Consider the following 230,686-nt stretch of genomic DNA (forward strand, 5'->3'; position numbering starts at 1 on the left):
GATCGAGCACCTCGACCTGCCCAGGCTGCCCGCCCTGGAGTACGCGGTGTTCGGCTCGGCCCGTCCGAGGACGGTCCTGGTGACCACCCCGAACGTCGAGTACAACGTGCGCTGGGAGTCCCTCCCGGCCGGCCATGTCCGGCACGGCGACCACCGCTTCGAGTGGACCCGCGCGGAGTTTCGCGCATGGGCCGAGGGGGTGGCCGAACGGCACGGCTACGGCGTCGCGTTCGAGCCTGTCGGCCCCGACGACCCCGAGGTGGGGCCGCCCACCCAGATGGCCGTATTCACCCTGACCACGCCGAAGGAGGCGAAGGCGGCATGACCGACGCACAGCAGGGGCGCGTGCTGCCCGTCACCGACCTGTCCCTGGTGGTGCTGGTCGGGGCCACCGGCTCTGGCAAGTCCACCTTCGCCCGCAGGCACTTCAAGCCCACCGAGGTCATCTCGTCCGACTTCTGCCGCGGCCTCGTCTCGGACGACGAGAACGACCAGGGCGCCACCAAGGACGCCTTCGACGTCCTGCACTACATCGCGGGCAAGCGCCTGGCCGCCGGCCGCCGCACGGTCGTGGACGCGACCAGCGTGCAGTCCGACGCCCGCCGTCAGCTGATCGACCTGGCCAAGCAGTACGACGTGCTGCCGATCGCGATCGTGCTCGACGTGCCCGAGGAGGTGTGCGCCGAGCGCAACGCGGCCCGCACCGACCGCGCCGACATGCCCCGCCGGGTCATCCAGCGCCACACCCGCGAACTGCGCCGCTCCCTGAGGCACCTGGAGCGCGAGGGTTTCCGCAAGGTGCACATCCTGCGCGGCGTCGAGGAGGTCGAGCACGCCACGGTCGTCACCGAGAAGCGCTTCAACGACCTGACCCACCTCACCGGCCCGTTCGACATCATCGGCGACATCCACGGCTGCGCCGCCGAACTGGAGGCCCTGCTCGGCAAGCTGGGCTACGTCGACGGGGTTCACCCGGAGGGCCGCACGGCCGTCTTCGTCGGCGACCTGGTCGACCGCGGCCCGGACAGCCCCGGCGTGCTGCGCCGTGTCATGGCGATGGCGAAGTCCGGCAACGCCCTGTGCGTGCCCGGCAACCACGAGAACAAGTACGGCCGGTACCTGCGCGGCCGCAAGGTCCAGCACACCCACGGCCTCGCCGAGACCATCGAGCAGATGGCGGGCGAGAGCGAGGAGTTCGTCGCCGAGGTACGGGAGTTCCTCGACGGCCTCGTCAGCCACTACGTCCTCGACGGCGGCCGGCTGGTCGTCTGCCACGCCGGTCTGCCCGAGAAGTACCACGGCCGCACCTCCGGCCGGGTCCGCAGCCACGCCCTGTACGGCGACACCACCGGGGAGACCGACGAGTTCGGCCTGCCCGTGCGCTACCCGTGGGCGGAGGACTACCGGGGCCGGGCCGCGGTCGTCTACGGTCACACGCCCGTACCGGAGGCGACCTGGCTCAACAACACCATCTGCCTGGACACCGGCGCGGTGTTCGGCGGCAAGCTCACCGCCCTGCGCTGGCCGGAGCGCGAACTGGCCGACGTCCCGGCGGAGCAGGTGTGGTACGAGCCGACGAAGCCGCTGCGCAGCGAGGCGCCGGGCGGGCAGGACGGCCGCCCGCTGGACCTGGCGGACGTGCGGGGCCGCAGGGTCGTCGAGACCCGGCACCAGGGCCGCGTCTCGATCCGCGAGGAGAACGCGGCGGCGGCCCTGGAGGTCATGAGCCGCTTCGCGGTGGACCCGCGGCTGCTGCCGTACCTCCCGCCGACCATGGCCCCGACGGCCACGAGCCGCGTCGAGGGCTACTTGGAGCACCCTGAGGAGGCCTTCGCCCAGTACAAGGACGACGGTGTCGCCCGGGTCGTGTGCGAGGAGAAGCACATGGGCTCGCGGGCGGTGGCCCTGGTGTGCCGCGACGCGCAGGCGGCCCGCAAGCGCTTCGGCGTGGACGGCCCCACGGGGTCCCTCTACACCCGCACCGGACGCCCCTTCCTCGACGACGACGCGCTCACCGAGGAGATCCTCGACCGGGTGCGCACGGCGGCCGGCGAGGCCGGCCTCTGGGACGATCTGGAGACGGACTGGCTGCTGCTGGACGCCGAGTTGATGCCCTGGTCGCTGAAGGCGTCCGGGCTGCTGAGGTCGCAGTACGCGGCCGTGGGCGCCGCGTCCGGCGCGGTGCTCCCGGAGGCTCTGAGCGCCCTCCAGGGCGCGGCGGCGCGCGGCGTGGACGTGGCGGGCCTGCTGACCCGCACCGGCGAACGCGCCACCGACGCGGCCGCGTTCACCGAGGCGTACCGCCGCTACTGCTGGACCACGGACGGCCTGGACGGCGTGCGCCTGGCACCGTTCCAGATCCTCGCGGTCCAGGGACGCAGCCTCGCCGGCCTCCCGCACGACGAGCAGCTCGCCCTGCTCGACCGGCTCGTCGAGCACGACGGCAGCGGCCTGCTCCAGACCACCCGGCGCCTCTACGTCGACACCGCCGACCCGGAGTCGGTGCGGGCCGGCGTCGACTGGTGGCTGGAGATGACCGGCCGCGGCGGCGAGGGCATGGTCGTCAAGCCCGTCGGCGCGGTCGTCCGCGACGGCCAGGGCCGCCTGGTGCAGCCCGGCATCAAGTGCCGCGGCCGCGAGTACCTCCGGATCATCTACGGCCCGGAGTACACCCGCCCGGAGAACCTCGCCCGCCTGCGCTCGCGATTCCTCAACCACAAGCGGTCCCTGGCGATCCGCGAGTACGCGCTGGGCCTGGAGGCCCTGGACCGGCTGGCCGAGGGCGAGCCGCTGTGGCGGGTGCACGAGGCGGTGTTCGGGGTGCTGGCGCTGGAGTCGGAGCCGGTGGACCCGAGGTTGTGAACCGGAGGGTGCACGATTCCGGCCAGGCTTGTCCCGCCTGGGACGCTCCTGGCCGGACGTCGCCCTTCCGGTCCCATTCGTCCCTGGTTAACCGCTGGTTGCCGTGCTAACTTCGCTGGTCGGTCAGGCAGGTGTACCGGCTCAGGGGGAAAGTCGGTGGAGACACACGCGGGGTTCGGCGAACCCGAGGGCGAGTCCGGGCGTGCGGACGGCTTACGGCTGCTGCTCGGGCTGACCAACGCCCTGTGCGGCCTCGGCTGCATGGAGGACGCCCAGGGGCGGCTGCACTTCGGTGTCGTCCTCGGTGACCTGCTGGGGCGGCGGATCGACCTGCGTGGCGTCAAGTTGCGCGAGGACGTGGTGCTGCTGGTGCGGGCCGCCCTGAACATGCCGGGTGGCGAACGCGTACTGGTCGAAGTGGTGCGGATCCTCGAGGGCGACCTGGCGGGCGACGAGCTCGACCAGCTGCTCGCGCAGTGGCTCGCACCGGCCCCGCCGCCCGCCCTGCAAGGCCCCCTCACCCGTGACGACGAGGCCTGCGCCCGCGCCCTCCTCGCCCAGGGCGACCTGCCCGCGGCCCGGTTGCGCGACGCCCTCGTCGAGGAGCTCAACGGACTCGACCTGCCCACCGGGCTCACCCCGGAGCAACTCCTCGCCCACGTCCTCGACTGGAACGTCCAGCCGGACGGGCTCCCCCCGGCCGTTCTCCTGGTCGACCACGCCGCCCGGCTCGTCGCCGCTCCCGCGCACCGCACCGCACTGGCCGGCTGGGCCTCGGACTGGGCCCGGCGCGCCGCTCTGACCGGGGCGCTGGAGGAACGCCGGCGGGTGCGCGGCACGGTGACGAGTGATCCGGACATCCCGCGCTGCCTGGTCATCGCTGTCGAACCGGCCCGGGACGGCACCGGTGAGATCATCGTCCGCCCCTGGCTCAACACCGTCCCCGGCCACTGGGACCCCCAGCCCGGCGAACCCGCCACGACCACCCTCGACGAGCTCGGCACCGCCGTCCAGCGCGCGTTACGGCAGGGCGCCCGCCTCTGGTCGGCGCCCCGCGACCCCGACGCGAGTGGACGCCGGCAGCCACCGCCGTACATCGAGTTCGTCCTCCCGTACGACCTCCTCAACCACGATGTGGCGGGTCTGACGTTCCGGATCGGCGACGGACAGCCGCTCCCGCTCAGCCTGAAGTACGGGGTGCATCTGCGGAGTCTGGAGCGGATGCGCACGGACGACGCCCTGGTGCGGGACCAGTGGCGGGAACGCTGGCGAACCCTGCGCGAGGACGGCGTCCTGGTGCACGGGTGGCGCGAACCGGACGGCGGCCGGCTCGGCGCGTGGCAGTCCGGCCTCGCCGGGGAACCACGTCATACGGCGGTGGTGCTCGACGCCCCGACCGACGTCCTGGCACTGGAGGCCCTCAAGGCCGCCATAGCGGAGGGGATAGGAATCGCCATCTGGGACCGCAGAGGTGTCTTCCGCGAAGAGCGCCGTGAGGTGGTGACCGCCCTGTTCGCCGCGGCACCCACCCCGGCGAGGATCCCGGTGGCCGTGCACCTGCTGCGCAGGAACGCCGAGAGCGAGGGCCGGGGGCCCGGAGAGCTCCTTGGTAGACATATCGGGTTTTTCTGGGACGATCCGACGCGTCCCGTCGACTTCCAGCCCACCGACCCAGGCGATCTCGCCAGCGAGGAGGCACCGGCATGAGCGCGCAGGAGCAGACGGCCCCGAACGGATGGCGGGTCTTCCACGGCACGGGCAGCGCCCCCGCCGAACCACCCGCCCTGCCCGCGCCGCCGCCCTGGCGCCGGTTCCGCGGCGGACCGCCCCTGCCCGTGCCGCCGGCCGACCCGCAGGCCGCGCTGCGCCGCATGGGCCCGGGCGACGTCACCCCGCAGCTGGGCGAGGAAGAGATCGACGTCGTCAACGCGGCCCTGCTGCTGCGCCGGCCTCTGCTGATCACCGGCCCGCCCGGCGTCGGCAAGTCCACCCTCGCGTACCTCGTCTCCCGCGAGCTGGGCCTCGGGCGGGTCCTGGAGTGGAACATCGTCAGCCGCACCACCCTGCGCGACGGCCTCTACGCCCATGACGCCATGGGCCGGGCCCAGGCCATCGCCGCCTGGCGGGCAGGGCTGCGGCACGCGGCGGCGTGGGAGCCGGACCCGGACGAGGGCGCCCCCACCGCGGACGTCAACACGGCGCTTCCTCAAAAACCTCGTCAACTTCCCCCGGTTCTCGGGGACTTCATCACGCTGGGTCCCCTGGGGACCGCGCTGCTGCCCTACGATCGTCCCCGGGTGCTTCTCGTCGACGAGCTCGACAAGAGCGACATCGACCTGCCGAACGACCTGTTGCACGTCCTGGAGAACGGAAGCTATGACGTCCCCGAGCTGGTGCGCGACGCCGCGGACACCGCGAGCGTCCACACCAGTGACCCCGGGGGCCGCGCCGAGGTGCGCGACGGGCGGATCGAGTGCCGGGAGTTCCCGGTCGTGGTGATCACCAGCAACGGGGAACGCGAATTTCCCGCCGCCTTCCGCCGGCGCTGTCTGCCGCTGGAGATGCGCACCCCCACCCGGGAGCAGCTCCTGGCCATGGTCGAAGGGCACCTCGGCACCCGCCCGCAGGGCACGGAAGACCTGGTCGACCTGTTCGTCCAGCGTGTCCAGTCCGGCGGCATCCACTCACTGGACCAGCTACTCAGTGCTGTCCATATGACTACCACGGGTGGTTTCCAGGCGGATGGTGACGGGCGTAAGCTCGTGGAAATGCTCCTGCGCGACCTCGCGAAGGGCCGCTGAATGAAGGGCTATCCCAGGGAGCACGCATCCGGGCTCGGCGACGGATTTCCCGTTTCGGGGTCGTCGCCCCCTTCGGCGTCCCCCGAGTCCGCCGACCAGGCGGCAGAGCACGGAGCGGCGGTCCCGGACACCCCGGAGGCGCCCGCCCCGCGCTGGCAGGACGTCGCCGACGCGGTCTGGCTCGCCGCGTACTGGAACCGTCACGGCGGCCCCGCCCCCTCCGGACCGGAGCACACACCGGACCGCGCGGCGACACTCCCGGCCCCGCCTCCCGTGCCTCCCCGGGAAGGGGAGGACCCGGACCGGCCGGACTCGCCCCCGACCGCCGAGGGCGACCTCGCCGACCCGATCCCCGACGCCGTACGTCCCCCGCGAGAGCCCGTCGCCCCCGCCACCCCGGCTCCCACGGGCGGCCCCGGCGGCCGTCGGCAGCTGTGGGCCGACGACTCGGCCCTGCCCGCGGAACCGGCCGTCGCGGCCCGCCTGTTACCCGACGCCCAAGGCCGCCTCACTCTGCGCCTCGGACAGCCGCTGCTGCCCGCCGACGACCGCCCCGAGCAGGCCGCGGGGCGCACCACCGCCCTGTTCGCCCGCGCCCTGCATCAGCTGGCCCGGCGCGTGCCCACCCGCGAGGCACTGGAACTCGACGAGGAGACCACCGCCGAGCAGGGGGTCGTCGACGGCATGTGGATGCCCTTCCTGAGGCCCGCCCGGAGGGCTGCCTTCGACCTGGTCGTGCTCGTCGACGACGCGCCGACCCTGCGCATCTGGGACGAGTCCACCGCCCGCCTCGCTCAGGCCGCCGAGCACAGCGGCGCCTTCCGGGCCGTCCGCACGGTCCGGGTGCACCTGCCGCGCACCGGGACCGCCACCCTGCGCTGGACCGCCGGCCGGGCCGCCGCCGACCCGGCCGAACTGCTCGACGGACGCGGCGACCGCGTCTTCCTCGTCGTCACCGACGGCCTCGCCCACGGCTGGGCCGCGCCCGCCGCCGACGACCTGCTCGGCCGGCTCGCCCACGCCGGCCCCACGGCCCTGGTGCACCTCCTGCCGCCGCATCTGCGGCACCGCACCTCGCTCTACCCCCACCCGGCCGTGCTGGAGGCGGGCGGATTCGGCGTCGCCAACGACGGACTCGAACACTGGGCGCCGCCCGGCGGGCCCGACCCCCTGCGGCCGCTGCCCGACGCGGGCGACGGCGCCGTGCCCGTGCCGGTGCTCTCGCTGAAGCCCGGCTCCCTGGCCGCCTGGGCCGATCTCGTCACCGGGGAGCGCGGCGTGCGCCGCGCGCTGCCGGTCGTGCTGGCCGGCACCCTCACCAAGGGGTCGCCCGCGCCCGGACTGCGTGCCCCGCGCTTCCCGGCCGCCGCCAAGGCCGCCGTGCGTCGCTTCTTCACCCTCGCCACCCCGGCCGCCCGTCGGCTGGCCACCCAACTCGCGGCCATTCCCTTCGAGTTCGACCTCGTGGAGCAGTTGCGGCGGCGCACCATGCCGGAGACCGGCCCGGACCACCTCGCCGAGATCCTGATGGGCGGGCTGATCGACTGGGACAGCGACGGCGGGGGACACCCCGAGTTCGCCGACGGCGTCCGTGAGGAACTGCTCGCCACCACCACCCGCAGCCAACTCGCGCACACGGTCAGCGTGGTGGGTGAGCTGCCCGCCGCGGGGGCCCGGGGCGTCGCACTGCGCGCCGCACTGCGCGACCCGATGGGCGCGACGCTGCCCGACGCGGCCGAGGGGGGCTGGGTGCGCAGCGAGCTGGCCGTGATGCGGGCGCTCTCGGGCCCGTACTCCGAGCGGGCCCGCCGGATCGAGCCCGGACCGGCCCGCGCCCGCGGCCCCGGTGCCACCGAACGAGTGAGTCCGGGAACGTCCGAGCCCGCACCCTCTGAGGTGAACCGCGAGGCTCATGGGGGATTGTCCGACGGATCGGGAAGTCTGCCACCGTCGAACGTCCCCAACGAACCTGGAGAACCTCCCGTGCCACCCCTGGTATCCGACGTCACCCCACAAGAACCCCCGGAGGCTGAGCCCCCCATGCCGAGCACCATGACGACGTCGTCAGCGCCCGCCCTCCTGGTGAACGTTCCCCTCCGGAACACCTCGTTCGTCGGCCGGCAGGCGCTGCTGAGTGCCGTGGAGGAGCAGCTGGGGGCGCAGGACACGGCAGCGGTGCTGCCCAACGCCCTGCACGGCCTCGGCGGCGTCGGCAAGTCACAGCTGGCACTGGAGTACGTCTACACCCACCAGCACGACTACCGGGTGATCTGCTGGATCCCCGCCGAACGCGAGAGCCTCATCCTCGCCGCGCTGGCCCAGCTGGCGGCCCAGCTGGGCGTCGCTCCCACCGGGCAGGACCTCGGCGCGCCCGCCGCCAACACCGCCGTGCCGGCCGTCCTGGAGGCCCTGCGCACCGGCGCGCCCTACGACAACTGGCTGCTGGTCTTCGACAACGCCGAAGACGTCGAGGCGGTGCGTCAGTTCTTCCCGACCAACGGCCCGGGCAAGGTCATCGTCACGTCCCGGAACCGTGCGTGGGAGAGGGTCGCCACGTCGTTGCCCGTCAACGTGTTCGAGCGCGAGGAATCGGTCGAACTCCTCCGGAAGCGGTCGCCCGACCTGTCCACCGAGGACGCAGGCCGGCTCGCGGAGGCCCTGGGCGACCTGCCGCTCGCGGTCGAGCAGGCGGGGGCGTGGCGCGCGGTCACGGGCATGCAGGTCGACGAGTACCTCGATCTGCTCGCGCAGCGCAGCCCCGAGATCCTCGAACTCGACCCGGCCCCCGACTACCCGGTCTCCGTCGCGGCCGCCTGGGACATCTCGCTGGAGCGGATCAAGGAGAACAACCCGGGCGCGCGGCAACTGCTCGACATCTGCGCCAGCATGGCGCCCGAGCCCATTCCCCGGGCGATGCTGCGCGGCAGCCGCGGCGTCAACGTCACGCCCGAGGTCGACCCCCTGCTGCGCGAGTCGATCAAACTGAACCGCGCCGTCCGCGACCTCAGCCAGTTCTCCCTGGTCAAGGTCGACCCACGGTCCGACACCCTCCAGATGCACCGCCTGCTCCAGACCGTGCTCCTGGCCAAACTGAGCGCCGAGGAACGGGAGCGGATGCGGGACGCCGCGCATCAGCTCCTCTCGGCCGCCAAGCCGGGCCCCTACGGCTCGTCGCTGGAATGGCGCGCCTACCAGGCGCTGTTGCCGCACGTGCTCACCTCCCAGGCCGTGAGCAGCACCGACACCTATGTGCGGGAGCTGGTCTTCGACACCGTGTGGTTCCTCTACTACTGGGGAGACCACGTCGGTGCCGCCGACTTCGCCCGCCAGGCCTGGAGCGCCTGGATCGCGGCGTCCGGCGAGGAGGACGTCAACGTCCTGCGGATGATGAAGAGCCTCGGATTCCTGCTGCGGCAGATCGGCCAGGTCCCCGAGTCCATCCCGCTCACCGAGAAGGCCCTGGAGATCTCCCGCAGGACCGAGGTCGACCCGGAGAACCTGATCGACTCGCTGTGCGAGATGGCGGACGCCCACGGCTATCAGGGCCGGTTCGACGAAGCCCGGGCCCTGACACAGGAGGCCACCGAGCTGGCCCGGTCCCTGTTCGGGCCGGACGACCCGATGACCCTGCGGGCCACCCACGCCTGGGGGGTTGCCCTGCGGCTGTGCGGCCGGTTCAAGGAGGCGCTGCCCCTGGACCAGGAGAACGCCCAGCAGCGTGAACTGCTGTTCGGCCCCGCCAGCTTCTTCACCCTCAACACCCTCAACGCGCTCTCCATCGACATGCGCGAGAGCGGGGACTACCCCGGCGCCCGCGACTTCCAGGAGGACGCGTACCGCAGGGCGCGCAGCGAACTCGGCGAGGAGCATCCGCTGACGCTGCGCGTCGCCAGAAACCTCGCCGTGTGCCGACGCCGGGACGGGGCGCACACGGAGGCGGCCAAACTCGCGGAGGAGACGCTGCGGCGTTTCATCGCCCGCTACGGTCCGGACCACTTCGACGCGATGTCGTCGGCCACCAACATGTCCGTCGACCAGCGGCTGTCCGGCGACCTCGACAGCTCGCGCCAGCTGGCGGAGGTGACGCTGCGGCGGTTCGAGCAGCGCCTCGGCGCCAACCACGCGTACACGTTGCTCACCAAGGCGAACCTGGCCGCCACGCTGCGCGCGCAGGGCGCCCTGGAGCAGGCTCAGGAGCTGGAGGACGACGCCGCGAGCCGACTGGCCGACCGGGTGGGCCCCCGGCACGTCACCACCCTCACGGTGGCCATCGGGCAGGCCAACACGGCTTACGCGCGCGTCGACTTCGAACGGGCGCACGAGATCGACCAGGCCAATCTCGAGCTGCTCACCGAGATCGCGGGCGAGGAGCACCCGCTGACGTTCTCCTGCATGGCGAACCTCGCTCTCGACCTGCGGGGTCTCGGGCGGGGCGCGGAGGCCGACGAGCTCCAGCGCAAGGCGACGGACGGATTCGCCCGCGTGGTGCGCGCCGACCACCCGTGGCTGGTCGCGGCCCGTCAGCGCCGCCGGATCGAGTGCGACATGGCGCCGATGCCGCTGTAGCGGGCCTTCCCGGCCGGGGTGGCACTCGGGCCACCCCGGACCGGTCAGCTCGCGTCCACCACCGGTGTGGTGGACGCGGGGTCGGCCGGGCGAGGGCCGTGCGCGGGGGCCGCTTCCCCGCGCCCCGGGGCGCGGGTCGGCTCGTGATCCGACAGCCGGCGGACCAGGTTCAGCAAGGGCTGGGTGAGCAGCGTCGTGGCCAGGGCCATGAAGACCAGCACCGTGTAGAGCGGCTTGCTCACCAGGCCGGCCTGGAAACCGGCGTTGAGCGCGATCAGTTCCGTCAGGCCGCGGGCGCTCAGCAGGACACCGACGGTGCGCGCGTCGTCGCGGTCCACCCCGCCCAGCCGGGCTGCCACCGTGCCGCTGCCGATCTTCGTGATCACCGCCAGTAGTGTCACCACCAGCAGCGTGAGCCACCCGGTGGTGTTCATGCTGTTCAGGGTGACGGACTGCCCCGAGAAGACGAAGAAGTACGGCACCAGCAGCGAGCCGACGACGTGCAGCGGCCGCAGCAGATCCGGGTCGAGCGTGCCGTCGTCCTCACGCGGGCAGACGATCCCGGCGAGCAGGGCACCGCAGATGGCGTGCAGCCCGAGGAACTGGGTCACGGACGCCGACGCGCAGGCGAAGCCGATGAGCAGCGCCAGCCGCAGCGACGGCTCCATCCGGGTGCGCCACAGCAGCCGGCGCAGCACCGGGCGGGCCGCCAGCAGCATCAGCACCACGAAGCCGGCCGCGATGAGCGCCCGCCCCTGCCAGCCCAGTAGGTGCTCACCGCTGTCGCTGTCCAGCATCGTCCCGGCCAGCACCGTCCACCCGATCACATCGAGCAGCCCGGCCGCGGACACCGCGAGGATTCCCGGCACGGTGTCGGCCAGGTCGTTCTCCCGCACGATGGCCGTCAGCACCGGCACGGCCGTTATCGACAGGGCGACCCCGGCGAACAGCACCATGCCGACCGTCAGCCCGGGCATGTCCAGCTGTCGCAACTGCTGCCGGAACAGCAGCGCACAGCCGCTGCCCACCGCCATCGGCACCACGAACGACGCCAGCGCCACCGTCACGACCGTGCGCGCCCGGTCGCCGAGGATCTTCAGATCCAGCTCGTACCCCACCGCGAACAGGAAGACCACCAGGGCGAACTGGGCGAGCCCGGTCAGCGCCGTGCCGATCTCCCGGGGGAACAGCACGGTGTAGGCGTCCGGCGCCGCACTGCCGAGCAGCGAGGGACCGAGGGCGATGCCCGCTGCCAGCTGACCCACGATGTACGGCTGCTTCAGCCGCTGGGCCAGCCAGCCGGCGCCGTGGCCGACCGCAAGGATCAGGGCCGAGGCGAACAGGAAATGCGTGACCACCGCTTCAGGGCTCACAACGTCCCCCCGTGTCCAGTTGTCATGGCCCGCAGCGCGGACGAGGACGGGGCCCCGCACCGATGCGCGACCCCAACCTCCTTATGATAGAGGTAACTTGATGAAGTATCGGCAGTCGTACACAGCACTGCACCGGTGTCACGGGGGGCACATTGGCGACGGTCGTCTTCATCCATGGAACAGGGGTGCGCGAACCGGGCTTCTCGAAGCTTGCGGGGCGCGTGGCAGCCGGACTGACCGCCCTGCGCCAGGGACTTCGCATCGTGCCGTACTACTGGGGCGACACGCACGGCGCCACGCTCGCGGCGGGCGGCGCCAGTCTCCCCGCCGCGCCGGGCGGCATGTCCCGGGGTCCGGCCGGAGCTGACGACGAGGAGGACGAGGCGGCCGTTTGGGCAGCCCTGTACTCCGACCCGTACGCGGAGCTCGCCCTCGCGGCAGCCGCAGCGCCGCAGGCCGTCGAGCTGGCCCCCGGATCCCTGCCGCCGGACCGGGCGATCCGCGCTCGGCTGGCGGCACTCGCGGCTCAAGGAGACGAGCCGGCACTGGAGCTGGGGCCCGGCCTCGCCCGCGCCGCCACCGACCTCGCCGCACACCCGCTGCTCGGACCGGCCGCCGGCGCCGTGGCCCCCGAGGATCTCGCGGACCTCGTGGCCCGCAGCCTGACCGCCCGGGTCATCGCCGACGCCCTGGACTCCGACGCCCCGCTCGTACCGGTCGGCGACAGCCGTGACGCCGTCGCCGGGCGACTGGCCGTGGCACTCGGTGCAGCTCCCCGGGGCACGGAACGAGGAGTGCGCTCCCTGGTGCTGCGCCTGGCGGGCTCGGCGGCCTCCCGTGCCGTCGAACGCCGCCGGCGCGCCCTCACCGAGGCCGCTCATCCGGCGGCCGCCGACATCCTGCGCTACCTCAGCCGGGGCGAGGCGGTCCGCACCGACCTGAACGCGCTGGTCAAGGGCCTGGAACCGCCCGTCACGCTCGTCGGTCACAGCCTGGGCGGCATCATCGCCCTGGACACCCTGATCTCCACCCCGCTGCCCGAGGTCCGGCTCCTGGTGACAGCGGGCTCCCAGGGTCCCCTGCTCTACGAGTCCGGGTCCCTGCCCTCCCTCGAACACCCGTCGCCGCTCCCACCGCACATGCCCGACTGGCTCAACCTCTACGACCCGCGCGACCTGCTCTCCTACGTCGGCGCGGGCCTCTTCCCGGGGCGGGTCACGGACGTCCTGGTCGACAGCCGCCAGCCCTTCCCCGCCTCCCACAGCGCCTACTGGACCAATCCCGAGGTGTACCGGCACATCGTGGGACGGCTGCCGTGAACCCCTCCCGCGTGCACGCGCTGATCGTCGGCATCGAGCGCTACGACGCCGGCCATCGCTGGAACCTGCCCGGCCCGGCCCGCGACGCGGTCGCCTTCCACCGGCTGCTGCGGGAGTCCGGGGTGCCGGAGGAACAACTCCGGCTCCACCTCGACCCCTTGCCCTCCTACGACCCCGGGGTCGCTCATCGGCCCGCCGACCACGCGACCCTGCGCCGTGTCCTCGTACGGGAACTGCCCCAGGAGCAGGGTGACGTCCTGTGGGTCTGGTGGGGCGGGCACGGCGTGCTCGACCGGACCGGGCACCTGCGGTTGTTCTGCTCCGACGCCAGCACCGCCGACAAGCTGGGCATCGACCTGGACACCGCCCTCGACCGGTACGCCGGCGACGCCGTACCGGCCTTCGGGGAGCAGCTGTGGATCGTGGACGCCTGCGAGACCTTCGAAGAGGACCTCGCCTTCCGTGAGCAACTGCCGCCGGACGCCCTGCCGGTGGGGCGGCGCAACCACGCCCACCGGCAAACGCTGCTGCAGGCCGCCGGGCGCGGGCGGGCCGCCGCCAACGATCCCGACCGCGCGACGGGCCTGTTCTCCGAGATCCTGCTGGGGCTACTGGCCGACCGGGCCGCCGTCCTGCCCGCACCACCCGATCCGGAGGGACTGTTTCCGGCCGTACGAGCGCGTATCGCGGCCCTCAGGGAAGCGGGACGTACTCTGCAGTATCCGGAGATACGGCTGCGGAGCCCCGAGCGCACCGAGACCGTGGCGCCGACGGGGCGGGGCACCGGGGGCCGGCCGGCTTCGCCGCTGCAGCGCGCCGTGGACGCTCTCCTCGCCTATCCGATGATGAGGGATCCCACCGAACGGCAGGCGGTCGTCGCCTCGTTGGACCCCCGTGTCGCGGGAACACTGGCACGCCACAGCAGGGCACGCACCGATGTCGTCAGCATCCTCAACGGGATTGCCGGGCGCCGGCCGCAGGCGTTGTGGGAGCTGTTCGACGCGGTGGTCGCCCTGGACGACGCACCGGATCTGAAAGCCCAACTGGACACGGCGCTCGCCGAGTTCGCCGCTTCGGTGCGGCGCCCGGACGAGCGGAAATGATCGGGTGGCGTGATCGTACGGTTTTCGACCCGGGCAGGAATGGCCATGATGGAAATGAACAGGCACGGGGCATCGCGTGCCACCGTGCGAGAAGGGGGAGCATCTTGGACCAGCAGCCCGCTCTGTACCACGCCGAAGTCGCCGTCCGCGAGCCGGCCGCGGCTGCTGGTACCGCCGTCTGGGAGTCGGATCTCGCCGACCTGACGGAACTGCCCCTGACCGCGGTGGACGGTCTCGCCCCCCTCCACCCCTCCGCCCGCCTCCTCGGCGAGGTCCTGCGGGCCCGCGGCAGCATCAGAGGGGGCAGCGAGGGGAGCGCCCGGGCCGAATAGGTCCCCAGCCCCCGGCAGCCGGCCCGCACGTGGCCTCGACGCTGTGCCGGGGCCCACGCCCCACCCGCGACCGGAGGTCCCGCATGCCCAGCGAGCCGCGCCCCGCCCCGTTCCGCATGCCCGAGCGGATCCTGGCGGAACTGGCGGCGGGGGGCGGCTCCGCGGCGGCCGTCGCCTTCCTCGAACGGGCGGAGCGGGCGCGGCGGCTGCTGCTCCTGCGGACCCTGCTGGACCGACTCGGCACACTGAGCACGCCGTTGAGCCCCGCCGCCGAAGCCTGGGACGTCCTCAAAAGGGCCGCCGCCGCGGCGCCCGGCCCGGTCGACCGGCTGCTGCTCGCCCCGGCGACCGGCGCCTGGATCGCTCACCTGCTGCGCCGGCTGCACGGCACGGCGTCGGGCCCGCCGCTGTGGGCCGAGGCCGGGCATCTGGGCGCCCTGGCCGCCGCGGCGTCCCTGCGCGCCGGCACGCGGGCGGACCTCCGCGTCGCGCTCACCGACGGCGCGCTGCCGCTGCCGGGCCTGGGGATGGCCCGACTCCCCGGGGCGCAGGAGGGGCTGACGATCGGCAGGGCCCGTACGGGCCGGGGCGAGTTGACGCTGTCCGGCCCGGGCCGGGACGGCGCCACCGTGTCATCGACGGTCCGCCCGGCGACGCGGTCGCTGTCGGCACCGGCTGCGGACACCCCCGCCTGGCTGCCCCTGCGCACGCTCACCCACTCCACCCCCGACGGGCCGATCGCCATCCCGCTGGAAGACCTCGACCCGTACCGCGACCTGGACGATCCCCTCCCGCCCGCACGGCTGGACCTCGACGAAGCCGAGGCCTGGCAGCGGCTGTTCGACGAGGCCACCGCGCTGCTCGCCGCGCCGGGCGGCGACGGGCCCGGCCGGTTCGACCCCCGCGAGATCCGGGCAGTGGTGCCCTGGGGGCGTACCGGCACGCTGCCGCCCGCCCCGCCCACGGTGCTGGTGTCCGCCTCCAGCGGCGATTCCTTCGGGGCCATGGTGATCGCCCGCCCGTCGTCCGGCACGGCGCTCGCCGAGACGCTGGTGCACGAGTTCCAGCACAGCAAGCTGGCCGCCCTCCTGCACCTCTTCCCCCTGCTCGACGACGACCGGGAGGAGCGCTACTACGCCCCCTGGCGACCGGATCCGCGCCACCTCACCGGACTGTTGCACGGGGCCTACGCGTTCACCGGTGTCGCCGGATTCTGGCGGGACCGGCTGGCCGAGGCGCGGGACGCCCGTGCGGCCGGTACGGCCGGCTACCACTTCGCGCTGCGCCGCCTGCAGAGCCGGCTCGTGGTGCGCACACTGCTGCTGGAGGGCCGCCTCACCCCACAGGGCCGTGCCCTCGTGTCAGGACTCGCCCGCACCCTCGACGGCTGGCTGCGGGAGGACGTCCCGCCGGCCGCACTGACCCGTGCCCGCACCGCCGCCGCCCTGCACCGCACCGAGTGGCGGCTGCGCAACGTCGTGCCCGCTCCGGCCGCCGCCCCGTCGGGCCTCCGCTTCCGTCCCGACCGCACCTCCTGGCCGGACCTGCGCACCCACGCCTTCGCGACCCGCCCCGCCGCACCGCGCACCGCGGACGAGCACCTCGCCGCCGGGGACGCGACCGCCGCGCTCACGCGGTACGCCGAGGTCCTGGCCGACGCCCCGGCCGAGCCGCATGCCCTCGCGGGCTGGATCGTCGCCCGGACGATCCTCGAACCGGGCCGGGCCGCCCGCCGGATGCTGGCCCGGCCGGAGGAACTGCTGGAGCCCTCACCCCGGGTGTGAGCAGGCCCTGCCCCGCTTGTCGTCGGCGCGACGAGAACTGGCCGCCATGGAAACGGTCGAGGAGCGCGTCAACACACCCTCCGACGGTCAGGATGGAGGCATGGCATACCACGTCCACTCCGAGGCCGGGCGGCTGCGCCGCGTCATCCTGCACCGGCCCGATCTCGAGCTCAAAAGGCTCACCCCCAGCAACAAGACCTCGCTGCTCTTCGACGACGTGCTGTGGGTGCGCAGGGCCCGCGCCGAGCACGACGGGTTCGCCGACGTGCTGCGCGACCGCGGCGTCGAGGTCCACCTCTTCGGTGACCTGCTGGCCGAGACGCTCGAGGTCCCGGCGGCCAGATCTCTCGTCCTGGAGCGGGTCTTCGACGAGAAGGAGTACGGCCCGCTGGCCACCGACCCGCTCAGAGCCGCCTTCGAGAACATGCCCGCTCCGGAGCTGGCCGAGGTCCTGATTGGCGGTATGACGAAACGCGAGTTCCTCGACGTGCACCCGGAGCCGACCTCCGTGCGCTTCCACGTCATGGAACTGGACGACTTCCTGCTGGGTCCGCTGCCCAACCACCTCTTCACCCGCGACACCTCCGCCTGGATCTACGACGGCGTGTCCATCAACGCCATGCGATGGCCCGCCCGGCAGCGCGAGACCGTGCACTTCGAGGCGATCTACCGGCACCATCCGCTGTTCCGCGACGAGACGTTCCACGAGTGGTCGAAGGGGCAGAGCGACTACCCGTCCACCATCGAGGGCGGGGACGTGCTGGTCATCGGCAACGGGGCGGTGCTCATCGGCATGAGCGAGCGCACCACCCCGCAGGCCGTGGAGATGCTCGCGCACAAGCTGTTCGCCGCCGGGTCGGCCGAGACGATCGTGGCCCTGGACATGCCCAAGCGGCGTGCCTTCATGCACCTGGACACCGTGATGACGATGGTCGACGGCGACACCTTCACCCAGTACGCGGGCCTCGGCATGCTCCGCTCGTACACCATCGAGCCGGGCGTCGGCGAGAAGGAGCTGAAGGTCACCGACCATCCGCCGGAGCACATGCACCGCGCGATCGCCGCCGCCCTCGGCCTGAACCAGATCCGCGTCCTGACCGCCACCCAGGACGTGCACGCGGCCGAGCGCGAGCAGTGGGACGACGGCTGTAACGTCCTCGCCGTCGAACCCGGGGTGGTGGTCGCCTACGAACGGAACTCCACCACCAACACCCACCTGCGCAAACAGGGCATCGAGGTGATAGAGATCCCGGGCAGCGAACTGGGCCGGGGCAGGGGCGGCCCACGGTGCATGAGCTGCCCGGTCGAACGCGATCCCGTATAGGCATGCTGGAGCTCGTATAGTATTCCAGCATCCCCGTCCTCGTATCTCTGGAGTGCCCCCATGGCGACTGTCCCGACCGCCCTCGCCGGCCGCCATCTCCTCAAGGAGCTGGACTTCACCGCGGAGGAGTTCCGCGGTCTGGTCGAGCTGGCCGCCGACCTGAAGGCCGCCAAGAGGGGCGGGATCGAGCCCCGGTACCTCCAGGGCCGGAACATCGCGCTGATCTTCGAGAAGACCTCCACCCGCACCCGCTGCGCGTTCGAGGTCGCGGCCGTCAATCAGGGCGCCTCGACCACGTACCTCGACCCCTCCGGCTCCCAGATAGGGCACAAGGAGTCGGTCAAGGACACCGCGCGGGTGCTGGGCCGGATGTACGACGCGATCGAGTACCGGGGCGACAGCCAGCAGAAGGTGGAGGAGCTGGCGGCGCACGCCGGGGTGCCCGTCTACAACGGGCTCACCGACGACTGGCACCCCACCCAGATGCTCGCCGACGTGCTGACCATGACCGAGCACTGCGCCAAGCCGCTGACCGAGGTCGCCTTCGCCTACCTGGGGGACGCCCGCTTCAACATGGGCAACTCCTACCTGGTCACCGGCGCCCTGCTCGGCATGGACGTACGGATCGTCGCGCCGAAGGCGTACTGGCCCGCCGAGGAGATCGTCGAGCGGGCCCGCGCGCTCGCCGCGACCAGTGGCGCCCGCATCACGCTCACCGAGACCGTGGACGAGGGCGTCCGCGGCGCCGACTTCGTCGCCACGGACGTCTGGGTCTCGATGGGCGAGCCGAAGGAGGTCTGGGCCGAGCGCATCACCGCCCTCGCCCCCTACGCGGTGACCATGGACGTCCTGCGCGCCACGGGCAACCCGGACGTGAAGTTCCTGCACTGCCTGCCCGCCTTCCACGACCTCGGTACCAAGGTCGGCCAGGAGATCCACGCGGCCTACGGCCTGGACTACCTGGAGGTCTCCGACGAGGTCTTCGAGTCGGCCCACTCGGTCGTCTTCGACGAGGCGGAGAACCGGATGCACACCATCAAGGCGGTCATGGTGGCAACCCTCGCCTGAACAGGCCTTATGCTGACCGGCGGCCCGGAACCACCCCTCCTCCGCGGCCGCCGCGCGACGAACCCGTCGCACTCCCGCACCACCAGAACCGAGCACCACCCGCATGCCCGCTCCCCGTATCAAGCCCCCCGCCCTCCTCGTGGCGGAGTCGGGCGCCGACCGTGAGGGTCACGGTCTGAAGCGCACGATGGGTCTCTTCCAGCTGGTCTGCTTCGGCGTCGGCGCGATCGTCGGCACCGGCATCTTCGTCGGACTGTCCGACTCCGTCGCCCAGGCCGGCCCGGCCGTCGTCGTCTCCTTCCTCCTCGCCGCGATCACCTGCGTCTTCACCGCGTTCGCCTTCGCCGAGCTGGGCGGCGCGATCCCGGTCTCCGGCTCCTCGTACTCCTTCGCCTACGCCGGTCTCGGCGAGGGCACGGCCTTCCTCGTCGGCTGGTGCCTGCTGCTGGAGTACGGCGTGTCGGTGTCCGCGGTGGCGGTCGGCTGGAGCCAGTACGTCAACGAGCTCCTCGACAGCGTCGTCGGAGTGCACCTGCCCACGGCCCTGTCGGCCGGGCCGGGCGACGGCGGGGTCGTCAACCTCCCGGCCGTGATCGTCATCGCCATGGCCGCCGTCCTGCTGGTGCGGGGCGTGCGCGAGAGCGCCCGGGCCACGGCCGCGATGGCCGTGCTGAAGCTCGCCGTCCTGGTGGCCTTCGTCGCGATCGGCTTCACCGCGTTCGAGGACGGCAACCTCACCCCGTTCTCGCCGACGGGCCTCGCCGGCATCGGCGCGGGCACCACCGCCGCCTTCTTCTCGTACATCGGCTTCGACGCGATCACCACCGCCGGTGAAGAGGCCAAGAACCCGCGCCGCGACATCCCCGTCGCGATCCTCGTCTGCATCGGTCTGGTCACGCTGCTCTACTGCGCGGTCGCGCTCGCCGCGATCGGCGCCATCGGCGGCGACGCGGTCGGCGGCCGTCCGGCGGCCCTGTCCTACGTCGTCAACCAGGTCACCGGCTCCACCGTCGGCGGCGGTGTGATCGCCTTCGGCGCGGTCGTCGCCATCGCGTCGGTCGTGCTCGCCGTGATGTACGGCCAGACGCGGATCCTGATGTCCATGTCGCGCGACGGGCTGATCCCGCGCGTCTTCGAGAAGGTGTCGCCGAAGACCTCCACGCCGGTCGCCGGCACGCTGATCGTGGCGGGCGTCTTCGCGCTCCCCGCGGCCTTCGCCCCGCTGGACGCCGTGGTCAACCTGTGCACCATCGGCACGCTCGCCACCATGGCCGTCGTCAACATCGCGGTCATCGCCCTGCGCCGCCGCGAGCCCGACCTCGCCCGCACCTTCCGGGTGCCGCTCTACCCCGTCACGCCGCTGCTCGGCGTCGGTTTCTGCCTGTACCTGATGTACGAGACGGGCGCGACGACCTGGCTCCAGTTCGCGGGATTCCTGCTGGTCGGGATCGCCCTGTACCTGCTCTACGGGCGCCGGAACTCCCGGCTCGCCGCGGTCACGCCGACGAACGCCGCTGAGCGGGAACCACAGGCAGTCTGAACCAGACCGCCTTGCCGGACTCGGTCGGGCGGTGCCCGCAGGAGGAGCTCAGGGTGCGGATCAGCAGCAGCCCGCGCCCGTGCTCCTGCCAGGGGTCGGGCGGCCCGCCGGCCGGACGGGTGAGGTCGCCGGGCGGGGCCGGGTCGGTGTCGTGCACCTCGACCTGACATCCCGACGGCATCAGCTCCACGACAAGCTCTATCGGCGTCTCGCCCGTGGTGTGCTCCACGGCGTTCGCCACCAGCTCCGCCGTCAGCAGCTCCGCGGTGTCGCAGTCCGCCCCGTGCTTCAGCTCGGCCAGCGCCGTACGGACCAGGGCGCGGGCCACGGGCACCGCCGCTGCGGTGTGCGGCAGCGCGATGCGCCAGGAGGCGGGGGCTGAGGAGAGTTCGTACACGGCGGGTCCGTTCATGGAGCAGGACATCCTGCTTTCAACCTTGTGAATGGTACGGCGCCGCTCTTCCGAGGCGTCCGAGGGGCACCGTCGGAGGCGCCGTTGCCTCCTTGCCGGACGGCTTACCCAGGTGAACGCGCCGCCGCGCACAGCTGCTCCCGCCGTTACGCCGGTGTGGACGATCTGTGACGGATGTAACCGGCCCAGGTCACGCCGGGCATCCCATCGGAGTCCTACCCGGACGGCCTATCGCGCACTCATGACGACAGTCACGGATGAGTGATAGCTTCGGAGGGTAGAGCTCTGTGAGGCAGTGCCCGCCCGAGGAGGCCGCACGTCATGAGTCCCTTCACCGGCTCCGCCGCCCGCACCCCAGGCTGGGAGCATCTGCGCGTCGACATCGCCGACGGCGTCGCCACCGTCACCCTGGCCCGCCCCGAGAAGCTCAACGCGCTCACCTTCGGCGCCTACGCCGACCTGCGCGACCTGCTCGCGGAGCTGTCCCGGGAGCGGGCCGTACGGGCCATGGTGCTGGCCGGGGAGGGCCGCGGCTTCTGCTCCGGCGGCGACGTCGACGAGATCATCGGCGCCACCCTCGGCATGGACACCGCCCAGCTCCTGGACTTCAACCGGATGACCGGCCAGGTGGTCCGCGCGATCCGCGAGTGCCCGTTCCCCGTGATCGCGGCGCTGCACGGCGTGGCCGCGGGAGCGGGAGCGGTCCTCGCCCTGGCCGCGGACTTCCGCGTCGCCGACCCCACCGCGCGCTTCGCCTTCCTCTTCACCCGCGTCGGCCTCTCCGGCGGCGACATGGGCGCGGCCTACCTGCTGCCCCGGGTCGTCGGCCTGGGGCACGCGACCCGCCTGCTGATGCTGGGCGACCCGGTCCGGGCCCTGGAGGCGGAGCGCATCGGCCTGATCAGCGAACTGACGGAGGAAGGCGCCGCCGACGAGGCCGCACAACAGCTGGCCCGCCGCCTGGCGGAGGGCCCGGCTCTGGCATACGCCCAGACCAAGGCCCTGCTCACGTCCGAACTGGACATGCCCATGGCTGCCTCGATCGAACTCGACGCCTCGACCCAGGCCCTCCTGATGACAGGGGAGGACTACGCGGAGTTCCACGCGGCGTTCACGGAGAAGCGCCCCCCGAAATGGAGCGGACGGTGACCGCGGTGCCCCCAGGGGCGCGGGGCAGTGCTGAACACGCGGCTACCGCCGAGCGGGCGCGACAAGCCACAACGCAGGTGCGACAAGCCACAACGCACGCGCACCACGACGCGAACCACCCCCTGCGCGTGGCGATCATCGGCGGCGGCCCGGGAGGGCTCTACGCCGCCGCCCTCCTCAAACGCCTCGACCCGGAACGGCAGATCACCGTCTGGGAACGCGACGCCCCCGACGACACCTTCGGCTTCGGCGTGGTCCTCTCCGACGAAACCCTGGGCGGCATCGAACACGCCGACCCCAAGGTCTACGAGGCCCTCCAGCGGCACTTCACCCGCTGGGACGACATAGACATCGTCCACCGCACCCACCGCCACACCTCCTCAGGGCACGGATTCGCGGCCCTGGGCCGCAAGCGGCTGCTCGAGATCCTCCACACCCGCTGCCGCGAACTCGGCGTCGAGCTCCGCTTCCGCACCGAGGCGCCGCACGACCTTGCGCACACCCACGACCTGGTCGTCGCCGCGGACGGTATCCACAGCGCCACCCGCGAGACCCACGCGGACGTCTTCCGCCCCCGGGTGACCACCCACCGCTGCCGCTACATCTGGCTCGCCGCCGACTTCCCCTTCGACTCCTTCCGCTTCGAGATCGCCGAGACCGAACACGGCGTGATGCAGCTCCACGGCTACCCCTACGCCCTCGACGCCTCGACCGTGATCATCGAGATGCGCGAAGAGGTCTGGCACGCGGCCGGCTTCGACGAGCTCGGTGCAGCGGAGTCGATCGAGCGCTGCGGCAAGATCTTCGCGGAGGCGCTCCGCGGCCGCCCCCTGAAGTCGAACAACTCCGCGTGGACGACGTTCCGCACGGTCGTCAACGACCGCTGGTCGCACGGCAACATCGTGCTCCTCGGGGACGCCGCCCACACCGCCCACTTCTCCATCGGATCCGGCACCAAGCTCGCAGTCGAGGACGCGCTGGCCCTGGCCGCCTGTCTGGAGGAGCGCGACTCGCTGCCCGAGGCCCTGACCGCCTACGAGGAGGAGCGGCGCCCCGTCGTCGCCTCCACCCAGCGCGCGGCCCGGGCCAGCCTGGAGTGGTTCGAGAACATCGCCCTGTACCTGGACCAGCCGCCCCGCCAGTTCGCCTTCAACCTGCTCACCCGCAGCCGCCGCGTCACGCACGACAACCTGCGGCTGCGCGACGCCCGCTTCACGGAGACGGTCGAGCGCGAGTTCGGCTGCCCGCCCGGCACGCCCCCGATGTTCACGCCGTTCCGGCTGCGGGGCCTGACCCTGCGCAACCGGGTCGTCGTCTCGCCCATGGACATGTACTCGGCCGTCGACGGAGTCCCCGGCGACTTCCACCTCGTCCACCTGGGCGCGCGGGCGCTGGGCGGGGCCGGGCTGGTGATGACGGAGATGGTGTGCGTCAGCGAGGAGGGCCGCATCACGCCCGGTTGCGCCGGCCTCTACACCGGCCGGCAGGCCGAGGCGTGGAAGCGGATCACCAACTTCGTGCACGACCGGGCCCCCGGCACCGCGATCGGCGTGCAGCTCGGCCACAGCGGCCGCAAGGGCTCCACGCGGCTGATGTGGGAGGGCATGGACGAGCCGTTGGACGAGGGCAACTGGCCGCTCGTCGCCCCCTCGGCGCTGCCGTACAAGACGTTCAGCCAGACGCCGCGTGAGCTGTCTCGCGCTCAACTCACCGACATCCGGGAGCAGTTCACGGCGTCGGCGGTGCGCGCCGCCCGGGCCGGGTTCGACCTGCTCGAACTGCACTGCGCGCACGGCTACCTGCTGTCCGGGTTCCTCTCCCCGCTGACCAACCGGCGCACCGACGCCTACGGCGGCTCCCTGGAGGAGCGGCTGCGCTTCCCGCTGGAGGTCTTCGACGCCGTACGGAACGTGTGGCCGGGGGAGCGGCCCATGACCGTCCGCGTCTCCGCCACCGACTGGGCCGAGGGCGGCACGACCGCCGAGGACGCCGTCGAGATCGCGCGGGCCTTCGCCGCGCACGGCGCCGACGCGATCGACGTGTCGACGGGCCAGGTCGTGGCCGACGAGCGGCCGGAGTTCGGACGGTCGTACCAGACGCCGTTCGCGGACCGGATCCGCCACAGCACCGGCATCCCGGTGATCGCGGTCGGCGCGATCTCCAGCTGGGACGACGTGAACTCCCTGATCCTCGCGGGCCGCACCGACCTCTGCGCCCTGGCCCGCCCCCACCTCTACGACCCCCACTGGACCCTGCACGCGGCGGCCGAGCAGGGTTACACCGGCCCGGGTGCGCCCTGGCCGGCCCCGTACCGCGCGGGAAGCCGCCGCCCTCAGACGGGCCGTACGGACGCCCCGAAACCGCGACTGAGTCTGGGAGGCGGCGCCGCCGACGGCGGTTAGGATCCGTGGTATGGCCCTGACCCTGGACGACGTGGACCGGTTCGAAGCCTTCAGGCCGCGCCTGGAGGCGGTGGCCTATCGGATGCTCGGGTCGGCGAGCGAGGCCGAGGACGCCGTGCAGGAGACGTTCCTGCGCTGGCAGGGCGCCGACATCGAGCGCATCGAGGTCCCCGAGGCCTGGCTGACGAAGGTGCTCACCAACCTGTGCCTCAACCAGCTCACCTCGGCCCGCGCGCGGCGCGAGACCTACGTGGGGCAGTGGCTGCCCGAGCCGCTGCTCGCCGGGGACCGGATGCTCGGGCCCGCCGACACCGCCGAGCAGCGGGAATCGGTCTCGTACGCGGTGCTCGTCCTGCTGGAGCGCCTGTCCCCGAACGAACGGGCGGTGTACGTCCTGCGGGAGGCCTTCGACTATCCGCACCGGGAGATCGCCGAGATCCTCGACATCACCGAGGCCTCCAGCCAGCAGATCTTCCACCGCGCGAAGAAGCGCGTCGCGGACGGCAGGGCCCGCACCCGCAACGAGATCGACGAGACCGCCGCCCGGCGGATCATCGACGAGTTCCTCGCGGCCGCAGCCAGCGGCCGGACCGAGCCGCTCGTGCAGCTGCTCACCGGGGACGCCGTCGCGGTCGGCGACGGCGGTGGGAAGGTCCCGGCGCGCGCCAGGGCGTTCGAAGGCGCCCTCGCGGTCGCCACGTTCATGCGGGGCCTGTTCAAGCCCAGCGCGGCCAAGCGCGCCCTGGTCGGCGGCTCGCCCGACGTCTACGCCTGGACCGCCAACGGCGACCCCGCCCTCGTGGTGGTCCTCGACGGCCGGGTCATCGGCGTCATGTGCCTGGAGGTCGCCGCCGACGGCATCGTCGCGTTCCGCAACCAGGTCAACCCCGACAAGCTCGAACGCGCGACCCGGCTGTGGACCGACGGCGACCACGGAGACCCCCTGCTCACGGTCTTCTGACCCGACCGGTCGTGGTGTGACGCGCGTCACACCACGCTCCTGTCAGGAAACGGCGGGCCGCCCGGTTCAAGAGGCGAAACCCGCTGAAGACAGCCGTCATGACAGGAGCTACGCCATGCAGCACCGCATCGTCGTCCTCGGAGCCGGCTACACCGGAGCCACCGCCGCCGGGCGCCTCGCCAAGCGACTGCACCGCGAAGACGTCGCCATCACCCTCGTCAACGCCGAGCCCGACTTCGTCGAGCGCGTCCGGATGCACCAGCTCGCAACCGGCCAGGACCTCGCGCCCCGGCCCTTCGACGAGATGTTCCAGGGCACCGGCGTCGCGCTGAAGCAGGCGAAGGTCACCGCCCTCGACGCCGACCGCAGGACCGTCACCGTAGCCGCCCTCGACACGACCGGAGAGGCGAAGGGCGAGGAGCTGGAGTACGACACCCTCGTCTACGCCCTCGGCAGCGGCTGGAACGACCAGGGGGTGCCCGGCACCGCCGAGCACGCCCACGAGATCGCGAGCCGCCCCGGAGCGCTTCGGCTGCGCGAGCGCCTGGCCGGCCTGTCCGCCGGGGAATCCGTGGTCGTGGTCGGTGGCGGCCTCACCGGGGTGGAGGCGGCGACCGAGATCGCCGAAGCACGGCCGGACCTTGACGTCGCCCTGGCCGTCCGCGGCGGATTCGGCGACTGGCTCTCGCCCAAGGGCGGTGGGCACCTGCGCACGACCTTCGACCGGCTCGGCATCACCGTCCACGAGCACACCGCCGTCACCGCCGTCGACGCCGACCGCGTCACCACCGCCGACGGCACGACCCTCCCGGCGGCGGTCACCGTGTGGACCACGGGCTTCGCCGTCCACCCCATCGCACAGGCCACCACCCTGGAGGTCTCCGGCACCGGCCAGATTTTGGTCGACCAAACCATGCGCTCGGTGTCGCACCCGGACGTCTACGCCGTCGGCGACGCGGCCCTGGCGATGGGCCCCGGGGACAAGCCGCTGCGGATGTCGTGCGCCTCGGGCGTCCCCACCGCCTGGCAGGCCGCCGACGCCATCGCGGCCCGGCTGACCGGCCGGAAGATCCCGACCGTGCCGGTGCGCTACTTCAACCAGTGCATCTCCCTGGGCCGCAAGGACGGACTGATCCAGTACGTCACCGCCGACGACAGGGCGAAGTCCGCGGCCCTGACCGGCCGGCTCGCCGCGCTCTACAAGGAGATCATCTGCAAGGGCGCGGCCTGGGGCGTCGCCCACCCGCTGCTCACGCCGGCCCGGCGCCGCCGCGTCGTGCGGGAGGCCGTCGTCGTCCCGGAGGGCACGCCGGTCAGGACGGCGGCCTGACCCGTGGGGACGCCGATCGCCTCAGACCGGGTAGGCGTGGGTCTGTGCCGCCTTCACGGTGGCCCAGACCTCCGCCCCCGGGTGGAGATCGAGTTCGGCCGCCGCGACCGTGGTGAGGTCGGCGGCGAGGGGGAGTTCACCGGTGAGGTCGGCGCGGATCTGGTCGCCGTGGGTCTCCAGACCCGCCACCTCGCACCGCCACAGGTTGCGGGCGCTGGAGCCCGTGGGCCGCTCCCGGTGCAGGGTGACCGCACCGGGCGGGAACGCCACGAAGACCGGGCCGGACAGGACCTCCGTGGTGGTCAGGCGCGGGCCGTCGGCGAGCCGCACGGTGTGGCCGTCGGCCTCGCCCCGGTAGAGGTTCAGGCCGACCAGTTGCGCGATGTAGTCCGTACGGGGATGACGGGCGATGTCGCCCGGGGTGCCCTCCTGGACCACCCGGCCGTGTTCCACGACCACCAGCCGGTCGGCCAGCACCATGGCGTCGAGCGGATCGTGGGTGACGAGCACGGCGACCGCCTCGAAGTCGGCCAGATGGCGCCGGAGCTGGGCGCGTACATCCAGGCGGGTGCGGGCGTCCAGGGCAGCCAGCGGCTCGTCCAGGAGCAGCAGCCGGGGGCGGGTCGCCAGGGCACGGGCGAGGGCGACGCGCTGGGCCTGGCCGCCGGAGAGCCTGCGCGGCTTGGCGCCGGTGTGCGCGGCGAGGCCGAGGCGGTCGAGCCACTCGGCGGCCCGCGCCCGGGCCTCGGCCTTCGTGGCGCCCTGGCAGCGGGGGCCGAAGGCGACGTTGTCGAGGGCCGTGAGGTGGGGGAAGAGCAGGTAGTCCTGGAAGACGACACCGACGGGACGGGCCTCCGGCGGCGTACGGTCCAGCTCGGCGCCGTCCAGCCGCAGATGGCCGCCGGACAGCGGGGTCAGACCGGCGAGGCCCCGCAGCGCGGTGGTCTTGCCGGCGCCGTTCGGCCCGAGCAGGGCGACGACCTCGCCGGGCGAGACGGCCAGCGCCACGTCGAGACGGAAGCCGCCCCGGTCCACGACGAGATGGGCGTCGAGTCCGTCCATGGAGGTGCCGGCGGCGGAGTGGGTCTGGGTCATCCGGCGCTCATCCATCGGTCGCGCAACCCGGCGAGCACCGCGATCGACACCGCCAGCAGCACCAGGCTGAGGGCGATCGCGGCCTCCGGGTCGCTCTGCAGGGCCAGGTAGACGGCCAGGGGCATGGTCTGGGTGCGGCCGGGGAAGTTGCCGGCGAAGGTGATCGTCGCGCCGAACTCGCCGAGCGCCCGCGCCCAGGCGAGGACCGCGCCCGCCGCGATACCCGGCGCGATCATCGGCAGCGTCACCCGGCGGAACGCGGTGAACCGGGACGCGCCCAGGGTGGCGGCGGCCTCCTCGTAGCGCGGATCGGCGGCCCGCAGGGTGCCCTCGACGCTGATCACGAGGAAGGGCATCGCCACGAACGCCTCCGCGATCACGACCCCGGCGGTGGTGAAGGGCAGCGTGAGCCCGAACCACGAGTCGAGCCACCGCCCGACGATGCCGTTGCGGCCGAGCGCCATCAGCAGCGCCACACCGCCCACGACCGGGGGCAGGACGAGGGGCAGGGTGACGAGGGCGCGTACGAGGCCGCGGCTGGGGAAGTCGACGCGGGCCAGCAGCCAGGCCAGCGGCACGCCGACGACCAGGCTCACGCCGGTGGCGAGGGTCGCGCAGATCAGGGAGAGCTTGAGAGCCTGCCACACGTCCGGGCTGGTCAGCTGCGTGGGCAGGCTGTGCCACGGGGTCCGCACGAGCAGGGCGAGCAGCGGCACGGTCAGGAAGGCCAGGCCGATCAGCGCGGGGATCAGCAGGGGCAGCGGGACGCCCGTCCGGACGCGCCGGCGCCGCGGACCGCCCCGGAGGGTGTCGGCCGCGGGGCGAGGCTTGTCGGTCGAGAGCGTCACGGCTTGAGGAACCCGGCCCCGCTCAGGACCTTCTGGCCGTCGGCGGACCGCACCAGCGCGATGAACGCCTTGGCGGTCTCGGTGTTCCGCGCGTCCTTGAGCAGGGCGATCGGGTAGTCGTTGACGGCGTCGGCGGACTCGGGGAACTCCACGCCCGCCACCTTGTCACCCGCCGCGCGCACGTCCGTCTTGTAGACGACGGCGGCGTCGGCCTCCTTCAGCTCGACCTTGGTGAGCGCGGCCTTCACGTCCTGCTCGTAGGAGACGGGCGTGAGCTTCAGCTTGCTCGCGTCCAGGGCCTTCTGCGCGGCGGCGCCGCACGGCACCGCCTTGTCGCAGAGCACGACCTTCCGGCCCGCCTCGGTGAGGTCCTCGAGCGAGGCGATCTTCCCGGGGTTGCCGGGCAGGGTGGCGATCTCCAGCTCGTTGCGGACGAAGGTCGCGGGGGTGCCCGAGGTGTCCCCGGCGTCAGTGACGATCTTCATCGTCTTGGGGCTGGCCGAGGCGAAGACGTCCGCCGGGGCGCCGCCGGTGATGCTCGCGGCCAGCGAGTCGCTGCCGCCGAAGCTGAAGGTGACCTTCGTGCCGGGGTGCTCCTTCTCGAACTGCTCGCCCAGCGTCGTGAAGCTCTCCTTCAGCGAGGCCGCGGCGAACACGGTCACCTCGCCGGAGAGCCTGCCCGACCCGGAGGAATCCGGCTTCGCCGAGGAATCCGAGCCGGACGAGCAGGCGCTCAGGGCCAGCAGGGCCGCGGCTCCTCCCGCGGCCACCTGGAGCGGGCGGCGGGTCCGGCGCGCGGTACGGGTCATCACGGAGCTGCTCCCTCGGTTCGGTATGCCCCCGATGATAATGCCGCAGATGCGAGGGGATAGACCCCTGTGGATTCGCATGAGCATGGACAAGGATCCCTGAGGGTGGCATGTGCGTTCGTACGGCAGCGTCGGCCGGAGCCGGTCTACTCGGCGTGGTCTTGGGGCCCGTGATGCTCCAGCACCCAGCGGCCGACGAGCGCGCCGCCGTAGACGACGTAGCCCACGCCGATGAGCCAGGACTCCACGACGAGGACGACCCCCATCGCTCCGTAGCTGATGGCGTTGGTGACGATGAGCGGGGTGAAGACGAAGTAGGAGAACATGCGCAGGCCGACCAGGCCGGCCATGGTCGCCAGCGCCCCGGGGAGCAGAGCGCTCCAGCGGACCTGTCCGCCCAGCAGGAAACGCTGCCCCCACCAGAAGAACAGCACACCGGACGCCGAGCTCAGCGCGATCCGCTCCGGCCCCGAGACGATGCTGCGCGTCTGCACCTCCTGGTACAGGTACGCGGTCATGGCGATCATCCACACCGCCTGCCGCCAGACGCGGTGCCAGGGGCCCGAGGGCAGGCCCCAGATCCGCTCGTAGCCGTTCTGCACGCTCCCGCCGAACGCGACACCGAAGACCGCGAGGGCGACGCCGCCGAGCACGCTCGTGGTGCCGATGACCTTGAGCGGCGGGCTGATGATGTCCGTGAGCACCCGCGCGGACCGCCCGGACAGCCCCATGCCGTCGGCGAGCCACAGGGCGAATCCGCCCCGTCCCAGGGGGTCGGCGGCGGCGACCACGATGAGCAGCGGCGCCAGGGTGACCAGGGCGAGCGTGGCGAACCCCGTGGCCCGGTGCAGCAACTCCAGGTCGCGGCCCTGCCGGACGAGGGTGGGCGCACCGGCCCGGTGCCACCCGCCGTGCACCGAGCGCCCCCACCGCCTCATGGGAGCCGGTCCGCGCGGGCGCCTGTCGTCCTCGGTGGTGTGGTGACGGTCATCCCTCGGTCCGCCTCCCGGTACGCGCTCCGTCCAGTCGCGGACATCGTTGACCGTTCCACGGCGGAGCAAACGCCGCAAACCGGGCGGCGTCCGGGTGGCTCAGAGCCCCACGAACGCCGCCCCCGCGTCCCGCAGCCGCTCGTGCAGCCCCCGGAACACCGCCGAGGAGCGGACCCCCGGCCAGTCCGCGGGAAGCAGCTCGGCCGGCAGGCCCGGGTCGGTGTAGGGCAGGTGGCGCCAGGAGTCCAGGGCGAGGAGGTAGTCCCGGTAGGCCTCCTCCGGCGGGGTGTCCTCGCGCTTCTCCCAGTCGCGCAGCACCCGCGCGTGGCGGTCGAGGAACTCCTCGTGCTCCTTGGCGATGGCGGCCAGATCCCACCACCGGGCGACGGCCTCCGCGGTCGGGGCGAAGCCGAGGTGGTCACCGCGGAAGAAGTCGACGTACGCGTCGAGCCGCAGCCGCTGGAGCGTGTGCCGGGTCTCCTCGTACAGCCGCGCGGGCGCGATCCACACGCCAGGAGCGGCCGTGCCGAAACCGAGCCCGGCCAGCCGGGAGCGCAGCACGTGCCGCTTCTGCCGCTCCGACTCCGGCACGGAGAACACCGCGAGCACCCAGCCCTCGTCCTCGGGCGGAGCGGAGGCGTAGATGCGGCGGTCGCCGTCGTCGAGCAACTGACGGGCGTCCGGGGACAGTTCGTAACCGGCCGCGCCCTGTGCGGTGCGGGCCGGCACGAGCAGGCCGCGTCTCTTGAGTCGTGACACCGAGGAGCGTACGGACGGAGCGTCCACGCCGGCCGCGGCCAGCAGCCGGATCAGTTCGGCTACCGGCACGGGGCCCGGCATGAAGCGGCCGTACGCGCCGTAGAGCGTGACGATGAGAGACCGTGGTGCATGGTGGTCGGACACGTTGATCATCTTAGGTCGTACGGATCATTCCCGGTCGCCTTCCGGTACCCCCGGGGCGCGCAGTCGGAACCGCTGGAGCTTGCCGGTGGCCGTGCGGGGCAGCGCGTCCAGGAAGACGATCTCGCGCGGGCACTTGTACGGCGCCAGCTCGCTCTTCACGAAGGCGCGCAGCGCCTCGGCGTCCGGCCGCGCGCCCTCCCTGAGGACGGCGAAGGCCAGCACGACCTGTCCGCGGGCCTCGTCGGGCCGCCCCACGACCGCCGCCTCCCGCACGTCCGGGTGTCGCAGCAGCGCGTCCTCCACCTCGGGTCCGGCGATGTTGTACCCGGCCGAGATGATCATGTCGTCGGCGCGGGCGACGTAGCGGAAGTAGCCGTCGGGGTCGCGGACGTAGGTGTCGCCGGTGACGTTCCAGCCGCCGCGCACGTAGTCCCGCTGTCGCGGGTCGGCGAGGTACCGGCAGCCGACCGGCCCCCGCACGGCGAGCAGGCCCGGCTGCCCGTCGGGCACGGGCTCGCCGTCCGCGTCCTGCACGCGTGCCTGCCAGCCCGGCACCGGAACGCCCGTGGTTCCGGGCCGGATCCGGTCGTCCGCCGCGGAGATGAAGATGTGCAGCAGCTCGGTGGCGCCGATGCCGTTGATGACGCGCAGGCCCGTGCGCTCGTGCCAGGCCCGCCAGGTCGCCGCGGGCAGGTTCTCGCCGGCCGAGACGCAGCGGCGCAGGGAGGAGACGTCGTGGCCGTCGAGCTCGTCGAGCATCGCGCGGTACGCCGTCGGGGCGGTGAACAGCACGGAGACCCGGTGCCGGGCGATGGCGGGCAGCAACTGCCGGGGCCCGGCCTGTTCGAGCAGCAGCGCACGCGCCCCCGCCCGCAGCGGGAAGACCACCAGCCCGCCGAGACCGAAGGTGAAGCCCAGCGGGGGACTGCCGGTGAACACGTCGTCCGGGCCCGGCTTCAGGACGTGCCGGGAGAACGTGTCGGCGATCGCCAGCACGTCGCGGTGCAGGTGCATGCAGCCCTTAGGGCGGCCGGTGGTGCCGGAGGTGAAGGCGATCAGTGCCACGTCGTCGGCCGCCGTCGCGACCGCCTCGTACGGGGTCGTGGGCGCCGGGCGGTTGAGCAGGTCGTCCGGGGCGTCACCGCCGTAGGTCGCGATCCGCAGGCCGGGGATCTCGGCCTTGGCGAGGTCGTCGACGGCCCGGATGTCGCACAGGGCGTGCCGCACCCGCGCGATCTCGCACATTGTGCTCAGCTCGTGCGGGCGCTGCTGGGCGAGCACCGTGACCGCCACCGCCCCCGCCTTCAGCACCGCCAGCCAGCAGGCCGCGAGCCAGGGGGTGGTGGGGCCGCGCAGCAGCACCCGGTTGCCCGGGACGACACCGAGTTCGCCGGTGAGCAGATGGGCGACGCGGTCCACGCGGGCGCGCAGATCGCCGTACGTCCACGGCTCGTCGGTGGCGGTGAGGAAGGCCGGGCGGTCGTCGGACGGGCCGGTCAGCAGTTCGGCGGCGCAGTTGAGCCGTTCGGGGTAGTGCAGCTCCGGCAGATCGAAGCGGAGCTCGGGCCATTGGTCCGGGGGTGGCAGATGGTCCCGGGCGAAGGTGTCGACGTGGGCCGTGCGCCGTGCGGTCATACGGTTCGCCCCCTTGGCGTGGTGGGCTCGCACCTGGAGCGTATCGTGTTGGTGACGACAGTCAACGGTCCGCGATAGCCTCGGAGTGGCCCAGCCGGAACGCAGGGTGGCGGAGAAGGGACCGGCGATGACCGCATTCTCGCTCGAACCGGCACAACTCGCCTGGTGCGCGGAACTGCGCGCCCTGGCGGCGGAACGGCTCCACCCGCTGGCCGACAAGGGGGAACCGGGGCATGTGAACCGCGCCCTGGTCGCCGAGCTCGGCAGCCTCGGCCTGCTCGGCCGCTTGTTCACCTCGGGCGCGCTCGACCTGTGCCTGATGCGCGAGTCCCTGGCCTACGCCTGCACGGAAGCGGAGACGGCCCTGGCCCTCCAGGGCCTCGGCGCCCATCCGGTGCACGCCTACGGAACCGAGGCGCAACGCGCCCGCTGGCTCCCCAAGGTCACCGCCGGCACGGCGATCGCGGCCTTCGCGCTGAGCGAGCCCGGGGCGGGATCGGACGCGGCGGCGCTGGAGCTGCGGGCGGAGGCGGATGACGCGCGGGGTGGCCGGCCATCGGACGCGTCGCGGGGGGACACCCCGGCCCTCGCCGCCGCCCCCGACGGCCCCGCCCGCTGGCGGCTCACCGGGGAGAAGTGCTGGATCTCCAACGCCCCCGAGGCCGACTTCTACACCGTCTTCGCCCGCACCACCCCGGGTGCCGGGGCGCGGGGCGTCACCGCCTTCCTCGTGCCCGCCGACCGGCCGGGCCTGACCGGCCGCGGACTCGACATGCTCTCGCCGCACCCCATCGGCGCCCTCGACTTCGACGCCGTGCCGGTGACGGCCGACGACGTGCTCGGCGAGGCGGACCGCGGCTTCCGGGTCGCGATGGGCACGCTCAACCTGTTCCGGCCCAGCGTCGGCGCGTTCGCGGTCGGCATGGCGCAGGCGGCCCTCGACGCCACCCTCGCCCACACCGCCGGGCGCGACGCCTTCGGGGGCAAGCTGCGGGACCTGCAAGCCGTCTCGCACCAGGTCGCCGAGATGGCCCTGCGCACCGAGGCGGCCCGGCTGATGGTGCACGCGGCGGCGTCGGCGTACGACGCGGACGACCCGGACGTGCCCCGGCGCTCCGCCATGGCGAAACTGCTCGCCACCGAGACCGCGCAGTACGTCGTCGACGCGGCCGTCCAGCTGCACGGCGCCCGGGCGCTGCAACGCGGCCATCTGCTCGAACACCTCTACCGCGAGGTGCGCGCCCCGCGCATCTACGAGGGGGCCAGCGAGGTGCAGCGCGGCATCATCGCCAAGGAGTTGTACGCCCGTCAGGAGGCCCGGTGAGCACTGAGCGCGTCAACCCGTCCGAGCTGTCCCCGCCGGCCGGCTTCTCCCACGCCGTCGTGGCGTCCGGGTCACGGGTGGTGTTCCTCGCGGGGCAGACCGCCCTGGACGCCGACGGCAAGGTGGTCGGCAGCACCCTGCCCGAGCAGTTCGAGCGGGCCCTCACCAACCTGCTGACCGCCCTCGCGGCGGCCGGTGGCACGCCCTCCGACCTGGCCCGCGTCACCGTCTACGCCACGGATGTCGAGGCGTACCGTACGTGTGCGTCCGAACTGGGCCGCACCTGGCGCGAGTTGGCCGGTCGGGACTATCCGGCCATGGCCGTCGTCGAGGTCGTCCGGCTGTGGGACGCGGAGGCGATGGTGGAACTGGACGGCTTCGCGGTCCTGCCGTAGTGAGGCCGTCGCGCCGCCGTGAAGCGGCGCCCTCGGGTCAGGCCGCGACGGCCAGTCCCTCGGCGGTCACCCGGCGCGGCTGTACCACGCGTCCGTCCGGCAGCAGTTCGCCGGTGTCGTCGAAGACGACCGTCCCGTCGCACAGCAGGCTCCAGCCCTGCTCGGGGCGGGCCGCCACGACGTGCGCGGCGGGGGAGTCGGTCGCGGGGCACTGGGGCTGGTGGGCACACATGGCGCACCTCCACGTCGGCAGGGCCGCCCGAAGGGTTCGGACGACTCGTACAGACTGACCATCCTCCCGTGCCGAACTCATCGGAACGGCCCGGCGGGAAGCGTGACACGCCCAGGACATTCCCAGGACGGTTCCACGACGGCCGGAGCGGACTCGCCACCGAAGGGGTGAGGATCACGGGAGCCGGCCCGGGGGGCCGGTACGAGTGGAAGCCGCAATTCCACTCCTTTCGGGAGGTTTCCCCCATGCGTGTACGTCCCCTTCTCGGCGCGGCGGCCGGTGCCGCGCTGCTCCTGCTCACCGGCGCCGGCGCGGCGCCCGCCACCGCGTCCGCCCTCGCCCCGACCGGCTCCGTGACGGTCGACGCGGTCGGCCGGATCACCGCCGACGGCACCGTCACCCTGTCCGGCACCTACCGCTGCGCGAGCTCCAGCGGCCCGGTCTTCGTCAGCTCCTCCCTCAGTCAGGGCGTCTCGACGACCCGTCACGGCATCGGCGGCACCCGGGCCGTGTGCGACGGCGCCGAGCACCGCTGGGTGAACACCGGCCAGGTCACGCCCGGCGCGCTGGTGGCCGGGGCGGCTCACGTCGAGGCCACCCTGATGGAGCTGCGCACCTTCAGCGGCCTGCCGCTGCCCAGCTTCCACGCGGTCCAGGGGCAGGACGTCACCCTGACCCAGGCCTGAGCACCAGGCTGAGGGAAACGGCGGGCGACCCGGCTTCGGGCCGCCCGCCGATACGGCACTGGCGGCACCGCGCCCCACGCGCCCTGCGCACCGCCTTCGGGGTCGTCTTCCAGCAGGCGAGGCTCTCCGCGGACCCCCGGCTGCCACTCACCGACCTGATCGCCGAGCCCCTGCGGGCCACCGGCCGCGGCCGGGAAGCCGACGACCGGACAGCCGGGTTGGCCCCCGCCGTTCGGCCTCACCCCCGACCTGCTCACCAGGCGGCCGCACGAGGTCAGCGACGGCCGGCTGCAACGCGCCTGCCTCGCCCGGGCTCTGGGTGCTGCGCCCACGCCCGCTGGCGTGCGACGAGATGACCGCGCAGCTCGACGCCTCCACCGCGGCCGCCCTGGTCACGGCCGTCGAGGGCCACCGGGCCTCGACCGGCGCCGCCCTGCCGGCCGTCGGCCACGAACCGCACCCTGCTGGAGCGCTGGTGCGACCGCACCGTCCACGGGGACGTCCTGGCCTGAGCGCGCCGGACGGCGTCCGGCACGAGCTGTGTCAGTGGTCGTCCCAGTGACCCTCGTGAGCGGCGTGGCGGTGGCCGTCGTGCACGTAGTCCGTGTGGTCACCGTGCCGTACGGCCAGGTGGCCGCAGTCGTCGCCGTGCTCGTGGTCGTGGTTCCGGTGCACCGTGTGGCGGCCGTCCGCGCACTCGTCGGCGTGGCCGTCGTGCATCCGGTGGATGTGGCCGTCGTGGGCGTAGTCGGTGTGGTCGCCGTGGGTGAAGGCGAGGTGGCCGCAGTCGTCGCCGTGGGCGTGCGCGTGGTTCTCGTGGGTGGTGTGCTCGGCGGTGGTCATGGGTGCTCCTCGCGTGGGGGGTGCCGCTCGGGGCGCTTCCGCCGGGGACGGCCGTCGACACCACCATAAGGCGACATCTGCATGCATGGTCGGAATGTCCACCCCTGCCCGCCGTCCGGCGCGGGCCGCCCGGGTGACGCGCGGGACTTCGCGGACACGGACTGTCAGCGCACCGCCACGACCACGCAGCTGTCGCCGTACTGCCACACCGGTCCGGCCGTGTCGAAGCCCGCCTGCCGGAGCAGCTCCAGATGGGCGCAGAGGGGGAGTTCGGCGGGGCGGCCGGTGCCGAGGAGGGCCTCACGCCGTCGGCGCTCCGCGAGCAGGTCGGCCAGCTCCGGGTCCTCGCCCGCGGCGGCCCACCAGGAGTCCCAGTCCTCGTGGGCGAACGCGCGCTGCCGGTCGGCCCGGCACCGCCCGACGTGGGCCGCGATCCCGGCCGGGCCCGTCTCGCCCTGGGGGAGGTGGTCGCCGTTGACGAGGACGCCCCCGGGGCGCATCAGCGTGGCGAGCTGCCGGTAGGTGCCGAGCAGGGTGTCGCGGTCGAGGTAGTGCAGGGCCGTCGTGGAGACCGCAGCGTCCAGGGGCCGGTCCAGATCCAGCGCCCAGGTCCAGCCGGGCGCGCCGATCTCGGCGTCGACGTAGCGGGCCGCGTCCGGGTGGTGGGTGCGGCCCAGTTCCAGCAGGACGGGGTCCCGGTCCACGGCCACGATCTCGGCGTCCGGCAGCCGCCGGACCAGCCGGGCCGCGAGGGAGCCGGGCCCGCAGCCCAGGTCCACGACGAGGGGCGGGGACGCGCGCCCCGCCGTGACGTGCTCGACGACGTCGGCGATCACCGTGAACCGCTCCTCGCGGTCGACGGCGTACCGCTGTTGCTGGCGCTCCCAGCGCTCCACCCATCGCTCCGCCGTCGCCAGACTCAGCCCCATCCGGTCGCGCCACCTCGCCGTCTCGCACCTGACTCCTGCCAGGTCCGAGCCTACAGGTGGAAACGGTTCCCATTACGCCTAGCGCGCCCATCGCTCGGCACCTGGCGGGTGATGTCACTGGAGTGAGGCGAGAACGGACAGCAGCCGGTCGACCTCCTCACCCGTGTTGTACACATGCAGACTCACCCGCACCGAACCGGTCTTCTCGCCCGCGTCGCCCTGGCAGTGATGGTCGGAGCGAACCATGAAGCCGTGGCTGAACAGGATGAATCCCAGGTCGCCCGAGTCGATGGCACGGTGCCGCAGGGTCACGATGCCCTGCCGCCGCTGCACGTCGGAGTCGGCGGCCAGACTGAGCGGGCAGCCGAGGACCTCGTAGGCGTCCAGCCGGCGCAGCCCCTCGGTGAGCCGGGTCGCGAGGTCGGCCGTCCAGCGCTCGATCCGGCCGAGGCCGGCCGCGTCCAGCCAGTCCAGGGCCGCTTCGAGCGAGGCGATGCCCACGGTGTTCGGGGTGCCGCTCCAGCCGCCGGGCACGAAGACGGGACCGCGTGCCTGCCGCGCCCACACCGCCCCGGAGCCGGGCAGGGCCAGCGCCTTGTGCCCGGAGAACACGACGAAGTCCACATCCAACTCGGCCACGGACACCGGCAGATGACCCACGCTCTGCGCGGCGTCCAGGCAGATGACCGCGTCGGGGCCGACGGCCTGGCGGATGCGCCGCACGTTCATGTCGCCGCCGTACACGTGGTGCACATGGGTGGTGGCGACGAACCGCGTGCGCGGGCCCGCCCGTTCGGCCAGAGCCCGGTGATCGTAGTCCCCGGAGCCGCTCTGGTACGGCATCGGCACCACCCGGACGCGCACGCCCTCGCGCGCGAGCGACTCCCGGGCCTCCAGCCAGGGCACGATGTTGGCCTGGTGGTCGGCGTCCGGCACGACGATCTCGTCGCCGTCGCGCAGGAACCCCGGCAGCCAGTCGCGGGCGATGGTCCGCAGCCCCTCGGTGGTGCCGCTCGTGAAGTGGACGGCGGAGCGCTCCGGCCGGGAGTCCCCGAGGAACCGGGCGACGCGCTCGCGGGTGCGCTCCACCAGCTCCGTCGTCCGGTTGGCCCAGGTGTAGGTGCCGCGCGCGGCGTTGGCGTTGGACGTGGTCAGATACGTCCGCACCGTCTCCTGCACGGCCCGCGGCTTCTGCGCCGTGGCCGCGCTGTCCAGGTAGGCCAGCTCGGGGTGCCCGGTGATGATGGGGAACTCTTCGCGCAGCGCACGCTGCCACGGCCGCAGATCCTCACGGATGATCGGTGCGCTCATGCCGGTCAGTCCCGCACCAGGGGGGCGCCCGCGTCCCGCCAGGCGATGATGCCGCCGGCCAGGCTGCGCACGTCCGGGTGGCCCATCCGGGTCAGCAGCGCCGCGTACCGCGCGGACTGCTCACCGACCGGGCAGGCCAGCAGCACCGGTTGACGCCTGCTGAACGGCAGCCCGCCCCGTAGGAGTTCGGCGAACAGCTCGTCGACGATGTTGACCGACCCGTCGATGTGCAGCGCCGCGTACGCGAACGGGCTGCGCAGGTCGACCACGAGCGGCCGGTCGGAGTCGATCCAGCGCCGGGCGTCGGCCACGCCGATCGACGGCGCCGCGCCGACCTCGGCGTCCGACAGGTCGGCCGGCGAGTTCTTCCGGGGCGGCCGGCCCAGCAGGTCGGGGCGCCGCTCCCGGACGTAGCTCAGATAGCTCTCCACGCGGTCGCAGACGATGAACACCGCCGTCCGACGCTCGGTCGACTCCTCGTCCACGCAGCGCAGATGGCGGACCGCGCCGAAGTAGGCCGCCCCGCCGGTGGGGCCGCCGAGGATGCCGCAGCGGCGATTCAGGGTGAGCATGCCCTCGATCGCCTCGTCGGCGCTCACCGACTCCATCGAGTCGTACGTCTCCGGATCGAACAGGCCGACCTCCTGCACCTCGTCGATGGTGCGGATCCCCGGGATGAAGTCGGACTTGGCCCCGACCAGCCCGAGCACCCGCACGGACGGATCCTCCTCACGCAGGGCGCGGGCGACACCCGTGGAGGAACCGGCGGTGCCCACGCAGGCGACGAACCAGTCCGGGACCCGGCCGTCCAGGTCCTTGACGATCTCCGGCCCGGTGCCGGTGAGATGGGCCTCGGTGTTGCGGGGGTTGAAGTACTGGTCGGTGTGCAGATAGGCGCTGCCGGAGGCCGACAGCGTCCGGTGGAACAGGGTCAGCGGATCGTCCGTGGCGGTCGGGTCCAGGCACTCGCTCTGCCCCGGCAACTCCTCGATCTCCGCGCCGAGCAGCAGCAGGAGGTCCTTGATCTCCGGGACCCGCATCCGGTTGGTGACGCTCTTGAAGCCCAGGCCGTGCATGCCCGCGATGACCGCGAGGGCCTTGGCCGTGTTGCCGCTGGACAACTCCACCACCTGGCTGCCGTGCGCGACCGCCTCGTCCAGCAGGGGCCGCGCCATGCTCCAGGCGGCCCGGTCCTTGACCGAGCCGAACGGGTTGAGCATCTCCAGCTTGGCGTACAGGTCGATGTTCCGCAGGCCGTGCACGGCCGGGTCGATCCGCACCAGCGGGGTGTTGCCTATCGCCTCGGTGATGCTGTCGTACCTCACTGGACTCCCCCCGAGGGTGTGATCGGCCAGAACTGGTCGTCCAGACACCAGCGCCACGCGTCGCCGTCCCGCCAGGCGGCGACCTTGCGGGCGGCGGGCTGGTGCTGGGCTCGCGTGGCGTGGAAGTCCATGGCGTAGCCCGCGGTGTTGGCGAAGGCGAGCAGGTCACCGGGTTCCGGGCGGCGCGGCAGGAACACCGTGCGCCGGGTGATGAGGTCGGTCTCCAGGCAGAGGCTGCCGAAGAGGTGCACGGCGACGGGCCCCTCACCCGGCCCGGCTCCGCTTCTGGGGACGACGACCGGATCCATCAGCACTCCGTGGTCCTCCAGGGCGATGTCGTCCGCCTTCGCGGCCAGCCGTACGAGCAGTTCCCCGCCGGGTTCCGGGCCGCGGACCTCCAGGACCCGCGCCAGGGTGAGTCCGCACTGGTCGAGCAGGGCCCGGCCGGGCTCGGTGTGCAGGTCGTACAGATGCTCCAGCAGCAGCGCGGCCAGCGGGCGTCCGCCCAGCGAAGCGGCGGGCTGGGCCAGCAGCTCGTCCAGATACGCGGCGCCGGCGACGGAGCGGTGGGCGGGGTAGAGGCCCAGCGTGCCGCGCAGGGTGCCGGACTCGTCGCGCAGCCCATAGCCGTGCCCGCCCCACGCCAGGGGCGGACGCCGGCCGAGGACGGCCGCGGTGAGCCCGCTCGTGTACGCCTCCCACTGCTCCCGCTCGGCGAGGTAGCTGACGCCGAACCCGCCACCGACGTCCACGGCCCGGGGCCGCAGACCCCGGCTCCGGCACAACTCCAGGGCGGCCAGGCACCCTTCGAGGGCCGTCGCCTTCTCCGCGACACTCGTCGTGTCCAGATGGAAGGCCACCCCCGTCGGATCGATCGCGTCTCGGTGCCGCTCGACCGCCTCCAGCAGTGGCTCCAACTCCCTTACCGGCGTACCGAAACGGCTGCGCCGGCTCAGCACCTTCACGCCCGACGTCTCGAAGCCCGACAGCCGCAGCAGCACCCGCACCGGGGCGAGCCCGTGCCCCCGCACCAGGCCGGCGAGCCGGTCCAGCTCGGCGACGCCGTCGACGTTGACCGTGACACCCGTCCGCGCCGCCAGCCACAGGAACTCGGGGTTCTTCGGCCCGGTGGTCATGATCCGGTCGGCGCCGAAGCCGGCACCCAGCGCGTGCTGCAACTCGCCCAGCGACGCGACGTCCACGCCCGCGTCCGTCGCCGCGAGCCGCCGCAGCAGCGCACTGGAGCGGTTGGCCTTGTGGGCGTAGAAGACCTGCCCCGACAGGTGGTGCGCCCGGTACACCGACCGGAACCGCTCCACGTTCTCGGCGATCTGGTCCGGCACCACGACGTGCAGGGGTGAACCGAGCGCGTCGACGATCGAGTGCAGCGTGCCGTGCGCCGCCACGAGCGATCTCAGCCGTGCCTCCAGCCGCGGTTCGAGATACAAGGGCCGGCTGTCCATGCGCGCTCCCCCTCCTGAAGCCGCTGCGCCCGGCATCCGGGCAGGTCGGACACTCCCCGCGTTTCGCCGTATAGCCCCTATCCATTCTTCGGTCGCTTTACGCCCGTAAGGCCCGGACCTGTCCGGTCTTCTGTGCGAAGCGGATCACCGGCCCGGCCCGCGAACCCGGTTGCACGCCGGTGACAATCGGGACGGAGCCGTAGCGGGCGTACAGGGCAACGGTCGCGGGGGGTGGCGGGTCGTACGGGGGGCAAGGGCAAAGGCCTGCGCTTTCGACCGGGAAACCGATCGAGGAAGACCAATGGGGGAGACCATGCAGAACCGCACCCGAGCCATCCGTACCCGAGGCATCCGTACCACCGTGGCCGCGCTGGCGGTCGTCGCCGGTGTCGCCGCAGCAGCCGTCCCGGCCGCCGCCGCCACCGCACCGGCCTCCGACACGCCCCGGTTCCTGGAGCCGGCCGAGCTGCCGCCGCACCCGTCCTCGTCCTGGTACGCCGGAGCGGTCACGGCCGGCCAGCCCGACCCGCTGCCGATGTGCGTCGGCGACGCGCTGCCGTCCATCACCTCGCACCGGGAGTACTGGACGGAGTTCGACACCAACGCCCAGCAGCTCACGGTCGAGGGGCGCAGCGAGCAGTGGGCGAAGGACTTCGCGGCGCTGCTGCGCAAGGACCTGGCCGGCTGCGCGAAGAAGCTGATGCAGCAGGACCCCGACATCACCGCGACGCAGAAGTACTACGGGCGGCTCAACGTCGAGGAGGGCGCCGACGTCTACGGCATCCATACCGCCTCCGCCTGGGGTTCCTCCGACATCAATCTCTTCTCGGTCGGCCGCGACGGCGCGACCGTCACCATCGTCCGGTGGGGCCAGATGGGCACCTTCCAGCACGCCCAGGTGGCCGACTTCAAGGCCACGACCGTCACGGCGGTGAACAAGCTGTACTGACGGCTCAGCCCCGGGGCGGATCGGTCGGGGCGTCGTACACGAGGAGCCCGTCGTCGCGCAGACGGGCTCCCGGTGTCGGCCTGTGGGCGCTCAGACGGCCGTCGTGCATGAGGTGCAGGGCGGGCACACCGCGGGCGAGGACCGCGAAGTCGGCGATCAGCCGGCGGTGGCAGCGCCACCAGACCGCCTCGCTGCACATCACGGCGGTACGCGTGTGCGCCGCCTCCCGCAACGCCCGGTCCATGGCGGCGACGAACTCGGGGGAGCGGGTGTGGGCGGCGTAGCCGCGGAAGGAAGCGTTGCGCCAGACGACGTCCGGGCTGTCCTCGGGCAGGGGCCGGAAGCCGCCGAGGCGGGGTTCCCACCGGTAGGCGAGGCCGGCCTCCGGCATCCATGCGGCCATCCGCTCCCGCAGCAGGTCGGGGTCACGACGGCTGCCGGGAGCGGTCCGCACGTCCACGACGGCCGTGACTCCGGCCGCCCGCAACAGCTCGGTGATCCGCTCCCGTCCGGCGGTGCTGTGCCCGAAGGTCACCAGAGAGGCGTCCACGGTGTCGGACTATCCCTTTTCAGGGGGCGCACACCTCACGCCCCCGCTGGCTCAGATGTCCCGGAACGTCTCGATCTGCGCCCCCACCGAGTTCAGCCGCTCCGCCAGCTCCTCGTAACCCCGGTTGATGACGTACACGTTGCGCAGCACCGACGTGCCCTCGGCCGCCATCATCGCCAGCAGGACGACCACCGCGGGGCGCAGCGCCGGCGGGCACATCATCTCGGCGGCGCGCCAGCGGGTCGGGCCCTCGACCAGGACGCGGTGGGGGTCGAGGAGCTGGAGCCGGCCGCCGAGGCGGTTCAGGTCGGTCAGGTAGATGGCGCGGTTGTCGTAGACCCAGTCGTGGATGAGGGTCTTGCCCTGGGCGACCGCGGCGATGGCCGCGAAGAACGGGACGTTGTCGATGTTCAGGCCGGGGAACGGCATGGGGTGGATCTTGTCGATCGGCGCCTCCAGCTTGGAGGGCCGGACGGTGAGGTCCACCAGCCGGGTGCGGCCGTTGTCGGCGAAGTACTCGGGCGTGCGGTCGTGGTCGAGGCCCATCTCCTCCAGGACCGCCAGCTCGATCTCCAGGAACTCGATCGGCACCCGGCGCACCGTCAGCTCCGACTCGGTGACCACGGCCGCCGCGACCAGGCTCATCGCCTCGACCGGGTCCTCGGAGGGGGAGTAGTCCACGTCGACGTCGATGGTGGGCACGCCGTGCACGGTGAGGGTGGTGGTGCCGATGCCGTCGACCTTGACGCCGAGCGCCTCGAGGAAGAAGCAGAGGTCCTGGACCATGTAGTTGGACGAGGCGTTGCGGATGACGGTGATGCCGTCGTGCCGGGCGGCCGCGAGCAGCGCGTTCTCGGTCACCGTGTCGCCGCGCTCGGTCAGGACGATCGGGCGGTCGGGGCTCACCGCGCGGTCCACCCGGGCGTGGTACTGGCCCTCGGTGGCAGCGATGTCCAGGCCGAACCGGCGCAGCGCGATCATGTGCGGCTCGATGGTGCGCGTACCGAGGTCGCAGCCGCCGGCGTACGGCAGCTTGAACGCGTCCATGCGGTGCAGCAGCGGGCCGAGGAACATGATGATGGAGCGGGTGCGGCGGGCCGCGTCCGCGTCGATCGCCTCCAGGTCGAGCTCGGCCGACGGCACGATCTCCAGGTCGACACCGTCGTTGATCCACCGGGTGCGCACACCGATGGAGCCCAGCACCTCGAGGAGGCGGTACACCTCCTCGATGCGGGCGACGCGGCGCAGCACCGTGCGCCCCTCGTTGAGCAGTGAGGCGCACAGCAGTGCCACGCACGCGTTCTTGCTCGTCTTCACGTCGATGGCGCCGGACAGCCGGCGCCCGCCGACCACGCGCAGATGCATCGGACCGGCGTAGCCGAGGGACACGATCTCGCTGTCGAGGGCCTCCCCGATGCGAGCGATCATCTCAAGGCTGATGTTCTGGTTGCCGCGCTCGATCCGGTTGACCGCGCTCTGGCTGGTGCCGAGCGCCTCCGCCAGCTGCGACTGAGTCCAGCCCCGGTGCTGCCGGGCGTCACGGATGAGCTTGCCGATGCGTACGAGGTAGTCGTCTGCCATGGGACTGAGGTTATCTCAGATATGAGATGCCGCCCGGCCGGGGAGTCCGAACGGGTGACGGGACGTCAAGCCCGCCCGGCGGGCTCAGTGTCGACGCGCCTTCGTGGTGCGCCGCCATCCGAAAGGTCCGGGCAGATCCATCGATGTCGTACGACGTCCTGTGCTGCTGCGGGTGTGGCGCGGGCCGTTCTTTCCGCCGCCGGTGGTGATGGACCAGGAGCGCTTGTTGATGTTCAGGCGCACCCCCGGAAGGATCCGGAAACTCTTGCGGAACGTGAGCGGCATGCCCTGTCTCCCCTCCGTCTTGCGTGGATGTCGTACGTGGGTACCCGGTTCGGATACCCGGGAAAAGGGCGCGCATGACCGCTCGGCGGGCGCCGGGGCATGACCATCCGGCGCTCGTGTACTAGAGTTATCTCGACATCGAGATATCTGCCGAGAGAGCACCCCAGCCGCCACCCTGGTAAGGGTTACCTAACTTAGCCTTACCTTAGCGGATCGGCCAAGATGCCGTGGCGGCAGGATCGTGGTGGTACGCGCACATCAATGAAGGAGACTGTCGTGTCGGCGAACAGCTTCGACGCCCGCAGCACGCTGCAGGTGGGCGACGAGTCGTACGAGATCTTCCGGCTGGACAAGGTGGAGGGCTCGGCTCGCCTGCCCTACAGCCTCAAGGTCCTGCTGGAGAACCTGCTCCGCACGGAGGACGGCGCGAACATCACCGCCGACCACATCCGTGCCCTCGGTGGATGGGACTCGCAGGCCCAGCCCAGCCAGGAGATCCAGTTCACGCCGGCCCGCGTGATCATGCAGGACTTCACCGGCGTTCCCTGTGTCGTGGACCTCGCGACCATGCGTGAGGCCGTCAAGGAGCTGGGCGGCGACCCGGCGAAGATCAACCCGCTGGCGCCGGCCGAGCTGGTCATCGACCACTCCGTCATCGCCGACAAGTTCGGCACGAACGACGCCTTCAAGCAGAACGTCGACCTGGAGTACGGCCGCAACAAGGAGCGCTACCAGTTCCTGCGCTGGGGCCAGACCGCCTTCGACGAGTTCAAGGTCGTCCCGCCCGGCACCGGCATCGTCCACCAGGTGAACATCGAGCACCTGGCCCGTGTCGTGATGGTCCGCGAGGGCAAGGCCTACCCGGACACCCTGGTCGGCACCGACTCGCACACCACCATGGTCAACGGCCTCGGTGTGCTCGGCTGGGGCGTCGGCGGCATCGAGGCCGAGGCCGCCATGCTCGGCCAGCCGGTCTCCATGCTCATCCCGCGCGTCGTCGGCTTCAAGCTGACCGGTGAGCTCCAGGCCGGCACCACCGCCACCGACCTCGTCCTCACGATCACCGAGATGCTGCGCAAGCACGGCGTCGTCGGCAAGTTCGTCGAGTTCTACGGCGAGGGCGTCGCCGCCACCTCGCTGGCCAACCGCGCCACCATCGGCAACATGTCGCCGGAGTTCGGCTCCACTGCCGCGATCTTCCCGATCGACGACGAGACCATCAACTACATGCGGCTCACCGGCCGCAGCGAGCAGCAGCTCGCGCTGGTCGAGACGTACGCCAAGGAGCAGGGCCTCTGGCTCGACCCGAAGGCCGAGCCGGACTTCTCCGAGAAGCTGGAGCTCGACCTCTCCACGGTCGTCCCCTCCATCGCCGGCCCGAAGCGCCCGCAGGACCGCATCGTCCTCGCGAACGCCGCCGAGCAGTTCAAGACGGACGTCCGCAACTACGTCGACACCGTGGACGAGGCCGGCCAGGAGTCCTTCCCGGCCTCCGACGCCCCGGCCGTCGCCCCGAACGGCGCCCCGTCCAACCCGGTCACCGTGACGGCCCCCGACGGCACGTCGTACGAGATCGACCACGGTGCGGTCACGGTCGCGGCCATCACCTCCTGCACCAACACCTCCAACCCGTACGTCATGGTCGCCGCCGCGCTGGTGGCCAAGAAGGCGGTGGAGAAGGGCCTGACCCGCAAGCCGTGGGTCAAGACCACCCTCGCCCCGGGCTCCAAGGTCGTCACCGACTACTTCGAGAAGGCGGGCCTGACCCCGTACCTCGACAAGGTCGGCTTCAACCTCGTCGGCTACGGCTGCACCACCTGCATCGGCAACTCCGGCCCGCTGCCGGAGGAGGTCTCCAAGGCCGTCAACGACCACGACCTCGCGGTCACCTCGGTCCTCTCCGGCAACCGGAACTTCGAGGGCCGCATCAACCCCGACGTCAAGATGAACTACCTGGCGTCCCCGCCGCTGGTCGTGGCCTACGCCCTCGCCGGCTCCATGAAGGTCGACATCACCAAGGACGCCCTGGGCGCCGACCAGGACGGCAACCCGGTCTTCCTGAAGGACATCTGGCCCACCGAGGCCGAGGTCAACGAGGTCGTCGCCAACGCCATCGGCGAGGACATGTTCTCCAAGTCCTACAGCGACGTCTTCGCGGGCGACGCCCAGTGGCAGGCGCTGCCGATCCCGACCGGCAACACCTTCGAGTGGGACGCCGAGTCCACCTACGTGCGCAAGCCCCCGTACTTCGAGGGCATGACGATGGAGACCACCCCGGTCTCCGACATCTCCGGCGCCCGTGTGCTCGCCAAGCTCGGCGACTCGGTCACCACCGACCACATCTCCCCGGCCGGTGCCATCAAGGCCGACACCCCGGCCGGCAAGTACCTCACCGAGCACGGTGTGGAGCGTCGTGACTTCAACTCCTACGGCTCCCGCCGAGGCAACCACGAGGTCATGATCCGCGGTACGTTCGCCAACATCCGCCTGCGCAACCAGATCGCGCCGGGCACCGAGGGCGGCTACACCCGCGACTTCACCCAGGCGGACGCGCCGGTGTCGTTCATCTACGACGCCTCGCAGAACTACCAGGCCGCCGGCATCCCGCTGGTCGTCCTGGCCGGCAAGGAGTACGGCTCCGGCTCGTCCCGCGACTGGGCCGCCAAGGGCACCGCGCTCCTCGGCGTCAAGGCCGTCATCGCCGAGTCGTACGAGCGCATCCACCGCTCGAACCTCATCGGCATGGGCGTCCTGCCGCTGCAGTTCCCGGAGGGCCAGTCGGCCGCGTCCCTCGGCCTCACCGGTGAGGAGACCTTCGACTTCACCGGCGTCGAGGAGCTCAACAACGGCACCACCCCCCGCACGGTGAAGGTCACCACCGACACCGGCGTCGAGTTCGACGCGGTCGTCCGCATCGACACCCCCGGCGAGGCGGACTACTACCGCAACGGCGGCATCATGCAGTACGTGCTGCGCAGCCTGATCCGCAAGTAACCTGATCCGCAAGTAAGCGGACCGCGACGGCAGTTCGAGGGCCGCGTTCCCGGGTGACCGGGGGCGCGGCCCGCGCCGTTCACGCGGCCCGCCCCCTCTCGGCGGCGTGGGCGGGTCACCCGTCGCGATACTTCGCCGCCGCGGCCCGGGCCAGGTCCTGGGACTTGTCCAGGGCCGCGTCCACCGACTGCTGCCCGGCGATGGCCGCGGCGATCTGCTCGGAGACCGCCGTCCCCAGCACGGCGAACTCGGGGATGCCCAGGAAGCCGATGCCGTCGTAGGGGCGGGGGCCGACGCCCGGGTTCTTCGGGTCTGCGGAGTCCGTCGCCGCCCTGAACTCCTGCCGGTACCAGGCCCCGGCAGCCTGCTGGTACTCGGGCTTCTCGTAGAGCGACATGCGGTTCCCGGCGGGCGCCGAGGTCCAGCCCACCTCCTGGCCGACCAGCTCCTGGAACTCCTTGGAGGAGGCCCAGGAGATGAACTCCCAGGCGGCGTCCTTGTTCTCGGAGGCCTGCTGGACGCCCCAGGCCCAGGTCCACAGCCAGCCGGCCTTGGCGGTCCTGTCGTGCGGGGCGGGGACGTAGCCCACCTTGCCCTTGACCGAGGAGCTGTCGGCCTCGATCGACGAGGCCAGCGACGTGGCGTCGTACATCATGGCGCACTTGCCCTCGACGAAGCGGTCCAGGATCTCCAGCACGCCCATCCGCTCGGCGCCGGGCTGGCCGTGGGTGCGGAGCAGGTCGACGTAGAACCCGACGGCCTTCTTGAACTCCGGTGAGGTCAGACGGGCGTTCCAGTCCATGTCGTACCAGGCGCCGCCGAAGGTGTTGACGACCGTGTTGATCGGGGCGAGGTTCTGGCCCCAGCCGGGCAGGCCGCGCAGGCAGATGCCGCTCGCGCCCTCGGAGCCGTCGACCCGGGCCGCGAGGTCGGCGACCTGCTCCCAGGTCGGGTCCGGCGGCATGGTCAGCCCGTCTTTGCGGAAGAGGTCCTTGCGGTACATCAGGAAGGAACCCTCGCCGTAGAAGGGTTCGGCGTAGAGCTTGCCGTCCTCCCCGGTCAGCGAGGACACCAGGTTCGGGAAGACGTCGTCCTGGTCGAAGTCCGCGTCGGCCTTCACATAGGAGTCCAGCGGGGCGAGCCAGCCGTTGTCCGCGTAGATCGGCACCTCGTACGCGCTGACGCTCGCCACGTCGTAGGTGCCGGCCTGGGTGGCGAACTCGCGGTTCATCTTCTCCCGCGCCTCGTTCTCCGGCAGCAGCGTGTAGTCGACGGTGATGCCGGTCTCCGCCGTGAAGTGCTTCTTGGTGAGCCTCTCGAGGGTCTGGATCTGCGGCACGTCCGTCGCGAGCACACGGAGGCCGGTCCGCTCCTCGCCGCCGGGCAGATCGGCTTCACCGCACCCCGCGAGGACCAGACCGGCGGCGGCCGTGAGAGCCACGGCCGCCTGGGTGAGGCGGCTGCGTTTCATGACATCTCGGCCCGTACCCACCTTTGCCATGTGTTAGGCATTTCGTAAGAAGAGTATTAAATGAGTGAATTTCCGGCGTGCCTGCGCTCAGGGTCGGCCGCGTCCGCGGTCAAGGTCGGCCGCGTCTGGCCTGAGCGCGCCGCGACAGCGCGTCGGCCGCCACGGCGGCCAGCAGCACCCCACCGGTGATCATGAACTGCACGGCGTCCTGGACCCCCAGCAGGCCCATGCCCGAGGCGATCGACTGGATGACCACCACACCGAGCAGCACCGACCAGGGCGAGCCCCGCCCGCCGAACAGGCTCGTCCCGCCGATGACGGCCGCCGCGATCGCGTTGATCAGCAGCATCCCCGAACCGGCGGCCCGTGCCGTCGTGGGGCTCGCCGAGGTCAGCCCCGACGCCACGAACAGCCCGCCGAACGCGGCCAGCGTCCCCGACACCATGAACATCGCGACCCGCACCCGCTCCACCCCGATGCCGGCCCGCCGCGCCGCCTCGACCCCGCCGCCGAGCGCGTACACCCGCCGCCCGTAGCGGGTGCGGCGCAGCACGTAGTCCGAGACGACCAGGACCACCAGGAAGATCAGCAGCGCGAGCGGCAGTCCCTGGAACCGGTTGAGGGTGTGGGCCCCGGCGAAGGCGACCACCGCGAGGAGCCCGGTGCGCAACCAGATCTCACCCCCGGGCCGGTAGGGCATCCCGGTCGCCCGCTGGCGGCTCAGCCGGCGGCGGGCGGCCAGGAAGTACCCGCCCGTGCCGAGCGCCGCGACCGCGTACGCCGCCAGGTCGTTGCCGAAGTGCCGGCTGGTCAGTGAGGCGACCAGGCCCTCCTCGTCGATGTTGATCGTGCCGCTCGCCCCCAGCAGGTACAGCGTCAGACCGTTCCAGATCAGCAGCCCGGCCAGCGTCACCACGAACGCGGGCACGCCGAGCCAGGCGTGGAAGAACCCTTGGAAGGCGCCCACCGCCGTGCCCGCGGCCACCGCCACGATCACCGCCAGCCACTCCGGCACCCCTTGGTTCACGTTCAGCACGGCGAACGCCGCCCCCGCCAGGCCGCTGACCGAGCCGACCGACAGATCGATCTCCCGGATCAGCAGCACGAACACGATGCCGACGGCGACCAGCCCGGTCCCGACGATGTCCACGCTGAGGTTGGACAGGTTGCGCGGCGAGAGGAACTTGTCGTCCAGCCCCTGGAAGACGATCCAGATCACGATCAGACCGGCGATGACCAGCAGCGGCCCCCGCTCGCCGTCACGCACACCACCGCGGAGGTCCCGGACGTACTCCCGCACGCTGTCCTGCCAGCCGCGGGCGGCGCGTGGCTCGCGCCCGGTGGTGACCGGCCCGGCGCTGCCCGGCCCGGCCGGCCCGCCGGCCCCGTGCGGCCCGCCGCGGCTCACGGCCACGCCTCCTCGTCGCCCTTCGAACGGTGGGCCACGGCGTTGTCCGCCGCCCCGGTGACCGAGGAGATGATCTGCTCCTGGGTCACGGTGCTCACGTCGAACAGACCGTTGTTGCGGCCCAGCCGCAGCACGGCGACCCGGTCAGCGACGGCCTTGATGTCGCCCATGTTGTGACTGATGAGGATGATCGCCATCCCGCGGTCGCGCACCCCCTCGATCAGGTCGAGCAGATGGCTGGTCTGCTCCACGCCCAGCGCGGCGGTCGGCTCGTCGAGCAGCAGCACCTTGGGCGCGCCCATCAGCGAGCGGGAGATCGCCACGGCCTGCCGCTGCCCGGCCGACAGCGCGGCGACCGGCATCCGCACGTCGGGGATGCGGATCGACAGGGCGCGCATCAGATCGCGGGCCCGGCGCTCCATCTCGACCTCGTCGAGTACGCCCACCCGATCGATCTCGCGGCCGAGGAAGAGATTGCCGACGACGTCCAGGTTGTCGCACATGGCGAGGTCCTGGTAGACGGTCGCGATGCCCAGGGCGTGGGCGTCGTGCGGGCGCTTGACCTGCACCGGGCGCCCCTCCCACTCGATGATGCCCCGGTCGGCGGGACTGACCCCGGAGATCACCTTGACCAGCGTGGACTTGCCGGCTCCGTTGTCGCCCGCCAGGGCCACGACCTCACCGGCCCGGACCTGGAGGTCGACGTCCACGAGCGCCTGGACACCGCCGAAGCGCTTGGTGATGCCGCGCAACGCCAGTACGGGGGGATGGGCCACGGGAACCACCTCGCTCACCGGGTGAGCCCGGCCCGGTCGCAGGCCGGACGGAGCTTCGGAGTGCAGATCTGGTCGATCGTGTAGACGCCGTCCCGCACGAGCGTCCGGCCGATCGTCTCGCGCGTCACGGCGGTCGGGGTGAGCAGGATCGCCGGGACGTCCTCGGTCGTGGGGCTGTCCACCTTCGTCGTGACCAGGGCGTCGATGTCGTTGCCGCGCGCCAGGGCGACGGCCATCGCGGCGGCCGCCTCGGTCTCCAGCCGGAACGGCTTGTAGACGGTCATGTACTGCTCGCCGTTGACGACGCGCCGCACGGCGTCGAGGTCGGCGTCCTGCCCGGTGACCGGGGGCAGCGGCGAGACACCGGCGCTCTTGAGGGCCGAGACGACACCGGCCGCGATCGAGTCGTTGGCCGCGAGCACCCCGTCGATCCGGCTCGGGCCGAGGGCGCTGATCGCGGCGGACATGTGGTCGTGCGCGTTCTCCGTGCGCCACCCCAGGGTGCTGTACGACTTCAGGATCCGCACCTCGTCCTGGAGGACGGACCGGGCTCCGCCCTCGTACCAGGCGGCGTTGGGGCTGGAGGGGTCGCCGTTCATCATGACGACGCCGCCGCCGTCGGCCCGGGCACCCATGCCCTTCAGGAGCGCACGGCCCTGGAGCCTGCCGACCTGGGCGCCGTCGAAGCTGACGAAGCCCGAGATCGGCCCCTCGGCGAGCCGGTCGTAGGCGACCACCGGAATGCCCTCGCGCTGTGCCGCGCGGACCGACGAGCGCAGGGCCTTCGGGTCGACGACGTCCAGCACCAGGACCGAGACCCCCCGGGTGATCATGGAGTTCATCTGCTGCCGCTGGCTCGCCGCGTCGTTCTCGGCGTTGGCGTACACGACCGTGCAGACGTGGCACAGCTCCTTCACCCGCTTCTCGATCAGCGGCTTGTCGGACTTCTCCCAGCGGGGCACGGCACGGCTCGGCAGCAGCAGCCCGATGGTCAGCTCACCCTCGCTCTCCCCTCCGCTGTCGGTACACCCGGCGAGGGAGACGGCCAAGAGGACCGCCAGCAGCCCGGCGACGCCGCGCAGACCAAGGCCACGCATCAGGTGCCTCCCTCGTGGGTCCGGTCCCGGGGCGAGGACGGGGGAGGGTCCGCGACGTTGTTGCCGATGTGCTCCATGGCCCGGTCGAGCCCCACGGCCTGCTCGCCCCTGCGGCCCGCCTCCCGCTCGCGGCTGCGGCTCGGCGCTCGCTCGGGGTCGGGGTCGCGGTCCGTGGCGTGGTCGGGGTCGAGGTCCGCTGCTGAGCCGCCGTCGGGGTCGAGGTCCGCTGCCGAGCCGCCGTCGGGGTCCGTGGCGTGGTCGTCGTCCCGGTCCGTCGCGCGGTCGTCGTCACGGTGCCGGCCCTGCTCGCGGGCCCTGCGGCGGTCCCGGTTCCGGCCCAGCCCCCAGCTCCGGTCGCGGCCCAGGCCCCAGCCGCGGCCCGGCTTCCGCTCCTCCTCCGGCTCGGCCTCCGGTTCGTCGTCCGGCTCCTCGCCGTCCTCCGTCTCCCGCTCCGAGCGGGTGACGACGATCTCGCTCCACACCTGCTTGCCGCCGCCCACCGGCACCGACCCCCAGGCCGCCGACACGGCCTCGACCAGGAAGAGCCCGCGGCCGCCCGTCGACTCCCAGTCCACGACCACCGGCTTGGCCGGCGCCCGGGGCGAGGAGTCGTTCACGGTCACCCGCAGCCGGTCCGCCGCCAGGGTCAGCTCCACCCGGACCGCGCCCTGCGTGTGCACCAGCGCGTTGGTGACCAGCTCCGACACCACCAGCAGGACGGTGTCGGCCTCGGCCGCGATGCCCCACGAACGCAGCGTGCGCGCACTGAACCTGCGGGCGTGCATCACCGCGTCCGGCAGCCGCCACACCACCCAGCCCGCCCGCACCGGCCGCACCCGCATCCCGTCGTAGCGCAGCAGCAGGATCGCCACGTCGTCCTCACGGCGCCCGTCCTCGCCGAGCAGCGCGTCGGCCATCCGCCCGGGGTCGGCGGGGTCGGCCGCGGCGAGCGCCAGACGGACGAGCCGCATGCCCTCGTCCACCTGGAGGTCCGCCGACTCGACCAGGCCGTCCGTCACCAGCGCGAGCACCGAGCCCGGGGCGAGCGCCAGTGCCGTCAGCGGGAACTCCGCGTCCGCCAGGACACCCAGGGGGAGCCCGCCCTCGACGGCGATCTCCGCGGTGCTGCCGTCGGGATGCCGTACGAGCGGGGCCAGATGCCCGGCCCGCACGAACAGCGCGTTGCCCTCCTCCATGTCGAGCTCGACGTAGCAGCAGGTGGCGAACAGGTCCGTCTCCATGCCGACGAGCAGCCGGTTGGCGTGCGCGACGACCACGTCCGGCGGATGCCCCTCGACGGCGTACGCCCTGACCGCCGTACGCATCTGGCCCATGATCGTCGCGGCGCCGGCGCTGTGCCCCTGCACATCCCCGATGACCAGGGCCACCTTGCTCTCCGACAGTGCGATCACGTCGTACCAGTCGCCGCCCACCTGGAGCCCGCGCCGGGCCGGCAGATAGCGGGCCACCGCGGTGCCCCCGGGCAGCCGGGGGAGCCGGCGCGGCAGCAGGCTGCGCTGGAGCATCGTCGCGAGTTCCTGCTCGGCGTCGTAGGCATGCGCGCGCTTCAGGGCCTGCCCGACGAGCCCCGCGGTCGCGGTCAGCAGGGCCCGCTCCTCGGGGGCGAACTCGTGCGGGGTGTCCCAGCCGACCAGGCACACCCCCGCCACCCCGCTCTTGGCCGGCAGCGGCAGCACCGCGAGACCGCCGGGGCCGATCCCCGCGAGCCCGGGTTCCAGCACGGAACCCGCCGGCCACAGGCTCATCCGCCCGTCCCGCAGCGCCGCCTGGAGCGTGGGCAGAGCGGTGACCGGCGCGTCGGGCCACTCCGAGCGCCACTCGCGCCGCCACAGCTCCGGCCAGGCACCGGCACTCGGCGGATCGAGCACGGTGACCGCCAGCCGGTCCTCCAGCAGTTCGGCGAGCGCCACCCGGTCGGCACTCAGCGGCTCGCGCAGCGCGGCGACCACCACACGGCTGACGTCCCGCACGGTCGTGGCGTCGTCGAGCGCGGCCGTCAGCCACTGGATCCGGGCGACGTCGCTGGCGCTGCGGCGCAGCACCGGCGCCGCGCTCACCACGCCCAGCACCCGCTCAGGGGCGCCGTCGGGGCTCTTCAGCACGCGGCAGTTCAGCCGCAGCCAGCACAGTTCCCCGGTCGGCCGGCGGATCCGGAACTCCATTTCACGGCGGCCCGGGGTCTGAGCGGACGGCTCGATGACCGACATCAGCGCGGGGACGTCCTCCGGGACGCTGCAGGAGAGCAGGGTGTCGGTCTTGCCGTCGAAACCGCCCTCGGGGATGCCGACGAGTTCGAGGAGCGCCGGATCCGTCTCGACCAGCCCGGTGCCGGGCGACAGGGCGAAGGACCCGACCCCCATGGCGCGCAGGGCCGAATCCAGCAGCGGTGCGGGCGCCGACCGGTCGGCCTCGCCGCGCAGCCGCTCGGCGACGGCTTCGGCGTAGCGCTCCAGGAACTCCCGCTGCTCGGCGCCGAACCCTTCGCCGGCCTCTCCCACCACGACGAGACAGCCCAGCCACCCGCCCGCGGCCCCCAGCGGCAGCGCTCCCAGCGGGACGGCCGCGGTCGCTGCTTCCTCTCGCCCGGGTAGCACCACACCCGCGAGCCACACGGCCCGCCCGCGCAGAAACGCCTCGACGACGGCCGGACAACCGCCCTGCGACCCGGTCGGGCCCGACGGCACCGAGGTGGGAGCGCCGTGCGGAGCGGCAGGTGATTCCGCCCCGGGGGAGGCGCTCGGCCCGGCGCCCGGAGCTCCCGCGGAATCCGAGACCGCCACCCGCCCCGGCAACTGATACCGCTGCTCGGACTCGGCCCCGGCCGACTCCACCAGGCAGAGCTCCGCGCCGTCGTCACTGCGCACGTACACCGCCGCCAGTGTCACCCCGGCGAATGCCAGCAGCCGCGCTCGCGCGGCCGTCTCCGGAGCGGGACGAGGCGGATCGGTGCCCCCGTTCCCCGGCGCCCGAAGACCGGGGACCGCGGCCCGGGCATCGCCGTGATGGGGCATGTCCGCATCCACCTCCCGTCCATGCCGCAGCCACCGGCAGGTGGGAGTCCCCGGAACTCAGGCGACGACGACGCGGGCACGGGACCGGCGGCGCGGGGTCGCGCCTCCCATGGCGGATCCACGCCGCTCATGAGCGGCAGGGCACCCAACAACAGCTTCGCACACCTGGATAACAGCGACATATGGGGCGCTCTGGCCGGCTCGGCCGACGTCTCCGACGGGTTCCGCTCACGCAGCCCGGCAGCCGGGACGCCGCGCGGCCGAACTGACGCGGCACGGCACGGCCCACACGACCCGCACGGAGATCGAGATCACCAGGCGACCGTCACCGCCGGCCGACGAGACCGCGCAGCTCACCGACCTTCATCAGGCGGCAAAGGGCCAGGTATCCCGCCGCCAGCACGGCCGCCCCCGCGGCAAGACTCACCGCGGTGGGCCAGATGCCCGTACCCAGCGAGGCGGTGCAGGCCCGTGCGGTGCCCCAGGCCGGCCCCGCGGCGAGAGCGGCAGCACACAGCAGCTTCGTGTACGTGCGCCGAAGCTCCCCGTCGTCGAGGCGTCCGCCCAGCCTCCCGCGCAACCGCCGCGCCGTGACGGTCAACCCGGCCAGGTACGACAGGGCGTAGGCGCCGGCCATGCCGGTCACCGCCCAGCGCGCCGGCAGCAGCAGGTGGCAGACGGTGACCAGCGCGATGTTCACGGTGGCGATCCAGGTGGCCATGAAGAACGGGGTGCGGGTGTCCTCGAAGGCGTAGAAACCTCGCAGGAGGAGGTACTGCGCCGAGAACGGGATCAGCCCGAGCCCGAACACCTGGAGCATCTGCCCCAGCGGCCGGGAGGTGGCGGCGTCGGCCGCACCGTGGGCGAACAGCAGCGTCGCTATCCAGGGGCCCAGCGCCAGGAAGAGGAAGCCGGCCGGCACGATGAGGACACCGGAGGCGCGAAGCGCCCGTGAGAGATCGGCCCGCAGCTCGGGGACCCGGCCCTCGGCGGCGGCCCTGCTCATCCGCGGCAACAGCGCCGTCACCAGGGAGACGGTCACGATCGACTGCGGCAGCATCCAGATGGTCTGGGCGTACATGTAGGCCGTGTATCCGGCACCGGCATCCGGCAGGGCCTGGTCCGCGGCGTTGGCGAAGTTCGTCACCACGGTCAGCGCGACCTGGTTGACCAGGACGAACAGCAGTGTCCACTTCGCGGCATGGACGCTCTTGCCCAGGCCGGTGCCCCGCCAGTCGAAGCGCGGCCGGAACCGGAAGCCCGTGGCACGCACGAAAGGGATCAGCGCAAGGGCCTGCACCGCGATCCCGGCCGTCGTCCCCAGCCCCAGCAGCCGCACCTGTGTCGCGGTGATGTCCTCCACCCGGTCCGGGACCGTCATCAGCCCCAGATACGCGCCGAACATGCCGACCAGCACGACGTTGTTCAGTACCGGCGTCCACATCATCGCGCCGAACTTCTCCCGGGCGTTGAGCACTTGCCCCAAGATGCCGAACAGGCCGTAGAAGAAGATCTGCGGCAGCAGGAACCGGGCGAACACCACGGTCAGTTCGAACGCCTCGTGGCTGTCCGCGGTGTCGCGCATGTACAGGCCCACGATCTGCGGCGCGGCCCATACGGCCAGTGCCGTCCCCGCGGCCAGCACGCACAGCACGAGCGTCACCAGCCGTTGCTCGTAGGCCCGTCCACCGTCGGCCTCGGTGGCCCGCGCCCGGACCAGTTGCGGCACCAGCACGGCGTTGAGAGCGCCGCCGATCACCAAGGTGTACAGACTGGTCGGCACGGTGTTCGCCGTGTTGTACGTGCTCGCCAGCAGCCCTGTGCCCAGCGCCGCCCCCTGAAGCACCTGCCGGATCAGGCCCGACGCACGGGACACCACCGTGCCCAGTGCCATCAGCAGGGCGGAACGGGCCGGCCCGCCCTTCTCTGCCGTGCCGTCGCGCGCCGGCTGCCGCCCGCTGGTCTGCTCGCTCGTGGCCGCCGACTCGGCCGCGGCCTTCGCCCCCTCCGTCATGGCGGCCAACCTATGCGCTCAAGATCTGGAAGGGGTAAGTGGCCGGTGTTTGCCGGCCGATACGGCCGTACGGCACGACGGGCCCGGTGATCAACACCTTCGGGTCACCGGGCCCGCCCCGTACGACGGTTCAGCCCACCCGGCAGGGCGGGCTGCTCGTGCTTTCAGCCCCCGAACCGGAGACGACGTAGCCGAACGTCGCGCTCTTGCCCGGGGCCAGGGAGCCGTTCCAGTTGGCGTTGTGGACCATCACCGCCTGGCCGTTGTAGGTCGCGCTGCCGCTCCACAGGCTCTCGACCTTCTGGCCCGCCGGGAGTGTCCAGTCGACCATCCAGCCGAGCATCGGGACGGTGCCGGTGTTGGTGACGGTCACCTCGGACTGGTAGCCGCCGTTCCAGGTGCCGGTCGTCCTGCGGGTGGCCGTGCAGGTGCCGGGCACCGGCTCGGACGGGTTGCCGGGCTCCTTGATGCCGGTCACCTCGCCGTTGCCGCCGTCGAAGACGACGTCGGAGCAGGAGTAGAAGGTCTCCTGGCTGTCGGAGCGCTGCCAGACCATGTAGATGATGTGGCGGCCCGACTTGGCGGCCGGGAGCTTGCCGGTCCAGGAGTAGTTGGCCTCGACCGTCCCCGGGGAGCCGTTCAGCGGCGGGTGGTCGACCGAGAGGAAGGGCTGGGCCTCCATGTCGTTCCAGGTGAGCGTCTTGGTCGGGTCGAAGCCGTCCTTGGTGATGTAGACGTAGAACCAACCCGGGTGCGCCGCCCAGGCGTTGTACGAGAAGTCGACCGTCGCCCCCGAGGTGAGATGGGTCAGCGGCCAGTCCTTGCTGGGCGTGTTGAACCCGGTGAAGTTGGTGTTGCCTCCGCTGCACAGCTCGCCGTCCGGCACGAAGCCCCGGGTGCGGCCGGCGCCGTCCGAGCGGAGCACCGAGAACCAGTTGTAGAACGGTGTGGTGCCGCTGACCTGCTGCGCGCCGCGGCACGCGGGGTTGACCGGCTTGATCTCACCGGTGTCGGTCAGCCCGTCCTGCCAGCACAGGAACGTGCGGCTGCCGGGCTTCATGGGGGTGCCGTGCGCCTCCGCCTCACCACCGGCCGTCATGACCAGGCCGAGGGCCGGGAAGGTGACGAGGAGGGAGACCAGCACGAGGAAGAGGGCTCTGGCCCGGGTGGGGAGCGCTAATCGGGGCATCGTGGATCCTCCCGGCTCTCTTGTCAGGATCATGACAGCATCATCCGTTCGCGGGGGTGTCGGGCCTGCGGATGTGTGCGCCTGGATGCGCGGGATGGGAGCGACTCGAGGGCGGGTTCCGGTCCACCGTGATGGGAGCGCTCCCACCCCGCCTGTTGCGGAAGTTAGCGCCCGGCGGCGGAGATGTAAACGGCTCGGGCGAAAGGGTGGGGGGAGGTCTACGGACCGGAGGCCTCGACGTAGGCCTCGATGGAGTCGCGCAGCTCACGCTTGCGGAGCGGCCGGCGTGTCCCGAGCAGACACAGCGCCAGATTCATCAGCCGCTCGGCCGTCGAGGTTCTCGACGGTCTCGATGACCAGCCCGAGTTCGCGCAGGTCGTCCTTGTCGCGCTCGAACATGCGGTTGAAGGAATCATCGGAGCCGGTCGCGCCGTTGCCTCAGGACGTTTCCGGAGGGGGTCGCTCCGCAGGTCCGAGCTGTTCACATGACCCTCCACGGCGCCGACCGCTCCGACCACCTTCTATGCCAGAGACCTGCTGTCGACCGCAGGGGTGCTGCCACAACGAAACGAGAGTAGTAGTCAAGAGCTGTGGATAAGGATTTTGGCTCACTGGCAGCGGACGCCGCTGCATATGATCAGCTCGTGAACTCCGCCGCCACGCTGCATGCGGGCCCGACAGCGTCCGCTCCCGCTCTCGTTCTTCGGCCCTGGTGCGCGGAGGACGTTGATGCACTGGTCGAGGCGTTCCAGGACTCCGCTTTGCGCCACTGGATGAGCACGCCCCTGGAGAACAAGGCTGACGGGGCACGGTGGTTGCGGGCCCAGCGGCGTGGGTGGGCAGCAGGAGACCGGTTCGGCTTTGCCGTCCTTGAGGAACAACCCGATCTGGTTCGCGGACAGTTGGTGGGCAACGTGGTCCTCAAGAAAGTCGAGTCCGGCAAACCCTCTGCTGAGGTGGGATATTGGACAGCATCCCATGCGCGGGGGCGGAGTGTGGCCCCGCGCGCTCTTGAGGTTCTCACCGGCTGGGCCTTCGACACCTTCGGCGCGGACGGGCTGGAACGCCTCGAACTCCTCCACCAGGAAGACAATCCGGCATCGTGCCGCGTTGCGCAGAAGAGCGGCTACGAGTTCGACAGAGTCCTGCCCGCAGCGCCACCCGCCTTCCCTCTCGATGGCCATCTGCACATACGGCGAACGGATTCCTGAGATCCACTCGCTTTCTGCGGATAGGGCGAAGCTGTTCAGGCGGCCAGGGTCTCGGGGCGTTCGACTAGGTGGCCGCGTTCGAAACGGGCGCCGACGCGGACGAGAGCGACGAGGTGGGGTGCGTTCACGGCTCGCCAGCGTGCCTGGGTGGACTCGACGAGCTTGAAGACCATGGACAGGGCGGCGGCCGCACTGCCGGTGCCGCGGTGACCCGGTGTGGTGCCATCGGCGTTGACTACGCTGAGCATGGGCGTGCCTTCCCGACCCGCGCGGCTACGCGGGCCTTCTCGATACCAGTCGATCGATCACTCGGGAAGGTACGCCTTCCGCGCATCAACCCGAGCCCGATCCACAGGTAATGAGCATTGCTCACGAAACGAGGCGGTCGAGCGCCTGCCTCGCTGGGCAGACGCCTTTCTCCGAGAGGTACCCGCTCATCACCGCCAGATAGTGAGCCCCTTTGCCCACTGGCACCTGATCCACCGCCACCGGCGTACGGCACGTGGACATGCCGGCCAGACCGTCAGGGACACTCACCGGCGCTCGCAGATCAGACGCGCGCTGGAGCTGCTGACCTGGCTCGACGAACAAGGCATCGCGCTGCCGGACCTCAAGCAGACGCACCTCGAACAATGGCTGGTCAGCGGCCCTCGAACCGCAGGGGCGTCAGAGTTTTCGTCCTTTGGACCAACGAGCGCGGTCTCACCTCAAGCCTCGAAGTGCCGACCCGGTCCCCAGAAGACCCGGCAACCTTCATCGAGGACGACGACCGCGTCGAACAGCTCAGGCGCTGCGTGAACGACACCACGCTCCCCCTCGACGTCCGTGTTATCGGCAGCCTTGTCCTGCTCATGGGCCTTCAGGTCACACGCATTCTTGAACTGACCATCAGACGACGTCGTCGTTCAGGCCTCGGCTGTCCAACTGAAATTTGACGGAGGCTTGTGGTTGTTCGCTGGGTTGAACCCGGCCCGCCCCATCCAGTCGCAGTACATCTACCTGAAGCTCAGGCGCCGCGGGCTGGGCGGCCTTGCCCGCCGCAATACTGCCCGCCTTGCGCTGGCAGCCGACGTTCCTGCCTCAATCCTTGCCGCTCTCACCGGGACCAGCATCGACAACGCAATGGACTGGACGAAATTTGTCAAACGCGACTGGACCGACTACATCAGCAGTCGCCGAGGCGGCAGCTAAGAATTCGGTGTCTCTCGTTCGTGAGCACCGGCATCATGGTCGCCGGTAGGTTCATGCGCGAGAGGACGAGTGCGACGAGTGTCTGAAGACGGGCAGGCGGATCTGACGGAGCTGTGGCAGCAGTGTTGGCCCAGTTGCCCGCCGGTTGGGTACAAGCTCCGGGGCCCGTATCGGGATGTCTGGGTACGTTTTCACAGCCTGCCGGAATCGAAGCGGTACGCGGAGGACGAGAGCGAGTACGCCGTCGTCCTGGAGCGCTACAACACCGTCCTCGATGAGCTGTTCGCTGGTGCGGACGTGTATGTGATCACACCGCTCTGGACGGCCGAAGCGGAGGTTCCACCCTCGCAGGCCGTCACCGGGTATTGGCGGAGCCTGCTGGTGGTGGACGATCCTGACCCTGAGTTCCGCACGTACTGCCACCTCTTCGCCGCCCGCCGGCCCTGGAGGCGTGGTTGCATCGACGATCTGCTCCGAGACATCGCCGACGACAAGGTGGCGGGCGTCCTCATCACCGACACCCGGATGCAGCGCATCCACCACCCCTACGACGGTGGCGCTGACGTCTTCCTCGCCGCGTCCGAGGAACGGGACCGGGTGCGCGATCGGCACGCTGGCTGGCTTTCCCGTCACCCCTCGGGTCTCTGACCGGCTCGGATCTCCGCCCCGCTCAGAATCGTCTCCACTGCGTACACCGGGTTGAAAGGCTCCACGAGCTGTTTGGTGGCGACGGCCACGAGACGCGCGGGCGCACCACTGTCCAGCAATGCACTCACATATTCGATGGCCTCCGCAGGCGAGAACATCGGCAGGTTCTGGCGCAGTGTCCGTACAGCGTGCATGCGTCCGCGCGCGGCGGCGACTTCGTACAGCGCATCGTGTAGATCGTCTACTGCGGTGCGTACCGGCAGCCCTCGTATCCGGGCTCGATAGTCGGCCTCCCACTCCCCGGTTACCGCGGAGACGACGCCGACCCGGTGCAGTCCACCGTCGACACGGTCGACCAGGTAAGGCCCGTTACCGGCCAGCATGAACTCCGGGTTCCGGGTGCGCACGAACTCCTCGGAGGTCCAGGAGACGATCCACACCAGCTCGTGCTCCTCGACGTCGGCCACAGCCATCCGCATCGCGCCCACACCCGCAGCCCGCCACTGCTGATAGTCGCGCTCCAGCTGGTCCTCGACAGCCTGAACGGCGGCCTCTCGGTCGATCACGCTTGCAGCTTCCCGCACCGCCCCCTCTCTCGACCAGCGAATTTGCACGACCCAGGGGCACGTACGAGGCGTCTGACTGACGGACGTTCTCGGCCAGGAATACGACAGCAACGGAACCAGTGCTCTGCGCCAGTTCACTGGAGAGCGGCGCCCGAGTAAGAGGGGGCACCGCCGGTCGGTTACCCCGAACCTCTACCGGTGTCGCCCCGGCTCCTTCAACACCGTTCGCAGCCAATCCAGTTGCCGCCGCACCTGCACCGCCTCACCCCCCTCGTGCCCGTTGAACGGATACGCGTGGATCTCCTTTCGCGGGTCCGTGCCGGTCAGTTCGGCATAGCGGTTGAAGGCGGCGTACACCCCGCTCGGCGGGCACACCGTGTCGCGCAGCCCCACCCCGAAGTGCGCCGGGGCCTGCGCACGCCGGGCGAAGGAGACACCCTCGACGTAGGAGAGGGTGCGACAGGCCGCGTCCTCGGCGCCCCGGCGGACGGCGAGATAGGCGGCGATCTCGCCGTACGGGCCCGCGTCGGTGAGGTCCAGGGCGCGCCGGATGCCGCACAGGAGCGGGGCGGTGACCAGCACGGCCGTCAGATCCGGGACGAGCCCCGCGACCGCCAGGGCCAGCCCGCCGCCCTGGCTGTTGCCGACCGCCACGGTCCGCTGCGGATCGACGCCGGGCAGCGCCCGTACCGCCGCGACCGCGCGCACCGCGTCCGTGATCAGGCGCCGGTAGTGATAGTCCTCGGCGGCGAGCAGCCCTCGCACCGCCGGCCCGGGTCCGCCCGGCGCGGCGGCGTGCGGATCGGGTGTGTCTCCGCCGCACCCGTACTGGTCGCCCTGGCCGCGGTTGTCCATGAGCAGATGTGCGTACCCGGCGTTGACCCACGTCAGACGCTCGTGCGGAAGCCCGCGCCCGCGCCCGTACCCGGCGAACTCGACGACGGCGGGCAGTGTTTCGCCGGCTCCACCCACACCGGTGGGCAGCGCTTCACCGCCTCCACCCACACCGGCGGGCAGCGCTTCACCGCCTCCATCCACCCGCTCACCTCCCCCCACCCCCGCGGGCCGGCTGAACCACGCCCGTACCGGGTCGCCCCCGAACCCCCGGAACGTCACGTCCCAGGTCCGCGTGAGCCGCAGGCCCGTCTCCACCGGCCGCACCGACACCAGCGGGTCCCTCTCCCCGGCCGCCTTCAGGGTGTCCCGCCAGAACGTGTCGAAGTCGGAGGGCTCCTCGATGTCCGGGCGGTGGCGCTCCAGTTCCGGCAGCGGCAGGTCGAACGTGGGCACGGCGGCACCTCGCAGGAGTCGGTGAGCATCCAGAAACTTGCGGGGATGGGGAGGCGTGGCTCATGGGGCATACCCAGCTTCGACGGCGTTCCAACGCGCCCCAGGCGTCCCGTCCGAGTGCCGCAGTACCCATTGACAGCGCTTTCTGGTGCCCCTAGGTTGCCGCGCAGTTACCGGTAGAAGCTCGAAAGTTTCGGTTCCGCGTCCCACGCCCACGGGAGGCCCGAGCAATGAGCACGTCCACCACATCGGCCCCGCCGGGCACCCAGGACCAGCCCCCGGCCCGGGCCGCCCCACGGCGCGGCAAGCGGACGAACGCCCGGACCGGTTGGCGGCGGGCGCTGCGCCGCGACTGGCAGTTGTACTCGCTGGCGATCCTGCCGCTGCTGTTCTTCCTGGTCTTCCGCTACCTGCCGATGATCGGCAACATCATCGCCTTCCGGCGCTTCGAGCCCGGCGGTTCGCTCTTCGGCGAGGAATGGGTGGGGCTGCGCTATGTGCGGATGTTCCTCAGCGACCCCACCTTCTGGCAGGTGTTCCGCAACACCCTCTGGCTGGGCGGGCTCACCCTCGCCTTCTGCTTCCCGATCCCCATCGTGCTGGCGCTGCTGCTGAACGAGGTGCGCCGGCGTTCCCTGAAGCGGTTCGTGCAGTCGGTGTCGTACCTCCCGCACTTCCTGTCGATCGTGATCGTCGCGGGCATCACCCTGCAGATGCTGGCCGGCGACGGCCCCGTCAACCACGTCCTCGGCCTGCTCGGACACGACCCGGTCCGCTTCGTCCAGGAACCGGAGTGGTTCCGCACCCTCTACGTCGGCTCGGAGGTCTGGCAGACCGCCGGCTGGGGCACGATCCTCTACCTCGCCGCGCTCACCACGATCGACGAGGACCTGTACGAGGCCGCCCGCATCGACGGCGCCAACCGCTGGCAGCAGATCTGGCACGTCACCCTGCCCGGCATCCGCCCCACCATGATCACGCTGCTGATCCTCAACGTCGGCACGTTCATGGCGGTCGGCTTCGAGAAGGTGTTGCTGCTGTACAACCCGCTGACGTATCCGACCGCGGACGTGATCTCGACGTACGTCTACCGCTCCGGCGTCGAGTCCAACAGCTTCAGCTACGCCGCCGCCATCGGCCTGTTCGAGGCGATCATCGGCCTGGTCCTCATCACGTCCGCCAACCAGCTCTCACGCCGCACAGTGGGGACGAGCCTGTGGTGAAGCCGAGCCGCGCGTACCGGGTCTTCCAGGGCGTCAACGGCGTGGTCCTCACGCTCGTCGTGCTGGTCACCCTGTACCCCTTCGTCAACATCCTCGCGCGAAGCTTCAGCGGGGAGCGGCAGATCCGGGCCGGTGAGGTGACCCTGCTGCCCAAGGGGTTCAACCTCACCACGTACGAGATCGTGTTCCAGGACGCGATGTTCTGGCGGAACTACGGCAACACCGTGCTCTACACGGTCGTGGCGACGGCGGTCGCCATGGTCCTGACGACCTGTTACGCCTACGTCCTGTCGAAGAAGCACCTCAAGGGCCGTGGTCTGCTCATCGGCATCGCCGTGTTCACCATGTTCTTCACCGGCGGCCTGATCCCGAACTACATCCTGGTCACCAGCCTCGGCCTGAAGAACAGCGTGTGGGCGATCGCCCTGCCCAACGCGATCAGCGTCTTCAACCTGCTCGTGATGAAGGCCTTCTTCGAGAACCTGCCGACGGAGCTGGAGGAGGCCGCGCAGATCGACGGCCTGAGCACCTACGGCGTCCTGCTGAGGATCGTGCTGCCGCTGTCCAAGGCGGTCGTGGCGACGATGGTGCTGTTCTACTCGGTGTCCTTCTGGAACTCCTGGTTCAGCGCGTTCCTCTACATGGACCGGACCGAGCTGATGCCGGTCACGGTCTACCTCCGCAACCTCATCCAGGGTGCCACCGGCGGCGGCAACGCCGGTGCCGGAACCGAGCAGCTCAGCCAGGTCGGCGCGAACATCCAGTCGGTGACCATCGTCCTCACCGCCCTGCCGATCCTCTGCGTGTACCCGTTCGTCCAGCGCTATTTCGTCTCGGGCGTGATGCTCGGCGCGGTCAAGGGCTGACCGCCGCACCTGTCATCGACCGGCACCAGGAACAAGGGAGTTCCCGTGAAGAACGCAGGACAGCTGTCGCGGCGCCAGCTACTCGCCGCGGCCGGCTTCATCGGCCTCGCCACGGTCACCGGCTGCGGCGGCGGGGACGACGGCGGCGACGGCAAGGACCTGTCCAAGAAGCAGGACGGGGCCATGAAGAACTACCGGGCCGGCCAGCAGTTCAAGGCGTCCCGGCCGCTGTCCTTCTCGGTGCTGCACAACAACAACCCGGTGTATCCGACGAAGAACGGCTGGCTGTTCTGGAAGGAGGTCACCCAGCGCACCGGGATCACCCTCAAGCCCCTCGACGTCCCGCTGGCCGACTACGAGAAGAAGCGCAGCGTCCTCATCGGCTCGGGCGACGCCCCCTTCATCATCCCGAAGACGTACCACCCCGGCGAGGTCGCCTTCGTGTCCTCGGGGGCGATCCTGCCGGTCAGCGAATACGTCGACCTGATGCCCAACTTCCGCGACAAGGTGAGGAAGTGGCGGCTGGAGCCCGAGCTGGACTCCATCCGCCAGTCCGACGGCAAGTACTACCTGCTGCCGGGCCTGCACGAGAAGCCCAAGTCCGGCTACTCCATGGCCTTCCGCACGGACATCCTCGACAAGCACGGACTCACCCTGCCCACGACCTGGGACGAGGTGTACGACGTCCTCAAGGCGCTCAAGACGGAGTACCCGGACAAGTACCCGTGGACCGACCGCTGGAGCACCAACACCCCGTTCCCCTGTGGTGCGTTGTTCCAGTACCTCGGTCAGGCCTACGGGGTGAAGGCCGGCTGGGCGTACGACAACATCAGCTTCGACACCAGGGCGCAGAAGTTCGTCTTCACCGCCGCCCAGGACGACTACCGGGACATGGTCGAGTATCTGCGCGGACTGGTCTCCGAGAAGCTCCTCGACCCGGAGAGCTTCACCCAGCAGGACGACCAGGCCGTGCAGAAGCTCCTCGCGGAGAAGTCGTACGTGATCAGCGCCAACCCCCAGGAGCTGGTGCAGAACTACCGCTACAACCTGTCCAAGCAGGTCAAGGGCTCGAAGATCGAGATGGTCCCGGTGCCCCTCGGCCCGGCGGGGCCGGTCCTGCTGAGCGGGATCCGGCTGGAGAACGGCATCATGATCTCCAGCAAGGCCCTCAAGAGCGACACCTTCGTCGCGATGATGCAGTTCGTGGACTGGCTGTGGTACTCCGACGAGGGCCAGAAGTTCTGCAAGTGGGGCGTGGAGGGCGTCACTTACACCGAGTCCGGCGCCACGTACACGCTGGAGCCCGGAATCTCCCTCATGGGCTCCGACCCGGACGCCCCGAAGGACCTCCAGAAGGACTACGGCTTCTTCAACGGCGTGTTCACCTACGGCGGCAGCTGGGAGCTGGTGTCCTCCAACTTCAGCCCGGACGAGAAGAAGTTCCAGGACGTGATGTCCCAGCGCAAGGAACTCCCCGTCGACCCGGCGCACCCGCTCCAGTCCTTCGAGCAGGAGCAGGCGACCCTCTGGGACACCCCGCTCAAGGACACCGCCATCCAGAACACCCTCCGGTTCGTCCTCGGCAAGCGCCCGATGTCCGACTGGAACGCCCATGTCGCCGAGCTGAAGGCGAAGAACATGCAGCAGCTCGTCGACCTGCACAACAAGGCGTACGAGCGGTTCAGGAAGGAGAACGGATGATCCCGGGCGGCCGAACGGCGACCGTTCGGCCGGAAGGGCCCCACAGGAGTGCCGCGCGCACCTCCGGCTTCGGCACCGGCCCCCTCTCCCGCGCCTGCGCCCTCATCCACACCCTCCTGACCGTCGAAGCACTGCTCCTCCTCGCCGCATCCCCGGGCCTGGCCGGACTGCTCCTGCTCCGCCCCGACCCGGCGAACCTCCCCCTCGCGGCCCTCTGTCTGCTGCCCCTCGGACCGGCCCTGTCCGCCGCGCTCTACGCCCTCCACCACCGCAGCCGCGACCTCACCGAACTGCACCCGGCCCGCGCCTACCTGCGCGGCTGGCGGCTCAACGCCGGACCGGCACTGAAGCTGTGGACACCCCTGCTGGCCTGGCTGACGGTCATCGTCTTCACCCTCACGCACTTCTCCGCCACCGGCCTGCCCGGCTGGTGGGCACTGCTGCTCGGGGTGATCGGCGTGGTCTCCCTCCTCTGGGGCGCGCACGCCCTCGTCCTCACCAGCCTCTTCGTCTTCCGGGCCCGGGACACCGCCCGGCTCGCCGCCCACTTCCTGTTCGCGCACGGCCGCGCCTCCCTCGCCGCCGCCTCCCTGCTGGTCCTGACGGCCGCGTCGGCCGGCCTGCTGACCGAGGTCCTGCCCGCCCTGCTGGCCGCCCCACTGCTGCTGTCCCTGCTGCACGGCAGCCGGACCGTGATCGGCGAGACGCGGAAGGACTTCACCGCATGACGCGCAAGATCCGCTACGGCGGCGACTACAACCCCGAGCAGTGGCCGCGGGAGGTCTGGGACGAGGACCACCGGCTGTTCACCCGGGCCGGCATCGACACGCTCACCGTCGGCGTCTTCACCTGGTCCGTCACCCAACCGGCCGCGGACACATACGACTTCACGGTCCTGGACCGCGTCCTGGACCGGGCCGCCGCCGAGGGACGCCGGGTGTGCCTGGCCACCGGAACCGCCGCGCTCCCGCCCTGGCTCGCGACGAGACACCCCGAGGTCAACCGCACCGACTTCGAGGGCCGCCGCCACCGCTACGGCCAGCGCCACAACTTCTGCCCCAGCTCACCGGCGTACCGCGAGCACGCCACCGCGCTCGCCTCGCGCCTCGCCGAACGGTACGCCGGCCACCCGGCCCTGCTCGCCTGGCACGTCAACAACGAGTACGGCGGCGCCTGTTACTGCGACCTGTGCGCCGAGGCGTTCCGGGAGTGGCTGCGGGACCGGCACGGCACCCTCGACGCCCTCAATGACGCCTGGTGGACCACCTTCTGGTCCCACCGCTACACCGACTGGGACCAGATCGAGCCGCCGAACGCCCTCACCGAGCACTGGCGCGGCCCCGACCACACCGCTTTCCAAGGCATCACCCTCGACTACCTCCGCTTCACCACCGACGCCCTCCTCGGCTGCTTCCTGGCCGAGAAGGAGGTGATCCGCGTCCACGACCCGGACACGCCCGTCACCACCAACTTCATGGGCCTCTACCGCCCCCTGGATTACCACCGCTGGGCGCCCCACCTGGACTTCGCCTCCTGGGACAACTACCCGCCCCTCGACGCCCCGCCGACCCGGCCCGCCCTCGCCCACGACCTGATGCGCGGACTGAAGGACGGCGCTCCCTTCTGGCTGATGGAGCAGACCCCTTCGACGACGGCCTGCCGGGACGTCAATCCGCTCCGGCGGCCCGGCGAACTCCGCCTCGCCACCTTCCAGGCCATCGCCCACGGCGCCGACGCCGCCCTCTACTTCCAGATGCGCGCCTCCCGGGGCGCCTGCGAGAAGTACCACGGGGCCGTCATCGGCCACGCGGGCCGCGACGACACCCGCGTCTTCCGCGAGGTCGCCGAGCTGGGACGGGAGCTGGAGCTCCTGGGCGACCGCACGCTCGGCGCCCGCACCCCGGCCCGCACCGCCCTCCTCTTCGACTGGGACAGCTGGTGGGCCCTGGAGATCTCCGACGGCCCCTCCCGGCCGGTCAGGTACCCGGACGTGGTCCACGCCTACTACCGGGCCGCCCGCGAGGCCGGCGCCGACGTCGACGTCGTCCCGCAGACCGCCGACCTCACGCCCTACGACGTGGTCCTCGCGCCCGCCCTGCACCTGGTCAAGGGCGACCTCGCCACCCGACTGGAAGCCGTGGCCGCCCGCGGCGGCACGGTCCTGGCGACCTTCCTCTCCGGCCGCGTCGACGAGCACGACCGCGCCTTCCTGACCGACGTCCCCGGCCCACTCGGCCCCCTCATGGGCATCCGCGTCGACGAATGGGACGCCCGGCCGCCGGAGTTCGTCCAGCCCGTGCCCGAACTGGGCACCGAGGCCCGCCTCGTCTTCGAGATCGTGCTCCCGCGCGGCGCGGAACCGGTCGCCACCTATGGCACCGACTTCTACGCGGGCACCCCGGCCGTCACCCGCAACCGGTACGGCGACGGCGAGGGCTGGTACGTCGCCACCGCCCTCGACCAGCCGGGCGTCGACGAGGTCGTCCGCCGGATCCTGACCCGCCACGACCTGCTCGGCCCGTACGCGGACCACCCGGCGGTGGAGACGGCCACCCGGGTCGCCCCCGGCGGCACCCGCCTGCTCTTCCTCCTCAACCACTCCCCGGAACCGGCCCAGCTGACCGCCCACACCACCGCCACCGACCTGCTCACCGGCAAGCGGGTGGAGCAGGGCGAACCCCTGGTCCTCGACCCCTTCGGCGTGGCGATCCTTCAGTAGATGCGCCGACCCCGCCCGTCCGGCACCCCGGACTTGCGCAGGAAGTAGCTGTTGACCTGGTCGCGCCACTCGCGGGCACCGCGGAGCTGCTCCTCGTAGCGCTCGGCCACCCGGGCGTGGCGCGCCGGGTCCACCAGGCCGGCCAGCGACTCCCACACCGCCCGGGCCTCCTCCACCTCCTCGACACCCTCGAAGTGGGTGTCGTAAATGTGCTGGATCACGGTCTTCCCGCTCGTCAGCACATGTCCGTACGGCACATGGTGGAAGAACAGCAGCAGCTCGTCCGGGCACGTGTCGGGCGACTCGTACAGCTCGGCCCACGGCGTCCCGTACTGCCCGGCGTACCCCGTGCCGCTCGCCGCACTGCGGTCGACGCCGATGCCGTCCCGGTCGGCGAAGTGGTACGTCCCCCACGGGCTGTACTCGTAGCCGTCCACGCTCGGCCCGTAATGGTGCCCCGGCTGCACCATGAAGCCCACGCCCAGGGGAGCGGTGTACTTCTCGTACGTCCGCCACGAACCGTCGAGCAGGGCGTGCAGCCCACCGGCGAGTTCCTCCGGGGCGTCGGGGAAGCCGAGCCCGATCCACTCGTCGAGCACCGCACCCGGCTCGGCGTCCGGCTGCCAGGCCAGCCGCCCGAAGGTGTAGAGGTTGGCCTGCGCCAGCGGATGCCCCGTCCAGAACGGGTCGTCACCGACGTTCGACACAGCCACGAGTCCGCCGCGGGCGAGGCCGCCGACACCGGTGTCCGAGGGCCGGAACCGCAGCACCTCGCTCCACATCGGTCCCAGCCAGCACACATGCCGCTGCTGCCCGGTGTACTCCTGGGTGACCTGCAGCTCCACCGCGAGGCGGGTCCGCGGCATCGCCCCGAGCAGCGGCGACACCGGCTCCCGGACCTGGAAGTCCAGCGGCCCGTGCTTCACCTGGAGCACGGCGCCGGCCGCGAACTGCCCGTCCAGCGGCACGAAGTGGTCGTACGCGGCCCGGGCCCGGTCCGTCGTGCGGTCCCGCCAGTCCTGCCGGTGGTCGTAGACGAACGCCCGCCAGTGCACGGTACCGCCGAACGGTTCCAGCGCCGCCGCCAGCAGGTTCGCGCCCTCGGCGTGACTGCGGCCGTACGCGAACGGCCCCGGCTGCCCCTCCGAGTCGGCCTTCACCACGTATCCGCCGAAGTCGGGGATCGCCTCGTACACCCGCCGGGTCGCCTCCACCCACCACACACGCACGGACTCGTCCAGCGGATCGGCCGTGGGCAGTCCGCCGAGCGTGATCGGCGCGGCGAAGGAGACCGACAGGTGGGTGCGGATGCCGTAGGGGCGCAACGCCGCGGCGATCTCGGCGACTTCACCGATGCGGTCGGTCAGCAGACGCGCCTCGGTCGCGTGCACGTTGACGTTGTTCACGGAGATCGCGTTGATCCCGCACGCCGCGAGCAGCCTGCCGTACGCCCGCACACGGTCGAGTTCGCGCCGCGCCCTCCCGTCCTGCCAGAACAGCGAGCCGCCCGCGTACCCGCGCTCCACCTGGCCCATGACCGGGTGGACGGCCACGTTGTCCCAGTGGTCGAGCATGCGCAGGGCGAGCGCGGGGCGGTGGATCTCCCGCGCCCACGCGCCGGTGAAGGCCGCCTCCCCGCGCCGGACGACGTGGAACAGTCCGTAGAGCAGCCCGCGTCCACCGGAGGCGGTGACGGTCGTCGTGCCGTCCTCGCGCGCGAAGGAGAAGCCCTCGTCGCCGAGGTCGTCGCCGCCGAGGTCGAGGACCAGGTCGTAGGCGCCGTCCGGCACGGCGTCCCGTACGACCCGGCCCCCGAACCGCCGGCAGGCCTCGGCCACCTCCCCGTGCACCGTCTCCACCAGCGGATCCGATCCCCGGATCAGGGTCCGTCGGCCGCCGACCGGCCGGAAGGCGGCGGGCGGCAGCCAGGCCGGGTCGACACCCTCGGGCAGGACGGGCACGGGAAGCGGCATCGGACCCCCAACTCGGTTGCTCAGGAGAGCAGTTCGACCTCCGCCAGGGTTGCCTCGCCATCGAGGACCAGGCGGTACTTCTCGTACGTACCCGGCGACCTCACGGAGAACGCGCGGGTCTGCCGGTCCCAGGCGAAGGACTCCCCGGAGCGCCGGTCCAGCGTCCGCCAGGTGGTGCCGTCGGAGGAACCCTGGAGCGTCCATCCGGCCGGTGCCTTCGCCCGGTCCGCCGACGAGGTCAGCGTGTACTGGACCGCCTCGGCGCCCTTGTGGACCGGCAGGTCCACGGAGGTCACCGCGGCGTCGGTCGCCGACGTGTCGTCGAACAGGGCGCCGTCACCCTTCAGCACGTCCGCACGGGGCGTCGGCACCTCGTCGTCCCGGGTGATCGACACCGGCGCGGCGTGCTCGCCCGTGCCCCAAGACGACGGCCGTGAGCCCATGTCGAACTCCAGGACCCCGCCCTTGGCGATCAGCGAGTGCGGCAGCGAGGTCTTCGTCCAGGTCCGGCCGTTGACCTTCAGACCCTGTACGTAGACGTTCCCGGCGCTGTTCCGGGGCGCCTTCACCACCAGCTCGCGCCCGTTCTCCAGACGCACGGTCGCCTTGGTGAACAGGGGTGAGCCGATCGCGTACTCGCCGCTGCCCATCACCAGCGGATAGAAGCCGAGCGAGGAGAACAGGAACCAGGCCGACTGCTCGCCGTTGTCCTCGTCACCGTGGTAGCCCTGCCCGATCTCGCTGCCCGTGTACAGCCGGGACAGCACCTCGCGGACGTTCTTCTGCGCCTTCCAGGGCTGCCCGGCCGCGTCGTACATGTAGATCGCGTGGTGGGCGACCTGGTTGGAGTGCCCGTACATGCCCATCCGGACATCGCGGGCCTCGGTCATCTCGTGGATGACCCCGCCGTAGGAGCCGACGAACTCGGGGGAGGCCGTCTCCGGGGTGGAGAAGTAGTCGTCGAGCTTGTCCGCGAGACCCTTCCGCCCGCCGTACAGGTTCGCCAGACCCCGGCTGTCCTGCGGCGCGGTGAACGCATACCCGTAGCCGTTGGTCTCGGTGTAGTCGTGACCCCAGACGCGCGGGTCGTACTTCGACGACTCGACCCGCCAGTCGCCCTTCGCGTTCCGGCCCTGGAAGAACCCGGCCTTCGCGTCGAAGAGGTTCACGTAGTCCCGGGCGCGGTTCAGGAAGTACTCCGACTCCTCCTTGTAGCGCCGCTCGCCGGTCTCCTCGTAGAGCTTCCGGCCCATGCGGGAGATGCCGTAGTCGTTGAGGTACCCCTCCAGCGCCCAGGAGAGGCCCTCGTGGGTCTCGGTGCTGGTGTAACCGAGGAAGGGGGAGGTGGCCATGCCCTTGCGGCCTACACCCGAGTTCGGCGGCACGACCGTGGCGTTCTTCACCGCCGCCTCGTAGGCCGCCTTCGCGTCGAAGTCGACGCCCTTGACGTACGCGTCCGCGAACGCCACATCCGACGAGGTGCCCGTCATGAGGTCCGCGTAGCCGGGGGAGGACCAGCGAGAGGTCCAGCCGCCGTCCTTGTACTGCTGCACGAACCCGTCGACCAGCTCACCCGCCCGGGACGGAGTGAGGAAGGAGTACGCCGGCCACGTCGTCCGGTAGGTGTCCCAGAACCCGTTGTTCACGTACACCTCGCCGTCGACGATCTTCGCGCCGGTGTGCGTCGGGGTGTCCGGGTTCGGCATGGGGGAGAAGGGCGAGGCGTACTTGTGCTCGCCGTCGACCTTCTCGAAGCCGGAGTTCGGGTACAGGTACAGCCGGTACAGGCTGGAGTACAGCGTCGTCAGCTGGTCGGGGGTCGCGCCCTCGACCTCCACCTTGCCGAGCAGCCGGTCCCACTGCCGCTGGGCGCTCTTCTTCACCGCCTCGAACGACCGGCCCTCCGGGATCTCCTGGCGGAGGTTGTCCTTCGCCTGGTCGAGGCTGATCAGCGAGGTCGCCAGGCGCAGGGTGACGGTCCGGTCGTCGGCCTTGAAGCGCAGATGGCCCTTCACACCGGCCGACGAACCCTCACTCACGGGCTTGTCGAACTCGCCGTAGACGAACAGCCGGGTCGCCCCCGTCGACAGCCCGGACTTCACGTCCGAGTAGCCGGTGACGATGCCGTTCTCCGTGTCCAGGGTCAGCCCCGCCTGGTCGGTCACATTGTCGAACAGGACGCTCGCGTCGTCACCGGGGTAGGTGAAGCGCAGTGCCGCGGCATGGTCCGTCGGCGCCATCTCGGCCTTCAGCCCGTTCTCGAACCGCACCCCGTAGTAGTACGGCCGCGCGGTCTCGTTCTCGTGCCGGAAGGCCAGTTCCCGTTCCTCCCGGCCGAGTTCCGGAGTGCCGGAGGCGAGGGACGGCATCACCTGGAAGGTCTGCCGGTCGCCCATCCAGGGGCTCGGCTCGTGGCTCGCGCTGAACGCCTGGATCGTCGGCAGGTTGTCCGCGTTGTTCGCACGTGCGTAGTCGTACAGCCAGCTCAGCGAACCCGCGTTGGTCACCGGCGTCCAGAAGTTGAAGCCGTGCGGCACCGCCGTCGCCGGGAAGTTGTTGCCCCGGGAGAAGCCGCCGCTGGAGTTGGTGCCCCGGGTCGTCACCGCATAGTCCGACAGATGCGCCTTCGGCCGCTCGGGGGCGACGGACTCGATGCTCACATCGTCCAGCCAGCCCCGGAACTTCGTCGGTCCCTTGGGGGAGTCGTAGGCCACCAGGATCCGGTCCACGGTCTTCCCGGCCGCGACCGAGCCGATCCGCGAGGCCACGTTGTTCCACTGGTTGACGTAGAGGATCTTCGCCGCGCCCTGCCCCTGCGGGGTCAGCGGGAAGCCGTGCTGGTCGGTGGCGCGCAGGTCGCTCAGGTGGGTGCCGTCGCTGAAGGCGAGGTCGACGGCGACGTTCGTCGCGTCGTAGTCGAGGTCACCGTCCGCCATGGACGGGAAGATGCGGTAGGCCAGCCGCGTGTTGCGGCCGACGGCCACGTTCACGTCGAAGACCTTGTTGTACGAGTACGCCCGGCCCTCGGCGGTGTGCCGGCCGGCGTAACGCAGAGCACGCTTTCCGGTGAACCCGGCGCCCGCCTTGGCGGTGGGGGAGCCGCTGGGCCCCCGGTCGACGAGCGAGAGCATGTCCTGCGGGACGGGGCCGTCGGCGCCGCCCGTGGACAGCTGGAGGTCGGCGAGCTGGAGGATGTCGCCGCCGTTGTTCCCGGTGACGTCCAGCCGGAAGTGCCGGTACTCGCCGGGTTCGGCGAGGTCGTACGTCTTCGTCTGGAAACGCTCGGAGAAGGACTCGCCGGAGCGGGTGTCGAGCGTCTTCCACTCCTTCCCGTCGGCGGAGCCCTTCAGGGTCCAGTCCTTCGGGTCACGCTCATCATGATCATTGGCTGATGTCAGCGCATAGCGCGTCAACTTAACCGGATTGTCCAGATCGAACTCGGCCCACCCGGTGGATTCGAAGACAAGCCACTTGGTGCTCGGCTCGCCGTCGACGAGGTTCTCCTTCACCTCGCCGCCGCCCGTGTTCTCGGCGCCGGCCCGGACGTCGGTGACCTGGTCGGTCACATTGCCCGGTATGCCGCCGCTGTAGCCGCCGTCGACTCCCGAGGCCCGTTTGCCGCCGTCGGGGGTGGTGTCGACGGTGTTCAGCCAGTCCGGAACCGGGTCGTCCGCCTCAAACGAGGACGCGAACTCCCGGTCGGGGCTCTCGGGGGCTTCGGGCCGTGCGACCGCAACGCCCTGTGAACTCAGGGCCAATGCGAAGGCGGTCGCCGACACGACCGCCGAACCCCATCTGTGCCGAGCTTTCCGCTGCATCAACGGGTACCCTCCCTGCGCAGTGGACAACGTTGTCACCTTCGATGCGCAAGGACCAGTAGTTGCCCAAGTGGCCGGGGGTGTCAAGGGTGTTGCCTGTGGCATTCGGGCGTGGTGACCGGGATATTTCCGGCGGAGCACCCACAGGTCGCTCATACTTCCGCGAGGTCTCAACTCGGATAAGACCCACGGCCAACCCTGTGTTCGATGTTGATCCGCTGGCGGGAAGTGGACTATACCTGTCGCACGCTTCACCCGATCCGCACATCACCACCCGCACTTTCCTGCACGACCCAGCTTGACCCGATCGCGGTGCCGGGAAGGATCCGGTTCACCGCCTGAGTCCTGGAGAAGGCGAGGACTTGAGCATGGGATCCACTTCCGCCGAGAACCACGGCACCGAAGGTGTCGGCCGCCGTGATCTGATCAAAAGGTCTGCCGCGCTCGGGCTGATCTCCGTCCCCACGATGAGCTTCCTGTCCGCCTGCGCCAGCAGCGGCGGCGACGACAGTGGCGACAAGGCCAAGGCCGGCAAGAAGACCGCGAAGAACCCGCTCGCCGTCAACGACACGGCCGGCATGGAATTCGTCCTGTTCGACGGCGGCTTCGGCAAGGAGTACGCCGAGGACGCCGTGCAGATCTACGAGAAGAACTTCCCCAAGGTGAAGGTGAAGTTCTCCGCCACCCAGAAGATCCAGTCCACGCTCCAGCCCCGCTTCAACCAGGGCACCCCGCCGGACCTCATCGACAACTCCGGCGCCGAGCAGATGGACATGGGCGTCCTGGTCGGCAAGAACCAGCTCACCGACCTCACCCCGCTGCTCGACGCGCCCTCCTACGACGACCCGAACAAGAAGGTCCGCGACACGCTGCGCCCCGGCATCGTGGAGATGGGCCAGTTCGACGGCGAGAAGGTCTGGATCCTGTACTACGCCTACACGGTGTACGGCGTCTGGTACTCGCAGAAGGCCCTGGAGTCGCTCGACGAGCAGTACCCGGAGACCTGGGACCAGATGCTCGCGGTCTGCGCGAAGGCCAAGAAGAAGGGCATGGCGGGCTGGACGTACGCGGGCAAATACCCGTACTACATCCCCTTCGCGCTCTACCCGATGATCGGCAAGGTCGGCGGCCGCGAGGTCCTCGACGCGATCGACAACCTGGAGCCGAACGCCTGGAAGCACCCGGCCGTCAAGGCCTGCTTCGAGGCGTACTACGAGCTCTACAAGAAGGGCTACGTCCTCAAGGGCACCCCGGGCCTGGACCACATCCAGTCGCAGACCGCCTGGGCCGAGGGCAAGGCGCTGTTCATCCCGAACGGCTCCTGGGTGGAGAACGAGTCGGCCAACGTCATCCCGAAGGACTTCGACCTGGCCGTCTCCGCGCCCACCGGCCTCGACTCCTCCGACAAGATGCCCTTCGGCACCATCTGGGCCTCCGGCGGCGAGCCCTTCATCGTCCCGGCCAAGGCCAAGAACGCGGCCGGCGGCATGGAGCAGCTGCGCATCATGCTCAGTGAGGCGTCGTCCAAGAACTTCACCGGCAAGGTGAAATCGCTGACCGCGTACAACGGCGGCACCGACGGCATCTCCCTCACCCCCGGCCTCACATCCGGCGTCGCGGCGCTGGACAAGGCGGGCGAGAACGTGGTGAATCCCCGTCTGCAGGACTGGTATGTGCAGTTGCAGAAGGAGAAGATCGGTGTGTCCGGTCTGGGCGAGATGATGGCCGGCCGCCTCACCCCGGCCGAGGCCATCAAGAAGATCCAGGGCTTCGCCGACGAGGCGGCCAAGGACGACTCCATCAAGCACTACAAGCACCAGTAACAGCAACGGAAACCCAATTTCCGCAACGGCACCGGAGTGGCGATGCAGCACGGCAAGTACCGGTTCATCGTGGGCTTCCTAGCGCTGCCCCTGGGACTGTACGCGCTCTTCGTGGTCTGGCCGTTCATCCAGTCCATCTACTACTCGTTCACGGACTGGACCGGCCTGAGCCCCGAATTCAAGATGGTCGGTTTCGACAACTACAGCCGGATGCTCGACGACGACATCTTCTGGAAGTCGTTGCAGCACAGCCTGCTGTTCGCCCTCCTGCTGCCGGTGGTGACCATCGGCCTGGCGCTGTTCTTCGCCTTCATGATCAACGTAGGCGGCAGAAAACGGAGGAACGGGCCCGTCATCACCGGCGTCCGCGGCTCCGGTTTCTACAAAATCGTCTACTTCTTTCCGCAGGTCCTCTCGATCGCGATCGTCGCGCTGCTGTTCGCGTTCGCGTACAACCCGGACAGCGGCGCGATCAACTCGCTCCTGCGCGGCATCGGCCTGGAGAACGTCCAGCCCCTCTGGCTGGGCGACCCCGATCTGGCCCTCTGGGCGGTGATGGGGGTCCTCGTCTGGTCCACGGTCGGCTTCTTCGTGGTCCTCTTCTCCGCCGGCATGGCCTCCATCCCGGCGGAGATGTACGAGGCCGCGCTCCTGGACGGCGCGAACCGCGTCACCACGTTCTTCCGGGTCACCCTGCCCCTCCTCTGGGACACGGTGCAGTCCGGCTGGGTCTACATGGGCATCCTCGCCCTGGGCGCCGAGTCGTTCGCGGTCGTGCAGATCATGACGACCGGGCCGGGCGGTCCCGACTACTCGACCACCGTCATGGTCCTGTACGTGTACCAGAAGGCGTTCCGTGACGGGCAGGCCGCCTACGCCACCACCATCGGTGTCGCCCTGCTCGTCGTCACGCTGGCCTTCGCCGCCGTGGTGATGAGGCTGGGCCGTCGCGAGCGGCTGGAGTACTGACCGATGAAGACGACCGAAACCCCCGCGCCGCTGCCGGCCGAGTCCGGCGCACCGATCACCAAGACGGACGTCCCGCCGCCCGCACCCCCCAGGGAGAAGAAAGAGGGCACCGTCCTCAACGTCTTCTCCCACGGAGTCCTGGTCATCTGGGCGTTCATGGTGGTCCTGCCGCTGCTCTGGGCGGTCATGACGTCCTTCAAGGACGACCGCTCCATCTTCAGCTCCCCCTGGTCGCTCCCGGACTCCCTGCACTTCGACAACTGGTCGCGGGCGTGGACCCAGGCCAACATGAGCGACTACTTCCTCAACACGGTCCTCGTGGTCGGCGGTTCGCTCATCGGAACGCTGGTCCTGGGCTCCATGGCGGCCTACGTCCTGGCCCGTTTCGACTTCCCGGGCAACCGTTTCATCTACTTCCTGTTCATCGGCGGCATGAGCTTCCCGATCATGCTCGCCCTGGTCCCGCTGTTCTACGTCGTGAACAACATGGGCCTGCTGAACACCATCCACGGCCTGATCCTGGTCTACATCGCCTACTCGCTGCCGTTCACGGTGTTCTTCCTCACGGCGTTCTTCCGCACCCTGCCGACGTCGATCGCCGAAGCGGCCTTCGTGGACGGCGCGTCCCACAGCCGCACGTTCTTCCAGATCATGCTGCCCATGGCCAAGCCGGGCCTGATCAGCGTCGGCATCTTCAACTTCCTGGGCCAGTGGAACCAGTACATGCTCCCCACGGTCCTCAACACCGACCCCGACAAGCGGGTCCTCACCCAGGGCCTGGTCCAACTGGCCGTCAGCCAGGGCTACAAGGGCGACTGGTCAGGCCTCTTCGCGGGCCTCGTGATGGCGATGCTGCCGGTGCTGGCGGCGTACATCATCTTCCAGCGACAGGTGGTGCAGGGGCTGACGGCGGGTGCGCTGAAGTAGCACGCCGAGCTGCGGTACTGCCGATGCCCACGACTCGGCGTCGGTGCTGGGGGCGGCCCGCACCCGGCCGCCCCTTGCGGCACGCATGCCCGCAGCTGAGCGGCGCGCGCCCGCAGTCGGGGCGGGCCACGACGCTCCCGCACCCGCCGTCGTACGCAAGGGGCCGTGTCGGGGGGTGTCCGCCCGCAGCGGTTGGCGCGTCAACGAACAGTCAGTCGGCGTCCGACCCCATCGCGCCGTTCCGAGGACGGACACCCCCGGCGCGGCCCCGACCCACCACCACCGCGAAGGCGCAACGAGCGCGCACCCCCACCACCCGGCGTCACGCGAAGCCCTGCGCCCCCCCCGCGTAGCCGTCCGCGACGACACGCACACACCCCGGAATCAGTTCAACCTCTTGACGGGAGGCAACCCGAACGGCTCAGCTTAGAGTTCACTAGTTGGACATGGACGGGGCCTCATCGAAGCGGCCCCGCGCGCAGGAGGTCGTCGTGGAGACTCCGGGGTCGCAGTCATCGCTGCACCGAGCCAACCTGGAGCGGGTCGTACGAGCCGTGCGCCTGGCGGGCTCCCTCACCCAGGCCGAGATCGCCCGGACGACGGGTCTGTCCGCCGCGACGGTCTCCAACATCGTCCGGGAGTTGAAGGACGGCGGCACCGTCGAGGTCACACCGACCTCCGCCGGCGGCCGCCGCGCCCGCAGCGTGTCGCTGAGCGGCGACGCCGGCATCGTCATCGGCGTCGACTTCGGCCACACCCACCTCCGCGTCGCCATCGGCAACCTCGCCCACCAGGTCCTCGCCGAGGAGTCCGAGCCCCTGGACGTGGACGCCTCGTCCGCCCAGGGCTTCGACCGCGCGGAACAGCTGGTCACCCGCCTGATCGAAGCAACCGGCGTGGACCGCTCCAAGATCGCCGGCGTCGGCCTCGGCGTCCCCGGCCCCATCGACGTCGAGTCCGGCACCCTCGGCTCGACCGCCATCCTCCCCGGCTGGACCGGCACCAAGCCCGCCGAGGAGCTGCGCGGCCGCCTCGGCGTCCCCGTGCACGTGGACAACGACGCGAACCTCGGCGCCCTCGGCGAGATGGTCTGGGGCAGCGGCCGGGGCGTCCGCGACCTGGCCTACATCAAGGTCGCGAGCGGTGTCGGCGCCGGTCTGGTGATCGACGGCAAGATCTACCGGGGCCCCGGCGGCACCGCAGGAGAAATCGGACATATTACACTCGATGAATCCGGCCCGGTCTGCCGTTGCGGAAACCGCGGCTGCCTGGAGACCTTCGCGGCCGCGCGCTACGTGCTCCCGCTCCTCCAGTCCAGCCACGGCACCGATCTGACCATGGAGGGCGTCGTACGGCTCGCGCGGGACGGGGACCCGGGCTGCCGTCGGGTGATCGCCGACGTCGGCCGCCACATCGGCAGTGGAGTGGCCAACCTCTGCAATCTGCTGAACCCGAGCCGCGTGGTTCTCGGCGGTGATCTCGCCGAGGCCGGTGAGCTGGTCCTCGGGCCGATCCGGGAGTCTGTCGGCCGCTACGCCATCCCCAGCGCGGCACGCCAGCTGTCCGTTCTCCCCGGCGCCCTGGGCGGCCGTGCGGAGGTGCTCGGAGCGCTCGCTCTCGCCCTCAGCGAGATGGGTGATTCGACCCTTTTGGACGGGACTGCTCCCGGCGCACTCCAGGCAGTCGCCCCTGCCTTCACTTAGAGAACGGATGGCACCGTTGCCATCTCGTTAAGGATTTACTTCTTGACGTCGCACGTGTGGCCGAGTTGACTTCCAGCCACCTCGGCCGCAATGTCGCGGCCTCGTCAGGGAGGTTTCTGAAGTGAACACGCGTATGCGTCGCGCCGCTGTTGCTATTGCCGCCGGTGCGATGGCCGTTTCGCTTGCTGCCTGTGGCAGCGCCAAGGAGTCGGGCGACAACGCCGACTCCACCGGGTCCGCCAAGAAGGGCGACGACATCAAGGTCGGCCTGCTCCTTCCGGAGAACGCGACCGCCCGTTACGAGAAGTTCGACCGGCCGCTCATCGACAAGAAGGTCAAGGAACTCACGAACGGCAAGGGCGAGGTCGTCTACGCCAACGCCAACCAGGACGCCGCCAAGCAGAACCAGCAGGTCGACACCATGGTGTCGAACAAGGTCGACGTGCTGATCGTGGACGCCGTGGACTCCAAGGCCATCGCCGGCGCGGTGAAGAAGGCCAAGGACTCGAACATCCCCGTCGTCGCCTACGACCGCCTGGCCGAGGGCCCGATCGACGCCTACACCTCGTTCGACAACGTCACCGTCGGCAAGACCCAGGGCGAGGCCCTGCTGAAGGCCCTCGGCGGCAAGGCCAAGGACGGCCAGATCGTCATGATGAACGGGTCCTCCACCGACCCGAACGCCGCCGACTTCAAGAAGGGCGCGCACTCCGTGCTCGACGGCAAGGTGAAGGTCGGCCGCGAGTACGACACCAAGGAGTGGAAGCCGGAGAACGCCAACTCCAACATGGAGGGCGCCATCTCCGCCCTCGGCAAGGACAAGATCGTCGGCGTCTACTCCGCCAACGACGGCATGGCCGGCGGTATCATCACCGCCCTGAAGGCCGCCGGCATCGCCGACATCCCGGTCACCGGCCAGGACGCCGAGCTCGCGGGTGTGCAGCGCATCGTCACCGGTGAGCAGTACATGAGCGTCTACAAGCCCTACCCGCAGGAGGCGGACGTCGCGGCCGAGATGGCCGTCGCCCTCGCCCAGGGCAAGTCGCTCGACTCGATCGCCAAGGACAAGGTCGACAGCCCGACCACCAAGGCCGTCCCCTCCGTCCTCGTCCCGGTCGTCTCGCTGACGAAGGACAACATCAACGACACCGTCATCAAGGACGGCATCTACACCGTGAACGAGATCTGCGCGGGCAAGTACAAGGCCGCCTGCGACAAGATCGGGCTCAAGTAAGCAACCGCCAAGTCCCCTGCGGAGCACGGGAGTCCGAGAGGACTCCCGTGACTCCCGCGCGGGGGACCGGTTGCCCCGAGTTCCTCCGGCGCCCCCGCCACATCAGCCCCGCAAGCTATGCGGGGCGCCGGAGTGATCACCCCTCCCACCCTTCTGCACAACCTCCCGCCGGGTCAGGCGGCGAAGGAGATGGTTCACGTGTCCGCTACGCCCGTGCTGGCGTTGCGCGGGGTCTCCAAGCGGTTCGGTGCCGTTCAGGCGCTCACCGACGTAGAGCTTGAGGTCCACGCCGGTGAGGTGGTCGCCCTGGTCGGCGACAACGGAGCCGGAAAGTCCACGCTGGTCAAGACGATCGCCGGCGTGCACCCCATCGATGAGGGCGTCATCGAATGGGACGGCAGGTCCGTCCAGATCAACAAGCCGCACGACGCTCAGAACCTGGGCATCGCGACCGTCTACCAGGACCTCGCGCTCTGCGACAACATCGACGTCGTCGGCAACCTCTACCTGGGCCGGGAGATCCGCAAGCGCGGCATCCTGGACGAGGTGGAGATGGAGCGCCGCTCCCGCGAGCTGCTCGACACGCTGTCGATCCGCATCCCCAGCGTGCGCATCCCGATCGCCTCGCTCTCCGGCGGTCAGCGCCAGACCGTGGCCATCGCCCGTTCCATGCTCGGCGAGCCCAAGCTGGTCATCCTCGACGAGCCCACCGCCGCCCTCGGCGTCGAGCAGACCGCGCAGGTCCTCGACCTGGTCGAGCGGCTGCGCGAGCGCGGCCACGCCGTGATCCTCATCAGCCACAACATGGCCGATGTGAAGGCCGTCGCGGACAAGGTCGCCGTGCTGCGCCTCGGGCGCAACAACGGCATCTTCGAGGTCAAGTCGACCTCGCAGGAAGAGATCATCTCCGCCATCACCGGCGCCACCGACAATGCCGTGACCCGCCGTGCGGCGCGCACGAACGGGGAGGTTTCCAAGTGAGCATCGACAAGACCTCCGCGGCTCCGGACGACCACGTCGTGGAGAACCCCGAGGCGGCCAAGGCCGCCGTCACGGTCGTCGACCCCCGGCTGCTGGTGCGGGAGCAGGGCCTCAAGGGCTACGTCACCGAGTACAAGCGGAAGATGAAGTCCGGTGACCTGGGCTCCGTCCCGGTCGTCATCGGCCTGGCGATCATCTGGCTCATCTTCACGAGCCTGAACTCCAACTTCCTCACCGCGGGCAACCTGTCCGACATGTCCGTCGCCATGGTCGGCACCGGCATGATCGCCGTCGGCATCGTGTTCGTGCTGCTGCTCGGCGAGATCGACCTGTCGGTCGGCTCGGTGTCCGGTGTCGCGGGTGCGTCGTTCGCGGTGCTGAACGTCACCAACGGCATGAACGAGTGGCTCGCCTTCGTGCTGGCCATCCTCACCGGCACGGTCGCCGGTGTGCTGCACGGCTTCTTCTTCGCGAAGATCGGCGTCCCCGCCTTCGCCGTCACCCTGGCCGGTCTGCTGTTCTGGAACGGCCTCATGCTCCAGATCCTCGGCGACAACGGCACGATCAACCTCGACCCGGACGGAGTGGTGGCCCAGCTGACCAGCTACTACTTCTCCGACGTGGCCGCCGCGTACGCGCTGGCCGCGGTGGTGACCGCGGGGTTCTTCCTCAGCTCCTTCCTCGAGAACCGGCGCCGCGAGGCCGCGGGTGTGCCGTCGAGGCCGCTGAGCGAGACCATCGCGCGGACGGTGCTGCTGGCGATCCTGGCGTTCGCCGTCGCCATCGTCTTCAACCAGTACAAGGGCCTGCCGCTCGCCGTGGTGATCTTCATGGTGGTGCTGCTGGTCACGGACTTCGTGCTGCGCCGCACGGCCTACGGCCGCAAGGTGTTCGCGCTCGGCGGCAGCGTCGAGGCGTCCCGCCGTGCCGGTATCAACGTGGAGATGGTCCGGATCTCGGTGTTCGCGATCTCCGGCACCTTCGCCGCGGTGGGCGGCCTGTTCATCGCCTCCAAGATCGCCGCGGCCAACCAGGGCGCCGGTGGCGGTGACCTGCTGATGAACGCGATCGCCGCGGCGGTGATCGGCGGCACGTCGCTGTTCGGCGGCCGTGGACGCACCTGGAACGCCCTGCTCGGTGTGCTGGTGATCGTGTCCATCCAGTACGGCCTCGCCCTCGAGGGCATCGCCTCCCCGGTGCAGTACATGATCACCGGTGGTGTGCTGTTGGCCACGGTCGTCATCGACGCCGTCACCCGCAAGACGCAGAAGACGGCCGGGCGCGCGTAACGCCCGAGAGCCCGCCTGTGCCCGGTACCTCCCAGGTACCGGGCACAGCTGTGTCGTAGGTGTGGCACAAGATGGGTACAGCCGAACGCGTGACGTACGACGCGAGGCCACGGCGCCGCCCGCAAAGGCGGAACATTAGACTCGACAAGCCCGGCAACAGCTCTACTGCAAGGAGGCACGGGTGCCGCTGCTGACCCGTATCAGGGGACCGCGCGATCTGGACCGGCTCAACCTGGAGGAGCTGAACCAGCTGGCGGAGGAGATCCGGAGCTTCCTTGTCGAAGCGGTCTCCAAGACCGGCGGTCACCTCGGCCCCAACCTCGGCGTGGTGGAGCTCACCATCGCCCTGCACCGGGTCTTCGACTCGCCCCGGGACAAGGTGCTCTGGGACACCGGCCACCAGTCCTACGTCCACAAGCTGCTCACCGGCCGCCAGGACTTCTCGAAGCTGAAGATGAAGGGCGGCCTGTCCGGCTACCCCTCGCAGGCCGAGTCCGAGCACGACGTCATCGAGAACTCGCACGCCTCGACCGTCCTCGGCTGGGCCGACGGCATCGCCAAGGCCAACCAGATCCTCGAGCGCGACGACCACGTCGTGGCCGTGATCGGTGACGGCGCCCTGACCGGCGGCATGGCCTGGGAGGCGTTGAACAACATCGCCGACGCCAAGGACCGTCCGCTCGTCATCGTCGTCAACGACAACGAGCGCTCCTACGCGCCGACCATCGGCGGCCTCGCCAACCACCTCGCGACGCTGCGGACGACGGACGGCTACGAGCGCTTCCTCGCCCGCACCAAGGAGGTCCTGGAGCGCACCCCGGTCGTCGGACGGCCGCTCTACGACACCCTGCACGGCGCCAAGAAGGGCCTGAAGGACTTCATCGCCCCCCAGGGCATGTTCGAGGACCTCGGCCTGAAGTACGTCGGGCCGATCGACGGACACGACCTGGAGGCCCTGGAGTCCGCGCTCGCCAAGGCCAAGCGGTTCGGCGGCCCGGTCATCGTGCACTGCCTCACCGAGAAGGGCCGCGGCTACCAGCCCGCCCTCCAGGACGAGGCGGACCGCTTCCACGCCGTCGGCAAGATCCACCCCGACACGGGCCTGCCGATCGCCAGCTCCGGCGCCGACTGGACCTCCGTCTTCGGCGAGGAGATGGTCAAGCTCGGCGAGGAGCGCGAGGACATCGTGGCCATCACGGCCGCGATGCTCCAGCCCGTGGGCCTGGACAAGTTCGCCAAGCGCTTCCCCAAGCGGGTCTACGACGTCGGCATCGCCGAGCAGCACGGCGCCGTCTCCGCGGCCGGCCTGGCCACGGGCGGCGTGCACCCGGTGTTCGCCGTCTACGCCACCTTCCTCAACCGCGCCTTCGACCAGGTGCTGATGGACGTGGCCCTGCACAAGTGCGGCGTCACCTTCGTGCTCGACCGGGCCGGGGTCACCGGCACCGACGGCGCCTCCCACAACGGCATGTGGGACATGTCGATCCTCCAGGTCGTGCCCGGACTGCGGCTGGCCGCACCGCGTGACGCCGACCAGGTCCGCGCCCAGCTGCGCGAGGCCGTCGCCGTCGACGACGCACCGACCGTGGTCCGCTTCTCCAAGGGCGCCGTCGGCCCCGCCGTGCCCGCCGTGCGGCGCGTCGGCGGCATGGACGTCCTGCGCGAGCCGGGCACCGACCGGCCGGACGTCCTGCTGGTCTCCGTCGGAGCCCTCGCGCCGATGTGCCTGGAGATCGCCGGCCTGCTCGACAAGCAGGGCATCTCCACGACCGTCGTCGACCCGCGCTGGGTCAAGCCCGTCGACGAGGCCATGGCCCCGCTCGCCGAGCAGCACCGCGTGGTCGTCACCGTGGAGGACAACAGCCGGGTCGGTGGCGTCGGCTCGGCGATCGCGCAGGCGCTGCGTGACGCGGGTGTGGACGTGCCGCTGCGCGACTTCGGCATCCCGCCGCGCTTCCTCGACCACGCCTCGCGTGCCGAGGTCCTGGCCGAGATCGGGCTCACCGCGCCGGACATCGCCCGGCAGGTGACCGGGCTGGTCGCCAAGCTCGACGGGCGATACGAGCGGTCCGCCGCGGACGCCGTGGAGTCCGCGCGCGACTGACAAGGCGGACACGGCCGACAAGGCCGAACGGATCGGGATGGGCCGGTTACCCCACCGTGAGGGTGGTGTAACCGGCCCATCGGCGTGAATCCGTTCGTGCCGGGGCATACGGATGGTGCCACCTCTCGATCATGTCGAGGACGACAAGCGTGGGAGGTACCCCGTGAGCAGTACCCTCTTCCGGACGAAGAAGATCGAGCAGTCCATCCGCGACACCGAGGAGCCGGAGCACGCGCTCAAGAAGTCCTTGTCCGCGCTGGATCTGACCGTCTTCGGCGTCGGTGTGATCATCGGTACCGGCATCTTCGTTCTCACCGGCACAGTCGCCAAGGACAACGCCGGGCCCGCGACGGCTCTGGCGTTCGTGGCGGCCGGCGTCGCCTGTGCGCTGGCCGCGCTCTGTTACGCCGAGTTCGCCTCCACGGTTCCGGTCGCCGGGTCCGCCTACACGTTCTCGTACGCCTCGCTCGGGGAGCTTCCCGCCTGGATCATCGGCTGGGACCTGGTCCTGGAGTTCGCGCTGGGGACGGCGGTGGTGGCCGTCGGCTGGTCCGGCTACATCCAGTCGCTCCTGGAGAACGCGGGCTGGACGATGCCCGCGGCGCTGGGCAGCCGGGAGGGCGCGGACACCTTCGGCTTCGACATCCTCGCCGCCGCGCTGGTCCTCGTCCTCACGGTCATCCTCGTGATCGGCATGAAGCTGTCCGCGCGGATCACGTCGCTCGTCGTCGCCATCAAGGTGACGGTCGTCCTCGTCGTGATCGTCGCGGGCGCGTTCCTCATCAAGGGGCAGAACTACGACCCGTTCATCCCGAAGGAGAAGCCCGTCGAGGCCGGGGCCAGTCTCGACTCCCCGCTGATCCAGCTGATGTTCGGCTGGGCGCCCTCCAACTTCGGCGTGATGGGCATCTTCACCGCCGCCTCGGTCGTGTTCTTCGCCTTCATCGGTTTCGACGTCGTGGCCACGGCCGCGGAGGAGACCAAGAACCCGCAGCGCGACATGCCGCGCGGCATCCTCGGCTCCCTCGTGATCTGCACCACGCTCTACGTCCTCGTGTCGATCGTCGTCACCGGCATGCAGCACTACACCAAGCTGTCCGTCGACGCCCCGCTCGCGGACGCGTTCAAGGCGACCGGGCATCCGTGGTACGCGGGCTTCATCAGCTTCGGCGCCGCGGTCGGCCTGACGACGGTGTGCATGATCCTGCTGCTCGGACAGACCCGGGTGTTCTTCGCCATGAGCCGCGACGGGCTGCTGCCGCGGTTCTTCTCGCACGTCCACCCGCGGTTCAAGACGCCGCACCGGCCGACGATCCTGCTCGGCGTGCTCATCGCGATCCTCGCCGGGTTCACGCCGCTGACGGAGCTGGCCGCGCTGGTGAACATCGGCACGCTGTTCGCGTTCGTGGTCGTCGCCATCGGTGTGATCATCCTGCGCAAGAGCCGCCCCGACCTGCCCCGCTCCTTCCGCACGCCGTGGGTGCCGGTCATCCCGATCCTGTCGGTGTGCGCCTCCCTGTGGCTGATGATCAACCTGCCCGCCGAGACATGGGTCCGCTTCGCGATCTGGATGGTCGTCGGCTTCCTCGTCTACTTCCTGTACGGCCGGACTCACAGCCGTCTCGCACGCCGCGAGGAGGGCGAGGAGCAGCCGAGCGCCTAGGCTCCGCCGGGCTCTTGCTCGGGGGCGGGGGCGGGGGCGCCTTCTCGCCGGGTGGTGGGTCGGGGCCGCGCCGGGGGGTGTCCGTCCTCGGAACGGCGCGATGGGGTCGGACGCCGACTGACTGTTCGTTGACGCGCCAACCGCTGCGGGCGGACACCCCCCGACACGGCCCCTTCTCGCCGTACGCGGGTGCGGGCCGCCCCCGCTGCGGGTATGCGTGCCGCTAAGGGCGGCACGGGTGGGCGTGGGGCCCCTACTCGAGCGAAGCCGAGAGCTTGGGGGAGGCGCCCCGCTACGCCGGGCTGCGGACCCACCCGGCCCGACCGACAACCCCGGGCACCCTACGGACGAACAGATCGCGGTCCCGTCACGTCCGCCCCCAGCTCCGCGACCCGCCTCCGCAGCTCCCGGTCCGCTGTGATCACCAGGGCGGGACGGTCACCGGCGGAGGCCACCACCTCGACGATGTGGTCGTCTCCGCTGCCCTCGGCGGACGACACCCGTACCCCGGGCACGGACTCCACCCCGCGCGCCGCCCCCTCCACGACCAGGACGACCTTCACCGGGCCGGAGACGGCCGGAACTCCCTCCGACGCCAACCGGTCACGCAACCGCTCCGCCGCCCCCCGACGGTCCCGCCACCACCCGTCCGGCACCGAACCGACGACGTTCGCCGCGTCGACGACGACCAGGACAGGCGTGGTGGTGGCGTTCATGTGGCCAGGGTCGCACGGGAGATGGGCACGAGGCAGGGGTGGGCGGGCGCACCGGGCCCGGTCGGCCGCATAAAGTGAACACGTGAACGGCGACTGGCTCATCCGCGGCCGCGACGGCCGCCTCACTGTCTATCTGCCCTCCGGCGACGCCGTCCTGTGCCGTGCGGAACGCGGCCCCGCGGGTCCCTGGGAGGACGCTCCGCGCACCGTCGGCGGCAGCCAGAAGCTGCACCCGGGCGCGGCGGTCGGCCAGGGCGCCGACGGGTACGCGCACCTGGCCGCCTGGCGGCCCACCGTGGCGGGGGAGTCGGGGCTCGTGCACTCCACGCACTTCCGTCCCGGCCTCGCGGCCCTGGACTGGGTCCCGATCGGGCACCCGGACCAGAAAGGCGACCGGACGGGCACGCCGGCCGTCGCCGTCGACGGTGCGGGGCGCGGCTACGTCTTCGTCCGGAACAAGGGCGGCGGGGTGAGCCTGCGCAACCAGAAGGTCAAGGGCGGCTGGGGCGGCTGGCTGGACCTCGGAGGGCATGACGTCGAGGGGGAGCCGACCGCCGCGGCGGGGGAGTCCGGGCTCGTGGAGGCGTACGCCTGCGTGCCCGGCGGGATCCTGCGCTGGCGCCAGGAGGGGGACGGGAAGAAGCCGGTGCAAGCCGAAGGCGTCGACGCCCCCGCCCGTCCCGGGACCCTGCGCGCGCTGGCCACGTCCGCCGAGCACACCACCCTGTTTTTCACGAACCTGTCCGGAGACCTGTGCGCCTGGCGTCCAGGTGAGAAGCCGGTGACCCTGCTGGCGTCGGCCGGTCCGGGGCCGGTCTCGGCGGTGCGGTGTGTCATCGAGGGGCACGACTGCACCGTGCTCGCGCAGCGGTCGGCGAACGGCCGGGTCGCCTTCGCCGCGTATCCGACCGAGCAGGAGTCGGCCGGTGCCTGGTGGACCGAGTCCGGGCCCCAGCTGCCCGCCGACGCCATGGTGTCGCTGGCGCTCGACGAGCACGACGAGGTCGTCGCCGCCTCGCTCTCGCCGTCGACCAAGACCATGCTGCTCACCCGCCGCAAGGACGAGCCGGGGCTCGCGCTGGAGGCCTGGCGGGAGATCTGACCGCCTTCAAGAAGCGGAACTGATCCCTTCGTCTTGAGGCTCTTGACGCACCAGACACATGAGATGTGTCAAGGGTTGTACAGATGTGTGCGTGACATGGCGCACCTAGGGTGAACATGGTCAAAAAGTGAAGGTCTTGTTAACCTCCTCGGACTTGTTCGATTTTGCTCGGGGGGCCGGTTGCTACTGCGTCTGGCCGACGCCGTGGCAACGGGGTTGGGGATGAATTCGTGAGCAGATCCTCCACGGTGGATCTTGTCGTTGTCGGACTCGGTTACGTGGGGCTGCCGTTGGCCAGGTCCGCCGCCGCCGCGGGCCTGAAGGTGGTCGGTCTCGACCGCAGCCGACGGGTGGTCGAGGGACTGAACGCCGGCCGTTCACATGTCGACGACATCTCCGACGCCGAAGTGCGCGCCATGCGCGAGCAGGGCTTCGAGGCCGTCGACCGGGCCGAGGTGATCGCCGGCGCCGCCGCGGTCGTGGTGTGCGTTCCCACGCCGCTCACCGAGCACGGCGCCCCGGACCTCGGTGCGGTGCACGCCGCCGTGGACGACATCGCCGCCCACCTCACCGCCGGCACGCTCGTGGTCCTGGAGTCGACGACGTACCCGGGCACGACCGACGAGGTCGTCCGGCCGCGGCTGGAGGCCGGGGGCCTGCGCGTCGGCGTCGACTTCCACCTCGCCTTCTCGCCCGAGCGCATCGACCCGGGCAACCCCTCCTTCGGCCTGGAGAACACCCCCAAGGTCGTCGGCGGCATCACGGCCGACTGCACCAAGGCCGCCCGCGCCCTCTACGAGCGGTTCGTGAACCGGGTCGTCGAGGCCAAGGGCACCCGCGAGGCCGAGATGGCCAAGCTGCTGGAGAACACGTACCGGCACGTCAACATCGCGCTCGTCAACGAGATGTCGATGTTCTGCCGCGAGATCGGCGTCGACCTGTGGGACGCCATCCGGTGTGCTTCCACGAAGCCGTTCGGGTTCGCGCCGTTCCATCCCGGCCCGGGCGTCGGCGGACACTGTATTCCGATCGACCCCAACTACCTGTCGTACAAGGTGCGTTCGCTGGGCATCCCGTTCCGGTTCGTGGAGCTGGCGCAGGAGATCAACCAGCGCATGCCCGTGCACGTGGTGAACCGGGCCGCCGATCTGCTCAACGACCAGGGCAAGGCCGTGCGCGGCTCCCGGGTCCTGCTGCTCGGCGTGACCTACAAGCCGGACATCTCCGACCAGCGCGAGAGCCCGGCCCTGGCCGTCGCGGAGAACCTCCTCGCGCGCGGTGCCGAGCTCGTCTACTTCGACCCGCGGGTGAAGGACTGGCGCGTCGCTGGTGCGCCCGTCGAGCGGGCCGAGGACTATCTCGCCGCCGCCGAGGCCGCCGACCTGACGATCCTGCTCCAGCCGCACCGCGAGATAGACCTCGACGAGCTGGCCGACCGCGCCCGGGCGCTCTTCGACACCCGGGGCAAGTCCGCCGACCACCCGCGGGTGGTCAAGCTGTGACTGCCGACGATACGTACATACCGGGAGCCGTCGACTCCGGTGGCCGTCGGGCCCACCGCAAGCGGCGGCACCTGAAGGTCTCGTACTTCGTCTTCCTGGGCCTCGCCGCACTGATCGCCACCCGGCTCGACGCCGGTTCCCTGCACCTGTACTCCATGGGTGCCATGGGCCTGCTCGCCCTGAAGATGTTCGGTGCCCTCTTCTACCGTCCGGCCAAGGCCGGGCGGGAGGAGCTGGAGTACCTGGAGAACGCCTGGGTCACCGCGGTCATCCCGATCTACAACGAGGACCCGGTGATGTTCGAGCAGGGCATGCGCAGCCTCCTCGCGCAGAGCCGCCTGCCGAACGAGATCCACATCATCGACGACGCCAGCGCCAACGACTCCGGCATCAGGGCCGCGAAGAAGATGCGCCGGGAGTTCGAGGCCAAGGGCGTCAAGTACACCGTCAGCGTCCAGCCCGAGAACAAGGGCAAGCGCGAGGCGCTGGCGCTCGGCTTCGAGGCGGCGCCCTACTCCGACATCTTCCTGTGCGTCGACTCCGACACGGTGCTGTCCCGGGACACCGTGCGCGAGCTGCTGCTGCCGCTGGCCGACGAGAAGATCATGGCCTCCACCGGCATGGTGCTGGCGCTCAACCACGACAGCAACATCTTCACCCGCCTCCAGGACCTGCGCTACGGCAACTCGTTCCTGTTCGAGCGGGCCGCCTACTCGCGACTGAAGTCGGTGCTGTGCTGCTGCGGCGCGCTCTCCGCGTACCGCGGCACGCTGGTGCGCAAGTACCTGCCGGACTTCCTCAACCAGCAGTTCCTGGGCAAGCCGGCCGTCTTCGGTGACGACCGCCGCATGACCAACTACTGCCTGATGGAGGGCCAGGTCGTCTTCCAGGAGACCGCCGTCGGCTACACGGCGGTCCCCGAGAAGCTGCCGCACTTCCTGCGCCAGCAGGTGCGCTGGAACAAGTCCTTCTTCCGCGAGTCGCTCTGGGCGTTCCGGCACCAGAAGAAGTACCGGCCGGCCTTCTGGCTGACCTGCATGGAACTCGCCCTGTGGCTGGTCTTCGGCTCGGCGATGTTCTACTCGATGGTCATCCTGCCCATCATGAAGCCCGCTCAGTTCGTCAACCACATCGGTGACTACCTGGTCTTCATGGTGCTGATGGGCTATCTGCGCAATGTGCGCTACCTCGACTTCCCGCGGCGCGGGATGGGCTTCGTCAAGCGGTTCGGCATGTTCCTGCTCGCGCCGATCTACGGCGTGATCCAGCTGACGCTGCTGACCCCGCTGCGCTTCTACGCCCTGTTCACCCTCCACAAGGGCAGTTGGGGCACCCGCCAGGGCGGCGTCGAGGTGTCCGTGGCCGGGGACCACGAGAGCGATGTGACGGAGATCTTCGAGGAAGAGGACCCGTACTCCGACAAGAAGGTCACCGAGACGCTCCAGTTGATGCGTCTGGAAGGCGTGGCGCTGCACACCCGGCCCCGCCCGGCGGGCGGCATCCCCTCCCAGCCGCAGCCGATCCCCGGCTACGACGAGGAGCACCACGCGGGCGTCCCGCAGCAACGCGTGAGCTGGGGGTCGCCGGCCCCGGCCGGTCAGCAGCAGTGGCAGGGCGGACACCCCGGTCACCAGGACCCGTACCGGCAGCAGTACCCGGGCCAGGGCTACGGGCAGGGCGGATATCCGCCCCAGGACCCGTCCTGGCAGCAGGGACAGAGCCAGGGTTACGGGCAGGGCGGCTGGTAGAGCCGTAGGCGAACGAAGAGAGGGGCGGCCGGGGGCCGCCCCTCTCTTGTGCGTCCGGGCGGGACGCCCGGGCCTCAGGTGTAGGAGGCCATGGCCTCCTCGACCGTCAGCACCGGGATGTCCCGGTCGTCGATCGCCTTCATCAGCGTCTCCAGACCCGCCTTGCCGATCTCGGTGCTCGTCGCGGGGGCGCCGTCGACGACCTTGTGCAGACAGAGGATCAGCCAGTCGCCGCTGTTGACGCACCGGTCGAGCCGGCCGCCCGCGCCCGTCAGCTTCGACAGGGCCGTACCGCCGATCCCCGCGCCGTCGTTGATGCCCGTCAGCGCCTTGAGGCGGTACGGCATCGCCGGCGCGAACGACTCGATCGTCTCGGAGATGATCGACCGGGCCGTGGTGAAGTGCCGGCTCGCGATCTGGTCGACCGGGACCCCGTCGGAGGTCTTCTGGAACGCGCCGTGCGGATAGGCGAAGTGCTCGCTGGTGAAGCCGTTGGACACCAGCCACTCGCGCAGCTTGCGGAAGTCGTCGTCGGCCTGCTCGGCGGTGAGCTTGGGGTAGCTGGCCGTGTGGACGGCGTTCGCGTACGAGTGGCCCCCCATCTCCCAGCCGGAGAAGTCCTGCATCGACCGCATCTGGTCGAGTGTCAGGAAGCTGCCCGTACCGATGGCGTCGGCGATGTTGTAGACCGTGCCGGGGAAGCCGTAGCGGTCCATGACCGGCCGGGCCAGGTCGTGGATCGACTTGTGGGAGTCGTCGAAGGTGAGGGAGACGACGCCCTTGGGGAAGACCGAGACGGTGTCCGGTATCAGCTCGACGGCCTGCAGCCGATAGGTCACCGGACCGCCCGCGTCGTCGTACACGGCGAACGACATGTCGGTGAAGCCGGTCTTCGTGGACGGTTTGCCGTCGGCGCCGATGGAGTACGTGCCGGCCGCCGCGCCCACGTCCGCCCACTGGAGGTGGACGGTGACCCACTCCCCGGACTGGACGTAGTTCGCGGACGTCTTGGAGTGGACGTGGTGTGTCCAGGCGAAGTGGTTCGCGAGGGAACCGCTGCCCAGGTAGAAGACGAGCTTGGCCAGGTTCGTCACGTCGTCCACCCGGAAGACCAGCCGGATCATCTTGCCCGTCAGGCTCATCGCCGGCAGGCCCGTCTTGCGGATGTAGCTCTGCTTGCCTGTGCCGGCCGTGGTCACCCGGACCGACTGGGTGCCGCGCACGAAGACGGACGTGTCGTTCGCCTCGGCCGACACCGTGCCCACGCCCCCGGGCGTCCAGCCGTGGCCGGACTGGAACTGCTGGGACCACGTGGCCCGGCGGTACTTGGGGCGGCGGCCGGAAGGGGCGTAGAGCGGAGGCGTGGTGAGGCCTCCGATGCCTCCCGCGGCGGCCGGGGCGGCGGCGGGCTGCGCCACCACCTTGCCCAGCCACGCGCCGCCGCCGGCCATGGCGACGCCTCCCGTACCGCCCATCAGCAGCGCGGAGCGCCTGCTCACCACCGGCTTGTCCTCCATTGCCTCGGCAGCGTGCCTGTGGGCGCCGGACCGCCTTTTCCTCACCGGGACTCCCGAACCGTGTCGAAGTAGTTCATGCCCTCGTCGGTGAAGCCGTCGACAGCGGACTGCACCTGCTTCGCCGAGAGGGTGTCGCTCGCGTTGTAATAGAGCCAGTCCACCTTCATGTCCCAGGCGCGCTCGCCCTTGAACGGCAGGTCGATGAACCAGTGGTTGAAGTTCACGGACATGTCCGCGCGAGGGGCGTACTTTCCGCTGCTGAGAAAGACCTTCTTGCCGTCGAGCCAGTAGGCGACGACGCCGTCCTTCACCCGGATCAGCACGGTGTGCCAGGTGTCGAGGCTCTTGTTGGTGGTCTCGTAGACCCGGTCGTTCTTCTTGTGGTCGAACCAGGTCACGGTGTCGAGCTTGGGGCCGGGCCGGCCCCAGCCGCCGTTCGGCATGTACTCGTTGTCCAGCTCGCTGTACTTCGAGCCCGTGCCGCCGATGGTGTAGAAGGTCTGGTTGACGTGGTCGCCGGAGTCCCCGGTGGCCGGCTCGTCGCTGAAGTGGATCCGGGCCGCGTAGGTGCCGTCGCGGAACTTGCTCGCGGCCGTGCCGAGGCTCGCCTGCTTCGTGCCGGCCTTGGTGCCGTCCGTGCTCGCCCGCAGGTTGAGCACCTGGCCGTCGGCGTGGGAGCCCTCGGCGGTGGGGAAGCTGACGCCGCTCGCGGACCAGGTGTTCTCGACGCCCGGGCCGCCCTTGCTGGTGCGGACCAGCCAGCCGTGCTTGAACAGGGCCGGGTCCTTGGGGCCCTGGTAGGTGAAGTCGTCGAACAGCACTCCGGCCGGAGGGGCCGGGACGGGGGCGGGCGCCGAAGCCTTCGCCGTCGCCTTCTTGTCGTCGCTCGCCTTGGTGCCGTCCGGCTCCTCACCCCAGGCGAGGACGCCCCGCTTGTAGGCGGTGACCTTCTCCGCCTCCTTGTAGCTGGTCATCTCCGCGTCGAAGGAGCGGTCGTCGGACTGCTTCAGCTTCTTGTGGTCGGTGCGGAACAGCTGGAGGTCGATGCCCTTGCTGTTGGCGCCGGGCTTCAGGCTGCCCGCGGCGGCCGTGAACCGGACCTCCAGATAGTGGTCGGCGGTGTCGGTGGCCTTGTCCATGGCGACGATTCGCCCGGCCACGTTCGAGCAGCCGAAGACGACGTTGACACAGTTGAAGGCGTACGAGGAGGCGCCCGCCGCGCCGTCGGCCGTGAACCAGTACCGGAGCGTCACATCGCTCAACGGCACTGCCTTGTCCGTGTCGTTGAAGATTTCGAACGACGGCTTGGCCGCCGTGGCCGTCGCCGGGGTGTCGGTCCGGTAGCGGATCTTCAGCTCGGGCGGATCCGGGTTCGCCGCCTTCCACACGGGATACAGCGCCGTGCCGCCGGCGGCGACCACCGCCACGAGGAGCAGGAGCCTGATCTTGGGCCAAACCCGGCGTCGGGGTGTACGGCGACGAGGGGACGCCACGCAGGACTCCTTCGAGGACACCCGGCGGTCCCGTGTGGAGACCGTCAGAGTCGGTAAACAATGGTCGGATTGTGTGAGGATCCTATCTGTGGCGGCATGCGAAAAGGGGGGCGGGTGCACGGATTGTTACCGTACGCCCCACCCCCCTCAGGGGTTACGCGTTACGCCGGGACGCTCGCGACGCCCTGCGCCAGGAACCTCTTGCCGTTCACGCGCTCGGAGACACCCTCGCGGTCCAGGTACGGCGTGATGCCGCCCAGGTGGAAGGGCCAGCCGGCGCCCGTGATGAGGCACAGGTCGATGTCCTGCGCCTCGGCGACGACGCCCTCGTCGAGCATGATGCCGATTTCCTGCGCCACCGCGTCGAGCACGCGGTCGCGAACCTGCTCCTCCGTCAGGACCTTGTCACCCTGCTTCAGCAGCGCGGCGACCTCGGGGTCCAGCTCCGGCTTGCCGGAGTCGTAGACGTAGAAACCGCGCTTGCCCGCCTTGACGACGGCCGCGAGGTTCGGGGAGACCGTGAAGCGGTCCGGGAAGGCCCGGTTGAGGGTCTCCGAGACGTGCAGACCGATCGCGGGGCCGACCAGCTCCAGCAGGACCAGCGGCGACATCGGCAGACCGAGCGGCTCGACGCCCTTCTCGGCGACCTCGACGGGGGTGCCCTCGTCGATGATGTTCTGGATCTCGCCCATGAAGCGGGTCAGGATGCGGTTCACGACGAACGCCGGGGCGTCCTTGGTGAGGACCGCGGTCTTCTTCAGCTTCTTGGCGACGGCGAAGGCCGTGGCCAGGGAGGCGTCGTCGGTCTTCTCACCGCGGACGATCTCCAGGAGCGGGAGTACCGCCACCGGGTTGAAGAAGTGGAAGCCCACGACCCGCTCGGGGTTCTTGAGCTTCGACGCCATCTCGGAGACCGACAGCGAGGAGGTGTTCGTCGCGAAGATGGCGTGCGCCGGGGCGACCGCCTCGACCTCCGCGAACACCTGCTGCTTGACGCCGATCTCCTCGAAGACCGCCTCGATGACGAAGTCGGCGTCCGAGAAGCCCTCGGCCTTGTCCAGCACACCGGAGACCAGCGCCTTGAGGCGGTTGGCCTTGTCCTGGTTGATGCGGCCCTTGCCGAGCAGCTTGTCGATCTCGGCGTGGACGTAGCCCACACCCTTGTCGACGCGCTCCTGGTCGATGTCGGTCAGCACGACCGGCACCTCCAGGCGGCGCAGGAAGAGCAGCGCGAGCTGGCTGGCCATCAGACCGGCGCCGACGACACCGACCTTGGTGACCGGGCGGGCCAGGTTCTTGTCCGGGGCGCCGGCCGGGCGCTTGCCGCGCTTCTGCACCAGGTTGAAGGCGTAGATGCCGGAGCGCAGTTCGCCGCCCATGATGAGGTCGGCGAGGGCCTTGTCCTCGGCGTCGTAGCCCTGCTGGAGGTCGCCGTTCTTGGCGGCGGCGATGATCTCCAGGGCGCGGTAGGCGGCCGGGGCCGCGCCGTGCACCTTGGAGTCCGCGATGAAGCGGCCCTTGGCGACGGCCTGGTCCCAGCCCTCGCCGCGGTCGATCGCCGGGCGCTCGATCTGGATCTCGCCCTTGAGGACGGTCGCGGTCCAGATCAGCGACTGCTCCAGGAAGTCCGCGCCCTCGAAGATCGCGTCGGCGATCCCGAGCTCGTAGACCTGCTTGCCCTTGAGCTGCTTGTTCTGGTTGAGGCTGTTCTCGATGATCACCGAGACGGCCTTCTCGGGGCCGATCAGGTTCGGCAGCAGGGCGCAGCCGCCCCAGCCCGGGACCAGACCGAGGAAGACCTCGGGCAGCGAGAACGCCGGGAGGGCCGCGGAGACGGTCCGGTAGGTGCAGTGCAGACCGACCTCGACACCGCCGCCCATCGCGGCGCCGTTGTAGTACGCGAAGGTCGGTACGGCCAGCTTGGACAGCCGCTTGAAGACCTCGTGGCCGCCCTTGCCGATGGCGAGGGCGTGCTCGTACTCCTTGAGGATCTCCACGCCCTTGAGGTCGGCGCCGACCGCGAAGATGAACGGCTTGCCGGTGAGGCCGACGCCGACGATCTCGCCGTCCGCCGCCTCCTTCTCGACCTGGTCGATCGCGGCGTTCAGGTTCGCCAGCGAGGCCGGGCCGAAGGTGGTCGGCTTGGTGTGGTCGTGGCCGTTGTCCAGGGTGATCAGGGCGAAACGCCCGGCACCGAGGGGGAGGTCGAAGTGGCGTACGTGCGCACTCGTGACGACCTCGTCCGGGAACAGCTCGGAAGCCTGCTTGAGAAGCTCGGCGGTGGTGCTCACTTGTCCCCCTCGAAGTGCGGGTTCTCCCAGATGACCGTCGCGCCCATGCCGAAGCCGACGCACATGGTGGTCAGGCCGTAGCGGACGTGCGGCTGCTCCTCGAACTGGCGGGCCAGCTGCGTCATCAGGCGGACGCCCGAGGAGGCCAGCGGGTGGCCGAAGGCGATGGCGCCGCCGTACTGGTTGACGCGCTCGTCGTCGTCGGCGATGCCGTAGTGGTCCAGGAAGGCCAGGACCTGGACGGCGAAGGCCTCGTTGATCTCGAACAGGCCGATGTCGGAGATCGACAGACCCGCCTGGGCCAGCGCCTTCTCCGTCGCCGGGATCGGGCCGTAGCCCATGACCTCCGGCTCCACGCCCGCGAAGGAGTAGGAGACCAGGCGCATCTTCACGGGGAGGTCGTGCTCCCGCGCGAAGTCCTCGGAGGCGATGAGCGAGGCGGTGGCGCCGTCGTTCAGACCGGCCGCGTTACCGGCGGTGACCCGGCCGTGCACACGGAACGGGGTCTTCAGGCCGGAGAGGTTCTCCAGGGTCGTGCCCGGGCGCATCGGCTCGTCGGCGGTGACCAGGCCCCAGCCCGTCTCACCGGCCTCGGGGGAGGTGCGGCGTACCGAGACCGGCACCAGGTCGGCCTGGATCTTGCCGTTGGCGTACGCCTTGGCGGCCTTCTCCTGGGAGCGCACGGCGTACTCGTCGGCGCGCTGCTTGGTGATCTGCGGGTAGCGGTCGTGCAGGTTCTCCGCGGTCATGCCCATGAACAGGGCCGACTCGTCGACCAGCTTCTCCGAGACGAACCGCGGGTTCGGGTCGACGCCCTCGCCCATGGGGTGGCGGCCCATGTGCTCGACACCGCCCGCGATGGCGATGTCGTAGGCGCCGAAGGCGACGGAACCCGCGACCGAGGTGACGGCCGTCAGGGCGCCGGCGCACATGCGGTCGATGGAGTAGCCCGGCACGGACTGCGGGAGACCCGCGAGGATCCCGGCGGTGCGGCCGATGGTCAGGCCCTGGTCACCGATCTGCGTGGTCGCGGCGATGGCGACCTCGTCGATCTTCTTCGGGTCGAGTCCGGGGTTGCGGCGCAGCAGCTCCCGGATCGCCTTCACGACGAGGTCGTCGGCACGGGTCTCGTGGTAGATGCCCTTCGGGCCCGCCTTGCCGAACGGGGTGCGGACGCCGTCGACGAAGACGACGTCCCTGACGGTACGAGGCACGATGGCTCTCCTCCAGGGTCAGGATCTGCATTGCTGCTGCTGCGATGCGCTGAGCGCGCGCTCAGGCCCATGCTACTTATGAGTAACGTAGCTGCACAGTCCTGGCGGGGGGAGCGGTGAAGGTCACACCTTCGGAGGTGCCGTGGACCCCCGCGGCGTCAGCACGGGAGTGGGCACCGGATGCGATCCGGCCTCACCCCCCGTGATCACCGAGAACAACGTCCGGGCCACCTCCGCCCCGAACCCGTGCACGTCATGACTCATCGCCGACAGCGTCGGATGCGTCAGCCGGCACAGCTGCGAGTCGTCCCAGGCCAGCAGCGACACGTCCTCCGGCACTCGAAGGCCCATCTCCGCCGCCACCGACAACCCCGCCACCGCCATGATGTCGTTGTCGTACACGATCGCGGTCGGCCGGTCGGCCGGTGCCGCGGTCAGCAGCGACCGGGTCGCCCGCGCCCCCGCGTCCCCCGAGAAGTCCGTCGCCACCTGCCACGCCCCGGCCAGCGCCAGCGCCCCCGCCGCCTCGTCGAACGCCGCCGTCCGGATCGCCGTGTGCCCGAGGTCCGCCGCCCCGCCGACCCGGGCGATCCGCCGGTGCCCGAGCGCGGCCAGATACCGCACCGCCTCCCTCACGGCCGTGGCGTCGTCCGTCCACACCGAGGTGAGCCCCCCGGTCAGCGAGGGATGCCCGACGGCGACCACCGGCATCCCGAGCCGCTCCGTCATGGCGCCCCGCGGATCGTCCGCGCGGAAGTCGACGAGGATCGACCCGCCGATCTGCCGCCCCCGCCACCACGCCTCCTGGACGCCGACCTCCTCGTCCATGTTCCGTACGAGCCGCAGGAGCAGCGAGCTGGAATGTTCGGCCAGCACGCTCTCCACGCCGGAGACGAACTCCATGTACCAGGGCTCGAGGCCGAGGACCCGCGCCGGCCGGCACACGGCGAGACCGACCACGTCCACCCGCGATCCGGCCAGCGTCCGCGCCGTGAGGCTCGGTGACCAGCCCAGCTCCCGCGCCGCGAGGAAGATCCGGTCCCGGGTGGCCTCCGACAGCCCGGGCTTGTGGTTGAAGGCGAGGGACACGGCCCCCTTGGACACGCCGGCGCGCGCGGCGACGTCCTTGATGGTGACGCGAGGGGTCGGCGTTGCCGTCATCGGGTGGGCTCCACGCAGTACAGGGCCGAACGAGCGGTCTCCGCGTCCGGAGTCTTCCAGCCGCGCACCCCGATGGTCACCTCTTCGCCCGGCAGCAGTGTGACCAGCCCCCGGTCGGCCCGCGCCCCCGGCTCCAGCCGGTCGGCCTGGAGCAGCAGGTCCCGGACCAGGGTGCGGGCTCTCACCGTGATCCCGCCCGGAGCGAGCGCGACCTCGAACCGTGGGGCCGGATAGGGGACTTCGCGGTCGGGCACGGGGAAATACAGCGCCCGCAGCCCCTCCGCGTCAGCGCCGGCGTCCGCGTCCGCGACCAGGTACTCCTTCGGCCCGAGGGGCGTCAGCTCGCGCGGCACGTCCACCCGGGCCACGCTGCGTGCCCCGGCCGTCAGCGCCACCTCCGCCTGCCCCAGCACCTCGCCCTCGACGGACATCCGTCGCAGGGTCAGCGCCCCCGTCCAGTCCCCGGCCGCCTGGTTCACGGCGGCCAGCACCAGCCGGCCGTCCCGCTCCCGGAGCGTCAGCAGCCGGTCCGCGTACAGCCGCCGCAGCTCGTGGTACAGCGGCTTCTCCCGGCCGTCCCCGTCGATCGCCGCCCAGGAGGTCACCGGCCAGCAGTCGTTGAGCTGCCAGACGATCGTGCCCGCGCACACCGGCCAGTGGGAGCGCCAGTGCTCGATCCCGGCCGCGACCGCCCGCGCCTGGTTGAGCTGCGTCAGGTAGTGCCAGCGGTCGAAGTCCCCGTCCGGCACGGCGAAGTGCCGCTCGAGTCCCCGCTCCAGCTTGCCGTTGCCGTCGTCCGCCTTCTGGTGGTGCAGCATGCCGGGGGAGTCCGGCGCGAGCTCCTCCCCGGGCAGCGCCCGGCGCAGCGTGCTGTACGCGGGCGGTGCCTGCCAGCCGAACTCGGCGACGAAGCGCGGCACGCTCATCCGGTAGTCCGCGTAGTCCTGCCGGTTCCACACCTCCCAGGAGTGGTGGGTGCCGTGCGCCGGGTCGTTCGGGTGGTGGTCCCAGGAACCGGACCAAGGGCTGCCCGCGGTGTACGGCCGGGTCGGGTCCAACTCGGCCACCACACGAGGCAGTACGCCCAGGTAGTAGCCCTCGCCCCAGGAGTCCCCGGCCAGCCGCGGCTCCCACTCCCAGTCCCGGAAGCCCCACAGGTTCTCGTTGTTGCCGTTCCACAGCACGAGCGACGGGTGCGGCATCAGCCGTACGACGTTCTCCCGCGCCTCGGCCTCCACCTCGCCGCGCAGCGGCTGCTCCTCCGGGTAGGCCGCGCACGCGAACGGGAAGTCCTGCCAGACCAGCAGGCCGAGTGCGTCGCAGGCGTCGTAGAAGTCCTCGCTCTCGTAGATCCCGCCGCCCCAGATCCGGACGAGATCGACGCCCGCGCCGGCTGCCTGCTCCAGCCGCTCCCGGTAGCGCTCGCGGGTGATCCGGGACGGGAAGACGTCGTCGGGGATCCAGTTGACGCCCCGGGCGAAGAGCCGCTCGCCGTTGACGACGAGGGTGAAACCGGTGCCGTGCGCATCGGGCCGCCGATCCAGCTCCACCGTCCGGAAGCCGATCCGCCGCCGCCACACGTCCAGCGCGTCCTCGCCGTGCAGAAGCTTCAACTCGACGTCGTACAGCGGCTGTTCACCGTACCCACGCGGCCACCACAGCCGCGCGTCCGGCACCCGCAGCCGTACGGTTCCACCCGCCCCCTCGATCTCCGCCCGCGCCCGCACCCCCGCGACGGTCGCCTCCACGGCGAGCGGTGCCTCGACCCGGGTCCGCTCGACGTCGACGGCCAGCTCGACGACGCCCGTGCCGTCCTCGACGGTGACCAGCGGGCGCACCCGGGCGATCCGGGCCGTCGACCAGTGTTCCAGGCGCACCGGTCGCCAGATCCCGGCCGTCACCAGGGTCGGCCCCCAGTCCCAGCCGAAGGAGCAGGCCATCTTGCGCAGGTACTGGTAGGGCTCGGTGTAGGCGGCGGGCCGTTCGCCCACCCGGCCCCGCACCGCCTCGGCCTCCGCGTAGGCGGAGACGAACCGCACGGACAGCCGCCCGGACAGGCCCGTCACGTCGAACCGGTACGAGCGGTGCATGTTGCGCACCGTCCCCAGCAGCCGCCCGTCCAGGGAGATCTCGGCGACGGTGTCGAGCCCGTCGAAGACCAGGTCGGTCTGCTCCTGCCCCCACGAGCCGCCGATCTGCCGCTCGTACGTCCAGTCCCGGCGCCCCACCCACGCCACCTCCCTCTCGCCCAGGCCGAGGAACGGGTCCGGGATCACCCCGGCGGCCATCAGGTCGGTGTGCACGCACCCCGGCACGGTGGCCGGGAGCGTGTCCGAGTCGTGGCGCAGGATCCATCCGTCGCCGAGCGGTGTCGCCTCCAGCATGCGCACTCCCTTAACCGGTCCAGTGAAGAGTCGAGTGACGGTTTCGCATCGTTGGCGGGATTGGGACTTTACCGGTTGAGTGCGCGCTGCCAGAGTTCCGAACCAGCCATACCGCACGTGCTCGTCCGTCCCGAGTTCCCCTCCGCGAACGGAGCTGATGCACATGAACCGCCGTACCCTCCTCGCCCTGGCCGTGGGCGCAGCCCTGCTGGCGTCCGGCTGCACCGGCACCGGAGGCTCCTCGAAGGGCACCGACGCCGAGGCGCCCGACGATCCCTCCAAGGTCGACGGGACCATCACCGTCCTCACCCACCGGACCGACCTCGTGCAGGACGGGACGATGAAGAAGTACGCCGCCGAGTTCAACAAGACGTACCCGAAGGTGAAGGTCGAGTTCGACGGCATCACCGACTACGAGGGCGAAGTCAAGATCCGTATGAACACGGAGAACTACGGCGACGTCCTCATGATCCCCGCGGTGATCGAGAAGAAGGACTACCCGAAGTTCTTCGCCTCCCTGGGCAGCAAGGAGGAGCGGAGCGAGAAGTACCGCTTCACCGACTACACGGCCGTCGGCGGCAAGGTCTACGGCCAGAGCCCGCTCGGCGCTGTCCCGGGGTTCATCTACAACAAGAAGGTGTGGAGTCAGGCGGGGGTCACCGACTGGCCCACGACACCGGACGAGTTCCTCGCCGGCCTCAAGGCGGTCAAGTCGAAGACCGACGCGGTCCCCTACTACACCAACTTCAAGGACGGCTGGCCGCTCAGCCAGTGGACGGGGGTCAGGGGCTCGGTCAGCTGCGACGAGCAGGCCACCACCCGGTGGGCCGAGGGCAACCCCTGGGCCGAGGGCGGCGAACTGCGGGTGGCGGACGGTCTGCTGTACGACATCGTGCACGAGGGGCTCGTCGAGAAGGACCCGACGACCACCAACTGGGAGGCGTCCAAACCCCGGCTGGCCAAGGGCGAGATCGCCACCATGTGGCTCGGCTCCTGGGCGGTCATCCAGATGCAGGGCGCGGCGAAGCAGGCCGGCACCGACCCGGACGACATCGGGTTCATGCCCTTCCCCGCCCAGAAGGACGGCACGTTCTGCGCGGTGACGTCGCCCGACTACAACCAGGCCGTCAACATCCACTCCTCGCACAAGGGAGCCGCACGCGCCTGGATCGACTGGTTCACCGACAAGTCCGGCTACGCGCGGGACAACCTGGCGCTGTCCCCGCTCAAGGACGCCCCGCTGCCCGACATGCTGAAGCCGTACGAGGAGGCGGGCGTCAAGCTCCTCGACCTCGACGACAGCAAGGGCGCCGAGCTGAAGACCCTCGAGAACCAGTCCGAGGTTGGCATCAACAAGCCGGACTACCGCAAGGAACTCGTCGACATGGCCCGCGGCGCCAGGAAGGGCGACCCGGACGACTTCCTGGACGGCCTCGGCGAGAAGTGGACCGAGACCCAGAAGTCGCTGGGGTACTGATGACGGGCACGACCGAGACGGCGGCCGTCAAGGCAGCCACCGGCACGGCCTCCCCGGCCCCGGCACCCGCCCCGCGCCCGGCACGCCTGTGGCGCGGGGCCACCCCCTGGCTCTTCCTGCTCGCCCCGCTGGCCCTCCTGATCGTCTTCACCTACGCGCCGATCGCCAACATGGTCGCGTACAGCTTCACCGACTGGGACGGGGTGAGCCCCGAGCTGCGCTGGACGGGCACCGAGAACTACGCCGAACTCTTCACGCGCCCGGAGCTGTTCGAGGTCTTCTGGGTCAGCGGCTACTACCTGGCGGCGTCGGTGATCCAGATCGTGGCCGCGCTCTACTTCGCCACGATCCTCAGCTTCAACGTCCGCTTCCGGAACTTCTTCAAGGGCGTGCTGTTCTTCCCGTACCTGATCAACGGCGTGGCGATCGGGTTCGTCTTCCTCTACTTCTTCCAGGACGGCGGCACCCTCGACTCCGTGCTGAGCCTGCTCGGTGTGCAGACGGACCGCGCCTGGCTGGGCACCCCGACGTCGGCGAACACCTCCCTGGCCGCCGTCTCCGTCTGGCGCTACCTGGGCCTGAACTTCGTCCTCTTCCTCGGCGCGATCCAGTCGATCCCCGGGGAGCTGTACGAGGCGGCCGAACTGGACGGCGCGAACCGCTGGCACCAGTTCCGCCACATCATCGCGCCGGGCATCAAGCCGGTCCTGTCCCTCACCGTGATCCTGTCGATCTCGGGCTCCCTGTCGGTCTTCGAGATCCCGTACATCATGACCGGCGGCGCGACCGGCACCGAGACGTTCGTCATCCAGACCGTGAAGCTGGCGTTCCAGTTCAACAAGACGGGACTCGCCTCGGCGGCCGCGATCGTGCTGCTGCTGATCGTCCTGGCGGTGACCTGGGTGCAGCGCCGCCTCGCCCCCGACGACAAGGTGGACCTCGTATGACGCGCCGCGCGGTGACCCGCGTCCTCGTGTACCTGTCGCTGATCGCCGCGACCGCGGTGGTCCTGCTCCCGCTGGCCGCTGTGTTCCTGACCTCGCTCAAGACCGAGAAGGAGATGGCGGCAGGCAGCGGAGCGCTCGCGCTGCCCGGCGACCCGTTCAACTTCGACAACTACGTGACGGCGTTCCAGGACGGCCGGATGCTCTCGGCGTTCGCCAACACCGCGATCATCCTGGTCGTCGCCATCGGCGGCACGGTCCTCATCGGTTCGATGACGGCCTACGCCATCGACCGCTTCCGGTTCCGCTTCCGCACGTCAGTACTGGCCCTGTTCCTGGTCGCCGCGCTGGTCCCCGGCGTGACCACCCAGGTGGCCACCTTCCAGATCGTCAACAGCTTCGGCATGTTCGACAGCCTCTGGGCACCGATCGCCCTCTACATGGGCACGGACATCGTCTCGATCTACATTTTCCTGCAGTTCGTCCGCTCGATCCCGGTCTCCCTGGACGAGTCGGCCCGCATCGACGGCGCCAACGCCTTCACGGTCTACCGCAAGGTCATCTTCCCGCTGCTGAAACCGGCGATCGCGACGGTCGTGATCGTGAAGGGGATCACCGTCTACAACGACTTCTACATCCCCTTCCTCTACATGCCCTCCGAAGATCTTGGCGTGATCTCGACGTCGCTGTTCCGCTTCAAGGGACCGTTCGGCGCCCACTGGGAGACGATCTCGGCAGGGGCGATCCTGGTGATCGTCCCCACCCTGGCCGTCTTCCTGTTCCTCCAGCGGTTCATCTACAACGGTTTCACGCGAGGAGCCACGAAATAGACGCCCCTCTTCCAGGGGCGCGGGGCTGTATCGATGTGCGGCTCCGCCGCGTGGGCGCGAACCACCACGAGACACCCGCAGCCGCCGTACGACACGAAGCCCTACGGCGGCTATGCCTCCTTGACGGACAGCGCCTCCACGAGCACGGGTGTCACCTGCTCCACCTGCCACGACCGCGCCCCGTGACCGGCCAGCGCCGCCGCGACGGACTCCGCGTCCACCACCGCCGGCGGCTCCCAGCACACCCGCCGCACGGTGTCCGGCGTGATCAGATTCTCCTGCGGCATGCTCAGCCGCTCGGCCAGCGCCGACACCCCGGCCCGGGCCGCGGACAACCGCGCCGCGGCCACGGGGTCCTTGTCGGCCCAGGCGCGCGGCGGCGGGGGCCCGGTCACCGGCTGGCCGGGCTGCGGCAGCTGCGCCTCGCTCAGCCCCTTCGCCCGGTCCACCGCCGCCTGCCACTGCTCCAGCTGCCGCTTGCTCACACGGTGGCCGAAACCGTTCAGCGCGGCCAGCGCGTGCACAGTGGCCGGAAGCGCCAGCGCGGCCTCCACGATGGCCGCGTCCCCGAGCACCTTGCCCGGCGACACGTCCCGGCGCTGCGCGATCCGGTCCCGGGTCTGCCACAGCTCCCGTACGACGGCCAGCTGCCGCCGCCGGCGCACCTTGTGCATGCCGGACGTACGCCGCCACGGGTCCTTGCGGGGCTCGGGCGGCGGAGCGGAGGCGATCGCGTCGAACTCCTGGCGGGCCCAGTCCAGCTTGCCCTGCCGGTCCAGTTCCTTCTCCAGCGCGTCGCGCAGGTCGACGAGCAGCTCGACGTCCAGCGCCGCGTAGCGCAGCCAGGGCTCGGGCAGCGGCCGGGTCGACCAGTCGACGGCGGAGTGCCCCTTCTCCAGGACGAAGCCCAGCACGCTCTCGACCATCGCGCCGAGGCCGACCCGGGGGAACCCGGCGAGCCGCCCGGCCAGCTCCGTGTCGAACAGCCGCGTCGGCACCATGCCTATCTCGCGCAGGCAGGGCAGGTCCTGGGTGGCGGCGTGCAGCACCCACTCGACGCCGGACAGGGCGTCTCCGAGGGCGGACAGGTCGGGGCAGGCCACGGGGTCGATGAGGGCCGTTCCGGCGCCCTCGCGGCGCAGCTGCACGAGGTAGGCGCGCTGCCCGTAGCGGTAGCCGGACGCGCGCTCGGCGTCGACGGCCACGGGCCCGGACCCCGCCTCGAAGGCGGCGATCACCCGGGCCAGGGCGGTCTCGTCCGCGATGACGGGCGGAATGCCCTCACGCGGCTCCAGCAAAGGGATCGGCGCCTCCGTAGCAGAAGATCCGCCGTCGTCCGGAGGGCCGCCTCCGGTGGTGCGCAGTGAGCTGTCTGCTGCGGTGTCGTGGGCGTCGGTCACCTGTCAAGGGTATCCATGTATGGACAGCGCCCGCCGACGGAACGTTCCGTCGACGGGCGCCCGAGGGTCGCAAACCAGTCATGTCGGGGAAGCGGCGGGTTCACGAACCGTGAGTGATGTGAACGGGGTCGACGGCCGACCCCGTTCACGTGAATGAATGATCACGAAGGGTCACGGCGGATCGGGTCAGTGGATGATCCCGGTCCGCAGCGCCACCGCGACCATGCCGGCACGGTCGCCCGTGCCGAGCTTGCGGGCGATGCGGGCGAGGTGGCTCTTGACGGTCAGGGCGGACAGGCCCATCGAGACGCCGATCGCCTTGTTCGACTGGCCTTCCGCGACCAGCCGCAGCACCTCGACCTCGCGGCCGGACAGTTCGCGGTAGCCGCCCGGGTGGCTCGGGGAACCCGGGGGGCGGCGGTGCAGTCGCGCGGCGGCGGCGCCGATGGGGGCGGCGCCCGGCCGGGTGGGGAGTCCGACGTTGGTACGGGTGCCGGTGACGACGTAACCCTTCACTCCGCCGGCGAGTGCGTTGCGCACGGCGCCGATGTCGTCGGCGGCGGAGAGGGCGAGCCCGTTGGGCCAGCCCGCGGCGCGGGTCTCCGACAGCAGGGTGAGGCCGGAGCCGTCCGGCAGGTGGACGTCGGCGACACAGATGTCGCGGGGGTTGCCGATGCGGGGACGAGCCTCCGCGATGGACGAGGCCTCGATCACGTCGCGCACACCGAGCGCCCACAGATGGCGGGTGACGGTGGAGCGGACGCGCGGGTCGGCCACGACCACCATGGCGGTCGGCTTGTTCGGGCGGTAGGCGACCAGGCTTGCGGGCTGCTCGAGGAGAACGGACACCAGGCCTCCTGGGGTGCGGGCGGGGCCGGCTCGTGGGGGTGAAGCCGGGACGAACCGTGCTTTCAAGGTCACAGTCGTCTTCGGCACCGAACCCGTCCGCCTTTAGAGAATGATCACGATTCGGTGATAACAATCCGTGCAATTCGGACACGCGGTCGATCATTCGAAGGCCGGACGGTTTCGGTCTGCGTCGGTACGCGGTCGAAAGTGGCCGTATCGACAAAGTGATTCGGCCAAGAGGGGTACTCAGGTGTGATCGTCGACCGGACATGGTTGACCGCCCCGCACAAGGTCGATCAGTGCGGGGCGGTCGGGGGTCGATCAGAGGCCGTTCAGAGCCCGAACAGAGGGATCGGTCAGCGGGACTGCGGTCCTCGCCGCTGGGGGAGGGTCACGATGGACGCGTCCCCGGGGACGGCCGGGGGCAGCCCCGCGATCTGGGCCAGCAGATCGCACCAGGCCGCCAGATGCGCGGCCGCGTCCGGGGCTCCGCCCAGACCCTCGCGCGGCGTCCACGACGCACGGATCTCGATCTGCGAGGCGGCCGGGCGCGCGGACAGCCCGCCGAAGTAGTGGGAGCTCGCGCGTGTGACGGTGCCGCTCGGCTCCCCGTACGTCAGCCCGCGCGCCTGGAGCGCACCGGTCAGCCAGGACCAGCACACCTCCGGCAGCAGCGGGTCCGCCGCCATCTCCGGCTCCAGCTCCGCGCGCACCAGCGTCACCAGCCGGAAGGTGCCCCGCCAGGCGTCGTGCCCGGCCGGGTCGTGCAGCAGCACCAGCCGGCCGTCGGCCAGGTCCTGGTCGCCGTCGACGACCGCGGCCTCCAGCGCGTAGCTGTGAGGAGCGAGCCGCCGCGGCGGGGGCGTCGGCTCGACCTCGATCTGGGGCCGAAGCCGCGCCGCCTTGAGCGCGTCGACAGCGGCCCGGAAGGCCGGCGGGGCGGAGTCCGCCTCCCGCCGGTCGTTCCCGGTGTCCTTCGCTTCGTCCATTCCGCCAGCGCCGTCCGACAGTCGTCCCTGAGCCGCAGCCATGCGGGAAGGTTACGGGGACCGGGGCCCGGGTGCCGGGCTAGACACCCCGCACCTCTCCAGGGGCTGAATAGTGCCGTCCGGCGGCGTGCGAAACTTGGCCCGTGAGTGCCAACGACGCCCCCCGGGTCCAGCAGCCGTCCGCCCCGCACGACTCCGCCTTCCTCAAGGCCTGCCGGCGCGAGCCCGTGCCGCACACGCCGGTGTGGTTCATGCGGCAGGCCGGGCGCTCACTGCCGGAGTACCGCAAGGTGCGCGAGGGCATCCCGATGCTCGAGTCCTGCATGCGTCCGGAACTGGTCACCGAGATCACGCTCCAGCCGGTGCGCCGGCACGGCGTGGACGCGGCGATCTACTTCAGCGACATCGTCGTCCCGCTCAAGGCCATCGGCATCGACCTCGACATCAAGCCCGGCGTCGGCCCGGTCGTCGAGCGCCCGATCCGCACCCGCGAGGACCTCGCGCAGCTGCGCGACCTCACCCCCGAGGACGTCTCCTACGTCACCGAGGCCATCGGCCTGCTCACCCGCGAGCTCGGCGCCACGCCCCTCATCGGCTTCGCCGGGGCGCCCTTCACCCTCGCCAGCTACCTGGTCGAGGGCGGTCCGTCGCGCACGTACGAGAACGCCAAGGCCATGATGTACGGCGACCCCGAGCTGTGGGCCGACCTGCTCGACCGCCTCGCGGACATCACCGCCGCGTTCCTCAAGGTGCAGATCGAGGCGGGCGCCTCGGCGGTCCAGCTGTTCGACTCCTGGGCCGGTGCGCTGGCCCCCGTCGACTACCGGCGTTCGGTGCTGCCGGCGTCGGCGAAGGTCTTCGAGGCCGTAGCCGGGTACGGCGTGCCGCGCATCCACTTCGGTGTCGGCACCGGCGAGCTGCTGGGTCTCATGGGCGAGGCCGGCGCGGACGTCGTCGGCGTCGACTGGCGCGTCCCGATGGACGAGGCCGCCCGCCGCGTCGGCCCCGGCAAGGCGCTCCAGGGCAACCTCGACCCGACCGTGCTGTTCGCCTCGACGGAGGCCGTCGAGGCCAAGACCCTCGAGGTCCTGGACTCGGCGAAGGACCTTGAGGGCCACATCTTCAACCTCGGCCACGGCGTCATGCCGTCCACGGACCCGGACGCGCTGACGCGGCTCGTGGAGCACGTGCACACGCAGACCGCGCGCTGACGCGAGGCTCCGATCGGCCGGTTCGGTGAACGCGGCCGCACGGGCGTGCGTATGTGTCGGCAACCGCCCGCGGCGCGGGGAAGGCGGGTCGCGGGGCCGACGTGAGGAACAGGCGATGAACGACCGAGTTACTCCCGCGATGCACGCGCTGCCCGACGGTGAGGCGGAGCTGACGCTGGTGGTGCGGCTGCCCTGGGAGGACGTGGCCCGCCTGGGTCAGGAGGCGGGTCGGCTGGCCACGCAGCTGCGGCGGCCCGTGACGCTGGAGGAGGCGGTGAGCCACCGGTTGCGGTCGACCCGGGTGGCGTCGCACGCGAAGCCGGCGGGGGAGCAGCCGCCGGCGGTGACGGCTGCGCCGGCGTCGGTGTCGTCGTTGCCGTCGCGGCCGCCGGCGGAGCAGGCGCGGCAGGCGATCGATCGGATCACCGGTACGGCGGGGACGGCGTAGGCCGTTTCGCCGTAGGGGGGGCGGGTGCGGGTGCGGGTGCGTCGGCGGCTGCGGGTGCGGGGTGGCTTGCCGCGCCCACGCGGCGGAGCCGCACATTGATACGGTCCCGCGCCCCTGAGGGCACGAGACCGCCTCTCACATGGACCCGCGCACCTTCGCCGCCGCCTTGCGGGCCGCCACCAGGACCGGGTCCCAGACCGGGGAGAACGGTGGGGCGTAGCCGAGGTCCAGGGCCGTCATCTGTTCCACCGTCATACCTGCCGTGAGGGCGACCGCCGCGACGTCGACGCGTTTGCCCGCGCCCTCCCGGCCGACGATCTGGACGCCGAGGAGGCGGCCCGTGCGGTGCTCGGCGAGCATCTTGACCGTCATGGGGGAGGGGTTCGGGTAGTAGCCCGCACGGCTGGTCGACTCGATGGTGACCGCCTCGAAGCGCAGGCCCACCCGGTGGGCGTCCTTCTCCCGCAGGCCCGTGCGGGCGATCTCCAGGTCGCAGACTTTGCTGACCGCCGTGCCGACCACGCCGGGGAAGGTCGCGTAGCCGCCGCCGACGTTGGTGCCGATGACCTGGCCGTGCTTGTTGGCGTGGGTGCCGAGCGGGATGTGCCGCTCCTGGCCCGAGACCAGGTCGAGGACCTCGACGCAGTCGCCGCCGGCCCAGATGTCCTCGTGGCCGCGCACCCGCATCGAGCGGTCCGTGAGGAGACCGCCGTGCGGGCCGAGGGGGAGGCCGGCGGCCTTCGCGAGGGTCGTCTCGGGGCGGACGCCGATGCCGAGCACGACGACGTCCGCCGGGAACTCGCGGTCCTGCGTGACCACCGCCCGCACCTTTCCGTCCTCGCCGGTCAGGATCTTCGTGACCTCGGCGTCGTTCACCATGGTGACGCCCAGGCCCTCCATGGCGTCGTGCACCAGGCGGCCCATGTCGGGGTCGAGGGTCGACATGGGCTCGCTGCCCCGGTTGACGACCGTCACCTCGTAGCCGCGCTTGATCAGCGCCTCGGCCATCTCCACGCCGATGTAACCGGCCCCGACGACCACCGCGCGGCGGCCCCGTGTGCCCTCCAGCGTGTCGAGGAGTGCCTGCCCGTCGTCCAGCGTCTGCACGCCGTGCACCCCGGCCGCGTCGACCCCGGGCATGTCCGGCCGGATCGGCCGGGCGCCGGTCGCGATCACGAGTCGGTCGTACGACGTCCAAAACTCCTCGCCGGACTCCAGGTCACGCGCGCGTACCCGCTGCCCGTCGGGGTCGAGTTCCGTGACCTCGGTGCGCAGCCGCAGGTCGATGTCCCGGGCACGGTGCTCCTCGGGGGTGCGGGCGATGAGCCGGTCCCGTTCGCTGACGTCGCCGCCGACCCAGTAGGGGATGCCGCACGCCGAGTACGACGTGAAGTGGCCCCGTTCGAACGCCACGATCTCCAGCTCGTCGGGGCCCTTCAAGCGGCGGGCTTGAGACGCCGCGGACATGCCCGCGGCGTCGCCGCCGATGACGACCAGTCGCTCCCGTGCACGGCTCATGTTCATGCGAACACGCTACGGGAGCAGGGCATTTCAGTCCCGCTCGCCCGGAGCACGCGGCTGCGTGGCCTCCGGGGCGGGGCGGGCCGTCGGCAGCGGGCCCAGCGCGGTCGCCGAGGGCGCGGGAGCGGGGCGGCGCGGCAGGCGAGGGCGTACGACGCGCAGCCACAGCAGGACGATCAGTGCGGCCACCGCCGCGAACGGCAGGACCGCGCCGAAGGCGACGGCGAGCCAGCGCAGCATCGTCACGAAGGCGCTCCAGCCGCCCGCGAGCGCGTCCACGAAGCCCGGGTCGTCGTCCTCGGCCGCCTTCTTCACCGGGGTCTCGGACAGCGACAGGGTGATGGTGGCCAGGCTGGTCCGGTCCTTCAGGGACTTCTGCCGGGCGAGCAACGACTCCAGGTCGGCCTGGCGGGTGCTCAGCTCGCCCTCCAGGGTCACCACGTCGCTGAGCTTCGTGGCCCGGTCCATCAGCTCGCGGATCCGGGCCACGCTGGCGCGCTGCGTGGTGATGCGGCTTTCCACGTCCACGACCTGGTCGGTGACGTCCTCGGCCTTCGCGCTGCGGTCGAGGAGCTTGCCGGTGCCTTCCAGTCCGGTGAGGACCTCGTCGTACTTCTCGACGGGCACGCGCAGCACGACGCGGGTGCGCTCATGGCCCTCGGCGTCCCGGGTGGTGGTCTCGTCGCCGATGTAGCCGCCGGCGTTCTCGGTGCCGGTGCGGGCCTGCTCCAGGGCCTTCGGGACGTCCTTGACCCGCACGGTCAGGGAGGCCGTGCGGATGATGTGGCTCGCGGCGAGCTTCGGCGGCGCCGTGGCCTTGGCGCCGCTGCCGGTGCCGCCGGGGCCCTTGCCCGAGACGGCCTTGTCGTCCGCCCCGTGGTCGGCGGCGGAGCTGCTGCCGCCCGAGGCGTCGTCCCCGGCGCTGCACCCCGTGAGCGCGAGGGCGGCGGCCAGCAGGAGCGCGGCCAGGGCCGGGGCGGGGCGTCGTACGGATCGTCGTGTGCGCATGCGGGCATCCCCCGGGGGTCGATTCTGCTGACGCTTCTTCGACGCCCGGACGGCGCCGATCGTTTGGTCCGGGACGGTTCCGATGCGGTCACGGTCGGGACTCGTGGCGGACACCGGGGCGCGGCGGCGCTGTCGGTGGGGTCTGAGAGGCTGGGGGCATGCGCGAAGTTCAAGGGCAGGTCGTCGTCATCGGGGCGGGCATCGCGGGACTGGCCGCCGCACACCGGCTGCTGGAGCGCGGGGCGCGGGTGACCGTGCTGGAGGCGTCCGACCGGGTCGGCGGCAAGCTGCTGCCCGGCGAGGTCGCGGGTGCGCGGGTGGACCTCGGCGCCGAGTCGATGCTGGCCCGCCGCCCCGAGGCGGTGGCGCTGGCACGCGCGGTGGGCCTCGCCGACCGCCTGCGGCCCCCCGCGACCGCCACGGCCTCGCTCTGGACCCGCGGCGCCCTGCGCCCCTTCCCCAAGGGGCATGTGATGGGCGTGCCCGGCACCGCGTCCGCCCTGGCCGGTGTGCTGTCCGAGGAGGGCCTCGCCCGCATCGAGCGGGACGCGGAGCTGCCCCGCACCGAGGTCGGCGACGACGTGGCGGTGGGGGAGTACGTGGCGCGGCGCCTCGGCCGCGAGGTCGTCGACCGCCTGCTGGAGCCCATGCTGGGCGGGGTGTACGCGGGCGACGCGTACCGCATCTCCATGCGCTCGGCCGTCCCGCAGCTCTTCCAGGTGGCCCGGACCCACACCTCCCTGACGGAAGGGGTCCGCGAGCTCCAGGCCAAGGCGGCCGCCGCGCAGCAGAGCGGCCCGGTGTTCATGGGCATCCGGGGCGGCATCGGCACCCTGCCCCTCGCGGTGGCCGACTCGGTCCGGGCACGCGGGGGCGAGATCCTCACCCGGACGCCGGTGACGGAGCTGCGTCGCACGCCCGAGGGCGGCTGGCAGGTCGGCTCCGGCGAGCGCGCGTGGCGCGCGGACGCCGTGGTCGTCGCCGCGCCCGCCCCCGTCGCCGCCCGGCTGCTGCGCGCCGAGACCCCCGGGGCCGCCGCCGAGCTCGACGCCGTCGAGTACGCCTCCATGGCCCTGGTCACCCTCGCCTACCGCCGCGACGAGACGGCCCTGCCCGACGGCAGCGGCTTCCTCGTGCCACCGGTCGACGGGCGCACCATCAAGGCGTCCACGTTCGCCTCGCAGAAATGGGGCTGGATCGCCGACGAGAACCCGGACCTGGTCGTCCTGCGCACCTCCGTCGGACGGTACGGCGAGACGGAGATCCTCCAGCGCGACGACAGTGAGCTGGTCGAGGTCTCCCGGCACGACCTGAAGGCGGCGACCGGCCTGGACGCCACGCCCGTCGCCACCCGCGTCACCCGCTGGGACGGCGGCCTGCCCCAGTACCCCGTCGGCCATCACGCCCGCGTCGCCCGCGTCCGCGAGCACATCGCCCGGCTCCCCGGCCTCGCCGTCTGCGGCGCCCCGTACGACGGCGTCGGCATCCCGGCCTGCATCGCCAGTGCGTACGCGGCCGTGGACCAGGTCCACGGCGACACGGGCGGTGTGGAGGAGCTCACCGCCCACCCGGTGCAGAGCCTGCACGGCGGAGCGGGAGAATGAGAGGCATGAGTGACGACGCCTCCACCCCGGCCTCCAGCGCCGCGCCCGACCGCATCGCGAACAAGGGCAAGCTGGCCAAGGACCTCAACGAGGTCATCCGTTACACGCTCTGGTCCGTCTTCAAGCTGAAGGACGTCCTCCCCGAGGACCGCGCCGGGTACGCCGACGAGGTCCAGGAGCTGTTCGACCAGCTCGCCGCCAAGGACGTGACCATCCGCGGCACCTACGACGTCTCGGGCCTGCGCGCCGACGCCGACCTCATGATCTGGTGGCACGCGGAGACCAGCGACGCGCTGCAGGAGGCGTACAACCTCTTCCGCCGGACGAAGCTGGGCCGCGCCCTGGAGCCCGTCTGGTCGAACATGGCGCTGCACCGCCCCGCCGAGTTCAACCGCTCGCACATCCCGGCGTTCCTCGCCGACGAGACGCCCCGCAACTACGTGAGCGTCTATCCCTTCGTGCGGTCCTACGACTGGTACCTGCTGCCCGACGAGGACCGCCGCCGCATGCTCGCCGACCACGGCAAGATGGCCCGCGGCTACCCGGACGTGCGCGCCAACACCGTCGCCTCGTTCTCCCTCGGTGACTACGAGTGGATGCTCGCCTTCGAGGCCGACGAGCTGTACCGCATCGTCGACCTCATGCGTCACCTGCGCGCCTCGGAGGCCCGTATGCACGTCCGCGAGGAGGTGCCGTTCTACACGGGCCGCCGCAAGGACATCGCCGAGTTGGTCGCCTCTCTGGCCTGATCAGCGGATGCGTCGCCCGGCCCCGGACCGGTCCGGGGCCGTCGGCTTCGGCTCGGCGTGCGGGGCGCACCACGCGCTGCGTCCCGGCAGCCGGCCCTCCAGCAGATACGCCTCCAGGTGCCCGTTGACGCAGGCGTTCGGGCCGCCCGCCAGCCCGTGGGCGCCGGCGTCCCGCTCCGTCACCAGCACCGAGCCCGCCAGGCGGTCGTGGAGTTCGAGGGCGCCGTCGTACGGCGTTGCGGCGTCCCGCTCGGCGGCCAGGATGAGGGTCGGCGGCAGCTCGCCCGGCCCGGTGCCGACGTCGAGCGGTCGCTGCCGGGGGACCCGCCAGTAGGCGCACGGCAGGTTCGCCCACACGTTGTCCCAGGTCTCGAAGGGCGCCACCCGCGCGAGCCGGGTGTTGTCCCGGTCCCACACCTTGAAGTCCGTGGGCCAGGGGGCGTCGTTGCACTCGACGGCGACATAGACCGCGCGGGAGTTCTCCGCCTCGGCCGCCGCTTCCGGGTGCTGCTCCATCTGTTCGATCAGGGGCTTCGCATCACCCTTGAGGTACGCCGACAGCGCGTGCGCGCGGTGCGGCCACTGGTCGTCGTAGTAGCCGGCCTGCAGGAACGCTCCGTGCAACTGCCCCGGCCCGACCTTGCCGCCCGCCGGCTCGGCGGCCAGCCTCGCGCTCGCCCGCTCGTAACCGCGCAGCACCTCCCGCTCCGTCGCGCCCAGCCCGTACACGTCGTCGTGCCGGGCGATCCACTCCCGGACGTCCCGCCAGCGGTCCTCGAACGCCGCCGACTGGGCGAGGTTGTTGCGGTACCAGATCCGCCCGGGGCCGGGATGGACCACCGAGTCGAACACCATCCGCCGCACGTGCGCGGGGAACAGCGTCGCGTACAGGGCACCGAAGTAGGTGCCGTACGACGAGCCCATGAAGGTCAGCCGCTCCTCGCCGAGCGCGGCGCGCAGCACGTCGAGGTCGCGGGCGTTGTTCAGCGAGTGGTAGTGCCGCAGCGCGTCGCCGTTCCGCTCGGCGCAGCCTCGCGCGTACGCCTTCGCCTTCGCGATGCGCTGCCTCTTGTACGCCTCCGAGGGGTGGGCCGGCGCCTGCGAGGGCCCGGTGAAGAACTGCTTCGGGTCCTTGCACGACAGCGGTGCCGAACGGCCGACCCCGCGCGGGGCGTAGCCGACGAGGTCGTACGCGGCGGCGATCCGCTTCCACTCGGGGAGCAGGCCGATGAGCGGGAAGTACAGGCCGGTGGCACCGGGACCGCCCGGGTTGTGGACGAGGGCGCCTTGCCGGAGGACCGTGTGCTTGTCGTTCTGCGGGTCCTTCCGCGTGGCCCGGGCCCTGCTGACGGAGAGTTCGATCTGCCGGCCGTCCGGGCGGGCGTAGTCCAGCGGGACGCTCACCGTGCCGCACCGCATGCGGCCCGGCAGGTCCTGCGCGTCGGGGCAGGGGCCGAAGTCGACACCGGCCGCCTTCGCGCGCGCGGCGGCCACGGCGGTGCCGCGCAGCTCGGCCGCGCCCGTCCGGTCCTCGGCGTCCGGGGCCCCGGCGAGGGTGCTCAGCAGCAAGGACCCGGCGGCCGAGTAGAGGAGGGCGGCTCTCATCGCGTATCCCTTCGGTGCACGGTGGCGACGAAAGGGATGTTTCGTTCGGGCGGCGGGGAAGGCAAGCACCGTCGGCCGGTGTCGGGCCCCATGCCCCCGGGCGCCCCCGGGCGGTCAGTCGTGCGACTCGCGGTGCGTGAACGCGGCGCGCAGATCCGGTTCGCCGATCGCGCGCACGCCCCGCACGGCCACCGAGGTGAGGTACGTACGGTCGTCGGCGGCGCCGTCCGCGGTGTGGGTCAGCGCGCCGAGCAGCCGCTGGCCGGCCGGGGAGGCCCAGCGCGAGTAGGGGTGGATCTCGACCCGGGCGACGGCCAGGCAGCTCAGGGTCAGGGCGAGCGGCAGCGCGAACCACAGGGCGACCAGGTGCCTGGGCATGTCCGGCGGAAGCGGCGTCAGCAGCGCGGCCACGCCCAGCCCGAGGACGGCGACGGCCGCGACGCGCACCTGCCGGACGGCCGTGGCGACCGTCGTGCGGGCACTGTCCGGCACCGCGAGCCCCGCGCGCACCAGCCCCTCGGCGATCCCGCGCACCGGGTCCGCCGCGGCGGCCGTGGCCCGCACCGGTGCGATACGGCACTGCCCCTCGGGGCCGATGGCCCCTATCACCGACCGCTCCATCTCGTCCCGCCCGCGCGGGTCGACGACCGTCGCCCAGCCGGTGTGGGCCAGGAGCAGCCGGCGCTGGCGGGCCATGGCGACCAGGGTCACGTCGGCCACCCGTCGAGGGCCGCCGGAGAGGAACGCGGCCTCGTACAGCGTGAGTTCACGCCCCCGGCCGGTGTCCGCGTCCACGGCCGCCGCGCGCACGGCGGCCAGACACAGGCGGGTGCACGCCGTGCCGGCCACGGCCCAGGCCGCCAGCAGGAAAAGAACCCAGAGCATATGTTGTTTGTATGTGACACGGTCCCGAAAACACCATGCCTCGTTCACAATCCGGACGGAGTGTTGCCGGTATGTGACGTTCCGTTTCAGTCGGGTGGCGGGCTGTAGGCGGGCGGCGGGAGCGTGTAGTCCGGCGAGGGCGACGACGGCGGCGGCACGACCGTTCCCGGGCCGGCGGCCGGGGGAGCGCCGCCGCCGGCCAGATCGCGGGCCACGGCGTCGAAGTCGACGTAACCCGTGGCCTCCAGGACCTTGATGTGGTCGAGGACGGTCGTGTTGGCGTCGTCGGCGAGCTCGCGCACCAGGGAGTTGCGGGTGCTCGCGCGGACCTGGGCGACGACCGAGAACACCTTGCCGTGCGCCAGCCGCAGGATGGTGGCGAACTCGCGGTCGTAGTCCTCGCCCTGGGCCCCGTCGAGCCGGTCCAGCCACTGCCTCTGCTGCTCGCTGGGCTCGTCGGGCAGGGTGAGACCGAGCCGGGCGGCGACGTCGCGGACCCGCTCGTCCAGGAACCGGTGCCCCTCGACGAGGTGCCGGCCCGCCGTCCGGACGGCCGGCGTGGTCCCCTTCGACTGCGCCTGGCGCCCCGCCGGCAGCTCCCACAGCCCGGCCAGCCGGACCTTCGTGAGGAAGTCCTGGTCGAGCCCGGACAGTGGGCCGTAACTCGTCTGCAGGGTGTGGGCGCTCAGCACGTCCGGCGCGGCCTCCGGCTGGTCCGTGTACGACCAGAGCGGGAAGACCAGCGCAGCGAGCGTCGCCGCCAGGCACGTGACGATGAGCCCTGTGCCACTGAAGACGCCTCGGCCCTTTACGGGGGGTCGCGGTCGCATGGTGGTGCCTCCTGATACGGCACCGCACGCTAGTGCGCTCCGGGTGCCGGGTTGACATGTTACTTCCGGGTCTACGTCAACTGCCGTACAGGGAGGAATGGTTGGTTCGGGGGTGAGCAGGGACAAATGCGGGATACAAGATGAGAGACGTACTGGCGCAAAGAGGAAGAATTACTCCACCTCATGCCTCGCACGTCATCCGGGTGTTAGCCCCGGCACACTCGGGTGCGCCCGCCCGGGGCCGGGCGACTAGCCCACCCGGGTCCTCTGGGCCGCCCGGACGCCGTCGCGGCGGTGTGCCCCGTGGCCGCCGCCCGCCCGATGGGCCATGTTGCTGACCGTCGAGCCGATCGGGCTCCGGCCGGACGCGAAGGAGGCCCCGCGGTGGGTGAGCTGTACATCGACGGCGAGTGGACGCAGGCGGCGGCCGGTGGCCGGCGCGAGGTGGTCAACCCCTACGACGCCTCGGTCGTCACCACCGTCGACGAGGCCGACGCCGCCGACGTCGACCGCGCGGTGCGCGCGGCCCGGCGCGCCTTCGCCGAGGAGGACTGGGCGGGCGCCCCCTCCCGCCGCCGCGCCGACCTGCTGATGCGCGTGCACGACCTGCTGCTGCGCGACCGCGAGGACATCGCCCGCACCGAGACGCTCGACACCGGCAAGACGCTCACCGAGGCCCGCATCGACGTGGAGGACGTGGCGAACGCCTTCCGCTACTTCGCCGAACTCGCGGGCAAGGACGGCGGCCGGGTCGTCGACGTCGGCCCGGACGTCCTCAGCCGGGTCGTCTACCAGCCGATCGGCGTGTGCGCGCTCATCGCCCCGTGGAACTACCCGCTGCTCCAGGCCTCCTGGAAGGTCGCCCCGGCGCTGGCCGCCGGCAACACCTTCGTCCTCAAGCCCAGCGAGACCACCCCGCTCACCACCATCACCATGATCCGGCTCATCGAGGAGGCCGGCGCCCCGCCCGGCGTCGCCAACCTCGTGCTCGGCTCCGGGGCGACCGTGGGCGCGGCCCTGACCGGCCACCCCGACGTCGACCTGGTCTCCTTCACCGGCGGCCTGAACACCGGCCGGGCCATCATGGCCGCCGCCGCCGAGGGGCCGCGGAACATCGCCCTGGAACTGGGCGGCAAGAACCCCAACATCGTCTTCGCCGACGCCGACTTCGACGCCGCCGTCGACTACGCCCTCGACGCCGCCTTCCTGCACTCCGGTCAGGTCTGCTCGGCCGGTTCACGCCTGCTCGTCGAGGACTCCCTGCACGACCGGTTCGTCGAGGCCTACGCCGAGCGTGCCCGGGCGATCCGGCTCGGCAACGGCCTGGAGGAGGGCACCGAGAGCGGCCCGCTCAGCTCCGCCGAGCACCGCGAGAAGGTCGAGGGCTACATCGCCGTCGCCAAGGAGGAGGGCGCCCGGCTCGTCACCGGAGGCACCCGCCCCGACGACCCCGCCCTCGCCGACGGCTTCTTCCTGCTGCCGACGATCTTCGCCGACTGCGACCGGTCCATGCGCATCGTCCAGGAGGAGGTCTTCGGCCCGGTCGTCACCGTCGAACGCTTCCGCACCGAGGACGAGGCGGTGGAACTGGCCAACGACACCCGCTACGGCCTCGCCGGCGGCGTGTGGACCTCGGATGCGAGCCGTGCCCAGCGCGTCGCCCAGCGGCTGCGGCACGGCACCGTGTGGATCAACGACTTCCACCCCTACGTACCGCAGGCCGAGTGGGGCGGCTTCGGCCGCTCCGGCGTCGGACGCGAGCTCGGCCCCACGGGGCTGCGCGAGTACCAGGAGGCCAAGCACATCTACCAGAACCTCGCCCCCGCCCCCTCCGGCTGGTTCAAGGGCTGACCAGAGGCACCCCCACCGTCCGCCCGTGGCACGACGACCACCGAAGAAAGGCACCGCATGGCCACCACTCCCGCGCACGGCGCCGAGTCCGCCTACGACTACGTCATCGTCGGCGGCGGCACCGCCGGCTGTGTGCTCGCCGCCCGGCTCAGCGAGGACCCCGACTGCCGCGTCTGCGTCATCGAGGGCGGCCCCAGCGATGTCGGCGACGAGCGCATCCTGCGCCTGCGTAACTGGATCAACCTGCTCGGCTCGGAGTTCGACTACGGCTACACCACCGTCGAGCAGCCGCGCGGCAACTCGCACATCCTGCACTCCCGCGCCCGGGTGCTCGGCGGCTGCTCCTCGCACAACACCCTGATCAGCTTCCTGCCGCTGCCGCAGGACCTCGACGACTGGGTGAAGCACGGCTGCACCGGCTGGGACCCGGCGACGATCCTCCCCTACCGCGACCGGCTGCTCACGCAGATCGTGCCCGTGGCCGAGGCCGACCGCAATCCCATCGCCAAGGACTTCGTCACCGCCGCCTCCCGCGCCCTCGGCGTCCCCGTCGTCGACGACTTCAACGCCGAACCCTTCGCCGACGGCACCGGGTTCTTCTCGCTGGCCTACCAGCCGGAGGGCAACCTGCGCTCCTCCGCGTCCGTCGCCTACCTCCACCCGGTGCTCGACCGGCCCAACCTCACGCTCCGGCTGGAGACCTGGGCCCACCGGCTGCTCACCGACGAGTCCGGCCGGCTGACCCGCGTCGCCGTCCAGGGCGCCGACGGCCAACCGGCCACCGTGCGCGCGGAGCGCGAACTCCTGCTGTGCGCCGGCGCCATCGACACCCCCCGCCTGCTGATGCTCTCCGGCATCGGCCCGGCCGACGACCTGCGCGCCCTGGGCATCGACGTACGGGCCGACCTGCCCGGCGTCGGGGAGAACCTGCTGGACCACCCCGAGTCCGTGATCGTCTGGGAGACCGCCGGGCCGCTGCCGCCCAACTCCGCGATGGACTCCGACGCCGGCCTGTTCCTGCGCCGCGACAAGGGCCAGCCGCGCCCCGACCTGATGTTCCACTTCTACCAGGTGCCGTTCACCGTCAACACCGAACGCCTGGGCTACCCCGTACCGCAGCACGGGGTGTGCATGACGCCGAACGTGCCGCGGGCCCGCTCCACCGGCCGCATGTGGCTGCGCAGCGCCGACCCCGCCGAGCACCCGGCCCTGGACTTCCGGTACTTCACCGACCCCGAGGGCCACGACGAGCGCACCATCGTGGACGGCCTCAAGGTGGCCCGCGAGGTCGCCGCGACCGACCCGCTGCGCGACTGGCTCGTCCGCGAGGTCGCACCCGGCCCGGACGTCGTCTCCGACGCCGACCTGTCGGAGTACGGCCGCCGCGTGGCCCACACCGTCTACCACCCGGCCGGCACCTGCCGGATGGGCGCGGCGGACGACCCGGCGGCCGTCTGCGACCCCGAGCTGAGACTGCGCGGTTTCGAGGGCGTGCGGATCGTCGACGCGTCGGTGTTCCCGACGATGCCCACCATCAACCCGATGGTGACCGTGCTGCTCGCCGCCGAGCGGGCCGCCGACCTGATCACCGCGGATCGGAGGTCCCAGCAGTGACCGGTACGCAGCCCCCCGCGCCGGCGTCCGGCGTGCCCTCGGCGGAGCCGGGCTCCGAGTTCCGCAAGGACATGGGCCCGTGGGCCAACTTCGCCCTCGGCTTCACCTACCTCTCCCCGGTGGTGGGCACCTACACCCTCTTCGGCATCGCGATCGCCGACGGCGGACCGCCGATGATCTGGGCGTTCCTGGTCGCCGGCTGCGGCCAGTTCCTCGTCGCGCTGATCTTCGGCGAGATCGTCGCCCAGTACCCGATCGCGGGCGGTGTCTACCCCTGGGCCCGGCGGCTGTGGGGCAAACGCTGGGCGTGGATGACCGGCTGGGTGTACATGTGGGCGCTGCTGGTGACCATCACCTCCGTCGCCTACGGTGCCGGCCCCTACATCGCCATCCTCTTCGGCTTCCGAGCCACCGTGCACACCACCGTGCTGTGCACCGCCGTGCTCATCGTCGTCGCCATCCTCATCAACTACATGGGCACCAAAGCACTGTCGGCGGCGGCGCTCATCGGTTTCACCGGCGAGCTCATCGGCGCCCTCGTCGTCGGCGTCTACCTGCTGGTCACCCACCGGCACCACGGCCTCGGCGTCATCTTCGACACCTACGGGGTCGAGGGAGACGGCTCCTACCTGCCGGCGTTCCTGGCAGCCGGCATCATCGGCCTCTACCAGTACTACGGCTTCGAGGCGTGCGGCGACACCGCCGAGGAGGTCGCCCACCCGGGCCGGGTCATCCCCCGCGCGATGCGCCGCACCATCTACATCGGCGGCGCGGCGGCCACGTTCACCTGCATGTCGCTGCTGCTGTCGGTCACGGACTTCAACGCGATCATCTCGGGCGAGCAGGCCGACCCGGTGGTGGCCGTGCTGTACGACGCCATGGGCACGACCGGGGCGCGGCTGGTGATGGCCGTGGTGCTGATCTCCTTCCTGTCCTGCACGATCAGCCTCCAGGCCGCGGCCGGGCGGCTCATCTACTCCTACGCCCGGGACGAGATGATCGTCGGGTACCGGCTGCTGCGGCGGTTCGCCCACGCCCGCGCGGTGCCGAGCTGGGCGCTGTTCGTGTCCGCGGCGGTGCCGCTGATCATCGCCTTCGCCTCGCTGCTCTCCGAGGACGCCCTCACCAACATCGTCTCGTTCGCGATCCTCGGCATCTACGGCTCGTTCCAGATGGTGGTCCTGGCCGCGCTGCGCGCCCGGCTCAAGGGCTGGAAACCGGCGGGGGAGTTCACCCTGGGCCGCTGGGGCCTCACGGTGAACATCGCCGCGCTGGCCTACGGCATCCTCGCCATCATCAACATCTGCTGGGCCCGCAGCCCGGAGAAGTCCTGGTGGGAGAACTGGATCGTGCTGCTGTGCGGCGCCGTGGTGCTGGGTACGGGACTGATCTACATGTTCACGACGCACCACTACGGCCGGGGCGAGGCCATGGCGGGCGACGCGGTGCCGGAGAAGAAGGCTGCCGCCCCCGACGGGTCACGCCCGGGGCAGGAGTGAGACGAGGGTGAGAGGCGTCGTACCGACCGGTGCGTGAGAGTACGGCCAGGGCGCGTTCTCTCAACGCCTCAGCAGCGCCCTGCGCGTGGCACGGGCGAGCCGGTGGACGGGCCGCCGGGAGCGCGGCTTCGGGCCCGACCGCTCCAGCCACCACTCCCGCAGCTCCCGCCGCGCCCGCGTGTCCCCGGGGCGCCCGGTGGACAGCAGGTGCTCGGCGAAGGTGAGGGCGTCACGCCGGTAGCCGTCGGTCATCGGGTGGGTCTGGGCGTAGCCGAGGAACGCCGTGCGGTACTCCTCCCCGAGGATCACCGGCAGTTCGGGGGCGACCTTCGCCACGACGTCCGCCCGCTTGGCCGCGAGCGCCCGCGCCTGCACACCGACCCGCGCCCGGTCGAACCCCTCGGGCACGGGCGTCCCCGCGACCAGCGCCGACAGCAGCGCCGCCTGCGCCAGCCCGAGCCGCTGGCGGGCCTCGTCGGCACCCTCTTGAGGGGGCAGGCCGGAGGCGCCCCGTGTCGCCCCGGCCGCCCCGGTCTCCTCGCCCCGCCGTGGGGCTCCGGCCCCTGCCGGTGCCTCGCCGCGGGCACCCCGGGCGCCCTCCCGCCGCGTGGCCCGGACCCCGGCGAGCGGCTCACCGTCGCCGCCGCGGGTCCGCTCCTGCCGTCCGGCACCGGCCTCCCCGGACAGCTCGGCCCCGACGTCCTCGGGCTCCGTCCGCTGCGCGGCAGTCGCGCCGGCGGCCGAGCGGAGTTCCGTCTTCACGCGAGCGACGGCGCCGGCCTCCAGTGCCCGGCGGATCGCGCTCAGCTCGTTCTCCAGCTCCGCCGGTTCCGGGAAGTTCTCGTCCCGTTCGAGGAGGACACCCGGGGGCGAGACGTGGGAGGCGAGGTCCGTGAGGATGTCGAGGACCGGCCGGGGGACCGGGTGGGCGTGGCTGTCGTGCCAGATGCCGTCGCGTTCGACACCGCCCGCGACATGGACGTAGGCGATGGCCTCCAACGGGAGCTCCGCGAGGGCCTTGGACGGATCCTCGCCGCGGTTGACGTGGTTGGTGTGCAGGTTGGCGACGTCGATGAGGAGGCGGACGCCCGTGCGATCGGCGAGGTCGTAGAGGAACTGGCCCTCCGTCATCTCCTCGCCCGGCCAGCAGATCAGCGCGGCGATGTTCTCGACGGCCAGCGGCACCGGCAGCGCGTCCTGCGCGATCCGTACGTTCTCGCACAGGACGTCCAGGGCGTCCCGGGTCCGCGGGACGGGCAGCAGATGGCCCGCCTCCAGGTGCGGGGACGCCGTCAGCGACCCACCCGCCCGTACGAACGCGATGTGCTCGGTGACCAGCGGGGAGCCCAATGCCTGTGCGCGCTCGGCCAGTGCGGTCAGCCGTCCCGCGTCGGGCCGGTCCGCGCCCCCGAGGCCGAGCGAGACGCCGTGCGGCACCACGGTGACGCCGCGCTCGCGCAGCCGCCGCAGCGAGTCGGGCAGGTGCCCGGGGCAGACGTTCTCGGCCACCGCCTCGACCCAGTCGATCCCCGGCATCCGCTCCACGGCGTCCGCGATCTCCGGCCGCCACCCGATGCCCGTCCCCAGTCGCTCCATCGTCCCCTCCTCCACCCGACCCGTTCCTCGAACGTGAGGGGGGTATGGCCCAGCCGTCGGCCCCCGAACCGCGCCCCGCCCTCCTTCAGAGCAACATTTGAGGTTTGCGGGTCCGCTCCCCGTCCCCACCGACGGACGCACCGGGGTCGCGTCCTGCCCCGATGCGACGTAGACCGGACCCATGCCCGAAGGCAGCGAGCAGCCCCGCCACCGCGCGCGGAAGCGGGAACCGGAATCGGGGTCGGCCGGTGTGCGCCGGCTGCGGATCGGGGCCGCAGCCCTGCTCGTGGCGGCCGGCACGGCCTACTTCCTGCTGCCGCTGGAAGGGCTCGGCGCCGACCGGCCCTGGCTCGGCTGGCCGCTGTTCGTGATCTGCCTGGCGCTCGTCGCCGCGCTGCTGCTGCGCCATGTGCGCGACATCGTGCTGGAGAGACCGCAGGCCCGCTCGGGCATCATGATCTCGATGCTGATGTGTCTGGCGGTGCTGGTGTTCTCGTCCGGCTACTACGCACTCGCCCGGCAGCCGGGCCAGTTCACCGGCCTGGACACCCGGGTCGACGCGCTGTACTTCACCGTCGTCACGCTGGCGACCGTCGGCTACGGCGACATCACCCCGCGCGGACAGGAGGCCCGGCTGGTGACCGTCGCTCAGATCGTGTACACGTTCGTCTTCCTCACTGCGGCGGCCACCGCGCTGACCCGCCGGCTGCACAGCGTGGTCGCCGAGCGCGACCGGCGCCCGCCGCCGTCCTGACCGGCCGGGGGCGGTGCTACACCGGGCGTGAGGAGCGGTAGTTGAACACCGACCAGAGGACGAACAGGCCGGTCACGATCATGATGATCGACCAGAACGGCTGGTACGGCAGCCAGAGGAAGTTCGCGATCAACGCCAGGCCGACCACGATCGCGCTCGCGACCCGGGCCCAGTCGGCTCCGGTGAACAGGCCGAGCCCGGCCACCACCACGAGCACACCGACGATCACATGGATCCAGCCCCACGCGGTCAGGTCGAACGCGAAGGAGTACTGGCCGAAGCTCGTGTACACCTCGTCCCCGGCGATCGCCGCGATGCCCTGGAGCACCGCGAAGAGGCCGTAGACGACCATCAGGATGCCGCCGAGAGCGAGACCCCCGGCCGCCCACGGGTCGCCGGAACCGCCCGAACCGGAGCCGTCGGGCGTCCGGTCGCCGGGGGCCGGCGGGGCGGGGGGAGGGGGCGCGGCGCTGGTCATGGCTGCCTCCGGGGTCGGGTCGGCTGGTGACCCCACTGGAGCATTCGTCCGGGACCGGCGCGCCCGCGGCTACTGCGAACGGGTGGACGCCGCGCGGCCGGACCCGTGCGGCTCCCGGCGCAGCGCCGGGTGGTCCGCGACGACCGTGCACGATCCGGGCGCGATCTCCGTGAACCCGGCGTCGCGCACCAACGGAAGCCCGATGCCGGTCAGTTCGGGCCAGCGGGCCGCCTCGGCCGTCCGGACGGCGAGCGGGAAGCCCGCCTCGCGCCAGGCGGTCCGCTCCTCGTCCGACAGCTCCCACCAGGCCAGCTGTGCGGCGTGCCCGGTCTGGGCCATGGCCTTGCCGGCCGACATGCCGAGGTCGGGGTTCAGCCACAGCACGGGGGCGGCGGGGTCCGCGTCCACCGGGGGCTCCGGGTCGTCGAGGTCGGTGCCGGACACCTGGAGCCTGGCCAGGTCCTTGGGCCAGCCGTCCAGCGGGACGGGCGGGAAGACCCGCACCTCGGCCGACTTGCCGGTGACCGTGATGCCGGGCAGCGCCTCGGCACGCCGCCACTCGGCGCCCCGTGCCCGCCGCACCACCTTGCGGATCCTGGCGTCCTGCCAGTCCCGCATCGCCCCGGCCCACTCGCCCTCGCCGGCCGACCGCTCGTCGGTCAGGATCGTCAGCACGGCCCGAGCGGACGTCTCCAGCGCGTCCGTGCGCCCCGGCGGCTCCGCCTTCTCGATCCGCACGACCAGCGGCAGCACGAACTGCGGTGCCTCGTCGCGCGCCGAGGGTTCGGACCGGAAGGGACTGTCGCTCACGGGAGTCGGGTCTTCGCTCACGAAACCCAGTGTGCCAGCCGGGAGATCGTGCAGGATGGCCGCATGCGACCCGACCTGTGCCTGCGCGACGCGGGCCGCCGCTACGGACTGCGGGGTCCCTGGGTGCTGCGCGGTGTCGACCTGACGGTGGCTCCGGGACGGCTCGTCCGCATCGAGGGCGCCAACGGCAGCGGCAAGTCCACGCTGCTGCGGCTGCTCGCCGGCATCGACGCCCCCAGCGAGGGCCGCGTCACCGGCCGGCCGCGCACGGCGTACGTCCCCGAGCGGTTCCCGCCGGCCCTGCCCTTCACCGCCGCCGGCTACCTCACCCACCTCGGCACCGTGCACGGCCTGCCCCGGGCGACGGCCGGCCGGGCCGCCGGGGAATGGCTGGAGCGCCTCGGCGCCGCCGCGTACGCCGAGACGCCGATGGCCCGGCTGTCGAAGGGCAGCAGCCAGAAGGTCGCGGTCGCCCAGGCCCTGCTGGCGGAGCCCGAGCTGCTGGTGCTGGACGAGGCGTGGACCGGTCTGGACACCGCGGCCCGCGCCGAGCTGGAGCGCGCGGTCGCCGAACGCACGGCGGCCGGCGGCTCCGTGGTCTTCGTCGACCACGACCCGCGCCGCCTCGCGGGCCTGCCCGACGCGACGTACGCCGTGCGCGACGCGGGCGTCGTCCGGCAGGAGCCCTCGCGGGCTCCGGAGGCGTCCGGTCCGCACGTGCTCGTCGAGGTGCAGGGCCCGCCGGAGGGACGGCTGCCCGAGGACGTGCGCCGGACGGTCACCTCGGCGGAGGAGACCGGGCCGGGCCGCTACCGCCTCGGTGTCCCCGCCCCGCACTCCGACGTCCTGCTCCGCACCCTGCTGACGGCCCGCCCGCCCTGGCACGTGGTGAGCGTGACGCCGCGGACCACGACCCCGGGGCGGCAGGGATGACCACGCACAGGAGCCGCCGGTGACCGCCCTCATGCGCTACCACGCCGCCCTGCTGCTGAGGTCGCAGCGCTGGCTGCCCCCGTTTCTGCTCTACGCGGCCTTCCTCGCGATCAGCATCCAGGCCGGGCAGCCGGTGCTCGACTCCCTCGGGTACACGGCCGCCGCCCTGCTGCCCGTCGCCGCCTGGCTGGCGCGCATCTGCGTCACGGGCGAACCCGACGCCGCCCGCGGCTGTGTGGCCGCGGCCGCGGGGCCCGGGCGAGCTCACGTGGCGTGTCTGCTGGTCGCCCTGGCCGGTGCGGCGGCCCTCGGCACGCTCGCGATCCTGGTGGTGACGCTGCTCAGCGACCCGGTCGCCTCGGACCACAGCACCCGGGTGCCGCTCGCCGCCGCCTGCGGGGCCGGGCTGCTCGCCGCCCTGGCCTGCGCCTTGCTCGGCACGGCCGTCGGCGCTCTCACCAGCAGGCCCCTGCTGCGCTCCCCCGGCCGGGCCGTCCTCGCCCTGCTGCTCGCGGCGCTGTTGTCCCTGGTGGCCACCGGTTCACCCGCCCAGGCGGCCGTGCAGGGCCTGGTGACCGGCTCGCAGCGGGGCACCGTCCCGCTGCCGTTGCTGCCCCTGGCCGGAGCGGCCCTGGTCACGGCCGCGGCGCTGGCCCTGGCCGGTGCGCTGGCCTCCCGCAGATCACCCTGAACAGGCGGTGCGCTGCGCTTCCTGCCACTCGCAGACGGGGCAGAGCGTGATGCCCTTGTACGACTCGGGGTGCTCCGTCGACTCCCGGCACAGCACGCTCCCCCACTCTCGGCCGCGCTCGAGCGGGGGGACCCCCATCGCGTACGGCGGCCCGTCCGCCAGGGGCGGCCTGGTCGCGACGATCAGGCAGGCGTCGTCGCTCATACGTCGAGCGTGGGCCCGGGGCGAGCCGTCAGAGGTCCCGCTGTTCCAGGGGTTTGGTCGCCGGGCCCTGGATCACCTTGCCGTCGGTGTCGAAGCGGGAGCCGTGGCAGGGGCACTCCCAGGCGCGTTCGGCGGCGTTGAAATCGACCAGGCAGCCCAGGTGGGTGCAGCGGGCCGAGACGGCGTGGAGGCCGCCGTCCTCGTCCCGGTAGACCGCGACCCGGTGGCCGTCGGCCCGGACCACGGCGCCCTCGCCGGGCGGCAGGGACTCCACCGGCGGGGAGGGCCGCAGCCGGTCGCCCACGAAGTGCCCGGCGACCTTGGCCTGCGTCTTGAGCAACGCCGGCGCCTCACGTACCGCGGTCTTCAGCCGACGCGGGTCGTACAGCCCGCTCCACTCGCACTCCTCGCCCGTGATCTGCGCGGTCAGCAGCCGGCCGGCCATGATGCCGCCGGTCATGCCCCAGCCGCCGAAGCCGGTGGCCACGTACGCGTGCCGGGCGCCGGGGTGCAGCGGGCCGACCATCGGCACGGTGTCCGTGGGCTCGGTGTCCTGGGTGGCCCACCGGTGGGTGACCTCCAGGTCCGGGAAGTGGCCGGTGGCCCAGGCGGTGAGGCGCTCGAGACGGGCCCGCGGGTCGGAGGTGCCCGGCGTGAAGTGCTCACCGGTGACGATGAGCAGCCGTCGGTCGCCCCCGAGGGGTGCGGTGCGCACCGAGCGGGTGTCCTCCTCGGGCGTGATGAACATGCCGTCCGGGTCCTGGCCGGCGGGGAGGGTCCCGGCGACGACCAGTTCGCGGCGCGTGGACAGCCGGGCGAACAGCAGGGCCCGGTCGAAGATCGGGTAGTGCGTCGCGACGACGACGTCCCGGGCCCGGACGGTCGCCCCGGTCGCGGTCGACAGCCTGCACGGCTCGCCCTCGTCCAGGCCGAGGACGGTGGTGCCCTCGAAGATCCGCCCGCCGCGTTCGACCAGGTCGGCGGCGAGGGCCAGCAGGTACTTGCGCGGATGGAACTGGGCCTGCCCGGTGACCTCGACGGCGCCCGCCACCGGGAAGGGCAGCCCGGTCTCCGTCACGAACGAGGCGGGCAGTCCAGCCTCGGCCGCGGCCTCCGCCTCGGCGCGCAGTTGCGCCACCCGGCCCGGGTCGCGCGCGTAGGTGTAGGCGCTCCTCGTCTCCCACTCGCAGTCGACGCCGAGTTCCTCCGCGATCCGGGCCGCGTGCCCGATCGCCTCGGACTGGGATCGGGCGTAGAGCCGAGCGCCCTCGGGGCCGCGGGTGCGCCGCAGCTTGTCGTAGACGAGCGTGTGCAGCGCGGTGACCTTGGCGGTGGTGTGCCCGGTGACGCCGGCCGCGACCCGTCCGGCCTCCAGCACGGCCACGCTCCGCCCGGCCCGCGTCAGCTCCCACGCCGTGCTCAGGCCGGCGATCCCGGCGCCGATCACGGCCACGTCGACGTCCAGATCCCCGTCCAGTGCAGGGTGGTGGCCGTCCGGTGCGGTCTCGAGCCAGTACGAGCTGCTGACCTGCTGTTCTTCGCCCATGGGCGGCGAGTACCCCCGTGCGTGCGCTTCAGTGTCGGGCGGGTCGTTTTACAGCGGGAGCGGACAGCGTTGACGTACAACCCCCGGCGACCGTGGAGGTACGTGACCTCACCCCTGGCGGAGAGGTCACGTACCGCACCGGGGCGCCGGGTATCGCACCCGGCGCCCCGGTCCGGTCCGCAGCGCCGGCTACCGGCGCCAGGGGCCCGTCACCGCGAACGTGGTGCCGGGCGTGTAGCAGTTGACGTACATCGTGTCGCCGTCCGGAGAGAACGTCACCCCGGCGAACTCACCCCATTCGGGCTCCTGCTCGGTGCCGATGTTCTGCCGGTTGCGGGCCATCGCGTAGACCTCGCCGCGCCGGGTGACGCCGAAGACGTGCTGGGCGCCGTTGCCGTCCTCGCAGACCATGAGGCCGCCGCTGGGCGCCAGACAGATGTTGTCCGGCGACTCGCCCGGCAGCTGCACATCGGTGTCCGGGCCGAAGACGATCACCAGGGTGAGTCGGCGGCGCTCCGGGTCGTAGCGCCAGACCTGCCCGAAGTGGTCGGCGGCCGAACCGTCCGACCGGCGCGCGAAGGACGACACGAAGTACACCGAACGGCCGCCCCAGTAGCAGCCCTCCAGCTTCTGCGCGTGCGTGATGCCCTTGCGGCCGAAGTCCTGGAACCGGATCGGCGTCTGCGCGGCCTGCGGGTCAGGGACGTCGACCCACTCGATGTGGTCGAACTCGGCGCCGACGTCCTGGATGGACGACAGGTCCGGCACCCCGGGCACGCGCATGGCCTGGAGCCGCCCGCCCGCGCGCAGCGAACCCCTGCCGCCCAGCGGCCGGTCCGGCAGGAAGCGGTAGAAGAGCCCGAAGGGCTTCTCGAAGGCGTCCTCGGTCTCGTACACCACGCCCCGCCGTGGGTCGACGGCGATCGCCTCGTGCGCGAAGCGGCCCATGGCGGTCAGCGGCACGGCCCCGGTGCGGCGCGGGTCGGACGGGTCGACCTCGAAGATGAAGCCGTGGTCCTTGGTGTAGCCGTTGGTGCCGGCCTTGTCCTCGGTCTCCTCGCAGGTCAGCCAGGTGTCCCAGGGGGTGGGGCCGCCCGCGCAGTTCACGGCCGTGCCGGCGATCGCGACGCGCTCCGACTGCACCCCGTTGTGGGAGTCCAGCGTCAGCGCGGTACAGCCGCCCTTGCCCGCCGGGTCGTAGGTGAGGCCCTCGACGGTGGGGACCGGGACCCTGCCGTCGGCGCGGTTCTCGTGGTTGCGGACCAGGTGGACCCGGCCGCCTCTGCCCGGGAAGGCCGACATGCCGTCGTGGTTGGAGGGCACCTTGCCCTCGCCGGAACGGAGTTGGTCCCCTTCGCGGGAGAGGATCCGGTAGCCGAACCCTTTCGGCAGGTCGAGGACGCCCTTCGGGTCGGGGACGAGCGGGCCGTAGCCGGTGCGGCCCATGCCCTGTGCGGCGGCGGTACCGGTGAAGAGTTCGGACAGGGCGCCGGAGAACGCGATCCCGACGCCCAGGGCGCCCGTTCCGGCGAGCATCTGACGTCGTGTGGCGGAGCGACCGGATTCGGTCATGGGGAAACCTTCCTGCTGGCGGACAGGAACTGTGATCCCGCTGTGTCTATCACCTGGTGCGGGCAGCGGGAACCACGCGCGTAGCGCGGGTCACTGCTCCACCGCGCGCCGCAACTGCTCCATGGCCTCTCCGACCTGCTCAGTGAGGTCGACGGCGCGCTCCCCGATCTCCGCGTGCTCCGCGGTCCCCGCGTGTCCCGACGCCTCCCCGAGTCCCGGGGTCCCCGCGTGTCCCGACGCCTCCCCGAGTCCCGTGGTCTCCGCGTGTCCCGACGCCTCCCCGTCGCCCGGGGACTCCGCGCGTCCCGGGCTCTCCGAGGGAGCAGGCTGCGCGCCCCGCTCCAGGAACCGCAGGAGCTCCACCGGAATGGGCAGGACGAGGGTGGAGTTCTTCTCCGCCGCCACCGCCATGACGGTCTGCAGCAGCCGGAGCTGGAGCGCCGAGGGCGTGTCGGCCATCTGGCGGGCAGCCTGGGCCAGCTTCTTGGAGGCCTGGTACTCGGCGTCGGCGTTGATGAGCCGGGCCCGCCGCTCCCGGTCGGCCTCGGCCTGGCGGGCCATGGAGCGCTTCATGGTGTCCGGCAGGGAGACGTCCTTGATCTCCACGCGGTCGATGGTCACGCCCCACTCCACGGCGGGGCTGTCGATCATGAGCTCCAGGCCCTGGTTCAGCTTCTCGCGGTTGGACAGCAGATCGTCCAGCTCGCTCTTGCCGATGATCGAGCGCAGCGAGGTCTGCGCCATCTGCGAGACGGCGAAGCGGTAGTCCTCGACGTTGATGATCGCGGCCGCCGGGTCCACGACCTTGAAGTACACCACCGCGTCGACCCGCACGGTCACGTTGTCGCGGGTGATGCCCTCCTGGGCGGGCACGGGCATGGTCACGATCTGCATGTTGACCTTGCGGAGCCGCTCCACCCCCGGAACGATCAGATTGAAGCCGGGCCGCCGCACGTCCCCGTGCACACGCCCGAGCCGGAAGACGAGCCCCCGCTCGTACTGCTTGACGACCCGCGCCGCGGAGGCCAGATACACCAGCGCACCGGCCCCGACCGCGGCCACCGCGCCGACCACCTCTTCGACCATGCCGACCTCCCCGTTCAGAGGTCCGAATTCGTCTGCTTCTGTAACGATATGCCTGAACCGGGATGTGGGGCCATGCCCGGTGCCCGGGGTGGAACGGGGGGTGGACACGCGTGGTCCGGGGCGCGCCGGCTGCGCGCCCCGGACCCATGCCCGGGTGATCCGTTCGGACGGCTAGCCGGTGGTGACCTTCTCCGCCGGGGCCTCCTCGGGTTCCGTGACCTTCACCGGCTCCGTGCCCGTCGCGCTGTGGCGGGCGGCCCAGCTCTCCAGGGCCGTGCGGCAGGCGTGGTCGAGGTGGTGCAGGCCTGAGAGGTCCAGCTCGACCGGGCGGTCCTGCGGCAGGCTCTCCAGGCTGTCGAGGATCTTCGGCAGCCGCAGGAAGGTCGCGTTGCCGGACAGGTAGGCCTGGATCGGGCCGGCGCCCTTGTCGATGATCTCGAGCTTGATGTGCGAGGCCTCCCAGGCGGTCTTGACGACCGACAGGGCCAGACCGATGAGCACGCCCTCGAACATGTTCACCGCGACGATCGACACGGCGGTGACGACCAGGATGACCGCCTCGCCCCGGTGCTCCTTCCACAGCGGCACGATCTTGGCGAACGGGATCAGCTTCCAGCCCGCGTGGACCAGGATGCCGGCGAGGGCGGGCAGCGGGATCAGGGCCAGGGTGGACGGGAGCAGCGCGGCGAACAGCAGCAGCCACACACCGTGCATCACCCGGGACGCCTTGGTCTTGGCGCCCGCGCTGACGTTGGCGGAGCTGCGGACGATGACCGCGGTCATCGGCAGTGCGCCGAGCACACCGCAGATGGTGTTGCCCGCGCCCTGCGCCATGAGCTCCTTGTCGTACTGGGTGCGCGGGCCGTCGTGCAGCCGGTCCACCGCGGCGGCGGAGAACAGGCTCTCGGCGGAGGCGATCAGGGTGAAGGCGACGATCGTGCCGATGATGCCGACGCCCACGCTGCCGAAGGCGTCCAGGCCGGGCGGCTGGATGGAGTCCAGCAGGCCCTTCACCTCGACCGTGGCGACCGGCAGGTCGAAGACGGCGTTGGCCGCGATCGCCAGGACCACCGCGGCGAGCGCGCCGGGTACGGCCTGTGCCTTCTTCGGCAGCTTCTTCCACAGCACCATCACCGCGATGGTGGCCGCGCCGAGCGCGAGGGAGGTGAGCGCCGCCGTGCTGCCGGCCGCGTCGACGGCGGCACCGGGCAGGCCCAGGATCTTGTCGATGCCGGAGGCGGGTGCCTTCAGTCCGGCCGTCGCATACAGCTGGCCGGCTATGAGGACCAGACCGATTCCGGCCAGCATGCCCTCGACGACCGAGACGGATATCGCGCGGAACCAGCGGCCGAGCTTCAGCGCGCCCATGACGAGCTGGAGCAGACCGGCGGCCAGCACGATGACGCCGAGCGCGGGCAGCCCGTAGGTGTCGACGGCCTCGAAGACCAGCACGGTCAGGCCGGCGGCCGGCCCGGACACCTGCAGGCTGCTGCCCGGCAGGAATCCGGTGATGAGTCCGCCCACGATGCCGGTGACCAGGCCGAGTTCGGCCGGGACGCCGGAGGCGACGGCCACGCCCACGCACAGCGGGAGCGCGACCAGGAACACGACGAGCGAGGCGGTGAAGTCCTGCCTGAGGTAAGGGAACTTGGTCATGGTGCCCCTCACAGCTTCTCGAAGGAGTCGGTGTCCGCGCGGTGTTCGCGGACGATGCCGGTGTGCACTTCGTAGAACCAGGCGTGCAGGCCGAGCCGCCCTTCCGTCAGCCGGCGCTCGATGCAGGGGTACGACCGCAGGCGCAGGACCTGGGCGAGGGCGTGGTTCTGCACGGCCTCGGCGACGGTCGGGTCGGCGGGGTCCGAGCACGCGGGCTCGTCGGCGGCGCGGGCGAGCCAGTCGCGCACCGCCGGTACGGCGGCGAGGTCGTCGCCGCGTACCACGGCGCCCACGGCGCCGCAGTGCGAGTGGCCGCAGACCACGATCTCCTTGACGCCGAGGACCTCCACGGCGTACTCGATCGTGGCCGCCTCCGACGTGGGGTGCTCGAAGGAGTGCGGGGGAACGACGTTGCCCGCGGTGCGCAGCTCGAAGAGCTCGCCGGGACGGGCGCCCGTGATCAGGGCCGGGACGACCCTGGAGTCGGAGCAGGTGATGAACAGGACGTCGGGGGACTGGCCCTCGGCGAGGTGAGCGAACTCCTCAGGGCGCTGTCCGAAGCTGCGGGCGTTGTCGATGAGGGGTTGCATGAGTGTGGTGACTCCTCCTGGCGCGCAGTGGGGGCGCGTCGGACGGGCATGACAGGGGTGGGGGGAAATGCCGTACCGCTCAGCAGCGGAAGACCTGCAGGGCCGCCGGTGTGTGCGACGTCGAGGATCTCGACGCGTGGTGGTGCGCGGCGTCGGGTCTGACCGGTTCGGGCACCGCCGGCCGGAGGTCCCTGCGCAGGGGCCGCTCCGGCGCCGAGGGCGCGGAGTCGGCGGTGTGGGACCGGTCGCGGGTCCGCAGGGGACCGGTCGGGTCCCCGTGGTGTCCGGCGCGGCAGGTGGCCGTCTCGTCGCGCAGAGTCTTCCCGGAGGACTTGTGTCCGGGACGCGAGGACGTGCCCGAGGGTTTTGTCCCGAGCTGAGCCTTGGCCTCGACTTGACTGTGCGTATGCGCGGTTGCGAAGGACGCGGTCGGTGCGAAGAGCTGGAGGGCGAGCAGAGCGGCGGCGAGGACCGCGACCACGGTCAGTGCCGTGCTGCCTCGGTACATGCGCCCCCCTCTCGATGATTTCCTGCGTCTAGCGCGGACCAACACTTGGTCAACGACTGGTCAAGAAACACGTTAACCCTGCAAGTTCGTTTGCAGGGTTAACTTAACGTTTCAAGCTGAAGAGAGCCTGAAAACCGCAGGTGGGATGGCTTGAACAGCCCCTACCCATCGGGTGATCGGCGCGGTAATGGAGTTGTGGTTACCGGGGGTCCACGAGCTTGCCCGCGTCGCGGGCCAGCGCGGTGAGCCGGGAGATGGCCCGGAAGTACTTCTTTCGATAGCCGCCGTTCAGCATCTCGTCACTGAACAGCTGGTCGAAGGGCAGACCCGAGGCCAGCACGGGCACCTCGCGGTCGTAGAGCCGGTCCGCGAGGACGACGAGCCTGAGGGCCGTCGACTGGTCCGGCACCGGCCGCACACCCGTGAGGCAGACGGCCTTGATGCCGTCGGTCAGAGCGCCGTACCGGCTGGGGTGGACCCGGGCCAGATGCTCCAGGAGGGGCGAGAACGCGTCGAGGGAAGCGCCCCCGGTGGCGTACGCGGCGTCGGTGACCTGTTCGTCGGAGTACGGCGCCGGCGCCTCGGGCAGACCGCGGTGACGGTAGTCCTCGCCGTCGATGCGCAGGGCTTGGAAGTGGGCCGACAGGCCCTGGATCTCGCGCAGGAAGTCGGCCGCGGCGAACCGGCCCTCGCCGAGCTTGCCGGGCAGCGTGTTGGAGGTGGCGGCGAGCGCCACGCCCGCGTCGACCAGCTTGCCGAGCAGCGTGGAGACCAGCACGGTGTCGCCCGGGTCGTCGAGCTCGAACTCGTCGATGCACAGCAGGCGGTGGCCGGACAGGGTCCGGACGGTCTGCTGGAAGCCGAGGGCGCCGACCAGGTTGGTCAGCTCTACGAACGTGCCGAACGCCTTCAGCTCCGGCTCGGCCGGGGTCGCGTGCCACAGGGACGCCAGCAGGTGCGTCTTGCCGACGCCGTACCCGCCGTCGAGGTAGACGCCGCGCGGGCCCGCGGGGGCCTTCTTCGGCGCCTTGCCGAAGCCGAACAGCCGCCGCTTGCCGGATCCCGCGGCCCCACCCGAGCCGAGGCCCGCCGCGAAGCCCTCCAGGACCCGGACGGCCTCCGTCTGGCTGGGCTGGTTCGGGTCGGGGATGTACGTGCTGAAGCGGACCGAGTCGAACCGCGGCGGCGGCACCATCTCGGCGACCAGCCGGTCCGCGGGGACATGCGGCTCACGGGCGCACAGGGACAGCGGGGCCGGGTCGGTTATGGGGCCGGATCCGGAGGGGGCCAGGGGAGAAGACACGGTTCACCATGCTACGGCGCGTGGAACACTGCACGGCATGCGACGTCTGTTCCCTGTGACCGATGAAACAGCAGCTCCGGCGCCGGGTGGCGGGTCCGGTGAGGGCGCCGGGCGGGAGTGGAGCCCGGCGGAGCTGGCCGCCGCGTACGCCTATCCCGAGCCGGGGCCCGGCGGGCCGGTGCCGTGGCTGCGCGCCAACATGGTGTCCACGCTGGACGGGGCCGCCCAGCACGACGGCCGTTCGCAGCCCATCTCCAGCGCCACCGACATGCGGATCTTCGGCACGCTGCGGGCGCTCGCGGACGTCGTGGTCGTCGGCGCGGAGACGGTACGCAAGGAGGGGTACCGGCCGGCCCGCGCGCGGGAGGACTTCGCGGCGGCGCGGGAGGCGGCCGGGCAGCAGCCCGCGCCCGCGATCGCGGTCGTCACGGCCAGCCTCGACCTGGACTTCTCGCTCCCGCTGTTCACCTCGCCCCTGGTGCCCACCCTGGTCCTCACGGGCGCCGCGGCCGCCCCGGACCGCATCGCCACCGCCGAGAAGGCGGGCGCCAGGGTGGTGACCGCCGGGGACGGCATCGGCGTCGACCCCGCCCGTGCCGTCCGGGCCCTCGCCGACCTCGGCCACACCCGGCTCCTCACCGAGGGCGGCCCGCGCCTGCTCGGGCAGATGGTCGCGGCGGGGGTGCTCGACGAGCTGTGCCTGACGGTCTCCCCGATGCTCACGGCGGGCGAGGCCCAGCGCATCGCCGGCGGGCCGGCGGTCACGGTCCCGCACCGCTTCGGGCTGGTGTCGATGCTCGAGGAGGACGGCTTCCTGTTCACGCGGTACGGGCGGGTCCGGGAGGCGTACTGAAACGCCGGACCCGGGGTAGGAGGTTTCGGCGGTCGGGGAGTCCGGCCGGCCGGTTCGTCCGGATGCGGGGCTGAACCTCACCGTCAGTCCGTTCATCATCGGAATATGCCGTTCCGTTCGGTTTTCGGAGGGCACACTGGATCCGGCAGTACCCGTGCGAACACGGGGCAGGATGGTGTCCGCAGGCCCGGTGCGGCCCGCGGAGGAGTGGGGGCCACGGGCCCCCGTAGCAGAAGGGGCGCCTGGTGTTCACAAGCGTATTGATGATCGAGAAGGCGCTGACGTCGGCCGACGTGGAGTTCGTCACCACCTTGCACGGCGAGGAGCAGGTCTCCTTCCAGGTGCTGCTCCAGCCGCGCGGTGAGCAGGCGGACCGCCTGCTGCGGGCCATCGACGACGTGGCGCTCGGCGAGCTCGACGAGGCCGTGCGCGAGGGCGAGACCCCGGAGGGGGACGAGGCCATGAGCGTGGGGCAGCGGGCGCTGGAGGTGTCACTCGCCGCGTTGCGCACCTCGGGCAGTCCCGCCGAGGGACGGCTGATCGAGGACCATCCGCTGGACGCGCTGAAGTCCCTGGTGGCGGAAGCCGGAGCGGACGAGGTCATCGTGCTGACCGATCCCCACTACGTGGAGGAGTTCTTCCACCGTGACTGGGCGTCCCGGGCCCGGCACAAGGTGGGGGTGCCGGTGCTGAAGCTGTTCTCGCACAGCAAGGCGTAGCGGCGGGTCTGCGGGCCTGGCACGGCTCCCGCGGGCCTGGCACGGGTCTGCGGGCCTGGCACGGGCCCTGCGCGCTCCTGAAATAGGGTGGGGGCGCTCACTCTCGTCACCCGAACTTGGAGACACGCATGGCAGCCGGCCTTCCTCCCGCCATGGACCGACCGCACTTCATCGGGATCGGTGGGGCCGGCATGTCGGGGATCGCGAAGATCCTCGCGCAGCGCGGTGCCGTCGTGGCGGGCAGCGACGCCAAGGAGTCGGCCACGGCCGAGGCGCTGCGGGCGCTGGGGGCGACCGTGCACATCGGGCACGCCGCCGAGCACCTCGCCGACGACGCCAGCTGTGTGGTGGTGTCGTCGGCGATCCGGCAGGACAACCCCGAGCTGGCCCGCGCGGCCGAGCTCGGCATCCCCGTCGTGCACCGGTCCGACGCGCTCGCGGCCCTGATGGACGGGCTGCGGCCGATCGCCGTCGCCGGTACGCACGGCAAGACGACCACGACGTCGATGCTGGCCGTGTCGCTGAGCGAGCTGGACCTGAAGCCCTCGTACGCCATCGGCGGAGACCTGGACGCGCCCGGCTCCAACGCGCTGCACGGCGAGGGCGAGATCTTCGTCGCCGAGGCCGACGAATCGGACCGCAGCTTCCACAAGTACGCCCCCGAGGTCGCGATCGTCCTCAACGTCGAACTCGACCACCACGCCAACTACGCGTCGATGGACGAGATCTACGCGTCGTTCGAGACGTTCGTGGACCGGATCACCGACGGCGGCACGCTGGTGATCGCCGCCGACCACGAGGGCGCCCGGGAGCTGACCCGCCGCGTCCGGGCACGCGACGTGACCGTGGTGACGTACGGCGAGTCCGACGACGCCGACGTGCGCGTCCTGTCGGTCGTGCCGCAGGGCCTGAAGAGCGAGGTCACCGTGGTGCTGGAGGGGCAGGAGCTGACCTTCACGGTCTCCGTCCCCGGCCGGCACTACGCGCACAACGCGGTCGCCGCGCTGGCGGCGGGCGTGGCCCTCGGGGTCCCGGCGGCCGACCTGGCCGCGGCGATCGGCGCGTACACGGGCGTGAAGCGGCGGCTCCAGCTGAAGGGCGAGGCCGCGGGCGTCCAGGTCATCGACTCCTACGCGCACCACCCCACCGAGATGACCGCCGACCTGGAGGCCATGCGCGCGGCGGCCGGTGACGCCCGGATCCTGGTCGTCTTCCAGCCGCACCTCTTCTCGCGGACCCAGGAGCTCGGCAAGGAGATGGGGCAGTCCCTCGCCCTCGCGGACGCCTCCGTCGTGCTGGACATCTACCCGGCGCGCGAGGACCCGATCCCGGGCGTCACGAGCGAGCTGATCATCGAGGCGGCCCGGGCCGCGGGCGCCGACGTGACGCCGGTGCACGACAAGGCGGACGTCCCGTCGGTCGTCGCGGGAATGGCGAAGCCGGGTGATCTCGTTCTCACCATGGGAGCGGGCGACGTCACCGACCTCGGCCCGCACATCCTGGACCGTCTGTCGAACTGAGGGGCTGGAGGCTCATGCCGTACGACGTGGAGAAGCCGGACGAGCAGTGGCGCGCGGAACTGACCCCGGGCGAGTACGCGGTCCTGCGGCAGGCGGCCACCGAGCCCGCCTTCACCGGTGAGTACACCGACACCAAGACCCGGGGTGTCTACTCCTGCCGCGCCTGCGGCGCGGACCTGTTCACCTCGGACACGAAGTTCGAGTCCCACTGCGGCTGGCCGTCCTTCTTCGATCCCAAGGACACCGACGCGGTGGAGCTGATCGAGGACCGGTCGCACGGCATGGTGCGCGTCGAGGTGCGGTGCGCCCGGTGCGGCTCGCACCTCGGGCACGTCTTCGAGGGCGAGGGGTACCCGACGCCCACGGACCAGCGGTACTGCATCAACTCGATCGCGGTGCGGCTGACGCCCGACGCGAGCTGAGCGGGTCCGGGGTTCTTCCGGGCGGACGGCCCGGAGGAACCCCCTGATCTGCTCGTGGCGTCCCCGCAGCTGCCGGACAGCCCGGCCACCGCGTCGATCCTCATCCAGGACTTCCGCAGGAGAACTCCGGTGCCGTCAGGGTCATTGACGTCGCCCACCCGGATCCCCACACTGGCCTGACTACGTAGTCAAGCAAGCCCTTTCCCTCGGCGAGGGATGGGTGACCGCGTAGTCCACGCTGTCGGCCGCCACCCCCGGGGAGCCCTCATGTCGACGACCGGAGCCGCCGCTGGGCGACGCCGCCGAGGGCCCGGGATGACCGAGGTCGCCCGGGCCGCCGGGGTGTCGCAGAAGACCGTGTCGCGGGTCGTCAACGGCGAACCGCACGTCAGCCCCGAGGTGCGCGAGCGGGTACTGAGGGCCGTCCGCGACCTCGACTACCGCCCCAACACCGCGGCCCGCGCCCTGCTCCTGGGCCGCTACCGGCGCATCGGCGTGGTCTCGCTGGGCAGTTCGCTCTATGGCCCCTCGACCCTGCTCATCGCCCTGGAACGGGCCATGCAGCGGGCCGGCTACTCCGTGGCCCTCGCCAGCACCCTGGAGGGGCAGCGGGTCTCGGTCGCCGTGGACGCGCTGCTGGAGCAGGGCGTGGACGGGATCGTGCTGTCCGAGCCGATCGACGACGGCACCCCGCTGCGGCTCACCGCGGACGTGCCCGTGGTCAGCCTCGGGGAGGGCGTCGAACTCGCGCCCGGTGCCGGGGCCGTGGTCGGCGCCGACGGCGTCGCGGCCGCCCGGCTCGCCACCGAACACCTGCTGTCCCTCGGCCACCGCACCGTCTGGCACATACCCGGCCCGCAGGACTGGTGGGCCGCCCGCGACCGGCTGCGCGGCTGGCGCGAGGCACTCGGCGCCGCCGGGGCCCCCGAGCCGCCACTGCCGTCGCCGGGCGACTGGAGCCCGGACTCCGGATACGCCGCCGGCCGGCAGCTCGCCCCTCTCGCCGATGTCACGGCGGTGTTCGTCGCCAACGACGACATGGCCATCGGCGCCCTGCACGCGTTCGCCGACGCCGGCCGCGCCGTCCCCGATGACGTGAGCGTCGTCGGCTACGACGACATCCCCGCGGCCGCCCACCTCTTCCCGCCGCTGACCACCGTCCGGCAGAACTTCGCCGCCGTCGCCGACCGCGCCGTCGACGTACTGATCGCCCTGATCGAGGGCCGCCCCGCACCGGCCGGACCGGACGGCCGGGCGGTCGAGTTGACCGTACGGGCCTCGACCGGGCCGGTACGCGACCCGGACCCCGCGCACCCCCGCCCGTAGCCGCCCCACGTGAGGAGTCACGTGTCGTACCTCCCGGCAGCACCCGCCCCCGCGACCCGCCGCGCCCTGCTGCGCGGTGCCCTCGGCCTCGGCACGGCCACCGCCCTGACCGCCTGCGGCGGCGGCAGCATCACGCCCCGCACCTCCGGCGACGTCACCCTCGGCCTGTGGACCCACGACCCGGGCTACGAGACGTTCTTCGAGAAGGGCATCCCGGACGCCGACCGCACCGGCGACTTCCGCTACCACCTGAAGGTCACCCGCGCCGGCGCCCCCGACATCGTCACCAAGCTGCTCGCCCAGGCCGTCGCCGGACGCGGAACACCCGACCTCGTCGGCTTCGAGATCGGCAGCTTCCCCCGCATGCTGCGCGGCGACATCGCCGAGCGCCTGCTGCACGACTTCACCCCCGACATCGAGGCCGTGCCCGGGCTGAAGGAGGACCTGCTGCCGGCCCGCACCGCCCCCTTCAGCCGGGACGGCCGCGTCTACGCCTTCGACTCGGACACCCCGATGGTCGTGTACTTCCACCGCCGGGACCTCTTCGAGAAGTACGGCCTGCCCGGGTCGATGGCGACCTGGGAGGAGTTCGCCGAGGCCGGTGCGCGGGTGCACCGGGACCACGGGGCGTCGATGTGCGTCGTCTCCACGGTGGGCAGCGATCCGGGCCAGGTCGTGCAGTCCTTCCAGATGCTGCTCTACCAGCGCGGCGGCGCCTTCTTCGACGCCGACGGCTCGCTGGTCCTGGACTCACCGGAGGCCGAGGAGGTGCTGCGGTTCCTCTGCGAGGGGCTGCGCAGCGGCTTCGTCGTCGAGGTCTCCGACTACTACGGGGCCGGTATGCAGACCGCGCTGAAGGCCGGCCGGGTCATCGGACTGCCCATGGCCATCTGGTACAAGAACTACGGCCTGGTGACCAACGTGCCCGAGCAGAAGGGCAGGTGGCGGGTGCGGGCGCTGCCGCGGTTCACGGGCGGCGGCGGGGTGACCGCCGCGCTCGGCGGCACCGGGTTCGGCGTCGTCGAGGACAAGGCCAACACCCGGGCGGCGACGGAGTTCCTCTTCAGGACCTGGCTCACGCGCGAGGGACAGGTGCGGCGGTTCACCGAGACCGGCTATCTGCCCACGCGGCGGTCGGTGTACGAGGACGCGCGGCTGGGGGCGTACGAGGACGAGTTCTGCGGCGGGCAGCGGCTGTTCGGGCTGTACCGGTCGCTGCTTCCGGATGTTCCGCCGTTTCATCAGAGCCCCGACCAGTCGATTCTCTACGACGTGCTCGGGGGGAATCTGCTGCGGGCTTATCACGGGGATCTGTCGCCTCGGCAGGCGCTGAAGCAGACGGCTGCGGATTTTCATGACCAGGCCGGGCGGTGAGTCGTCTGCGGCGCCGTTGTGGCTTGTCGCGCAGTTCCCCGCGCCCCTTTGGGGCGCTGCCGAACTCGGCGGATCAGGAGTAACCCACCATGACCACCACCCTTGCCGGGGCGCCCGGAACCGCCCGTGGGCACAGCGACCCTGGCCGGGAGAGGCACCGGCCCCGCAGAAGCTGGGCGCCCTACCTCTTCATCTCGCCCTTCTATCTCCTCTACGCCCTGTTCATGCTGGTCCCCATCGGGGTCTCGGTGTGGCTGAGTCTCACCGAGTGGGTCGGGCTCGGGACGCCCCGCTGGGTGGGGCTGCGCAACTACCGGCTGCTCGCCACCGACATCAGCTTCCACCGGGCCCTCGGCAACACCGCCGTGTTCGTGCTGGTCGCCGTCTGTCTGGTCGTCCCGCTCGCCCTGCTCATCGCCCAGGCGCTCAACACCCGGGGGCTGCGCCTGCGCGACCTGTGGCGGACCGCCTACTTCGTGCCGATCGTGGTGTCGCCGATCCTCGTCGCGCTCGTCTTCGGGCTGGTCTTCGACCGGCAGTTCGGGCTCGCCAACGCGGTGCTGCGCGCGCTGTTCGGCTCCGGCGGGGTCGACTGGCTCGGCGATCCGGACCTGGCCAGGGTGAGCATCGCCCTGGTCATGCTGTGGCGCTGGACCGGCTACCTCACCGTCTTCTTCCTCGCCGGGCTCCAGAACGTGCCCCGGGAGCTGTACGAGGCCGCCGCACTCGACGGGGCGGGCAGGCTGCGCACCTTCACCACCGTCACCCTGCCGGCGCTGAAGCCGGTGACGGCGTTCGTCGTCGTCACCTCCTTCATCTGCGCGGCCCAGATCTTCGAGGAGCCGTATCTGCTCACCGGCGGCGGACCGGCCGAGTCCACCCTCTCGGTGACCATGTTCATCTACCGGGCCGCCTTCCAGCGCCAGCAGTTCGGCTACGCCGCGGCCGCCGCGGTCGTGCTGTTCGTCCTCGTCTTCGGCCTCAGCCGGCTCGTCAACCGTCTCCTCGGCATCGGGAGGGCCGCCTCATGACACGCGCCCGCCTGCCGCTCCACGCCTTCCTGCTCCTGCTGCTCGTGGGGTTCCTCGCCCCGCTGGTGTGGGCGCTGAGCGGCTCGTTCAAACCGCGCGGCGAGATCTTCGGCTACCCGCCGGAACTTCTCCCGGACCCCTTCACGCTGGACAACTACCGCACCCTGCTCACCGAACAGCCCTTCGGCCGCTGGTTCCTGATGAGCACGGTCGTCGCCGTCGTCGCGACGGTCGTGTCCGTCTTCGTGTGCGCGCTCGCCGGCTACGGCTTCGCCAAGTTCCGCTTCGCGGGGAAGCGGCTGCTGTTCAACGTCATGTTCAGCTCGCTGTCGATACCGTTCGCGGTGATCCTCGTGCCGCTGTTCGTGATCCTGGTGAAGACCGGGCTCGGCAGCCCCTGGTTCGCGCTGATCGTGCCGTGGGTGGCGCCCGCGTTCGGGATCTTCATGATGCAGCAGTACATCGTGCAGTCCATCCCGGACTCGGTGCTGGAGGCCGCCCGGATCGACGGGGCGAGCGAGTTCGGCATCTTCCGGACCATCGTGCTGCCGCTGCTGCGGCCCGCGCTGGGAGCGCTCGGCGTCTGGCAGTTCCTGCAGAGCTACAACAGCTTCCTGTGGCCGCTGGTGCTGGTCTCCGACAGCTCCCAGTACACCCTGCCGCTGGGCCTGCAGACCCTGTTCGTGTCGGAACAGCGGCAGTACGACCTCGTGCTCGCCGGAGCGGTCCTCGCCGTCCTGCCCGCCGTGGCCCTCTTCGTGCTGCTGCGCAAGCAGCTCCTCGAAGGGCTCTCCACGGGCGCGGTCAAGGGCTGACGTCCCATCAACTCCTTTGGAGGAGAGACATGTTCGAGCTGCCCCGGCGCGTGCTGTTCGGTGCCGCCTACTACCACGAGTACCAGCCGTACGACCGCCTCAAGGACGACCTCGACCTGATGGCCGAGGCCCGTTTCACCGTCATCCGGGTCGGGGAGTCCGTCTGGTCCACCTGGGAGCCCGAGAACGGGCGTTTCGACCTCGACTGGCTCCAGCCGGTCCTGGACGGCGCCCACGAGCGGGGCATCTCCGTGATCCTCGGGACGCCGACGTACGCGGTACCGCCCTGGCTGGCCCGGCAGTACCCGGAGATCGCGGGCGAGTCCCGCACGGGTGAGCGCATCGGCTGGGGCGCCCGGCAGGAGGTCGACTTCACGCACCCCGCGTTCCGCTTCCACGCCGAGCGGATCATCCGCAAGGTCGCCGAACGCTACGCGAGCCACCCCGCGGTCATCGGCTGGCAGGTCGACAACGAACCCGGCCTGCACCTCTTCCACAACCACGGCGTCTTCCAGCGCTTCACCGACGAACTGCGCGCACGATACGGCGACGTGGAGACCCTCAACCGCGAGTGGGGCCTGGTCTACTGGTCGCACCGGCTGTCCACCTGGTCCGACCTGTGGACCCCGGACGGCAACGCCCAGCCGCAGTACGACCTGGCCTGGCGGCGCTTCCAGGCTCGGCTGGTCACGGAGTTCATAGCCTGGCAGGCGGACATCGTGCGCGAGTACGCCCGCCCCGGCCAGTTCGTCACGACGTGCATCTCCTACGACCGCCAGGGCGTCGAGGACGACAGGCTCACCGACCGCCTCGACGTCACCGCGGGCAACCCGTACTACACGATGCAGGACGCCCTCGCGCTGCCGGACACCGGCGTCGGCGGACAGCACTGGACGACCAACGGCACCTGGGCGCTGTACCGCAGCGCCGACCGCATGTACTCCTCCCGCCAGGAGCCCTTCCTGGTCACCGAGACCGACGCGCAGGCCATCGGCGGGCCGTGGGACAACCGCCCCGCCTACGACGGCCAGTGGCGCCAGGCCGCCTGGGCGCTGATCTCCCGCGGCGCCTCGATGATCGAGTACTGGCACTGGCACACCCTGCACTTCGGCACCGAGACCTACTGGGGCGGGATCCTCCCGCACAACGGCCGACCCGGCCGTGTCTACCGCGAACTGGCAGCACTGGGCGGCGAGTTGGAGCAGGCGGGCGATCTGGTCTCGGCCCTCACCCCGGACGCCGACGTGGCCTTCCTCTACGACGGCCCCAGCAAGTGGGCGCTCCAGGGCCAGCCGCCGCTGGCCGACGCCGACGGAGGCCCGGACGGGAGGTCGTACGAGAGGATCTTCGACGCGTTCTACCAGGGGGCCTTCGACGCCGGGCTCCAGGCCCGCGTCCTGCACCCCGGGCAGCTCCCGGACGCCGAGCTGCCGCCCCTGCTGGTCGTCCCCGCCTACTACGCCGCCGACGACGTGGTCCTCGACCGGCTGCGCGCCCACGCCGAGGCCGGCGGCCATCTCGTCCTCGGACCCCGCACCGGCTACGGCGACACCGAGGCCCGGGCCCGCACCGACCTCCAGCCGGGCCGGCTGGCCGAGGCGGCCGGGGTGACGTACGACGAGTTCAGCAACCTGCGCGACCCGCTGCCCGTCGCCGGCACGGACCTGCTCCCCCTCCCGCCGGGCGCGCACGCACTGCACTGGGCGGACGGGCTGTCGACGCGGGGCGCCGAGACCCTGGCGGCGTACGAGCACCCGCACTTCGGCCGCTGGCCCGCCGCCACCACGCACCGCCACGGCGCGGGACGCATCACCTACGTGGGCACCGTGCCCGACCCCGCCTTCGCCCGGGCGCTGTTCGCCCGGTACGCCCCGGACGGCGCCTGGCGTCCCGCCCACCCGAGCGTCACGGCGACCTCGGCGACCGCCCGGGACGGGCGTCGCGTGCGTTTCCTGCACAACTGGTCGTGGGAGGAGGTCTCCGTACCGGTGCCGGCGGCCCTGCGGGACGCGCTGTCGGACGCCGTGTACGCCGACGCGGTGCCGCTCGGACCGTGGGACGTCAAGGTGCTGCGGGAGGAGTAGTCAGAGCAACCGTCCCTCCGGCCCGGGGAGTTCCGGCCGCCGGTTCGCCGGGCATCGCGTCAGGGGCGTGAGCCGCGCCGTCCCGGAGGGGGAGCGGGCGGGCCGGGCTCGGCCCCCGGCCCGCTGCCGGCCTACTCGCACGCGGTCACCGGAAGCCTGCCTTTCGTACCGCCGTCAGGCTTCCAGGGGAGGGTCTGCCGGACAGTTGACCGGCGCCACCGGATCACGCCGCCACGACCGGGCCCGCCACCCCCGGGAACCCCGCACTCCGCCGTACCCGCCTGCCCGCGTCCACCGCGAACACCTCGCAGTTCTCGCGGGCCGCCGCCCACGCCACGCCCTGCGCGCCGAGGGCGAACGCCGCCGTCGCGACCGTGTCCGCCTCCGTCAGGGTCGGGGCCACCACCGTCATGCTGAGGAGGCCGGTCGCGGGGCGGCCGGAGCGGCCGTCGAGGATGTGGTCGCCGCGTTCGTAGCGGGCGGAGGTCGCCACGGCCCGGTCCGTGACGTCCAGGACCGTGCAGAGCCGGTCGGCGTGCTCGGGATGGCGTACGCCCACGCGCCAGGGGCCGCCGGAGGCGATCACGTCGCCGCCGGCGTTGAGGCAGAAGCGCGTCGCACCGGCCGCCGACAGCAGGTCCGCTCCTTTCTGCACCGACCAGCCCTTCACCACCGCGCAGGGGTCGAGGCGGCGGCCCGGGAGGCGGACGTCGAAGGCGCCCCCGGTCGCGATCCGGTACTCCTCGCACAGGTCCAGGACCTCGCGGAGCGCCGGACTCGGCGCGCGCACCTCGCCCCGGTCCAGCCGGGACACCTCGCTGTCGGGGCGGAACGGGCTGAACCGCGCGTCGACCTCGCGCAGCCAGGCGAACAGGTCGTCCACCGGGGCCCCGGGGAAATCCTCGTCGTCGATCCGCACCGACACCGGGAACCCCATGACGTGCTCGACGCGGCGCATGCCCCTCAGCCCCTCGCGTCGATGGCGGCCTGGAGCGACTCCTTGTAGCCGTCGCTGGTGATGGTCGCGCCGGACACGGTGTCGACGTCGGCGCTCTGTGCCTGGAGGGTCTCCTCGATCAGCCGCGGCACCGCGGCCGTGGTCTGCGGATGGTCCGGCTGCCGCAGCATCCGCACCGAGGCGATCCGGTCGCCGTCGAAGGTGACCTCGACCTGCACCGGCCCCTTCTCGGTGTCGACGGTGGACCCCGAGACCACCGTGGAGGTGGTGCCGCCCGACGACGAGACCGAGGGCGTCGAGGCGGGCGCCGCGGCGGCCTGGGACGACCTGGTGTCGTGCGACGGGGCGTAGCGCCAGAGGGGGATCAGGCCCGCGACGCTCAGGACGAGGACGGGCAGTGCTCGTTTCACGACGGTCTCCTCGTCATCCGGCCAGGCTGAAGCGTTCGAAGTGGGTCTGCGGCCCCGGCACGCCCAGCTCGCGCAGGCTGCCGAGGACGGCGTTCATCATCGGCGGCGGGCCGCACAGGTAGACGTCCCGGTCGGCGATGTCCGGCACCAGCCGGGCCAGCTCCCGCGGCGCCAGCCGGTCGGGCACGGGCGGGCCGGTGACCAGGTGCAGTTCGGCGCCCCGGGCGAGCGCGAGGTCGCGCAGCTCGTCGTGGAGGACGGCTTCCCGGTCCGTGGACACCCGGTAGATCACGACCGCGTGGCCGTGCAGTTCCTCCAGCAGGGCCCGGATCGGCGTGACACCGACGCCACCGGCGATGAGCACGGCGTCGGGGCGGGTGCGGTGCAGGGTGGTGAAGGCGCCGTAGGGGCCCTCGGCGAACACGCGGGTGCCGACCTTCAGGTGCCGCAGGGCCGCGCTGCCGTCACCGGCCCGCTTGGCGGTCAGACGGAGGGTGCGGCCGTCGGGGGCGGCGGACAGGGAGAACGGGTTCGCCTGCCACCAGCGGTCCTTCGTCAGGAACCGCCACAGGAAGAACTGACCGGCCCGGGCGGGCAGCCGGTCCAGGTCGCGGCCCGTGATGTAGACCGACACGACGTCGTCGCTCTCGGGCACGACCGCCGTCACCCGGAGCCGGTGGCGGAGGTTGCGCCACAGCGGCAGCACCAGCCGGCCGGCGCACACCGAGGCCAGGGCCAGGCCCCACACGCCGTACCAGTAGGCGGTCGCCACCGGCGACGAGGCGAACGTCGTCCCCGCGGCGACCTGGTGCGTGAACGCCAGCACCACCGCCACGTAGGTGTACAGGTGGATGAAGTGCCAGGTCTCGTAGGCCAGCCGGCGCCGGGCGTAGCGGGCCGAGACCGCGCCGACCACGAGGATGATCGCCAGGGCGACGATCGCCCGCAGCACGCCCTCGACCGTCCCGGCGAGGTCCACCAGCTGGTTCACCGGGTCCAGCGACGAGGACCGGGCGTAGCCGAAGACGATGAACACGACGTGCGACAGCAGCAGCCACAGCACCGAGAAGCCGGTCCAGCGGTGGAAGGACGTCAGCCGGTCCATGCCGATCCGCCGGTCGAACCACGGCAGTCGCGCCACCAGCAGCAGCTGGAACGCCATGAGCAGCGCCGCGTACAGGCCGGTCAGCCGGCCCAGCACGATCAGCGCGTTCGAGGCGAAACCGGCCTGCGCGAAGAACACGGCCACCACGACGGCGTTCGCGAGCAACACCGCGTACAGGCCGGTGCGGCCCACCACTGAGGGGCGCACGCCCGGGCGGGCCGCCACGGGGGGTTGTCGGAGGGTCGTCACGGTCGGCAGCTCCTTGATCGGCTCCTGGGGTACCGAGCTTGGCGCGGGGGAGCTGTCGGGAAGCTGTCGCTCGACTTTCGAGTTTTTATCGATCCCGCGGCGAGGAGGCACGCGGCTATGGCGGCACGGGACCCGTGCAGCACTATGAACCCGTGGAAAAAGTACGACTTCTCGTCGTCGACGACGACCCGCCCATCGCCGATCTCGTCGCGACCGTCGCCCGCTACGAGGGCTGGGAGGCGGTCACGGCGTACACCGGGGAGGACGCGCTGAAGCGGGCCGCCGAGTTCCACCCGGACATCGTGGTGCTGGACCTGATGCTGCCCGGCGTGGACGGCTTCGGCGTCCTGGACCGGCTGCGCGCCTCCGGCACGATGGTGCCGGTGGTGTTCCTCACCGCGCGCGACGGCGTCGCCGACCGGGTCGCCGGCCTCACCCGGGGCGGCGACGACTACCTGGTCAAGCCGTTCGCCGTGGAGGAGCTGATGGCCCGGCTGCGGACCGTGCTGCGGCGCAGCGCCGGACCCGCCTTCCAGCGGTCCGTGCTCCGGGTCGGCGACCTCACGATGGACGAGGACACCCGGGAGGTGCGGCGCGGCGCGAGGCTGCTGTCGCTGACCCCGACCGAGTACGAGGTGCTGCGCTACCTCATGCGCAAGTCGCCCACGGTGCTCACCAAGGCGCAGATCCTCGACCACGTGTGGGAGTACGGCTTCGGCGGCCGCTCCAACGTCGTCGAGCTGGTCGTCAGCCGGCTGCGCCGCAAGCTCGACGAGACCGACGACGGCGGCGCGCCCCTGATCCACACCGTGCGCGGCTTCGGGTACGTGCTGCGGCAGGCCGCCGAGTGATCGCCCGGCTGCGCCGGGCCTACCGCCGCATGCGGCTCGGCACCCGGCTGGCCCTCGGCCTCGGCGCCCTGTCCCTGGTCGTGTTCGCCGTCGTCGGCACGGCCCTGACCACGTACATGCGGGACTACCTGTCGGCCCAGCTCGACACCCAGCTCGCCCAGGCCCAGATCGCCCAGTCCAAGAGCATCGCGGACTACGGCACCCTCTCGGGCAAGAAGTATTACAGCTGGTTCTACGCCGTGTACGACGTGTCGGACGGCAGGACCGAGCTGCGCAGGCCCGAGGATCCCGCCGATCTGCCGAAGGACGTCGACGACTTCACCTCCCTCGCCCGGGCCCAGAGCGCCGCGCACACCGAACTCCTGCGCACCGAGCACCTCAGGGGCGCGGGCTCCTACCGGCTGCGCGCCTGCCAGGTCGAGCCCGGCGTGGTGCTGGTCAGCGCCGCGCCCCTGGAGGACATCGAGGACACCGTCGGGCAGCTGATCACGATCCAGGTCGTCACCTTCGCCCTCGCGTTGCTCGCCCTGGTCGTCTTCGGCCGCCGGATGCTGCGCCGCGGCCTGAAGCCGCTCAGCGACATGGCGTCCACCGCGCACGGCATCGCCTCGCACGATCTGACCGAGTCGGCGGCCCGGCTGCCGCTGCGCGCCGACGGCCGGGACGGCGGGCCCGAGGTGGACGAACTGCGCACCGCGTTCAACACGATGCTGGAGCACATCGACGACTCCCTCGCCGTGCGCGCCGAGGCCGAGCAGCGGCTGCGCCGCTTCGTGGCCGACGCCTCGCACGAACTGCGCACCCCGCTGATGTCGGTGCGCGGTTACGCCGACCTCTTCCAGTACGCCGCCGCCAACGCCCCCGAGGAACGCGACCGGCACCTGGCCCGGCTGCGCGCCGAGGCCGCCCGCATGGGCATCCTCCTGGACGACCTGCTGCTGCTCGCCCGGCTGGACGCGGCTCAGGTGGAGGCGCCGCTGCGGTTGCAGGACGCCGACCTGGTGGAGCTGGTGGGCCAGGCCGCGGACGCCTTCCGCGCGGGCCGCCCGGACCATCCGCTGACGGTCCTCGCGGGTCCGGGGCCGGTGCCGCTGCCGATGGACCCGCTGCGCATCCGGCAGGTCGTCGACAACCTCCTGACCAACGCCGCGGTGCACACCCCGGCCGGCACGAAGGTGTCGGTGGAGGTGGCCGCCGTGCCCGGCGCCGCCGAGGTGCGGGTGGCCGACACCGGGCCGGGCATCCCGCCCGACGACCGGGACCGGGTCTTCGACCGCTTCTACCGCGTCGACAAGGCCCGCAGCCGCGACCGCGGCGGCAGCGGGCTCGGTCTGGCGGTCGCCCAGTCGCTGGTCCGCGCCCACGGCGGCCGCATCGAGCTGACCAGCACCCCGGGAGCGACGGTGTTCACCGTGCGCCTGCCCGTGTCTATCGAAGCCCGGGCGCGCAGCCGCTCGTAGGCGGTGAAAGGGAGGAGGGGCACAGAGCTCCCGGCGGGTGCCATGGGGGCTGTCTGCTCCTGCCCGGACGCCCGCCGGTGGCCGGGACCGTGGACACCCCATTCCCGGGTGGAGGTGGCGATCGCCGACTCGGCGGTGGCGGACCGGATCGAGCCCCGACGCCACCGGGACCTCGAGAACGACTTCCATGTACAGGTCAGGGCCCTGCGCGACCGACCCCGCACGCGGCCGTCGGCCGGGGGCGCAGGCGCTGGTGTGAGCACGCGGGCCCCGGGGCGTATCCGGAGACCGTCAGGCGGTGATCCTGCCGAAGAGGTCGTTGGCAGGGGCCTGGGGGTCGTTGCCGTAGAAGAACTCCGAGGCCGCCTGGTGGAGCTCGGCGCGGTCCAATTTTCCGGGATCCGACCCGTCAGCGGCCGGTCGGCCGCCGAAACGGACTCCCGCAGTCCGTGCGTACGATCTTCTGGCCGGATTGATGGATCAAGCGAAGACTCCGCTCGGCCGCCTGATCATCGCCTGAGGAGCCATTCAGGCGCTGCCTGGCGAAGACCTTCGCACGATTCAGACCACCGATCTCAACCTTGCCCGCGGCACTCTCAAAGTCCGCCGCGGGATGCTGCGGCACACCCTCTACCTGGAGGAATTCACCCACCGACGCAAGCCTCATCTGTTGGCGGAGCCTTGTCCTCAGCGTTCTCCGCTTACGCCTTGAGCCAAGTGGCCCAGGTCGGCATGGCCTCGCGCATCACGGCCATCGCGTTCACCGATTCCCTGAGTCTCTGAGCGAAGCCGGCCTGGTACTCCGGACTCCCGCCCCGGTGGCCGCATGCCATCCACAGCTGCCAAGTTGCCGCTCCCACGCGTCCGGCGAACATGCCGATGAACGCCGACTCATCGACTGCCCCGACTGCCCCTCCCGCAGCGACATACCCGGAGAGGCACGCTTCGACGGTACGGCGCTCGGGCACCCCCAGGCCGCGGTCGAAGCCTGCGAGATGGAAAGCGGTGAAGACCAGCTCCCACCAGGGGTCCTGCGCCCCGGCGGCATCGAAATCCAACAGGACTGGTCCACCGGAGCTGGTCAGAATGTTCTGGTGCCGGATGTCGCGATGCATGACCAACTTGGATCGCCACAGCTCCTGCTGATCTTCGATCATGGCCTCTGTCCGCTCCACCGACAGCTTGAAGATGCGGACATGCTCGGCGCTGAGGACTTCGAGGCGTTCGGCCTGAGCGAACCATTCCTCCCACTCTTCCTGGGAGTTCGACCGGTAGTCGCCATCAACGGCCGGGTCGGCTGGAATCGCGCACCGTGCGAGGTCAGCGACGAGCCCGCCGGCCCAGGCCGCCAACGGTTCCGACGTCGGCCCGGACGGATGCGAGCCCTCGACGAAGCGCACCGCGCGGGCGTAGAAACCGTCCCCGATCGGTCGCCACAGACCCGCTTCTCCCAGAGCCGTCGATTGCGGCTCGGGCATCGCGACACCGATCTCCCACGCGGCGGCTTCAAGCGCCCCTGCCTGGGCAGCCATGGGCAGCCAGAAGTCACCCCAGGGCTGGGCGATCTTTACCACCCATGAGCCGGAGTCGGTAACGGCCTTCCACACCGGGCTCTGCTCGTCATCCTTGAGCAGCTGCGGGACATCCAGTAACTGCCCCAACCCGAGCCACTCGGCCGCCTGCGCCAGGTTCATAGCCAGTCATTCAACCCACCCGCCACCCCAGCAGCAACCGGGTTAGTCGCCCCATGGTCCGTGGAAAAACGGCGGACCCGCGCGCACTTCACGCCCCAGTGTGCGGTCCACGCGCGGGTTCTGGCCCATCCGGCTCCAGGATGTCGCGAACCCGCGCGCTTCCCAGCTCACCTCCACGAAGGCGTCCACACCTCTGGCCGTGTCATCGGCGCGCGGCAAGCCATTCAGCCACTCCTTGCGCACCGCGGGACGCAGCACCCGCGCGCTGTCCTCGGCAGCCGTCACCATGCCGGGGCCGATGGGCGACGGCGTGGGGTCATCGCCCCGGGGCTCGATGCGCACCAGCCGACCGGAATCGACCACGGCGAGGAAACTGCCCCAGTGCGTCGCCACCGGCAGGCGTCGTTCCACCGGGCATCAACTCCATCCCTGAAGTCTCTGCGGCTCACGGACCACGGCCGCTCACACCACAGGGGTCCCGCGTCGGTCAATGGCCCGCAGGACAAAGGCTCCCCTTGCAGGATGCCGCCCAACCCTGACGGCGCCGGGGTCCTTCTCGATCCTCCACCTCGGGGCCAGGAGAGGACCAAGGCGGTAGCGGCGGCCCCGGCAGCTGCGCGGGGCGGGATGGCGTCGAGGACCTCGGCGAGGGCGACGAGCGTGGTGGCGTCGTCCAGGGGAACGCCCGCCCACCGCAAGGTCCGCGCCCGCGTGGAGCACACCTTCTCGTGGAAGAACCACATGATCCTCCGCGACTGCCGCCAACGCGGCAACGGCCTCCACCACGCCGTCCGGGCCGTCGCTAGCATGCACAACCTCGCCCCTCGCCGCATGAGCCGACGGACCAGCAGCCCGCTTCGGGCTGCGTCATCACGGCCTTCTGCGCCACGCTTTAGACTCGTCCGGAAACAGCCCGTACGACCATGGCCAACGCTTCCGCCAACCCGAAGGGCTCCGGCGCCTTGATACGGATCGAATCAGTCACCAAGCGCTATCCGGACGGCACGGTGGCTGTCGACCGGCTGTCCCTGGAGATACCCGACCGCTCGATCACCGTCCTCGTCGGACCCTCGGGCTGCGGCAAGACGACCACCCTGCGAATGATCAACAGGATGGTCGAACCGAGCGAGGGAACGATCCTCCTCGACGGCGAGGACATCCAGCGCCGCCCCGTCACCACCCTGCGCCGGTCCATGGGTTACGTCATCCAGAACGCCGGCCTCTTCCAGCACCGCACGATCCTCGACAACATCGCCACCGTGCCCCGCGTGCTCGGCTGGGGCAAGCAGAAGGCCCGGGGCCGGGCGGCCGAGCTGATGGAGCGCGTGGGCCTCGACGCCGCACTCGCCAAGCGCTACCCGTACCAGCTCTCCGGCGGCCAGCAGCAGCGCGTCGGCGTGGCCCGGGCACTCGCCGCCGACCCGCCCGTGCTGCTCATGGACGAGCCGTTCTCCGCGGTCGACCCGGTGGTGCGCAAGGGACTCCAGGACGAACTGCTGCGCATCCAGGACGAGTTGGGCAAGACCATTGTCTTCGTCACCCATGACATCGACGAGGCGATCAAACTCGGCACGATGGTCGCCGTGATGCGCGAGGGCGGTCACCTCGCCCAGTACGCGCCCCCGGCCGAGCTGCTGTCCAACCCCGCCGACGCCTTCGTCGAGGACTTCCTCGGAGCCGACCGGGGCATCCGGCGGCTGTCGTTCTTCCCCTCCGCCGAACTCCCGCTGACGACCGGCCCGGTGATCCCGGTGGACGCCACCGCCGAGCAGATCACCGCCGCGGGCGCCGCCTGGCTCCTGGTGACCGACGCCGGGGGACGGCCCCTCGGCTGGGCCGAGCCGGACGGCCTGACGGCGGGCGACATCGACCCCGGCCGGCTCCGGCCGCACGGCCGGCCCTTCGTCCCCGGCACCGACTCCCTGCGGGCCGCCCTCGACTGCGCCGTGCTCTCCCCGTCCGGCTGGGCCGTCGCCGTGGACGACACCGGCCGGGTGACCGGCGTGGTCGCGCAGCAGACCATCGGCGAGGCCATCCGCAGCGCCCACGCCGCCGGCCACGCCGACGAGGCCGAGGTCGCGTCGTGAACGGCTTCTTCGACATCCCGAGCGACCTCCAGCACAGCTACGCCGGCCTGATCGGACTGCATCTGCGCGAGGCCCTGCTGCCCGTCCTGGCCGGGCTGCTGCTCGCGCTGCCGCTCGCCCAGCTCTGTGTCCGCTTCCGCTGGCTGTACCCGCCGGTGCTCGGCGCGACCACCATCCTCTACGCCGTCCCGTCGCTGGCCTTCTTCGTCGTCCTCATCGACTACACCGGCCAGACCGAGCTCACCGTGATGATCCCGCTGGCCGTGTACAGCCTCGTGGTGCTCGTCCCGGCCATCGTCGACGGGGTGCGGTCCGTGCCGCAGGAGACCCTGGCCGCGGCCACCGCCATGGGGTTCGGACCCGTACGCCGTTACGCGCGGGTGCAGTTGCCGATCGCCGTGCCCGCCATCATCGCCGGGCTCCGGGTCGCCACCGTCTCCAGCATCTCCCTGGTCAGCGTCGGCACGCTCATCGGCAACCAGGGCGCCCTCGGCAACCTGCTCGCCGACGCGCAGAAGTACGACCGCCCCGAGCTGGCCGTGAACTCCGTGATCACGACGGCCGTCCTGGCCATCCTGTGCGACGCCCTGCTGGTGCTGCTCCGCGTCGTGCTGACCCCGTGGATGCCCAACGGCACCCGCAGGCGCCCGAAGCCGAGCACGCGGCAGCAGCTGCCCGCCCCCCAGGACGTGACCCGGTGAACGTACTGAACTTCGTCAACGCCTTCTTCAGCGACAGCGCCCACTGGCACGGCTACGACGGCATTCCGCAACGCCTGCTCGAACACGTCCAGTACTCGGCCCTGGCCCTGGTCCTGGCCGCCGCGATCGGCCTGCCCGTCGGCCTGCTGACCGGACACACCGGCAAGGGCGGCAACGCCCTCGCGTTCATCGCCACCGCCGCCCGCGCGCTGCCCAGTTTCGGCCTGCTGGTGCTGATCGTCATCATGATGGGCTTCGGCCTGCTGCCCGTGATGATCCCCCTCGTCATCCTCGCCGTGCCGCCGATCCTGGTCACGACCTACGAAGCGGTCCGCACCGTCGACCCCTCCCCGGTGGACGCCGCACGCGGCATGGGCATGCACGAGTCGCGGATCCTCTTCCAGGTCGAACTGCCGGTCGCTCTGCCGCTGATCCTGAGCGGTCTGCGCTCGGCCGCCATCCAGATCGTCTCGACGGCCACCATCGCCGCGTACGTCAGCCTGGGCGGCCTCGGCCGGTACATCGTCGACGGGCTCTACCAGCGCGACTACGAGAAGGTGGTCGGCGGCGCCACCCTGGTGGCCGTCCTGGCGCTCGTCACACTGGCGCTGTTCTGGGCGGCGGGCCGGGTGGCCGTGTCGCCGGGGGTGCGCAGACGCTGAGACCCGCCCCGGGTCTGTGACAAACCGTGACCAGCACGCTCTTGACTGATCACAAAGCGGCTGGATTGGATCGTTGAATGACTTCTACCGCGAAGAGCAGCAGGTCCAGGACGAGGCACACCAGCGCGGCGGCCCTCGCGCTCACCGCCGCTGCGGCGCTGCTCGCGGGCTGTTCGTCCGGCGACTCCTCCGACAACCCCCTGGCGGGCGAGAAGGCGAAGGCCGGCACCGTCGTCGTCGGCTCCAACAACTTCGCCGAGAGCACCCTGCTCGCCGACATCTACGGCGAGGCACTCAAGGCCAAGGGCCTCAAGGTCTCGTACAAGCACAACATAGGCAGCCGTGAGACGACGTACGGGCTGATGAAGAACGGCTCCGTCACCGTGCTGCCGGAGTACAACGGCTCGCTGCTGGCCTACCTGGACCCCACGGCCGAGCAGAAGTCCGCCGAGGCGGTGAACGCGGCCGTCAAGACCAAGCTGGACAAGAAGCTGACCCTGCTCCAGTCGTCGCCGGCCGAGAACAAGGACTCGGTCAGCGTCAACGCCGAGACGGCGAAGAAGTACAAGCTCACCCCCTCCTCCACCCTCGCGGACCTCAAGGAGGCCGCCCCGGGCCTGCTGATCGGCGGTTCCCCCGAGTTCCAGACCCGGCAGCAGGGCCTCAAGGGCCTGAAGTCCGTGTACGGCCTGGAGTTCAAGTCCTTCAAGGCGCTCGACGCGGGCGGCCCGCTGACCCAGGCGGCGCTGACCAGGAACACCGTCCAGGCCGCGGACATCTTCACCACGGACCCGACCATCGTGAAGGAGAAGTTCGTCGTCCTGAAGGACCCGGAGAACCTCTTCGGGTTCGCCAACGTGACCCCGCTGGTCAACAAGAACGGCCTCCCGCAGAAGGGCGTCGACGCACTCGACGCGGTCTCCGCCAAGCTGGACACCAAGACGCTCCTGGAACTCGACGCACGGGTGCAGCTGGAGAAGAAGGACCCGCTGGACGTGGCGACGGCGTGGCTGAAGTCGGCGGGCCTGAACTGACGGGCCGCTGACCACCGGACCCGGGCGGCGGGAACCGCCCGGGCCGGTACATCCGGCGGCCGGCTGCTACGCCTGCACCGCCGACGCGATCAGCTGGTCGATCAGGGCGATCAGCACGTCCCGGCACGACTCCCGGTCCCGGGCGTCGCACAGCAGCACCCGCACGTGCTCCGGCACCGCGAGCGCCTCCTTGATGTCCTCCGGCGGGTACGGGTGTTCGCCGTGGAAGCCGTTGACCCCGACGACGAACGGGATGCCCCGGCGCTCGAAGAAGTCGATCGCCGCGAAGCTGGACTCGGGCCGGCGGACGTCGATCAGGACCACCGCGCCGAGCGCGCCGAGCGCCAGGTCGTTCCACATGAACCAGAACCGCTGCTGCCCCGGCGTGCCGAACAGGTAGAGCACCAGTTCCCGGCTGATGGTGATCCGGCCGAAGTCCAGGGCCACGGTGGTGGCCCGCTTCTCCTCGATGCCCTCGAGGTCGTCGACGCCCAGACCGGCCATGGTCAGGGGTTCCTCGGTGCGCAACGGGACGATCTCGCTGACCGACCCGACCAGGGTGGTCTTGCCGACGCCGAAGCCGCCGGCGATGAGGATCTTGACCGTGTCGGGTGCCGAAGACGCGTCAGTGGCAAGCTCAGAGCCGGCCAAGGCCGTCCCTCACTTTCTGCAGCAGGTCCAGGTCCGGAGTGGTACGGGAGACGAGGCGCGGCGGGCGGACGGTGATGCGGCCCGCCTCCAGCAGGTCGCACAGCAGGATGACGACCACACTCACCGGCAGGTCGAGCCGGGCGGCCAGCTCCGCCACGGCGACCGGCTCCGCGCACAGCCGGAGGATCCGGGAGTGCTCGGGCTGGCACCGGGCCGCCGTGACGGGCGGTGGATCGACCGCCGTGACCGTCGAGATGAGCGTGAAATCGGCGCGGCTGGGCCGGGTCCGGCCGCCCGTCAGAGCGAACGGCCTGACCAGCCGCCCCGCCGAATCACCTACGCCCACCTCACACGCCTGGATCGACGACGGGGCCGGCCATGCCCCGCGGAGCCGCGCTCAGGTGCTCGCCGATCTTCTTGACCAGCATGTTCATCTGGTACGCCACCACCCCGACGTCCGCGCCCGGCCCGGTCAGCACGACCAGATGCGCGCCGGGACCGGCGGAGGTCAGGATCAGATAGCTGTTGGCCATCTCGATGAGCGCCTGGCGCACCGGACCGCCCCGGAAGTCCATGCTGACGCCCTTGCTGAGGCTCATCAGCCCGGACGCGGTCGCCGCGAGCCGCTCGGCGTCGTCGCGCAGGAAGCCGGTGGACTTGCTGACCACCAGGCCGTCCTCGGAGAGCACCACGGCCTGGTTCACGTCGGCGACGCGCTCCACGAGGCCGGTCAGCAACTGGTCGAGCTGGGTGTGCGTGGCGGGGATGGGGCGTGTCATGGGGGTGTCCTTCGTCAGCGGTCGGCGGGCGGAGTCGAGGGGACGGGGCCGTAGGCCTGCCGGGGTACGGCGGCCACCTCCTCGTCGTGGGGCGGCTCGGCGTCGTCGTCACGGGCCCGGAGCGTGCCGCGCTGGAAGCCGGCCAGGGAGGACGCGGCGGCTTCCGCGGTGAAGTCGTCGAGGGAGCCGTCGTCCTCGGCGGGCGCGGTCTCCTCGCGCAACTCCTCCACCAGGCTGGTCTGCGGCACCCTGCGGGGGAGTGGAGCGAGACCGTCCCGGCGGGGGACGGCCTCGCGCGGGGCGGACGGAGCGGACGGGGCGGCGGAGGCGGTGCGGGCCGTGACGAGGGGCCGGGGCTCGCGGGCGGACCCGGCGGCGCGTTCGGTTCCCCCTTCGGTCTCCCCTTCGGTCTCTTCTTCGGTCTCCCCTCCGGTCGTCCCCCGTGCGTCGGCGCGCTGCGGCGACCCGCTCGGCTCGGCGTCCCGCGCACCCCGTCCGTCCACCGCCACCAGCCCGCCCTCCGGGGTGTCGCCGTCCTTCGCCCCGCCGTCCCCGCTCTCCCGCACCACGATCTCGTGCGGGATCAGCACGATCGCCGTGGTCCCGCCGTACGGCGACGAGCGCAGGGTGACGGTGATGCCGTGCCGGTGGGCCAGCCGGCCGATCACGAACATGCCGAGGCGCAGGTCGTCGGCGAGCGCCACCACGTCGAACTGCGGGGGCACCGCCAGCTGGTCGTTGAAGGACGTGTAGTCCTCCTCCGACATGCCGAGGCCGCGGTCCTCGACCTCGACGGCCAGGCCCTTGGCCACCATCCCGGCCCGTACCGTGACCGGGCTCGGGGCGGGGGAGTACGCGGTCGCGTTGTCGATGAGCTCGGCCAGCAGGTGGATGACGTCGGCGACCGCGGGCGGCGCGACGCACACCTCCTCCTCGGTGAGCACCTCCACCCGCTGGTACTCGGCGACCTCCCCGACCGCGCTGCGCAGGATGTCCATGAGGGCGACCGGCTCGGACCAGCTGCGGCCGGGCCGTTCGCCGCTGACGATGACGAGGTTCTCCTCGTAGCGGCGCAACTGGCTGGCCGTGGAGTCCAGTTCGTACAGGCCCTTGAGGATGTCGGGGTCGGTGTGCTCGCGTTCCAGCGTGTCGAGCTTGCTCAGCTGGAGGTTGACCAGGTTCTGGCTCTGCCGGGCTATGCCCAGGATGATCTTCTGGAAGCCGCGCCGGGTGTCGGCGAGTTCGACCGCGGTGTGCACGGCCGTGCGCTGGGCGGTGTTGAACGCCCGGGCCACCTGGCCGAGTTCGTCATGGCCGTAGTCCAGCTCGGGCGTCGCCGACTCCGGGTCGACCGTCTCACCCCGGTCCAGCCGTGCCACCACGTCGGGCAGCCGCTCCTGCGCGAGGCTGACGGCGGCCCGGCGCAGGCCGCGCAACCGCCGGGACAGCGAGCGGGTGATACGCCACGACATGCCCACGCACACCAGCAGCGCCAGCAGCCCGCCGGTGCTCAGCAGCGCCGCCTTGAGCAGCAGCGCGTCGGCGTCGTCGGCACTGCGCTCCAGCAGCCCCGCCGTCTGCCGCTCGATGAGGCCCGTGTACTGCTGGGACAGCGTGTCCATGGCGGCGGACCACTGCTTCTGCGCGTCCGGCAGGGCGATCCGGTCGGCGGAGGCGCTCGTGTTGCGCGAGGCCAGCACCTGGTCCTCGACGGACTGCAGCGTCTGCCACTCGGGGCTCGCCAGGATCCGCTCGGTCTGCGCCTTGGCGTCGCCCGTCAGCTGCGGCACGACCTGGTCCTGGACCAGCCAGCGCCGGGTGTTCACCAGCTCCGTGAACTGCGTCCACGCCTTGTCGTCCAGGTGCCCGGTCGGCCAGGCCAGCGTCAGCTGCGCGTCCTCCCGGGAGACCAGCTCCGCCGCGTGCTCGAGGCCGACCAGCGGGCCGGCCTGCGAGGTGAGGTCGCCGTCGTCGACCTGGGACAGCTCCTGGAAGGCGTGGATCTGGTCGTCGATGATCGACGAGTACTGGTCCAGCGCCTGCTGCGGGGTGATGTCGGTCGGGTGGTCCACCTGGTCCCGGTAGTACTCCAGGCTGCCCACCGAGCCCAGCACCGAGTACAGCCGGTCGGATATGCGGGAGGGCGCCTTCTCGATCGCGTCCGCCTGCCCGACCAGCTTGGCGACCGCCTTGTCGGTCTCCGCGCGCTGCGTGTCGAGGGCGGCCCGCGAGCCCTTCGGAGTGGCCAGCCAGGCGGCCGACAGGCTGCGCTCCCGCTGCAGCGCCAGCGTCGCGTCGGTGCCCATCGCACCGGTCGACCGGCTGAGATCCGTCTGGTCGCGCAGCCTGAGGCCCTCCGAGAACATCTGGATCGTCGTCACGCCCCACATCGCGGCGAGGGTGACGCTGGGCACGAGGGCCAGGAGCACCAGGGAGAGGCGTATGGAACCGAGACGGCGCCGGGTACCTGTCCGTCGAGACATCGTCGTCCTAGGGCGATCAGCGGGGGGTGAGGAGCGGGGAGGCGGAGCGGTCGGGGGGTGTGGGGGACGGGCGCGGGGGTGGTGCCGTCCCCGGCACGGCACATGGGATGGGCAGGATGTTATCCGTACAAGTGGGTGCGCGGACCGGGCCTGACCGAATCTTTGGCGACACCGTCACAGGAAGTGTCCGGTCACCGGGTTCCGGCGGCCGCGAACCGCGCCACGGCGGACACGTTCGACCTCGTCACGAAGGCGGGTCCGGTGAGCACCGGGGCCGTTCCGCCGCCGCTGACGTTGCCGTTGGTCCGGTACAGCCACAGGGCGTCCACCGCGAGGTAGCCCTGCAGATACGGCTGCTGGTCCACGGCGAACTGCACGTCACCGTCCCTGACCGCCTCGACCACGTCCTTGTTCAGGTCGAAGGTGGCGACCTTCGCCCGGCTGCCGGACCGCCGCACGGCCTCGACCGCGCTGAGCGCGAACTGCGCGCCGTTGGTGACGACCTCGTCGATGCTCGAGTCCTGCCGCAGCCGGGAGGCGATCGTGGCGGTCACCGCGTCCGGGTCGGTGCCGTCCACGTACAGGTTGTCGGTGTCGCCGCGGAAGGTCTTGCGCACCCCCGCGCAGCGGGCCTCCAGCGCGACGTTGCCCCGCTCGTGCACCACGCACAGGGCATGCTCGGCCTCGATGCCGTCCAGCTTGTCGCCGACGGCCCGGCCCGCGACGGACTCGTCCTGGCCGAAGTACTCCAGGAGCCCGGTCGGACGCCAGTCGGCGATGCCGGAATTGAGCCCGACGACGGGAATGCCGGCCGCCCTGGCCCGGGCGACCGGACCGCGCATCGCCGCCGGCTTGGCCAGGGTCACCGCGATGCCGTCGGCCTTGGCGCGGACCGCGTCCCGCACCAGATCGGCCTGCGCGGCCGGGTCGGCGTCACCGACGTACGTCAGGTCGACGCCGTCCTTGGCGGCAGCCGCCTCGGCGCCCCTGCGCACCAGGTCCCAGAAGGCGTCGCCCTTGCCGCCGTGCGTCACCAGGGTGACCTTCATCCCGCCGCCGGACCCGCCCGCCGCGTCGTCGGCGGCCCCGAGCACGGAGCAGCCGGACACCAGCAGGCACAGGGCAAAGGCCAGCGCCGCGACACGGGTGCGTCTCACGGAGGTGTGCGGCGGGGGAGGAGCGTTCATGAGGGGCGGACCTCGCTGTGCGGCCGAGCAAGAGCAGGGTGAGAGTGCAGGCGGGACCGCAGGGTGCACCGAACGCATGACTCTCGCTGGTCCGGAGCCAACCGTGTGTGACCACTGGTCGTCAAGTGAGCAGCCACATGCCGTGAGTTGGCGCTGCCGCATCGTGATGATCTGTCCGGCCGGTCGAACGACGGGTGGCCGCGGATGCTCTCACCTCGGCTTTCCATACCGTCCGTGCGGTTCGGCCGCCCCGTGCGGACCTGCCTGACGGCGGAAGGAATCGCTCCCTGTCGAGCCCTCCGCGCCCGCCTGGGCTGGGGCGGCGCGCAGGCCGAGGCGGGCGACGGAAGGGGCGGTGGCGGCGAGGCCAAGGCTCCGAAGGAGGAGGGCGCCGGGGGGCCGGACTCCCGGCACACGGCCCCCGCCGCGCCGCCGGTCAGCCCGTCAGAACCGGCAGCGACCGATGGCCATGGGAGATGAAGGAGTCCACCGGCGGCAGCTCTTCCCCCGGCACGGCGAGAGTCAGGCCGGGGAACCGCGCGAAGAGCGCGGGCAGGGCCACCCGCGCCTCCAGCCGGCCGAGCGGGGCGCCCAGACAGTGGTGGACCCCGTAGCCGAAGGCCAGATGATCCTTCGAAGCCCGGGTGACGTCGAAGGCGGCGGCGTCCGGGCCGTGCTGTTCCGGGTCGCGTCCGGCGGCGGCGTACGCGGCGAGGATCGCCTCTCCCTTGCGGATCACCGTGCCGTCCGGCCCGCCCAGTTCACCGAGGGGCAGGTCCTCGACCGCGTACCGCAGCGGCAGGCTGGCCACCGGCGCCTCGGCCCGCAGCGTCTCCTCGACGACGTCGTCCCAGGAGGCCTGCCCATCGAGGACGAGCGCGAGCTGGGCGGGGTGGCCGAGCAGCGCGTGGACGGCGTTGTCGAGCAGGTTGACCGTCGTCTCGTGACCGGCGCTGATGACCAGCATCAGCGTGTCGAGCAGCTCCTGCTCGCTGAGCCGTGTGCCGTCGCCCTCCTCGCGGGCCGAGATCAGCGCGGAGGTCAGGTCGTCACCGGGCGCCGCCCGTTTCGCGGCGACCAGTTCGCCGAGGACGGCGTAGAACCGGGCGTAGATGTCGGCGACCTCGGCCGGGTCGGCCGAGGTGTGGAAGACGCCGTCCACCACGGCCCGCAGCTCGGCGCCCAACTCCTCCGGCAGCCCGAGCAGTTCGCCGATGACCTGGATGGGCAGCGGATAGCAGAACTCCTCCCGCAGATCGACCGCGTGGCCGTCGGCCCCCGCCTTGGCGACACGGTCGAGGAGCGCCGCGGTGATCTCCTCGATCCGAGGGCGCAGCGCGGCGGTGCGGCGGGCGGTGAATGCCGTGGAGACGAGGGTGCGCAGGCGTTTGTGCTCGGTGCCGTACGCCGTGAACATGTTCCGCACCGCGACCCAGGTGTACAGCGGCCAGTCCGGTGAGACCTCGCCGTCGATCCAGCGCTGCCAGTGCCGGCGTGGGTCCTTCGACACCCGCGGGTCGGTGAGCAGCCGCTTCAGAAGCGGTGCGCTGCTGACCGCCCAGGCCGGGACACCGTGGGGGAGCTCGACGGGCGTGACGGGGCCGCGCTCACGGATCCCTGCGGCCTCGCCGTGGATGTCGCGGCCGGTCGGGTCGATCACGATCGGGCGGCTGAACTCCATCGGACTCTCCCTGGGCTGACGGCTGTTCTCCGAGTGCGCGTACGCCCGGCGGGGCGGGCGCGCGACACGTCCAGCCAAGTGGCCGCGGCCGGGCCGCGCCAGGGGGTCGAGGGGTACTGGCCTGATTCAGGCGGTCCGGCCGGCCTCCCGCCCCAGCGGCTGCGCCACGGCCTTCGCCGCCCGGGCCTCCTTGCGGCGCCGCCTGCGGCTGACGCGGGGTTCCTGGTCCGGGAGCCAGCCGAAGGCGAGGCAGCTGCCGACCACGCCCAGAAGCAGACCGATGAAGAAGCCGCCCAGGTTGGAGGTCAGCCAGGTGCCCAGGGAGACCAGCACCCCGATGACGGAGTAGAACAGGCGCTGGGCGGGGTTGAAGAGGATCAGCACGCCGCACAGCAGCATCACGACCGGCAGCAGATAGCCGGCCAGACCCTGCATGCCGACGTGAAGGATGACGTCCAGCGACGCCTTCAGCGTGAGCAGGACCTCCGCCCCGCCGAGGGTGAGCAGCAGCCCGCCCCAGAACGGACGGCCGGCCCGCCACTGTCGGAAGGCGGGCCGGACTCCCTCGCGCGGACCGCGCGACATCAGCAACCCGATCCGCTGAAGCCCAGCTTCAGACCCGGCAGCTTGAACACGCCGGCGGTCGTGGCGTAGTTGGTCTGCCGAAGGTTGGCGATGCGCACGGTGTCGGACTGCTGGCTGAACACGCCCTTCGGTCCGCGGCCGTTCGGCCCGGCCTTGTCGAGCGTGCTGGCGTCGTTGCCGATCTCGATGTTGTTGAACGCGGCGTCGCCGGTCAGCTCGGTCGAGTCGGTCGTCAGGTCGCTGGCGCTGACCTTCTGCGACCCCTCACCCGCCCTGATGACCAGGTTCGTGCCGCCCAGGTCCACGCTCTGGCACAGCTTGGAGAGCGTGGCGTTCTTGATCACGGACGTGACCACCAGCACCTGACCGCCGGTGTCACCCGCGTTGGGGCTGCCTTCGGCCATCTCGTCCAGGCCGCCGAACTGCGCGAAGCCGGTGCCGTTCAGCTCGGTCGCGGTGACCGTGAACGGCATGCCGGAGATGGCGAACTGCACGCCCAGCGCCCCTTGGGCGGTGAGGACCGCGAGGCCCGCGGCGGCCAGGGTGGCCGGTACCGCCATCACCGCGGCCCGGCGCGCCCGGACCCGCCCGCGTCGCGCGGGAGCGGCACCGGCGTCCGGGGCGGCAGCGCCGTCCGGTCTTTCGGGGGTGTGCTCGGAGGAGGTCATGTCTGCTCCAGGTGCATGTCGGTGCGGCTCGGACTTCGGTGGCACGTTGCCCTGGCGCGGACATCGACCGCGTGCGTACGTCTCCCGCAACTCCCGGCGGTTGCAAGGGCTTTCTCGTTACGCCGCAGTAGCCATCGGTGAAGTTACCGGCGGTTACATGAAGGGTCAAGGGAAGTGTGAACAAAGAGTGTTCATTGTGCGTCGCCGGTGAGCCGCCACCCTCCCGAAAAGCTCAGCTCGCACACAACTCCCCTGTTAAGCCTTGACGTTGACGCAGGCGCAGGTCTACAACTCTCCTCGTCCCACCGGATCCGTGGCGCCGGATCCGCCACGCGGCACGTCCACGTGTCCCGGACCCGCCCGTCCCGGTACGGGCATCTCCTCGCCCGGTGCGTCCGCACGGGCTTTCCACGCCCGAGCTCCCCCCGCCACGGCATGGCCGCCTTCCCCGGAGCCGTGCCACCAGCCACCCCCCGCCCGGCCCGGCCGGAGGCCCCTTCCCGTGTGAGCCTCCGGCCGGTACCGGCCTGCCGTTGCCGGCCCGTCACGTACGGAGAAGGCGTGACGAGCCGGCAACGGCGGACGCCCGGCGTACCCCCACCCCCTCACCCCCCGCTATGGAAAGAGGTACACCCGCATGCGTACGCGCACCCTCCTCACCCTCACCGCCGCCGTCGCCGCCCTGGGCCTCGCCGCCCCCGCCTCCGCGGCCGACACCCCCGTCCTGACCACCACCGACGGCGCGGCCGTCGCGGTCGGCGACGTCCTCGACGCGTCCCTGGCGAGTGGCACCGCCGCCACCTTCTACTCCAGCGCGACCGGCACCAGCGGCATCTCCTGCACCAAGTCGGCGTTCTCCGCCACCGTCACCGACAACCCGGCCGCCCCCGGCACCGCCACCGAGACCCTGACCAAGCACAGCTTCGACACCAGCGGCTGTAGCACCAACGTCGTCGGGGTGCTCGGCGTCAGCGGCATCACCGTCGACAACCTGCCCTACACCACCAGCGTGTCCTCCGACGGCACCGTCTCCGTGACCCCGGCCGCGGGCTCCACCGTCCAGTCCACGGTCAAGCTGCGCACCCTGCTCGGCACCATCAACTGCGTCTACCAGGCCCCCGGCCTGAGCGGCGCGGCGAGCAACGCCGACAACAGCATCTCCTTCACCAACCAGCAGTTCACCAAGGTGTCCGGCTCGTCGCTCTGCTTCGCCAACGCCTTCTTCACCGCCAAGTACGCCCCGGTGGCCAAGGGCGGCGTCGCCGTCAACGTCAACTAGCGCACAATGCGCGGTAGTTCAGCGTCGCCGTAGCCGTACGGCCAGGGCGGCGCCGCCGGTGAGCAACAGCACCGCCGCGGCGCCGCCCGCCAGCACGGGCGCGGACGGGCCGGAGGCCGGACCGGACGTACTGGCCAGTGGCGTCTCGTCGCCACCCCGAGGCCGCGGGCCGGGGGAGTCGTGCACGGCAGCGCGCGCCGTCGGCTCCTCCTTCTCCGGCTCGTCCTTCCGCTCGGGCTCCTTCCGCTCGGGCTCCTCCTCCTTCTTCCGCTCGGGCTCCGCCTCCTTGGGCTGCTCCTTCTTCGCCTCCGGGAACACCACGTCCGAGCACGAGTAATAGGTGTCCGGCGTGCTGCTGTTCTGCCAGACCGTGTACAGCACATGCCGCCCGCTCCGGTCGGACGGCAGCGTGACCCGGATCCGGTACGCGCCGCCCGTCAGGGCCGGGTCCGTCACCGTGGCGAACGGCTTCTCGGGCAGGTCGGACCAGTTCAACGGCCCCGCCGGGTCGTAACCGGGCTTCGTCAGATACATCCGGAACGTGCCGGTGTGCGGGATCGTCGAGACGTACCGCATCGTCAGCGTCGCGCCGGGCGTCATCCGGGTCGACGGCCAGTCGGCGCGGGCGAGATCGAGGCCCCGATAGGCGGGCAGACCCCCGCTGCACAGCTTCCCGTCCGGGACGACCTCCCGGTCCCGGCCGTCGACGTTCGCCACCCGCAGGTTGTCCCACGCCGTGAAGGGCGCGCCGTTCGCGGCGACGGCCGCACGGCATGCCGGCGTGCCCGCGCGCTCACCACCCTCCGGGGAACAGGCCACCACCCGGCTCACCGGGTCCGTCGGGGCCCCGTGCGCCCGCGCCGGCCCCGCCGCCCACAGCGGCAGCAGCACGGGTGTCACGAGGGCGGCCGCGAGTGCGGCGCGGTGTGCGGTCGTACGAGGCATCCGGCTGCTCTCCTCGGCCCGGGGCGGCACGTTCGGTAGTGCAGTACGGGAAATCGGCCCGACGCGTTCATCACGCCACGACCTGCTCGAAACGAGGCCATTGAGCGCTCAACTGCCCGCCATAGAGGGTGGCGTTCCCGCCGGATCGAGGGTTTCCCCCGTATCCCGCTGACCCTCCCTTTGCCTATCGTTCGACCACTGCTGACCCACAGGTAACCCCGAACGGGTCCGCTTCCGCCCCACGCCTGGCCGGCCATCGCGTCGCTCTTCGCTTTTCGAACCACCCCCTGCGCTTCGACGACGAAGCGAGTCCACCGCCGCTCCGTCCAGCCCGGACCGGCCACGAAAGGCAACGACCGTGCGTACCTCCCCAGAGCTCAGACGGAAGCTGATATCCGTCGCCGCAGTCTCCGCCGCCCTGCTGACCGCGGTCCCCGCCTCGGTCGCCGTCGCACAGGAGGCCGCCCCCCGCCCGGCCGCCGTGCCGGCCGCGCAGACCGAAGCCGCCCCCGGCATCCAGGCCGAGCGCCTCATCGTCGGCTACAAGTCCGGCGCCACCGAGGCCACGTCCAACAAGGCGGCGGCCGCCGACGCCGAGTCCAAGGCCGAGAAGGCCGGCGAGGACGTCGACTTCCAGCGCCGCCTCGGCACCGGCGCCGCGCTCGTCGAGCTGGGCACCAACCCCACCCGTGCCTCGGTCGCCGACGTCGTGGCCCAGTACAAGGCCGACCCGCAGGTCGCCTACGTCGTCCCGGACCGCCTGAACAAGCCGACGGCCGTCACCCCGAACGACACCGAGTACAGCAAGCAGTGGGACCTGTTCGAGTCGACCGCGGGCATGAACGTCCCCGGCGCCTGGGACACCACCACCGGCAGCGGTGTGACCGTCGCCGTCATCGACACCGGCTACGTCACCCACTCCGACCTGGCCGCGAACATCGTCGGCGGCTACGACTTCATCTCCGACACCGCCGTCTCCGTCGACGGCAACGGCCGTGACAGCAACCCGGCCGACCCGGGCGACTGGTACAACGACAACGAGTGCGGCCAGGGCATCGCCGCCTCCGGCTCCTCCTGGCACGGCACGCACGTGGCCGGCACCATCGCCGCCGCCACCAACAACGGCAAGGGTGTCGCCGGTATCGCCCACGGCGCGAAGATCTCCCCGGTCCGCGTCCTCGGCAAGTGCGGCGGCTACGACTCGGACATCATCGACGCCATCACCTGGGCGTCCGGCGGCACCGTCTCCGGCGTGCCCGCCAACACCAACGTCGCCAAGGTCATCAACATGAGCCTCGGCGGGGGCGGCGCCTGCTCCACCGCGACGCAGAGCGCCATCACCGGCGCCGTGAACCGCGGCACCACGGTCGTCGTCGCGGCCGGCAACGAGAACCAGAACGTCTCGAACGCCTCCCCGGCGAACTGCAACAACGTCATCGCGGTCGCCGCGACCAACCGCGCCGGCAGCCGGGCCTCGTACTCCAACTACGGCTCGCTCGTCGACATCGCCGCCCCCGGCGGTGAGACCCGCACCTCCGCGGCCAACGGCATCCTCTCCACGCTGAACTCCGGCACGAAGACGCCGTCGAGCGAGAACTACGCCTACTACCAGGGCACCAGCATGGCCACCCCGCACGTCGCGGGCCTCGTCGCGCTGGTGAAGTCGGCCAACTCCGCCCTCACCCCGGCGCAGATCGAGTCGGCCATCAAGGCCAACGCCCGTGCCCTGCCCGGCACCTGCTCCGGCGGCTGCGGCGCGGGCCTCGCGGACGCCGCCAAGACGGTCCAGGCCGTGAAGGGCGGCACGTCCACCGGCACGACGTTCTCCAGCACCGCCGCCGTCGCCATCCCGGACAACGGCGCCGCGATCGAGTCGCCGATCAGCGTCACCGGACGCAGCGGCAACGCCCCCTCGGCCCTCCAGGTCGGCGTCGACATCACCCACACCTACCGCGGCGACCTCGTCATCGACCTGGTCGCGCCGGACGGGTCGACGTACCGCCTGAAGTCCGCCGCGTCGGACTCCGCCGACAACGTGAACACCACCTACACGGTGAACGCCTCCGGCGAGGCGGCCAACGGCACCTGGAAGCTGCGTGTCCAGGACACCGCCGCCCAGGACACGGGCACGCTCAACGGCTGGAAGCTGACCTTCTGATCCTCCTTCGGGAACGCTGAACGAGGCGGGCCACAAGCGGGCGGGCCGGCCGGTGCGGATGGGGCACCGGCCGGCCCGCCTTTACGTCTGGCCCCACATCCCCCACAATTAGATACCGAACGCGCTGTTTTCTTTGACCAGTTGCGCTTGTTATGCCGGATATGCACCCACACCCCGGCACGCTGGCGCGATGAGTGCCGTCTCAGGGTGAGTTATCGTGTACGGGGGGTAAAAACAAACGGCATGACCCGTTCATTTCCGTCCCGGGAGAGTTCAGCCGATGGCGAGGCAGTTGCGAGCCGAGCAGACCCGCTCGACGATCATCACGGCCGCCGCTGACCTGTTCGACCGTCGCGGCTACGAATCGACCAGTCTCAGCGACATCGTGGAACACGCGCACGTCACCAAGGGCGCCCTGTACTTCCACTTCGCGGCGAAGGAGGATCTCGCCCACGCGATCCTCGAACTCCAGTCGCACACCGCCCGCCGGCTGGCGACCGAGACCGACAACCGCGGCCACACCTCCTTCGAGGCGCTGATGCGCCTCACGTTCGGCATCACCCGCATGTCCGTCGAGGATCCGGTGCTGCGGGCCGGCCTGCGGCTCGCCACCGGCGGGATCCGGCCCCGGCCGCCGCTGAGCCACCCGTTCACCGAATGGCTGGACATCGTCACGGCCCGGCTCGTCGGCGCGGTCAAGGAGTCCGACGTCCACCCGGACATCGATATCGACGTCGTGGCCCACTCGTTGGTCTGCTTCTTCGTCGGCACCCGCGTCGTGGGCCGCTCCCGCGAGCCCGTCGCCCGCCAGCCCCGCCGGACGGCAGAGATGTGGAACATACTCATCCGCGGCCTGGTCCCGGTGACCCGCCGGGCCCGCTATCTGAGCCTGGCGGCGCGTCTGGAGCGGGAGATCGCCCCCGTGTGACCGGAGAGCGGGCGGCTCGGCCCGTGCGAGGGGCCCGCGCGTTACGGTGTGGCCCATGCCCGACACCCCCTCCGCGCCCCTGCTCCTCGGCAACCAGCCGGGCTCCTTCCCCCACAGTGTGCTGGCCGAGCGGCACCCCGCGATCATCAAGCAGGTCCGCGAGGCCTTCCCGTACGAACCCGCGCAGCACCGCGCCCTCGACGAACTGCTCGCCAACTGCACCGAGGGCGAGATCGAACCCCTCCCCGCCGACGCGCACGACCGGGACCTCTGGGAGGCCTGGGGGCTGCGCGAGTACACCGGCCGCTCCTGGTTCGACGTGCCGTGGCTCTGGTCCGAGAGCTGGTTCTACCGCCGACTGCTCCAGGCCGTGGGCTACTTCGGTCCGGGTCCCTGGCAGGGCATCGACCCCTTCCGCCCCTTCAAGCTCGCCGAACTCGACTCCGCCGAGACCGGTGAGGAACTCGCCGCCCTCGACGACCTCGCCTCCCGGCCCGCCGCCGAACAGGCCCGGGCCCTGCTGCACGGCTCACTCTGGGGCAACCGGGCCGACCTCGGCTTCCGCCTCTCCGCCGAAGGCGCACGGGCCGCGGACGCCGCGCCCAGCCTGGTCGCCGACGACAGCGACCGGCTCTGGTCCCTGCTGGACACCACCGGGCCGGGGACCGGCACGCTGTGCCTGGTCGCCGACAACGCGGGCCGCGAACTCGTCCCCGATCTCCTCCTCATCGCTCACCTCCTGCGCAGCGGCCGCATCGGACGGGCGGTCCTGCACGTCAAGCCGTACCCCTACTACGTCTCCGACGCCACCACCGCCGACGTCGTCGACGCCCTGCGCCGGCTGACCGGCGCAGGGGGAGCGGCCGCCGCGTACGGCCAGCAGCTGTGGTCCGCCCTCGCCGACGGCCGCCTCACACTGCGCGCCCACCCCTTCTCCAGCGCCCCGCTGCCCTACGAGGAGATGCCCGGCGACCTGCGCGCCGCGTTCGCCTCGGCCACCCTCACGATCGTGAAGGGCGACCTCAACTACCGCCGCCTGGTCGGCGACCGGCTGTGGGCCCCGACCACGCCGTTCGCCGACGTCACCGCCCACTTTCCCGGCCCGGTCGCCGCCCTGCGCACTCTGAAGTCCGACGTGATCACCGGCCTCGACGCGCAGACCGAGGCCGCCTTGGACGCGGCGGAGGACCGCCGCTGGCGCACCGGCGGCACGCACGCGCTGATCCAGGTGAGGGTCCCCGGCTAGGGCCTGCCGTTTGGATCAGGCCGCAGGAAACTGACGGTGCGGGTCGATGCCGGTGAGCGGGGTCTGGTGCGTGCAGCTGCAAGGCGGAGGAGGGCGTCGACGCGGAGCGTCGGCAACCGACGACAACGCGGCAGATGTGCGTGCCAGACCCCGCGTCTGCGGCGTGATCCAAACGACGGGCCCTAGGCCAAGTCATCCCCACCACGCCTGCGTTCACGCTCGATTCACGCGATGGTGTGATCATGTCCCGCCCCGCGGATGCCGCCGCGGGGCGCCGGGTATGGCCCGGCCATGACGCAGCCGTTCGAACTCCCGCACTTCTACCTGCCGCACCCCGCGCGGCTGAACCCGCATGTCGACGAGGCCCGGGCCCATTCGACCGCGTGGGCGCGCGAGATGGGCATGCTGGAGGGATCCGGCGTCTGGGAGCAGGCCGACCTGGACGCGCACGACTATGGCCTGCTGTGCGCCTACACCCACCCCGACTGCGACGGCGCCGCCCTTTCCCTCATCACCGACTGGTACGTGTGGGTCTTCTTCTTCGACGACCACTTCCTGGAGATGTACAAACGCAGCCAGGACCGCATCGCCGGCAAGGCGCACCTGGACCGGCTGCCGCTGTTCATGCCGCTGGACCTGTCGGCTCCCGTGCCGGAGCCGCAGAATCCGGTCGAGGCGGGCCTCGCCGACCTGTGGGCGCGCACGGTGCCGGTGATGTCCGAGGACTGGCGCCGCCGCTTCGCCGTGGCCACCGAGCACCTCCTCAACGAGTCGATGTGGGAGCTGTCCAACATCAACGAGGGGCGGATCGCCAACCCCGTCGAGTACATCGAGATGCGCCGCAAGGTCGGCGGCGCCCCCTGGTCGGCGGGGCTCGTGGAGTACGCGACCGCCGAGGTGCCCGCCGCCGTCGCCGGGACCAGGCCGCTCAGGGTGCTGATGGAGACGTTCTCCGACGCCGTGCACCTGCGCAACGACCTGTTCTCCTACCAGCGCGAGGTCGAGGACGAGGGGGAGAACAGCAACGGCGTGCTCGTCCTGGAGACCTTCTTCGGCTGCACCACCCAGGAGGCCGCCGACACCGTCAACGACGTCCTCACCTCCCGCCTCCACCAGTTCGAGCACACGGCGTTCACGGAAGTGCCCGCGGTGGCCCTGGAAAAGGGGCTCGGGCCGGACGAGGTCGCGGCCGTGGCGGCGTACACGAAGGGACTGCAGGACTGGCAGTCCGGCGGCCACGAATGGCATCTGCGCTCCAGCCGCTACATGAACGAGAACGCGGTGCGCAGCGGGAGCCCCTGGCTGGGATGCACCGGCATCGGCACCTCGGCCGCCGACGTGCGCGCGCTGCTCGCGACGGCCGGAGCGGAGAGGTTGCGCTCCTACACGCATGTGCCGTATCAGAAGGTCGGGCCGTCTCGGATCCCCGACATCCGCATGCCGTTCCCGCTTCAGCTCAGCCCGCACGTGGACAACGCCCGCCGCAGTCTGCGCGACTGGGTGGGGCGCATGGGCATCCTCGCCGAGGGCGTCTGGGACGAGGACAAGCTCCGCGCCTACGACCTCCCCCTCTGCTCGGCCGGCCTCGACCCGGACGCCACGCCCGAGGCCCTCGACCTCAGCGCGCAGTGGCTCGCCTGGGGCACCTACGGCGACGACTACTACCCCATGGTCTACGGCCACCGCCGCGACCTCGCCGCCGCCCGGCTGACCACGGCCCGCCTGTCCGACTGCATGCCGGTCGACGGCACGGAGCCGCCGCTCCCGGCCAACGCCATGGAGCGCGGCCTGGCCGACCTGTGGGTGCGCACCACCGCAGAGATGACGCCCGACGCGCGACGCACGCTCAAAACCGCGATCAACGACATGACCGAGAGCTGGGTGTGGGAGCTGTCCAACCAGTTCCACCACCGCGTGCCCGACCCGGTCGACTACCTGGAGATGCGCAGGGCCACCTTCGGCTCCGACCTCACCCTGAGCCTGTGCCGGATGGGACACGGCCCGGCCGTCCCGCCCGAGGTCTACCGCAGCGGCCCGGTCCGCTCCCTGGAGAACGCCGCGATGGACTTCGCGTGCCTCCTCAACGACGTCTTCTCGTACCAGAAGGAGATCGAGTTCGAGGGTGAGATCCACAACGCGATCCTCGTCGTGCAGACCTTCTTCGGCTGCGACTACCCGACCGGGCTCGGCATCGTGCACGACCTGATGAGTCAGCGCATGCGCCAGTTCGAGCACGTCGTCGAGCACGAACTGCCCGTCCTGTACGACGACTTCCAGCTCACGAAGCAGGCGCGCGCCGCGATGGAGACGTACGTGGCGGATCTGCGGAACTGGATGTCCGGCATCCTCCACTGGCACCGCTCGGTGGACCGCTACAAGGCCGAGTGGCTGTCCCGCCGCGCCCACGGCTTCCTCCCGGGCCGCCCACCGGCCGTGCCGGTACCCACGCTCCGCTGAGGCGGCGCTCTCCAGCCGGATCCACGCGGAACGGGACAGGACGGAACCCCCCCGATGGTGCGCCGGGGTCTTCCCGGGTGAGGGGAACACACCACGCACCACGGGGGATTCACCATGACCGAGATCGCCCTGCGTCCCCGGACGGCACGACCAAGACGTACCGGCGCACGGCACGGGCGTTCAACGATGCCCTCGGCTGCACCGTCGCCGAGGGCAGCCACGACATGGGCATGATGCGGCCGTTCGACGTGATGCCCGCGCAGGTGCTGAAGTCCGACCACGGCGGGGCGCACGGGGGGACGGGGAGGACCGCACCGGCTGATCCCTGACCGCGCCGGGCCCCGGTCAGTCTCACTCGTTCGTGGCTCGTCGGCCGCCGATGCGCCGGGTAGAGCACCTGCCGTGATCGTTCCGGGATCCGCCGGAGGCGATCGGCACCATCCGGAGGCGAGCCATGGAACAGACCGCGCTGCGACCCAAGCCGATGCCGGGCCGGGAACCCGAGGGGGCCGCGCCGGCGACGGGGTCCGGCCCGTCGCGGCCCCGTCCGCACGCCGCGCGGCGGCGCGGGCGGCGGCTCCTGAACGTCCTGCTCGCCGGGTTCGCCGGTGCGGTCCTGGTGCTCTCCGGGATCGGCCTCGGGGCGATGGGCACCGCGGTGCTCGGCAAGGGCGGGCGCTTCGACCCGCGAGGGTGGCAGCACACGCCCTCGCGGCCCGGCACCGCACCCGTCGCGGCGGCGCCCTCCGCGCCCGCCGCCACGACGCTCGGCGTGCAGGTCATGGACGCCCGGAAGCCGGGGGCCGTGGTCGTGGGGCTGCACGTCCCCGGGCCCGCGCAGGCCGCCGGTCTGGTGCGCGGCGACGTCCTCCTGGCCTTCGGCGCGACCCGGATCGACACCGCCGCCGATCTCGTCAGGGCCGTCGCCCGCGCCCGCCCGGGCTCCGAGGTCAGGCTGACGGTCCGCCACCGTAGCGGCGGCTACGAGCAGCTGACCCTCGTACCGGCCGTCGCCGCGTGAGGCGCGCCCTCACGGCACGACACGGAAGTGGCTGGTGAGCCGCCCCGAGTCGTCCAGGACGTGGAAGGCGATCCCGGGCGGCGCCTCCCGGTCGGCGATCTGCTCGCCCTCCCAGGGCAGCCGCAGCGTCCACGTCACGCCCGGCCCGACGACCAGGGGCCGCCCCGCGAACGAGGTGGCGGCGGGGGTGTGGGCGTGACCGGTGATCAGCCCGGCGATCTCGGGCCGGCGGGCCAGCAGGTCCGCCAGCCGGCCGGGGTGGCGCAGCGGGTAGGAGTCGGGCAGCGGGTGGTGCAGCGCCACCGGCGGGTGGTGGAAGGCGAGCAGGGCCGGAAGGCCGCTGTCGAGTTCGTCGAGGGTCGTCTCGATCCAGTCGTGGGTCTCCTCGTCCAGATCCCCGTCGTCGCTGCCGGGGACGCTGGAGTCGCACATGAGCACCGCGCCGTCGTCGAAGACCTGCGCGCTGTTGACCGGTCCCTCGCCCCCGGGCCGGTCCAGCAGCGCCTTGCGGTAGGGCGTACGGCTGTCGTGGTTGCCCGGGCAGGTCAGCACCGGGAACGGGGCGTCGCCGGTGCGCAGCCCCAGGATGCGGGCGGCCTCCTCGTACTCCGGCTCCGTGCCGTGGTCCGCGATGTCCCCGGTCACCAGCAGCGCGTCCACGTGGCCCGGCAGCTCCCACAGCCGGTCGCGCACCCGCTCGGCGCGCTCCGTCGCCCGCGCGCTCCCGTCCAGATGCAGATCGCTGATGTGCGCGAGTACCAGCACCGTCGCACGCCCCCTCGATCGACCATTTAATGGAAGGACCGCATCTAAGCATTAGCTGTAACGCTTGGGCAATCCGCTGCCGTCAGGCAGGTTGCCGGGGTGAATGCCCGCAGACGGCTCGCGCCGCCCCCTCCGGCCGGGCAGGATGCTGCCCGTAGCCCCTTCGCCCGTCCTGGGAGGCCCGGATGACCGCAAGCACGGCCGCGTCCTTCACCGCCGACGACTACCGGGCCCGCATGGAGCGCGCCGCGCGTACGGCCGCCGACGCCGGTCTCGCGGGCCTGCTGGTGGCCCCGGGTCCGGACCTGGTGTGGCTCACCGGCTACACACCCCCGGCGGTCACCGAGCGGCTCACCCTGCTGGTCCTCGCCGCCGGGCAGGACCCCGTCCTCGTCGTCCCCGCCCTGGAGGCCCCGGACGCGCACCGCGCCGCCGGCGCGGCCGCCCTGACCCTGCGCGACTGGACCGACGGCAAGGACCCCTACGCCGCCACCGCCGCCCTCCTCGACGCCTCGGGCCGGTTCGGCATCAGCGACAACGCCTGGGCCCTGCACCTGCTGGCCCTCCAGCAGGCCATGCCCGGCAGCTCCTACGCCTCGCTCACCGAGGCCCTGCCGATGCTGCGCGCCGTCAAGGACGCGGCCGAGCTGGACCTCATGGCCGCCGCCGGAGCCGCCGCCGACGCCACGTTCGAGGAGATCCGCGACGTCCCCTTCGCCGGGCGCCCGGAGTCCGAGGTGGCCGCGGACCTCGACCGGCTGCTGCGCCGGCACGGCCACGAGCAGGTCGACTTCACCATCGTCGCCTCGGGCCCGAACGGCGCCAACCCGCACCACGAGGCGGGCGACCGCGTCATCGCCCGCGGCGACATGGTCGTCCTCGACTTCGGCGGACTGCGGGACGGCTACGGCTCCGACACCTCCCGCACGGTCCACGTCGGCGAGCCCACCGACGAGGAGCGGCGCGTGCACGACATCGTGCGCGAGGCCCAGGAAGCCGGCTTCCGCGCGGTGCGGCCCGGCGCCGCCTGCCAGGACGTCGACCGGGCCGCCCGCGAGGTCATCGCCGCCGCCGGCTACGGCGAGTACTTCATCCACCGCACCGGACACGGCATCGGCGTCACCACCCACGAGCCGCCGTACATGATCGAGGGCGAGGAGCGGCCCCTCGTGCCCGGCATGTGCTTCTCCGTGGAACCCGGCATCTACCTGCCCGGCCGGTTCGGCGTCCGCATCGAGGACATCGTGACCGTCACCGAGGACGGCGGACGGCGCCTGAACACCACCGCGCGCGAGCTGGTCATAGTGGAGTGAGGCCCCGATGTCCCAGCTCGCCTCCCGAACGGCAACGGCGCGACCATGACCCAGGCACCCACACCCACCGCGGACACCGTCCGCCGGCTGGTCCTGTCCCTCCTCAAGGACGCCAAGGAAGGCAAGAACGGCAAGGACTCCAGGGACTCCAGGGACGCCCAGGGCGCCGAGGACTCCAAGGGCGCCGAGGGCACCGAAGGCGCCCGGGAGGGCCGCGGTGGCAAGGAGCCCCGGACGGGCGGGGGCGGCTCCGGCCCCGACGTCCGGCCCGCCACCCCGGGCGCCGAACCCGTCACCTGGTGGGTCGGCACCCGCCATGTGCTGCGGCTCGCCCCCGACCGCGAGGCCACCCTGCGCCAGCGCCGCGAACTGCGCCTGCGCGACCTCGTCCGCCCGCACGTCCCGGCGGCGGTGCCCGCCAGCGTCGCGCACGGCGAGTGGGCCCCCGGGCTGAGCTACACGCTGGACACCAAGGTGCCCGGCGGCTCGGGGGAGGAGCACGACGTGTCCGCCGTCGGCGAGGCCGACCTCGCCGCGCTCCTCACGGGTCTGCGCGAGGTGCCGGTCCGGCAGGCCGAGACGCTCGGCGTGCCGCGCGCCGCGCCGCGTTCCCTGGAGGCACTGCGCCGGGCCGCCGTACGCGCCGCCGAACGCCTCGCCGCAGCCGACGAGTTCGACGCCACACGCCTGAACCAGCTCACCCCGCCCGCCGCGTCCCAGCTCGCCGCCCAGCCCGCCTCGGCGGTCCTCACCCACCACACCCTCACGGGCGGGCATCTCGTGGTCAGCGCCGACGGCCGGGTGCGCGGCGTGCTCGGCTGGGCGGGCGCGGTCGTCGGCGACCCGGCCGAGGACATCGCGGGCCTCGCGCTCGCCGTCGGCTCACCCGCCGCCGTACGCGCCGCCACCCTCGCCGGCTACGGCGCCCGCCCCTGCCTGCGCGGCCTGTGGCTCGCCCGCTGTGACACCGTCCTCCACCTCGCCGAGGACCTCACCGGCAAGGACGTCACCCTGCCGCGGACCCGGCTGCGCCGCGCCTGGGAGCCGATCCTGCTGGAACGGGTGACCGACCTTGGGGAGGCGGACGACGCCCCGTAGCGGGCCGGGTGGCGCCCTCCCGTACGGCTGTCCTCCCGTACGCTTTCCTCCCGCCCAAGAAGCGCCTCGCAGCGGCCGTGTCCCCGACCCCGTGCAGGGCTGTTCCCTCGGCTTCACCGTCCGGGCGCACGGCACCGGCGAGCGGTACGACCCGTTCGAGCCCGAGGACACGCCCCCGGTGGGCGACGAGGCGCTCGCCTACCGCGGTGTCGTCACGCCCGAGGGCGGCACGCCCCGGCCGGTCCGCACCACCGCCGTACGCCACCGCCGTACGCCACGGCGACGTCATCGCCGTCCGCACCGCGGTGGGCGGCGCCCGCAGCGCGAGCCGCACGGTCCTCAGGCCCGTGATCGAGGCGCGGGACGCGAAACTCCGCTGCCGTGCCGTGCCGATCAGTCCTGGGCGAGCACCACGGCCGACTCCCCGGGCAGCCGCACCGCCCCGTCCGCCCCGGGCTCGTCCACCGGCTCCCACGCGGCCAGCACGCGCGCGTGGGGCACGCCGAGCGGCAGCACGGCCGGCTCGGCGGCCAGGTTCACCGCCACCAGGACGTCCCCGCGCCGGAAGGCGAGCCAGCGGCGCTCCTCGTCGAAGGCCACCTTGGTGTCGGCGAGGTCGGGGTCGGTCAGGTCCGGCTGCTCGTGGCGCAGGGCGAGCAGCTGCCGGTACCAGGCCAGCATGCGCGCGTGGGGCTCGCGTTCCGGCTCGGACCAGTCGAGGCAGGAGCGGTCCCGGGTCGCCGGGTCCTGCGGGTCGGGCACGTCCTCCTCCCTCCAGCCGTGCGCGGCGAACTCCCGCCGCCTGCCCCGCCGTACGGCGTCCGCGAGCTCCGGGTCGGTGTGGTCGGTGAAGAACTGCCAGGGCGTGCCCGCCGCCCACTCCTCGCCCATGAAGAGCATCGGCGTGAAGGGCGCCGTCAGGATCAGCGTGGCCGCGCACGCCAGCAGACCGGGGGAGAGAAGGGCCGAAAGCCGGTCCCCCTGGGCGCGGTTGCCGACCTGGTCGTGGGTCTGGCCGTAGCCGAGCAGCCGGTGCCCGGCCACCCGCGCGCGGTCCAGCGGGCGCCCGTGGTGGCGCTCCCGGAAGCTGGAATACGACCCGTCGTGGAAGTAGCCGCCCGTCAGGGTCTTGGCGAGCCCGCCGAGCCGAGCGCGCGCGAAGTCGGCGTAGTAGCCCTGCGCCTCGCCGGTCAGCGTGGTGTGCAGAGCGTGGTGGAAGTCGTCGTTCCACTGCGCGTGCAGCCCGAGGCCGCCCTCCGCGCGGGAGGTGATGAGCCGCGGATCGTTCAGGTCCGACTCGGCGACCAGGAACAGCGGCCGGTCCGTCTCGGCGGCCAGGGCGTCCACGGCCTGAGACAGCTCCTCCAGGAAGTGGTACGCCCGCGTATCCACCAGCGCGTGCACCGCGTCCAGGCGCAGCCCGTCGATCCGGTAGTCGCGCAGCCAGGCCAGCGCGCTGCCGATCAGGAACGCGCGCACCTCGTCCGAGCCCGGCGCGTCCAGATTGACCGCGGCACCCCAGGGCGTGTGGTGGGTGTCCGTGAGGTAGGGGCCGAAGACGGGCAGGTAGTTGCCGGACGGCCCGAAGTGGTTGTGCACCACGTCGAGGACCACGCCCAGGCCGAGTTCGTGCGCCCGGTCGACGAAGCGTTTCAGGGCCTCGGGCCCGCCGTACGGCTCGTGCACCGCCCACAGCGAGACACCCTCGTAGCCCCAGCCGTGCGTCCCCGGGAAGGGGCACAGGGGCATCAGCTGCACATGCGTGACACCGAGTTCGGCGAGATGGCCGAGCCGCTCGGCGGCCGCGTCCAGGGTGCCCTCGGGCGTGTACGTCCCCACGTGCAGCTCGTACAGCACCGCACCGGGCAGCGGTCGCCCCCGCCACCGCGCGCGCCACACGTACCGCTCGTGGTCGACGACCGCGCTCAGCCCGTCCGGGCCGTCCGGCTGCCGCCGCGAGCGCGGATCGGGCAGCACGGTCCCGTCGTCCACCGCGAAGCCGTAGCGGGACCCCTCGCGCGCTTCGGCCTCGCCCCGCCACCACCCCGCCCGTTCCGGATCACGCTCCAACGCGTGTGTGACGTCGTCGCACCGGAGCGTCACACGGTTGGCCTGTGGTGCCCACACCTCGAACTGCACGGACGGTTCCCCTTCGTCTGCTCACCGTGATGTAGCCCGTCCATGGTGCGTCAAAAGAGATCAATCCGCTGGTGCATCCACCCATTTGCGGCGGGTCTACCCGGGTACGCGCGCGGGGCGGCCGATTTCCCGTTTTCTGGACAGCCCGGCCGCGCTGCCCGACAATCACCAGCGTGACGTCGTCCTTCGAGTTCAACACGTTCCCCGCGCGGCTCTCCGACGCGGAGCGGGACCGGGTGCTGAAGGTGCTGCGGGACGGCGTCGCCGTGGGCCGCCTCTCCCACGACACGTTCGTCCACCGCATGGAGCTGGCGCTCGCCGCCCGCCGCCCGGACGAACTCGCCGTGCTCACCGCCGACCTGCACACCGAGAGCCGCCTCTCGCGCCTGGTGTTCGGCACCGTCGAGGCCGTCTCCGGATTCTCCGTACGGCTGCGCCGGGCCTGGCAGGCCGAGCGGCTGCCCAAGCTGCAACTGCCGCATCCGTCGCTCGGCCATCCGCTGCGCATAGGCCGCGACCCCGCCAGCGGACTGCGCCTCAACCACGAGACGGTCTCCCGCGTGCACGCCGAACTCCGTCACCAGGGTGGCATGTGGGTCCTGCGCGACCTCGGCTCCACCAACGGCACGACGGTGAACGGCAGGCGCGTCGTCGGCGCCGCCGTCGTCCGCGAGGGCGACCAGGTGGGCTTCGGCCGGATGACGTTCCGGCTGTCGGACGGCTGACCGGAAACGGAGCCACACCTCACCTCCGGCCTGGGGATTACCGAATGCCGGTCCCGGGGGATTGGCCGAAAACCCCTTGCGGTTCGCGGTGTTGACGTACCCCTGAAGTCGTGACTGACTGTGCGTACGCCATCTACACCTGGTGAACCGACGGCACCGCATGGGGGAGGTGTGCCCTGCCGCCCCCGCTGCGCTACCCGACCGTCGACGAACTGGGCGCCCGGGCCACCGCCCTCGTCGCCCGCCACCCCCGTGACGCCCGGCTGCGCCGGGTCGGCACCTCGCGCGCGGGCACCCCCCTCTGGCTGCTCTCCGTCGGCCACGGCAGCCGCCAGGCCCTGGTCGTCGCCGGTCCCCATGCCAACGAACCGGTGGGCGGCGCCACCGTGCTCCGCCTGGCCGAGCGGGCCCTGGCCGACCCGCGGCTCACCGAGGGCGCGGACGCCACCTGGAACCTGCTGCTGTGCCTCGACCCGGACGGCTCGCGCCGCAACGAGGGCTGGCTGCCCGGCCCCTACACGCTCGGCCGGTACGTCCGCCACTTCTTCCGGCCGGGCTTCCTGGAGCAGCCCGAGTGGCTGCCCGACGGCGCGGCGGGCGCCGCCCTGCCGGAGACCCGCGCCCTGCTCGACCTCCAGGACGAACTGCGCCCGTTCCTCCAGTGCTCCCTGCACGGCGTCGACATCGGCGGCGGCTTCGTGGAACTCACCCACGACCTGCCCGGCCTCGACCGGCGCCTCGCCCACATCGCCGCCCGACTCGGCATCCCCCGTGAACTCGGCGCCTACGACGCCCTGTACTGGCCCGGCCTCGGACCCGCCGTCTACCGGATCCCGCCGCCGCGCCGGGCCGATCTGGTCGCGGCCATGACGGAGGCCGCGGTCGAGTCCACGTGGTACCACCCCTACCGGCACGGCACCGTCACCGCGGTCGTCGAGGCACCCATGTGGGGCGTGACGGCCGTGGCGGACGGTTCCCCGCCCGCGGACCGGGACGCCGTGCTCCGGGCCGTCAGCCGCACCCTGCGCCACGACACCGACCTCCTGCGGCACCTGCTGGCCCGGATCCGGCCGCATCTCGCCACCGCGCCCGACGCGGCCCGCCTGCTCGCCCCGGTCGACGACTACCTCCTGGTCTGCCCCGGCCTCGCCGACGCCTGGGACCCCGACACCGGCGACAGCCCGGGCCACCCCCTCCCGGCCCTGAGCACCGCCCACCTGGTCGCCCTGCGCATCTCCGGGCGCCGGCTCGCGCTGCGCACGGCGGGACTGCTGCACCAGCTCGTCCGGGCCGCCGGCCGCGACCCGGGCGGGGTGCTGCCGGAGCTGGACCGCCTGATCGACGAGTGGTGCGCCGAGTACCGCGACGGCTGCGGGGCGCGCTGGATCCCGGTGGCCCGCCAGGCGGAGTACCAGGCCCGGGTGGTGCTCGCCGCGTTCGAGCTGGCGGGGCGGCACACGCGCGCGTGCTCCGGTTCGGGTTCGGCTCCGGGCGAGCCGGTGCCGCTGCAACGGGACTGAGGCACGGGGCCGACTCACAGGGCCGACTTACGGGGCTGAGGCACGGGGTTGAGGCACGGGGTCGACTCACGGGGCTGAGGCACGGGGTCGACTCACGGGGCTGAGGCACGGGGTCGACTCACGGGGCTGAGGCACGGGGTCGACTCACGGGGCTGAGGCACGGAGCAGACCCACGGGGCTGAGACACGGTGCCGACCCACGGGGCTGAGACACGAGGCCGAGACGCAGAGCCGGCTACGACGCCCTCTCGCGCGCGTGCAGCGCCGCCGCGACGACCGTGCGGGACTGGTGCTCCACCTGGTGCTCCAAGGGCACCCAGCGGGCGCGGAACCGTTCCGCGAAGGCGCCGCTCCAGGTGGAGACGAGCTCCTCCAGCCGTTTCGCCGCCGCGTCGTCGGTCCCGCGCAACACCCGCAGCAGCATCGCCGCCGCCCGCAGCGGCACACGGCGCGCGAACGCGTCCACGCTCCCGACGTACGCCCGGGTCAGGTCGGCGGGCGGGGTGTGCAGCAAGTCGGAGGCCAGCCCCGGCACCAGTTCGAGACCCCATCGGGCGGCCCGCAGCAACGGGCCGTCCAGGTCCGCCAGCCGGGGCAGCGCCTGGTCGAGCACGCGCGTGACCTCCAGCGCGTCCCGCTGCAGCCGGCGCGCCAGCAGAGCGATCGCCGCCGCCGGAGCCGGATGCGGAGCAGGGTCGTCCACGAGGTCGCTCGCCCACATCGGCACCTCGACGACCGCGGTCAGTCCGCCGTACCGGTGGGCGTGGTACCAGGTGCTGTGCCGCGCGTCGTCCGGCAGGCTCGGGTACGCCGGCCCGATCCCCGGCGCCGGCATCACATGGACGCCCGGCCCGGAGGCGGGCCAGCCCGCGGCGTCCGACGCCCCGGTCTCCACCGGGATGTGCAGCTCGGCCGCGGACTTGGCGAACGGCTCGGCGAGCCCCGGCACGTCCCTCGTCAGCTGCACCCAGCTGCCGCCCAGGTCCGTGCCGTGCAGGGTGACCTGCAGATACGGGCGCAGCTCGTCGATGACGCCTGTCAGGGCCCGGGTCTCGGGCGGCAGCCGGTCCGGCGGCAGCACGGACGGCGCCCACTCGGGCTGCTCCGGGCCCGCCGGCCGGAAGAAGCCGAGGTGGTAGTCGAAGAGGCTGCGCGGCGTCGGCGTGACGTGCAGGCTCGCCCCGTCGGGGTCCGCGCACAGCAGGAAGTGCCAGGAGATCCCGTCGCGCAACTCCCGCTGCTCCAGGACCCGCCGGGCGACCGCGAGCAGGGTGCAGGAGCCGGTCGGCTCGTTGGCGTGGGCGCCGGCGACCACCAGTACGGCGCGGCGGCCCCGGCCCACGGACAGCAGGTGCAATGGCCTGCCCGCGCGTGAGGCACCCACCTGCCGCAGGGTGCACACACCGGGGCGCTGAGCGGTCAACGCCCGGGCAGCGGAAACCTGTTCGTTCACCGTCGGGTAGCGCAGCTCCGGCAGGACACTCACCCCCGTCACATCCGCCCGAGTTCGCCATCGCAGTACCCCACGGCCATGGTGCGGTGTCAAGGGCGCGGCGGGGGAGGCTTCAGGGGGCGCCCGGAAGCATTGACCGCCGGGGCGGGCGCCACACCCGGTGCGGCCCTGTCCGACCAGGGCTTCGCCCGCCTCCGACCGGCTGTCCCGCCCTCAGTCGTCCACCCTCTGGAGCAAGGCCACCGGCACCCCCGCGAACAGCTCCGCCACGCGCGCGTGCCCCGAGAACTCGCGCCCGGGATCCAGCACGTCGGCCCAGCGGCCCGGTGGCAGCGGCAGGCGCGTGTCCCCCCAGCCGCCCGCCTCCGCGAGCCGCAGGGACAGGCGGGTCACCGCCGTCAGCACCTCGCCGGAGCGGACGAACGCCAGGCAGTGCTGTGCCGCGGGTCCCTCGGCCGGCAGCGCCTGGTACGTCGCCGTGTCGCCGAAGGCGCCGGGCCGCCGAGCCCGCAGCCCCAGCGCCGCCCGCGTCACCGCCGCCTTCTCCCCGGAGGTGCCGCCGGACTCCGCGGGCGGGAAGTCCACCGCCCGCCGGTTGTCCGGGTCGACCAGCGCCCGGTACTCGGCCTCCGTGCCCTGGTAGACGTCCGGGACGCCCGGCATCGTCAGCTGCACCAGGGCCGTGCCCAGCACGTTGGCCCGGATGTGGGGCGCCAGCGACTCCCGGAACGCGGCGACCCGCCCGCCCGGCGCCCCGCACGGCCCGGCCGCCACGAACCGCTCCACCGCCTCCTCGTACGGCGGTTCCTGCTCGGTCCAGCTGGTGTACAGGCCCGCCTCACGCACATGCTTCAGCAGCGCCCCCTGCGCCCGCTCCCGCACGCCGGAGGCCGGGCCCAGGCCGAACACCGTCTGCCAGGCCGCCCACGCCAGCTGCGCGTCCGGCACCCCCTCCCCGGTGCGGGTCACCTCCGCGAGCACGTCCGCCCAGCGGCCCGGGCACTCGGTGAGCACGTGCAGCGCCGCCCGGACGTCCGCACTGCGCTTGGTGTCGTGCGTGGTGGCCACCGTGCCGGTCACCGGCCAGTCGCGCTGCACGCGCGCGCAGTACGCGTGGAACTCCTCCGGCGACAGCGCGGGAGCCCCCGGATTCCCGCCCACCTCGGTCGCCGACAGCAGCGGCACGTACCGGTAGAACGCCGTGTCCTCCACGGACTTGGCCCGCAGCGCCGACGAGGTCTGCGCGAACCGCGTCCGGAACTCCAGCTGCGCGGGCCCGTCGCCGTACCGCCCCAGCACCAGGTCCCGTACGACGTCCACCGCACCGGCCTCCTCGGGCACGGCGAAGGCCTGCCGGGCCTCGGCGGCGGCCTCCTCGGGGACCACGGAGGCCGCGTCGGCGGACTCGTAGGGCCGGTAGACCTCCATCCGTACGAGGAGCTCCTGGAGCGCCGTGCGCAGTGCCCAGGGGGCGCGATCGCGCAGGGCGGGCTCCGGGGAGGAGGCGCACAGCCGGCTCGCCACCCGGGTCAGCCGGTCGGTCTCGGTGGCCAGCTCGTGCGTGAGGACCTTGTACGCCGCCCGCCGCACCGTCGCCTCCCACTGCCCGCCCCGGTCCGTCTGCGGGGCCGCGAAGCGCCGGTACTGCCCCAGCAGCTCCCCGAACCCGGCGGGGTCCGTGAAGACCCCGTCCACGTGCCGCAGGGCGTCGTACCCGGTGGTTCCCGCCACGGGCCAGGACGCCGGCAGGTGCTCACCGTCGGCCAGGATCTTCTCCACGACCGTCCAGCGGCCCCCGGTCGCCTCGTGCAGCCTGGCGAGGTAGCCGTCGGGATCCGCGAGCCCGTCGGGGTGGTCGATGCGCAGTCCGTCGATCACGCCCTCGTGCAGCAGCCGGAGGATCTTGTCGTGGGTGGCCTCGAACACCTCCGGGTCCTCCACCCGCACCCCGATGAGCTCCGAGATGCTGAAGAACCGCCGGTAGTTGAGCTCGGTCCGGGCCAGCCGCCACCACACCGGGCGATACCACTGCGCGTCCAGCAGATGCGGCAGCGGCAGGTCCTCGGTGCCCTCGCGCAGCGGCAGGACGTGGTCGTAGTAGCGCAGCACGTCACCGTCGACGCGCAGCTCGTCGAGCACCTCGCCCAGCGGACCGCCGAGGACCGGCAGCAGCACCTGGCCGTCCTGCGCCTCCCAGTCGATGTCGAACCACCGGGCGTACGGCGACTTCGGGCCCTCGCGCAGCACCTCCCACAGGGCGCGGTTGTGGCGCGGGGCCATGGCCATGTGGTTCGGAACGATGTCCACCACCAGGCCCAGCCCGTGCTCGGCCGCGGTGCTCGCCAGCGCCCGAAGCCCCTCCTCGCCGCCCAGTTCCTCGCGCACACGCGTGTGGTCGACGACGTCGTAGCCGTGCGTCGAGCCCGGCACTGCCTCCAGGACGGGGGACAGATGCAGGTGCGAGACGCCGAGCGAGGCCAGGTACGGCACGACGGCCGCGGCTGCTCCGAACGGGAACTCTGGCTGCAGCTGCAGCCGGTACGTGGCCGTGGGCACCACCGGGTCAAGTCGCTCAGGTGTCATGGAACGTACGTACCCGCCCCGCCGCCGTTCGTGTCATCCCCCGGGCCGGGTGCGCCGCGCGTCGCCCGGACGAGTGGCTTCCGGGCGACGCGCACGCGCTGGTCGGTCAGACCGGCCGCTGGAGCACCGTCATGCTCCGGTCCGCCAGGGTCAGCCGGTCCCCGGCCTGCACCTTCGGGCCGGTCTCCGAGGGCACGCCGGCCGGGAGGGCCGTGTCGACCACGACCTCCCACTGCCGCCCGTGATCGACCGGAACCACGAACTCGAGCGGCTTGGGCGAGGCGTTGAACATCAGCAGGAACGAGTCGTCGCTGATGCGCTCCCCGCGTGCGTCCGGCTCGGAGATCGCGTTGCCGTTGAGGAACACGGTCAGCGCCGATGCCTGCGCCGAGTCCCAGTCGCGCTGGGTCATCTCCCGGCCGCCCGGGGTGAACCAGGCGATGTCGGACAGGTCGTCGTGCGTGCCCTCCACGGGCCGGCCGTGGAAGAAGCGCCGACGGCGGAAGACCGGGTGGTTGCGGCGCAGCCACACCATCGCGCGGGTGAACCCCAGCAGCTCCCTGCTCGGCCCGCCCCGCGTGTCCCCGTCCTCCGCGTCCTCGCCCTCCGTGTCCTCCTCCTGCGGCCACTCGACCCAGGCCAGCTCGTTGTCCTGGCAGTAGGCGTTGTTGTTGCCGCGCTGGGTGCGGGCGAACTCGTCGCCGTGGCTGATCATGGGCACGCCCTGGGACAGCATCAGCGTCGCGATGAAGTTCCGCATCTGCCGGGCGCGCAGCCGCAGCACGTCCGGGTCGTCGGTCTCGCCCTCGGCCCCGCAGTTCCAGGACCGGTTGTGGCTCTCGCCGTCGCGGTTGTCCTCGCCGTTGTCCTCGTTGTGCTTGTCGTTGTAGGCCACCAGGTCGTGCAGCGGGAAGCCGTCGTGGCAGGTCACGAAGTTGATCGAGGCCAGCGGGCGGCGCCCGTCGTCCTGGTACAGGTCGGACGAGCCGGTCAGCCGCGAAGCGAACTCCGCGAGGGTGCGCTGCTCGCCCCGCCACAGGTCGCGCACGGTGTCCCGGTACTTGCCGTTCCACTCGGTCCACAGCGGCGGGAAGTTGCCCACCTGGTAGCCGCCCTCGCCCACGTCCCACGGCTCGGCGATCAGCTTCACCTGCGAGACCACCGGGTCCTGCTGCACCAGGTCGAAGAACGACGACAGCCGGTCCACCTCGTGGAACTGCCGGGCCAGCGTCGCCGCCAGGTCGAAGCGGAACCCGTCGACGTGCATGTCCGTCACCCAGTACCGCAGCGAGTCCATGATCAGCTGGAGCACGTGCGGGGACCTCATGAGCAGGGAGTTCCCGGTCCCGGTCGTGTCCATGTAATAGCGGGGGTCGTCGGTGAGCCGGTAGTAGCGCGAGTTGTCCAGGCCCTTGAAGGACAGGGTCGGGCCCAGGTGGTTGCCCTCGGCGGTGTGGTTGTAGACCACGTCGAGGATCACCTCGATCCCCGCCTCGTGCAGCGCCTTCACCGCCGACTTGAACTCCAGCACCTGCTGACCCCGGTCGCCCCAGGACGCGTAGGCGTTGTGCGGGGCGAAGAAGCCGATGGTGTTGTAGCCCCAGTAGTTGTTCAGGCCCATGTCGACCAGGCGGTGATCGTTCACGAACTGGTGGACGGGCATCAGCTCCAGGGCGGTGACCCCGAGCTCGGTGAGGTGCTCGATGATCGCCGGGTGCGCGAGGGCCGCGTAGGTGCCGCGCAGCTCCTCCGGAAGGCCCGGGTGCCGCATGGTGAGGCCCTTGACGTGGGCCTCGTAGATCACCGTGTGGTGGTACTCGGTGCGCGGGCGCCGGTCGTCGCCCCAGTCGAAGTAGGGGTTGACCACGACCGACGTCATGGTGTGCGGCGCCGAGTCGAGATCGTTGCGCCGGTCGGGATCGTCGAAGTGGTAGCCGTAGACCTCCTCACCCCAGCGGATCGAACCGCTGATCGCACGCGCGTACGGGTCGAGCAGCAGTTTCGCGGAGTTGCAACGCAACCCGTGCTCGGGTGCGTACGGGCCGTGCACCCGGAACCCGTAGCGCTGCCCGGGCATGATGCTCGGCACGTACGCGTGCCGCACGAACGCGTCGCTCTCGCGGAGCTCGATCGCCGTCTCCGAGCCGTCGTCGTGGAGCAGACACAGCTCTACTCGGTCCGCGGCCTCCGTGAAGACCGCGAAGTTGGTACCGGCGCCGTCGTACGTGGCACCGAGTGGATACGCCTCGCCAGGCCAGACCTGCATGGATATGACTCTTTCAGGTGTGCGGCGCCGGTGGGGACGCCTTGGTCCCGAGTCTCCCCGAAAGTGAGGGAACCTCCTATGACTTATCTCCCTCTTACCGAGTGACCAGTGCATACGCGGTATGCCAAATCCATTGGGGCAATCACATACTCCCGGGGCTGTGGGGGAGTAGGGGGAAAGACGTGCGCAAGACAGTGCACCGCCACTTGGGGAAGGTGGTGGCCGGTACCGCCATCGCGGTGGCGGGGACCGCCGTGATGGTGGCGGTGACCCTGCCGGGCACGGCGGGGGCGGACGACAGCGGGGCCCGGGCGGGGCAGGCCGTCCCGCAGGAGGCCGGCGCGGCGGCGGGAGCGGGCGGCCGGGCCGTGTCGTCGGGTGTCGTGGAGGCGGCCCCCGCCGAGGGGCAGAAGGGCGAGGGCCGCGACCCGCTGACCGACGACGAGCTGAAGCGGGTCGAGAAGATCGCCCTCAGCAAACAGCTGTTCCGCGGCAGCGAGAGCGTCGACGGGGACCGCGGCCCGCAGCGGCTCGGCGTCGACCTCGCGGAACCCGAGGCCGACGAGGCCGGCCGGCCGGACGCGCCCCGGCGCGCCGACGTGACGTTCTACGACTACCGGGACGACACCCTCGTGACCCGGACCGTCGATCTCGGCACCGGCACGGTGGTGCACAGCGACACCCAGCGCGGCGTCCAGCCGCCGCTGAGCCGTGCCGAGAAGGCCGAGGCGGCCGCCCTCCTGATCGCCGACCCGCTGGGCTCGGACCTGAAGGCGGACTACAAGGACGCCACCGGCAAGGCGCTCACCGGCCCGGACCAGCTCCAGCTCAGCGGCGCCGTCTACCGCGCCGCGCCGGGCGCCCAGCCCGCCGTGCTCGACCGGTGCGGGGAGCACCGCTGCGTCCGGCTGTTCCCGAAGGTCAAGAACGGTCCGTGGGTCGACGCCCGGTCGCTGGTGATCGACCTGAGCGCCCGCAAGGTCGCCCGGCTCGACCGCTGACCCGCCCTCCTCGCTCACCCGTCCACCTCGCTTCTCCTCGTCAGGGAGTCATCTCGTCATGCGCGTGAACAGCGACACCAAGGCCCGCACCCGGGCCGCCGTGGGCCTGACCGTGGCCGCGCTGGCCGCGGGCGCCACGGCCGGCGCGGGACCGGCCACCGCCCAGCCGAAGGCCGCACCCGCCGCGCCCGCGGCCGCCGAGTGCAGCACCGCCTACCGCATCGAGCAGAAGCTCTCCACCGGCACCACCTGGCGGATGTGCTGGCGCTACGACGGCAAGGCCGGCCTCGTGCTGGAGAACATCTCGTACCAGCCCAAGGGCGAACCCAAACAGATCAAGGTCCTCAACAGCGCCCGCCTCGGTCAGATCCACGTCCCCTACGACGACGGCAAGGTCGAGTACGACGACCTCACCGGCTTCGACTTCGCCCAGGGCCTGATGAACCTGGCGCCGGGCGAGTGCCCCGGCGGCACCATCAAGACGGTCAAGGTCCCGGACTCCTGGAACGAGGACCCGAACGTCAAGGGCCTGTGCACCACCACCCGCTCCCGCGGCCACGCCTACCGCATGCAGGGCGACACCGCGAACAAGGTCTTCCAGGCCGAGGGCAAGGACCTCCTCGTCTACACGGTCAACCAGGTCGGCTGGTACGAGTACATGACCGAGTGGCGCTTCCAGGACGACGGCACCATCACCATGAACGTCGGCGCCACCGGCAGCCTCTCCTGGGACGACTACGACGCCGGCGACGGCCGGGGCTGGCCCATCGGCAAGGGCGCGAGCGCCAAGGCCACCAGCCACAGCCACAACGCCTTCTGGCGGCTCGACTTCGCCCTGGACGGCTCCACCAAGAACAAGGTCGAGCAGTACGACTCCACCGTCACCGCGCCCACCCGGGGCCAGCGCGCCCCGACCACCAAGACCACCCGCACCAAGGTGACCAAGGAACTCGCCGGCGACAGCAAGGCATACCGCTGGTGGCGCATGGTCAGCGCGACCGGCAAGAACAAGGACGGACACGCGCGCTCCTACGAGATCGTCCCCGGACCCACGACCAAGTACCCCGGCCGCAGCTACACCAAGCACGATCTGTACGTCACGCAGTACAACAAGTGCGAGATGTTCGCCAGCAACAACCCCGGCAACTGCGGGGCCGGAGCCGGTAAATCCGTCGACAAGTGGGTCAACGGCCAAGCCCTGACCCACCCGGTGGTCTGGATGAACATCGGTTTCCACCACATAGCCCGGGACGAGGACCAGCAGCCCATGCCCGTCCACTGGCAGGGCTTCTCCATCGCCCCGCGCGATGTCACCGCTATGAATCCGCTCACTCCGGCCGAGCTCGGCTGGCAGAACGGGCACTGGCGGCCCCGGAGTTGAGAACTACCCTGGCCATCCGGCTGCACCGCCGACCGCTCCCGGAGTACCCTTCCTTGATCGTTGACAAGGGCGGTGCCCGGGGGAGCGGAAGGCGGTGCGTGGGTGGGCTCGGGAGGGCTGGAGCTGCCCCCTGGTGACGAGGGTCACGAGGGGAACTCCACTGACGTCCCGACCGGTGCCGTGTCCCTGGCGCGGCCGATGGACGCGACGGGCTCGATCGGCCCGGAGCTGGACTGGGACGCCGACGCCTGGCGCGAGGTGCGCACCCGCGCCCAGCGGGCCGGCCGCGCCTACATCTGGCTGAACCTCGTCGAGCAGCGGCTGCGCGCTGTCGTCGCCGCCGTGCTGAGACCCGTCTACGAACCCGTGCACGGCGAGGACTGGGTGGTGGCCGCCGCCGGACCGGCCGGCCAGGAGTGGGTGCAGCGCGCGGTCGCGGTCCGCGAGGTCAGCCGCCGCAAGGGCTATCTGCTCGACCCGGCCGACGACAACGTGCTCTCCTTCCTCACCCTGCCGCAGCTGCGCGAGCTGATGGTGCAGCACTGGCCCTGCTTCGAGCCGTACTTCGACGACCGCCGGGACGTCGAGCTCGCCCTGGACGAGCTGGAGGTCACCCGGAACGTGGTCTCCCGCAACCGGGCCCTGTCCGAGGCGGTGCTGAACCAGGCCGAGCGGGCCTCGGCCCGGCTGCTGGAGATGCTCGGCGCGGGCGGTGACGTGCCCTCGGCGCGCAGGCTGCCGATCGACGCGGTCGAGGACCTGGTCGGCGACCGGTACGCCGACGTGGTCGCCGTCCACCCGGACCGGGTGCGGCTGATGCGGCAGTTCCCGGCCGAGGACATCTTCGGCGGCGCCCGCCGTCTCGACGCCATCGGCATCGGGCTCAACCTGCTCGTGCAGAACTTCTCCGGCCGGCGTCTGGTGCGGCTGGCCGAGTCCGGCTGCCGGGTCAGGCTGCTGTTCCTCAACCCGGCCTCCAGTGCGGTCAAGCGCCGCGAGCGGGAACTCGGCATCAAGCGCGGCGAGCTCAGCCGGGCCGTCGAGATGAACATCCTGCACATGCGCCGGGTACGGGCCCGGCTGCGCGACCCGGATGCCTTCGAGATCCAGGTCTTCGACGAGACGCCCCGCTTCACGGCGTACCTGGTGGACGGCGACGGCGCGGACGGCATCGCGGTCGTGCAGAGCTATCTGCGCCGCACCCGGGGCATGGAGGCACCGGTGTTCGTGCTGCGCAACGGCAGCAAGGTGGTCAAGTCCGGCGAGGCGGACGAAAGCGGCCTCTTCCCCACGTACCGCGAGGAGTTCGAGGTGATGTGGGCGGATTCGCGGCCGGTGTCATGAACTGTGTCTCGGTGAGCGGTGGTTCTCCGGTCCGACGCCGGGGCTGAGCGGAACGCCGGCGGGGGCAAGCGGAGCGCGGTCCTTCGATTGTCAGTGGTGCATGGGAAGGTGGAGACCACTGGGGGAACGCACCACAAGAAGGGGGACCGCCCATGGGCTGGCACCGGGAGCTGCTGATCGGCTTCGACCTGGAGACGACGGGCACGGATCCGCGCGAGGCGCGCATCGTCACGGGCGCCGTGATCGAGGTCAGGGGCGGCGAGCCGATCGGGCGCCGGGAGTGGCTGGCCGACCCGGGAGTGCCGATCCCCGAGGACGCGGTGGCGGTGCACGGCATCAGCAATGAGCGCGCGGCGGCCGAGGGCAGGCCGGCCGACCAGGTGGCGGACGCCCTGGCCGACGTCCTCACCTCCTACTGGAAGACGGGCGTGCCGGTCGTCGCCTACAACGCGACCTTCGACCTCACCCTGCTCTCCGCGGAGTTGCGGCGCCACGGACTGCCCTCCCTGCGCGACCGCCTGGGCGGCGTGGACCCGGCGCCGGTCATCGACCCCTACACCATCGACCGCTGGGTCGACCGCTACCGCCGCGGCAAACGCAACCTCGAAGCGGTCTGCGCCGAGTACGGCGTCGTCCTCGACACCGCCCACGACGCCATGGCCGACGCATTGGCGGCGGCCCGGCTGGCCGGGGCGATAGCCGACCGCCACCCCAAGATCGCCATGCTCGGCCCGGCGGCCCTGCACCACCGCCAGATCGAGTGGTACGCGCAGTGGGCGGCGGACTTCCAGAGCTTCCTGCGCGGCAAGGGCGACCCGACCGCCTCCATCGACGGGGCGTGGCCCCTGCGGGAGCCGGCGGACGAACCGGTCTGAGCCGACGTCAGGCGGGCCGGTCGCTCAGAACGGATACCACCGCACGGTCTCGTCCCCGTCCCTCAGGGATCGCACCCGCCGCTCGAACTCGGCCAGTGCCTTCGGGTTGCTCGGCGCATGCTGGGCGACCCACGCACAACTGGCCGTCTCCCGGGCCCCGCGCAGCACACCGCAGCCGGCCCATCCGCGTACGTCCCATCCGTAGGTCTCCGTGAACGAGGCGTACGCCTCGTCCCGCAACCCGTACCGGTCGTGGGACAGTGCCATCACCACGAGATCGTGCTCGCGCAGGTCCGCGGACACCGTTTCCAGATCCACCAGCACGGGCCCGTCGGGTCCGACGTGCACATTGCGCGGCAGCGCGTCCCCGTGGATCGGCCCCGGCGGCAGGTGTGGCGTGAGGGCGGCGGCCCGAGCGGCGAACCCGTCCCGCCGTTCGCGCAGGTAGGCCGCGTCCGCGGGATCGATCGCATCCCCCGCGAGCCGCAGCCACCGCTCCACCCCGCCCAGCAGATCGCGGGCCGGGAGTGCGAAGGGAGGCAGGGGCGTGGCATGCACGATCCGCAGCAGTTCGGCCAGATCCCGCGGCTCGGCGGACCGCACGGCGTCCGGCAGCCGATGCCACACCGTCACCGGATGCCCGTCGACCAGCAGCGCCTTCGGCTCGGCCGCCCGCACCGCCGGCACGCCCGCCTCGGCGAGCCACACCGCGATGTCCAGTTCGCGGCGCGCCCGGTCCAGCAGTTCGGCGTCACGGCCGACCTTGACGACCAGGTCACCGGCGGCGAACACCGCGTTCTCGCCCAGGGCGAGCAGCCGCGCCTCCCGGACCGCACCGGGCAGCACCCCTGCCGCGGCCAGTACGTCCCGCGCCCGTGCCTCGTCCATCGTCCGCCTCCGTCGTCCGTGCTTCGACCGTCGGGTTCCGGCCATCCACCGGTCAGTGTCGCATCGGCACAGGTCGGGCGGCGTACGCGGTGCCTTGACGAGGCACACGGCCTTCACGAGCATGACCAGGCCGACCGAGCGTGCAAAGGGACTGATTCCGTGACAACGGTGACCGAGGCTTCGCCCCCTTCGCCCCCTTCGCCACCGAGGAGAAAGGCCGGCCGCAGACCCGGCGGTGGGCGGCCCCGGCACGCCGCCGACCACGGGGCCTGGTTCCTGGTGCTGCCCGCCCTGATCCCGATCCTGGTCCTCAGCGTCGGACCCCTGCTGTACGGGATCCTGCTGGCCTTCACCGACGCCCAGTCGGGCCGCACCGCACCCACCCGGTGGATCGGCGCCCTCAACTTCCGGGACCTGCTGCACGACACGCTGTTCTGGGAGTCGTTCCGGATCGGGCTGGTGTGGGCGGTCGGCGTCACCGTGCCGCAGTTCCTCCTCGCGCTGGGTCTCGCCCTGCTGCTCAACCAGGACCTGCGGCTGCGCTGGCTGGCCCGCGCGCTGGCGATCACCCCGTGGGCCATGCCCGAGGTCGTCGTCGGCATCATGTGGCGGCTCGTCTACAACCCCGACGCGGGCATCCTCAACGAGACCCTGCGCGACGTCGGTCTGGGCGGCGGCCGGGACTGGCTCAGCGGACTGGCGACCGCGCTGCCCGCCGTGATCCTCGTCGGGGTCTGGGCGGGCATGCCCCAGACGACGGTGGCGCTGCTCGCCGGGCTGCAGAACACCCCTCGTGAACTGCACGAGGCGGCGGCGGTGGACGGCGCGGGCGCCTGGCGCCGCTTCCGCACGGTCACCTGGCCCGCCCTGAAACCCATCGCCCTCGCCATCACCGCCCTCAATGTCATCTGGAACTTCAACTCCTTCGCCTTGGTCTACGTGCTGACCAGCGGCGGCCCCGGCGGCCGGACCCGGCTGCCGATGCTCTTCGCCTATGAAGAGGCCTTCCGCTATGGACAGTTCGGCTACGCGGCGGCGATGGGCTGCGTGATGGTGGCCGTGATCTCGATCGCCCTGGCCGTCTTCCTCGCCGGCCGCCTCAGGGGAGGTGACGACGCATGAGGACCAGCACACCGGCCCGCGCCGGCCAGTACACCGCGCTGCTCGCGTACCTCGTCTTCCTCGCCTTCCCGTTCCTCTGGCTGGTCTCCACCGCGTTCAAGCCGCCGCGTGAGCTCGGCAGCCTGCACCCGACCTGGATCCCGAAGGACCCCACCCTCGCCAACTTCCGGCAGGCCTTCGACGAACAGCCGCTGCTGCACGCCGCCCTCAACTCCCTGCTCGCGGCGCTCGCGGCGGCGGTCGTCGCCGTGCTGATCGCGACGCCGATGGCCTACGTCGTCGCCCGCCGCCGCACCCGGCTCGCGAAGGCCGTGACGGGGTGGGTGGTGGTCAGCCAGGCCTTCCCGTTCGTCCTGCTGATCATCCCGCTGTTCCTCGTGCTGAAGAACCTCCGCCTGATCAACTCCGTGCCCGGTCTGGTGCTGGTGTACGTGGTGTGGGCGCTGCCCTTCGCGCTGTGGATGCTCGCCGGGTACGTACGGGCCGTGCCGCCCGAACTGGAGGAGGCCGCGGCGGTCGACGGGGCGGGCCGGGTGCGGACGCTGGTCTCCGTGACCGCGCCGCTGCTCGCGCCGGGCATCGTGGCGACCGCGCTGTTCGCGTTCATCACCGCGTGGAACGAGTTCTTCTTCGCGCTGGTGCTCCTCAAGACACCGGAGAAACAGACGCTTCCCGTGGTCCTCACCCACTTCATCGGCGCCGAGGGCGCCGCCGATCTCGGCCCGCTCGCGGCGGCGGCGTTCCTCGCGACGCTGCCCTCGCTCGTCGTCTTCGCGCTCATCCAGCGGCGGATCACGGGCGGCATGCTCACCGGGGCGGTGAAGAGCTGATGCGCACCCGCCTGCTCGCCCTGGTCCTTCTGCTGCTGCTCGCGGGCTGCTCCTCCGGCGGCACCCGCGACGACGGCCGGATCACCCTGCGCTTCCAGTCCCTGGCCTGGCAGGAGGAGTCCGTCGAGGCCAACAAGCAGCTGGTGAAGGAGTGGAACGCCACCCACCCGGACGTCCGGGTCGAGTACGTCCAGGGCTCCTGGGACAGCGTGCACGACCAGCTTCTCACCGCCTTCGAGGGCGGCGAGGCACCCGACATCATCCACGACGCCTCCGACGACCTCGCGGACTTCGCCTACGGCGGCTACCTCGCCGACCTCACCGGCCTGCTGCCCGCGAGGCTGAAGTCGGACATCCCGCAGCGCAGTTGGGAGACGGCGACCTTCGGGGACGGCGTCTACGGCGTGCCGTTCCTCCAGGAACCCCGCGTGCTCATCGCCAACGCGACGTGGCTGCGGACGTCCGGTGTACGGATCCCGACCCCCGAGAAGCCCTGGAGCTGGGCCGAGTTCCGCCGGATCACCGAACGTCTCGGCGGCCGGGGGAAGTACGGCGTGGCCTGGCCGCTGAAGGAGCCCGTCTCCGCCACGCTCAACCTCTCCCTGTCGGCGGGCGGGCGGCTCTTCCACCGGGGTGCGGACGGCAAGGTGACGGTGCGGTTCGGGACCGCCGACCAGGTGGTGCCGCGCACCGTCCACGCCCAGGCGAACACCGACCGCAGTGCCTCGCCCACGACCCTGGGCAGCGGCGGTTCCGACACGCTGCCCGGCTTCTTCGCGGGCCGGTACGCGATGGTCCCGCTCGGCTTCTCCTACCGTCAGCAGATCGTCCAGCAGGCCCCGAAGGGCTTCGACTGGCAGGTGCTGCCCGCCCCGGCGGGGGCCGGCGGACTCGCCCAGGGCGTCAGCCCGCAGACCCTCTCCATCGCCGAGGACTGCCCGCACAAGAAGGAGGCCGCGGAGTTCCTCGACTTCCTCCTCAGACCGCCGAACATGGTCCGCCTCGCCCTCGGCGACTGGATGCTGCCCACCGGCACCGAGGCGCTGAAGGACCCCGCCCTGCACCGGACGAAGGACGGCTGGGCCACCGGCACGGCCCTCGCCGGGCACCTGAGACCGGCACCGGCGCAGTCCGTCCGCGGCTACCCGGAGTGGAAGGACAAGGTCGCCACCCCCGCGCTCCAGGAGTACTACAGCGGAGCGATCGGCATCGACGAGCTGCGCCGACGGCTGGAGGAGGACGGCAACCTGGTACTCGCGCGCTACCAGCGCTGAGTGCCGGCCCCCTTCACCCCCGCCATCGAGGCAGTAGACAGTGTCTACCCTTCTGGTAGACACTGTCTACATGGATGCCGAGGGAACGCTGCGAGAGCGGCTGGTCGATGCCGGGGTGGAACTGGTGCTGACCGAGGGCAGCGGCTCGGTCGGGCTGCGGGAGATCGCCCGCCGGGCGGGTGTGTCGCACGGCGCGCCGCGTCGGTACTTCCCGACGCACCGGGCGCTGCTGTCGGCCATCGCCCGCCGGGGCTTCGAGGAGCTGGGCGCCCGATCCGTCGCGGCCACGTGCGAAACCAACCAGCCGCGTGCCCAGTTGGCGGCATTGGCGCGGGTGTACGTCGCCTTCGCGCGGGAGCGGCGTGGCATGTTCGAGCTGATGTTCCGTCACGACCTCCTCGACAGCGGCGGGCGCGGCGAGGCTCCGGCCGGGCCCCGGCTGCGGGAGGCGACGCTGCCGATGTTCGACGGGGTCGTCGCGCTCGTGGCCCGGTGCCGGGGAGAGGCGACGGACTCCTCGGCGGCCCTCACCGCGGCCGCCCTGTGGTCGAATCTGCACGGCATCGCCGAACTGTGGTCCTGGGGCAGCCTCCAACTCGCCGTCGGCGGTGGTCCGGGCGAGGAGTCCGCCGACAGCCCCGACCGGATCGTCGAGGCGGCGCTGGACGCCCATCTCGGCCCGGCCGCCTCATGACCGGGCGGCTGCGGCGCTCCGCCCCGCTCCTCGTCAGCGCGGCCGGGGCGATGATCGTCGCGCTGGACGGCACCGTCCTGTTGGTGGCGCAGCCCAGCCTGCAGCGCGCGCTCGCCGCCGGTCCCGCACAGGTCCAGTGGACCAGCACCGGCTACCTCGTCGCGGTGGCCGCCCTGCTCGTCCTCGCGGGCCGGCTGGGGGACCGGTACGGCCACCTGCGGCTGCTGTGTGTCGGTCTGCTCGGCTTCGGTGCGGCTTCCGCGGGGATCGCCCTCGCGCCCTCGGTCGGTTGGGTGATCGCCCTACGCGTGGTCCAGGGCTTGTTCGGCGCCCTGCTCCAGCCGGCGACCCTCGCGGTGCTGCGGGCGTCGTACCCGGAGCGGGAGCTCCGCCGGGCCGTCGCCGTGCGGACCGGAGCGATCGCGGTGGCGGCCGGGAGTGGCCCGGTGCTCGGGGGAGTCCTCGTGGCTCACTTCGGATGGCGGGCCGTGTTCTGGCTCAACGTCCCGGTCGTGCTCGCCGCGGTGCTGCTCGCTCTCGCGGTCCGCCTTCCCGCCCCGGAGCGACCGGCTCCGCAGCCGCTCGACCTCACCGGCGCGGTGCTGCTGGCGGGCACCCTCGCGCTCCTCGTCCACGCCCTGGCGGGCGTCCCGGCGCACGGCTGGACCACCGCGCCCGCACTGCTCGAACTGGCCGGTGTGGCGGTCCTGGCGGCCGCGCTCGCCGTGAGCCAGCGCCGGGCCGCCCACCCGATCGTGCCGTCGGCCGTGACACGGTCGGTTCCGGTGACAGCCTCTATGACGCTGCTCCTGCTCGCCACGGCGGGTTTGTTCGGCAGCCTGTTCACCGCCACCTTCCTCCTCCAGGGCGTCCTGGGCCTGGACCCACTCGCCACCGGGCTCCGGGTCCTGCCGCTCACGGTGCTCATGGTGCTCGGGTCCCCACTGGCGAGCATCGCCCTGGGCCGTTGGGGCCCGCGACCGACCGCCGTCAGCGGAACGCTTCTGGTCGTTCTCGGTGTCGCGGGGCTCGCACGGTTGCCGGCGGGCGACGCGGTGGGGTCGACGGGTGCCTGCTTCGCCCTGATCGGTGCCGGGTTCGCCGCCGTCATGGTCACCGCCACCGGGACGGTCGTCGGCGATGCGCCGCCCGAGTACGCCGGAGCCGTCGGCGGGCTCAAGCAGACGGCGACCAACATCGGCCCGACCCTCGGCATCGCCGTCGCGACGAGCGTGGGCGCCGCCGCCTCCGCCGGCCCCACCCTGCTCGTCCTGGCCGCGATCACGGCCCTCGGCCTGCTCCCCGCGGCGTTGCTGCCCGGAAACCGAAAGGCGGGCATGGCGCAAAGACCACCCGGGCACGAGCCCGAGGTCCTGCACGTCGACAACCGTCATGTGCACCCGCGGCGCACTCGCGACGGCGTATGACCGGCGGGACGGCGCAGCCGCGCTGCGCTGTCCGGCCCGGGCGAAAACCCGTTGTGCGTCGTCGACGCGACCACCTAGCGTGCCGCTCGTGGGTATCAACGCGATCTGCATCTCCGGTCAGCCTCAGGGCTGCGCGCACGCCGTACGGGTGCGCCGCGGCCCCGGAGCCCTGACCGGCCCGGGGAGCCACGCCCGCTGAGCCTTCGAGGCCGGCGCTCCTCCCCGTTCTTCTCCGTCTTCCGGTCAGGGCCCTCCGCTGCCCTTTTCCACCTCACGGAAGACAAGGACCGCAGGCCATGGCCCGCCCCACCGCGACCTCCCGCGCTCTTTCGCAGAATTTCCTCGCCGACCGCGCCACCGCCGAACGATTCGCCCGGCTCGCCGTCCCACAGGATCTGCCGATCCCGCTGCTGCTCGAAGTCGGAGCCGGTAAAGGCGCGTTGACCTTTCCACTGGCCCGGCGCTGCCAGGAGTTGCGCGCGTACGAGATCGACCCGCGCCTCGTATCCGTCCTGCGCGGCCGCCTCTCCGGCACGCCGCACGTACGCGTCGTCCGCGGGGACTTCCTCGCCGGGCACCCGCCGCGCACGCCCTTCTCGGTCGCCGGGAACGTGCCGTTCTCCCGGACTGCCGCCGTCGTCGACTGGTGTCTGCGCGGTCCCGCCCTCACCGACGCCACCCTGCTCACCCAGCTCGAGTACGCCCGCAAACGCGCGGGGGGCTACGGCAACTGGACGCTGCTGACGGTCCGGACCTGGCCCCGCTACGAGTGGCGGCTGCTCGAACGGGTCGGCCGGCGCGCCTTCCGGCCCGTCCCCCGCGTGGACGCCGGAGTGCTGCGCATCGAACGGCGTGCCACCCCGCTGCTCGACGACACCGCGTACCGGAGCTGGCGGTGCCTGGTCGAGCTGGGCTTCTCCGGGGTCGGCGGTTCGCTGCACGCCTCCTTGCGGCGGGCCCACCCGAGGCGGCGGGTGGACGTCTCGTTCCGGGCCGCCGGCCTGGATCCCGGGGTGCTGGTGGGCGAGGTGACGCCCGGGCGGTGGCTGCGGCTGCACGAGGCGCTGACGGCGTGAACACAAAGAGCTTGCACGAGACGTCTCGTCTCGCGGACGGTCGACGCATGACCAGTCGCGCCCACATCGCCATGTTCTCCATCGCCGCCCACGGCCACGTGAACCCGAGCCTGGAGGTGATCCGCGAACTCGTGGCGCGCGGCCACCGGGTGACCTACGCGATCCCGCCCGTCTTCGCGGACAAGGTCGCGGACACCGGCGCCGAGGTGAAGCCCTGGAACTCGACGCTGCCCTCCCCCGACGACGACCCGGAGGCATGGGGGAGCACCCTGCTGGACAACGTGGAGCCGTTCCTCGCCGACGCGATCCAGGCCCTCCCGCAGCTGATCGAGGCCTACGAGGGTGACGAACCGGACCTCGTGCTGCACGACATCGCCTCCTACCCGGGCCGGGTCCTCGCCCACCGCTGGGGCGTCCCCGCGGTCTCCCTCTCGCCGGCCATGGTCGCCTGGGAGGGGTACGAGGAGGAGGTCGCCCGGCCCATGTGGGAGGAGCCGAAGAAGACCGAACGCGGCCGCGCCTACTACGCCCGCTTCCAGGCCTGGCTCGAGGAGAACGGGATCGACCGGCACCCCGACGACTTCGGGGGCCGGCCCGACCGCTCGATCGTCCTGCTCCCCAAGGCGCTCCAGCCGAACGCGGACCGCGTCGACCACAGCGTGTACTCCTTCGTCGGAGCCTGCCAGGGTGACCGCACCGCCGAGGGCGGCTGGCAGCGGCCGGCCGCCGCAGAGAAGGTCGCGCTCGTGTCCCTCGGGTCGGCCTTCACCAAGCAGCCCGGCTTCTACCGGGAGTGCGTCAAGGCGTTCGCCGACCTGCCGGGCTGGCACCTGGTGCTCTCGGTCGGCAAGCACGTCGACCCGGCCGAGTTCGCGGACGTCCCGGCCGACGTCGAGGTGCACTCCTGGGTGCCGCAGCCGGCGATCCTGAGGCAGGCCGATCTGTTCGTCACGCACGCCGGCATGGGCGGCAGCCAGGAGGGCCTGGTCACCGCCACGCCGATGATCGCCGTACCGCAGGCAGCGGACCAGTTCCACAACGCGCAGACGCTCCAGGGTCTCGGCGTCGCCCGCTGCGTGCCCACCGAGGAGGCGACCGCAAAGACCCTGCGCGCGGCGGCCCTCGCCCTGGTCGGCGACCCGGAGGTGGCCCGCCGTCTGAAGGAACTCCAGGCGCAGACGGCCCAGGAGGGTGGCACCAGGCGCGCGGCCGACCTCATCGAGGCCGAACTGGCCGCGGCACGGGGCTAGGACCGCCGTTGTCGCGTCGGGCCGTCGTCACACCGCGACGGCCTGACGGGTCAGGGTCAGGCGGGCGTTGTCGAGCGTGGCGTCCATGCGCGCCGACTGGCCCTTGGTGAACATGAACATCGCGGCGTCGTCCGTGTAGTCCATGTAGTTCATGAACATGTCGCCGTCCGGTCCGTTGCCGCACGTCACATGGGGGAAGGTGGGGGAACCGGCGTTCGCGCCGCCCTGGTTGGGGGTGTCCGCCACGAAGTCGCTGCCGCTGCACCCCTCGTCGTCGTCACCCCAGATGTGCCGCAGGTTCAGCCAGTGCCCTATCTCGTGCACCGCCGTGCGACCGCCGTCGAAGGGGGCCGTCGCGGTACCGGTGGTCCCGAGGGCGGTGTGGGTGATGACCACGCCGTCCGTGGAGGCGGCGCCGCCCGGGAACTGGGCGTAGCCCAGCAGTCCGCGGGTCAGCCGGCAGACCCAGAGGTTCAGGTAGATGTCCGCGGGCCAGGCGTCCTGGCCGCCGCTCAGGCTGAACTTGACCAGGTCGTCGGTGCCCCAGTCGTCGACCGCGCTCTCGGTGCGCGTGATGCCGTCCGTTGGGCGGCCCAGCGGGTCGGTCCGGGCGAGGTGGAACTGCAGGCGCGCGTCGGCCACCAGGTCCTGCCAGACCGCGGGCACCTTGCTCACATCCGGGTTGCTCGCGCGGAAGTCCTGGTTCAGGACGTCGATCTGACTGTGGATCTGGGCGTCGCTCACGTTCTGCTCGGGGGTGCTGTGCACGACGTGCACGACGACGGGGATGTCGATCGGGCCCTGCCGGGCGGTGACCTGCTCCATCGACTCGTAGGCGAACGCCGTGTTCTCGATCAGGGCCCGGTTCTCGGCGTATTCCGGGTTGAGGCTGAGGAGTCTGCGGTGCACCTCCATGGCGCCGCACCAGCGGCTGTAGTCGGGCGAGGTGGCGCGAAGGAATGCCTGCGCATCGGACATGGCGTGCCCTTCGAGGGGAGCGGGGTTGTGCCGCGCACGCGGCTGCGGAACTGCGCGTCTGAGACGCGTCGCGAGGGCCGGGCGACGTCGGGCGGAGCGGTCGGTTGCCCGTTCCCTCCGAACCCATACACTGATAATTCTAGCCACTTTGGCGTAAGAGAGACAATACGTACCGTGTCCGACGAGTGAGGTGGCCGGGTCATGCGAGAGCCCCCGCCGGGTCTGTTCCGCTCGTGGCTCCACTCCTACGAGGAGGACCACGAGGACGTGCGGGTCTACCGGCCGGACGACTTCCCCTTCCCGCCCGCGCGCGGGCGCCGCGGCATGGAGTTCGCACCCGGCGGCGGCTTCGTCGACCACCCGCTGGGACACGGTGACGCCCCCGGAGCCGTGCCCGGCCATTGGCGGCTCGTGTCGGACCGTCACCTCGTGCTCTCTTTCGGGGGCGCCCGCCCGGACCGGGAGCTGGAGATCGTGCGCTGCGACGAGCGGGTGCTCCAGGTGCGGCGGCTGGTGTAGGGCCCGTTCGCGAACCTGGGCCATCCCAAGTTGAACGAGGAACTTTTACGGTTGAGCCGTCAATTTCATTCCGTCTCGGGTGACTTGCCACCCTGCTCTGAGCAGCGGAAACTGTAGATGATGACGTAGAGCCCACCGACACTTCCGACTCTGCGCCGCCCCGACGGACGAACAAGGGGGTGACCCGGTGGAGAACGAACTGCACATCCTCCTCACCGAAGAGGACGCGGAAGCCGAGCGCGTCGCGGAGCTCACCGGCTATCTGCGCGAGGAACTGCTCGATCTCGACGTGGACGACGTCACCACGCTCCCCGGCGGAGAGGCCCCGCCCGGAACGCGAGCCGTGGACGTCACCCAGATCGGCGCCCTGCTGGTGACCCTGGGCAGCTCGGCGACCGCCCTGAACCAGGTGATGACCGTGATCCGGTCGTGGATGGGCCGTCGCCATGACACCCACCCGTCCTTGCACCTGCGGATGGGGGACGACGTCCTGGAGGTGTCCGAGGCGACCGACGATCAGGTCACGGAGGCGTTCAAGATCTTCGTCGAGCGCCATTCCAGAGCTGGAGCCGAGACATGACGGATTCCAGATACGCGCTGATCATCGCCAACGACCGGTACGCCGACCAGGGGCTCAAGAAGCTCAAGGCACCCGCCCAGGACGCCGCGGCTCTCGAACGGGTGCTGCACGACCCGCAGATCGGCGACTTCGAGGTGGAGGTCGTGCACAACGCCTCGGCCGACCTCATGCGCAGGCGCATCCAGGGCTTCTTCAACGACCGCCGCCGCGCCGACACGCTCCTGCTGCACTTCTCCTGCCACGGCCTCAAGAGCGAGTCCGGCGAGCTGTACTTCGCCGCGAGCGACACCGAGCCCCCGCTGCTGGCCGCCACCGCTGTCCCCTCCCAGTTCGTCCGTGGCTGCATGTCCGCCACCCGGGCGGGCCGCAGCGTCCTGTTCCTCGACTGCTGCTACGGCGGAGCCTTCTCCCGGGGCTCGGCCTCCGTGCGCGCCTCGGGAGAGGTCAACGTCCTCGAGTCGTTCGCGAAGGACGAGCCGGCCAGCGGGCGGGGCTGGGCCGTCATCACCGCGTCCGACTCCATGGAGTACTCCTTCGAGGGCAACGAACTCGCCGAGAACTCCGCGCCGCGGCCCTCGGTGTTCACGCACGCGGTGGTCGAAGGCCTGGAGACCGGCGAGGCCGACCTCGACGCGGACGGCAACGTCTCCCTCGACGACCTGTACGAATACGTCTACCGACACGTACGGGAGCAGAACCCCCACCAGACACCGAAGAAGGCGGCGGAGCTGCAAGGGGAGCTGCATCTGGCACACAGTCGGCGTCCCGGCATCAAGATCGTTGCCATCCCCTCGCCGCCCTCCTTGCGGGCGGCCATGAACAGCGACGAGTTCCTCACCCGGCGGGGCGCTGTCACGGAGTTGTGCACCCGACTGCGGCGCCCCGAGGTGCCCGTGGCGGAAGGGGCGCGTCAGCACCTGGCGGAGGTCGCCCAGAACGAAGTCCAGCCGCTCGCCGATCAGGCGGCCGACGCTCTGCGCGAGATTCGCCTGGCACCCTCCCCGGACCACCTGGACTTCGGCCGGGTACCGAGGGGCTCGCACGCTCCCAAGCGGTCCGTGACCATGCACGGCCCACCGCTGGCGCGTCACTGCGTGGCCCAGCCCAAGCAGCCCTGGCTGCGGGTCGATCCGACCCGCAGCGGTCTGGAGGTCCACGTCGACACGGCTGCCACGGGGCGCCTCTCCGGCGACATTCTGCTGAAGGGTGTGGCCGACGAGTCGGTGATCCACGTCGAGGCGGAGGTGACCCCGGCGGACGAGGACGGTCCCACGAGAGGCGAACCGGACGCCTTGAACGACTCGCCGACGCCGAAGCCCCGGCCCAGAGACAAACAGCGCACGGTGGTCATCGAGCCCCCGCACATCCCGTCCCAGCCCAAGGAGCCGCCCAGGCCCCCTGCGGACCAGGAGCGAACGGACCGGAAGACCTCCTCCCGGCGCGCTCCCGCCCTTGCCGGTGCCGCCCTCGCCCTCGCCGTCACGGCGCTCGCCATGCTCATCATGACCATCCAGAGGGGGGTGGTCGCCGTCGTCGCGCGGGCCGACGCGGGGCCGTCCGGCAACGTCGAGAACAACATCCACGAGCAGGGAGCACTCACACCGCTCATCGTGTGCCTGATCACCGGCGCTGCGGCGCTGGCCGTCGGCGCGTTCGCCCGGCACGACCTGGGCACACGGCGCGAGCACTACACGAGGCAGGCGGCGAGCGGCACGCACACGCTGACCTCGGTGGCGAAGGGCCTGGCGATCCCCGCCCTGATCCTGGCCGTCCTCGCGGACATCGCCTACCTGGTGGGCAGCGGCCAGTGGTGACCACCCGCCGCGGGAACAGGGCCGGCCGGTGCTCCATCAATGGCCGGCTCGTCGATGCCGGCGTCCTCGACGATCCGCGCGGCGGTGTGCGTCTCGCCCTTCAGCTGGTCGCTGTCCTTGACGTCGACCCGGCCGGCAGCCGAACCGGGCCTCATCGCCAGGACGACGAATCCCCATGGAGCGAGCCCCCTCCCCACTGGGGAGGACCTCCACGGACCGTGGTCCCTTACACCTATCGCCGGACATGTCCGGCTCCCCGGGTGTGTGGATCCTGGACAGACGGTTGTGCCCCGCATTGACCGGTGAGTAATTTACGGGGCCGGGCAGCTGCCCGCGGCGGCCGTCGTGCCCACCCCCACGGGGCACGACGGCCGCCTTATCGTGAGCGGATGACGACGACATACGCGGCCCTGCTGCGCGGCATCAACGTGGGCGGCAGCAGGAAGGTCCCCATGGCCGACCTGCGCACGCTCCTGGCGGACCTCGGCCTCGACGACGTCCGTACGTACCTGCAGAGCGGCCAGGCCGTGTTCGCCTCCGGCCACGGCGACGAGGAGTCGCTGGCCGGTGAGATCGCGCGGGCCGTCGAGAAGCACTTCGGCTTCGGCGTCGACGTGATCGTGCGCGACCACGCCTATCTGCGGGCGATCGCCGAAGCCTGCCCGTTCCCGGCCGCCGACCTGGAGCCCAAGCAGCTCCACGTCACCTACTTCTCCGCCCCCGTCACCCCCGGCCGCTTCGCGGAGATCGACCAGGAGGCCTACCTCCCCGAGGAGTTCCGCCTCGGCGACCGGGCCCTGTACCTGTACGCCCCCAACGGCCTGGGCCGCTCCAAGCTGGCCGAACACCTGTCGAAACCGCGCATCAACAAGGGCGTGATCGCCACCACCCGCAACTGGAACACGGTCGTCAAGCTCGTGGAGATGACCGGTGCCTGAGCACCACCCGGCCGTCGAGTCCGCGATGGAGGGCGAACTCGCCCTGCTGACCCCCAAGGTCCGCCGCTCGCCCGACCGGGTCGGGGCGCTGCTGCACCCCGACTTCCACGAGTTCGGCGCCTCCGGCCGGCACTGGAGCCGGGCCGCGATCATCGCCTCCCTGGCCGCGACCACCGAGACCGGCGCCCGGCCCGTCGCCGTCTCCGCCCTCAGAGGCGTGCAGCTCGCCCCGGACCTGGTCCACCTCACCTACGACACCGAGTACGACGGCAGCCGCGCGCACCGCAGTTCGCTCTGGCGGCGCACGGAGGGACGCTGGCTGCTCTACTTCCACCAGGCGACCCCGTTCAGCGAACGGGCCACCTGACGCGCCGCCCCCCGGGCAGGGCGTGCACGACGTCATGCGGGCCCCGCCCTCCGGGGCCGGGCCAACCCGTCGGTCGTCCCCGTGAACATCTCCGCCGTCCGCTGCGTACCTACCGACGGACGGCACGAGAACGGAGTCTCGCGAGAGGAATCGCACGGCCACCGACAGGAGCCCGCACATGAGCGACACGAACCTCGTCTACGCCTACGCGGTCCTGCGCCGCACCCCCGAGGCCGCCGCGGCCACGGCTCATCTGCGCGGTGTCGCCGGGGAGCCGATCCAGCTGGTCGACCCGGCGGTCACCAGCCCGCCGCTCGCCTTCGCCGTCGGCCACGTCCCGCCCGCCGACTACGACGACGCCCCCCTCCAGGCCCATCTCGACGACCTGGACTGGCTGGAGTCCACGGTCCGCTCCCATCACGCCGTGGTGGCCGCCCTGGTGGCCTCCGGCGCCGCCGTGCTGCCCCTGCGACTCGCCACCGTCTACCGCGACGAGGACACCGCCCGGCAGGCCCTCGACACCCGCCGCGGCTACTTCCTCTCCCTGCTCGACCGCCTCACGGGCCACGTCGAACTCGGCGTCAAGATCTACGCCGCCCCGGACATCACCCCGCCCGAGGCCGACACCGTCCCCGAGCAGGACCCGGTCACGGGCCTCGGCGTCGGGCGCGCCTACCAGGTGATCCGCCGCCGCAGACAGCGCAGGAACGAGGAGGCCTGGCGTACGGTCGCCCAAGCGGCCGCCCGCCTCACCGAAACGGCTCGGGCCCTGGCCGTCGACCGCGTCACCCACATCCCCGAACGCGGCAGCCTGGCGGGCACGGCCCCCGGCACCAACATCGGCAACGACGCCTACCTCGTCCCGAAGGGTAGGGTCACCGCGTTCCGCACGGGCATCCTCACGGCCGCCCAGGGCGTCCCCGGCCTCCGCGTGGAGATCAGCGGCCCGTGGGCCCCGTACTCCTTCGCCCTCCAGCCGGAACCGCACGAGGAGACAGCGGCGTGACCCGTCAGGCGCTCACGGCCGCCGGCAGCGGCATCCGGGCCGCCTCGTACCGCTGAAGCACCACCCGCGCCACCTCCGGCGCCGGTCCCAGGACATCCGCCAGGACGTCCGCCCCGGCCGCGCCCCGGGCGATGCGGTCCGGGAGGAAGCCGGGGGCCAGGACGTACGGGGAGACGGCGACCCGGGAGCAGCCGAGTGCGCGGAGTTCGCGGACGGCGTCCTCCGTGCGGGGAAGGGATGCGGAGGCGAACGCAGGCCGCACGGCGCACCAACCGGTGTGCCGCCACTCCCGCGCGATTTCTGCGATCACTGCGATCGCCTCCGGGTCGGTGGACCCCGCCGAGGCCAGGACGACCCCGGTCGAGGACTTGTCGGCGGGCGTCAGGCCCGCCTCGTACAGACGTCGTTCCAGCGCTGCCACGAGCAGCGGGGAAGGGCCCAGGACGTCCGCCTGGTGGATGCGCAGCTGCGGGGGCGCGTCCGCGAGGACCGCGGGGATGTCCGCCTTCGCGTGGAACGCCCGGGTGAGGAGCAGCGGCAGGGCGACGACGTCGCGGACGCCCTGCACCGCGAGGGACTCCAGGACCCCCTGTACCGAGGGGACGTTGAAGTCCAGGAAGCCCGTCTCCACCCGTACGTCGGGGCGCGTCGCGCGCACCCGGCGCACCAGGGCGTGCACCGTCGCGGCATGGCGCGGGTCGCGGCTGCCGTGGGCGATGACGAGGAGGACGGGCTTGTCGGTCATGGGACTCAGTTCTTCACCAGCAGGCCGCGGCTGCGCAGCACCCACCGCTCCAGCGGGCTGAAGATCAGCAGGTCGATGGCGATGCCGACGATCAGGATGAGCAGGATCGCCTCGAACACCATGGCCATGTCGCTGGCGTTGCGGCCGTTCTCCAGCAACTGGCCGAGGCCGACGCCGAGGTCGGGGAAGGACGCGATGATCTCGGCGGCCATCAGGGAGCGCCAGGAGAAGGCCCAGCCCTGCTTCAGGCCCGCCACGTAGCCGGGCAGGGCGGCGGGCAGGACGATGTGCCAGGTGCCCTTCAGGCCCGTGGCGCCGAGCGTGCGGCCCGCGCGCAGGAACAGCGGGGGCACCTGGTCGACGCCGGAGACCAGGCCGTTGGCGATCGAGGGGACCGCGCCGAGCAGGATCACCGCGTACATCATCGAGTTGTTCAGGCCCAGCCAGATCACCGCCGGCGGAACCCAGGCGACCGACGGCAGGGACTGCAGGCCCGACAGGATCGGGCCGAGCGCCGCGCGGATGAACTTCACCCGGGCCACGATCAGGCCCAGCGGCGTGCCGATCACCAGGGCGAAGAGGAACCCGAGCAGACCGCGCGAGACGCTGGTCCAGATGTAGCCGAGCAACTCGCCCTGGAGCCACGCGGTCTGGACGACGTCCCACACCGCGGACGGCGCGGGCAGCTTCGTCGGGTCGTCGACGACCTTGAACGAGACGAGTGCCTGCCAGACCGCCAGCACCAGCGCGACGGCGAGAACGGGCGGCAGGATCTTCTGGGTGAAGGTCTGCCGGAACGGGGTCCGGGAGGTCTGCCGCGTCTCCAGCGCGTCGAGGCCCGCCTCCAGTCCGGCGAGATCGTTGCCGTCCTTGGCGACGGTCGTCGAATCAGTGCTGGCCATGACGGCGGATCTCCCCACGCAGTTCTTCGGTGATCTCGACGGACAGTTCCGCCACGGCGGTGTCCTCGATGCGGCGCGGATGCGGGATGCCGACCGTCCACTCCCGCGCGATCCGCCCGGGGCGGGACGACAGCAGCACCACCCGCTGCGCGAGCCGCACCGCCTCGCGCACGTTGTGCGTGACGAACAGGACGGACACCTGCGTCTCGCGCCAGATGCGGGTCAGCTCGTCGTGCAGCACGTCCCGCGTGATGGCGTCCAGCGCCGCGAACGGCTCGTCCATCAGCAGCAGCTTGCTCTCCTGCGCGAGCGCACGGGCCAGCGCGACGCGCTGGCGCATGCCGCCGGACAGTTCGTGCACCCGCTTGCCGTACGCGCCCTTCAGCCGCACCAGTTCGAGCAGCTCCTCGGCACGCTCCCGGCGCTCGGCCTTCGGCACGCCCCGCAGCTTCAGGGCGAGTTCGATGTTCTTGCCCGCGGTCAGCCACGGGAACAGCGCGTGCTCCTGGAACATCAACGCCGGCCGGCCGTCCGTGGCGATCGCGCCGGCGGTGGGGCGGTCCAGGCCCGCCACCAGGTTGAGCAGGGTGGACTTGCCGCAGCCCGAGGCCCCCAGGAGGGTGACGAACTCTCCGGGCGCGACATCGAGGGTGATGTCGTCCAGGACGAGCTGCTGTCCGGCGGGGCCCGGATACGACTTCGACACGTGCTCGATCCGGGCGGCGTGCGTGGCCGACTCGGTGCCGTCGGCGGCCTTGGCGAGGGTCGTGGCCATGGTCGTCACCTCCTGGGAACTCTTCACAATGCGGCTTCGGGATGCGGGCTTACTTCGCGCCGAGACCGGCGTCGTCCACCGCGGGCTCACCCTCGGCCTTCAGCACCTTGTTCAGCGGCGCGAGGTCGTAGATGCCCTTGAGGTCCGGCTTCTGCAGCAGCCCCGCCTTCACCGCGTGCTCGGCCTCGGTGTTGAGGGTGGAGGCCAGCGGGTCGTCGGTGAACTGGATGGACTTCCACGCCGGGTCCAGCACATCGGCGGGCAGCGCCTTGCCGGAGTCCTCCTCCAGCTGCTTGTTCGCCGCCGCCTTCGCCGCGTCCGGATTGGCGTTGATCCACTTGTTGGTCTCGACCGAGCCCTTGAGCACGGCCTCGACGACCTTCGGGTGCTCCTTCAGGAACTCCTGCCGCACGATGATGTTCGTGATCACGAACTTCTTGTCCGGCCACAGCGACGCCTCGTCGAGCAGCACCTTGCCGCCCTCGGCGACCAGCTTCGACGCGGTCGGCTCCGGCACCCAGGCGCCGTCGACGGACCCGGCCTTGTAGGCGTCCGGGGTGACCTTGTTGTCGCTGCGGACGACCGTGACATCGCCCTTGCCGCTCTGCGGGTCCACCTTCCAGCCCTGCTCCGCGGCCCAGTTGAGGAACGCCACGTCCTGCGTGTTGCCCAGCTGCGGGGTCGCGATCCGCTTGCCCTTGACGTCCTTCAGCGACTTGATCTTGTCCGGGTTGACGATCAGCTTCACGCCGCCGGACGCCGAACCGCCGATGATGCGCAGGTTCTTGCCGGCAGACTTGGTGTAGCCGTTGATCGCGGGGGAGGGGCCGATCCAGCCGATGTCGATCGAACCGGAGTTGAGCGCCTCGATCTCGGACGGGCCGGCGTTGAAGGTCGCGCGATCGACCTTGGTGGCACCCAGGGCCTTCTGGAAGAAGCCCTTCTGCACGCCCACCAGAGCGGTTCCGTGGGTCAGATTGCCGAAGTAGCCGATCTTGACGCTGTCGAGACCGTCGATCTTCTTCGCGCCGGCGGCGACCTTGGCCGCACCGTCGTCCTTGGCCTCGGAGCCGTAGCCGCAGGCGGCCAGCGTGAGCAGGGGAAGTGCGGCGATGACCGCGAAACCGCGGCGAAGAGCGGATGAAGCAGGCACGGGAGGTGGTCCTCTCACAGGCCCGGCGGTCACGGTCTCTCAGGTCGTGGCCGGGAGGTCGGCAGGTTTTCGTCTACGGCGGTGGGGGGTGAGGGCGCGCAGGCAGTGCGCGTACGTCAGCGCACACATCGCGCCACTCCGCCCTGCCCGCTGCCGAGAGCACCGCTGCCGACGCGGCCGCCCTCCTTGGCGAACATCGAGTAGAAGTCGGGGGAGGTCATGTCAGAAGTCCCACCCGTCGTCCTCGGACTCGTCCTTGACCGGCTCGGGCGCCGCGAAGGACTCGCCGACCATGCCGGCGGTGAGGGTGGTGCCGTCGTTCGGGTCGATCAGGATGAACGAGCCGGTGCGGCGCGAGTCGGCGTAGGCATCGACCGGCAGCGGCTCGGCGGTACGGATCTTCACCCGGCCGATGTCGTTGGCGACGAGCTGTCCCGGGTGCGGGTGCAGGGACAGGTCGGCGAGCGTGAGGCGGGACGGGATGTCCTTGACGATCGCCTTGACCGTGCGGGTGCCGTGCTTGAGCAGCACCCGGTGCCCGACCGTCAGCGGGGCGTCGGCGACATGGCAGACGGTCGCCTCGATGTCCTGCGTGGTCGCGGGCGCGTCCTTGCTCGGCACGATCAGGTCGCCGCGCGAGATGTCGATGTCGTCCTCCAGCAGGAGGGTCACCGACTGCGTCGTCCAGGCCACGTCCACCGGCTCGCCCAGCAGGTCGATGCCGGAGATCTTCGAGGCGCGGCCCGACGGCAGCACCGTGACGGACTCGCCGACGTGGAAGGAACCCGCCGCGATCTGACCGGCGTAGCCCCGGTAGTCCGGGTGGTCCGGGCCCTGGGGCCGGATCACGTACTGCACGGGCAGCCGGGCGTGGCAGTGGCTCAGGTCGTGGCTGACCGGCACCGTCTCCAGGTGCTCCAGCACGGTCGGGCCGCCGTACCAGTCCATGTTGGCGGAGGGCTCCACCACGTTGTCCCCGACGAGCGCGGAGATCGGGATCGCGGTGACCTCGGGGACGCCCAGCTCGGTCGCGTACGCCGTGAACTCCTCGGCGATGGCGGCGAACACCTTCTCCTCGTAGCCGGCGAGGTCCATCTTGTTGACCGCGAGGACCACGTGCGGCACGCGCAGCAGCGCGGCGAGGGCGGCGTGCCGGCGGGTCTGCTCGACCACGCCGTTGCGGGCGTCGATCAGGATCACCGTCAGCTCGGCGGTGGAGGCGCCGGTGACCATGTTCCGCGTGTACTGCACGTGGCCGGGGGTGTCGGCGAGGATGAACCGCCGCCGGGGCGTGGCGAAGTAGCGGTACGCCACGTCGATCGTGATGCCCTGCTCCCGCTCGGCCCGCAGGCCGTCGGTGAGCAGCGCGAGGTCCGGCGCCTCCTGGCCGCGGCTCGCGGAGACGCGCTCCACGGCCTCCAGCTGGTCGGTGAGGACCGACTTGGAGTCGTGCAGCAGCCGGCCCACGAGGGTGGACTTGCCGTCGTCGACGGAACCGGCGGTGGCGAACCGCAGAAGCGTCGTTTCCGCGAGTTCCTCGGTGGTGATGGTGCTCATCTCTAGAAGTACCCCTCGCGCTTGCGGTCTTCCATCGCGGCCTCGGACATCTTGTCGTCGGCGCGGGTGGCGCCGCGCTCGGTGAGCCGGGAGGCGGCGATCTCCACGATCACCTTCTCGATCGTGTCGGCGTCGGAGTCCACCGCGCCGGTGCAGGACATGTCACCCACGGTCCGGTACCGCACGAGCCGCTTCTCGACGGTCTCGCCGTCCTTCGGGCCGCCCCACTCGCCGGCGGTCAGCCACATGCCGCTGCGGGAGAAGACCTCGCGCTCGTGCGCGTAGTAGATCTGCGGCAGCTCGATGCCCTCGCGGGCGATGTACTGCCACACGTCCAGCTCGGTCCAGTTGGACAGCGGGAACACGCGCACGTGCTCGCCGGGCGCGTGCCGGCCGTTGTACAGGTTCCACAGCTCCGGGCGCTGGCGGCGCGGGTCCCACTGGGAGAACTCGTCGCGCAGGGAGAACACCCGCTCCTTGGCCCGGGCCTTCTCCTCGTCGCGGCGCCCGCCGCCGAAGACGGCGTCGAACTTCTCCGCCTGGATCTTCTCGGTCAGCGGCAGCGTCTGCAGGGGGTTGCGGGTGCCGTCCGGGCGCTCCTTGAGGACACCGCGGTCGATGTAGTCCTGCACGGAGGCGACGTGCAGCCGCAGCCCGTGCTTCTCGACCGTGCGGTCGCGGTAGTCGAGGACCTCGGGGAAGTTGTGCCCGGTGTCCACGTGCAGCAGCGAGAACGGCACCGACGCCGGCCGGAAGGCCTTCAGCGCCAGGTGCAGCATGACGATGGAGTCCTTGCCGCCGGAGAAGAGGATCACCGGCCGCTCGAACTCGCCCGCCACCTCGCGGAAGATGTGCACCGCCTCGGACTCGAGGGCGTCGAGGTGCGACAGCGCGTACGGGCTGTCGGTCTCCTCGGAAACGGTGGCAGCGGTCGTCATGCCAGTCCCCTTTCGGTCAGCAGGGCGTACACGGAAGCCGCGGACTCCTGCACGCTCTGGTTCTGCGACTCGATGCGCAGATCGGGCGACTCGGGCGCCTCGTACGGGTCGTCGACCCCGGTGAGCCCGGTGAGCTCACCGGCGGCCTGCTTGGCGTACAGGCCCTTCACGTCCCGCTCGCTGCACACCTCGACGGGCGTTGCGACATGCACCTCGATGTACGCGGTGCCGTTCGCCTGGTGGCGCTTGCGCACCGCGTCCCGGCTGTCCTGGTAGGGCGCGATGACCGGGACGAGGGCCAGCACGCCGTTGCGGGCGAGCAGTTCGGCGACGAAGCCGATGCGCTGCACGTTGGTGTGCCGGTCCTCGCGGCTGAAGCCGAGGCCCGCCGAGATGAACTCGCGGATCTCGTCGCCGTCGAGCACCTCGACCCGGTGGCCCTCCTCGCGGAGGCGGCCGGCCAGTTCGTGGGCGATCGTGGTCTTGCCGGCGCTCGGCAGACCCGTGAGCCAGACGGTGGCTCCGGTCGTCACGTCACTCTCCTGAATCGTCGTCATCCGTGCAGCCCGCACTCGGTCTTGCTGCGGCCCGCCCAGCGGCCGGCGCGGGCGTCCTCGCCCTCCAGGACCCGGCGGGTGCAGGGGGCGCAGCCGACGGACGCGTAACCGTCCGTCAGCAGCGGGTTCGTCAGGACGCCGTGCTCCGTGACGTACGCGTCCACGTCGTCCTGGGTCCAGCGGGCGATCGGCGAGATCTTGACCTTCTGCCGCTTCTCGTCCCAGCCGACCACCGGGGTGTTCGCCCGGGTCGGGGACTCGTCACGGCGCAGACCGGTCGCCCAGGCCCGGTAGTCCTTCAGGCCCCGCTCCAGCGGCTCGACCTTGCGCAGCGCGCAGCACAGGTCGGGGTTGCGGTCGTGCAGCTTCGGGCCGTACTCGGCGTCCTGCTCGGCGACCGTCTGGCGCGGGGTGAGCGTGATGAGGTTGACGTCCATCACGGCCTCGACCGCGTCGCGGGTGCCGATGGTCTCCTCGAAGTGGTAGCCGGTGTCGAGGAAGACGACGTCGACGCCCGGCATGGCGCGGGCGGCGAGGTGGGCGACCACCGCGTCCTCCATCGAGGAGGTCACGCAGAACTGCTTGCCGAACGTCTTCGCCGCCCACTGGAGGATCTCCAGCGCGGAGGCGTCCTCGAGATCGCGGCCCGCCTGCTCGGCGAGCTGCTTCAGGTCTTCGGTGGTGCGCTCTTCCTGAGCGGTCGTCATATCTGTGCCCCTCCGGAATCGGGTCGCTTCAGTCCCTGGGCCAGCAGCCCGAGGAACTTCAGCGAGAAGGCTCGGCTGCACGCCGCGCATTCCCACGCGCCGTGCCTGCCCTCGGCGGCCTCGCTCGGACGCAGGTCCTCGTCGCCGCAGTAGGGGCAGTAGAACGGTGCCGCGCGCTCGCTCACGACAGGGCCTCCTCGCCGGCCCGCGCCGCCCAGGTGGCGAACCGCTCGCCGTCCTCGCGCTCGGCCTGGAACCGCTTCAGGACGCGCTCGATGTAGTCCGGCAGTTCGTCGGAGGTGACCTTCAGGCCGCGCACCTTGCGGCCGAAGCCGGCCTCCAGGCCCAGGGCGCCGCCCAGGTGCACCTGGTAGCCCTCGACCTGCTCGCCCTGGTCGTTGAGCATGAGCTGGCCCTTGAGACCGATGTCCGCGACCTGGATACGGGCGCAGGCGTTCGGGCAGCCGTTGAGGTTGATGGTGAGCGGTTCGTCGAAGTCCGGCAGGCGGCGCTCCAGTTCGTCGATCAGCTGCGAACCGCGCTGCTTGGTCTCGACGATGGCCAGCTTGCAGAACTCGATGCCGGTGCAGGCCATGGTGCCGCGCCGGAACGAGGAGGGGCGGGCGGTCAGGTCGAGCGCCTCCAAGGCCTCGACGAGCGACTCGACCTGGCTCTCCTCGACGTCGAGGACGATCATCTTCTGCTCGACGGTGGTGCGCACCCGGCCCGAGCCGTGGGCCTCCGCGAGGTCGGCGATCTTCGTGATCGTCGCGCCGTCGACGCGTCCCACGCGCGGGGCGAAGCCGACGTAGAACCGGCCGTCCTTCTGCCGGTGCACACCGATGTGGTCGCGCCACAGCTGGGACGGCTGCTCGGGGGCCGGGCCGTCGGTCAGCTTGCGCTGGAGGTACTCGTCCTCCAGCACCTGCCGGAACTTCTCCGGGCCCCAGTCGGCGACGAGGAACTTCAGCCGGGCGCGGTTGCGCAGCCGGCGGTAGCCGTAGTCGCGGAAGATCGAGATGACGCCCTCGTAGACGTCGGGCACGTCGTCGATCGACACCCAGGCGCCCAGCCGCACGCCCAGCTTGGGGTTGGTGGACAGGCCGCCGCCGACCCACACGTCGAAGCCGGGACCGTGCTCGGGGTGGACGACACCGACGAACGCGACGTCGTTGATCTCGTGCACCACGTCCAGCACCGGCGAGCCCGAGATCGCGGTCTTGAACTTCCGGGGGAGGTTCGAGTACGCCGGGTTGTTCAGGACGCGGCGCTTCATCTCCTCCAGGGCCGGAGTGGCGTCGATGATCTCGTCCTCGGCGATGCCCGCCACCGGGGAGCCGATCATCACACGCGGGGTGTCGCCGCAGGCGGTGACCGTGGACAGGCCCACGCCCTCCAGCCGGTTCCAGATCTCGGGCACGTCCTCGATCCGGATCCAGTGGTACTGGACGTTCTGCCGGTCCGTGATGTCGGCGGTGCCGCGCGCGAACTCCTGCGAGATCTCACCGATGACCCGCAGCTGCCGCGTGGTCAGTGCCCCGCCGTCGATCCGGACGCGCAGCATGAAGTACTCGTCGTCCAGCTCCTCCGGCTCCAGGACGGCCGTCTTGCCGCCGTCGATACCGGGCTTGCGCTGGGTGTACAGACCCCACCAGCGCATGCGGCCGCGCAGGTCGTTCGGGTCGATCGAGTCGAAGCCCCGCTTGGAGTAGATCGTCTCAATGCGTGTCCGCACATTGAGACCGTCGTCGTCCTTCTTGAACTGCTCGTTGCCGTTCAGTGGGGTGTGGTGCCCCACGGCCCACTGACCCTCACCGCGGTGACGGCTCACCTTGCGGCGGGGAGTCGCGGCAGCAGGGTTCTGCGGGGTGGCGGCCATGGTTGATACGTCCTTCGGGACAGGCGAAAATGCGGCTCTGACCTGCGCATGCGTGCGCATGGGCATAGGGCGCGTCATTGCGCAGGGGTGAGGCAGGAAAGGAAGATGTCGGGCGCGGGCTGAGTACGCTCAGAGCGCCGGACAGATGGCGCTGGACATGCGGCCGAGGTCGACGTGCCGCCGACTCACCAAGGCAATTCCAGTTCCAGACATGACGGAAGCGTGTCACGGCGATCTGGACACAGTCCAGCTTCGTCCAAGATGCGGACACCCTTGTCTCGCAGAGCAAGACGAGGGTGTCGTGGGTCACATCAGGTGCTCCCGAGGTGTCCGACCAGGTCAGACGGGGAACGCCCCAGGCCACGGTCCCGGAGCGCCGGCGTCCGCCTCCTCCTCGACCTTGGTGTCGAACAGCTTGAAGCCCCGCCGCTGGTAGTTGTCCATCGCGTGCTCGCCGTCCTTGCTGCAGGTGTGCAGCCAGACCCGCTTCGTCGGGGTCAGCCCCGCCCACCGGTCGGCGAGGTCCCAGGCCCGGGCCGCGCCGTACGACAGCAGGTGCCCGCCGATACGCCGGCCCCGGAAGGCGGGCAGCAGCCCGAAGTAGACGATCTCCACCACCGCGTCGTCCTGCGCCTCCAGCTCCACGAACCCGGCGGGCGTACCCCGGTCGTACGCCACCCACGTCTCCACGCCGGGCCGCTCCAGGTGCTCCACCCACCGCGCGTACGACCAGCCGAGCCGGTCCGTCCAGCGGATGTCGCCGCCCACCGACGCGTACAGGAACCGGCTGAACTCGGGCGAGGGCACCTCGGAGCGCACGACCCGGACGTCCCCGTCCGGCGCGACGGCCGGCAGCAGGTCGGTCGGGGCGGTCTGCTCCAGGGACCAGGTGGTCACGGCGATGGTGGTCATACGGGCCAGAAAATCATCTGACCACCTGCTCTGTCGATCGGCCCCGGGCCGTGCGCGGGGCCGGTCAGTCCAGCGCCCGGTCGATCGACGTCAGAGACAGCGCGAACAGCATCCGCCCCGACTGGGACCAGACCTCGCCGGTCGCCTCCCAGTAGGACAGGGAACCCGACCCGCCGCTCCAGCAGTGCCGGGTCTCGTCCGAGCCGCACTCCGGGGCGCCCGCCCCCTCGGTGTCCTGGCGCCACAGCGTCCCGTGCCCGCCCGGGCTGCCCGCCGCGCGGTCCAGGTACCAGCCCGAGCGGTGGGCCAGCACGCCCCGCACGTCGGCCGTCTTCGTCTCATAGGCCTCGACCGCCGCCGCCTCGCCGGAGGAGTCGGTGGTGAGCAGGCCGGAGCGGGCCGGATCCCGGCTCAGCGCGTAACGCCACAGCCGGGTGTGCCGGTCGCCGTCCACGGGCACCCACTCGCTCGCCACCAGACTGTCGGGGGAGGTGCTGCGGTCCAGGGAGACGGTGGCCGGGCGGGACGTATCGTGCCCGCGGGGCAGGGTGTACGAGCCGACGGCGGGCAGGACGAACCGGTAACCGTGCGCGGCCCAGCCGCCCCGGACCCGGCCGACCGCGTCGGACTCGACGGTGGCGCGCTGGATGCGGTCCATGTCGTACACGTACAGCGCGTCCCGGTCGCCCTCGCGGGTCGTCACCAGCAGCTTGTCCTGGTACCAGACCATGCCGGACAGCGGGGAGACCAACCCCCGGTAGTCCCGCCCGCCGTCCACCGGCACGGCCAGCAGAGCCCAGGTGTAGCGCAGCGCGCCGGGGTCGTTCGCGTCGACGAAGGCGACCTTGGCCAGCCCCTGCTCGGGGGCCGGGCCGTCCATCGAGCCGCCCGCGGCGCCCCGGGTCCAGCCGGAGAGGATCACGCGGTTGCCGCCCCAGAGGCCGTCGTCGTCCGCGTCGCCCGAGGTCGTGACCGCGCCGGCCCGCCAGCCCCGGGTGTCGGAGCCGCCGAAGCAGTACGCGCGCGTGGCCGTCGGCTCCACCGGCAGGCTGTGCTTCTCGGCCGTCGAGCAGCTGCCCGCGTTCCGCAGCGGCAGATCGGCGCCCTCCAGCACCGCGCCGACGCCGACGGGCCGGCCCATCTTCGACGCGAGCCGGTCCAGCCACTGCCCGGGCACCCGGTGCTCGGCCAGCGGCAGCCGCCCCGCCTCGTCGGACGCGGCGACCGGCTTCAGAGCCCCGGGGGCGTCGGCGACGGTGGCCTGCGAGGCGCTGATCAGGGTGGCGGCGGCGGTGAGCGCGAGGGCCGTCCCGGCCAGGGTCGCGCGCAGCGCCCTGCCCCGCCTGCGCCGCCGGTGTCTGCCGCGATGCTTCATAACGTCCTCCCGAGACGGACCAACTGCTCCTGTTGATCCGCACGTTGACGGAGGAGCAGGTGGGGCGGTCCGTAGAGGGATGCTACGGCAGGTAAGGGGGTCGGCGGACGAAGACCCTGCAAATATGCGAAAGATGCACCCCTCGGGGCGGCTTGTACACCACGCGCCGTGAACCTCAGGGCGCCGGTGGGGAGGACCTGCGCCGCCTGCTCACCGCCGGTGCGGTCGAGTGCGGCAGCAGATCCCGCGGGTCGTCCGGAAGCAGCACCTCGACCTCGGCCGCCTCAGCGAACCGGTACGGCCGGTGCTCCAGGAACGCCCCCAGATACCGCCGCACCCGCGACATCTCGGCACGCACCGTCACCGTGCGGGCCGGGTCGCCGAACACGTCCCCGGCCAGGCCCGAGGCGCTGCGGCCCGAGCGGTGGACCGCCAGGAGGTACAGCAACTCCGCGTGCCGGGGACTCAGTTCCCGGGTCCAGGAGCCCGCCTCGCCGAGCACCTCCACCGACCAGTGCCGCGCCTGCCTGAGGTCCAGCACGATCCTGGCCGGGCCGCGCCGGCCCGGCTCGTCGTCGGCCACCCGCAACAGCCAGCCCCCGGCCAGCGGCTCCACCGAGCACAGCCCGAGCGCCGGCAGCCATCTCGGGCCCGCCGACAGCGACTTCGGCAGCGCCACGCGCCGCGCGTACGGCATCCCGCTGACCGCGGCGGTCCAGCCGTCCGGGTCGACCACCAGGGCACGGCCGCCGAGCCGGGCCAGCACCGGCGCCGCCACCGCCCGCAGCCGCTCCAGCGACTCCGTGTGCATCTCCCGCAGCCGGGCCTCGGCGAGTTTGGCCACCGAACCGACCCAGGAGAGCGTCGCCGGGTGCATCGTCTCCAGCGGGCCGCTCACGTCCACCACGCCGAGCAGCCGGCCGTCCCGCGGATCCGTCAGGGGAGCGCCCGCACAGGTCCAGTCGGCCTGGGAGCGCACGAAGTGCTCGGAGGCGAAGACCTGCACGGGCCGGCGCACCACCGCCGGGGTGCCCAGACCGTTCGTGCCGACGACGTCCTCACGCCAGTCCGCGCCGAGTTCGAAGCCCAGCCCGTCCGCCTTGCGCAGCACCGGCGGACTGCCCTCGCGCCACAGCACCCGGCCGTCCTCGTCCGCCACCACCATGATGTGGTGCGCCACGTCCGCCGCCGCCAGCAGCCCCTCCCTCAGCACCGGCAGCACATGGCGCAATACCGACGCCTCGCGCCGCCGCTGCACCTCCTCGCGGGGGAGCGGATCCGCCCGGACGTCGTGGTCGGGATCGACACCGCTGCGCAGCATCCGCTCCCAGGACCGCTCGATCACCGGACGCGGCGCCACCGGAGCGGGCTGCCCCGCCAGCCGGGCGGAACGGACCTGGCTGAGGACCCGGGCCGCACGCGTGCTGTCCACGGCGGCCAAGTGCGTGACATCCATCCGCGTTGCCCCCCGGAGTCGCTTTTGACTGTGCGTCTCATAGTGCCGTCTGCTCCGTCGGCGCGTGCACAGTCCGCACACAGTCAGCAGCAAGTTGCAACCCCCTGCAACCCTGGTGGACGGCCCCGCCGTGTCCGAAACTTGAGCGGCGCCGTCCCGAGCGGCGTTCAGTGGCTCGAACGGGCCAGTGCTGCGGGGGTGGTGCCGTGTCGGCGCAGCACCACCCTCGCTCAAGGCGTAGGCGTGCGGCGGGGGCCGGAAACGCCTGCGCGCGAGGAGCGGGCCGACGTACGCGCGACGAGTGGGCCGACGTACGCGCGACGAGTGGGCCGGTTCAGGACACCGGACGCGCCCGCTCCACCACCGCCGCCAGGTCCAGCGTGTGCGGCAGCGTCCCGAACGCCGCGCCCGCGTCGCCCCCGAGTCGCCCCGCGCAGAACGCGTCGGCGACCTGCGGTGGCGCGAAACGGACCAGCAGCGAACCCTGGAGCACCAGCGCGAGCCGCTCCGTCAGCCGTCGCGCCCGCCCCTCCACACCCTCCAGGTCGGCCAGTTCGGTCAGGAGGTTCTTGATGGCCGCGTCGAGACGGTGATCGGCGCCGCGCGCCTGCCCGACCTCCCGCAGATACGCGTCCAGCGCGCCCGGCTCCCGCTGCAACGCCCGCAGCACGTCCAGCGCCTGCACATTGCCCGCGCCCTCCCAGATCGAGTTCAGCGGCGACTCGCGCACCAGCCGCGGCATCTGGGACTCCTCCACGTACCCGTTGCCGCCGAGACACTCCGCCGCCTCCACGGCAACGGACGGGCACCGCTTGGTCACCCAGTACTTGGCGGCCGGCACCGCGATCCGCAGCAGCGCGCGCTCCTGCTCCCCGCCGTCGTCCCAGGCGGCTGCGAGCCGCATCGCCAGGGTCGTCGCCGCCTCCGACTCCAGCGCCAGATCGGCCAGCACGTTGCGCATCAGCGGCTTGTCGACGAGCTTCCCGCCGAACGCCTCGCGGTACGTGCAGTGGTGCACCGCCTGCGCCACGGCCTGCCGCATCAGCCCGGCCGAGCCGAGCACGCAGTCCAGCCGGGTCGCCGCGACCATCCCGATGATGGTGCGCACCCCGCGCCCCTCCTCGCCGACCCGGCGCGCCCACGTCCCCTGGAACTCGACCTCGCTCGAGGCGTTCGACCGGTTGCCGAGCTTGTCCTTGAGCCGCTGGATCCGGAACACGTTGCGCGTGCCGTCCCCGAGCACCCGCGGCACCAGGAAGCAGGTCAGCCCGCCCGGAGCCTGCGCCAGCACCAGGAAACCGTCGGACATCGGCGCCGAGCAGAACCACTTGTGCCCGGTCAGCTCGTACGTCCCGTCCTCCGCGAGGGGCCGCGCCGCCGTGGTGTTCGCCCGGACGTCGCTGCCGCCCTGCTTCTCCGTCATGCCCATCCCGAACAGCGCCCCGGCCTTGAGGCGCGCGGGCCGCAGCTCACGGTCGTAGACCATGGACGTCAGCCGCGGCTCCCACTCGGCGGCCAGGTCCGGGTCGGTGCGCAGGGCGGGCACCGCCGCGTGCGTCATCGACAGCGGGCAGCCGTTGCCGGCCTCGACCTGCGTCCACACCAGGAAGGCGGCGGCCCGCCGCAGATGCCCGGCCGGGCGGCCCCAGGCCGCCGTCAGACCGGCCGAGACGCCCTTGCCGAGCAGCCGGTGCCAGGAGGGATGGAACTCGACCTCGTCCACGCGGTTGCCGTACCGGTCGTGCGTGAGCAGCCGCGGCGGGTTCTCGTTGGCCAGCCTCCCCCACTCCTGCACCTGCGCCGAGCCGGAGGTCTGGCCGAGTGCCGTCAGCTCGCCGAGGACCTCCTCGCGCAGGTCCGGTTCCAGATGCCGCTCGACCGCGGCGGCCAGGGCCCGGTCGGCGGAGAAGACGTCGTACCCGACCAGCGGCGGGACCTGGTTCGTCACGGTGTGGGTGCTGCCTGCCATGGTGCGAACGTACCCCGGGGCAGCACCTTGGCACCCGGTGAACCCGGACCGGTCCGGGAAGACCCGGCCTGTGGGTGAGTGGGGCAGGGCACGGCGGATACCGTTAGGGGGTGCAGCCAGCAAGTGAAACCCCCGACACGCCCTCCGGGCGCCTCCACCGGGCGCGGGCCCTCTACCGGAACGTCTCCAAACGCAGGACCGCCTGGCTGTTGGTCAAGGACACCGTCAACTCCTGCGTCGAGTACCGCATCCTGGGCCTCGCGTCCGAGGCCGCGTTCTTCACTCTGCTGTCGGTTCCGCCGCTGCTGCTGAGCATGATCGGACTGCTCGGCTACGTCGACGCCTGGACCGGCGCCGACACCATCGAGAGCCTCCAGACCAACCTCCTGGAGGCCTCCCGCACGGTCCTGTCCGACCAGGGCGTCCGCGAGATCGCCCAGCCGATCCTGCACGACGTGATGAAGGGCGGCCGGCCCGACGTCATCTCCATCGGCTTCCTGTTCGCCCTGTGGTCGGGCTCCCGCGCGGTGAACGTCTTCATCGACACCATCACCGTGATGTACGGCCTCGACGGCGTCCGGGGCATCGTCAAGACCCGTCTGATGGCCTTCCTGCTGTTCATCGTGGCGCTGCTGATCGGCTCGGTCGCGCTGCCGCTGATGGTGGCGGGGCCGGACGCCGTGGTGCGGATCGTGCCGTGGTCGACGACGGTCGTCCAGGTCCTGTACTGGCCCACGGTGATCCTCCTGTCGATCGCCTTCCTGACGACGCTGTACCACGTGTCCGTGCCGGTCCGCTCCCCATGGATCGAGGACGTGCCCGGCGCGCTGGTCGCCCTCGGCATGTGGGTGCTCGGCAGTTTCCTGCTGCGGATCTACCTGACCAGCACGGTCGAGGGCCCCACGATCTACGGCTCCCTCGCCGCGCCCGTCGCCGTGCTGCTGTGGATCGGTGTGTCCGCGTTCGCCGTGCTCGTCGGGGCCGCGGTCAACGCCGCCATCGACCGGGTCTGGCCGGCCGCCGCCACGGCCGCGGCCCGAGAGGCCAACGAGCGGCTGCGGCAGGCGCAGGTCGCCGAGTACGTGGCCCGCGCCACGGCCACCGGCGAAGGCGACCCGGACATGCCCTCCGAGTTCCCGGAACGCTGGTCCCGCTTCCTGCCGCCGGAGGACGTGTCGGCCCGCCTGCGCACCCACGTCAAGAACAGCCACGTCAAGAACACCCACGTGAAGAGCACCCAGGTCAACGGGGAAGGGCAGCCGCCCGAGGAGAAGTGACGGGCGCCGCGGATCTCCCCTTTCAGGCCTTCCAGGTCCCCGCCGCGGCCTCCTCACGCACGAAGTCGCCGAAGTCCCGGGGCGCGCGGCCCAGCACCTCCCGCACGCCGTCCGAGAGGTGCGCGTTGCGGCCGTCGAGGAGCGTGTCGAAGATCGCCGTCATCCCCGCCACCTCCTCCCGCGGCACACCGAAACCGACCAGCGCCTCTCCGTAGTCCCGCGTCGAGACGGCTCGGTACGTCAGCGGCCGCCCCGTCGCCCCGGCGATCTCCGCGACGGCCTCCCCGAAGGTCAGCAGCCGCGCCCCGGAAAGCGTCAGGGTCCGCCCCACGTACCGGTCGCCGGACGTCAGCGCGGCCACCACCACGTCCGCGATGTCCCGCACGTCGAGGAACGGCTCCCGCACCTCGTCGGCCGGGAAGACCAGCTCACCGCTCTCCCGCAGCTCCGCCACCAGCGGCCCCTCGCTGAAGTTCTGCGCGAACCACGCGGCCCGTACGACCGTCCAGTCCGCCCCCGAGGCGTGCAGCGCCTCCTCGGTGGGCAGGGCCTGGTCCTCGCCCCGCGCGGACAGCAGCACCAGCCGCCGCACCCCGAGCCCGGCCGCCTCCCGCGCGAGCGCGCCGACCGCCTCGGCGGCGCCCGGGGCGCCGACGTCCGAGGGGTGGGCGAGATACGCCGCGTCGGCGCCGCGCAGGGTGTCCGCCCAGGTCGAGCGGTCCCACCAGTCGAAGCCCGTCGCCCGCGACGCCGCCCGCACCGTGAGCCCGGCCGCCTCCGCGGCTCGCGCCACCCGTCTCCCGGTACGCCCCGAGGCGCCCGTCACCACCACCGTCATGCCCTGTGTGTCCCGTGCCGTGTTCTGCGCCGTGTTCTCCGCCGTGTCCTGCGCCGTGTTCGTCATGCCGTCGAGTCAACTGCCGTACGCCGCACGGAACCATCGCTGAACGGCTCATTCCCATACGACCGCGTCTACGCTGGCCGCATGGACGCTCTCGCAGGTCTGCTGGAAGGTCCCCGCGCGCGGGGCGCGTTCATGATCAGGGCCTGCTTCGACCCGCCCTGGGCGGTGCGTGTGGAGGACCGGGCCCCGCTCACGGTGATGCTCGTCGTCCGCGGCGAGGCCTGGGTCGTGCCCGACGGGGGTGCGAGCACGCGGCTGCGAGCCGGGGACCTCGCCGTCGCCCGCGGCCCGGCCCCCTACACCTGCGCCGACGCCCCCGGCACGGCACCGCAGGCGGTGATCCTGCCGCACCAGGAGTGCCGCTACCCCGACGGACGGCCCCTCAACGGCTCCATGGACCTGGGGGTGCGCACCTGGGGCGACCGGCTCGACGGGCAGACCGTGATGCTGATCGGCACCTACCCGTTGCGGGGCGAAGTGGGCGGGCGGCTGCTGGACGCCCTGCCCCCGCTGCTCAGTCTCACGTCCGACGTGTGGGACTGCCCCCTCACGCCGTACCTCACCGAGGAGATCGTCCGGGACGGGCCGGGGCAGGAGGTCGTCCTGGACCGGCTGCTGGATCTGCTGGTCATCGCCGCCCTGCGGGCCTGGTTCGCACGCCCCGAGGCGGAGGCGCCGGCCTGGTACCGGGCCCTGGCCGACCCCGTCGTCGGCGGCGTCCTGCGCCTGCTCCAGGACGACCCGGCCCACCCCTGGACCGTCGCCGCGCTGGCCGCGAAGGCCGGGGTGTCCCGCGCCGCGCTGGCCCGCCGCTTCACCGGCCTGGTGGGCGAACCGCCGATGACCTACCTCACCGGCTGGCGCCTCGCCCTCGCCGCCGACCGCCTGCGCGACTCCGCCGACACCCTCGACGCGGTGGCCCGCAGGGTGGGCTACGGCAGCGCGTTCGCCCTGTCCACGGCGTTCAAGCGGGTGTACGGCGTGAGTCCGGTGGAGTACCGGGGGAGGGCGGCGTAGCGGCACGGCGGCCAGGGGCGTCCGGGGGCCGCCGCCGTGACCCCGAGCATCAGGGGCGCGTAACGGCTGGGCGCTCCGCCTGCGGGTCTGCCCGCGGACACCGGGGCGGGTGACATCGAGCGGGTGCGGGCCCGGGCTCGTCGCCGGGGCGCGGCGTAGCGTGGCTCCCATGTACGTGGAGCGGGCCTCGCGGCTGCCCGGGGCGGTCGTGTGGACCAATACACCGTCCCGGCCCGGGGTGGGGCGGGTGCTGCCCGACGGGTGCATGGATCTGCTCTGGCACGACGGGCGGCTGATGGTCGCCGGGCCCGACACCCGTGCGTACCTCCCGGGCGGGGGGAGCGGCCCCTGGGCCGGAGTCCGCTTCTACCCGGGCACGGCACCGGCGCTCCTGGGCGTGCCGGCGCACGAGCTGCGCGACCGGCGCGTCGAGCTCACGGACCTGTGGCCGGCCTCGCGGGTGCGGCACCTGGCCGACCGGGTGAACGCGGCGCCCGACCCGGCGACCGGCCTGGAGCAACTCGTGTTGCTGCAGGCAGCCGGTGCCGAACCCCCGGACCCGCTGCTCCGGCAGGTCGTCACCGCCCTGGACGCGGGCCGCCCTGTCGCCGCCACAGCCGATGAACTCGGCCTCGGCGCACGCCAGTTGCACCGCCGCTCGCTGTCCGCCTTCGGCTACGGCCCCAAGACCCTGGCCCGCATCCTCCGGCTACGGCGCGCCCTCGAACTGGCCCGGGCCGGTGTGCCCTTCGCGCAGACGGCGGCCCGGGCCGGTTACGCCGACCAGGCCCATCTGGCCCGCGATGTGAGGGAGTTGGCGGGGCTGTCGCTGGGGGAGCTACTCAGCGGTGGTGGCTAGCGGCGCGTACAGGTCCACCCCGTTGCCGTCCGGGTCGTGGACGACGGCGTACCGCTGCCCCCAGAAGGCGTCCCACGGCCCGAGCTCGCCGTGATACCCCGAGCCGGCCAGTTCCCCGTACAACGCGTCCACCTCCTCCGGCCCGTCGCAGCGCAGGGCCAGCGAGGCCCGGCCCCCGCCCACGGGCGGCTGCCACTCGGGCAGGAAGGAACGCACCGTCTCCTCGGTGTCGAACATCAGCCGCAGCCCGCCGGGCAGTCCGGCCTCGGTGTGCGGCTGGTCCTCGGCGCCGTCCGGGAAGGCGAACCCGAGCCGGCGGTAGAACGTGACGGATGCGGCCATGTCGGAGACGACCAGGCCGATGGCATCGAATCGTGCGGTCATGGGGCCACCGTAGGCAGGGCCGCGCGGCCCGGTCTTGAACGAATCGGACACCTGAGCCGGCGCCGAAGCGGACACTGAAACGCACACCCCCCGGTCCGGCCTCGGCGGGCGAAATTTTCGGTCGCCGCAGGGGCATCCCTCG

At 71.6% G+C, this 230,686-nt stretch carries 191 protein-coding genes and 4 pseudogenes (1 of these 195 only partly in view); 100 read left to right on the forward strand and 95 right to left on the reverse strand.

From position 1 onward, the window contains the following. The 5 genes from QOL88_RS30115 to fxsT all read left to right on the forward strand — a co-directional run. Nucleotides 1-325 carry the 3' portion of a 3' terminal RNA ribose 2'-O-methyltransferase Hen1 gene (locus tag QOL88_RS30115; RefSeq protein ID WP_179879004.1) on the forward strand. 1,139 nt of this gene lie to the left of the window's left edge, so 325 of the gene's 1,464 nt are visible here — the last part of the coding sequence; its start codon lies beyond the left edge, outside the window; its stop codon occupies nucleotides 323-325. Further along, nucleotides 322-2,862: a polynucleotide kinase-phosphatase gene (locus QOL88_RS30120; protein WP_097221423.1), complete on the forward strand. Its 2,541-nt coding sequence runs from the start codon at nucleotides 322-324 to the stop codon at nucleotides 2,860-2,862. Before QOL88_RS30115 ends, QOL88_RS30120 begins: the two co-directional genes overlap by 4 nt. A 156-nt stretch (nucleotides 2,863-3,018) precedes the next feature. After that, nucleotides 3,019-4,569: a VMAP-C domain-containing protein gene (locus QOL88_RS30125; RefSeq protein WP_097221424.1), complete on the forward strand. Its 1,551-nt coding sequence runs from the start codon at nucleotides 3,019-3,021 to the stop codon at nucleotides 4,567-4,569. Continuing rightward, nucleotides 4,566-5,663 (forward strand): AAA family ATPase, encoded by a 1,098-nt coding sequence (locus tag QOL88_RS30130; RefSeq protein ID WP_097221425.1) that lies wholly within the window; start codon nucleotides 4,566-4,568, stop codon nucleotides 5,661-5,663. Before QOL88_RS30125 ends, QOL88_RS30130 begins: the two co-directional genes overlap by 4 nt. After that, nucleotides 5,664-10,229, forward strand: a complete 4,566-nt coding sequence (fxsT, locus tag QOL88_RS30135) for an FxSxx-COOH system tetratricopeptide repeat protein (RefSeq protein WP_097221426.1) — start codon at nucleotides 5,664-5,666, stop codon at nucleotides 10,227-10,229. 44 nt (nucleotides 10,230-10,273) lie between these two features. Here fxsT and QOL88_RS30140 read toward each other — a convergent pair whose 3' ends face one another. Further along, on the reverse strand, nucleotides 10,274-11,602 hold the full coding sequence (locus QOL88_RS30140) for a cation:proton antiporter (protein WP_097221427.1): 1,329 nt from the start codon (nucleotides 11,600-11,602) through the stop codon (nucleotides 10,274-10,276). 221 nt (nucleotides 11,603-11,823) lie between these two features. On the opposite strand from QOL88_RS30140, the gene QOL88_RS30145 reads away from it, so the two are divergent. From QOL88_RS30145 to QOL88_RS30175, 7 genes are all read left to right on the forward strand, one after another. Next, nucleotides 11,824-12,921, forward strand: a complete 1,098-nt coding sequence (locus QOL88_RS30145; protein WP_306456192.1) for a hypothetical protein — start codon at nucleotides 11,824-11,826, stop codon at nucleotides 12,919-12,921. Then, complete coding sequence (locus QOL88_RS30150) at nucleotides 12,918-14,024, forward strand: effector-associated domain 2-containing protein (RefSeq protein WP_097221429.1); 1,107 nt, start codon at nucleotides 12,918-12,920, stop codon at nucleotides 14,022-14,024. Before QOL88_RS30145 ends, QOL88_RS30150 begins: the two co-directional genes overlap by 4 nt. A gap of 104 nt (nucleotides 14,025-14,128) precedes the next feature. After that, a complete protein-coding gene (locus QOL88_RS30155; RefSeq protein WP_097221430.1) occupies nucleotides 14,129-14,356 on the forward strand; it encodes a hypothetical protein in 228 nt (75 codons plus the stop codon). Between the two features lie 83 nt (nucleotides 14,357-14,439). Further along, nucleotides 14,440-16,140, forward strand: a complete 1,701-nt coding sequence (locus QOL88_RS30160; RefSeq protein WP_097221431.1) for an HEXXH motif domain-containing protein — start codon at nucleotides 14,440-14,442, stop codon at nucleotides 16,138-16,140. A gap of 100 nt (nucleotides 16,141-16,240) precedes the next feature. Beyond that, the gene (locus QOL88_RS30165; protein WP_179879005.1) at nucleotides 16,241-17,464 is read left to right on the forward strand and encodes an arginine deiminase; all 1,224 of its coding nucleotides are present in this window, start codon (nucleotides 16,241-16,243) and stop codon (nucleotides 17,462-17,464) included. Between the two features lie 60 nt (nucleotides 17,465-17,524). Further along, the gene (gene argF / locus QOL88_RS30170) at nucleotides 17,525-18,532 is read left to right on the forward strand and encodes an ornithine carbamoyltransferase (RefSeq protein WP_097221433.1); all 1,008 of its coding nucleotides are present in this window, start codon (nucleotides 17,525-17,527) and stop codon (nucleotides 18,530-18,532) included. A 103-nt stretch (nucleotides 18,533-18,635) separates the two neighbouring features. Then, on the forward strand, nucleotides 18,636-20,072 hold the full coding sequence (locus QOL88_RS30175) for an amino acid permease (RefSeq protein ID WP_097221434.1): 1,437 nt from the start codon (nucleotides 18,636-18,638) through the stop codon (nucleotides 20,070-20,072). On the opposite strand, the gene QOL88_RS30180 is transcribed toward QOL88_RS30175, so the two are convergent. Beyond that, a complete protein-coding gene (locus tag QOL88_RS30180) occupies nucleotides 20,029-20,496 on the reverse strand; it encodes an ATP-binding protein (protein ID WP_097221435.1) in 468 nt (155 codons plus the stop codon). The two genes, QOL88_RS30175 and QOL88_RS30180, sit on opposite strands and share 44 nt — an antisense overlap. A 309-nt stretch (nucleotides 20,497-20,805) precedes the next feature. Here QOL88_RS30180 and QOL88_RS30185 point away from each other — a divergent pair, with 309 nt between their 5' ends. From QOL88_RS30185 to QOL88_RS30200, 4 genes are all read left to right on the forward strand, one after another. Then, on the forward strand, nucleotides 20,806-21,633 hold the full coding sequence (locus QOL88_RS30185) for an enoyl-CoA hydratase family protein (protein ID WP_097221436.1): 828 nt from the start codon (nucleotides 20,806-20,808) through the stop codon (nucleotides 21,631-21,633). After that, a complete protein-coding gene (locus QOL88_RS30190) occupies nucleotides 21,618-24,035 on the forward strand; it encodes a bifunctional salicylyl-CoA 5-hydroxylase/oxidoreductase (protein ID WP_257027932.1) in 2,418 nt (805 codons plus the stop codon). Before QOL88_RS30185 ends, QOL88_RS30190 begins: the two co-directional genes overlap by 16 nt. 10 nt (nucleotides 24,036-24,045) lie before the next feature. After that, nucleotides 24,046-24,996 carry an RNA polymerase sigma factor SigJ gene (sigJ, locus tag QOL88_RS30195; RefSeq protein WP_097221438.1) on the forward strand — a complete coding sequence of 317 codons (951 nt, stop codon included), beginning with the start codon at nucleotides 24,046-24,048 and terminating at the stop codon, nucleotides 24,994-24,996. Nucleotides 24,997-25,111: 115 nt separating this feature from the next. Further along, the gene (locus QOL88_RS30200) at nucleotides 25,112-26,326 is read left to right on the forward strand and encodes an NAD(P)/FAD-dependent oxidoreductase (protein WP_097221439.1); all 1,215 of its coding nucleotides are present in this window, start codon (nucleotides 25,112-25,114) and stop codon (nucleotides 26,324-26,326) included. 21 nt (nucleotides 26,327-26,347) lie between these two features. Here the strand turns inward: QOL88_RS30200 and QOL88_RS30205 are convergent, their stop codons facing one another. The 6 genes from QOL88_RS30205 to QOL88_RS30230 all read right to left on the reverse strand — a co-directional run bounded on the left by QOL88_RS30205 (nucleotide 26,348) and on the right by QOL88_RS30230 (nucleotide 32,608). Continuing rightward, the gene (locus QOL88_RS30205; RefSeq protein ID WP_097221440.1) at nucleotides 26,348-27,421 is read right to left on the reverse strand and encodes an ABC transporter ATP-binding protein; all 1,074 of its coding nucleotides are present in this window, start codon (nucleotides 27,419-27,421) and stop codon (nucleotides 26,348-26,350) included. Beyond that, nucleotides 27,418-28,269 carry a molybdate ABC transporter permease subunit gene (gene modB / locus QOL88_RS30210; protein ID WP_097221441.1) on the reverse strand — a complete coding sequence of 284 codons (852 nt, stop codon included), beginning with the start codon at nucleotides 28,267-28,269 and terminating at the stop codon, nucleotides 27,418-27,420. Before modB ends, QOL88_RS30205 begins: the two co-directional genes overlap by 4 nt. After that, on the reverse strand, nucleotides 28,266-29,078 hold the full coding sequence (modA, locus tag QOL88_RS30215; protein WP_097221442.1) for a molybdate ABC transporter substrate-binding protein: 813 nt from the start codon (nucleotides 29,076-29,078) through the stop codon (nucleotides 28,266-28,268). Before modA ends, modB begins: the two co-directional genes overlap by 4 nt. Before the next feature lie 146 nt (nucleotides 29,079-29,224). Then, complete coding sequence (locus QOL88_RS30220) at nucleotides 29,225-30,016, reverse strand: YhjD/YihY/BrkB family envelope integrity protein (protein WP_097221443.1); 792 nt, start codon at nucleotides 30,014-30,016, stop codon at nucleotides 29,225-29,227. Between the two features lie 153 nt (nucleotides 30,017-30,169). After that, entirely contained in the window at nucleotides 30,170-30,982 is an 813-nt protein-coding gene (locus QOL88_RS30225; protein ID WP_097221444.1) for a PaaX family transcriptional regulator, read from the reverse strand. A gap of 15 nt (nucleotides 30,983-30,997) precedes the next feature. Beyond that, nucleotides 30,998-32,608: an AMP-binding protein gene (locus tag QOL88_RS30230; protein WP_097221445.1), complete on the reverse strand. Its 1,611-nt coding sequence runs from the start codon at nucleotides 32,606-32,608 to the stop codon at nucleotides 30,998-31,000. Between the two features lie 127 nt (nucleotides 32,609-32,735). On the opposite strand from QOL88_RS30230, the gene QOL88_RS30235 reads away from it, so the two are divergent. Together QOL88_RS30235 and QOL88_RS30240 are read left to right on the forward strand one after the other, a co-directional pair. Then, nucleotides 32,736-33,932 (forward strand): acyl-CoA dehydrogenase family protein, encoded by a 1,197-nt coding sequence (locus QOL88_RS30235; RefSeq protein WP_097223242.1) that lies wholly within the window; start codon nucleotides 32,736-32,738, stop codon nucleotides 33,930-33,932. Beyond that, nucleotides 33,929-34,327, forward strand: coding sequence for a RidA family protein (locus QOL88_RS30240; RefSeq protein ID WP_097221446.1), 399 nt, complete (start codon nucleotides 33,929-33,931; stop codon nucleotides 34,325-34,327). The genes QOL88_RS30235 and QOL88_RS30240 overlap by 4 nt, the downstream gene beginning before the upstream one ends. Nucleotides 34,328-34,364: 37 nt before the next feature. Here QOL88_RS30240 and QOL88_RS30245 read toward each other — a convergent pair whose 3' ends face one another. Beyond that, entirely contained in the window at nucleotides 34,365-34,559 is a 195-nt protein-coding gene (locus QOL88_RS30245; RefSeq protein WP_097221447.1) for a DUF5999 family protein, read from the reverse strand. 245 nt (nucleotides 34,560-34,804) lie between these two features. Between QOL88_RS30245 and QOL88_RS30250 the strand changes: the two genes are divergently transcribed. Both QOL88_RS30250 and QOL88_RS30255 read left to right on the forward strand, forming a co-directional pair. Beyond that, nucleotides 34,805-35,245 carry a DUF6299 family protein gene (locus tag QOL88_RS30250; protein ID WP_097221448.1) on the forward strand — a complete coding sequence of 147 codons (441 nt, stop codon included), beginning with the start codon at nucleotides 34,805-34,807 and terminating at the stop codon, nucleotides 35,243-35,245. 47 nt (nucleotides 35,246-35,292) lie between these two features. After that, nucleotides 35,293-35,757: pseudogene (locus QOL88_RS30255) on the forward strand (ATP-binding cassette domain-containing protein); the annotation flags it as partial. A 31-nt stretch (nucleotides 35,758-35,788) separates the two neighbouring features. On the opposite strand, the gene QOL88_RS30260 reads toward QOL88_RS30255, so the two are convergent. From QOL88_RS30260 to QOL88_RS30280, 5 genes are all read right to left on the reverse strand, one after another. Further along, nucleotides 35,789-36,088, reverse strand: a complete 300-nt coding sequence (locus tag QOL88_RS30260; protein WP_031110250.1) for a hypothetical protein — start codon at nucleotides 36,086-36,088, stop codon at nucleotides 35,789-35,791. Between the two features lie 164 nt (nucleotides 36,089-36,252). Then, nucleotides 36,253-37,017 (reverse strand): class I SAM-dependent methyltransferase, encoded by a 765-nt coding sequence (locus QOL88_RS30265; RefSeq protein WP_097221449.1) that lies wholly within the window; start codon nucleotides 37,015-37,017, stop codon nucleotides 36,253-36,255. Nucleotides 37,018-37,131: 114 nt separating this feature from the next. Next, nucleotides 37,132-38,328 carry an aminotransferase class V-fold PLP-dependent enzyme gene (locus tag QOL88_RS30270; protein WP_097221450.1) on the reverse strand — a complete coding sequence of 399 codons (1,197 nt, stop codon included), beginning with the start codon at nucleotides 38,326-38,328 and terminating at the stop codon, nucleotides 37,132-37,134. 5 nt (nucleotides 38,329-38,333) lie between these two features. Next, on the reverse strand, nucleotides 38,334-39,653 hold the full coding sequence (locus QOL88_RS30275) for a pyridoxal-phosphate dependent enzyme (RefSeq protein ID WP_097221451.1): 1,320 nt from the start codon (nucleotides 39,651-39,653) through the stop codon (nucleotides 38,334-38,336). Then, nucleotides 39,650-41,116, reverse strand: coding sequence for a Y4yA family PLP-dependent enzyme (locus QOL88_RS30280; protein ID WP_097221452.1), 1,467 nt, complete (start codon nucleotides 41,114-41,116; stop codon nucleotides 39,650-39,652). Before QOL88_RS30280 ends, QOL88_RS30275 begins: the two co-directional genes overlap by 4 nt. A gap of 301 nt (nucleotides 41,117-41,417) precedes the next feature. On the opposite strand from QOL88_RS30280, the gene QOL88_RS30285 reads away from it, so the two are divergent. Beyond that, nucleotides 41,418-42,065, forward strand: a complete 648-nt coding sequence (locus QOL88_RS30285; RefSeq protein WP_097221453.1) for a hypothetical protein — start codon at nucleotides 41,418-41,420, stop codon at nucleotides 42,063-42,065. A gap of 4 nt (nucleotides 42,066-42,069) precedes the next feature. On the opposite strand, the gene QOL88_RS30290 is transcribed toward QOL88_RS30285, so the two are convergent. From QOL88_RS30290 to QOL88_RS30300, 3 genes are all read right to left on the reverse strand, one after another. Continuing rightward, a complete protein-coding gene (locus QOL88_RS30290) occupies nucleotides 42,070-42,615 on the reverse strand; it encodes a DUF488 domain-containing protein (RefSeq protein WP_097221454.1) in 546 nt (181 codons plus the stop codon). A 51-nt stretch (nucleotides 42,616-42,666) separates the two neighbouring features. Beyond that, nucleotides 42,667-44,196, reverse strand: a complete 1,530-nt coding sequence (locus tag QOL88_RS30295; RefSeq protein WP_097221455.1) for a helix-turn-helix domain-containing protein — start codon at nucleotides 44,194-44,196, stop codon at nucleotides 42,667-42,669. A gap of 84 nt (nucleotides 44,197-44,280) precedes the next feature. Continuing rightward, nucleotides 44,281-44,481, reverse strand: a complete 201-nt coding sequence (locus QOL88_RS30300) for a DUF4236 domain-containing protein (protein WP_030838640.1) — start codon at nucleotides 44,479-44,481, stop codon at nucleotides 44,281-44,283. A gap of 276 nt (nucleotides 44,482-44,757) precedes the next feature. Between QOL88_RS30300 and acnA the strand changes: the two genes are divergently transcribed. Further along, entirely contained in the window at nucleotides 44,758-47,475 is a 2,718-nt protein-coding gene (acnA, locus tag QOL88_RS30305) for an aconitate hydratase AcnA (protein ID WP_097221456.1), read from the forward strand. 115 nt (nucleotides 47,476-47,590) lie between these two features. Here acnA and QOL88_RS30310 read toward each other — a convergent pair whose 3' ends face one another. The 8 genes and pseudogenes from QOL88_RS30310 to QOL88_RS30345 all read right to left on the reverse strand — a co-directional run. Then, a complete protein-coding gene (locus QOL88_RS30310; RefSeq protein ID WP_097221457.1) occupies nucleotides 47,591-48,946 on the reverse strand; it encodes an ABC transporter substrate-binding protein in 1,356 nt (451 codons plus the stop codon). A gap of 109 nt (nucleotides 48,947-49,055) precedes the next feature. Further along, a complete protein-coding gene (locus QOL88_RS30315) occupies nucleotides 49,056-50,354 on the reverse strand; it encodes a sugar ABC transporter permease (protein WP_373559315.1) in 1,299 nt (432 codons plus the stop codon). Next, complete coding sequence (locus tag QOL88_RS30320; protein ID WP_283445911.1) at nucleotides 50,351-51,130, reverse strand: ATP-binding cassette domain-containing protein; 780 nt, start codon at nucleotides 51,128-51,130, stop codon at nucleotides 50,351-50,353. The genes QOL88_RS30315 and QOL88_RS30320 overlap by 4 nt, the downstream gene beginning before the upstream one ends. A 14-nt stretch (nucleotides 51,131-51,144) precedes the next feature. Then, complete coding sequence (locus tag QOL88_RS30325; RefSeq protein WP_097221460.1) at nucleotides 51,145-52,227, reverse strand: sugar ABC transporter substrate-binding protein; 1,083 nt, start codon at nucleotides 52,225-52,227, stop codon at nucleotides 51,145-51,147. Beyond that, nucleotides 52,227-55,118, reverse strand: coding sequence for a SpoIIE family protein phosphatase (locus QOL88_RS30330; protein WP_441349297.1), 2,892 nt, complete (start codon nucleotides 55,116-55,118; stop codon nucleotides 52,227-52,229). Before QOL88_RS30330 ends, QOL88_RS30325 begins: the two co-directional genes overlap by 1 nt. 466 nt (nucleotides 55,119-55,584) lie before the next feature. After that, on the reverse strand, nucleotides 55,585-57,273 hold the full coding sequence (gene murJ, locus QOL88_RS30335; RefSeq protein WP_097221461.1) for a murein biosynthesis integral membrane protein MurJ: 1,689 nt from the start codon (nucleotides 57,271-57,273) through the stop codon (nucleotides 55,585-55,587). 130 nt (nucleotides 57,274-57,403) lie between these two features. After that, nucleotides 57,404-58,462 (reverse strand): lytic polysaccharide monooxygenase auxiliary activity family 9 protein, encoded by a 1,059-nt coding sequence (locus QOL88_RS30340; RefSeq protein WP_097221462.1) that lies wholly within the window; start codon nucleotides 58,460-58,462, stop codon nucleotides 57,404-57,406. Nucleotides 58,463-58,735: 273 nt separating this feature from the next. Continuing rightward, nucleotides 58,736-58,885: pseudogene (locus QOL88_RS30345) on the reverse strand (WYL domain-containing protein); the annotation flags it as partial. Between the two features lie 221 nt (nucleotides 58,886-59,106). Between QOL88_RS30345 and QOL88_RS30350 the strand changes: the two are divergent. Next, a complete protein-coding gene (locus tag QOL88_RS30350) occupies nucleotides 59,107-59,673 on the forward strand; it encodes a GNAT family N-acetyltransferase (RefSeq protein WP_097223243.1) in 567 nt (188 codons plus the stop codon). A gap of 35 nt (nucleotides 59,674-59,708) precedes the next feature. On the opposite strand, the pseudogene QOL88_RS30355 reads toward QOL88_RS30350, so the two are convergent. Continuing rightward, nucleotides 59,709-59,879 (reverse strand): annotated as a pseudogene (locus QOL88_RS30355) (IS256 family transposase); the annotation flags it as partial. Nucleotides 59,880-60,942: 1,063 nt separating this feature from the next. On the opposite strand from QOL88_RS30355, the gene QOL88_RS30360 reads away from it, so the two are divergent. Further along, a complete protein-coding gene (locus tag QOL88_RS30360) occupies nucleotides 60,943-61,512 on the forward strand; it encodes a DUF3885 domain-containing protein (protein ID WP_179879006.1) in 570 nt (189 codons plus the stop codon). Here QOL88_RS30360 and QOL88_RS30365 read toward each other — a convergent pair. Together QOL88_RS30365 and QOL88_RS30370 are read right to left on the reverse strand one after the other, a co-directional pair. Further along, the gene (locus QOL88_RS30365) at nucleotides 61,494-62,078 is read right to left on the reverse strand and encodes a YrhB domain-containing protein (RefSeq protein WP_097221465.1); all 585 of its coding nucleotides are present in this window, start codon (nucleotides 62,076-62,078) and stop codon (nucleotides 61,494-61,496) included. The genes QOL88_RS30360 and QOL88_RS30365 overlap by 19 nt on opposite strands. A 192-nt stretch (nucleotides 62,079-62,270) precedes the next feature. Then, nucleotides 62,271-63,368 carry an acetylxylan esterase gene (locus QOL88_RS30370; protein ID WP_097221466.1) on the reverse strand — a complete coding sequence of 366 codons (1,098 nt, stop codon included), beginning with the start codon at nucleotides 63,366-63,368 and terminating at the stop codon, nucleotides 62,271-62,273. 230 nt (nucleotides 63,369-63,598) lie between these two features. Between QOL88_RS30370 and QOL88_RS30375 the strand changes: the two genes are divergently transcribed. From QOL88_RS30375 to QOL88_RS30395, 5 genes are read left to right on the forward strand one after another with little or no spacing between them, the layout of a single operon-like run. After that, nucleotides 63,599-64,591, forward strand: coding sequence for an ABC transporter permease (locus tag QOL88_RS30375; protein WP_097221467.1), 993 nt, complete (start codon nucleotides 63,599-63,601; stop codon nucleotides 64,589-64,591). Next, on the forward strand, nucleotides 64,585-65,457 hold the full coding sequence (locus tag QOL88_RS30380) for a carbohydrate ABC transporter permease (protein ID WP_097221468.1): 873 nt from the start codon (nucleotides 64,585-64,587) through the stop codon (nucleotides 65,455-65,457). Before QOL88_RS30375 ends, QOL88_RS30380 begins: the two co-directional genes overlap by 7 nt. Nucleotides 65,458-65,502: 45 nt before the next feature. Continuing rightward, entirely contained in the window at nucleotides 65,503-67,158 is a 1,656-nt protein-coding gene (locus QOL88_RS30385; protein WP_097221469.1) for an ABC transporter substrate-binding protein, read from the forward strand. Then, complete coding sequence (locus QOL88_RS30390; RefSeq protein ID WP_257027935.1) at nucleotides 67,155-67,886, forward strand: hypothetical protein; 732 nt, start codon at nucleotides 67,155-67,157, stop codon at nucleotides 67,884-67,886. The genes QOL88_RS30385 and QOL88_RS30390 overlap by 4 nt, the downstream gene beginning before the upstream one ends. Next, complete coding sequence (locus tag QOL88_RS30395) at nucleotides 67,883-69,877, forward strand: beta-galactosidase (protein ID WP_097221470.1); 1,995 nt, start codon at nucleotides 67,883-67,885, stop codon at nucleotides 69,875-69,877. Before QOL88_RS30390 ends, QOL88_RS30395 begins: the two co-directional genes overlap by 4 nt. Here QOL88_RS30395 and QOL88_RS30400 read toward each other — a convergent pair. Next, complete coding sequence (locus QOL88_RS30400) at nucleotides 69,871-71,850, reverse strand: alpha-glucuronidase (RefSeq protein ID WP_097221471.1); 1,980 nt, start codon at nucleotides 71,848-71,850, stop codon at nucleotides 69,871-69,873. The two genes, QOL88_RS30395 and QOL88_RS30400, sit on opposite strands and share 7 nt — an antisense overlap. Nucleotides 71,851-71,870: 20 nt before the next feature. Next, nucleotides 71,871-75,668: a GH92 family glycosyl hydrolase gene (locus QOL88_RS30405; RefSeq protein WP_097221472.1), complete on the reverse strand. Its 3,798-nt coding sequence runs from the start codon at nucleotides 75,666-75,668 to the stop codon at nucleotides 71,871-71,873. Nucleotides 75,669-76,036: 368 nt separating this feature from the next. On the opposite strand from QOL88_RS30405, the gene ngcE reads away from it, so the two are divergent. The 9 genes from ngcE to QOL88_RS30450 all read left to right on the forward strand — a co-directional run bounded on the left by ngcE (nucleotide 76,037) and on the right by QOL88_RS30450 (nucleotide 88,361). Then, nucleotides 76,037-77,491 carry an N-acetylglucosamine/diacetylchitobiose ABC transporter substrate-binding protein gene (gene ngcE, locus QOL88_RS30410; RefSeq protein WP_097221473.1) on the forward strand — a complete coding sequence of 485 codons (1,455 nt, stop codon included), beginning with the start codon at nucleotides 76,037-76,039 and terminating at the stop codon, nucleotides 77,489-77,491. A gap of 42 nt (nucleotides 77,492-77,533) precedes the next feature. Beyond that, the gene (locus QOL88_RS30415) at nucleotides 77,534-78,460 is read left to right on the forward strand and encodes a carbohydrate ABC transporter permease (RefSeq protein WP_097221474.1); all 927 of its coding nucleotides are present in this window, start codon (nucleotides 77,534-77,536) and stop codon (nucleotides 78,458-78,460) included. Nucleotides 78,461-78,463: 3 nt separating this feature from the next. Further along, nucleotides 78,464-79,387, forward strand: a complete 924-nt coding sequence (locus QOL88_RS30420) for a carbohydrate ABC transporter permease (RefSeq protein WP_097221475.1) — start codon at nucleotides 78,464-78,466, stop codon at nucleotides 79,385-79,387. A 491-nt stretch (nucleotides 79,388-79,878) separates the two neighbouring features. Then, complete coding sequence (locus QOL88_RS30425) at nucleotides 79,879-81,090, forward strand: ROK family transcriptional regulator (protein ID WP_097221476.1); 1,212 nt, start codon at nucleotides 79,879-79,881, stop codon at nucleotides 81,088-81,090. Nucleotides 81,091-81,223: 133 nt separating this feature from the next. After that, a complete protein-coding gene (locus tag QOL88_RS30430) occupies nucleotides 81,224-82,324 on the forward strand; it encodes an ABC transporter substrate-binding protein (protein WP_179879152.1) in 1,101 nt (366 codons plus the stop codon). Between the two features lie 189 nt (nucleotides 82,325-82,513). Continuing rightward, on the forward strand, nucleotides 82,514-83,305 hold the full coding sequence (locus tag QOL88_RS30435; protein ID WP_097221478.1) for an ATP-binding cassette domain-containing protein: 792 nt from the start codon (nucleotides 82,514-82,516) through the stop codon (nucleotides 83,303-83,305). Next, nucleotides 83,302-84,594 (forward strand): sugar ABC transporter permease, encoded by a 1,293-nt coding sequence (locus QOL88_RS30440; RefSeq protein ID WP_097221479.1) that lies wholly within the window; start codon nucleotides 83,302-83,304, stop codon nucleotides 84,592-84,594. Before QOL88_RS30435 ends, QOL88_RS30440 begins: the two co-directional genes overlap by 4 nt. Before the next feature lie 181 nt (nucleotides 84,595-84,775). Further along, nucleotides 84,776-86,698: a 1-deoxy-D-xylulose-5-phosphate synthase gene (dxs, locus tag QOL88_RS30445; RefSeq protein ID WP_097221480.1), complete on the forward strand. Its 1,923-nt coding sequence runs from the start codon at nucleotides 84,776-84,778 to the stop codon at nucleotides 86,696-86,698. Between the two features lie 163 nt (nucleotides 86,699-86,861). Then, nucleotides 86,862-88,361, forward strand: a complete 1,500-nt coding sequence (locus tag QOL88_RS30450) for an amino acid permease (protein WP_097221481.1) — start codon at nucleotides 86,862-86,864, stop codon at nucleotides 88,359-88,361. 341 nt (nucleotides 88,362-88,702) lie between these two features. Here QOL88_RS30450 and QOL88_RS30455 read toward each other — a convergent pair whose 3' ends face one another. Continuing rightward, nucleotides 88,703-89,077: a PIN domain-containing protein gene (locus QOL88_RS30455; protein ID WP_097221482.1), complete on the reverse strand. Its 375-nt coding sequence runs from the start codon at nucleotides 89,075-89,077 to the stop codon at nucleotides 88,703-88,705. Nucleotides 89,078-89,159: 82 nt separating this feature from the next. Between QOL88_RS30455 and QOL88_RS30460 the strand changes: the two genes are divergently transcribed. The 3 genes from QOL88_RS30460 (at nucleotide 89,160) to QOL88_RS30470 (ending at nucleotide 93,429) form a co-directional block, all read left to right on the forward strand. Then, the gene (locus QOL88_RS30460) at nucleotides 89,160-90,179 is read left to right on the forward strand and encodes a hypothetical protein (protein WP_097221483.1); all 1,020 of its coding nucleotides are present in this window, start codon (nucleotides 89,160-89,162) and stop codon (nucleotides 90,177-90,179) included. 230 nt (nucleotides 90,180-90,409) lie between these two features. Next, nucleotides 90,410-91,681 carry a nucleotide sugar dehydrogenase gene (locus QOL88_RS30465; protein WP_097221484.1) on the forward strand — a complete coding sequence of 424 codons (1,272 nt, stop codon included), beginning with the start codon at nucleotides 90,410-90,412 and terminating at the stop codon, nucleotides 91,679-91,681. Next, on the forward strand, nucleotides 91,678-93,429 hold the full coding sequence (locus QOL88_RS30470) for a glycosyltransferase (RefSeq protein WP_097221485.1): 1,752 nt from the start codon (nucleotides 91,678-91,680) through the stop codon (nucleotides 93,427-93,429). The genes QOL88_RS30465 and QOL88_RS30470 overlap by 4 nt, the downstream gene beginning before the upstream one ends. 74 nt (nucleotides 93,430-93,503) lie before the next feature. Here the strand turns inward: QOL88_RS30470 and QOL88_RS30475 are convergent, their stop codons facing one another. The 6 genes from QOL88_RS30475 to QOL88_RS30500 form a co-directional block, all read right to left on the reverse strand. Next, nucleotides 93,504-94,946, reverse strand: coding sequence for a polysaccharide deacetylase family protein (locus QOL88_RS30475; RefSeq protein ID WP_257027936.1), 1,443 nt, complete (start codon nucleotides 94,944-94,946; stop codon nucleotides 93,504-93,506). Nucleotides 94,947-94,987: 41 nt separating this feature from the next. Then, nucleotides 94,988-96,439 carry a cellulose binding domain-containing protein gene (locus QOL88_RS30480; protein WP_097221486.1) on the reverse strand — a complete coding sequence of 484 codons (1,452 nt, stop codon included), beginning with the start codon at nucleotides 96,437-96,439 and terminating at the stop codon, nucleotides 94,988-94,990. A 161-nt stretch (nucleotides 96,440-96,600) separates the two neighbouring features. Beyond that, the gene (locus QOL88_RS30485; RefSeq protein ID WP_097221487.1) at nucleotides 96,601-98,730 is read right to left on the reverse strand and encodes a 3-hydroxyacyl-CoA dehydrogenase NAD-binding domain-containing protein; all 2,130 of its coding nucleotides are present in this window, start codon (nucleotides 98,728-98,730) and stop codon (nucleotides 96,601-96,603) included. Further along, nucleotides 98,727-99,944, reverse strand: a complete 1,218-nt coding sequence (locus QOL88_RS30490) for a thiolase family protein (protein ID WP_030838745.1) — start codon at nucleotides 99,942-99,944, stop codon at nucleotides 98,727-98,729. Before QOL88_RS30490 ends, QOL88_RS30485 begins: the two co-directional genes overlap by 4 nt. 123 nt (nucleotides 99,945-100,067) lie before the next feature. Further along, nucleotides 100,068-101,105, reverse strand: coding sequence for a LacI family DNA-binding transcriptional regulator (locus tag QOL88_RS30495; protein ID WP_097221488.1), 1,038 nt, complete (start codon nucleotides 101,103-101,105; stop codon nucleotides 100,068-100,070). Further along, nucleotides 101,102-103,489, reverse strand: coding sequence for a glycoside hydrolase family 2 protein (locus QOL88_RS30500; protein WP_097221489.1), 2,388 nt, complete (start codon nucleotides 103,487-103,489; stop codon nucleotides 101,102-101,104). Before QOL88_RS30500 ends, QOL88_RS30495 begins: the two co-directional genes overlap by 4 nt. 163 nt (nucleotides 103,490-103,652) lie before the next feature. Here QOL88_RS30500 and QOL88_RS30505 point away from each other — a divergent pair, with 163 nt between their 5' ends. From QOL88_RS30505 to QOL88_RS30515, 3 genes are read left to right on the forward strand one after another with little or no spacing between them, the layout of a single operon-like run. After that, nucleotides 103,653-104,966, forward strand: a complete 1,314-nt coding sequence (locus QOL88_RS30505; protein WP_097223247.1) for an ABC transporter substrate-binding protein — start codon at nucleotides 103,653-103,655, stop codon at nucleotides 104,964-104,966. Then, nucleotides 104,966-105,913 (forward strand): carbohydrate ABC transporter permease, encoded by a 948-nt coding sequence (locus QOL88_RS30510; RefSeq protein WP_097221490.1) that lies wholly within the window; start codon nucleotides 104,966-104,968, stop codon nucleotides 105,911-105,913. The genes QOL88_RS30505 and QOL88_RS30510 overlap by 1 nt, the downstream gene beginning before the upstream one ends. Beyond that, complete coding sequence (locus QOL88_RS30515; protein WP_097221491.1) at nucleotides 105,910-106,740, forward strand: carbohydrate ABC transporter permease; 831 nt, start codon at nucleotides 105,910-105,912, stop codon at nucleotides 106,738-106,740. Before QOL88_RS30510 ends, QOL88_RS30515 begins: the two co-directional genes overlap by 4 nt. Before the next feature lie 110 nt (nucleotides 106,741-106,850). On the opposite strand, the gene QOL88_RS30520 is transcribed toward QOL88_RS30515, so the two are convergent. The 3 genes from QOL88_RS30520 to QOL88_RS30530 all read right to left on the reverse strand — a co-directional run bounded on the left by QOL88_RS30520 (nucleotide 106,851) and on the right by QOL88_RS30530 (nucleotide 110,020). Next, a complete protein-coding gene (locus tag QOL88_RS30520) occupies nucleotides 106,851-108,140 on the reverse strand; it encodes a ribonuclease D (protein WP_097221492.1) in 1,290 nt (429 codons plus the stop codon). 186 nt (nucleotides 108,141-108,326) lie between these two features. Further along, the gene (locus QOL88_RS30525; protein WP_097221493.1) at nucleotides 108,327-108,989 is read right to left on the reverse strand and encodes a response regulator transcription factor; all 663 of its coding nucleotides are present in this window, start codon (nucleotides 108,987-108,989) and stop codon (nucleotides 108,327-108,329) included. A gap of 356 nt (nucleotides 108,990-109,345) precedes the next feature. After that, nucleotides 109,346-110,020, reverse strand: coding sequence for a DUF3000 domain-containing protein (locus tag QOL88_RS30530; protein ID WP_097221494.1), 675 nt, complete (start codon nucleotides 110,018-110,020; stop codon nucleotides 109,346-109,348). Nucleotides 110,021-110,121: 101 nt separating this feature from the next. Here QOL88_RS30530 and hemE point away from each other — a divergent pair, with 101 nt between their 5' ends. Together hemE and QOL88_RS30540 are read left to right on the forward strand one after the other, a co-directional pair. Next, the gene (gene hemE / locus QOL88_RS30535; protein ID WP_097221495.1) at nucleotides 110,122-111,189 is read left to right on the forward strand and encodes a uroporphyrinogen decarboxylase; all 1,068 of its coding nucleotides are present in this window, start codon (nucleotides 110,122-110,124) and stop codon (nucleotides 111,187-111,189) included. A 115-nt stretch (nucleotides 111,190-111,304) separates the two neighbouring features. Beyond that, entirely contained in the window at nucleotides 111,305-111,637 is a 333-nt protein-coding gene (locus QOL88_RS30540; RefSeq protein WP_097221496.1) for a hypothetical protein, read from the forward strand. 135 nt (nucleotides 111,638-111,772) lie between these two features. Here QOL88_RS30540 and QOL88_RS30545 read toward each other — a convergent pair whose 3' ends face one another. Together QOL88_RS30545 and QOL88_RS30550 are read right to left on the reverse strand one after the other, a co-directional pair. Beyond that, nucleotides 111,773-113,161 carry an FAD-dependent oxidoreductase gene (locus QOL88_RS30545; RefSeq protein WP_097221497.1) on the reverse strand — a complete coding sequence of 463 codons (1,389 nt, stop codon included), beginning with the start codon at nucleotides 113,159-113,161 and terminating at the stop codon, nucleotides 111,773-111,775. A gap of 27 nt (nucleotides 113,162-113,188) precedes the next feature. Then, entirely contained in the window at nucleotides 113,189-114,166 is a 978-nt protein-coding gene (locus QOL88_RS30550; RefSeq protein ID WP_097221498.1) for a DUF4349 domain-containing protein, read from the reverse strand. Nucleotides 114,167-114,324: 158 nt separating this feature from the next. Here QOL88_RS30550 and hemG point away from each other — a divergent pair, with 158 nt between their 5' ends. Next, nucleotides 114,325-115,770, forward strand: coding sequence for a protoporphyrinogen oxidase (gene hemG / locus QOL88_RS30555; protein WP_097221499.1), 1,446 nt, complete (start codon nucleotides 114,325-114,327; stop codon nucleotides 115,768-115,770). A gap of 5 nt (nucleotides 115,771-115,775) precedes the next feature. Continuing rightward, nucleotides 115,776-116,519 carry a hydrogen peroxide-dependent heme synthase gene (gene hemQ, locus QOL88_RS30560; RefSeq protein WP_097221500.1) on the forward strand — a complete coding sequence of 248 codons (744 nt, stop codon included), beginning with the start codon at nucleotides 115,776-115,778 and terminating at the stop codon, nucleotides 116,517-116,519. Here the strand turns inward: hemQ and QOL88_RS30565 are convergent, their stop codons facing one another. From QOL88_RS30565 to QOL88_RS30575, 3 genes are all read right to left on the reverse strand, one after another. Beyond that, the gene (locus QOL88_RS30565) at nucleotides 116,520-118,124 is read right to left on the reverse strand and encodes an alpha/beta hydrolase (RefSeq protein ID WP_097221501.1); all 1,605 of its coding nucleotides are present in this window, start codon (nucleotides 118,122-118,124) and stop codon (nucleotides 116,520-116,522) included. It lies immediately after the preceding gene. Nucleotides 118,125-118,238: 114 nt separating this feature from the next. Further along, nucleotides 118,239-119,009, reverse strand: coding sequence for a TIGR04222 domain-containing membrane protein (locus tag QOL88_RS30570; protein ID WP_097221502.1), 771 nt, complete (start codon nucleotides 119,007-119,009; stop codon nucleotides 118,239-118,241). Nucleotides 119,010-119,095: 86 nt separating this feature from the next. Then, the gene (locus QOL88_RS30575; RefSeq protein WP_097221503.1) at nucleotides 119,096-119,839 is read right to left on the reverse strand and encodes a DUF4142 domain-containing protein; all 744 of its coding nucleotides are present in this window, start codon (nucleotides 119,837-119,839) and stop codon (nucleotides 119,096-119,098) included. Nucleotides 119,840-120,223: 384 nt separating this feature from the next. On the opposite strand from QOL88_RS30575, the gene QOL88_RS30580 reads away from it, so the two are divergent. The 3 genes from QOL88_RS30580 to QOL88_RS30590 are packed head-to-tail and all read left to right on the forward strand — an operon-like array spanning nucleotide 120,224 to nucleotide 124,803. Continuing rightward, nucleotides 120,224-121,690, forward strand: a complete 1,467-nt coding sequence (locus tag QOL88_RS30580; RefSeq protein ID WP_097221504.1) for an aldehyde dehydrogenase family protein — start codon at nucleotides 120,224-120,226, stop codon at nucleotides 121,688-121,690. Nucleotides 121,691-121,747: 57 nt separating this feature from the next. After that, a complete protein-coding gene (locus QOL88_RS30585; protein WP_097221505.1) occupies nucleotides 121,748-123,304 on the forward strand; it encodes a GMC family oxidoreductase in 1,557 nt (518 codons plus the stop codon). Further along, nucleotides 123,301-124,803, forward strand: a complete 1,503-nt coding sequence (locus QOL88_RS30590; protein WP_097221506.1) for an APC family permease — start codon at nucleotides 123,301-123,303, stop codon at nucleotides 124,801-124,803. The genes QOL88_RS30585 and QOL88_RS30590 overlap by 4 nt, the downstream gene beginning before the upstream one ends. A 60-nt stretch (nucleotides 124,804-124,863) precedes the next feature. Here the strand turns inward: QOL88_RS30590 and QOL88_RS30595 are convergent, their stop codons facing one another. Next, nucleotides 124,864-126,399, reverse strand: a complete 1,536-nt coding sequence (locus QOL88_RS30595; RefSeq protein ID WP_097221507.1) for an MbnB/TglH/ChrH family RiPP precursor modification enzyme — start codon at nucleotides 126,397-126,399, stop codon at nucleotides 124,864-124,866. A gap of 181 nt (nucleotides 126,400-126,580) precedes the next feature. Here QOL88_RS30595 and QOL88_RS30600 point away from each other — a divergent pair, with 181 nt between their 5' ends. Further along, nucleotides 126,581-127,153, forward strand: coding sequence for a potassium channel family protein (locus QOL88_RS30600; RefSeq protein ID WP_097221508.1), 573 nt, complete (start codon nucleotides 126,581-126,583; stop codon nucleotides 127,151-127,153). Between the two features lie 16 nt (nucleotides 127,154-127,169). On the opposite strand, the gene QOL88_RS30605 is transcribed toward QOL88_RS30600, so the two are convergent. Together QOL88_RS30605 and QOL88_RS30610 are read right to left on the reverse strand one after the other, a co-directional pair. Beyond that, nucleotides 127,170-127,631, reverse strand: coding sequence for a DUF7144 family membrane protein (locus QOL88_RS30605; RefSeq protein ID WP_097221509.1), 462 nt, complete (start codon nucleotides 127,629-127,631; stop codon nucleotides 127,170-127,172). Between the two features lie 69 nt (nucleotides 127,632-127,700). Then, nucleotides 127,701-128,462 (reverse strand): aminoacyl-tRNA hydrolase, encoded by a 762-nt coding sequence (locus QOL88_RS30610; RefSeq protein ID WP_179879007.1) that lies wholly within the window; start codon nucleotides 128,460-128,462, stop codon nucleotides 127,701-127,703. Between the two features lie 42 nt (nucleotides 128,463-128,504). On the opposite strand from QOL88_RS30610, the gene QOL88_RS30615 reads away from it, so the two are divergent. Beyond that, the gene (locus QOL88_RS30615; RefSeq protein WP_097221510.1) at nucleotides 128,505-129,374 is read left to right on the forward strand and encodes an ABC transporter ATP-binding protein; all 870 of its coding nucleotides are present in this window, start codon (nucleotides 128,505-128,507) and stop codon (nucleotides 129,372-129,374) included. A gap of 19 nt (nucleotides 129,375-129,393) precedes the next feature. Continuing rightward, complete coding sequence (locus tag QOL88_RS30620; protein WP_097221511.1) at nucleotides 129,394-130,065, forward strand: ABC transporter; 672 nt, start codon at nucleotides 129,394-129,396, stop codon at nucleotides 130,063-130,065. On the opposite strand, the gene QOL88_RS30625 is transcribed toward QOL88_RS30620, so the two are convergent. From QOL88_RS30625 to zapE, 8 genes are all read right to left on the reverse strand, one after another. Then, nucleotides 130,057-130,269 carry a hypothetical protein gene (locus QOL88_RS30625; protein ID WP_097221512.1) on the reverse strand — a complete coding sequence of 71 codons (213 nt, stop codon included), beginning with the start codon at nucleotides 130,267-130,269 and terminating at the stop codon, nucleotides 130,057-130,059. The two genes, QOL88_RS30620 and QOL88_RS30625, sit on opposite strands and share 9 nt — an antisense overlap. Before the next feature lie 28 nt (nucleotides 130,270-130,297). Beyond that, a complete protein-coding gene (locus tag QOL88_RS30630) occupies nucleotides 130,298-131,815 on the reverse strand; it encodes an FAD-dependent oxidoreductase (RefSeq protein ID WP_097221513.1) in 1,518 nt (505 codons plus the stop codon). A gap of 189 nt (nucleotides 131,816-132,004) precedes the next feature. Continuing rightward, nucleotides 132,005-133,387: a PhoX family protein gene (locus QOL88_RS30635; protein ID WP_097221514.1), complete on the reverse strand. Its 1,383-nt coding sequence runs from the start codon at nucleotides 133,385-133,387 to the stop codon at nucleotides 132,005-132,007. Nucleotides 133,388-133,477: 90 nt separating this feature from the next. Further along, entirely contained in the window at nucleotides 133,478-134,473 is a 996-nt protein-coding gene (locus QOL88_RS30640) for a slipin family protein (RefSeq protein WP_257027937.1), read from the reverse strand. A gap of 171 nt (nucleotides 134,474-134,644) precedes the next feature. Next, nucleotides 134,645-136,129, reverse strand: a complete 1,485-nt coding sequence (locus QOL88_RS30645) for a SulP family inorganic anion transporter (RefSeq protein ID WP_097221515.1) — start codon at nucleotides 136,127-136,129, stop codon at nucleotides 134,645-134,647. Nucleotides 136,130-136,137: 8 nt separating this feature from the next. Continuing rightward, a complete protein-coding gene (locus QOL88_RS30650) occupies nucleotides 136,138-136,719 on the reverse strand; it encodes a carbonic anhydrase (protein WP_097221516.1) in 582 nt (193 codons plus the stop codon). A 79-nt stretch (nucleotides 136,720-136,798) separates the two neighbouring features. Then, nucleotides 136,799-137,227, reverse strand: coding sequence for a hypothetical protein (locus QOL88_RS30655; protein ID WP_097221517.1), 429 nt, complete (start codon nucleotides 137,225-137,227; stop codon nucleotides 136,799-136,801). A 199-nt stretch (nucleotides 137,228-137,426) separates the two neighbouring features. Continuing rightward, on the reverse strand, nucleotides 137,427-138,530 hold the full coding sequence (gene zapE / locus QOL88_RS30660; protein WP_097221518.1) for a cell division protein ZapE: 1,104 nt from the start codon (nucleotides 138,528-138,530) through the stop codon (nucleotides 137,427-137,429). A 37-nt stretch (nucleotides 138,531-138,567) separates the two neighbouring features. Between zapE and QOL88_RS30665 the strand changes: the two genes are divergently transcribed. From QOL88_RS30665 to QOL88_RS30705, 9 genes are all read left to right on the forward strand, one after another. Then, nucleotides 138,568-139,383: a pyrimidine reductase family protein gene (locus QOL88_RS30665; RefSeq protein WP_097221519.1), complete on the forward strand. Its 816-nt coding sequence runs from the start codon at nucleotides 138,568-138,570 to the stop codon at nucleotides 139,381-139,383. Nucleotides 139,384-139,628: 245 nt separating this feature from the next. Continuing rightward, nucleotides 139,629-140,102 (forward strand): beta/alpha barrel domain-containing protein, encoded by a 474-nt coding sequence (locus QOL88_RS30670; protein ID WP_179879008.1) that lies wholly within the window; start codon nucleotides 139,629-139,631, stop codon nucleotides 140,100-140,102. Nucleotides 140,103-140,230: 128 nt separating this feature from the next. Beyond that, nucleotides 140,231-141,622 (forward strand): UDP-N-acetylmuramate--L-alanine ligase, encoded by a 1,392-nt coding sequence (murC, locus tag QOL88_RS30675; protein WP_097221521.1) that lies wholly within the window; start codon nucleotides 140,231-140,233, stop codon nucleotides 141,620-141,622. 14 nt (nucleotides 141,623-141,636) lie between these two features. Next, complete coding sequence (gene msrB / locus QOL88_RS30680; RefSeq protein WP_097221522.1) at nucleotides 141,637-142,044, forward strand: peptide-methionine (R)-S-oxide reductase MsrB; 408 nt, start codon at nucleotides 141,637-141,639, stop codon at nucleotides 142,042-142,044. A gap of 315 nt (nucleotides 142,045-142,359) precedes the next feature. Next, nucleotides 142,360-143,370, forward strand: a complete 1,011-nt coding sequence (locus QOL88_RS30685; RefSeq protein WP_097221523.1) for a LacI family DNA-binding transcriptional regulator — start codon at nucleotides 142,360-142,362, stop codon at nucleotides 143,368-143,370. Nucleotides 143,371-143,391: 21 nt separating this feature from the next. After that, nucleotides 143,392-144,744 (forward strand): ABC transporter substrate-binding protein, encoded by a 1,353-nt coding sequence (locus QOL88_RS30690; RefSeq protein ID WP_097221524.1) that lies wholly within the window; start codon nucleotides 143,392-143,394, stop codon nucleotides 144,742-144,744. Between the two features lie 89 nt (nucleotides 144,745-144,833). Continuing rightward, a complete protein-coding gene (locus tag QOL88_RS30695) occupies nucleotides 144,834-145,775 on the forward strand; it encodes a carbohydrate ABC transporter permease (protein ID WP_097221525.1) in 942 nt (313 codons plus the stop codon). Beyond that, nucleotides 145,772-146,590: a carbohydrate ABC transporter permease gene (locus tag QOL88_RS30700; protein ID WP_097221526.1), complete on the forward strand. Its 819-nt coding sequence runs from the start codon at nucleotides 145,772-145,774 to the stop codon at nucleotides 146,588-146,590. Before QOL88_RS30695 ends, QOL88_RS30700 begins: the two co-directional genes overlap by 4 nt. Nucleotides 146,591-146,619: 29 nt before the next feature. Further along, the gene (locus QOL88_RS30705; protein WP_097221527.1) at nucleotides 146,620-148,674 is read left to right on the forward strand and encodes a beta-galactosidase; all 2,055 of its coding nucleotides are present in this window, start codon (nucleotides 146,620-146,622) and stop codon (nucleotides 148,672-148,674) included. A gap of 223 nt (nucleotides 148,675-148,897) precedes the next feature. Here the strand turns inward: QOL88_RS30705 and QOL88_RS30710 are convergent, their stop codons facing one another. The 3 genes from QOL88_RS30710 to QOL88_RS30720 are packed head-to-tail and all read right to left on the reverse strand — an operon-like array spanning nucleotide 148,898 to nucleotide 151,342. Next, the gene (locus QOL88_RS30710; RefSeq protein WP_097221528.1) at nucleotides 148,898-149,632 is read right to left on the reverse strand and encodes an FAD:protein FMN transferase; all 735 of its coding nucleotides are present in this window, start codon (nucleotides 149,630-149,632) and stop codon (nucleotides 148,898-148,900) included. 5 nt (nucleotides 149,633-149,637) lie between these two features. Next, a complete protein-coding gene (locus tag QOL88_RS30715) occupies nucleotides 149,638-150,042 on the reverse strand; it encodes an FMN-binding protein (RefSeq protein WP_097221529.1) in 405 nt (134 codons plus the stop codon). Between the two features lie 13 nt (nucleotides 150,043-150,055). After that, nucleotides 150,056-151,342, reverse strand: a complete 1,287-nt coding sequence (locus QOL88_RS30720) for a ferredoxin reductase family protein (protein WP_097223249.1) — start codon at nucleotides 151,340-151,342, stop codon at nucleotides 150,056-150,058. 206 nt (nucleotides 151,343-151,548) lie between these two features. Between QOL88_RS30720 and QOL88_RS30725 the strand changes: the two genes are divergently transcribed. Together QOL88_RS30725 and QOL88_RS30730 are read left to right on the forward strand one after the other, a co-directional pair. After that, complete coding sequence (locus QOL88_RS30725) at nucleotides 151,549-152,247, forward strand: response regulator transcription factor (protein ID WP_030838894.1); 699 nt, start codon at nucleotides 151,549-151,551, stop codon at nucleotides 152,245-152,247. Further along, nucleotides 152,244-153,707: a sensor histidine kinase gene (locus tag QOL88_RS30730; RefSeq protein WP_097221530.1), complete on the forward strand. Its 1,464-nt coding sequence runs from the start codon at nucleotides 152,244-152,246 to the stop codon at nucleotides 153,705-153,707. The genes QOL88_RS30725 and QOL88_RS30730 overlap by 4 nt, the downstream gene beginning before the upstream one ends. Before the next feature lie 701 nt (nucleotides 153,708-154,408). Here QOL88_RS30730 and QOL88_RS30735 read toward each other — a convergent pair. Further along, nucleotides 154,409-155,401: a phosphotransferase gene (locus QOL88_RS30735; RefSeq protein WP_097221531.1), complete on the reverse strand. Its 993-nt coding sequence runs from the start codon at nucleotides 155,399-155,401 to the stop codon at nucleotides 154,409-154,411. Nucleotides 155,402-155,443: 42 nt separating this feature from the next. Then, entirely contained in the window at nucleotides 155,444-155,812 is a 369-nt protein-coding gene (locus tag QOL88_RS30740) for a hypothetical protein (protein ID WP_257027938.1), read from the reverse strand. 279 nt (nucleotides 155,813-156,091) lie between these two features. Here QOL88_RS30740 and QOL88_RS30745 point away from each other — a divergent pair. The 5 genes and pseudogenes from QOL88_RS30745 to QOL88_RS30765 form a co-directional block, all read left to right on the forward strand. Continuing rightward, nucleotides 156,092-156,223: pseudogene (locus QOL88_RS30745) on the forward strand (IS5/IS1182 family transposase); the annotation flags it as partial. Nucleotides 156,224-156,363: 140 nt separating this feature from the next. Further along, nucleotides 156,364-157,488: an ABC transporter ATP-binding protein gene (locus QOL88_RS30750; RefSeq protein WP_179879154.1), complete on the forward strand. Its 1,125-nt coding sequence runs from the start codon at nucleotides 156,364-156,366 to the stop codon at nucleotides 157,486-157,488. After that, nucleotides 157,485-158,189, forward strand: coding sequence for an ABC transporter permease (locus QOL88_RS30755; protein ID WP_097221533.1), 705 nt, complete (start codon nucleotides 157,485-157,487; stop codon nucleotides 158,187-158,189). The genes QOL88_RS30750 and QOL88_RS30755 overlap by 4 nt, the downstream gene beginning before the upstream one ends. Further along, a complete protein-coding gene (locus QOL88_RS30760; RefSeq protein WP_097221534.1) occupies nucleotides 158,186-158,851 on the forward strand; it encodes an ABC transporter permease in 666 nt (221 codons plus the stop codon). The genes QOL88_RS30755 and QOL88_RS30760 overlap by 4 nt, the downstream gene beginning before the upstream one ends. A 77-nt stretch (nucleotides 158,852-158,928) precedes the next feature. Further along, entirely contained in the window at nucleotides 158,929-159,885 is a 957-nt protein-coding gene (locus tag QOL88_RS30765; protein WP_097221535.1) for an ABC transporter substrate-binding protein, read from the forward strand. A 66-nt stretch (nucleotides 159,886-159,951) separates the two neighbouring features. Here the strand turns inward: QOL88_RS30765 and QOL88_RS30770 are convergent, their stop codons facing one another. The 8 genes from QOL88_RS30770 to QOL88_RS30805 all read right to left on the reverse strand — a co-directional run bounded on the left by QOL88_RS30770 (nucleotide 159,952) and on the right by QOL88_RS30805 (nucleotide 167,919). Further along, nucleotides 159,952-160,536, reverse strand: a complete 585-nt coding sequence (locus tag QOL88_RS30770; RefSeq protein WP_097221536.1) for a GTP-binding protein — start codon at nucleotides 160,534-160,536, stop codon at nucleotides 159,952-159,954. Further along, nucleotides 160,523-160,882 carry a DUF742 domain-containing protein gene (locus QOL88_RS30775; protein ID WP_097221537.1) on the reverse strand — a complete coding sequence of 120 codons (360 nt, stop codon included), beginning with the start codon at nucleotides 160,880-160,882 and terminating at the stop codon, nucleotides 160,523-160,525. The genes QOL88_RS30770 and QOL88_RS30775 overlap by 14 nt, the downstream gene beginning before the upstream one ends. Before the next feature lies 1 nt (nucleotide 160,883). Next, complete coding sequence (locus QOL88_RS30780; protein ID WP_020271575.1) at nucleotides 160,884-161,315, reverse strand: roadblock/LC7 domain-containing protein; 432 nt, start codon at nucleotides 161,313-161,315, stop codon at nucleotides 160,884-160,886. Nucleotides 161,316-161,329: 14 nt separating this feature from the next. Beyond that, on the reverse strand, nucleotides 161,330-163,798 hold the full coding sequence (locus tag QOL88_RS30785) for a sensor histidine kinase (RefSeq protein ID WP_097221538.1): 2,469 nt from the start codon (nucleotides 163,796-163,798) through the stop codon (nucleotides 161,330-161,332). 191 nt (nucleotides 163,799-163,989) lie between these two features. Beyond that, complete coding sequence (locus tag QOL88_RS30790; RefSeq protein ID WP_097221539.1) at nucleotides 163,990-164,985, reverse strand: substrate-binding domain-containing protein; 996 nt, start codon at nucleotides 164,983-164,985, stop codon at nucleotides 163,990-163,992. A gap of 436 nt (nucleotides 164,986-165,421) precedes the next feature. Further along, nucleotides 165,422-166,666: a cytochrome P450 family protein gene (locus QOL88_RS30795; protein WP_097221540.1), complete on the reverse strand. Its 1,245-nt coding sequence runs from the start codon at nucleotides 166,664-166,666 to the stop codon at nucleotides 165,422-165,424. Between the two features lie 126 nt (nucleotides 166,667-166,792). Further along, the gene (locus QOL88_RS30800; protein ID WP_097221541.1) at nucleotides 166,793-167,251 is read right to left on the reverse strand and encodes a DUF6114 domain-containing protein; all 459 of its coding nucleotides are present in this window, start codon (nucleotides 167,249-167,251) and stop codon (nucleotides 166,793-166,795) included. Beyond that, nucleotides 167,251-167,919 (reverse strand): DUF6230 family protein, encoded by a 669-nt coding sequence (locus QOL88_RS30805; protein WP_097221542.1) that lies wholly within the window; start codon nucleotides 167,917-167,919, stop codon nucleotides 167,251-167,253. Before QOL88_RS30805 ends, QOL88_RS30800 begins: the two co-directional genes overlap by 1 nt. A 637-nt stretch (nucleotides 167,920-168,556) precedes the next feature. On the opposite strand from QOL88_RS30805, the gene QOL88_RS30810 reads away from it, so the two are divergent. Beyond that, nucleotides 168,557-169,198 (forward strand): Tat pathway signal sequence domain protein, encoded by a 642-nt coding sequence (locus QOL88_RS30810; RefSeq protein WP_097221543.1) that lies wholly within the window; start codon nucleotides 168,557-168,559, stop codon nucleotides 169,196-169,198. A gap of 18 nt (nucleotides 169,199-169,216) precedes the next feature. On the opposite strand, the gene QOL88_RS30815 is transcribed toward QOL88_RS30810, so the two are convergent. Next, nucleotides 169,217-170,143, reverse strand: a complete 927-nt coding sequence (locus tag QOL88_RS30815) for a lytic polysaccharide monooxygenase (protein WP_097221544.1) — start codon at nucleotides 170,141-170,143, stop codon at nucleotides 169,217-169,219. A 358-nt stretch (nucleotides 170,144-170,501) separates the two neighbouring features. Between QOL88_RS30815 and QOL88_RS30820 the strand changes: the two genes are divergently transcribed. From QOL88_RS30820 to QOL88_RS30840, 5 genes are all read left to right on the forward strand, one after another. Next, nucleotides 170,502-172,301 (forward strand): S8 family peptidase, encoded by a 1,800-nt coding sequence (locus QOL88_RS30820; protein WP_097221545.1) that lies wholly within the window; start codon nucleotides 170,502-170,504, stop codon nucleotides 172,299-172,301. 280 nt (nucleotides 172,302-172,581) lie between these two features. Further along, complete coding sequence (locus tag QOL88_RS30825) at nucleotides 172,582-173,229, forward strand: ScbR family autoregulator-binding transcription factor (RefSeq protein WP_031109855.1); 648 nt, start codon at nucleotides 172,582-172,584, stop codon at nucleotides 173,227-173,229. Nucleotides 173,230-173,284: 55 nt separating this feature from the next. Then, a complete protein-coding gene (locus tag QOL88_RS30830) occupies nucleotides 173,285-174,475 on the forward strand; it encodes a damage-control phosphatase ARMT1 family protein (RefSeq protein WP_097221546.1) in 1,191 nt (396 codons plus the stop codon). Nucleotides 174,476-174,766: 291 nt separating this feature from the next. After that, on the forward strand, nucleotides 174,767-176,932 hold the full coding sequence (gene cyc2, locus QOL88_RS30835) for a germacradienol/geosmin synthase Cyc2 (protein ID WP_097221547.1): 2,166 nt from the start codon (nucleotides 174,767-174,769) through the stop codon (nucleotides 176,930-176,932). Between the two features lie 454 nt (nucleotides 176,933-177,386). Next, nucleotides 177,387-177,953, forward strand: a complete 567-nt coding sequence (locus tag QOL88_RS30840) for a PDZ domain-containing protein (RefSeq protein WP_097221548.1) — start codon at nucleotides 177,387-177,389, stop codon at nucleotides 177,951-177,953. A gap of 9 nt (nucleotides 177,954-177,962) precedes the next feature. Here QOL88_RS30840 and QOL88_RS30845 read toward each other — a convergent pair whose 3' ends face one another. Next, nucleotides 177,963-178,718 (reverse strand): metallophosphoesterase, encoded by a 756-nt coding sequence (locus QOL88_RS30845; RefSeq protein WP_097221549.1) that lies wholly within the window; start codon nucleotides 178,716-178,718, stop codon nucleotides 177,963-177,965. Between the two features lie 185 nt (nucleotides 178,719-178,903). On the opposite strand from QOL88_RS30845, the gene QOL88_RS30850 reads away from it, so the two are divergent. Then, nucleotides 178,904-180,031 carry an aminopeptidase P family protein gene (locus QOL88_RS30850; protein ID WP_097221550.1) on the forward strand — a complete coding sequence of 376 codons (1,128 nt, stop codon included), beginning with the start codon at nucleotides 178,904-178,906 and terminating at the stop codon, nucleotides 180,029-180,031. A 45-nt stretch (nucleotides 180,032-180,076) separates the two neighbouring features. Then, entirely contained in the window at nucleotides 180,077-181,129 is a 1,053-nt protein-coding gene (locus tag QOL88_RS30855; RefSeq protein WP_101927789.1) for an aminoglycoside phosphotransferase family protein, read from the forward strand. Between the two features lie 393 nt (nucleotides 181,130-181,522). Here QOL88_RS30855 and treZ read toward each other — a convergent pair whose 3' ends face one another. Further along, nucleotides 181,523-183,268, reverse strand: coding sequence for a malto-oligosyltrehalose trehalohydrolase (gene treZ / locus QOL88_RS30860; protein ID WP_097221551.1), 1,746 nt, complete (start codon nucleotides 183,266-183,268; stop codon nucleotides 181,523-181,525). A gap of 173 nt (nucleotides 183,269-183,441) precedes the next feature. Here treZ and QOL88_RS30865 point away from each other — a divergent pair, with 173 nt between their 5' ends. Beyond that, nucleotides 183,442-183,993, forward strand: coding sequence for an FHA domain-containing protein (locus QOL88_RS30865; RefSeq protein WP_097221552.1), 552 nt, complete (start codon nucleotides 183,442-183,444; stop codon nucleotides 183,991-183,993). 176 nt (nucleotides 183,994-184,169) lie between these two features. Further along, the gene (locus tag QOL88_RS30870) at nucleotides 184,170-185,513 is read left to right on the forward strand and encodes a M14 family zinc carboxypeptidase (protein WP_097221553.1); all 1,344 of its coding nucleotides are present in this window, start codon (nucleotides 184,170-184,172) and stop codon (nucleotides 185,511-185,513) included. 234 nt (nucleotides 185,514-185,747) lie between these two features. Here QOL88_RS30870 and QOL88_RS30875 read toward each other — a convergent pair whose 3' ends face one another. From QOL88_RS30875 to glgX, 3 genes are all read right to left on the reverse strand, one after another. Continuing rightward, entirely contained in the window at nucleotides 185,748-186,998 is a 1,251-nt protein-coding gene (locus QOL88_RS30875) for a M14 family zinc carboxypeptidase (RefSeq protein WP_097221554.1), read from the reverse strand. A gap of 180 nt (nucleotides 186,999-187,178) precedes the next feature. Further along, the gene (gene treY, locus QOL88_RS30880) at nucleotides 187,179-189,548 is read right to left on the reverse strand and encodes a malto-oligosyltrehalose synthase (RefSeq protein ID WP_097221555.1); all 2,370 of its coding nucleotides are present in this window, start codon (nucleotides 189,546-189,548) and stop codon (nucleotides 187,179-187,181) included. Nucleotides 189,549-189,654: 106 nt separating this feature from the next. Then, on the reverse strand, nucleotides 189,655-191,814 hold the full coding sequence (gene glgX / locus QOL88_RS30885) for a glycogen debranching protein GlgX (protein ID WP_097221556.1): 2,160 nt from the start codon (nucleotides 191,812-191,814) through the stop codon (nucleotides 189,655-189,657). A 182-nt stretch (nucleotides 191,815-191,996) separates the two neighbouring features. On the opposite strand from glgX, the gene QOL88_RS30890 reads away from it, so the two are divergent. The 4 genes from QOL88_RS30890 (at nucleotide 191,997) to QOL88_RS30905 (ending at nucleotide 196,415) form a co-directional block, all read left to right on the forward strand. Further along, on the forward strand, nucleotides 191,997-192,815 hold the full coding sequence (locus QOL88_RS30890; RefSeq protein WP_097221557.1) for a Tat pathway signal sequence domain protein: 819 nt from the start codon (nucleotides 191,997-191,999) through the stop codon (nucleotides 192,813-192,815). 58 nt (nucleotides 192,816-192,873) lie between these two features. Further along, on the forward strand, nucleotides 192,874-194,196 hold the full coding sequence (locus QOL88_RS30895; protein ID WP_097221558.1) for a copper amine oxidase: 1,323 nt from the start codon (nucleotides 192,874-192,876) through the stop codon (nucleotides 194,194-194,196). Between the two features lie 102 nt (nucleotides 194,197-194,298). Next, a complete protein-coding gene (locus tag QOL88_RS30900) occupies nucleotides 194,299-195,540 on the forward strand; it encodes a DUF5919 domain-containing protein (protein WP_097221559.1) in 1,242 nt (413 codons plus the stop codon). Nucleotides 195,541-195,692: 152 nt separating this feature from the next. Further along, entirely contained in the window at nucleotides 195,693-196,415 is a 723-nt protein-coding gene (locus tag QOL88_RS30905) for a 3'-5' exonuclease (RefSeq protein ID WP_097221560.1), read from the forward strand. A 24-nt stretch (nucleotides 196,416-196,439) separates the two neighbouring features. Here QOL88_RS30905 and QOL88_RS30910 read toward each other — a convergent pair whose 3' ends face one another. Then, entirely contained in the window at nucleotides 196,440-197,303 is an 864-nt protein-coding gene (locus QOL88_RS30910) for a phosphotransferase enzyme family protein (protein ID WP_097221561.1), read from the reverse strand. A 159-nt stretch (nucleotides 197,304-197,462) separates the two neighbouring features. Between QOL88_RS30910 and QOL88_RS30915 the strand changes: the two genes are divergently transcribed. The 7 genes from QOL88_RS30915 (at nucleotide 197,463) to mgt (ending at nucleotide 204,976) form a co-directional block, all read left to right on the forward strand. Then, entirely contained in the window at nucleotides 197,463-198,425 is a 963-nt protein-coding gene (locus QOL88_RS30915; protein ID WP_257027939.1) for a carbohydrate ABC transporter permease, read from the forward strand. After that, nucleotides 198,422-199,255, forward strand: coding sequence for a carbohydrate ABC transporter permease (locus QOL88_RS30920; protein WP_097221562.1), 834 nt, complete (start codon nucleotides 198,422-198,424; stop codon nucleotides 199,253-199,255). The genes QOL88_RS30915 and QOL88_RS30920 overlap by 4 nt, the downstream gene beginning before the upstream one ends. Then, entirely contained in the window at nucleotides 199,255-200,529 is a 1,275-nt protein-coding gene (locus tag QOL88_RS30925; protein ID WP_097221563.1) for an ABC transporter substrate-binding protein, read from the forward strand. The genes QOL88_RS30920 and QOL88_RS30925 overlap by 1 nt, the downstream gene beginning before the upstream one ends. A gap of 70 nt (nucleotides 200,530-200,599) precedes the next feature. Beyond that, nucleotides 200,600-201,223, forward strand: a complete 624-nt coding sequence (locus tag QOL88_RS30930) for a TetR/AcrR family transcriptional regulator (RefSeq protein ID WP_097221564.1) — start codon at nucleotides 200,600-200,602, stop codon at nucleotides 201,221-201,223. Continuing rightward, nucleotides 201,220-202,650, forward strand: a complete 1,431-nt coding sequence (locus QOL88_RS30935) for an MFS transporter (protein WP_179879010.1) — start codon at nucleotides 201,220-201,222, stop codon at nucleotides 202,648-202,650. Before QOL88_RS30930 ends, QOL88_RS30935 begins: the two co-directional genes overlap by 4 nt. Before the next feature lie 296 nt (nucleotides 202,651-202,946). Next, nucleotides 202,947-203,726 carry an ErmE/ErmH/ErmO/ErmR family 23S rRNA (adenine(2058)-N(6))-methyltransferase gene (gene erm / locus QOL88_RS30940; protein ID WP_283445912.1) on the forward strand — a complete coding sequence of 260 codons (780 nt, stop codon included), beginning with the start codon at nucleotides 202,947-202,949 and terminating at the stop codon, nucleotides 203,724-203,726. Next, complete coding sequence (gene mgt / locus QOL88_RS30945) at nucleotides 203,723-204,976, forward strand: macrolide-inactivating glycosyltransferase (RefSeq protein WP_097221565.1); 1,254 nt, start codon at nucleotides 203,723-203,725, stop codon at nucleotides 204,974-204,976. The genes erm and mgt overlap by 4 nt, the downstream gene beginning before the upstream one ends. 27 nt (nucleotides 204,977-205,003) lie before the next feature. Here the strand turns inward: mgt and QOL88_RS30950 are convergent, their stop codons facing one another. Beyond that, nucleotides 205,004-205,954, reverse strand: coding sequence for a zinc metalloprotease (locus QOL88_RS30950; protein WP_097221566.1), 951 nt, complete (start codon nucleotides 205,952-205,954; stop codon nucleotides 205,004-205,006). A 201-nt stretch (nucleotides 205,955-206,155) separates the two neighbouring features. Between QOL88_RS30950 and QOL88_RS30955 the strand changes: the two genes are divergently transcribed. The 3 genes from QOL88_RS30955 (at nucleotide 206,156) to QOL88_RS30965 (ending at nucleotide 208,867) form a co-directional block, all read left to right on the forward strand. After that, complete coding sequence (locus QOL88_RS30955) at nucleotides 206,156-206,473, forward strand: hypothetical protein (protein WP_097221567.1); 318 nt, start codon at nucleotides 206,156-206,158, stop codon at nucleotides 206,471-206,473. A 187-nt stretch (nucleotides 206,474-206,660) separates the two neighbouring features. Continuing rightward, complete coding sequence (locus QOL88_RS30960) at nucleotides 206,661-207,053, forward strand: hypothetical protein (RefSeq protein WP_097221568.1); 393 nt, start codon at nucleotides 206,661-206,663, stop codon at nucleotides 207,051-207,053. Then, complete coding sequence (locus tag QOL88_RS30965) at nucleotides 207,050-208,867, forward strand: caspase family protein (RefSeq protein WP_097221569.1); 1,818 nt, start codon at nucleotides 207,050-207,052, stop codon at nucleotides 208,865-208,867. Before QOL88_RS30960 ends, QOL88_RS30965 begins: the two co-directional genes overlap by 4 nt. Here QOL88_RS30965 and QOL88_RS30970 read toward each other — a convergent pair. After that, nucleotides 208,840-209,022: a hypothetical protein gene (locus QOL88_RS30970; RefSeq protein ID WP_097221570.1), complete on the reverse strand. Its 183-nt coding sequence runs from the start codon at nucleotides 209,020-209,022 to the stop codon at nucleotides 208,840-208,842. The genes QOL88_RS30965 and QOL88_RS30970 overlap by 28 nt on opposite strands. Nucleotides 209,023-209,256: 234 nt before the next feature. Here QOL88_RS30970 and QOL88_RS30975 point away from each other — a divergent pair, with 234 nt between their 5' ends. The 3 genes from QOL88_RS30975 (at nucleotide 209,257) to QOL88_RS30985 (ending at nucleotide 211,178) form a co-directional block, all read left to right on the forward strand. Beyond that, the gene (locus QOL88_RS30975) at nucleotides 209,257-209,805 is read left to right on the forward strand and encodes a DUF1697 domain-containing protein (protein ID WP_097221571.1); all 549 of its coding nucleotides are present in this window, start codon (nucleotides 209,257-209,259) and stop codon (nucleotides 209,803-209,805) included. Continuing rightward, complete coding sequence (locus QOL88_RS30980; protein WP_097221572.1) at nucleotides 209,798-210,172, forward strand: nuclear transport factor 2 family protein; 375 nt, start codon at nucleotides 209,798-209,800, stop codon at nucleotides 210,170-210,172. Before QOL88_RS30975 ends, QOL88_RS30980 begins: the two co-directional genes overlap by 8 nt. Before the next feature lie 178 nt (nucleotides 210,173-210,350). Then, nucleotides 210,351-211,178, forward strand: a complete 828-nt coding sequence (locus tag QOL88_RS30985; protein ID WP_097221573.1) for a GvpL/GvpF family gas vesicle protein — start codon at nucleotides 210,351-210,353, stop codon at nucleotides 211,176-211,178. A gap of 4 nt (nucleotides 211,179-211,182) precedes the next feature. On the opposite strand, the gene QOL88_RS30990 is transcribed toward QOL88_RS30985, so the two are convergent. The 15 genes from QOL88_RS30990 to QOL88_RS31055 form a co-directional block, all read right to left on the reverse strand. Continuing rightward, a complete protein-coding gene (locus QOL88_RS30990; protein WP_097221574.1) occupies nucleotides 211,183-211,923 on the reverse strand; it encodes a sirohydrochlorin chelatase in 741 nt (246 codons plus the stop codon). Between the two features lie 5 nt (nucleotides 211,924-211,928). After that, complete coding sequence (locus tag QOL88_RS30995; protein WP_097221575.1) at nucleotides 211,929-212,825, reverse strand: ABC transporter permease; 897 nt, start codon at nucleotides 212,823-212,825, stop codon at nucleotides 211,929-211,931. Further along, a complete protein-coding gene (locus QOL88_RS31000) occupies nucleotides 212,812-213,600 on the reverse strand; it encodes an ABC transporter ATP-binding protein (protein WP_097221576.1) in 789 nt (262 codons plus the stop codon). The genes QOL88_RS30995 and QOL88_RS31000 overlap by 14 nt, the downstream gene beginning before the upstream one ends. A 49-nt stretch (nucleotides 213,601-213,649) precedes the next feature. Then, nucleotides 213,650-214,753: an ABC transporter substrate-binding protein gene (locus QOL88_RS31005; RefSeq protein WP_097221577.1), complete on the reverse strand. Its 1,104-nt coding sequence runs from the start codon at nucleotides 214,751-214,753 to the stop codon at nucleotides 213,650-213,652. Nucleotides 214,754-214,975: 222 nt separating this feature from the next. Next, complete coding sequence (locus QOL88_RS31010) at nucleotides 214,976-216,310, reverse strand: sulfate adenylyltransferase subunit 1 (protein ID WP_097221578.1); 1,335 nt, start codon at nucleotides 216,308-216,310, stop codon at nucleotides 214,976-214,978. A gap of 2 nt (nucleotides 216,311-216,312) precedes the next feature. After that, nucleotides 216,313-217,248, reverse strand: coding sequence for a sulfate adenylyltransferase subunit CysD (cysD, locus tag QOL88_RS31015; protein ID WP_097221579.1), 936 nt, complete (start codon nucleotides 217,246-217,248; stop codon nucleotides 216,313-216,315). Then, on the reverse strand, nucleotides 217,245-217,781 hold the full coding sequence (gene cysC, locus QOL88_RS31020) for an adenylyl-sulfate kinase (RefSeq protein ID WP_097221580.1): 537 nt from the start codon (nucleotides 217,779-217,781) through the stop codon (nucleotides 217,245-217,247). The genes cysD and cysC overlap by 4 nt, the downstream gene beginning before the upstream one ends. A gap of 20 nt (nucleotides 217,782-217,801) precedes the next feature. Further along, complete coding sequence (locus tag QOL88_RS31025) at nucleotides 217,802-218,512, reverse strand: phosphoadenylyl-sulfate reductase (protein ID WP_097221581.1); 711 nt, start codon at nucleotides 218,510-218,512, stop codon at nucleotides 217,802-217,804. Next, nucleotides 218,509-218,697: a hypothetical protein gene (locus tag QOL88_RS31030; RefSeq protein ID WP_097221582.1), complete on the reverse strand. Its 189-nt coding sequence runs from the start codon at nucleotides 218,695-218,697 to the stop codon at nucleotides 218,509-218,511. Before QOL88_RS31030 ends, QOL88_RS31025 begins: the two co-directional genes overlap by 4 nt. After that, complete coding sequence (locus QOL88_RS31035) at nucleotides 218,694-220,391, reverse strand: nitrite/sulfite reductase (protein ID WP_097221583.1); 1,698 nt, start codon at nucleotides 220,389-220,391, stop codon at nucleotides 218,694-218,696. Before QOL88_RS31035 ends, QOL88_RS31030 begins: the two co-directional genes overlap by 4 nt. A 129-nt stretch (nucleotides 220,392-220,520) precedes the next feature. Beyond that, on the reverse strand, nucleotides 220,521-220,604 hold the full coding sequence (locus tag QOL88_RS38690) for a putative leader peptide (RefSeq protein ID WP_338117313.1): 84 nt from the start codon (nucleotides 220,602-220,604) through the stop codon (nucleotides 220,521-220,523). Nucleotides 220,605-220,730: 126 nt separating this feature from the next. Next, nucleotides 220,731-221,303 carry a GNAT family N-acetyltransferase gene (locus tag QOL88_RS31040; RefSeq protein WP_097221584.1) on the reverse strand — a complete coding sequence of 191 codons (573 nt, stop codon included), beginning with the start codon at nucleotides 221,301-221,303 and terminating at the stop codon, nucleotides 220,731-220,733. Between the two features lie 64 nt (nucleotides 221,304-221,367). Further along, nucleotides 221,368-222,678 carry a hypothetical protein gene (locus QOL88_RS31045; protein WP_097221585.1) on the reverse strand — a complete coding sequence of 437 codons (1,311 nt, stop codon included), beginning with the start codon at nucleotides 222,676-222,678 and terminating at the stop codon, nucleotides 221,368-221,370. A 175-nt stretch (nucleotides 222,679-222,853) separates the two neighbouring features. Continuing rightward, the gene (locus QOL88_RS31050) at nucleotides 222,854-224,134 is read right to left on the reverse strand and encodes a GAF domain-containing protein (protein ID WP_097221586.1); all 1,281 of its coding nucleotides are present in this window, start codon (nucleotides 224,132-224,134) and stop codon (nucleotides 222,854-222,856) included. A 334-nt stretch (nucleotides 224,135-224,468) separates the two neighbouring features. After that, nucleotides 224,469-226,103 (reverse strand): acyl-CoA dehydrogenase family protein, encoded by a 1,635-nt coding sequence (locus QOL88_RS31055; protein WP_097221587.1) that lies wholly within the window; start codon nucleotides 226,101-226,103, stop codon nucleotides 224,469-224,471. Between the two features lie 110 nt (nucleotides 226,104-226,213). Between QOL88_RS31055 and QOL88_RS31060 the strand changes: the two genes are divergently transcribed. Then, nucleotides 226,214-227,380 carry a YihY/virulence factor BrkB family protein gene (locus tag QOL88_RS31060; protein ID WP_097221588.1) on the forward strand — a complete coding sequence of 389 codons (1,167 nt, stop codon included), beginning with the start codon at nucleotides 226,214-226,216 and terminating at the stop codon, nucleotides 227,378-227,380. Between the two features lie 22 nt (nucleotides 227,381-227,402). Here QOL88_RS31060 and QOL88_RS31065 read toward each other — a convergent pair whose 3' ends face one another. Continuing rightward, nucleotides 227,403-228,284, reverse strand: coding sequence for an NmrA family NAD(P)-binding protein (locus tag QOL88_RS31065; protein ID WP_373559316.1), 882 nt, complete (start codon nucleotides 228,282-228,284; stop codon nucleotides 227,403-227,405). Nucleotides 228,285-228,365: 81 nt separating this feature from the next. Here QOL88_RS31065 and QOL88_RS31070 point away from each other — a divergent pair, with 81 nt between their 5' ends. Next, complete coding sequence (locus QOL88_RS31070) at nucleotides 228,366-229,301, forward strand: AraC family transcriptional regulator (protein ID WP_097221589.1); 936 nt, start codon at nucleotides 228,366-228,368, stop codon at nucleotides 229,299-229,301. A gap of 169 nt (nucleotides 229,302-229,470) precedes the next feature. Continuing rightward, a complete protein-coding gene (locus QOL88_RS31075; protein WP_097221590.1) occupies nucleotides 229,471-230,160 on the forward strand; it encodes a helix-turn-helix domain-containing protein in 690 nt (229 codons plus the stop codon). Here the strand turns inward: QOL88_RS31075 and QOL88_RS31080 are convergent. After that, complete coding sequence (locus QOL88_RS31080; RefSeq protein ID WP_097221591.1) at nucleotides 230,140-230,544, reverse strand: VOC family protein; 405 nt, start codon at nucleotides 230,542-230,544, stop codon at nucleotides 230,140-230,142. The two genes, QOL88_RS31075 and QOL88_RS31080, sit on opposite strands and share 21 nt — an antisense overlap. Nucleotides 230,545-230,686 lie beyond the last annotated feature (142 nt).

Source organism: Streptomyces sp. Ag82_O1-12, from assembly GCF_900182715.1.
In the GTDB taxonomy this organism is placed as follows: Bacteria; Actinomycetota; Actinomycetes; order Streptomycetales; family Streptomycetaceae; genus Streptomyces; species Streptomyces massasporeus.

Excerpts from the sequence above, each read along its gene's own strand:
- QOL88_RS30200 (WP_097221439.1), top strand. The coding sequence starts at position 25,112 with ATGCAGCACCGCATCGTCGTCCTCGGAGCCGGCTACACCGGAGCCACC.
- QOL88_RS30545 (WP_097221497.1), bottom strand. The coding sequence starts at position 113,161 with ATGAACATGAGCCGTGCACGGGAGCGACTGGTCGTCATCGGCGGCGAC.
- QOL88_RS31080 (WP_097221591.1), bottom strand. The coding sequence starts at position 230,544 with ATGACCGCACGATTCGATGCCATCGGCCTGGTCGTCTCCGACATGGCC.
- QOL88_RS30185 (WP_097221436.1), top strand. The coding sequence starts at position 20,806 with ATGAGTCCCTTCACCGGCTCCGCCGCCCGCACCCCAGGCTGGGAGCAT.
- QOL88_RS30220 (WP_097221443.1), bottom strand. The coding sequence starts at position 30,016 with ATGAGGCGGTGGGGGCGCTCGGTGCACGGCGGGTGGCACCGGGCCGGT.
- QOL88_RS30970 (WP_097221570.1), bottom strand. The coding sequence starts at position 209,022 with ATGAGGCCCGGTTCGGCTGCCGGCCGGGTCGACGTCAAGGACAGCGAC.
- QOL88_RS30815 (WP_097221544.1), bottom strand. The coding sequence starts at position 170,143 with ATGCCTCGTACGACCGCACACCGCGCCGCACTCGCGGCCGCCCTCGTG.
- QOL88_RS30995 (WP_097221575.1), bottom strand. The coding sequence starts at position 212,825 with ATGGCCAGCACTGATTCGACGACCGTCGCCAAGGACGGCAACGATCTC.
- QOL88_RS30585 (WP_097221505.1), top strand. The coding sequence starts at position 121,748 with ATGGCCACCACTCCCGCGCACGGCGCCGAGTCCGCCTACGACTACGTC.
- QOL88_RS30765 (WP_097221535.1), top strand. The coding sequence starts at position 158,929 with ATGACTTCTACCGCGAAGAGCAGCAGGTCCAGGACGAGGCACACCAGC.
- QOL88_RS30855 (WP_101927789.1), top strand. The coding sequence starts at position 180,077 with ATGACCCAGGCACCCACACCCACCGCGGACACCGTCCGCCGGCTGGTC.
- QOL88_RS30990 (WP_097221574.1), bottom strand. The coding sequence starts at position 211,923 with ATGACCGACAAGCCCGTCCTCCTCGTCATCGCCCACGGCAGCCGCGAC.
- QOL88_RS30435 (WP_097221478.1), top strand. The coding sequence starts at position 82,514 with ATGGTTCACGTGTCCGCTACGCCCGTGCTGGCGTTGCGCGGGGTCTCC.
- cysD (WP_097221579.1), bottom strand. The coding sequence starts at position 217,248 with ATGACGACCGCTGCCACCGTTTCCGAGGAGACCGACAGCCCGTACGCG.
- QOL88_RS30225 (WP_097221444.1), bottom strand. The coding sequence starts at position 30,982 with ATGATCAACGTGTCCGACCACCATGCACCACGGTCTCTCATCGTCACG.
- QOL88_RS30705 (WP_097221527.1), top strand. The coding sequence starts at position 146,620 with ATGTTCGAGCTGCCCCGGCGCGTGCTGTTCGGTGCCGCCTACTACCAC.
- QOL88_RS30975 (WP_097221571.1), top strand. The coding sequence starts at position 209,257 with ATGACGACGACATACGCGGCCCTGCTGCGCGGCATCAACGTGGGCGGC.
- QOL88_RS30570 (WP_097221502.1), bottom strand. The coding sequence starts at position 119,009 with ATGCTCTGGGTTCTTTTCCTGCTGGCGGCCTGGGCCGTGGCCGGCACG.
- QOL88_RS30635 (WP_097221514.1), bottom strand. The coding sequence starts at position 133,387 with ATGACCGAATCCGGTCGCTCCGCCACACGACGTCAGATGCTCGCCGGA.
- QOL88_RS30415 (WP_097221474.1), top strand. The coding sequence starts at position 77,534 with ATGCAGCACGGCAAGTACCGGTTCATCGTGGGCTTCCTAGCGCTGCCC.
- QOL88_RS30800 (WP_097221541.1), bottom strand. The coding sequence starts at position 167,251 with ATGTCGCGCGGTCCGCGCGAGGGAGTCCGGCCCGCCTTCCGACAGTGG.
- QOL88_RS30395 (WP_097221470.1), top strand. The coding sequence starts at position 67,883 with ATGACGCGCAAGATCCGCTACGGCGGCGACTACAACCCCGAGCAGTGG.
- QOL88_RS30840 (WP_097221548.1), top strand. The coding sequence starts at position 177,387 with ATGGAACAGACCGCGCTGCGACCCAAGCCGATGCCGGGCCGGGAACCC.
- QOL88_RS30695 (WP_097221525.1), top strand. The coding sequence starts at position 144,834 with ATGACCACCACCCTTGCCGGGGCGCCCGGAACCGCCCGTGGGCACAGC.
- QOL88_RS30650 (WP_097221516.1), bottom strand. The coding sequence starts at position 136,719 with ATGCAACCCCTCATCGACAACGCCCGCAGCTTCGGACAGCGCCCTGAG.
- QOL88_RS30120 (WP_097221423.1), top strand. The coding sequence starts at position 322 with ATGACCGACGCACAGCAGGGGCGCGTGCTGCCCGTCACCGACCTGTCC.
- QOL88_RS31000 (WP_097221576.1), bottom strand. The coding sequence starts at position 213,600 with ATGGCCACGACCCTCGCCAAGGCCGCCGACGGCACCGAGTCGGCCACG.
- QOL88_RS30965 (WP_097221569.1), top strand. The coding sequence starts at position 207,050 with ATGACGGATTCCAGATACGCGCTGATCATCGCCAACGACCGGTACGCC.
- QOL88_RS30165 (WP_179879005.1), top strand. The coding sequence starts at position 16,241 with ATGGCATACCACGTCCACTCCGAGGCCGGGCGGCTGCGCCGCGTCATC.
- QOL88_RS30420 (WP_097221475.1), top strand. The coding sequence starts at position 78,464 with ATGAAGACGACCGAAACCCCCGCGCCGCTGCCGGCCGAGTCCGGCGCA.
- QOL88_RS30455 (WP_097221482.1), bottom strand. The coding sequence starts at position 89,077 with ATGAACGCCACCACCACGCCTGTCCTGGTCGTCGTCGACGCGGCGAAC.
- QOL88_RS30955 (WP_097221567.1), top strand. The coding sequence starts at position 206,156 with ATGCGAGAGCCCCCGCCGGGTCTGTTCCGCTCGTGGCTCCACTCCTAC.
- QOL88_RS30515 (WP_097221491.1), top strand. The coding sequence starts at position 105,910 with ATGACGCGCCGCGCGGTGACCCGCGTCCTCGTGTACCTGTCGCTGATC.
- QOL88_RS30700 (WP_097221526.1), top strand. The coding sequence starts at position 145,772 with ATGACACGCGCCCGCCTGCCGCTCCACGCCTTCCTGCTCCTGCTGCTC.
- QOL88_RS30615 (WP_097221510.1), top strand. The coding sequence starts at position 128,505 with ATGCGACCCGACCTGTGCCTGCGCGACGCGGGCCGCCGCTACGGACTG.
- QOL88_RS30235 (WP_097223242.1), top strand. The coding sequence starts at position 32,736 with ATGACCGCATTCTCGCTCGAACCGGCACAACTCGCCTGGTGCGCGGAA.
- QOL88_RS30925 (WP_097221563.1), top strand. The coding sequence starts at position 199,255 with ATGCGCACCCGCCTGCTCGCCCTGGTCCTTCTGCTGCTGCTCGCGGGC.
- QOL88_RS30605 (WP_097221509.1), bottom strand. The coding sequence starts at position 127,631 with ATGACCAGCGCCGCGCCCCCTCCCCCCGCCCCGCCGGCCCCCGGCGAC.
- QOL88_RS30595 (WP_097221507.1), bottom strand. The coding sequence starts at position 126,399 with ATGGAGCGACTGGGGACGGGCATCGGGTGGCGGCCGGAGATCGCGGAC.
- QOL88_RS31065 (WP_373559316.1), bottom strand. The coding sequence starts at position 228,284 with ATGACGAACACGGCGCAGGACACGGCGGAGAACACGGCGCAGAACACG.
- QOL88_RS30375 (WP_097221467.1), top strand. The coding sequence starts at position 63,599 with ATGAGCACGTCCACCACATCGGCCCCGCCGGGCACCCAGGACCAGCCC.
- hemG (WP_097221499.1), top strand. The coding sequence starts at position 114,325 with ATGCGCGAAGTTCAAGGGCAGGTCGTCGTCATCGGGGCGGGCATCGCG.
- QOL88_RS30325 (WP_097221460.1), bottom strand. The coding sequence starts at position 52,227 with ATGCGTGGCCTTGGTCTGCGCGGCGTCGCCGGGCTGCTGGCGGTCCTC.
- erm (WP_283445912.1), top strand. The coding sequence starts at position 202,947 with ATGGCCCGCCCCACCGCGACCTCCCGCGCTCTTTCGCAGAATTTCCTC.
- QOL88_RS30850 (WP_097221550.1), top strand. The coding sequence starts at position 178,904 with ATGACCGCAAGCACGGCCGCGTCCTTCACCGCCGACGACTACCGGGCC.
- glgX (WP_097221556.1), bottom strand. The coding sequence starts at position 191,814 with ATGCAGGTCTGGCCTGGCGAGGCGTATCCACTCGGTGCCACGTACGAC.
- QOL88_RS30540 (WP_097221496.1), top strand. The coding sequence starts at position 111,305 with ATGAACGACCGAGTTACTCCCGCGATGCACGCGCTGCCCGACGGTGAG.
- QOL88_RS31050 (WP_097221586.1), bottom strand. The coding sequence starts at position 224,134 with ATGGATGTCACGCACTTGGCCGCCGTGGACAGCACGCGTGCGGCCCGG.
- QOL88_RS30565 (WP_097221501.1), bottom strand. The coding sequence starts at position 118,124 with ATGAGAGCCGCCCTCCTCTACTCGGCCGCCGGGTCCTTGCTGCTGAGC.
- fxsT (WP_097221426.1), top strand. The coding sequence starts at position 5,664 with ATGAAGGGCTATCCCAGGGAGCACGCATCCGGGCTCGGCGACGGATTT.
- QOL88_RS31055 (WP_097221587.1), bottom strand. The coding sequence starts at position 226,103 with ATGGCAGGCAGCACCCACACCGTGACGAACCAGGTCCCGCCGCTGGTC.
- QOL88_RS30735 (WP_097221531.1), bottom strand. The coding sequence starts at position 155,401 with ATGAACCTGGCGCAGGCGGCCGAGTGGCTCGGGTTGGGGCAGTTACTG.
- QOL88_RS30295 (WP_097221455.1), bottom strand. The coding sequence starts at position 44,196 with ATGGCAGACGACTACCTCGTACGCATCGGCAAGCTCATCCGTGACGCC.
- QOL88_RS30780 (WP_020271575.1), bottom strand. The coding sequence starts at position 161,315 with ATGACACGCCCCATCCCCGCCACGCACACCCAGCTCGACCAGTTGCTG.
- QOL88_RS30910 (WP_097221561.1), bottom strand. The coding sequence starts at position 197,303 with ATGGACGAGGCACGGGCGCGGGACGTACTGGCCGCGGCAGGGGTGCTG.
- QOL88_RS31010 (WP_097221578.1), bottom strand. The coding sequence starts at position 216,310 with ATGAGCACCATCACCACCGAGGAACTCGCGGAAACGACGCTTCTGCGG.
- QOL88_RS30285 (WP_097221453.1), top strand. The coding sequence starts at position 41,418 with ATGGGGGAGACCATGCAGAACCGCACCCGAGCCATCCGTACCCGAGGC.
- QOL88_RS30785 (WP_097221538.1), bottom strand. The coding sequence starts at position 163,798 with ATGTCTCGACGGACAGGTACCCGGCGCCGTCTCGGTTCCATACGCCTC.
- QOL88_RS30645 (WP_097221515.1), bottom strand. The coding sequence starts at position 136,129 with ATGACCAAGTTCCCTTACCTCAGGCAGGACTTCACCGCCTCGCTCGTC.
- QOL88_RS30400 (WP_097221471.1), bottom strand. The coding sequence starts at position 71,850 with ATGCCGCTTCCCGTGCCCGTCCTGCCCGAGGGTGTCGACCCGGCCTGG.
- QOL88_RS31035 (WP_097221583.1), bottom strand. The coding sequence starts at position 220,391 with ATGGCCGCCACCCCGCAGAACCCTGCTGCCGCGACTCCCCGCCGCAAG.
- QOL88_RS30530 (WP_097221494.1), bottom strand. The coding sequence starts at position 110,020 with ATGGCTGCGGCTCAGGGACGACTGTCGGACGGCGCTGGCGGAATGGAC.
- QOL88_RS30825 (WP_031109855.1), top strand. The coding sequence starts at position 172,582 with ATGGCGAGGCAGTTGCGAGCCGAGCAGACCCGCTCGACGATCATCACG.
- QOL88_RS30250 (WP_097221448.1), top strand. The coding sequence starts at position 34,805 with ATGCGTGTACGTCCCCTTCTCGGCGCGGCGGCCGGTGCCGCGCTGCTC.
- murC (WP_097221521.1), top strand. The coding sequence starts at position 140,231 with ATGGCAGCCGGCCTTCCTCCCGCCATGGACCGACCGCACTTCATCGGG.
- QOL88_RS30575 (WP_097221503.1), bottom strand. The coding sequence starts at position 119,839 with ATGCGACCGCGACCCCCCGTAAAGGGCCGAGGCGTCTTCAGTGGCACA.
- QOL88_RS30405 (WP_097221472.1), bottom strand. The coding sequence starts at position 75,668 with ATGCAGCGGAAAGCTCGGCACAGATGGGGTTCGGCGGTCGTGTCGGCG.
- QOL88_RS30310 (WP_097221457.1), bottom strand. The coding sequence starts at position 48,946 with ATGAAACGCAGCCGCCTCACCCAGGCGGCCGTGGCTCTCACGGCCGCC.
- QOL88_RS30475 (WP_257027936.1), bottom strand. The coding sequence starts at position 94,946 with ATGGAGGACAAGCCGGTGGTGAGCAGGCGCTCCGCGCTGCTGATGGGC.
- QOL88_RS31025 (WP_097221581.1), bottom strand. The coding sequence starts at position 218,512 with ATGACGACCGCTCAGGAAGAGCGCACCACCGAAGACCTGAAGCAGCTC.
- QOL88_RS30190 (WP_257027932.1), top strand. The coding sequence starts at position 21,618 with ATGGAGCGGACGGTGACCGCGGTGCCCCCAGGGGCGCGGGGCAGTGCT.
- QOL88_RS31045 (WP_097221585.1), bottom strand. The coding sequence starts at position 222,678 with ATGAAGCATCGCGGCAGACACCGGCGGCGCAGGCGGGGCAGGGCGCTG.
- QOL88_RS30245 (WP_097221447.1), bottom strand. The coding sequence starts at position 34,559 with ATGTGTGCCCACCAGCCCCAGTGCCCCGCGACCGACTCCCCCGCCGCG.
- QOL88_RS30805 (WP_097221542.1), bottom strand. The coding sequence starts at position 167,919 with ATGACCTCCTCCGAGCACACCCCCGAAAGACCGGACGGCGCTGCCGCC.
- QOL88_RS30600 (WP_097221508.1), top strand. The coding sequence starts at position 126,581 with ATGCCCGAAGGCAGCGAGCAGCCCCGCCACCGCGCGCGGAAGCGGGAA.
- ngcE (WP_097221473.1), top strand. The coding sequence starts at position 76,037 with ATGGGATCCACTTCCGCCGAGAACCACGGCACCGAAGGTGTCGGCCGC.
- QOL88_RS30340 (WP_097221462.1), bottom strand. The coding sequence starts at position 58,462 with ATGCCCCGATTAGCGCTCCCCACCCGGGCCAGAGCCCTCTTCCTCGTG.
- QOL88_RS31075 (WP_097221590.1), top strand. The coding sequence starts at position 229,471 with ATGTACGTGGAGCGGGCCTCGCGGCTGCCCGGGGCGGTCGTGTGGACC.
- QOL88_RS30810 (WP_097221543.1), top strand. The coding sequence starts at position 168,557 with ATGCGTACGCGCACCCTCCTCACCCTCACCGCCGCCGTCGCCGCCCTG.
- QOL88_RS30640 (WP_257027937.1), bottom strand. The coding sequence starts at position 134,473 with ATGGTCGAAGAGGTGGTCGGCGCGGTGGCCGCGGTCGGGGCCGGTGCG.
- murJ (WP_097221461.1), bottom strand. The coding sequence starts at position 57,273 with ATGACGGAGGGGGCGAAGGCCGCGGCCGAGTCGGCGGCCACGAGCGAG.
- QOL88_RS31040 (WP_097221584.1), bottom strand. The coding sequence starts at position 221,303 with ATGACCACCATCGCCGTGACCACCTGGTCCCTGGAGCAGACCGCCCCG.
- QOL88_RS30300 (WP_030838640.1), bottom strand. The coding sequence starts at position 44,481 with ATGCCGCTCACGTTCCGCAAGAGTTTCCGGATCCTTCCGGGGGTGCGC.
- treY (WP_097221555.1), bottom strand. The coding sequence starts at position 189,548 with ATGACACCTGAGCGACTTGACCCGGTGGTGCCCACGGCCACGTACCGG.
- QOL88_RS30550 (WP_097221498.1), bottom strand. The coding sequence starts at position 114,166 with ATGCGCACACGACGATCCGTACGACGCCCCGCCCCGGCCCTGGCCGCG.
- QOL88_RS30505 (WP_097223247.1), top strand. The coding sequence starts at position 103,653 with ATGAACCGCCGTACCCTCCTCGCCCTGGCCGTGGGCGCAGCCCTGCTG.
- QOL88_RS30655 (WP_097221517.1), bottom strand. The coding sequence starts at position 137,227 with ATGTACCGAGGCAGCACGGCACTGACCGTGGTCGCGGTCCTCGCCGCC.
- QOL88_RS30685 (WP_097221523.1), top strand. The coding sequence starts at position 142,360 with ATGACCGAGGTCGCCCGGGCCGCCGGGGTGTCGCAGAAGACCGTGTCG.
- QOL88_RS30280 (WP_097221452.1), bottom strand. The coding sequence starts at position 41,116 with ATGGACAGCCGGCCCTTGTATCTCGAACCGCGGCTGGAGGCACGGCTG.
- QOL88_RS30985 (WP_097221573.1), top strand. The coding sequence starts at position 210,351 with ATGAGCGACACGAACCTCGTCTACGCCTACGCGGTCCTGCGCCGCACC.
- QOL88_RS30270 (WP_097221450.1), bottom strand. The coding sequence starts at position 38,328 with ATGAGCGCACCGATCATCCGTGAGGATCTGCGGCCGTGGCAGCGTGCG.
- QOL88_RS30830 (WP_097221546.1), top strand. The coding sequence starts at position 173,285 with ATGCCCGACACCCCCTCCGCGCCCCTGCTCCTCGGCAACCAGCCGGGC.
- QOL88_RS30625 (WP_097221512.1), bottom strand. The coding sequence starts at position 130,269 with ATGAGCGACGACGCCTGCCTGATCGTCGCGACCAGGCCGCCCCTGGCG.
- argF (WP_097221433.1), top strand. The coding sequence starts at position 17,525 with ATGGCGACTGTCCCGACCGCCCTCGCCGGCCGCCATCTCCTCAAGGAG.
- QOL88_RS30895 (WP_097221558.1), top strand. The coding sequence starts at position 192,874 with ATGCGCGTGAACAGCGACACCAAGGCCCGCACCCGGGCCGCCGTGGGC.
- QOL88_RS30430 (WP_179879152.1), top strand. The coding sequence starts at position 81,224 with ATGCGTCGCGCCGCTGTTGCTATTGCCGCCGGTGCGATGGCCGTTTCG.
- QOL88_RS30920 (WP_097221562.1), top strand. The coding sequence starts at position 198,422 with ATGAGGACCAGCACACCGGCCCGCGCCGGCCAGTACACCGCGCTGCTC.
- QOL88_RS30630 (WP_097221513.1), bottom strand. The coding sequence starts at position 131,815 with ATGGGCGAAGAACAGCAGGTCAGCAGCTCGTACTGGCTCGAGACCGCA.
- QOL88_RS30500 (WP_097221489.1), bottom strand. The coding sequence starts at position 103,489 with ATGCTGGAGGCGACACCGCTCGGCGACGGATGGATCCTGCGCCACGAC.
- QOL88_RS30260 (WP_031110250.1), bottom strand. The coding sequence starts at position 36,088 with ATGACCACCGCCGAGCACACCACCCACGAGAACCACGCGCACGCCCAC.
- modA (WP_097221442.1), bottom strand. The coding sequence starts at position 29,078 with ATGACCCGTACCGCGCGCCGGACCCGCCGCCCGCTCCAGGTGGCCGCG.
- QOL88_RS30950 (WP_097221566.1), bottom strand. The coding sequence starts at position 205,954 with ATGTCCGATGCGCAGGCATTCCTTCGCGCCACCTCGCCCGACTACAGC.
- QOL88_RS38690 (WP_338117313.1), bottom strand. The coding sequence starts at position 220,604 with ATGTCTGGAACTGGAATTGCCTTGGTGAGTCGGCGGCACGTCGACCTC.
- QOL88_RS30160 (WP_097221431.1), top strand. The coding sequence starts at position 14,440 with ATGCCCAGCGAGCCGCGCCCCGCCCCGTTCCGCATGCCCGAGCGGATC.
- QOL88_RS30495 (WP_097221488.1), bottom strand. The coding sequence starts at position 101,105 with ATGACGGCAACGCCGACCCCTCGCGTCACCATCAAGGACGTCGCCGCG.
- QOL88_RS30230 (WP_097221445.1), bottom strand. The coding sequence starts at position 32,608 with ATGACCGCACGGCGCACGGCCCACGTCGACACCTTCGCCCGGGACCAT.
- QOL88_RS30130 (WP_097221425.1), top strand. The coding sequence starts at position 4,566 with ATGAGCGCGCAGGAGCAGACGGCCCCGAACGGATGGCGGGTCTTCCAC.
- QOL88_RS30665 (WP_097221519.1), top strand. The coding sequence starts at position 138,568 with ATGCGACGTCTGTTCCCTGTGACCGATGAAACAGCAGCTCCGGCGCCG.
- msrB (WP_097221522.1), top strand. The coding sequence starts at position 141,637 with ATGCCGTACGACGTGGAGAAGCCGGACGAGCAGTGGCGCGCGGAACTG.
- QOL88_RS30180 (WP_097221435.1), bottom strand. The coding sequence starts at position 20,496 with ATGTCCTGCTCCATGAACGGACCCGCCGTGTACGAACTCTCCTCAGCC.
- QOL88_RS30710 (WP_097221528.1), bottom strand. The coding sequence starts at position 149,632 with ATGCGCCGCGTCGAGCACGTCATGGGGTTCCCGGTGTCGGTGCGGATC.
- QOL88_RS30510 (WP_097221490.1), top strand. The coding sequence starts at position 104,966 with ATGACGGGCACGACCGAGACGGCGGCCGTCAAGGCAGCCACCGGCACG.
- QOL88_RS30390 (WP_257027935.1), top strand. The coding sequence starts at position 67,155 with ATGATCCCGGGCGGCCGAACGGCGACCGTTCGGCCGGAAGGGCCCCAC.
- QOL88_RS30905 (WP_097221560.1), top strand. The coding sequence starts at position 195,693 with ATGGGCTGGCACCGGGAGCTGCTGATCGGCTTCGACCTGGAGACGACG.
- QOL88_RS30930 (WP_097221564.1), top strand. The coding sequence starts at position 200,600 with ATGGATGCCGAGGGAACGCTGCGAGAGCGGCTGGTCGATGCCGGGGTG.
- QOL88_RS30205 (WP_097221440.1), bottom strand. The coding sequence starts at position 27,421 with ATGACCCAGACCCACTCCGCCGCCGGCACCTCCATGGACGGACTCGAC.
- QOL88_RS30935 (WP_179879010.1), top strand. The coding sequence starts at position 201,220 with ATGACCGGGCGGCTGCGGCGCTCCGCCCCGCTCCTCGTCAGCGCGGCC.
- QOL88_RS30795 (WP_097221540.1), bottom strand. The coding sequence starts at position 166,666 with ATGGAGTTCAGCCGCCCGATCGTGATCGACCCGACCGGCCGCGACATC.
- QOL88_RS31070 (WP_097221589.1), top strand. The coding sequence starts at position 228,366 with ATGGACGCTCTCGCAGGTCTGCTGGAAGGTCCCCGCGCGCGGGGCGCG.
- QOL88_RS30175 (WP_097221434.1), top strand. The coding sequence starts at position 18,636 with ATGCCCGCTCCCCGTATCAAGCCCCCCGCCCTCCTCGTGGCGGAGTCG.
- QOL88_RS30790 (WP_097221539.1), bottom strand. The coding sequence starts at position 164,985 with ATGAACGCTCCTCCCCCGCCGCACACCTCCGTGAGACGCACCCGTGTC.
- sigJ (WP_097221438.1), top strand. The coding sequence starts at position 24,046 with ATGGCCCTGACCCTGGACGACGTGGACCGGTTCGAAGCCTTCAGGCCG.
- QOL88_RS30265 (WP_097221449.1), bottom strand. The coding sequence starts at position 37,017 with ATGGGGCTGAGTCTGGCGACGGCGGAGCGATGGGTGGAGCGCTGGGAG.
- hemQ (WP_097221500.1), top strand. The coding sequence starts at position 115,776 with ATGAGTGACGACGCCTCCACCCCGGCCTCCAGCGCCGCGCCCGACCGC.
- cyc2 (WP_097221547.1), top strand. The coding sequence starts at position 174,767 with ATGACGCAGCCGTTCGAACTCCCGCACTTCTACCTGCCGCACCCCGCG.